233 protein-coding genes, 1 pseudogene and 1 riboswitch (1 of these 235 only partly in view) are annotated in these 226610 nt (G+C 64.3%); of the genes and pseudogenes, 148 read left to right on the top strand and 86 right to left on the bottom strand.

Annotation, left to right across the window (positions count from 1 at the left end; translation table 11 throughout):
* The 3 genes in view from rplP to rpsQ are tightly spaced (each overlapping or abutting the next) and all read left to right on the top strand, a layout consistent with a single transcriptional unit that may run on beyond the window.
* Positions 1-288 carry the 3' portion of a 50S ribosomal protein L16 gene (gene rplP / locus FZI91_RS03700; protein WP_155937258.1) on the top strand. The gene continues 129 nt to the left of window position 1, outside the view, so only the last 288 of its 417 coding nucleotides appear in the window; its start codon lies off the left edge, out of view; its stop codon occupies positions 286-288.
* Entirely contained in the window at positions 288-524 is a 237-nt protein-coding gene (gene rpmC, locus FZI91_RS03695) for a 50S ribosomal protein L29 (protein ID WP_155937256.1), read from the top strand. The genes rplP and rpmC overlap by 1 nt, the downstream gene beginning before the upstream one ends.
* Positions 521-826, top strand: coding sequence for a 30S ribosomal protein S17 (gene rpsQ / locus FZI91_RS03690; protein WP_162526233.1), 306 nt, complete (start codon positions 521-523; stop codon positions 824-826). Before rpmC ends, rpsQ begins: the two co-directional genes overlap by 4 nt.
* A gap of 142 nt (positions 827-968) precedes the next feature.
* On the opposite strand, the gene FZI91_RS03685 is transcribed toward rpsQ, so the two are convergent.
* The gene (locus tag FZI91_RS03685) at positions 969-1829 is read right to left on the bottom strand and encodes an alpha/beta fold hydrolase (RefSeq protein WP_162526232.1); all 861 of its coding nucleotides are present in this window, start codon (positions 1827-1829) and stop codon (positions 969-971) included.
* Positions 1830-1984: 155 nt separating this feature from the next.
* Here FZI91_RS03685 and FZI91_RS03680 point away from each other — a divergent pair, with 155 nt between their 5' ends.
* From FZI91_RS03680 to rplO, 20 genes are all read left to right on the top strand, one after another.
* A complete protein-coding gene (locus tag FZI91_RS03680; RefSeq protein ID WP_162526231.1) occupies positions 1985-2860 on the top strand; it encodes a hypothetical protein in 876 nt (291 codons plus the stop codon).
* Positions 2861-3136: 276 nt separating this feature from the next.
* A complete protein-coding gene (locus FZI91_RS03675; RefSeq protein ID WP_155937250.1) occupies positions 3137-3769 on the top strand; it encodes a hypothetical protein in 633 nt (210 codons plus the stop codon).
* Positions 3770-3842: 73 nt separating this feature from the next.
* Positions 3843-4853, top strand: a complete 1011-nt coding sequence (locus FZI91_RS03670; protein WP_155937248.1) for a cutinase family protein — start codon at positions 3843-3845, stop codon at positions 4851-4853.
* A 59-nt stretch (positions 4854-4912) separates the two neighbouring features.
* Positions 4913-6259, top strand: coding sequence for an MFS transporter (locus FZI91_RS03665; RefSeq protein WP_155937247.1), 1347 nt, complete (start codon positions 4913-4915; stop codon positions 6257-6259).
* A gap of 13 nt (positions 6260-6272) precedes the next feature.
* Entirely contained in the window at positions 6273-6800 is a 528-nt protein-coding gene (locus FZI91_RS03660) for a hypothetical protein (RefSeq protein WP_155937245.1), read from the top strand.
* 195 nt (positions 6801-6995) lie between these two features.
* Positions 6996-7364: a 50S ribosomal protein L14 gene (rplN, locus tag FZI91_RS03655; protein ID WP_162526230.1), complete on the top strand. Its 369-nt coding sequence runs from the start codon at positions 6996-6998 to the stop codon at positions 7362-7364.
* On the top strand, positions 7365-7682 hold the full coding sequence (gene rplX, locus FZI91_RS03650) for a 50S ribosomal protein L24 (RefSeq protein ID WP_155937243.1): 318 nt from the start codon (positions 7365-7367) through the stop codon (positions 7680-7682).
* Positions 7682-8254, top strand: a complete 573-nt coding sequence (rplE, locus tag FZI91_RS03645) for a 50S ribosomal protein L5 (RefSeq protein ID WP_155937241.1) — start codon at positions 7682-7684, stop codon at positions 8252-8254. Before rplX ends, rplE begins: the two co-directional genes overlap by 1 nt.
* 1 nt (position 8255) lies before the next feature.
* Complete coding sequence (locus tag FZI91_RS03640) at positions 8256-8441, top strand: type Z 30S ribosomal protein S14 (protein ID WP_155937239.1); 186 nt, start codon at positions 8256-8258, stop codon at positions 8439-8441.
* 115 nt (positions 8442-8556) lie between these two features.
* Positions 8557-10074: a carboxylesterase/lipase family protein gene (locus FZI91_RS03635; RefSeq protein ID WP_155937797.1), complete on the top strand. Its 1518-nt coding sequence runs from the start codon at positions 8557-8559 to the stop codon at positions 10072-10074.
* Positions 10075-10179: 105 nt separating this feature from the next.
* Positions 10180-10446: a hypothetical protein gene (locus tag FZI91_RS03630; RefSeq protein WP_155937237.1), complete on the top strand. Its 267-nt coding sequence runs from the start codon at positions 10180-10182 to the stop codon at positions 10444-10446.
* A 63-nt stretch (positions 10447-10509) separates the two neighbouring features.
* Positions 10510-10650 carry a hypothetical protein gene (locus FZI91_RS03625; protein WP_155937235.1) on the top strand — a complete coding sequence of 47 codons (141 nt, stop codon included), beginning with the start codon at positions 10510-10512 and terminating at the stop codon, positions 10648-10650.
* Positions 10651-11074: 424 nt separating this feature from the next.
* Positions 11075-11596, top strand: coding sequence for a hypothetical protein (locus tag FZI91_RS03620; RefSeq protein ID WP_155937234.1), 522 nt, complete (start codon positions 11075-11077; stop codon positions 11594-11596).
* Positions 11597-11651: 55 nt separating this feature from the next.
* On the top strand, positions 11652-13004 hold the full coding sequence (gdhA, locus tag FZI91_RS03615; RefSeq protein WP_155937232.1) for an NADP-specific glutamate dehydrogenase: 1353 nt from the start codon (positions 11652-11654) through the stop codon (positions 13002-13004).
* Positions 13005-13355: 351 nt separating this feature from the next.
* The gene (gene rpsH / locus FZI91_RS03610) at positions 13356-13754 is read left to right on the top strand and encodes a 30S ribosomal protein S8 (protein ID WP_155937230.1); all 399 of its coding nucleotides are present in this window, start codon (positions 13356-13358) and stop codon (positions 13752-13754) included.
* Positions 13755-13768: 14 nt separating this feature from the next.
* Positions 13769-14308 carry a 50S ribosomal protein L6 gene (gene rplF, locus FZI91_RS03605; RefSeq protein ID WP_155937228.1) on the top strand — a complete coding sequence of 180 codons (540 nt, stop codon included), beginning with the start codon at positions 13769-13771 and terminating at the stop codon, positions 14306-14308.
* 2 nt (positions 14309-14310) lie between these two features.
* Positions 14311-14718 (top strand): 50S ribosomal protein L18, encoded by a 408-nt coding sequence (rplR, locus tag FZI91_RS03600; RefSeq protein ID WP_155937226.1) that lies wholly within the window; start codon positions 14311-14313, stop codon positions 14716-14718.
* Between the two features lie 28 nt (positions 14719-14746).
* The gene (gene rpsE / locus FZI91_RS03595; protein ID WP_155937224.1) at positions 14747-15412 is read left to right on the top strand and encodes a 30S ribosomal protein S5; all 666 of its coding nucleotides are present in this window, start codon (positions 14747-14749) and stop codon (positions 15410-15412) included.
* Positions 15405-15587, top strand: a complete 183-nt coding sequence (gene rpmD / locus FZI91_RS03590) for a 50S ribosomal protein L30 (protein ID WP_155937222.1) — start codon at positions 15405-15407, stop codon at positions 15585-15587. The genes rpsE and rpmD overlap by 8 nt, the downstream gene beginning before the upstream one ends.
* Positions 15587-16027, top strand: a complete 441-nt coding sequence (rplO, locus tag FZI91_RS03585; protein ID WP_155937220.1) for a 50S ribosomal protein L15 — start codon at positions 15587-15589, stop codon at positions 16025-16027. Before rpmD ends, rplO begins: the two co-directional genes overlap by 1 nt.
* Before the next feature lie 117 nt (positions 16028-16144).
* Here the strand turns inward: rplO and FZI91_RS03580 are convergent, their stop codons facing one another.
* Both FZI91_RS03580 and FZI91_RS03575 read right to left on the bottom strand, forming a co-directional pair.
* Positions 16145-16915, bottom strand: coding sequence for a hypothetical protein (locus FZI91_RS03580; RefSeq protein ID WP_155937796.1), 771 nt, complete (start codon positions 16913-16915; stop codon positions 16145-16147).
* A 44-nt stretch (positions 16916-16959) separates the two neighbouring features.
* Positions 16960-18531 carry a sensor domain-containing protein gene (locus FZI91_RS03575; protein ID WP_155937218.1) on the bottom strand — a complete coding sequence of 524 codons (1572 nt, stop codon included), beginning with the start codon at positions 18529-18531 and terminating at the stop codon, positions 16960-16962.
* Positions 18532-18637: 106 nt separating this feature from the next.
* On the opposite strand from FZI91_RS03575, the gene sppA reads away from it, so the two are divergent.
* Both sppA and FZI91_RS03565 read left to right on the top strand, forming a co-directional pair.
* Complete coding sequence (gene sppA / locus FZI91_RS03570) at positions 18638-20389, top strand: signal peptide peptidase SppA (RefSeq protein WP_155937216.1); 1752 nt, start codon at positions 18638-18640, stop codon at positions 20387-20389.
* A gap of 84 nt (positions 20390-20473) precedes the next feature.
* A complete protein-coding gene (locus FZI91_RS03565; protein WP_162526229.1) occupies positions 20474-21613 on the top strand; it encodes an AI-2E family transporter in 1140 nt (379 codons plus the stop codon).
* Here the strand turns inward: FZI91_RS03565 and FZI91_RS03560 are convergent.
* On the bottom strand, positions 21610-22527 hold the full coding sequence (locus FZI91_RS03560; protein WP_155937214.1) for a class I SAM-dependent methyltransferase: 918 nt from the start codon (positions 22525-22527) through the stop codon (positions 21610-21612). The genes FZI91_RS03565 and FZI91_RS03560 overlap by 4 nt on opposite strands.
* Before the next feature lie 129 nt (positions 22528-22656).
* On the opposite strand from FZI91_RS03560, the gene FZI91_RS23890 reads away from it, so the two are divergent.
* The 6 genes from FZI91_RS23890 to map all read left to right on the top strand — a co-directional run bounded on the left by FZI91_RS23890 (position 22657) and on the right by map (position 27565).
* Complete coding sequence (locus FZI91_RS23890; protein WP_239001808.1) at positions 22657-22800, top strand: hypothetical protein; 144 nt, start codon at positions 22657-22659, stop codon at positions 22798-22800.
* A gap of 21 nt (positions 22801-22821) precedes the next feature.
* The gene (locus FZI91_RS03555; protein ID WP_239001814.1) at positions 22822-23493 is read left to right on the top strand and encodes a hypothetical protein; all 672 of its coding nucleotides are present in this window, start codon (positions 22822-22824) and stop codon (positions 23491-23493) included.
* Positions 23490-24764, top strand: coding sequence for a haloacid dehalogenase-like hydrolase (locus FZI91_RS03550; protein ID WP_162526228.1), 1275 nt, complete (start codon positions 23490-23492; stop codon positions 24762-24764). Before FZI91_RS03555 ends, FZI91_RS03550 begins: the two co-directional genes overlap by 4 nt.
* 129 nt (positions 24765-24893) lie before the next feature.
* A complete protein-coding gene (secY, locus tag FZI91_RS03545) occupies positions 24894-26222 on the top strand; it encodes a preprotein translocase subunit SecY (RefSeq protein WP_162526227.1) in 1329 nt (442 codons plus the stop codon).
* The gene (locus FZI91_RS03540) at positions 26219-26764 is read left to right on the top strand and encodes an adenylate kinase (RefSeq protein WP_309224142.1); all 546 of its coding nucleotides are present in this window, start codon (positions 26219-26221) and stop codon (positions 26762-26764) included. Before secY ends, FZI91_RS03540 begins: the two co-directional genes overlap by 4 nt.
* A gap of 6 nt (positions 26765-26770) precedes the next feature.
* A complete protein-coding gene (gene map / locus FZI91_RS03535; protein ID WP_162526226.1) occupies positions 26771-27565 on the top strand; it encodes a type I methionyl aminopeptidase in 795 nt (264 codons plus the stop codon).
* Between the two features lie 13 nt (positions 27566-27578).
* Here map and FZI91_RS03530 read toward each other — a convergent pair whose 3' ends face one another.
* The 6 genes and pseudogenes from FZI91_RS03530 to FZI91_RS03505 all read right to left on the bottom strand — a co-directional run bounded on the left by FZI91_RS03530 (position 27579) and on the right by FZI91_RS03505 (position 33176).
* Positions 27579-28475, bottom strand: a complete 897-nt coding sequence (locus FZI91_RS03530; protein ID WP_155937212.1) for a DUF4190 domain-containing protein — start codon at positions 28473-28475, stop codon at positions 27579-27581.
* Positions 28476-28521: 46 nt separating this feature from the next.
* Positions 28522-29139 carry a dTDP-4-dehydrorhamnose 3,5-epimerase family protein gene (locus FZI91_RS03525; protein ID WP_155937210.1) on the bottom strand — a complete coding sequence of 206 codons (618 nt, stop codon included), beginning with the start codon at positions 29137-29139 and terminating at the stop codon, positions 28522-28524.
* A gap of 65 nt (positions 29140-29204) precedes the next feature.
* Positions 29205-30200, bottom strand: coding sequence for a dTDP-glucose 4,6-dehydratase (gene rfbB, locus FZI91_RS03520; RefSeq protein WP_155937208.1), 996 nt, complete (start codon positions 30198-30200; stop codon positions 29205-29207).
* Between the two features lie 20 nt (positions 30201-30220).
* Positions 30221-31045 (bottom strand): LLM class F420-dependent oxidoreductase, encoded by an 825-nt coding sequence (locus FZI91_RS03515; RefSeq protein WP_155937206.1) that lies wholly within the window; start codon positions 31043-31045, stop codon positions 30221-30223.
* Positions 31046-31074: 29 nt separating this feature from the next.
* Positions 31075-32627 (bottom strand): annotated as a pseudogene (locus FZI91_RS03510) (flotillin family protein).
* A gap of 24 nt (positions 32628-32651) precedes the next feature.
* Positions 32652-33176, bottom strand: coding sequence for an NfeD family protein (locus tag FZI91_RS03505; RefSeq protein ID WP_162526225.1), 525 nt, complete (start codon positions 33174-33176; stop codon positions 32652-32654).
* Between the two features lie 129 nt (positions 33177-33305).
* Between FZI91_RS03505 and FZI91_RS03500 the strand changes: the two genes are divergently transcribed.
* The 9 genes from FZI91_RS03500 to truA all read left to right on the top strand — a co-directional run bounded on the left by FZI91_RS03500 (position 33306) and on the right by truA (position 39366).
* Positions 33306-34589: an NAD(P)/FAD-dependent oxidoreductase gene (locus FZI91_RS03500; RefSeq protein ID WP_162526224.1), complete on the top strand. Its 1284-nt coding sequence runs from the start codon at positions 33306-33308 to the stop codon at positions 34587-34589.
* A 205-nt stretch (positions 34590-34794) separates the two neighbouring features.
* On the top strand, positions 34795-35016 hold the full coding sequence (infA, locus tag FZI91_RS03495; protein WP_003418601.1) for a translation initiation factor IF-1: 222 nt from the start codon (positions 34795-34797) through the stop codon (positions 35014-35016).
* A gap of 21 nt (positions 35017-35037) precedes the next feature.
* The gene (rpmJ, locus tag FZI91_RS03490) at positions 35038-35151 is read left to right on the top strand and encodes a 50S ribosomal protein L36 (RefSeq protein WP_003886927.1); all 114 of its coding nucleotides are present in this window, start codon (positions 35038-35040) and stop codon (positions 35149-35151) included.
* 155 nt (positions 35152-35306) lie between these two features.
* Positions 35307-35681, top strand: a complete 375-nt coding sequence (rpsM, locus tag FZI91_RS03485; RefSeq protein WP_155937203.1) for a 30S ribosomal protein S13 — start codon at positions 35307-35309, stop codon at positions 35679-35681.
* 5 nt (positions 35682-35686) lie between these two features.
* Positions 35687-36106 (top strand): 30S ribosomal protein S11, encoded by a 420-nt coding sequence (gene rpsK, locus FZI91_RS03480; protein ID WP_155937201.1) that lies wholly within the window; start codon positions 35687-35689, stop codon positions 36104-36106.
* Between the two features lie 15 nt (positions 36107-36121).
* A complete protein-coding gene (gene rpsD, locus FZI91_RS03475; RefSeq protein ID WP_155937200.1) occupies positions 36122-36727 on the top strand; it encodes a 30S ribosomal protein S4 in 606 nt (201 codons plus the stop codon).
* 77 nt (positions 36728-36804) lie between these two features.
* Positions 36805-37857, top strand: coding sequence for a DNA-directed RNA polymerase subunit alpha (locus tag FZI91_RS03470; protein ID WP_155937199.1), 1053 nt, complete (start codon positions 36805-36807; stop codon positions 37855-37857).
* A gap of 60 nt (positions 37858-37917) precedes the next feature.
* Positions 37918-38469, top strand: a complete 552-nt coding sequence (gene rplQ / locus FZI91_RS03465; RefSeq protein ID WP_155937198.1) for a 50S ribosomal protein L17 — start codon at positions 37918-37920, stop codon at positions 38467-38469.
* 3 nt (positions 38470-38472) lie between these two features.
* A complete protein-coding gene (truA, locus tag FZI91_RS03460; protein ID WP_155937197.1) occupies positions 38473-39366 on the top strand; it encodes a tRNA pseudouridine(38-40) synthase TruA in 894 nt (297 codons plus the stop codon).
* On the opposite strand, the gene FZI91_RS03455 is transcribed toward truA, so the two are convergent.
* The 6 genes from FZI91_RS03455 to FZI91_RS03430 all read right to left on the bottom strand — a co-directional run bounded on the left by FZI91_RS03455 (position 39363) and on the right by FZI91_RS03430 (position 44256).
* A complete protein-coding gene (locus FZI91_RS03455) occupies positions 39363-39971 on the bottom strand; it encodes a hypothetical protein (RefSeq protein ID WP_155937196.1) in 609 nt (202 codons plus the stop codon). The genes truA and FZI91_RS03455 overlap by 4 nt on opposite strands.
* Before the next feature lie 114 nt (positions 39972-40085).
* A complete protein-coding gene (locus tag FZI91_RS03450; protein ID WP_162526223.1) occupies positions 40086-40802 on the bottom strand; it encodes a cutinase family protein in 717 nt (238 codons plus the stop codon).
* Between the two features lie 57 nt (positions 40803-40859).
* A complete protein-coding gene (locus tag FZI91_RS03445; protein WP_162526258.1) occupies positions 40860-41411 on the bottom strand; it encodes a cutinase family protein in 552 nt (183 codons plus the stop codon).
* Between the two features lie 132 nt (positions 41412-41543).
* On the bottom strand, positions 41544-42533 hold the full coding sequence (locus FZI91_RS03440; RefSeq protein WP_162526222.1) for an alpha/beta fold hydrolase: 990 nt from the start codon (positions 42531-42533) through the stop codon (positions 41544-41546).
* A 9-nt stretch (positions 42534-42542) separates the two neighbouring features.
* Positions 42543-43193 carry a cutinase family protein gene (locus FZI91_RS03435; RefSeq protein ID WP_155937785.1) on the bottom strand — a complete coding sequence of 217 codons (651 nt, stop codon included), beginning with the start codon at positions 43191-43193 and terminating at the stop codon, positions 42543-42545.
* Between the two features lies 1 nt (position 43194).
* The gene (locus FZI91_RS03430; RefSeq protein WP_162526221.1) at positions 43195-44256 is read right to left on the bottom strand and encodes a DMT family transporter; all 1062 of its coding nucleotides are present in this window, start codon (positions 44254-44256) and stop codon (positions 43195-43197) included.
* A gap of 72 nt (positions 44257-44328) precedes the next feature.
* Here FZI91_RS03430 and FZI91_RS03425 point away from each other — a divergent pair, with 72 nt between their 5' ends.
* Positions 44329-44883: a CGNR zinc finger domain-containing protein gene (locus tag FZI91_RS03425; RefSeq protein ID WP_162526220.1), complete on the top strand. Its 555-nt coding sequence runs from the start codon at positions 44329-44331 to the stop codon at positions 44881-44883.
* Between the two features lie 3 nt (positions 44884-44886).
* On the opposite strand, the gene eccE is transcribed toward FZI91_RS03425, so the two are convergent.
* Entirely contained in the window at positions 44887-46521 is a 1635-nt protein-coding gene (eccE, locus tag FZI91_RS03420; RefSeq protein WP_162526219.1) for a type VII secretion protein EccE, read from the bottom strand.
* Positions 46522-46718: 197 nt separating this feature from the next.
* Here eccE and eccB point away from each other — a divergent pair, with 197 nt between their 5' ends.
* On the top strand, positions 46719-48200 hold the full coding sequence (eccB, locus tag FZI91_RS03415) for a type VII secretion protein EccB (RefSeq protein ID WP_155937194.1): 1482 nt from the start codon (positions 46719-46721) through the stop codon (positions 48198-48200).
* Positions 48201-48214: 14 nt separating this feature from the next.
* Here eccB and mycP read toward each other — a convergent pair whose 3' ends face one another.
* Together mycP and eccD are read right to left on the bottom strand one after the other, a co-directional pair.
* Positions 48215-49666 (bottom strand): type VII secretion-associated serine protease mycosin, encoded by a 1452-nt coding sequence (gene mycP / locus FZI91_RS03410; protein ID WP_155937193.1) that lies wholly within the window; start codon positions 49664-49666, stop codon positions 48215-48217.
* Positions 49663-51198, bottom strand: coding sequence for a type VII secretion integral membrane protein EccD (gene eccD, locus FZI91_RS03405; RefSeq protein ID WP_155937192.1), 1536 nt, complete (start codon positions 51196-51198; stop codon positions 49663-49665). Before eccD ends, mycP begins: the two co-directional genes overlap by 4 nt.
* A 268-nt stretch (positions 51199-51466) precedes the next feature.
* Here eccD and eccCa point away from each other — a divergent pair, with 268 nt between their 5' ends.
* The 6 genes from eccCa (at position 51467) to FZI91_RS03375 (ending at position 59038) form a co-directional block, all read left to right on the top strand.
* Positions 51467-55441: a type VII secretion protein EccCa gene (gene eccCa, locus FZI91_RS03400; RefSeq protein WP_162526218.1), complete on the top strand. Its 3975-nt coding sequence runs from the start codon at positions 51467-51469 to the stop codon at positions 55439-55441.
* Positions 55438-56826, top strand: coding sequence for a type VII secretion-associated protein (locus tag FZI91_RS03395; RefSeq protein ID WP_162526217.1), 1389 nt, complete (start codon positions 55438-55440; stop codon positions 56824-56826). The genes eccCa and FZI91_RS03395 overlap by 4 nt, the downstream gene beginning before the upstream one ends.
* A gap of 142 nt (positions 56827-56968) precedes the next feature.
* A complete protein-coding gene (locus tag FZI91_RS03390) occupies positions 56969-57265 on the top strand; it encodes a WXG100 family type VII secretion target (RefSeq protein WP_155937191.1) in 297 nt (98 codons plus the stop codon).
* 40 nt (positions 57266-57305) lie between these two features.
* Complete coding sequence (locus FZI91_RS03385) at positions 57306-57587, top strand: WXG100 family type VII secretion target (RefSeq protein ID WP_155937190.1); 282 nt, start codon at positions 57306-57308, stop codon at positions 57585-57587.
* A 241-nt stretch (positions 57588-57828) separates the two neighbouring features.
* Positions 57829-58440: a hypothetical protein gene (locus tag FZI91_RS03380; protein WP_155937189.1), complete on the top strand. Its 612-nt coding sequence runs from the start codon at positions 57829-57831 to the stop codon at positions 58438-58440.
* 4 nt (positions 58441-58444) lie between these two features.
* Entirely contained in the window at positions 58445-59038 is a 594-nt protein-coding gene (locus tag FZI91_RS03375; protein ID WP_155937188.1) for a hypothetical protein, read from the top strand.
* 490 nt (positions 59039-59528) lie between these two features.
* Here the strand turns inward: FZI91_RS03375 and FZI91_RS03370 are convergent, their stop codons facing one another.
* Entirely contained in the window at positions 59529-60878 is a 1350-nt protein-coding gene (locus FZI91_RS03370) for a hypothetical protein (RefSeq protein ID WP_155937187.1), read from the bottom strand.
* 235 nt (positions 60879-61113) lie between these two features.
* Between FZI91_RS03370 and rplM the strand changes: the two genes are divergently transcribed.
* From rplM to glmM, 3 genes are all read left to right on the top strand, one after another.
* The gene (gene rplM, locus FZI91_RS03365) at positions 61114-61557 is read left to right on the top strand and encodes a 50S ribosomal protein L13 (protein ID WP_162526216.1); all 444 of its coding nucleotides are present in this window, start codon (positions 61114-61116) and stop codon (positions 61555-61557) included.
* Positions 61554-62087: a 30S ribosomal protein S9 gene (rpsI, locus tag FZI91_RS03360; protein WP_162526215.1), complete on the top strand. Its 534-nt coding sequence runs from the start codon at positions 61554-61556 to the stop codon at positions 62085-62087. The genes rplM and rpsI overlap by 4 nt, the downstream gene beginning before the upstream one ends.
* Positions 62088-62190: 103 nt before the next feature.
* Complete coding sequence (glmM, locus tag FZI91_RS03355) at positions 62191-63534, top strand: phosphoglucosamine mutase (protein ID WP_309224141.1); 1344 nt, start codon at positions 62191-62193, stop codon at positions 63532-63534.
* On the opposite strand, the gene FZI91_RS03350 is transcribed toward glmM, so the two are convergent.
* A complete protein-coding gene (locus FZI91_RS03350) occupies positions 63531-65048 on the bottom strand; it encodes an alkaline phosphatase (protein ID WP_155937185.1) in 1518 nt (505 codons plus the stop codon). The genes glmM and FZI91_RS03350 overlap by 4 nt on opposite strands.
* Before the next feature lie 60 nt (positions 65049-65108).
* Positions 65109-66146, bottom strand: a complete 1038-nt coding sequence (locus FZI91_RS03345; RefSeq protein WP_155937184.1) for an LLM class F420-dependent oxidoreductase — start codon at positions 66144-66146, stop codon at positions 65109-65111.
* A gap of 106 nt (positions 66147-66252) precedes the next feature.
* On the opposite strand from FZI91_RS03345, the gene FZI91_RS03340 reads away from it, so the two are divergent.
* Genes FZI91_RS03340 through FZI91_RS03330 form a run of 3 tightly spaced genes read left to right on the top strand, consistent with a single transcriptional unit; the run spans position 66253 to position 68385 of the window.
* On the top strand, positions 66253-66549 hold the full coding sequence (locus FZI91_RS03340; protein WP_155937183.1) for a WXG100 family type VII secretion target: 297 nt from the start codon (positions 66253-66255) through the stop codon (positions 66547-66549).
* Complete coding sequence (locus FZI91_RS03335) at positions 66542-68107, top strand: WXG100 family type VII secretion target (protein ID WP_155937182.1); 1566 nt, start codon at positions 66542-66544, stop codon at positions 68105-68107. Before FZI91_RS03340 ends, FZI91_RS03335 begins: the two co-directional genes overlap by 8 nt.
* Positions 68104-68385 carry a hypothetical protein gene (locus tag FZI91_RS03330; RefSeq protein ID WP_155937181.1) on the top strand — a complete coding sequence of 94 codons (282 nt, stop codon included), beginning with the start codon at positions 68104-68106 and terminating at the stop codon, positions 68383-68385. The genes FZI91_RS03335 and FZI91_RS03330 overlap by 4 nt, the downstream gene beginning before the upstream one ends.
* Here FZI91_RS03330 and FZI91_RS03325 read toward each other — a convergent pair whose 3' ends face one another.
* Complete coding sequence (locus FZI91_RS03325; protein ID WP_155937180.1) at positions 68386-69252, bottom strand: dienelactone hydrolase family protein; 867 nt, start codon at positions 69250-69252, stop codon at positions 68386-68388.
* A 70-nt stretch (positions 69253-69322) separates the two neighbouring features.
* Here FZI91_RS03325 and glmS point away from each other — a divergent pair, with 70 nt between their 5' ends.
* The 14 genes from glmS to FZI91_RS03255 all read left to right on the top strand — a co-directional run bounded on the left by glmS (position 69323) and on the right by FZI91_RS03255 (position 83180).
* Positions 69323-71188 (top strand): glutamine--fructose-6-phosphate transaminase (isomerizing), encoded by a 1866-nt coding sequence (glmS, locus tag FZI91_RS03320; RefSeq protein ID WP_155937179.1) that lies wholly within the window; start codon positions 69323-69325, stop codon positions 71186-71188.
* A 21-nt stretch (positions 71189-71209) separates the two neighbouring features.
* On the top strand, positions 71210-72154 hold the full coding sequence (locus FZI91_RS03315) for an alpha/beta fold hydrolase (RefSeq protein WP_155937178.1): 945 nt from the start codon (positions 71210-71212) through the stop codon (positions 72152-72154).
* Positions 72151-73584, top strand: coding sequence for an NAD(P)H-hydrate dehydratase (locus FZI91_RS03310; RefSeq protein ID WP_162526214.1), 1434 nt, complete (start codon positions 72151-72153; stop codon positions 73582-73584). The genes FZI91_RS03315 and FZI91_RS03310 overlap by 4 nt, the downstream gene beginning before the upstream one ends.
* 10 nt (positions 73585-73594) lie before the next feature.
* Entirely contained in the window at positions 73595-75025 is a 1431-nt protein-coding gene (locus FZI91_RS03305; RefSeq protein WP_155937177.1) for a glutamate decarboxylase, read from the top strand.
* A gap of 49 nt (positions 75026-75074) precedes the next feature.
* Positions 75075-76334 (top strand): alanine racemase, encoded by a 1260-nt coding sequence (gene alr, locus FZI91_RS03300; protein WP_155937176.1) that lies wholly within the window; start codon positions 75075-75077, stop codon positions 76332-76334.
* Positions 76331-77422, top strand: a complete 1092-nt coding sequence (locus tag FZI91_RS03295) for an alpha/beta fold hydrolase (RefSeq protein ID WP_155937175.1) — start codon at positions 76331-76333, stop codon at positions 77420-77422. Before alr ends, FZI91_RS03295 begins: the two co-directional genes overlap by 4 nt.
* A complete protein-coding gene (gene tsaE, locus FZI91_RS03290; RefSeq protein WP_162526213.1) occupies positions 77419-77886 on the top strand; it encodes a tRNA (adenosine(37)-N6)-threonylcarbamoyltransferase complex ATPase subunit type 1 TsaE in 468 nt (155 codons plus the stop codon). Before FZI91_RS03295 ends, tsaE begins: the two co-directional genes overlap by 4 nt.
* Positions 77883-78518 carry a tRNA (adenosine(37)-N6)-threonylcarbamoyltransferase complex dimerization subunit type 1 TsaB gene (gene tsaB / locus FZI91_RS03285; protein ID WP_155937174.1) on the top strand — a complete coding sequence of 212 codons (636 nt, stop codon included), beginning with the start codon at positions 77883-77885 and terminating at the stop codon, positions 78516-78518. Before tsaE ends, tsaB begins: the two co-directional genes overlap by 4 nt.
* Positions 78515-78982: a ribosomal protein S18-alanine N-acetyltransferase gene (rimI, locus tag FZI91_RS03280; protein WP_155937173.1), complete on the top strand. Its 468-nt coding sequence runs from the start codon at positions 78515-78517 to the stop codon at positions 78980-78982. The genes tsaB and rimI overlap by 4 nt, the downstream gene beginning before the upstream one ends.
* Before the next feature lie 12 nt (positions 78983-78994).
* Complete coding sequence (gene tsaD, locus FZI91_RS03275) at positions 78995-80029, top strand: tRNA (adenosine(37)-N6)-threonylcarbamoyltransferase complex transferase subunit TsaD (RefSeq protein WP_155937172.1); 1035 nt, start codon at positions 78995-78997, stop codon at positions 80027-80029.
* On the top strand, positions 80026-80487 hold the full coding sequence (locus FZI91_RS03270) for a nuclear transport factor 2 family protein (RefSeq protein ID WP_162526212.1): 462 nt from the start codon (positions 80026-80028) through the stop codon (positions 80485-80487). Before tsaD ends, FZI91_RS03270 begins: the two co-directional genes overlap by 4 nt.
* A gap of 183 nt (positions 80488-80670) precedes the next feature.
* Complete coding sequence (groES, locus tag FZI91_RS03265) at positions 80671-80970, top strand: co-chaperone GroES (protein WP_005056050.1); 300 nt, start codon at positions 80671-80673, stop codon at positions 80968-80970.
* 175 nt (positions 80971-81145) lie between these two features.
* A complete protein-coding gene (gene groL / locus FZI91_RS03260) occupies positions 81146-82765 on the top strand; it encodes a chaperonin GroEL (RefSeq protein WP_155937171.1) in 1620 nt (539 codons plus the stop codon).
* Positions 82766-82838: 73 nt separating this feature from the next.
* The gene (locus tag FZI91_RS03255) at positions 82839-83180 is read left to right on the top strand and encodes a DUF4333 domain-containing protein (RefSeq protein WP_155937170.1); all 342 of its coding nucleotides are present in this window, start codon (positions 82839-82841) and stop codon (positions 83178-83180) included.
* A gap of 60 nt (positions 83181-83240) precedes the next feature.
* Here the strand turns inward: FZI91_RS03255 and FZI91_RS03250 are convergent, their stop codons facing one another.
* Positions 83241-83531: a WhiB family transcriptional regulator gene (locus FZI91_RS03250; protein ID WP_155937169.1), complete on the bottom strand. Its 291-nt coding sequence runs from the start codon at positions 83529-83531 to the stop codon at positions 83241-83243.
* Positions 83532-83892: 361 nt separating this feature from the next.
* Between FZI91_RS03250 and FZI91_RS03245 the strand changes: the two genes are divergently transcribed.
* From FZI91_RS03245 to FZI91_RS03235, 3 genes are all read left to right on the top strand, one after another.
* Positions 83893-84720, top strand: a complete 828-nt coding sequence (locus tag FZI91_RS03245) for a hypothetical protein (protein ID WP_155937168.1) — start codon at positions 83893-83895, stop codon at positions 84718-84720.
* 89 nt (positions 84721-84809) lie between these two features.
* Complete coding sequence (locus FZI91_RS03240; protein ID WP_155937167.1) at positions 84810-85388, top strand: sigma-70 family RNA polymerase sigma factor; 579 nt, start codon at positions 84810-84812, stop codon at positions 85386-85388.
* The gene (locus FZI91_RS03235; protein ID WP_162526210.1) at positions 85381-86730 is read left to right on the top strand and encodes an anti-sigma-D factor RsdA; all 1350 of its coding nucleotides are present in this window, start codon (positions 85381-85383) and stop codon (positions 86728-86730) included. The genes FZI91_RS03240 and FZI91_RS03235 overlap by 8 nt, the downstream gene beginning before the upstream one ends.
* Before the next feature lie 16 nt (positions 86731-86746).
* Here the strand turns inward: FZI91_RS03235 and FZI91_RS03230 are convergent, their stop codons facing one another.
* On the bottom strand, positions 86747-87151 hold the full coding sequence (locus FZI91_RS03230; RefSeq protein ID WP_162526209.1) for a DUF5319 domain-containing protein: 405 nt from the start codon (positions 87149-87151) through the stop codon (positions 86747-86749).
* 153 nt (positions 87152-87304) lie between these two features.
* On the opposite strand from FZI91_RS03230, the gene guaB reads away from it, so the two are divergent.
* The 5 genes from guaB (at position 87305) to FZI91_RS03205 (ending at position 93929) form a co-directional block, all read left to right on the top strand.
* Complete coding sequence (guaB, locus tag FZI91_RS03225; RefSeq protein WP_155937166.1) at positions 87305-88840, top strand: IMP dehydrogenase; 1536 nt, start codon at positions 87305-87307, stop codon at positions 88838-88840.
* 62 nt (positions 88841-88902) lie between these two features.
* The gene (locus tag FZI91_RS03220; protein ID WP_155937165.1) at positions 88903-90039 is read left to right on the top strand and encodes a GuaB3 family IMP dehydrogenase-related protein; all 1137 of its coding nucleotides are present in this window, start codon (positions 88903-88905) and stop codon (positions 90037-90039) included.
* A 93-nt stretch (positions 90040-90132) separates the two neighbouring features.
* Entirely contained in the window at positions 90133-91878 is a 1746-nt protein-coding gene (locus FZI91_RS03215) for an FAD-dependent oxidoreductase (protein WP_155937164.1), read from the top strand.
* A gap of 67 nt (positions 91879-91945) precedes the next feature.
* The gene (gene guaA / locus FZI91_RS03210) at positions 91946-93514 is read left to right on the top strand and encodes a glutamine-hydrolyzing GMP synthase (protein WP_162526208.1); all 1569 of its coding nucleotides are present in this window, start codon (positions 91946-91948) and stop codon (positions 93512-93514) included.
* A gap of 7 nt (positions 93515-93521) precedes the next feature.
* Positions 93522-93929, top strand: coding sequence for a hypothetical protein (locus tag FZI91_RS03205; RefSeq protein ID WP_155937163.1), 408 nt, complete (start codon positions 93522-93524; stop codon positions 93927-93929).
* On the opposite strand, the gene FZI91_RS03200 is transcribed toward FZI91_RS03205, so the two are convergent.
* Both FZI91_RS03200 and FZI91_RS03195 read right to left on the bottom strand, forming a co-directional pair.
* Positions 93926-94144 carry a hypothetical protein gene (locus tag FZI91_RS03200; protein ID WP_309224144.1) on the bottom strand — a complete coding sequence of 73 codons (219 nt, stop codon included), beginning with the start codon at positions 94142-94144 and terminating at the stop codon, positions 93926-93928. The genes FZI91_RS03205 and FZI91_RS03200 overlap by 4 nt on opposite strands.
* 43 nt (positions 94145-94187) lie before the next feature.
* A complete protein-coding gene (locus FZI91_RS03195) occupies positions 94188-95363 on the bottom strand; it encodes a PspC domain-containing protein (protein ID WP_155937162.1) in 1176 nt (391 codons plus the stop codon).
* A 163-nt stretch (positions 95364-95526) separates the two neighbouring features.
* Between FZI91_RS03195 and FZI91_RS03190 the strand changes: the two genes are divergently transcribed.
* The 5 genes from FZI91_RS03190 (at position 95527) to FZI91_RS03170 (ending at position 100177) form a co-directional block, all read left to right on the top strand.
* The gene (locus tag FZI91_RS03190; protein ID WP_208091263.1) at positions 95527-96741 is read left to right on the top strand and encodes an ATP-binding protein; all 1215 of its coding nucleotides are present in this window, start codon (positions 95527-95529) and stop codon (positions 96739-96741) included.
* Positions 96741-97385, top strand: coding sequence for a response regulator transcription factor (locus FZI91_RS03185; RefSeq protein WP_155937161.1), 645 nt, complete (start codon positions 96741-96743; stop codon positions 97383-97385). The genes FZI91_RS03190 and FZI91_RS03185 overlap by 1 nt, the downstream gene beginning before the upstream one ends.
* A gap of 48 nt (positions 97386-97433) precedes the next feature.
* Positions 97434-97793: a DUF6086 family protein gene (locus FZI91_RS03180; RefSeq protein ID WP_155937160.1), complete on the top strand. Its 360-nt coding sequence runs from the start codon at positions 97434-97436 to the stop codon at positions 97791-97793.
* A gap of 88 nt (positions 97794-97881) precedes the next feature.
* Entirely contained in the window at positions 97882-98574 is a 693-nt protein-coding gene (locus FZI91_RS03175) for a hypothetical protein (RefSeq protein WP_162525701.1), read from the top strand.
* The gene (locus FZI91_RS03170; RefSeq protein ID WP_309224066.1) at positions 98552-100177 is read left to right on the top strand and encodes a DNA polymerase Y family protein; all 1626 of its coding nucleotides are present in this window, start codon (positions 98552-98554) and stop codon (positions 100175-100177) included. Before FZI91_RS03175 ends, FZI91_RS03170 begins: the two co-directional genes overlap by 23 nt.
* Positions 100178-100187: 10 nt before the next feature.
* Here FZI91_RS03170 and FZI91_RS03165 read toward each other — a convergent pair whose 3' ends face one another.
* A complete protein-coding gene (locus FZI91_RS03165; protein WP_155937158.1) occupies positions 100188-101219 on the bottom strand; it encodes a nucleoside hydrolase in 1032 nt (343 codons plus the stop codon).
* A 54-nt stretch (positions 101220-101273) separates the two neighbouring features.
* Positions 101274-103286, bottom strand: coding sequence for an SDR family oxidoreductase (locus FZI91_RS03160; RefSeq protein WP_162525703.1), 2013 nt, complete (start codon positions 103284-103286; stop codon positions 101274-101276).
* 129 nt (positions 103287-103415) lie between these two features.
* Between FZI91_RS03160 and FZI91_RS03155 the strand changes: the two genes are divergently transcribed.
* Both FZI91_RS03155 and FZI91_RS03150 read left to right on the top strand, forming a co-directional pair.
* Positions 103416-103868: a hypothetical protein gene (locus FZI91_RS03155; protein ID WP_155937157.1), complete on the top strand. Its 453-nt coding sequence runs from the start codon at positions 103416-103418 to the stop codon at positions 103866-103868.
* Entirely contained in the window at positions 103865-104416 is a 552-nt protein-coding gene (locus tag FZI91_RS03150) for a PH domain-containing protein (protein ID WP_155937156.1), read from the top strand. The genes FZI91_RS03155 and FZI91_RS03150 overlap by 4 nt, the downstream gene beginning before the upstream one ends.
* Here FZI91_RS03150 and FZI91_RS03145 read toward each other — a convergent pair.
* The 3 genes from FZI91_RS03145 to FZI91_RS03135 all read right to left on the bottom strand — a co-directional run bounded on the left by FZI91_RS03145 (position 104367) and on the right by FZI91_RS03135 (position 106816).
* A complete protein-coding gene (locus tag FZI91_RS03145) occupies positions 104367-105122 on the bottom strand; it encodes a nucleotidyltransferase domain-containing protein (protein ID WP_155937155.1) in 756 nt (251 codons plus the stop codon). The genes FZI91_RS03150 and FZI91_RS03145 overlap by 50 nt on opposite strands.
* Positions 105119-105691 carry a TetR family transcriptional regulator gene (locus FZI91_RS03140; RefSeq protein ID WP_155937154.1) on the bottom strand — a complete coding sequence of 191 codons (573 nt, stop codon included), beginning with the start codon at positions 105689-105691 and terminating at the stop codon, positions 105119-105121. The genes FZI91_RS03145 and FZI91_RS03140 overlap by 4 nt, the downstream gene beginning before the upstream one ends.
* Before the next feature lie 99 nt (positions 105692-105790).
* Positions 105791-106816 (bottom strand): alcohol dehydrogenase catalytic domain-containing protein, encoded by a 1026-nt coding sequence (locus FZI91_RS03135; RefSeq protein WP_155937153.1) that lies wholly within the window; start codon positions 106814-106816, stop codon positions 105791-105793.
* Positions 106817-106986: 170 nt separating this feature from the next.
* Here FZI91_RS03135 and FZI91_RS03130 point away from each other — a divergent pair, with 170 nt between their 5' ends.
* Positions 106987-110265 carry an error-prone DNA polymerase gene (locus tag FZI91_RS03130; protein WP_162525704.1) on the top strand — a complete coding sequence of 1093 codons (3279 nt, stop codon included), beginning with the start codon at positions 106987-106989 and terminating at the stop codon, positions 110263-110265.
* A gap of 29 nt (positions 110266-110294) precedes the next feature.
* On the opposite strand, the gene FZI91_RS03125 is transcribed toward FZI91_RS03130, so the two are convergent.
* The gene (locus FZI91_RS03125; protein ID WP_155937152.1) at positions 110295-110756 is read right to left on the bottom strand and encodes a tRNA (cytidine(34)-2'-O)-methyltransferase; all 462 of its coding nucleotides are present in this window, start codon (positions 110754-110756) and stop codon (positions 110295-110297) included.
* A 461-nt stretch (positions 110757-111217) separates the two neighbouring features.
* Here FZI91_RS03125 and FZI91_RS03115 point away from each other — a divergent pair, with 461 nt between their 5' ends.
* The 5 genes from FZI91_RS03115 to FZI91_RS03095 are packed head-to-tail and all read left to right on the top strand — an operon-like array spanning position 111218 to position 114027.
* Positions 111218-111523 carry a hypothetical protein gene (locus tag FZI91_RS03115; RefSeq protein ID WP_155937151.1) on the top strand — a complete coding sequence of 102 codons (306 nt, stop codon included), beginning with the start codon at positions 111218-111220 and terminating at the stop codon, positions 111521-111523.
* 9 nt (positions 111524-111532) lie between these two features.
* Positions 111533-112909 (top strand): hypothetical protein, encoded by a 1377-nt coding sequence (locus tag FZI91_RS03110; protein WP_155937150.1) that lies wholly within the window; start codon positions 111533-111535, stop codon positions 112907-112909.
* A 1-nt stretch (position 112910) separates the two neighbouring features.
* On the top strand, positions 112911-113357 hold the full coding sequence (locus tag FZI91_RS03105; RefSeq protein WP_239001659.1) for a hypothetical protein: 447 nt from the start codon (positions 112911-112913) through the stop codon (positions 113355-113357).
* A gap of 49 nt (positions 113358-113406) precedes the next feature.
* Positions 113407-113685, top strand: a complete 279-nt coding sequence (locus FZI91_RS03100) for a DUF4333 domain-containing protein (protein ID WP_309224067.1) — start codon at positions 113407-113409, stop codon at positions 113683-113685.
* A 12-nt stretch (positions 113686-113697) separates the two neighbouring features.
* Complete coding sequence (locus tag FZI91_RS03095) at positions 113698-114027, top strand: DUF4333 domain-containing protein (RefSeq protein ID WP_155937149.1); 330 nt, start codon at positions 113698-113700, stop codon at positions 114025-114027.
* A 288-nt stretch (positions 114028-114315) separates the two neighbouring features.
* On the opposite strand, the gene FZI91_RS03090 is transcribed toward FZI91_RS03095, so the two are convergent.
* Both FZI91_RS03090 and FZI91_RS03085 read right to left on the bottom strand, forming a co-directional pair.
* A complete protein-coding gene (locus FZI91_RS03090) occupies positions 114316-114849 on the bottom strand; it encodes a hypothetical protein (protein ID WP_155937148.1) in 534 nt (177 codons plus the stop codon).
* A gap of 113 nt (positions 114850-114962) precedes the next feature.
* Positions 114963-115628, bottom strand: coding sequence for a hypothetical protein (locus tag FZI91_RS03085; protein ID WP_155937147.1), 666 nt, complete (start codon positions 115626-115628; stop codon positions 114963-114965).
* 211 nt (positions 115629-115839) lie between these two features.
* Here FZI91_RS03085 and FZI91_RS03080 point away from each other — a divergent pair, with 211 nt between their 5' ends.
* Positions 115840-116304: a GNAT family N-acetyltransferase gene (locus tag FZI91_RS03080; protein ID WP_162525705.1), complete on the top strand. Its 465-nt coding sequence runs from the start codon at positions 115840-115842 to the stop codon at positions 116302-116304.
* Positions 116305-116404: 100 nt separating this feature from the next.
* On the top strand, positions 116405-116800 hold the full coding sequence (locus FZI91_RS03075; protein ID WP_155937146.1) for a tautomerase family protein: 396 nt from the start codon (positions 116405-116407) through the stop codon (positions 116798-116800).
* 14 nt (positions 116801-116814) lie between these two features.
* Here FZI91_RS03075 and FZI91_RS03070 read toward each other — a convergent pair whose 3' ends face one another.
* On the bottom strand, positions 116815-117051 hold the full coding sequence (locus tag FZI91_RS03070) for a hypothetical protein (RefSeq protein ID WP_155937145.1): 237 nt from the start codon (positions 117049-117051) through the stop codon (positions 116815-116817).
* A gap of 91 nt (positions 117052-117142) precedes the next feature.
* On the opposite strand from FZI91_RS03070, the gene FZI91_RS03065 reads away from it, so the two are divergent.
* The 3 genes from FZI91_RS03065 to FZI91_RS03055 are packed head-to-tail and all read left to right on the top strand — an operon-like array spanning position 117143 to position 119029.
* Positions 117143-118048, top strand: a complete 906-nt coding sequence (locus tag FZI91_RS03065; protein WP_239001660.1) for an AraC family transcriptional regulator — start codon at positions 117143-117145, stop codon at positions 118046-118048.
* Positions 118049-118088: 40 nt separating this feature from the next.
* A complete protein-coding gene (locus FZI91_RS03060; protein WP_155937767.1) occupies positions 118089-118439 on the top strand; it encodes a VOC family protein in 351 nt (116 codons plus the stop codon).
* A gap of 35 nt (positions 118440-118474) precedes the next feature.
* The gene (locus FZI91_RS03055; RefSeq protein ID WP_155937144.1) at positions 118475-119029 is read left to right on the top strand and encodes a pentapeptide repeat-containing protein; all 555 of its coding nucleotides are present in this window, start codon (positions 118475-118477) and stop codon (positions 119027-119029) included.
* A 27-nt stretch (positions 119030-119056) separates the two neighbouring features.
* On the opposite strand, the gene FZI91_RS03050 is transcribed toward FZI91_RS03055, so the two are convergent.
* From FZI91_RS03050 to FZI91_RS03040, 3 genes are read right to left on the bottom strand one after another with little or no spacing between them, the layout of a single operon-like run.
* Positions 119057-121651 (bottom strand): ATP-binding cassette domain-containing protein, encoded by a 2595-nt coding sequence (locus FZI91_RS03050; protein ID WP_155937143.1) that lies wholly within the window; start codon positions 121649-121651, stop codon positions 119057-119059.
* A 54-nt stretch (positions 121652-121705) separates the two neighbouring features.
* A complete protein-coding gene (locus FZI91_RS03045) occupies positions 121706-122047 on the bottom strand; it encodes a hypothetical protein (protein WP_155937142.1) in 342 nt (113 codons plus the stop codon).
* 11 nt (positions 122048-122058) lie between these two features.
* A complete protein-coding gene (locus tag FZI91_RS03040) occupies positions 122059-123228 on the bottom strand; it encodes an NADH:flavin oxidoreductase (RefSeq protein WP_155937141.1) in 1170 nt (389 codons plus the stop codon).
* Between the two features lie 88 nt (positions 123229-123316).
* Here FZI91_RS03040 and FZI91_RS03035 point away from each other — a divergent pair, with 88 nt between their 5' ends.
* Genes FZI91_RS03035 through FZI91_RS03025 form a run of 3 tightly spaced genes read left to right on the top strand, consistent with a single transcriptional unit; the run spans position 123317 to position 125194 of the window.
* Positions 123317-123967: a nitroreductase family protein gene (locus FZI91_RS03035; RefSeq protein ID WP_155937140.1), complete on the top strand. Its 651-nt coding sequence runs from the start codon at positions 123317-123319 to the stop codon at positions 123965-123967.
* 52 nt (positions 123968-124019) lie between these two features.
* A complete protein-coding gene (locus tag FZI91_RS03030) occupies positions 124020-124868 on the top strand; it encodes a bifunctional methylenetetrahydrofolate dehydrogenase/methenyltetrahydrofolate cyclohydrolase (RefSeq protein ID WP_162525706.1) in 849 nt (282 codons plus the stop codon).
* The gene (locus FZI91_RS03025; protein WP_162525707.1) at positions 124865-125194 is read left to right on the top strand and encodes a DUF3017 domain-containing protein; all 330 of its coding nucleotides are present in this window, start codon (positions 124865-124867) and stop codon (positions 125192-125194) included. The genes FZI91_RS03030 and FZI91_RS03025 overlap by 4 nt, the downstream gene beginning before the upstream one ends.
* A gap of 3 nt (positions 125195-125197) precedes the next feature.
* Here the strand turns inward: FZI91_RS03025 and FZI91_RS03020 are convergent, their stop codons facing one another.
* The 4 genes from FZI91_RS03020 to FZI91_RS03005 all read right to left on the bottom strand — a co-directional run bounded on the left by FZI91_RS03020 (position 125198) and on the right by FZI91_RS03005 (position 129197).
* Positions 125198-125860 carry a hypothetical protein gene (locus FZI91_RS03020; RefSeq protein ID WP_162525708.1) on the bottom strand — a complete coding sequence of 221 codons (663 nt, stop codon included), beginning with the start codon at positions 125858-125860 and terminating at the stop codon, positions 125198-125200.
* Between the two features lie 66 nt (positions 125861-125926).
* On the bottom strand, positions 125927-126661 hold the full coding sequence (locus tag FZI91_RS03015; RefSeq protein WP_155937138.1) for a class I SAM-dependent methyltransferase: 735 nt from the start codon (positions 126659-126661) through the stop codon (positions 125927-125929).
* Positions 126662-126684: 23 nt separating this feature from the next.
* Complete coding sequence (locus FZI91_RS03010) at positions 126685-127782, bottom strand: homoserine O-acetyltransferase (protein ID WP_162525758.1); 1098 nt, start codon at positions 127780-127782, stop codon at positions 126685-126687.
* 86 nt (positions 127783-127868) lie between these two features.
* Complete coding sequence (locus FZI91_RS03005; protein WP_155937136.1) at positions 127869-129197, bottom strand: bifunctional o-acetylhomoserine/o-acetylserine sulfhydrylase; 1329 nt, start codon at positions 129195-129197, stop codon at positions 127869-127871.
* A 128-nt stretch (positions 129198-129325) separates the two neighbouring features.
* A riboswitch (SAM riboswitch) is annotated at positions 129326-129463 on the bottom strand.
* 193 nt (positions 129464-129656) lie between these two features.
* On the opposite strand from FZI91_RS03005, the gene FZI91_RS03000 reads away from it, so the two are divergent.
* Both FZI91_RS03000 and FZI91_RS02995 read left to right on the top strand, forming a co-directional pair.
* Positions 129657-131894, top strand: coding sequence for an NADP-dependent isocitrate dehydrogenase (locus FZI91_RS03000; protein WP_155937135.1), 2238 nt, complete (start codon positions 129657-129659; stop codon positions 131892-131894).
* Between the two features lie 102 nt (positions 131895-131996).
* On the top strand, positions 131997-132608 hold the full coding sequence (locus FZI91_RS02995) for a hypothetical protein (protein ID WP_155937134.1): 612 nt from the start codon (positions 131997-131999) through the stop codon (positions 132606-132608).
* Here FZI91_RS02995 and FZI91_RS02990 read toward each other — a convergent pair.
* Positions 132605-133483 carry an alpha/beta fold hydrolase gene (locus FZI91_RS02990; protein ID WP_155937133.1) on the bottom strand — a complete coding sequence of 293 codons (879 nt, stop codon included), beginning with the start codon at positions 133481-133483 and terminating at the stop codon, positions 132605-132607. The two genes, FZI91_RS02995 and FZI91_RS02990, sit on opposite strands and share 4 nt — an antisense overlap.
* A gap of 160 nt (positions 133484-133643) precedes the next feature.
* Between FZI91_RS02990 and FZI91_RS02985 the strand changes: the two genes are divergently transcribed.
* The 3 genes from FZI91_RS02985 to yhjD all read left to right on the top strand — a co-directional run bounded on the left by FZI91_RS02985 (position 133644) and on the right by yhjD (position 136607).
* Positions 133644-134471 (top strand): exodeoxyribonuclease III, encoded by an 828-nt coding sequence (locus FZI91_RS02985; RefSeq protein WP_155937132.1) that lies wholly within the window; start codon positions 133644-133646, stop codon positions 134469-134471.
* Between the two features lie 62 nt (positions 134472-134533).
* On the top strand, positions 134534-135559 hold the full coding sequence (gene trpS, locus FZI91_RS02980; protein WP_155937131.1) for a tryptophan--tRNA ligase: 1026 nt from the start codon (positions 134534-134536) through the stop codon (positions 135557-135559).
* 22 nt (positions 135560-135581) lie between these two features.
* The gene (gene yhjD / locus FZI91_RS02975) at positions 135582-136607 is read left to right on the top strand and encodes an inner membrane protein YhjD (RefSeq protein ID WP_162525709.1); all 1026 of its coding nucleotides are present in this window, start codon (positions 135582-135584) and stop codon (positions 136605-136607) included.
* Positions 136608-136623: 16 nt separating this feature from the next.
* Here the strand turns inward: yhjD and FZI91_RS02970 are convergent, their stop codons facing one another.
* Positions 136624-137880, bottom strand: a complete 1257-nt coding sequence (locus FZI91_RS02970) for a D-alanyl-D-alanine carboxypeptidase family protein (protein ID WP_155937130.1) — start codon at positions 137878-137880, stop codon at positions 136624-136626.
* A gap of 73 nt (positions 137881-137953) precedes the next feature.
* Positions 137954-138967, bottom strand: a complete 1014-nt coding sequence (locus tag FZI91_RS02965; protein WP_155937129.1) for an SMP-30/gluconolactonase/LRE family protein — start codon at positions 138965-138967, stop codon at positions 137954-137956.
* 185 nt (positions 138968-139152) lie between these two features.
* Here FZI91_RS02965 and FZI91_RS02960 point away from each other — a divergent pair, with 185 nt between their 5' ends.
* Together FZI91_RS02960 and FZI91_RS02955 are read left to right on the top strand one after the other, a co-directional pair.
* On the top strand, positions 139153-140862 hold the full coding sequence (locus tag FZI91_RS02960; RefSeq protein ID WP_239001661.1) for a tetratricopeptide repeat protein: 1710 nt from the start codon (positions 139153-139155) through the stop codon (positions 140860-140862).
* Positions 140863-140883: 21 nt separating this feature from the next.
* Entirely contained in the window at positions 140884-141792 is a 909-nt protein-coding gene (locus FZI91_RS02955; RefSeq protein ID WP_162525710.1) for a sigma-70 family RNA polymerase sigma factor, read from the top strand.
* Here the strand turns inward: FZI91_RS02955 and FZI91_RS02950 are convergent.
* The 5 genes from FZI91_RS02950 to sdhC form a co-directional block, all read right to left on the bottom strand.
* Positions 141789-142400, bottom strand: a complete 612-nt coding sequence (locus tag FZI91_RS02950) for a carboxymuconolactone decarboxylase family protein (protein ID WP_155937128.1) — start codon at positions 142398-142400, stop codon at positions 141789-141791. The genes FZI91_RS02955 and FZI91_RS02950 overlap by 4 nt on opposite strands.
* 132 nt (positions 142401-142532) lie before the next feature.
* Positions 142533-143246 (bottom strand): succinate dehydrogenase iron-sulfur subunit, encoded by a 714-nt coding sequence (locus FZI91_RS02945; protein ID WP_239001670.1) that lies wholly within the window; start codon positions 143244-143246, stop codon positions 142533-142535.
* Between the two features lie 112 nt (positions 143247-143358).
* Positions 143359-145113 (bottom strand): succinate dehydrogenase flavoprotein subunit, encoded by a 1755-nt coding sequence (gene sdhA, locus FZI91_RS02940; RefSeq protein WP_162525759.1) that lies wholly within the window; start codon positions 145111-145113, stop codon positions 143359-143361.
* A gap of 20 nt (positions 145114-145133) precedes the next feature.
* Positions 145134-145616 carry a succinate dehydrogenase hydrophobic membrane anchor subunit gene (locus FZI91_RS02935; RefSeq protein WP_155937126.1) on the bottom strand — a complete coding sequence of 161 codons (483 nt, stop codon included), beginning with the start codon at positions 145614-145616 and terminating at the stop codon, positions 145134-145136.
* Entirely contained in the window at positions 145613-145951 is a 339-nt protein-coding gene (gene sdhC / locus FZI91_RS02930) for a succinate dehydrogenase, cytochrome b556 subunit (RefSeq protein ID WP_239001662.1), read from the bottom strand. Before sdhC ends, FZI91_RS02935 begins: the two co-directional genes overlap by 4 nt.
* Positions 145952-146292: 341 nt before the next feature.
* Between sdhC and FZI91_RS02925 the strand changes: the two genes are divergently transcribed.
* The 3 genes from FZI91_RS02925 to FZI91_RS02915 are packed head-to-tail and all read left to right on the top strand — an operon-like array spanning position 146293 to position 149098.
* On the top strand, positions 146293-146691 hold the full coding sequence (locus FZI91_RS02925) for a cytidine deaminase (RefSeq protein WP_155937125.1): 399 nt from the start codon (positions 146293-146295) through the stop codon (positions 146689-146691).
* Positions 146691-148013, top strand: a complete 1323-nt coding sequence (locus FZI91_RS02920; protein WP_155937124.1) for a thymidine phosphorylase — start codon at positions 146691-146693, stop codon at positions 148011-148013. Before FZI91_RS02925 ends, FZI91_RS02920 begins: the two co-directional genes overlap by 1 nt.
* Entirely contained in the window at positions 148010-149098 is a 1089-nt protein-coding gene (locus tag FZI91_RS02915) for an adenosine deaminase (protein WP_162525712.1), read from the top strand. Before FZI91_RS02920 ends, FZI91_RS02915 begins: the two co-directional genes overlap by 4 nt.
* Before the next feature lie 24 nt (positions 149099-149122).
* On the opposite strand, the gene FZI91_RS02910 is transcribed toward FZI91_RS02915, so the two are convergent.
* From FZI91_RS02910 to FZI91_RS02900, 3 genes are all read right to left on the bottom strand, one after another.
* A complete protein-coding gene (locus FZI91_RS02910) occupies positions 149123-150454 on the bottom strand; it encodes a primosomal protein (protein ID WP_155937123.1) in 1332 nt (443 codons plus the stop codon).
* Positions 150455-150539: 85 nt separating this feature from the next.
* Positions 150540-151538, bottom strand: a complete 999-nt coding sequence (locus FZI91_RS02905) for a GAF domain-containing protein (protein WP_155937122.1) — start codon at positions 151536-151538, stop codon at positions 150540-150542.
* A 63-nt stretch (positions 151539-151601) separates the two neighbouring features.
* Complete coding sequence (locus FZI91_RS02900) at positions 151602-152591, bottom strand: GAF domain-containing protein (RefSeq protein ID WP_162525713.1); 990 nt, start codon at positions 152589-152591, stop codon at positions 151602-151604.
* A 334-nt stretch (positions 152592-152925) separates the two neighbouring features.
* On the opposite strand from FZI91_RS02900, the gene FZI91_RS02895 reads away from it, so the two are divergent.
* Both FZI91_RS02895 and FZI91_RS02890 read left to right on the top strand, forming a co-directional pair.
* Positions 152926-153162, top strand: a complete 237-nt coding sequence (locus tag FZI91_RS02895) for a ferredoxin (protein WP_203448783.1) — start codon at positions 152926-152928, stop codon at positions 153160-153162.
* A 15-nt stretch (positions 153163-153177) separates the two neighbouring features.
* The gene (locus tag FZI91_RS02890; protein WP_239001671.1) at positions 153178-153921 is read left to right on the top strand and encodes an FkbM family methyltransferase; all 744 of its coding nucleotides are present in this window, start codon (positions 153178-153180) and stop codon (positions 153919-153921) included.
* Positions 153922-153933: 12 nt separating this feature from the next.
* Here FZI91_RS02890 and FZI91_RS02885 read toward each other — a convergent pair whose 3' ends face one another.
* From FZI91_RS02885 to FZI91_RS02870, 4 genes are read right to left on the bottom strand one after another with little or no spacing between them, the layout of a single operon-like run.
* Complete coding sequence (locus FZI91_RS02885) at positions 153934-154275, bottom strand: YbaB/EbfC family nucleoid-associated protein (protein WP_155937120.1); 342 nt, start codon at positions 154273-154275, stop codon at positions 153934-153936.
* Positions 154275-154628 (bottom strand): hypothetical protein, encoded by a 354-nt coding sequence (locus FZI91_RS02880; RefSeq protein WP_155937119.1) that lies wholly within the window; start codon positions 154626-154628, stop codon positions 154275-154277. The genes FZI91_RS02885 and FZI91_RS02880 overlap by 1 nt, the downstream gene beginning before the upstream one ends.
* Positions 154603-155961, bottom strand: a complete 1359-nt coding sequence (locus FZI91_RS02875) for a C40 family peptidase (protein ID WP_155937118.1) — start codon at positions 155959-155961, stop codon at positions 154603-154605. Before FZI91_RS02875 ends, FZI91_RS02880 begins: the two co-directional genes overlap by 26 nt.
* A 2-nt stretch (positions 155962-155963) precedes the next feature.
* Positions 155964-156290, bottom strand: coding sequence for a hypothetical protein (locus tag FZI91_RS02870; RefSeq protein ID WP_155937117.1), 327 nt, complete (start codon positions 156288-156290; stop codon positions 155964-155966).
* Between the two features lie 278 nt (positions 156291-156568).
* On the opposite strand from FZI91_RS02870, the gene upp reads away from it, so the two are divergent.
* A complete protein-coding gene (upp, locus tag FZI91_RS02865) occupies positions 156569-157219 on the top strand; it encodes a uracil phosphoribosyltransferase (RefSeq protein ID WP_155937116.1) in 651 nt (216 codons plus the stop codon).
* Here the strand turns inward: upp and FZI91_RS02860 are convergent.
* Positions 157216-158829, bottom strand: coding sequence for a phospho-sugar mutase (locus FZI91_RS02860; RefSeq protein ID WP_155937115.1), 1614 nt, complete (start codon positions 158827-158829; stop codon positions 157216-157218). The genes upp and FZI91_RS02860 overlap by 4 nt on opposite strands.
* Positions 158826-159674, bottom strand: coding sequence for a purine-nucleoside phosphorylase (locus tag FZI91_RS02855; RefSeq protein WP_375234348.1), 849 nt, complete (start codon positions 159672-159674; stop codon positions 158826-158828). Before FZI91_RS02855 ends, FZI91_RS02860 begins: the two co-directional genes overlap by 4 nt.
* Before the next feature lie 3 nt (positions 159675-159677).
* On the opposite strand from FZI91_RS02855, the gene FZI91_RS02850 reads away from it, so the two are divergent.
* Both FZI91_RS02850 and FZI91_RS02845 read left to right on the top strand, forming a co-directional pair.
* Positions 159678-160883 (top strand): M20 family metallopeptidase, encoded by a 1206-nt coding sequence (locus tag FZI91_RS02850; RefSeq protein WP_155937114.1) that lies wholly within the window; start codon positions 159678-159680, stop codon positions 160881-160883.
* The gene (locus FZI91_RS02845; protein WP_155937113.1) at positions 160880-162064 is read left to right on the top strand and encodes a M20 family metallopeptidase; all 1185 of its coding nucleotides are present in this window, start codon (positions 160880-160882) and stop codon (positions 162062-162064) included. Before FZI91_RS02850 ends, FZI91_RS02845 begins: the two co-directional genes overlap by 4 nt.
* Here FZI91_RS02845 and FZI91_RS02840 read toward each other — a convergent pair.
* Positions 162061-162537: a gamma-glutamylcyclotransferase gene (locus tag FZI91_RS02840; protein ID WP_162525716.1), complete on the bottom strand. Its 477-nt coding sequence runs from the start codon at positions 162535-162537 to the stop codon at positions 162061-162063. The genes FZI91_RS02845 and FZI91_RS02840 overlap by 4 nt on opposite strands.
* 82 nt (positions 162538-162619) lie before the next feature.
* Between FZI91_RS02840 and FZI91_RS02835 the strand changes: the two genes are divergently transcribed.
* The 3 genes from FZI91_RS02835 (at position 162620) to FZI91_RS02825 (ending at position 166801) form a co-directional block, all read left to right on the top strand.
* Positions 162620-164035 carry an NAD(P)H-quinone dehydrogenase gene (locus FZI91_RS02835; protein ID WP_162525717.1) on the top strand — a complete coding sequence of 472 codons (1416 nt, stop codon included), beginning with the start codon at positions 162620-162622 and terminating at the stop codon, positions 164033-164035.
* Positions 164036-164105: 70 nt separating this feature from the next.
* On the top strand, positions 164106-165884 hold the full coding sequence (locus tag FZI91_RS02830) for a glycerol-3-phosphate dehydrogenase/oxidase (protein ID WP_162525718.1): 1779 nt from the start codon (positions 164106-164108) through the stop codon (positions 165882-165884).
* A 62-nt stretch (positions 165885-165946) separates the two neighbouring features.
* The gene (locus tag FZI91_RS02825; protein WP_162525761.1) at positions 165947-166801 is read left to right on the top strand and encodes a pseudouridine synthase; all 855 of its coding nucleotides are present in this window, start codon (positions 165947-165949) and stop codon (positions 166799-166801) included.
* Here FZI91_RS02825 and FZI91_RS02820 read toward each other — a convergent pair.
* The 4 genes from FZI91_RS02820 to FZI91_RS02805 are packed head-to-tail and all read right to left on the bottom strand — an operon-like array spanning position 166790 to position 173177.
* Positions 166790-167404 (bottom strand): pyridoxamine 5'-phosphate oxidase family protein, encoded by a 615-nt coding sequence (locus FZI91_RS02820; RefSeq protein WP_162525719.1) that lies wholly within the window; start codon positions 167402-167404, stop codon positions 166790-166792. The two genes, FZI91_RS02825 and FZI91_RS02820, sit on opposite strands and share 12 nt — an antisense overlap.
* Positions 167401-167802: a VOC family protein gene (locus FZI91_RS02815; protein ID WP_309224068.1), complete on the bottom strand. Its 402-nt coding sequence runs from the start codon at positions 167800-167802 to the stop codon at positions 167401-167403. The genes FZI91_RS02820 and FZI91_RS02815 overlap by 4 nt, the downstream gene beginning before the upstream one ends.
* Positions 167799-172424, bottom strand: a complete 4626-nt coding sequence (locus FZI91_RS02810; protein WP_155937112.1) for an ATP-dependent helicase — start codon at positions 172422-172424, stop codon at positions 167799-167801. Before FZI91_RS02810 ends, FZI91_RS02815 begins: the two co-directional genes overlap by 4 nt.
* 39 nt (positions 172425-172463) lie before the next feature.
* A complete protein-coding gene (locus FZI91_RS02805; protein ID WP_155937111.1) occupies positions 172464-173177 on the bottom strand; it encodes a TetR/AcrR family transcriptional regulator in 714 nt (237 codons plus the stop codon).
* A gap of 156 nt (positions 173178-173333) precedes the next feature.
* On the opposite strand from FZI91_RS02805, the gene FZI91_RS02800 reads away from it, so the two are divergent.
* Entirely contained in the window at positions 173334-174725 is a 1392-nt protein-coding gene (locus FZI91_RS02800) for an SDR family NAD(P)-dependent oxidoreductase (RefSeq protein WP_155937752.1), read from the top strand.
* A gap of 23 nt (positions 174726-174748) precedes the next feature.
* On the opposite strand, the gene FZI91_RS02795 is transcribed toward FZI91_RS02800, so the two are convergent.
* Both FZI91_RS02795 and FZI91_RS02790 read right to left on the bottom strand, forming a co-directional pair.
* Entirely contained in the window at positions 174749-176302 is a 1554-nt protein-coding gene (locus tag FZI91_RS02795) for an aldehyde dehydrogenase family protein (RefSeq protein ID WP_155937110.1), read from the bottom strand.
* The gene (locus FZI91_RS02790; protein ID WP_162525720.1) at positions 176299-177606 is read right to left on the bottom strand and encodes a VOC family protein; all 1308 of its coding nucleotides are present in this window, start codon (positions 177604-177606) and stop codon (positions 176299-176301) included. Before FZI91_RS02790 ends, FZI91_RS02795 begins: the two co-directional genes overlap by 4 nt.
* A 90-nt stretch (positions 177607-177696) precedes the next feature.
* Between FZI91_RS02790 and FZI91_RS02785 the strand changes: the two genes are divergently transcribed.
* A complete protein-coding gene (locus FZI91_RS02785; RefSeq protein ID WP_155937751.1) occupies positions 177697-178152 on the top strand; it encodes an Lrp/AsnC family transcriptional regulator in 456 nt (151 codons plus the stop codon).
* Positions 178153-178276: 124 nt separating this feature from the next.
* Positions 178277-179575 carry an L-lysine 6-transaminase gene (gene lat / locus FZI91_RS02780; protein WP_309224072.1) on the top strand — a complete coding sequence of 433 codons (1299 nt, stop codon included), beginning with the start codon at positions 178277-178279 and terminating at the stop codon, positions 179573-179575.
* Here the strand turns inward: lat and FZI91_RS02775 are convergent.
* The 6 genes from FZI91_RS02775 to FZI91_RS02750 form a co-directional block, all read right to left on the bottom strand.
* Positions 179563-180153: an NADPH-dependent FMN reductase gene (locus tag FZI91_RS02775; protein ID WP_162525721.1), complete on the bottom strand. Its 591-nt coding sequence runs from the start codon at positions 180151-180153 to the stop codon at positions 179563-179565. The two genes, lat and FZI91_RS02775, sit on opposite strands and share 13 nt — an antisense overlap.
* A gap of 69 nt (positions 180154-180222) precedes the next feature.
* Entirely contained in the window at positions 180223-180546 is a 324-nt protein-coding gene (locus FZI91_RS02770) for a hypothetical protein (protein ID WP_162525763.1), read from the bottom strand.
* 88 nt (positions 180547-180634) lie between these two features.
* Positions 180635-182434, bottom strand: a complete 1800-nt coding sequence (locus FZI91_RS02765; RefSeq protein ID WP_162525722.1) for an acetyl/propionyl/methylcrotonyl-CoA carboxylase subunit alpha — start codon at positions 182432-182434, stop codon at positions 180635-180637.
* A gap of 110 nt (positions 182435-182544) precedes the next feature.
* Positions 182545-182955, bottom strand: a complete 411-nt coding sequence (locus FZI91_RS02760) for a SufE family protein (RefSeq protein WP_155937106.1) — start codon at positions 182953-182955, stop codon at positions 182545-182547.
* Positions 182952-183845, bottom strand: coding sequence for a sulfurtransferase (locus FZI91_RS02755; protein ID WP_162525723.1), 894 nt, complete (start codon positions 183843-183845; stop codon positions 182952-182954). The genes FZI91_RS02760 and FZI91_RS02755 overlap by 4 nt, the downstream gene beginning before the upstream one ends.
* A 249-nt stretch (positions 183846-184094) precedes the next feature.
* On the bottom strand, positions 184095-184976 hold the full coding sequence (locus tag FZI91_RS02750) for an NAD(P)-dependent oxidoreductase (protein WP_155937105.1): 882 nt from the start codon (positions 184974-184976) through the stop codon (positions 184095-184097).
* Positions 184977-185099: 123 nt separating this feature from the next.
* Here FZI91_RS02750 and FZI91_RS02745 point away from each other — a divergent pair, with 123 nt between their 5' ends.
* Positions 185100-185441: a helix-turn-helix domain-containing protein gene (locus tag FZI91_RS02745; protein WP_162525724.1), complete on the top strand. Its 342-nt coding sequence runs from the start codon at positions 185100-185102 to the stop codon at positions 185439-185441.
* Here FZI91_RS02745 and FZI91_RS02740 read toward each other — a convergent pair.
* Complete coding sequence (locus FZI91_RS02740; protein ID WP_155937104.1) at positions 185347-186732, bottom strand: HNH endonuclease signature motif containing protein; 1386 nt, start codon at positions 186730-186732, stop codon at positions 185347-185349. The two genes, FZI91_RS02745 and FZI91_RS02740, sit on opposite strands and share 95 nt — an antisense overlap.
* 167 nt (positions 186733-186899) lie before the next feature.
* Between FZI91_RS02740 and FZI91_RS02735 the strand changes: the two genes are divergently transcribed.
* A complete protein-coding gene (locus FZI91_RS02735) occupies positions 186900-187367 on the top strand; it encodes a putative immunity protein (protein ID WP_155937103.1) in 468 nt (155 codons plus the stop codon).
* Between the two features lie 6 nt (positions 187368-187373).
* On the opposite strand, the gene FZI91_RS02730 is transcribed toward FZI91_RS02735, so the two are convergent.
* Entirely contained in the window at positions 187374-188369 is a 996-nt protein-coding gene (locus FZI91_RS02730; protein WP_162525725.1) for an LLM class flavin-dependent oxidoreductase, read from the bottom strand.
* A gap of 71 nt (positions 188370-188440) precedes the next feature.
* On the opposite strand from FZI91_RS02730, the gene FZI91_RS02725 reads away from it, so the two are divergent.
* Genes FZI91_RS02725 through FZI91_RS02705 form a run of 5 tightly spaced genes read left to right on the top strand, consistent with a single transcriptional unit; the run spans position 188441 to position 192846 of the window.
* Positions 188441-188695, top strand: coding sequence for a hypothetical protein (locus FZI91_RS02725; protein WP_162525764.1), 255 nt, complete (start codon positions 188441-188443; stop codon positions 188693-188695).
* Positions 188692-189693: a phosphotransferase family protein gene (locus FZI91_RS02720; protein ID WP_155937101.1), complete on the top strand. Its 1002-nt coding sequence runs from the start codon at positions 188692-188694 to the stop codon at positions 189691-189693. The genes FZI91_RS02725 and FZI91_RS02720 overlap by 4 nt, the downstream gene beginning before the upstream one ends.
* Entirely contained in the window at positions 189690-190955 is a 1266-nt protein-coding gene (locus FZI91_RS02715) for an acyl-CoA dehydrogenase family protein (RefSeq protein WP_155937100.1), read from the top strand. The genes FZI91_RS02720 and FZI91_RS02715 overlap by 4 nt, the downstream gene beginning before the upstream one ends.
* Before the next feature lie 26 nt (positions 190956-190981).
* Positions 190982-191461 carry a gluconokinase gene (locus FZI91_RS02710; protein ID WP_155937747.1) on the top strand — a complete coding sequence of 160 codons (480 nt, stop codon included), beginning with the start codon at positions 190982-190984 and terminating at the stop codon, positions 191459-191461.
* A complete protein-coding gene (locus tag FZI91_RS02705) occupies positions 191458-192846 on the top strand; it encodes a GntP family permease (RefSeq protein ID WP_155937099.1) in 1389 nt (462 codons plus the stop codon). The genes FZI91_RS02710 and FZI91_RS02705 overlap by 4 nt, the downstream gene beginning before the upstream one ends.
* A 4-nt stretch (positions 192847-192850) precedes the next feature.
* Here FZI91_RS02705 and FZI91_RS02700 read toward each other — a convergent pair whose 3' ends face one another.
* From FZI91_RS02700 to FZI91_RS02690, 3 genes are read right to left on the bottom strand one after another with little or no spacing between them, the layout of a single operon-like run.
* Positions 192851-194578 carry a nucleoside triphosphate pyrophosphatase gene (locus FZI91_RS02700; protein ID WP_162525726.1) on the bottom strand — a complete coding sequence of 576 codons (1728 nt, stop codon included), beginning with the start codon at positions 194576-194578 and terminating at the stop codon, positions 192851-192853.
* Between the two features lie 39 nt (positions 194579-194617).
* Positions 194618-194902, bottom strand: coding sequence for an acyl-CoA carboxylase epsilon subunit (locus tag FZI91_RS23795; protein ID WP_162525727.1), 285 nt, complete (start codon positions 194900-194902; stop codon positions 194618-194620).
* A gap of 58 nt (positions 194903-194960) precedes the next feature.
* Positions 194961-196601, bottom strand: a complete 1641-nt coding sequence (locus FZI91_RS02690) for an acyl-CoA carboxylase subunit beta (protein ID WP_155937098.1) — start codon at positions 196599-196601, stop codon at positions 194961-194963.
* A 107-nt stretch (positions 196602-196708) separates the two neighbouring features.
* Between FZI91_RS02690 and FZI91_RS02685 the strand changes: the two genes are divergently transcribed.
* The 7 genes from FZI91_RS02685 to FZI91_RS02655 all read left to right on the top strand — a co-directional run bounded on the left by FZI91_RS02685 (position 196709) and on the right by FZI91_RS02655 (position 203167).
* Positions 196709-197734, top strand: a complete 1026-nt coding sequence (locus FZI91_RS02685) for a CdaR family transcriptional regulator (protein ID WP_155937097.1) — start codon at positions 196709-196711, stop codon at positions 197732-197734.
* An 84-nt stretch (positions 197735-197818) separates the two neighbouring features.
* Positions 197819-198376, top strand: a complete 558-nt coding sequence (locus tag FZI91_RS02680; protein WP_155937096.1) for a nuclear transport factor 2 family protein — start codon at positions 197819-197821, stop codon at positions 198374-198376.
* Complete coding sequence (locus FZI91_RS02675; protein WP_155937095.1) at positions 198373-200040, top strand: AMP-binding protein; 1668 nt, start codon at positions 198373-198375, stop codon at positions 200038-200040. The genes FZI91_RS02680 and FZI91_RS02675 overlap by 4 nt, the downstream gene beginning before the upstream one ends.
* 37 nt (positions 200041-200077) lie before the next feature.
* Positions 200078-201220, top strand: a complete 1143-nt coding sequence (locus FZI91_RS02670; RefSeq protein WP_155937094.1) for a Rieske 2Fe-2S domain-containing protein — start codon at positions 200078-200080, stop codon at positions 201218-201220.
* Positions 201221-201279: 59 nt separating this feature from the next.
* Positions 201280-201798 carry an NADAR family protein gene (locus tag FZI91_RS02665; RefSeq protein ID WP_155937093.1) on the top strand — a complete coding sequence of 173 codons (519 nt, stop codon included), beginning with the start codon at positions 201280-201282 and terminating at the stop codon, positions 201796-201798.
* Positions 201795-202598, top strand: coding sequence for a biotin--[acetyl-CoA-carboxylase] ligase (locus FZI91_RS02660; protein ID WP_375234345.1), 804 nt, complete (start codon positions 201795-201797; stop codon positions 202596-202598). Before FZI91_RS02665 ends, FZI91_RS02660 begins: the two co-directional genes overlap by 4 nt.
* 11 nt (positions 202599-202609) lie before the next feature.
* Positions 202610-203167: a PH domain-containing protein gene (locus FZI91_RS02655; protein WP_162525728.1), complete on the top strand. Its 558-nt coding sequence runs from the start codon at positions 202610-202612 to the stop codon at positions 203165-203167.
* On the opposite strand, the gene FZI91_RS02650 is transcribed toward FZI91_RS02655, so the two are convergent.
* Together FZI91_RS02650 and FZI91_RS02645 are read right to left on the bottom strand one after the other, a co-directional pair.
* Positions 203083-203832 (bottom strand): GtrA family protein, encoded by a 750-nt coding sequence (locus tag FZI91_RS02650; protein WP_162525729.1) that lies wholly within the window; start codon positions 203830-203832, stop codon positions 203083-203085. The two genes, FZI91_RS02655 and FZI91_RS02650, sit on opposite strands and share 85 nt — an antisense overlap.
* Positions 203833-203903: 71 nt before the next feature.
* Positions 203904-204926, bottom strand: a complete 1023-nt coding sequence (locus FZI91_RS02645) for an AraC family transcriptional regulator (RefSeq protein ID WP_155937092.1) — start codon at positions 204924-204926, stop codon at positions 203904-203906.
* A 104-nt stretch (positions 204927-205030) separates the two neighbouring features.
* Here FZI91_RS02645 and FZI91_RS02640 point away from each other — a divergent pair, with 104 nt between their 5' ends.
* The 5 genes from FZI91_RS02640 to FZI91_RS02620 are packed head-to-tail and all read left to right on the top strand — an operon-like array spanning position 205031 to position 209901.
* Entirely contained in the window at positions 205031-206005 is a 975-nt protein-coding gene (locus FZI91_RS02640) for a quinone oxidoreductase (protein ID WP_162525730.1), read from the top strand.
* Between the two features lie 13 nt (positions 206006-206018).
* On the top strand, positions 206019-206894 hold the full coding sequence (locus FZI91_RS02635) for a TauD/TfdA family dioxygenase (RefSeq protein WP_155937091.1): 876 nt from the start codon (positions 206019-206021) through the stop codon (positions 206892-206894).
* 34 nt (positions 206895-206928) lie between these two features.
* The gene (locus tag FZI91_RS02630) at positions 206929-208158 is read left to right on the top strand and encodes a 5-(carboxyamino)imidazole ribonucleotide synthase (RefSeq protein ID WP_309224069.1); all 1230 of its coding nucleotides are present in this window, start codon (positions 206929-206931) and stop codon (positions 208156-208158) included.
* A gap of 21 nt (positions 208159-208179) precedes the next feature.
* On the top strand, positions 208180-208680 hold the full coding sequence (gene purE / locus FZI91_RS02625; protein ID WP_309224070.1) for a 5-(carboxyamino)imidazole ribonucleotide mutase: 501 nt from the start codon (positions 208180-208182) through the stop codon (positions 208678-208680).
* Between the two features lie 57 nt (positions 208681-208737).
* Positions 208738-209901: an acyl-CoA dehydrogenase gene (locus FZI91_RS02620; protein ID WP_155937739.1), complete on the top strand. Its 1164-nt coding sequence runs from the start codon at positions 208738-208740 to the stop codon at positions 209899-209901.
* A 70-nt stretch (positions 209902-209971) separates the two neighbouring features.
* Here the strand turns inward: FZI91_RS02620 and FZI91_RS02615 are convergent, their stop codons facing one another.
* Together FZI91_RS02615 and FZI91_RS02610 are read right to left on the bottom strand one after the other, a co-directional pair.
* Positions 209972-210667 carry a TIGR03089 family protein gene (locus FZI91_RS02615; protein ID WP_155937089.1) on the bottom strand — a complete coding sequence of 232 codons (696 nt, stop codon included), beginning with the start codon at positions 210665-210667 and terminating at the stop codon, positions 209972-209974.
* Positions 210667-212073, bottom strand: coding sequence for an LCP family protein (locus FZI91_RS02610; RefSeq protein ID WP_239001675.1), 1407 nt, complete (start codon positions 212071-212073; stop codon positions 210667-210669). Before FZI91_RS02610 ends, FZI91_RS02615 begins: the two co-directional genes overlap by 1 nt.
* 207 nt (positions 212074-212280) lie before the next feature.
* On the opposite strand from FZI91_RS02610, the gene rfbD reads away from it, so the two are divergent.
* Genes rfbD through FZI91_RS02590 form a run of 4 tightly spaced genes read left to right on the top strand, consistent with a single transcriptional unit; the run spans position 212281 to position 215602 of the window.
* Positions 212281-213135, top strand: a complete 855-nt coding sequence (rfbD, locus tag FZI91_RS02605) for a dTDP-4-dehydrorhamnose reductase (protein ID WP_162525731.1) — start codon at positions 212281-212283, stop codon at positions 213133-213135.
* A gap of 15 nt (positions 213136-213150) precedes the next feature.
* A complete protein-coding gene (locus tag FZI91_RS02600; RefSeq protein WP_375234346.1) occupies positions 213151-214065 on the top strand; it encodes a glycosyltransferase family 2 protein in 915 nt (304 codons plus the stop codon).
* A 1-nt stretch (position 214066) separates the two neighbouring features.
* Complete coding sequence (locus FZI91_RS02595) at positions 214067-215146, top strand: sugar phosphate nucleotidyltransferase (protein ID WP_155937088.1); 1080 nt, start codon at positions 214067-214069, stop codon at positions 215144-215146.
* A gap of 3 nt (positions 215147-215149) precedes the next feature.
* Positions 215150-215602 (top strand): hypothetical protein, encoded by a 453-nt coding sequence (locus FZI91_RS02590; protein ID WP_155937087.1) that lies wholly within the window; start codon positions 215150-215152, stop codon positions 215600-215602.
* Here FZI91_RS02590 and FZI91_RS02585 read toward each other — a convergent pair.
* From FZI91_RS02585 to cofD, 3 genes are read right to left on the bottom strand one after another with little or no spacing between them, the layout of a single operon-like run.
* Positions 215599-216144, bottom strand: coding sequence for an NUDIX hydrolase (locus FZI91_RS02585; protein WP_155937086.1), 546 nt, complete (start codon positions 216142-216144; stop codon positions 215599-215601). The genes FZI91_RS02590 and FZI91_RS02585 overlap by 4 nt on opposite strands.
* Positions 216144-217508: a coenzyme F420-0:L-glutamate ligase gene (locus tag FZI91_RS02580; protein WP_155937085.1), complete on the bottom strand. Its 1365-nt coding sequence runs from the start codon at positions 217506-217508 to the stop codon at positions 216144-216146. The genes FZI91_RS02585 and FZI91_RS02580 overlap by 1 nt, the downstream gene beginning before the upstream one ends.
* Positions 217505-218473: a 2-phospho-L-lactate transferase gene (cofD, locus tag FZI91_RS02575; RefSeq protein WP_162525732.1), complete on the bottom strand. Its 969-nt coding sequence runs from the start codon at positions 218471-218473 to the stop codon at positions 217505-217507. Before cofD ends, FZI91_RS02580 begins: the two co-directional genes overlap by 4 nt.
* Positions 218474-218873: 400 nt before the next feature.
* Here cofD and FZI91_RS23625 point away from each other — a divergent pair, with 400 nt between their 5' ends.
* Complete coding sequence (locus FZI91_RS23625) at positions 218874-219104, top strand: WhiB family transcriptional regulator (RefSeq protein WP_162525768.1); 231 nt, start codon at positions 218874-218876, stop codon at positions 219102-219104.
* A 27-nt stretch (positions 219105-219131) separates the two neighbouring features.
* Here the strand turns inward: FZI91_RS23625 and FZI91_RS02565 are convergent, their stop codons facing one another.
* Positions 219132-219641 (bottom strand): metallopeptidase family protein, encoded by a 510-nt coding sequence (locus FZI91_RS02565; protein ID WP_155937083.1) that lies wholly within the window; start codon positions 219639-219641, stop codon positions 219132-219134.
* Between the two features lie 145 nt (positions 219642-219786).
* Between FZI91_RS02565 and FZI91_RS02560 the strand changes: the two genes are divergently transcribed.
* From FZI91_RS02560 to FZI91_RS02535, 6 genes are all read left to right on the top strand, one after another.
* Complete coding sequence (locus FZI91_RS02560) at positions 219787-220197, top strand: DUF3499 domain-containing protein (protein ID WP_162525733.1); 411 nt, start codon at positions 219787-219789, stop codon at positions 220195-220197.
* A gap of 220 nt (positions 220198-220417) precedes the next feature.
* Positions 220418-221818, top strand: coding sequence for a phosphomannomutase/phosphoglucomutase (locus FZI91_RS02555; protein WP_155937081.1), 1401 nt, complete (start codon positions 220418-220420; stop codon positions 221816-221818).
* A complete protein-coding gene (locus FZI91_RS02550) occupies positions 221818-222885 on the top strand; it encodes a TobH protein (RefSeq protein ID WP_155937080.1) in 1068 nt (355 codons plus the stop codon). The genes FZI91_RS02555 and FZI91_RS02550 overlap by 1 nt, the downstream gene beginning before the upstream one ends.
* On the top strand, positions 222882-224099 hold the full coding sequence (manA, locus tag FZI91_RS02545) for a mannose-6-phosphate isomerase, class I (RefSeq protein WP_162525734.1): 1218 nt from the start codon (positions 222882-222884) through the stop codon (positions 224097-224099). The genes FZI91_RS02550 and manA overlap by 4 nt, the downstream gene beginning before the upstream one ends.
* Before the next feature lie 32 nt (positions 224100-224131).
* Positions 224132-225055 carry a cation diffusion facilitator family transporter gene (locus tag FZI91_RS02540; protein WP_155937079.1) on the top strand — a complete coding sequence of 308 codons (924 nt, stop codon included), beginning with the start codon at positions 224132-224134 and terminating at the stop codon, positions 225053-225055.
* A 54-nt stretch (positions 225056-225109) separates the two neighbouring features.
* Positions 225110-226588: an amino acid permease gene (locus FZI91_RS02535; protein WP_155937078.1), complete on the top strand. Its 1479-nt coding sequence runs from the start codon at positions 225110-225112 to the stop codon at positions 226586-226588.
* Positions 226589-226610 lie beyond the last annotated feature (22 nt).

The raw sequence follows: 226610 nt of genomic DNA, 5'->3' as shown, positions 1-226610 counted from the left end.
AACCGGCAGATCGAGGCCGCTCGTATCGCCATCAACCGGCACATCAAGCGTGGCGGCAAGGTGTGGATCAACATCTTCCCGGACCGCCCGCTGACCAAGAAGCCCGCCGAGACCCGCATGGGTTCCGGTAAGGGTTCACCGGAGTGGTGGATTGCCAACGTGAAGCCGGGCCGTGTGCTCTTCGAACTGAGCTACCCCGATGAGGCGACTGCTCGGCAGGCCCTCACCCGGGCGATCCACAAGCTGCCGATCAAGGCGCGCATCATCACACGAGAGGAGCAGTTCTGATGGCAGTGGGAATTTCCGCTGGCGAACTGCGGGAAAGCACCGAGGACGAGCTGGTCACCAAGCTGCGTGAGTCGAAGGAAGAGCTGTTCAACCTGCGCTTCCAGATGGCCACCGGTCAGCTCGCCAACAACCGTCGGCTGCGTGCGGTGCGCCAGGAGATCGCGCGCATCTACACGGTCATGCGCGAGCGCGAGCTCGGATTGGCCGCAGGACCCGATAGCGAGGACAGCAAGTGAGCGACACCAAGAAGGCCCCGGGCCCCAAGCACACCCCGGCCACCGAGCAGCCCCGCGGGCGTCGTAAGACCGCCATCGGCTACGTCGTCTCGGACAAGATGCAGAAGACCATCGTGGTCGAGCTCGAGGCCCGTGCCCGGCACGCGCTGTACGGCAAGATCATTCGCACCACGTCGAAGGTCAAGGCCCACGACGAGAACGGTGACGCCGGTGTCGGCGACCGCGTCTCGCTGATGGAGACCCGGCCACTGTCGGCCACCAAGCGGTGGCGCCTGGTCGAGGTTTTGGAGAAAGCCAAGTAAAGGCCACGTCACGTCAAACGCGTAAAGCGCGCCGTTCCCGAAAGGGGCGGCGCGCTTTTGCGTTGTGCGACCGCGCCGAGAATGCATCTATGCAGACCGCTACTCGCGTTTTGTCTGCATAGATGCATTCTCGGCGCAGAGGTTAGCGCCTCAGGAAGTCGACGACCGTCTGCTCGAAGGCCTGCTTAGCCTCGATCATCACCCAGTGACCGCTGTTGGGGAAGATGTGCAGCTCGGCGTTGGGGATGAGCCGCATTGGCACGATCGCCATGTCCGGGGGGCTGACGCGATCATCGCGGCCCCAGGTGAGCAGGGTGGGGCATTTGATCTTGTGCATCATGGCCCAGTACGGCGCGATGTCGGCGTTCGCGAGGAATTTCTGTTGCATCGCAAAGGCTTTGGATCCGTACATCAGCTGCGCCGTCTTGTGTGCGTCAGGGTTGATGGCGGCTTCCCAGCGCTCCTCGATGAGCTCCTCGGTGACCAGTGCGGGATCCCACACCATGGAGTTGAGCCAGCGCACGAGCTTGTCGCGGTCGGGGCCGTCGGTGAACTCCTGCAGCAAGCGCAGGCCCTCGCTGGGGCTCGGGCTGAAGATGTTGGGCCCGACGCCGCCGATGGTGACGAGCTTCTTGATCCGGTCCGGATGCTTGATGGCCAGGTTGATGCCGACCACGCCGCCCATCGAGTTACCGACGACTGCAGCGGATTCGATACCGAGGCCGTCCATGAAGCGGATGACGGAGGCGCCGGCAGTCAGCACGGGGTGGCCCTCGACGGCGTCGCTGACGCCGAAACCGGGGAATTCCAGGACGTAGGTGTGGAAATGCTCGGCGAAAACCCCGAGATTTCCGCGGAAGTTGCGCCACCCCGTCACGCCGGGTCCGGAGCCGTGCAGCAGGATCAGCGGCTCACCCTCACCGGCTGGGCCCGCTTCGTGGTAGCGCAGCGTCCCCTGATCGGTGGCCAGTTCTTTCTTGGTGCCCTCGTATGTCACGTCCACCAGACAAGAGTAGAACGTGTTTCAGTTTCGGGCGACGGCGGTGTCCGCTGAGTGGGTTGTGGTGGGTCGGGCGGGGTGCGAACAGAAGTTCGATGGAACCAAATCGGGGCTCGGCGCATCGGAGTAGTTAAAGAACCGATGTGGCGTGGGCGGGAGTGGAGATGCTCAACCTAAGGACAATCCAAAAATGGGACCCGAGGGATTTTCAGATGCTGACTACGCGTCTGTCGGAACGAGCCGCAAGCTCGGAAGGAAGCTCTGAGCGGCTGTTGGAGATACGGCGCCCGCTCGACTCGTATTCTGGCCAGACCGTCGACGCCTACTCCCAGCGATTCAAGAATGGCGCCGCGGAGTTGCTGACCGAGTCGATAAACATTGGCGGGTTGGTGCCCCTGACCCGGCGGATAACTGACCTGGCGAGGGAGTATCGACCAGGGGCGGCCCGGCTGTACAAGTGGGCAAACGAGGTTGGCGCGAACGTCAACGATGACGACGGAACAATCACACTCCCCTCGGGAGCCACTCCGCTGGACGAAAGCAACGCCGCGAATTATCGAGGCGACGCCGTATTGATGCTGAGGAGCGCCAGAGCGGCGGACACGAGCATGACTGAGGCGCTTCAACTGATCAACAGCCAGGGCACGTCGAAGGGCGGCGCTGGCGATGGCGGGTCAAGTCCAGTCCTGGACGTCGATCCACGCGCGCTCAGGGAGATCGCCAACGCGACGATCAGCCTTGAGAACAGTGCCGACGAAGTACAAAAGCGAATCGACCAAGGTGCTGGTGGCCTGTCCAGCCTTGGCGATGCCTGGGCGGGTATGAGTTCCTATGAGGCTTATCGAGCTTTCGCGGCGACTTGGGACACCGATTGGCTGAGCGGGCGGCGGAGAGCCCGCGCAGCGCTGTTGGCCGGACTCGCAAGCGGTCTCTTCGTCGCTTCTTCCCTCTTTGAGAACCGGGAACGAGCGAGCGCAGATAGGTTTCCGCGTCTGGCTGAGGATCAGATCGATATCTCAAAGCTCCGTTTGTAGGGCTCGAAATCGATTGATCCACAACTGAATATCGATGGAACCAAATCGGTTCCGCCCTCATCGGACTAGTAAGAACCACAATCGATGGGGGAACCGCACATGATCGATATCTCGACTATCCGCGAATGGTCATCGCATGGGTTCGCCCAGTTGGCCGGAGATTTGAGGGAGCGTAGAGCCAGCTCTCAACGAACGTGCGACCGACTTGACGCCATCGCTTTGGGGCTCGATGGCATGGTGAGCGAATCAGTCGCGCGAGTTCGCGCGGCATATCGCGTGAGTGCGAGAAACATGGCCGAGGAGGCCGAGGTCATTTCCGTGGCCGAGCGGGTCGTTGGCAAGCTTTCCGTGCGAATGCAAGCCATGAAAGACGACCTCGCACAACTGGAACGTAGCGTCGTGGAATCGGGCGGCGTTCTTCAGGATGACGCGATAGTTGATTGGGGCCGCAACCCTTTCCCGTACGACATTCACATGCAGCGGCTGTACCTGGCGAAGCAGGCAACCGGCCTCCTCAAGCAAGCCTCGGAGCTCGACTCTGCGACCGGATCTGTTCTCGGCAGGCTCTCGCGTCTCGAGCTCCGCGTCACCTCCTTCGACATTGACCCGATCAAGAAGAACGCCACGATCGTGGATCTCAAGAAGCTGAACCGCGCCGGCAGCATGACCATCGAGCTTGAGAGTGTGGTGAGTGCCGAGCAGGACGCCATCGATACCCGGATCAAAGACAAAGCCCCGCTGTGGAATGGCATGGAGTCCGAAACGGATTTCACCGCGTGCTGTGGCTGGTTGGACCGTCGCCGGTCGGATCGGGTCGCGATGATGGATGGTCTGATCGGCACTGTCATCGTGACGCAGAAGGTGTTCAGTGCGATGGAGGCCAGGAACGTCGAACGCCTAGTTGGATAAGAGCACGGTTAGAGTCGATTTCGCATTGCTTCAATTCTGTCAACGTGTGGGCAGAGGTGTCTACGCTGGATGAATGAACCGATACGTCAAAAAAGCATCGGTCGGGGTTGGAACTTTCGCGGTGATCGCGGCGACGGCCACGGTATTCGCTACTTACAGTGAGAACTTTTCCACTGCCAAGGCCGCGGGTTGTCCAGACGTGGATGTGTCGTTCGCTCGCGGGACCAACGACTCGCCGGGGCTGGGCGACGTGGGGAAAGCGTTCACCGACGAATTGGTCGATCGGCTACCCGGTAAGTCCGTCGATATCTACGCAGTCAATTACCCCGCGAGTTTCGACTTCGTGCGCGCCGGCGACGGCTCCAACGACATGAGCGCCCACGTCCAGGACGTCGGACGGGCCTGCCCCAACACGCAATTTGTGCTCGGCGGGTTTTCCCAGGGCGGCGCCGTGGTGGACGTACTGATGGGAACCAACGGAACCGGACTTACCTTCAACAATCCACTCCCACGCGACCTGGAACAGCGCGTCGCCGCGATCGTGCTGATCGGCAATCCCAGAAATTGGCAGGTCAACGGCATGAACCTTGACCTGTCGATCAAGGACGATCAGCGCAGCAAGGTCATCGACATCTGCAATCCCGGTGACGGGATCTGTGACCCCGCGGGCGGCGGCCTGGGCCCGCACATGCAATACAAATCGGACGGGTCTGCCGACCGAGCCGCCGATTTCGTCGCCAAGCGCCTGGCCACCATTGCCGCCAGCAGTAGCGCCGCTGCCTCCTCGAGCAGCACCACACCGTCCGCGACCAGCGGTGCGCCCACTTCCAAGAGCGCGAACCCGTTGAGCGGATCGACGACACCCTCCAGCACCGGGGCGCCAGCTCCGTCGTCCACATCGCCGTCGTCCACGCCGAAGCCCGCGGCAGTGGGGCCATCGAGCAAGGCGCCGCCGGCTTGGATGTTGCCGGCCGCTAACGCGCCTGCCGTCGGAGAACCGGTTGCGGCCCCCCCGACCACCACTGCGCCGGTCGCCGAGCCCGGCCGTCACGGACCGCCGCCGGGGCCGTCGGACGGCCAGTAGCCGTCTTCTTGCATTAACGTGGCCGTCGGCTGGGCAACGCCAACCGTCTGGAGACGTGGATGACCGTTTCGACCGCTGACGCACCAAGTCCGTCGGGCCGGGCGCAGACGCGCCGCGCCATCTGGAACACCATCAGAGGATCGTCGGGCAATCTCGTCGAGTGGTACGACGTGTACGTCTATACGGTCTTCGCCACGTACTTCGAGAAGCAGTTCTTCGATGAAGCGGACCAGAATTCGACGATCTACGTCTACGCGATCTTCGCCGTCACCTTCATCACTCGGCCGCTGGGATCGTGGTTCTTCGGCCGGTTCGCCGACCGGCACGGTCGCCGGGCGGCCCTGACGTTCAGTGTTTCGATGATGGCGGCCTGCTCGCTGGTCATCGCACTGGTCCCGTCGCGCACCAGCATCGGGATGGCGGCGCCCATCGTCCTGATCCTGTGCCGGCTGGTCCAGGGTTTCGCCACCGGAGGCGAATACGGCACCTCGGCCACCTACATGTCCGAGACGGCGACACGTGAACGACGCGGGTTCTTCTCATCGTTCCAGTACGTGACCCTGGTCGGCGGCCATGTGCTTGCCCAGTTCACGCTGCTGATCATCCTGACCGTCTTCGACAGCGAGCAGGTTCATGAATTCGGTTGGCGCATAGCGTTTGCCGTCGGCGGTATGGCGGCCATCGTCGTCTACTGGTTGCGGCGCACCATGGATGAATCGCTCAGTACCGAACAGCTGGCGGCCATCAAGGCAGGCGAGGACACCAGCTCCGGATCGATGCGCGAGCTGCTCACCCGGTACGGGAAACCGCTGCTGCTGTGCTTCCTCATCACGATGGGCGGCACCGTCGCGTTCTATACCTACAGCGTCAACGCTCCCGCGATCGTCAAGACCGCCTACAAGGGCCACGAGATGACTGCCACCTGGATCAACTTGGCGGGCCTCATCTTCCTGATGCTGCTGCAGCCCGTCGGGGGAATCATCAGCGACAAGGTTGGCCGCAAGCCGCTGCTGCTGTGGTTCGGGTTCGGTGCGCTCATCTACACCTACATCCTCATTACGTATCTGCCCCAGACGCATTCGCCGATCGCGTCGTTCCTGCTGGTCGGCGGCGCCTACGTAATCTTGACCGGATACACGTCGATTAATGCACTGGTCAAGTCCGAGCTCTTTCCGTCGCATGTGCGGGCCCTCGGTGTGGGAGTTGGCTACGCCCTTGCTAATTCGGTGTTCGGCGGCACCGCGCCGCTGATCTATCAGGCCCTCAAGGAGCACGGTCAGGTCCCGCTGTTCATCACGTATGTGACGGTGTGCATCGCGATCTCGCTGGCGGTCTACCTGTTCTTCCTCAAGAACAAGTCCGACACCTACCTCGATCGCGAGCAAGGTCCGGCATTCAACCGATAGGGGAGTGCGCGATATGCGGTGGTTCAGGCGGCGCAGGGCCGAGCCTGCATCGATATCCGGAGCCTTTGAGTCCGATCAGCTACTGGAGGTGGGCCCGTTCGCGACGTTCGGCGAGTTCTTCGGGAAATTGTCGAAGGAGCAATGGGACGCCCTGGAGGACCTCATTGCACGGATCGACGCCCATGAAGGGGCGTTCGGGCGGGTGGAAGTCGTGAATCCCGCTACCGGCGAGCTGACTCTCGGATTCAGTGAGTTCGAGCCGATCACCGAGGAGCTGTTCTCCCTCTGGCCGGGCGGGCGCCTGCGCGAAACGGACGACTTCACGCGACTCATCCCGAACGCCTCGCCCGCGTTATCGACGCGAGACCCCGACGACGTCGCCGGGTTCTCCTCCGAAGAAGCGCTGGTAGCCGTGCTGTGGATCATGGCCAAAGAACGGATGTGGCCGGGGATCATCGTCTATACCCTGGAGTGGGGCGTGATGTCCGCGTTGCTCACCCGGATCGTCTCGGCCCGGCCCGAATCCGCGTCGAGAGCCTAGCGTGCGGATTTGTATCCGACCTGCGGGTTCCCCTACACTAGGGCGGTTGTCTTGTGGGTGCTTGGCACCCCGGGGCAGGTAGGCATCCCCACCAGGCGAAAACCCGGGGATGATGCGTGCCCTGAGACAACATGACCGCGTGCGCCGGGTCGGAATCCGCCGCACATACACATCCAGGTCTGTAAGGAGTGACCAGTGATTCAGCAGGAGTCACGGCTGAAGGTCGCCGACAACACCGGTGCCAAGGAAATCTTGTGCATCCGGGTGCTCGGTGGCTCGTCGCGACGCTACGCCGGAATCGGGGACATCATTGTGGCGACCGTCAAGGACGCCATCCCCGGAGGCACCGTCAAGCGTGGTGAGGTCGTCAAGGCCGTCATAGTTCGCACCGTCAAAGAACGTCGCCGCGCCGACGGCAGCTACATCAAGTTCGATGAAAATGCTGCCGTCATCATCAAGGCCGACAACGACCCGCGTGGTACCCGCATCTTCGGGCCCGTCGGTCGTGAGCTGCGCGAGAAGAAGTTCATGAAGATCGTTTCGCTCGCCCCGGAGGTGCTGTAAATGAAGGTGCACAAGGGCGACACCGTTCTCGTCATCGCCGGCAAGGACAAGGGCGCCAAGGGCAAGGTCATCGCGGCCTACCCCGAGCGCAACCGGGTCCTCGTCGAGGGCGTGAACCGGATCAAGAAGCACACCCCCCAATCGGCCAATGAGCGCGGTGCATCCTCCGGTGGCATCGTCACGCAGGAGGCCGCCATCCACGTGTCGAACGTGATGGTGATCGACTCCGACGGCACGCCGACCCGCATCGGCTACCGCATCGACGACGAGACCGGCAAGAAGGTCCGCATCTCCCGCCGTAACGGGAAGGACATCTGATGACCACCGTAGAAAACGCAGAGAAGACACAGCCCCGCCTGAAGCTTCGCTACCGCGCGGAGATCAAGCCCGCGCTGAACGAAGAGTTCAAGTACGCCAACCTGATGCAGATCCCGGGCATCGTGAAGGTCGTCGTCAACATGGGTGTCGGTGACGCCGCCCGTGACGCCAAGCTGATCAACGGCGCCGTCAGCGATCTGGCCCTGATCACCGGCCAGAAGCCGGAGATCCGCAAGGCTCGCAAGTCCATCGCCCAGTTCAAGCTGCGCGAAGGCATGCCGATCGGCGCTCGCGTCACGCTGCGCGGCGATCGCATGTGGGAGTTCCTGGACCGCCTCGTGTCCATCGCGCTCCCGCGTATCCGCGACTTCCGCGGCTTGTCGCCCAAGCAGTTCGACGGCAAGGGCAACTACACCTTCGGTCTCACCGAGCAGTCGATGTTCCACGAGATCGACGTGGATTCCATCGACCGTCCGCGTGGCATGGACATCACCGTCGTCACCTCGGCGACCACCGACGACGAGGGACGGGCCCTGCTGCGCCAGCTCGGCTTCCCCTTCAAGGAGAACTGATATGGCAAAGAAGGCTCTGGTCAATAAGGCCGCCAGCAAGCCCAAGTTCGCGGTGCGCGCGTACACCCGGTGCAACCGGTGTGGCCGTCCGCACGCCGTCTTCCGCAAGTTCGGCCTGTGCCGAATCTGCCTGCGCGAGATGGCTCACGCGGGCGAGCTGCCAGGCATCCGCAAGAGCAGCTGGTAAACGACTGAGCAATAGGCCGGGACTTGCGAGTCCCGGCCTATTGTCGTCTTTCCACCCTTGATGGCTACGCCCATTACGCTTGCGCCCGTGCCAGAGAATGCGCGGTGTGCGTGACATGACGCGACTCTTGTTGGTTGTGTTGGTTGTCCTCGCGTCGGTGGTGTCATGCAGCCCCAGGCCTGTGGACGACCCGACCATCGTCACCACCGGTGCGGGTGCGGTCCGCGGGGAGGTCGACGATGCGGTGCGAGTTTTTAGAGCCATCCCGTACGCGGCGCCGCCGGTGGGGTCGCTGCGGTTCGCTGCACCGCAACCCGTGCCGCCGTGGACCGGCACCCGTGATGCGACGGGGCAAGGCGTCGAATGCCCGCAGCCCGGACACGAGAGCGACCTGCCACAAAAGGAAGACTGCCTGATTCTCAACGTCACCGCCCCACGGCATAGCCAGGGGAAGGTGCCGGTACTGGTGTGGATTCATGGCGGCGCCTTCATCGCCGGGAACGGTGTCGGTTACGACGCGCGAAAGCTCGCCGCGCAGGGCGGAATTGTCGTCGTCACCATCAACTATCGGCTCGGTACGTTGGGGTACTTGGCGGCGCTCGGCCTGTCCGACGGGATCGGCAACTACGGACTACTGGATCAGCAGGCGGCATTGCGGTGGGTGCGTGAGAACATCGCCGAATTCGGCGGAGATCCGCAGCAGGTAACCATCGCCGGACAATCGGCCGGCGCGGTGTCGGTGTGCGATCTCATCGCGGCACCGAGAGCCGCCGGATTGTTCCGATCCGCCATCATGCAGAGCGCGCCCTGCCAGGCGCAGGCCGCAGTCTCGACCGCGGTCCGCGATAGTGCGGCCTATGCAGCCGAGGTGGGTTGTCCGCCCGGACCCGATACCCCCCGCTGCTTGCGTGCACTGTCTATCGATGCGCTACGAGATTCCCCGCAATTCACTGGGATCGGGCTACCGGTGAGCCCGGTAACGGGTACACCGGAACTTCCGATGCCGCCATTGGATGCCTACATCAGTCGCTTCGCCGCCTCGGTCCCTGTGCTCATCGGCAGTAATACGAACGAGGCCACCGTGTTTCAAGCCCAGCAATACCGGCACACGCCCGCACCCCAGGGGCCCGACGAGTACCGGCGCGCGCTCGAGGGCAAGTACGGGGCCAAGGCGCCCGAACTCGGACTGCGCTACCCACTGTCGGCGTACGGCGGAAACGTACTCGCCGCACTCGCGGCCGTCGACACCGACAACACCTTCGCCTGCCCGACGCTTGACATGGCCGAGGCATTGGCGAGAAGCGGCCCGGTGTACGCCTACGAATTCGCCGACCCTGCCGCACCGGCGTACAAGGAGTATCGAGACGCGCCGTTGCCGTTGGGGGCCTCGCACGGATCTGAGTTGGGGTACTTCTTCGATGTCTCTAGACCGCTGAACCAAGAGTCTGCAGCGCTGTCGACGCAGATGATCCGGTACTGGGCGCAGTTCGTGAAGACAGGCGATCCCAACGTCGAGGGCCAGCCCACATGGCCGAAGTACACGGCGGGCGGGGCGTTCCTGCGGCTGGCGCCACCGGCCCCGAAGCAGATGGAAGGCTTCGCCAGCACTCATCAGTGCGGTTTCTGGAACTAGCCGACGTCGACATTCGGTGCCGCGTAGATAGCCACACCGGCCATTCCTGATGCTCGCGCGTAGAGAGTGGGCCATCTGGATGCGGACAGAAGGTGCTTGGGCAACATGCGGGATGACGACAAGACCCGCCTGTGCTGGCGTTGGCCCGACGGCGCGCAGGCTGATTCACGGTCGTTGATTTTGGTCGGCGATTCCGATGCCGGTCAGTTCGCCGAGGCATTTATCCCGGCGGCGGCGCAGCAAAACTGGACGATGATCTTTGCAGCGAACTCCGCCTGCCGGGCGAGAGCGCAGGTCCCGGCTGTCGTCGTGCACACACCGCCGCATTTCGTGAACTGGGACCTCGACAAATGCCCAGGATATGAGGTGTGAGTGTCGCCATCGTGCCGCCGCGGGCCTTCTCGGAGTATGCCGTGTTGATCTGGAGCCGACGATGTGTCCGGACGGCGTGTGCCGCACGAACATCGGATCGCGCTGGGGGCCCGCGGCGGTGGCCGCATCACCGTCGGCGAAGCTCAGCGGCTGGAGTCGGCGTTCGCGCGCCGTATCGCTGAACATGCTTGTCAGTTGGCCTGAGAGTGCGGCCGGCTGCGCGCACGCACTGGGTCTGGACGTGTTGTCCCGGCCCATCGTCGTGGCGATTCTGACTGCCGTCAGCAACTCTTGACGCTATGCCGGCGTGTCCGTGGTTATCCAGGCTTGCTGCAGGGTCCATGGCCGGCGGCCTGGCGTGATTCTTTGCTGTTGATCCGGAGGCATGATCGAGCCGTGGTGTCCGAACAGCCCGTGGCCAGTTCAGAGCCTCGCAGTGACGTGGCGCACGGTTACGCGTCGCGAGGGATGGCTGGGTTAGCGGCACCTGCGTTGCTGGTATACCTTTGTGAAGGTCGCATTGCTGGCAAGTCGGCAGCGACCCGACGGGCTCGCTGACTACAAGGTCTGGGTAGCGAGAGGCGTCAAAGAACTCACGTCTGAGCAAAGTATGACGAATGGATAGCCGATGCAGATCTCGCAGGGTCGACGAGAAATCTCCAAGGTATGGGCGCCGGCACTCGCGGCGCTGGCGCTGATCGCACTTCCGGGTGTGGCAAGCGCCGAGCCCGAGGTACTGCAGTCCGGCGACAAGCTTGGCCTGCGTTTCGAGAAAACCAGCACACCCCAGCCCGAAGGGGCAACCACCACGATCACGGTGCGTACCGGTGACGGCAAGGTTGTGCAGACGATCTCGGAACCTTTCAAGGGCGGCTGGCTCAGCGACGCCGAAGCCGAGGTCGAGTTGCGTGATCTCGACCAGGACGGGCGCGACGATCTGCTGGTTCAGGTGGATGCACGCGTCAAAGACCAGAAATGGGCGATCTGGCATGCGGTCGGCACTAACCCCAAGCTATCGCGTGTCGGAGTGGTCGACGGGCACCCGGAGAGCGCCGGACCAGGGCTGATCAAGACGCAGACCGAGCAGGGCACGTCCTTCTACACCGTCAAGGGCAACGCACTGGCCCCCGCGCCCGCGCCCGCAGCCTGATTCGGGTTTGATACCGCGTCGTTAGCCAAAAGTCCTGTGGTGCACCCTATTAGGTATGCCAGAGGCTCTGCACCCCGTCTTTCAGCCGCGTTTCGAGACCGTTCTCGCGCGTAATCCAGGGGAGGCCGAGTTTCAGCAGGCCGTCTTCGAAGTGATGGCCAGCCTCACCCCGTTGGTAGGCAAGACACCGGATTACGACCGTTGGGCGATCCTGGAACGGATCTGCGAACCGGAGCGGCAGATCATCTTTCGGGTCCCGTGGATCCGGGACGACGGTGCCGTCGAGATCAACCGGGGCTACCGGGTGGAATTCAATTCCGCGCTGGGGCCCTACAAGGGCGGACTGCGCTTCCACCCGAGCGTCAACCTGTCCATCGTGAAGTTCCTCGGCTTCGAGCAGATGTTTAAGAACGCGCTCACCGGGCTCCCAATCGGTGGCGGCAAGGGCGGATCCGATTTCGATCCCAAGGGGCGCTCCGACGCCGAGATCATGCGGTTCTGTCAATCGTTCATGACCGAGCTATACCGGCACATCGGCGAGTACACCGATGTCCCCGCGGGTGACATCGGTGTGGGCCAGCGCGAAATCGGATACCTCTTCGGGCAGTACAAGCGCATCACCAATCGCTACGAATCCGGTGTGCTGACGGGTAAGGGGCTGCCCTGGGGCGGATCTCAGGTGCGCACCGAAGCAACTGGATACGGCGTCGTGCTGTTCGCGCAGGAGATGCTGGGTACCCGGGCCGATGCGCTGGACGGCAAGACCGTCGTGGTGTCGGGTGCGGGGAACGTGGCCATCTACGCCGTCGAGAAGGCTCAGCAGTTGGGCGCGAAGGTCATCGCCTGCTCGGACAGCGACGGCTACGTCGTCGACGAACGCGGTCTGAATCTCGAACTCCTCAAGGAAATCAAGGAGGTCCGCCGGGGCCGCCTGTCCGAGTACGTCGACGCCCACGGCGGGGGAGCGCGCCAGATCACCGACGGAAATCTCTGGGAGGTTCCCTGCCAGGTCGCGTTGCCCTGCGCCACCCAGAATGAACTCGACGGCAAGGACGCGCGCCGGCTCATCGAGAACGGTGTGCAACTGGTCGCCGAGGGCGCCAACATGCCATGCACCCCCGAGGCGGTGAAGTACTTCCAGGAAGCGGCGGTGCTGTACGCGCCCGGCAAGGCATCCAACGCGGGTGGGGTCGCCACCAGTGCGCTGGAAATGCAGCAGAACGCCAGCCGTGATTCGTGGTCCTTCGAACAGACGGAGACCCGCCTGCAGGCGATCATGCGGTCGATCCACGCCACCTGCATCGAAACCGCGGACTACTACGGCGACCCGGGCAACTACGCGACCGGTGCCAACCTGGCCGGATACACGCGGGTTGCCGATGCGATGGTGGCCCTCGGGGTGATCTGAGGATCTTGTTCGAGCGTTCGGCTACGCGCCGATGACGGCCCCGGGGCCTATCGGCTGCCGTTCACGCTGATACCCACCGGGTGACTCGCCGAGCCGGCCAGTCGCCGATTTGGTCCGTAGGTCCAGGTCACCTACACTTGACCGGTTGCCTGGGCTGTGTTTCGCCCATGGCCGGTCGGTATGTGTCTTCTTCATGGATAGCACTGCTGATGCACGACCCCTGACCGAACCCGGTCAGATACGGAAAATCACTTCGCAGTAGGCCCACCGTGCGATGTGCCAGGCCCTCACGGGAACCAGCGCGAGCATGCTGCATGGGAACCGCGGCGAGAAAGGTTGATGGAATCTGTCATGACTATGACCGATCCGATCGCAGACTTTCTGACACGTCTGCGCAATGCCAACTCGGCATACCACGATGAGGTGACCCTGCCGCATTCGAAGATCAAGGCCAATATCGCCGAGATCCTCAAGCGCGAGGGCTACATCACCGACTACCGCACCGAGGACGCCCGCGTGGGCAAGAGCCTGGTCGTCTCGCTCAAGTACGGCCCCAGCCGTGAGCGCAGCATCGCCGGTCTGCGCCGCGTGTCGAAGCCCGGACTGCGTGTGTACGCAAAATCCACCAATCTGCCCAAGGTTCTCGGCGGCCTCGGCGTGGCGATCATCTCCACGTCCACTGGCCTGCTCACCGATCGCCAGGCAGCGCGACAAGGCGTGGGCGGCGAAGTCCTCGCGTTCGTCTGGTAGGGGAGGACTAAAACATGTCGCGTATTGGTAAGCAGCCGGTGCTGATTCCTGCCGGAGTGGACGTCAACATCGACGGCCAGAGCATCTCCGTCAAGGGCTCCAAGGGCACCCTCGAACTGACAGTGAGCGAGCCGATCTCGGTGTCGCGCAACGATGATGGCGCCATTGTGGTCGCCCGCCCCGACGATGAGCGGCGTAGCCGTTCGTTGCACGGTCTGTCCCGCACCCTGATCGCCAACCTGGTGACCGGTGTGACCCAGGGCTACACCACCAAGATGGAAATCTTCGGTGTGGGTTACCGCGTGGTGGCCAAGGGATCGAACCTGGAGTTCGCGCTCGGTTACAGCCACCCGGTGCTGATCGAGGCACCCGAGGGCATCACGTTCGCGGTCGAGACCCCCACCAAGTTCTCGGTCAGCGGAATCGACAAGCAGAAGGTTGGCCAGATCTCGGCCAACATCCGCCGCCTGCGGCGTCCAGACCCATACAAGGGCAAGGGCATCCGCTACGAGGGTGAGCAGATCCGCCGCAAGGTCGGAAAGACAGGTAAGTAACCATGGCTCAAACGAAGACAGAATCAAAGCAGCACGAGCCGGTGGGCAAGAGCGTCTCGGAGGTGCGTCGCACCTCGCGTCTGCGCCGTCATGCGCGTCTGCGCAAGAAGGTGTCGGGTACCGACGCCCGTCCGCGTCTGGTGGTGAACCGTTCGGCCCGCCACATCCACGTGCAGCTGGTCAACGATCTCACCGGCACCACCCTGGCCGCGGCCTCGTCCGTCGAGCCCGACGTGCAGGCAGTGGATGGCGACAAGAAGGCGCGCAGCGCTCGGGTCGGTCAGCTGATCGCCGAGCGTGCCAAGGCAGCCGGCGTGGACACCGTGGTGTTCGACCGTGGTGGTTACACCTACGGCGGCCGGATCGCCGCACTTGCCGATGCCGCCCGCGAGAACGGGCTGGTGTTCTGATGTTCGAGACTTCCAACGAAGGGAATGCATGATGGCGCAGCGCAATTCGGGCGCTCCCGGTGCAGCCGGCGGCGCCAACGAGGGTCGCGACGGCGGCCGTGGGCGCCGTGATAACCGCGACGACCGTCGCGGTGGGCGTGACAACGCCGAGAAGAGCAACTACCTGGAGCGGGTTGTCACTATCAACCGCGTCTCCAAGGTCGTCAAGGGCGGTCGCCGGTTCAGCTTCACCGCGCTGGTGATCGTCGGCGACGGCAACGGCATGGTGGGCGTCGGCTACGGCAAGGCCAAGGAAGTTCCGGCCGCCATCGCCAAGGGTGTGGACGAGGCTCGCAAGAACTTCTTCCGCGTTCCGCTCATCGGCAGCACCATCACTCACCCGGTTCAGGGCGAGGATTCCGCCGGTGTCGTCATGCTGCGTCCGGCCTCGGCCGGTACCGGTGTGATCGCCGGTGGCGCTGCTCGCGCGGTGCTGGAATGCGCTGGTGTGCACGATATTTTGGCCAAGTCGCTCGGTAGCGATAACGCCATCAACGTGGTCCACGCGACCGTCGCGGCGCTCAAGCAGTTGCAGCGCCCCGAAGAGGTTGCGGCCCGCCGCGGTCTGCCCATCGAGGATGTGGCTCCGGCCGGCATGCTCCGGGCCCGCGCCGAGTTCGCAGCTGCGGCAGCACGGGGAGGCAGTCATGGCTGATCTGTTGATCACTCAGGTGCGCAGCACCATCGGATCTCGGTGGAAGCAGCGCGAATCATTGAAGACACTGGGACTGCGCAAGATTCGTCAGAGTGTTGTCCGTGAGGACAACGCGCAGACCCGCGGCCTGCTCCAGGTGGTTCGCCACCTGGTCACCGTCGAGGATGTGAAGTAATGACCATCAAATTGCATCATCTGCGCCCGGCCCCGGGCTCCAAGACCGAGCGCACCCGCGTCGGCCGTGGTGAAGGGTCCAAGGGTAAGACCGCCGGCCGCGGCACCAAGGGCACCAAGGCACGCAAGAACGTGCCGGTGACCTTCGAGGGTGGGCAGATGCCCATCCACATGCGGCTGCCGAAGCTCAAGGGCTTCAAGAACCGCTTCCGCACCGAGTACCAGGTGGTGAACCTGGCCGACATCGAGCGGCTGTTCCCCGAGGGTGGCGACGTCACCATCGAGGCACTGGTGGCCAAGGGTGCGGTGCGCAAGAACGAGCTGGTGAAGGTGCTCGGCAACGGCGACCTCAAGGTCAAGGTGTCGATCACTGCCAACAAGTTCAGCGAATCGGCCCGCGAGAAGATCACCGCCGCAGGCGGATCGGTCAACGAGGTCTAGTACCCGCTTTCAGAAAGGGCGTCCACCTTCGGGTGGGCGCCCTTTTTGTTTCGCCGAGCGTGAAGCTGCTGCGGCAATTCGGCTCAAATCCCGCCGTAGCTTGACGCTCGGTGCTCGTCAGTGCTTCTTATAGATATCGGCGACCCAGGGCTGCTTGCAGAAGCGGTCCTGCGCGGTTGGCGGGTCGATGCCCGCATCCGTCAGCGCCTGGTTCCTTCGTGCCGCTCGTCCCGGTGGGTCGTCGTCGTAGTTGAAGGAGCACAACGTGTTTCCGTTGGTGTACCAGGTACGGGCCGGATCGGGCGGTTCGGGCCAGTCGGCGGCCTGGACGAACAGGATGCCCAGCTCCAGCACCTTGTCGTTGGCGAATCGGTAGATGGAGACCCGTCCCGACCCGGCTCCGGTGCTCGCATAGAACGCGGCGAATCCTTCATCGGTGGTGCGGAATTCCGGGTGACCGAGTACCTGCCCTGCCGAGGAGAACTTCCCCGAATCCTTGTGCGCGCGCCACACCTCCAGGATGTCGCCGTCGGATCCGACGTTGTACACCACCATCAGCTCATCGCGGCCGTCCCGATCAAGGTCGGCAAGGAACGGTGGGGTCCGTTCCGGCTTGTTGACCGGAACAGTAAAGGTTTGGCGCAGAGCCCCATTGGGTTCGTACACCTTGATGGTGATGGGGGGTGTGCCCAGCGCTTCGAATGTCAGCCTCGCCGAATCCTTGGACCGCAGCACGCAATCTAGTGCTGGGTTGGGATCTGGTTCGATGGCCTGTGGTTTGATCGACGAGCACGGCGGCAGCGCGTCGAGCCTGTTGGGTGCCGAACTCGTCGACGTTTCTGTGCGCTGGATGCCGCCGTGTGTGCATGCAGTCAGGGCCACCACCATGGCGAGAAGTGCTGTGGCACCGCATCTTGTCTGGCCGGAATTTCTCACCGTGTGCCCTGACTGTAGAGCCCCGGCACCCACTTCTGCAGGCAGAAATGCTCGTCGGCCGTCGCCGGGTCCACGCCTGCGGCAATCAGCGCCTCCCGGCGTGCCGCGAAAGCTCCTGGCGGGTCATCAGACAGATTCATCGCGCATTTGACATTCCCGTTGAGGCGCCAGCGCGGATCGAATGGCAGGTTGTCGACTCGTCTTTCGGTGTCCAGCAGCGCCAGCACCACCAACTTGTTGTCGACGAACCGGAACAGGGCGGCCACGCCGGCGTCAGCACCGTTGCGCGAGAAGATGCCGATGAACCGATCGGATGTCAGCCAGAATCGAGGAACTCCGAAAATCGTTCCGGTCATGTCGAATTGGTCAGAATTGGGCCGCGCGCGCCACACGTCCATGAGCTCACCGGCAGGATCTCCCGTCCCCGTGACCACCAGCAGCTCTTCGCGCTTGTCCTGGTCCAGATCCTGCAGGTACGGAAGGCGCAACTGGGATATCGGATTCGGTACGCGGATGGACTGCTGCACCGCGCCATTGCTGTTGAACACCCGGATGGACCCCGCGGGGGTGCCGAGCACTTCGAAGATCACACCGCTGCCATCAGAGGTGCGCAGCGTGCAGTCCAGGGTCGGATCCGGTTGCGGAATGCCCGGTTGCGGCGAGACCTTATCGCAGGTGGGCAGACCGGCCAGCCGGCTCACGTTCTGTTCGGGCGGCGGCGGGGCGTGCTTCGCGTTCGCGATGGTGGTGGCCATCAGCTGGTCGAGCAGGCCGGCGTCCACCTGATCGGTGCCCGCCACCTCGAAGACGGCCGAACGCACCCGCGCCAGCAGGATCCGTTGACCGCGCACCCCGGAGGGCGGCTTGCTGGCCGAAGCATCATCCAGATCGGCAGTCGCGCTTGTGTACACGTACGTCTGAACACCATCGACGATCGGGCCCGGGGCGAAGGTGTCGGTGACATGACGATTCCGCACTTCCGGATTGGTGAAGGTCGGAAAAGCCCTGTCGTACTGACCGCACTTCGTGATCCACGCGGTGGTCAATGCGAACACGTCAGCGTTCTCACGCTCGCGATTGACCGTCGCGATGATGTGATTGCCCGCGGGGTCTGCCTCGTAGAACGTCGAGGCCGCGTAATACAGATTCCAGTCCGAACCGTCAGGTGCTCTGGAGAATGACTTGCCGAACGGCGTGTACAGACATTCGGGTGGACGTGTTTCACCGTCCGTTTGGCCGTGCATGCCCAACCCGGCTCCGTCCTCGGCCGCGATATCGGGCGGACGGGTCACTCCTTGCGCGGGGAAGTCGGCGGCCACTGGCAGCAGCCCGGCGAGGTCGGTGTTATTCCGGCCACCCAGATCGGTGTGGTTGGGGTGGAATTTGCCGCGATACTCCGGGAACAACCCGGGATAGCTGCGTGTGGGCGCGACCGCTGCCACCGACGTGGATTGCGAAGGTGCCACATCACGAGACCCGGAGGTGTCGATACATCCGGACGCCCCGGGCGCCACAGTCACCGCGAGTAACGCGGCGAGCCGCGCCACCACCTTTTGTGCACGTTTCATCGTTGCCCCTCCGCCAGCGAATGGTTCCGACCCTACGCGCTCGTCAGATGGACTAGCGCGGATTTGTGGCCGGGAGCATCGCCGCAATCGTCGGTACGCTCAAGGCATGTTCGCCTTAACTGCGCCCACGGACGTCCACGATCTCCTGGCCAAGGTTGATACCGCACGTCACCGGGGGGTGCCGCGGGACTGCATCTTGGAACTGGATCTTCTCGAGGTCCCGCCTGAGACTGTCAACTTCGATCCGCTGGGCCTGGTGTTTTCGGGCGCGAGCAGGCCGCTGTCGCTGCGGCACACCATCGCCGCCATCCACCGGGCGATTGACGATCCGCGGGTCGCCGGGCTTATCGCCCGCGTGCAGATCCCCCCCGCCGCGGCGGGATCCGTTCAGGAGCTCCGCGCCGCCATCGAGGCGTTCAGCGCTGTCAAACCCAGCCTGGCCTGGTCCGAGACCTATCCGGGCACGCTCGCCTACTACCTGGCGTCTGCGTTCGGCGAGGTGTGGATGCAGCCTTCCGGCACCGTGGGACTCGTCGGATTCGCAGCCAACGGAACGTTCCTGCGCGGCGCCCTCGATAAGGCCGGTGTCGAGGCGCAGTTCCTCGCGCGTGGTCAATACAAGTCGGCGGCAAACCTTTTCACGGAGGACGGCTACACCGACGCCCAGCGGGAAGCCGATGGTCGGCTGCTGGAAAGCCTCTCGGAGCAGGTTCGCGACGGCGTGGCGGCATCGCGCAAACTCGAACCGGCCGATGTGGACGCCCTGGCGGACCGCGCACCGCTGCGCCGCACCGATGCGATCGCCGCCGGACTGGTTGACCGCATCGGCTACCGCGACGAGGCGTACGCGCGCATCGGTGAATTGACAGGCGCACCAGACGACAAAGAACCACCACTGCTCTATCTGGCGCGCTACGCCCGGGCGACCCGACCGCAGGTGCCGAGTCTTCCGTCTTTACCCGGACGCACGTCGCGGCCGACCATCGGCGTGGTCACCCTCGCGGGGGCGATCGCGAGTGGTCGCAGCGGACCACGGATGTTTCCACCGGGGCCGGCCAGTGGCGGCGACGTGATCGCCGAGGCCTTGCGGGACGCCGTCGCCGACGAATCGGTGGCCGCCATTGTGCTCCGTGTCGATAGTCCCGGCGGATCGGTCAACGGCTCGGAAACCATTTGGCGAGAGGTGGTCCGGGCGCGCGAGGCGGGCAAGCCGGTGGTGGTGTCCATGGGTGCGGTGGCCGGATCGGGTGGGTATTACGTCGCCATGAGCGCGGACGCGATCTTCGCCAATCCAGGAACCATCACCGGGTCCATCGGAGTGATCACCGGAAAGTTCATCACCCGGGGACTCAAGGAGAAGCTGGGTGTCGCATCGGATTCCTTGCGCACCAATGCCAACGCCGATGCGTGGTCGAGCAACGAACCCTTCACCGATGAGCAGCGCGATTTGGTCGAGGCCGAAATCGATATGCACTACGAGGACTTTGTGCAGCGGGTCGCAGACGGGCGAAATCTCACCGTCGACGCAGTGAAAGCGGTTGCACAGGGGCGGATCTGGTCGGGAAGTGACGCGCTGGAACACGGCTTGGTCGACGAGCTCGGCGGCTTCCGCGAGGCGGTGGCCAAGGCCAAGGCGCTCGCGGATATCGATGCCGACGACGAGGTTCGGATCGTGAACTTCCCGAGCTCACCGCTGTCATCGATGCTGCGTCAGCGATCGTCGTCCCAGCCCGCTGCCGCGGCCGTCACCGACGCCGTGCTGGGACGGGTCGCGCAGTTGGCGCTGGAGACCGTCCAGCGTGCTCAGCGGTCGGTCGGCAGTGCCCAGACGATGATGTTGGGCGACTACCGCTTTTAATCGCGCCGCGTCAGCGTCATTCGTCCGCGCACAGGCCGACACGGACTAACGTGTCGAGTGCATTCGCCGGCGGAAGGGGCATCGGTGAACACCGAGCTGACGGTATTTCAGAAACGCGTGCTCGCCGTGCTCACTGCAGTGGGCATTTTGTTCGGCGCCTACTTTCTGCGCGGCTATTTCATCCTGATCGTCGTCGCGGCGGTGGCCGCGTACTTGTTCACGCCGCTCTACCGGCGTCTGGGCCAGCGGTTCGGTACCGGCGTCTCGGCAGCCCTGACGCTGCTCGGCGCTCTCGGTATGGTGGTGATTCCGGTAAGTGCGCTGGGTTTTGTTGCGACCATTCAGATCACCCGCATGATCGAGAGTGTCTCCAAGTGGGTGGGGGACACCGATATGACCACGCTTGGGCAGCGAGCGTTTGAGGTGGTCAACGACGTCCTGGCACGAGTTCCGTTCGTACATGTCCAGCTGACCCCGGACACGCTGAGGCAGTCCATCGCTTCCTTGGCGGAGAACGTCGGTCAGGGGTTGCTTCAGGTGTTGCAGAGTGCCGTCGGCAGCGTCGCCTCGGCCGTGGCGGCCTCCATCATCTTCCTGTACGTGTTCGTCTCCCTCTTGGTCAAGCAGGACAAGGTGCTCACGCTGGTGCGGCAGCTCAATCCGCTGGGGGCGGAGATCACCGACCTATACCTCGACAAGATCGGGGCGATGGTGCGCGGAACGGTCAAGGGGCAGTTCGTGATTGCGATGGCACAGGGAGTCGCGGGCGCAGCATCGGTGTACATCGCCGGCTTCCGGCAGGGATTCTTCTTCTTCGCGATACTGTTGACCGCGCTATCGATCATCCCGCTCGGGGGCGGCATCGTGACGATTCCTTTCGGCATCGGCATGATCGTCTTTGGTCATCCCGTCGGCGGGCTGTTTGTGATCGCGTGGCACATCCTGGTGGTATCCAATATCGACAATGTGCTGCGCCCCATTCTTGTTCCGCGCGGCGCCCGGCTGGACCCCGCGCTGATGCTGCTGGCGGTTTTCTCGGGGATCGCGGCCTTCGGATTCTGGGGAATCGTGTTGGGTCCGGTGCTGATGATTGTCATCGTGACCACGATCGACGTGTATCTCGCTGTCTACAAAGGGGTTCCGTTCGGGGACGCGGATACGGGCGAGCCCGAGGTGTCGAGTCGCCCCTGGTGGAAGCGAGGCCGTTCGCGCGCGGCCGGCTAGCCCAGGGTGGCGTCGACGTAGACGATGTTGGGGAATATGGTGCGCAGCAACGGGTTCGGCGGTTCCAGACCCAGCCGGGCGTACAGCGCCTCATTCTCCTCGGTCACCACCGTCCAGCCGTGTTCGGCAAACCAGTCCGCGGCCATCTGGCGCTCGCCGGTGTACACCAGTGACTCCAAGTCCAGGTCCAGTGTGTCCCCGGCGAATTGACGGGTCAGCTCGCGCGCCTTGGAGAAATCGGCGGTTTCCAGGCCCGGGACCTGCTCGCACACCAGGCGGCTACCGGGCGCGCTGAGCTCGGTGATCGACGCGAACAGCCGATCCTGGGCTTCCGGCGGCAGGTAGATCAGCAGACCCTCTGCCGACCACACCGTCGGCTGCTTGGGGTCGAATCCGGCTGCCTGCAACGCAGTTGGCCAGTCATCGCGCAGATCGATCGCGACAGTCCGACGGTCGGCGCTCGGTGCGGCGCCCAGCTCGGCCAGCGTGTCGGTCTTGAACGTGATCACCTCCGGCTGGTCGAGCTCGTACACCGTGGTGCCCGCCGGCCAGTTCAGTCGATAGGCGCGGGTATCCAGTCCGGATGCGAGGATGACGGCTTGGCGCACTCCCGCGGCGGCCGAGGATTCGAAGGCGGTGTCGTAGTACCAGGTGCGACTTGCCATTCCGTTGGCCATGCCGTCGGCGGTGATGCCGAGCTGTACCAGCCCCGCCATCTGTTCGGGATCGAAATCCCCCGAGGCCAGCTTGGTGAAGTACTCGATGCCGACGGCGCGCACCAGCGGCTCGGCGTAGGGATCGTTGATCAGCGCATTGGGCACGTGGCTGGCCAGCGCGCGCTGCGCGGCCACCATCGTCGCCGTCGCCCCCACGCTCGAAGCCAGGTCCCAGGTGTCGTCATCGGTCCGCGCCATCGAGGCTCCTTCATGGGTGTCATGGGTCGGGGTGTCCCGAACCATAGTGCGCCGCAGTTGGCAATTGCGCACGTGCGTCGCTGTGGCCTGCGAGAATTCAATTGATCGGCGTGAGGGGAGGACACGAAGGTGGACGCGACGGGCAGCGTGATGAAGCTGCATCGGCATTCCATGACACTCGACGGACGGCGCTATACCGTCATCACGCTGCGAGCCGATGCGGATGTGCTGTTCTCCACCAACTGGTTTCACGACACGTGGCATGTGATCTAGGATGAAGCCGGCGCAAAGACACTGGCGCGGCTGCTGTGGGGCCTTGCCTATCAGCGGCAGCCCGGCACGCTGATGCTGATCGATCGCCCGCATCTGGATTCCAACCCGTTCGACGCCGAGTCGTCCGAGCCGATTGTGCTGTTGCCCTCGCACCTGACCGTGCTCACCCGGCAGGCGGCCACGGCGCTGCGTCGCCGGCTGCCCACCAAACCCGACGGCACCGTGCGCTTGCGCACCCACGGACTCGATAAATGGTCCGCTGAATTCCAGGAATGGCGGGAAATGCCCAATGGGCAACGGGACTACCCCTATACGCCGAAACCCGTGGGCTGGGAGACCGCCGAACGTCTCGGTGGGTTACTGGTGTTAGCGGGCAGCCCTCAGACTTTGCGGCAGTGGGCTACTTACGCTGAACTGCTGCGCATCACGGAGCCATGGGACACCGACTACGAATATCTTTCGGCCACTGACGGCGAGATACAGATCTTCCGCCACTACCGACGCGAGGTTTCCATCGCTAAGCAGGCGCGGGCGGACGTCTTGGACGCTCCGCATCCCACCGAAAGCCAAATGCTGCGTGAACGCATCTGGGCGCGGGCCGCGGAGATTCGGCTTCAACGAGCCGAAACTGCCGGTGAACGCTCGATGATGGGCCCCGAATCGCGGACGCGCGGTGGTAATTTCGGCAAGTGAGGGCATTCGGATGGCTAGCCGTCGTCGTACTGTCGTTGGCATTAGCGCCGGTACCCCCCGTCGCGCAAGCGGCCCCTGGATGTCGCCAGCTGGATCCGGTACTGCCCTGGTACGGCGACGTCAGGGAACGGCTTCAGGTCGCTATCGACGCCAACAGCACCTGCACCGGGACCTGGCAGCGCCCCACCAAAGCGGTCGCGCTCTTCGACTGGGACAACACCGAGGTCAAGAACGACATCTCCGATGCCACCCTGGCGTGGATGCTGCGACACGACAAGATCCGCCAACCCCGCGACTGGCACGACACCAGCCGATTCATCACCGAGGCCGCGGCGACCGCGCTACGTGCGGCATGCGGCACGGCAGTTCCTGCCGGTCAACCGCTGCCGACATCCACCAACGTCGCCTGCACCGACGAGATCCTGGCGATAAGAGAAGGAAAGACGCACGGTGCTGGTTCGGGGGAACAGGAAGCATTCACGGGATACAACGAGCGCTGGAGCAATGGCGCCTACGTGTGGACCGTCGCGTTGACCACCGGCTACACCGCTGGCGAGGTCACCGAATTCGCGCTGGCGGCCAAACGAGAGAACCTCGACGCACCCGTCGGTGCCACACAGACCGTCGGCAGCACCACCGTGCCGGGCTATGTGCGGATCTACCCACAGATCAAGGACCTCATCGCCACGCTGCAGGCGCACGGCGTGAGCACCTGGGTGATCTCGGCGTCCTCGGAGGTGATCGCCAAGGTGTGGTCGCCGGAAATCGGTATCCCGCCGAGCCAGGTGATCGGCGTGCGGAGCGTCTATGACGCCAACGGACGCCAGACCCCGCACGTCAAGGGCTGCGGTGGGCAAGCCGATGGCGTCGACACCGTCATCACCTACGTGGATGGCAAGCGGTGCTGGGCGAACCAGGTGGTCTTCGGCGTGCACGGACCCGCCGCCTTCGACCCATTCGATGTGAACAAGCGCCAGATTCTCGCCGCTGGGGACTCAACCACCGACGTCACTTTCGTCGAGGACGCCACCGCGGCGCACCTCGTCATCAATCGCAACAAGACCGAACTCATGTGCCGCGCCTATGACGACGCCGACGGCAAATGGCTGATCAACCCCATGTTCATCGACCCCTATCCACAGGAAATGGATCCGTACCTCTGCGCGACAGACGGCCGCACCAACCCAGACGGCAGCACGGGACCCCTACTTCGGTCCGATGACACCGTCGTCCCCGACCAGAAGGACACCGTCTTCTCCATGGGTATGTAGCGAACTGTTAGTCTCGTACCCGGCCCGGGCGTGCCCTGATGGCTGCCGAAACGGTTACCCAACGCTGGGATCACCAGCTGATTCATCTAGCAGATCACATGGCGAGCTGCAGGATGCGCAGGAGGATGTGTGCTTTCCGCTTTTGTCTCTGCTCTCAGGACAGTTGACCTGAGGCGGAAGATCCTCTTCACCATCGGGATTGTGGTCCTGTACCGGCTCGGTGCGACCCTGCCCTCTCCCGGGGTGAACTACTCCGCAGTGAAATACTGCGTCGAGCAAGTCAGCAGTGGCGACTCGGCGCAGATCTATTCGCTGATCAACCTGTTCTCGGGTGGCGCGCTGCTGCAGCTGTCGGTGTTCGCGGTGGGCGTCATGCCGTACATCACGGCCAGCATCATCGTCCAGCTGCTCACCGTGGTCATTCCCCGGTTCGAGCAGCTCCGTAAGGAAGGCCAGTCCGGCCAGGCCAAGATGACGCAGTACACGCGTTACCTGTCGGTTGCGCTGGCGCTGCTGCAGTCCACGTCGATCGTCGCCCTCGGTGCCAGCGGCACTCTCATGCAAGGCTGTGACCGCAGAAGCGAGATCGTTCCGGATCAGTCGATCTTCTCGCTCGCGGTGATGGTTCTGGTTATGACCGCCGGATCCACCCTGGTGATGTGGCTCGGCGAGATGGTCACCGAACGCGGTATCGGCAACGGCATGTCGCTGCTGATCTTCGCCGGCATCGCGGCACGGATCCCGGCCGAAGGTAAGACCATTCTCGACAGCCGCGGAGGCGTCACCTTCGCCGCGGTATGCGTGGCGGCACTTCTCATCGTGGTCGGCGTGGTGTTCGTCGAGCAGGGCCAGCGCCGCATTCCCGTTCAGTACGCCAAGCGCATGGTGGGCCGGCGCATGTACGGCGGCACCTCGACCTATCTGCCGTTGAAGGTCAACCAGGCCGGCGTTATCCCGGTTATCTTCGCCTCGTCGCTGCTCTACATCCCGGGGCTCATCACCCAGCTGGTGCGCAGCGGCAGTCAGGACAAGACCGGCTGGTGGGACCGATTCGTCAGCACCTACCTGACTGACCCCAGCAACTACTGGTATGTCCTGATCTACTTCACGCTTATCGTGTTCTTCACGTTCTTCTACGTGTCCATCACCTTCAACCCCGATGAGCGCGCCGACGAGATGAACAAGTTCGGTGGCTTCATTCCCGGTATCCGTCCCGGACGTGCGACCGCCGACTACCTGCGCTATGTGCTCAACCGCATCACGTGGCCTGGATCGATCTACCTGGGCATCATTGCGATCCTGCCGAACCTGTTCCTGCAGATCGGGAACTCGGGCGGTATGCAAAACCTGCCGTTCGGTGGCACCGCGGTCCTGATCATGATCGGCGTCGGCCTCGACACCGTGAAGCAGATCGAAAGCCAGTTGATGCAGCGTAACTACGAAGGGTTCCTGAAGTGAGAGTGGTGTTACTCGGCCCGCCAGGTGCAGGCAAAGGTACGCAGGCGCAACTGATTTCGGAGAAGTTCGGCATTCCGCAGATCTCCACGGGCGACCTGTTCCGGTCGAACATCAGCGAGGGCACCGAGCTGGGGATCCAGGCCAAGCAATACCTGGACGCCGGGGACCTGGTGCCTAGCGAGGTCACCAACAAAATGGTCGAGGCGCGCTTGGACGAGGCCGACGCGGATACGGGGTTTATTCTCGACGGGTTCCCGCGCACCGTGGACCAGGCCGATGCGCTGGCCGCGATGGAAGAGGCCCGAGGCGTCAAGATCGACGCCGTCCTGGAATTCAAGGTGCCGGTCGAGGAGCTCGTGCAGCGGCTGCTGGGACGTGGCCGCGCCGACGACACCGAGGACATCATCCGCAACCGCCTCAACGTGTACCGCGACGAAACCGCACCGCTACTGGAGTACTACCAGGACGTGCTGCAGACCATCGACGCCGTCGGCACGGTCGATGAGGTCTTCGCGCGGACCTCACAGGCTCTGGGCCGGTAGGTCTTAGTGGGGCTGTTCGGCCGCAAGAAGACGGTGGAGCAGCGCACCGCCGGCGAGCTCGATGCGATGGCCGCCGCGGGCGCCATCGTGGGTGCGGCGTTGGTCGCCGTGCGTGACGCCGCCAAGACCGGTGTTTCGACGCTCGAATTGGATCAGGTAGCCGAATCGGTGATCCGGAATGCCGGCGCGGTGCCGTCATTCCTGGGCTACCACGGCTTCCCGGGATCCATCTGTTCCTCGGTCAATGACCAAGTGGTCCACGGAATACCTTCGGCGACAGCCATCTTGACCGAGGGTGACCTGGTCTCCATCGACTGCGGGGCAATCCTGGACGGTTGGCACGGGGATTCCGCATGGACCTTCGCCGTCGGCGCCGTCATTCCTGTCGATGAGGCATTGTCCGAGGCGACGCGCTTGTCGATGGAGGCCGGTATCGCGGCGATGATCCCGGGGAACCGGCTCACCGACGTGTCCCATGCGATCGAGCAGGGCACCCGCGCCGCCGAGAAACGGTTTGACCGTGCTTTCGGAATCGTGGACGGTTACGGCGGCCACGGCATCGGTCGATCGATGCATTTGGACCCGTTCCTGCCCAACGAAGGAGCCCCCGGCAAGGGGCCGCTCCTCGCGGTGGGGTCGGTGCTCGCCATCGAACCGATGCTGACACTCGGCACCACCCAGACCCGGATCCTCGCCGACGACTGGACGGTGGTCACCACCGACGGATCCCGGGCCGCGCACTGGGAGCACACGGTGGCCGTCACCGAGGACGGCCCCCGCATCCTGACATTGCGCCCGTAGGCGAACGAAATGCCTACTTGCCCTTGATGGATTCCGAGCGGGCGGTGGGGAAGCCGGCGATGCACGTAATCGAGTGATCACCCTGTTTCCAGGACCGGCTGGTCGGGTACAGGTAGGTCACGTCGATGCCGTCCTCCGCATATGTGCTGGGGGAGTAGCGCTCCAGGGCGTCGCCGCATCCCTCGGCGGCTTCTTCCATGACCGACATCGCGGGAACCGACGTGCCTGACAGTGGGAGCAACGCGTAGACCTCGGCCTTGTGTGGCTGTGAGCACGGCAGAGCATTTGTTGTGGTGTAGAACTTTTCGTCGCCGATGTCGGCGATGCAGTCACCAACGCGCAACTTCGTGACATCCATATCGCCCGAGCGGGTGACCTGCCCTGCATCGTCGCGCTTGGGTGAGTGGCTTGCGCCGATGGCCGCACCCACCACCGCCGCCGCGATCCAGAGCGACCCCAGGACGATGCCGGCAATTGCCATGCCGCGCCCCTTCTGTCCCCTCTGCTTGGTCTGGTTCAAGCCGATGACCCCGAAGATGATGGCGAGGATGCCAACGCAGATCGGGATGATGCCCAGGACGAGTGCGGCAATGGCAAACCCGTTGGTGCCCTGTGCACTTTGGATGGGTGGATACGCGCCCGCGGCGGGATAGCCGTAGGGCGACGACGGATACGCGGGGGGCGGGTACCCCGGTGGGCTAGCCGGAGGATACGGCGGGTATGACTCGGTGCCTGGGGGATTGGCCTGGGGGTAGGGCGGGTACGGCTCCGTGCCAGGCGGGACGGGCGGGTATCCGCTCGCCTGCGGAGGCACCACCGGTGGGTACCCGGGGCCCGCCGGAGTTGGGTACGGAGGGTACTCCGGTGACCCGGGATCCGAAGGCGGCGGCCCGGCAGGCGGATACGACATGCAGGGACTTTAGCAAACAGGGGGTACGTGTGGGGGGCGTTGCGGATCAGCCGGACAGGCCATCGAGGTACGCCTGCACCTCGGCGGCCACCGGCAGCAGCCCCGAGTCTCTCGCTTCAACCAATGACGGTGCCGCGCTGTCCTTCTCGGAAATGAGGAATGAGAGCGTGCTGCCGTCGGCGGTGGTGGTCGGCCACTCGATGCCGATAGTCGTATCCAACGGATCGACACCGTGTTCCCGCCCGGGGGCATATCCGGAGGAGCACAGGTAGACCACTGTGGAGTCGTTCTGGAGGGCGAGGAATCCGTGGCCGACACCCTCCGGGACGTACACGGCGCGACGGTGATGGGGATCGAGCAGGACACCGTCCCATGCCCCGAAGGTCGGCGAACCGACACGGATGTCGACCACCACGTCGTACACAGAACCGGTGAGGCAGGTGACGTATTTGGCCTGTCCTGGCGGCACATCGGCGAAGTGGATACCACGAAGCGAACCGGCAGCCGACACCGAGCAATTGGCCTGTTGCAGGTCGAAGGAATGCCCGATGGCCTCGGTGAGCAGGGGGCTCTTAAACCACTCGAGGAAGACCCCACGGTCATCGCGGTGCTGCACCGGGGTGATTTCGAAGGCGCCAGGTACCGCGAGCTCGCGAATCTGCATGTCAGTTCCCTCTGTTCTTCGCGCGGGCGCTCATCACTGTTGTCTGTTCTTCGCGCGGGCGCTCATCACTGCCCCCGCGCGGCGTATTGAGCTTCCACGCTGTCCTTGATGGGTCGCCACCATTCCTCGTTATCGCGATACCAGGCGATGGTGGCGGTCAGTCCGCTGGTGAAGTCGCGATGTGTCGGTTGCCAACCCAGTTCATCGCGCAGTGGCGTCGGGTCAATGGCGTAGCGCAGGTCATGACCGGCGCGGTCGGTGACGTGATCGAAGTCGTCGGGAGCCCGGCCCATCAGCTCAAGGAGGGTGCGGAGGACCGACAGGTTGTCTTGTTCCCCATCAGCCCCAATGAGATACGTGCGTCCGATGATGCCGGAGTCGATGATGCGCCAGACCGCGCTGTTGTGATCGTCCACGTGGATCCAGTCCCGGACGTTGGCGCCGGCCCCGTACAGGCGAGGACGGCGACCCGTCAGGATGTTGGTGATCTGTCGCGGAATGAACTTTTCCACGTGCTGATACGGCCCGTAGTTGTTGGAGCAGTTGGAGATCGTCGCGCGCACCCCGAACGACCTCATCCACGCACGCACCAACAGATCGGCCGAGGCCTTGGTCGCCGAATATGGGCTCGACGGGTTGTACGGGGTGTCCTCGGTGAACCGGTTCGGGTCGTCAAGCTGAAGGTCGCCGAACACCTCGTCGGTGGAAATGTGGTGCAGGCGCACGTCATGGCGGCGCACCGCCTCGAGCAGTGTGTAGGTGCCAATGATGTTGCTGCGCAGGAATGGTGACGGATCGGCGAGGGAGTTGTCATTGTGTGTTTCGGCAGCAAAGTGCACCACCACATCGCTGTTCGCTACCAGTCGATCGACCAACTCGGCATCGCAGATATCGCCCTGGACCAGGTCCACGGAGCTGGTAACCGGCACCAACGATTCACGGCTACCCGCATAGGTAAGCGCATCGAGAACCGTCACCGAGACGTCGGGGCGCTCACGAACGGTTGCATGTACGAAATTGGCTCCGATGAAACCGGCGCCGCCGGTCACCAAGATTCGCATGCTGTAACCCTAGTGGGGGACTATCGAAGCGCGTCCGCCACCGACGTCAATGTGCCGACCAAGCCCTTATCGCCCAAGACCTGAATGAGTACCTGGCTGGCGCCGGCGTCGATGTGCTCGTTTAATCGCGCGGCGATTTCCACCGCGGTGCCGTGCGCCACCACAGCATCGATGAATGCGTCACTACCCGGTGAAGTGACGTCCTCGTCACTGAAACCGATTCTCTTCCAGCTGTTTACGTAGTTGCTCAACTGAAGATAGAAGTCGACGGTGCGCCGGCCGATCGCACGCGCACTCTCCGCGTCTGTGCTCAGCACCACCTTGTGCTCGGGAACGAGCAGCGCATCCGGACCGACGATCTCACGGGCCTGGCGGGTGTGTTCCGGTGTCGTCAGGTAGGGATGGGCGCCAGCGGTGCGATCCGCGGATAGCTTCAGCACCTTGGGCCCCAAGGCGGCGAGCGCTCGCCGCTCCTTGGGGACACCCGCGGCATCCAGCCCATCCAGGTACTCGATGAGGGCGTCGTAGGGCTTGCGGTACTCGGCCGAAGCCTCCGGATGCCCGGCGCCAACGCCGAGCAGAAACCGTCCGGGATAGGCCGCCTCGATGCGATGGAACGAAGCGGCCACCTCATCGACGGGGGAGGTCCAGATGTTGATGATGCCGCTGGCAACCGTGAGATTCTCGGTTGCTTCGAGCAACGGTTCCACGTACGCAAGATCGGAGGTGAACACACCGCCGATCCATACCGAGCCGTAGCCCAGATCCTCGATCGCCTTGGCCTGCTCCGGCGTGACCGGACCGCCGTTCCACACACCAAATCTGCTGAGGTTCGATTCGCTCATATCGCGTCCCAACTTCGCGGGGGGTTCGGCTATTCCTCGGTCCATCCCCCGCTTAGGCAGCTTGGGGCGTCGGTGCCGGGGCAGGGGTGGGCTATTCCTTGCCCAATTGGGTGCGGTTCAGCAGCTCGGGGAGGTCGATGCCCGAAACCTTAAGACTCTCAACTACTTTCGCCACCGCCTGCGGGCTAACCCCGAAGAGGGTGCCCAATGCGTCCTGGGCGTCGCCGGAGCCGCCGATAATGGACAGCCTTTCGATCTCACCGAGCGGTTTTGCGGCGGCCTCGGTGGCCTGAACGACGGCGGCCAGGATGTCCGGCAGCGTCAACAGGCGGGCAGCCTCCGGTGTGTAGGCGTTGAGCGCCGCGGCGACCTCCTTCTTACCGTCGGCCTCCGCCAGCAGCTTGGCCTTGATGCCATCCGCCTCGGCGATGAGCTTCGCCTTGGAGCCGTCGGCCTCGGCGATCAGTTTGGCCTTGGCGCCATCGGCAGCCGCCTGCTGCTCCACCCGGAATGCGTCGGCGGCCGCCTTACGCGCGTCGGCCTCCGCGGAACCCTTCTGACGTTCGGCTTCAGCATCGGCCTGCGCCTTCAGGATTGCGGACTGTCGGCTGCCCTCGGCGATAGCGATATCGGCCTGACGACGTGCCTCGGCGGGGGCGATGACGTCTGCCTGCAGCGCGGCCTGCGCCTGCTCGGTGCGGCGCAACTCCACCTCGGTACGGGCCTGTACACGCGCGGCCTCTGCCTGCTCGCGGGCAATACCCACGTCCTTCTCGGCGCGTGCCTGGGCCAACGGGCCGGCCTGGTCGGCCTGCGCGTTCTCCGCCTCGGTTTGCGCGCGCAGCCGCGCCAGTTCCACGTCGCGTTTCTGGGTCGCGGTCGCGATGGCGGTATCGGCCTCGGCCTGCGCGATGGAGCCGGCCTGCCGGGCCTGCGCGGACCGGATCTGTGCGTCCCGCTCGGCTTCGGCAGTGCCGACCGTCGCGTCGCGGCGGACCTCGGCGATACGGCGCTGGCCGAGTGACTCCAGGTATCCATTGCGGTCCGAGATCCCGGCGATCTTGAGGACGTCGACCTCCATACCGATGCGGGAGAGGTCACCGCCGGCCTCCTCGACCACGCTGCGCGCCAGCGAGTCGCGGTTGGAGTTCAGATCTTCCACGGTCATGGTGGCGGTGATGCCGCGCAAGCTACCGGCGAGGATCTCGTTGATCTGCCGTTGTAGCTCACTCAGATCCGAGGTCAGGAAGCGCTGGACGGCGGTCTGCACGGCCTCGTCGTTGGAGCCAATTCGTACCAGGCCGACGGCCTCGACGTTGACCGGAACGCCATTGTTCGACAACGCGTTTTGCAGATTGATGTTCACGTTGAAGGGTTCGAGCGACATGATGTCCACCCGTTCGATACCGGGCATCTTGAACCGGGCACCGCCGCGCACCACCTTCGGCTGGCCGCGCCCGGTGAACACCGCGACCTCATTGGGCGGCACCTTGACGTAGTTGCGCACATAGACCAGCGGCAGCGCCACGAAGATCACCAGCGCCGCGATGGCGATGATGACGATGATGAGAAGCGAACTCATGCGGGGTTTCCTTAATAGTTTGAACTAGTGGAGTGAGTTGGGGGGTGCGTCGGGAATGCTGACGACATGCAGGTATTCGGGGTCCACGTCGGCGATGTAGACCGCGGCATTCTTGGCCAGCCCTTCGGGTTCATCGGTAATGGCGCGTGAATGCACCCGGTTGCCATCGGCGTCGGTAAAGGTGATCTCGCCCCACCCGCCTCCGGTCGGCACGTCAAGGGTCACCGTGCCAAGCCTGCCGACATACGATGCGCGACCCGAATGCGAGTTCGCCTGCTGGCGTCGCAGGTATGTCAGGAAAAGTTGCAGGATCGACACCAGCGCAACCGCGCACACCACGGCGGTGATTGCCGTGGGCAGCGGCGCGATACCGAGCGACGATCCGACGAATCCGCCGGCGCCCGCACCGGTCAGAGCGGCAGAAAGGGAGGTCAGGCTAAGAAATGGCATTCCGTCGCCGTGGCCGATATCGGTCAGTAGCAGCGCCGAGAGCACCGCGACACCACCGACGACGAAGGCCGCCAAGTACGCAATCGTCAGACCGTCCACTCGACCCCCTCCCCGTTGCCGACGGCAATGTTCGCCACTACCGACATAGGTACCACGGATCGGTCCGGCTGGCTACGGCGCACCCGCCTGAGCGGGCACTCCCGGGTTCTCTCGCGGTACCGTCATGGGGTGGCTCACCTCGCGGCGGTATCGGCAGACGCGCGTCGGGATATCACCGATGACGCCGTCGTGATCGTCGGCGGCGGACCTGTCGGCTTGCTCGCTGCCACGGTGTTGGCTCGCCGGGGAATTGCCGTCGTTGTGCTGGAGGCCGCTGGCTCGAAAGAGCGTCAGCGGCATCGGAACTGCGCCACTTTCGTCGGACATTCGACACTGCGCCGATACGACAGGGTGGCTCCCGAACTCGGCGCACGGCTGCGCGACTCGGCGTTGGCGGTTCATGGCGTCCAGACCTTCTATCAGGGCCGGCCGGTGTTCGTCATGTCCTCCTACGCCCCCTCGCGGATACCTGGCCCGTGGAATCCCGCGGCCTGGGGAATGAGCTTGTCGCAGCGCACAATTGAAGATGAGACGTTGGCCGAGGCGCTGAGCCTGGGGGTGGAGTACCACCCGGGGTCAGCTGTCACCGACATCAGCACCGATCACACCGGAGTACGGCTCACCCTCGCGAGTGGCGGTCGGGTGCGTGCGAGCTATGTCATCGCCGCCGACGGGGCCAAGTCGGCCATCCGTCAGGCGCTGGGAATAGGTATGTCGGAGCGTCCACCGTCCCCGTCGTGTGTGGTGATCGACGTCGAACCGCTCCCGGACGGCGGCACGGTGGACCTTCCCGTGCAGATCCAGTACCACCACCCGGATCTTGGCGAACGGCACGCCATTCGCTTGCCGTACCCCGACGGTTTACGGCTCGATGTCCAGCTCCTGCCCAAGGATGAGACGACACCGACGACCGAACAGGTGCGTTCCTGGGTCACCGCGCTCACCGGTGACGACTGGTACGCCGACCACATCAGGTCGGTCGAGGTGCATCAAACCGTTCAAGGGGTTGCCGCCAGTTACACCGACGTCAACCGCCGGGTGCTGCTCGCGGGTGAAGCCGCCCACCAATTCGCTCCGCTGGGTGGACGCAGCCTCAACTCGGGCGTGTCCGACGCCGTCGCGGCTGCAGAGGCCATCGCGGAGGCGCTGGGCGAGTCCAGCGATCTGGCCCAGGCCTGGTTGGCGATCAACCGCAGTGCGCGCGAGCGGCGCCGTTCGGGAGTGCGTAACCGGATGTTGTCAGTGCGGGCCCAGCGAGTCCTTGACGGTTCCGATGTGTCGATGCGGGCCAGGCGGACGGTGGCCGCCAAATCCGCGCCTCACGTTTGGCTTGCGGGCGCGTGGCTGACGGCCGGCCTGGTGCGACCCACCGCGATTCCGCATATCAGCAGGTCGGGAGTCACCTGGTCTTAGGGATCGACGGCCTGCGCGGCCTTCCACGGCCGGTTTGGTTTGGTGGCGTTACGCGGGTATCGTTGACCAACGGCGCGGCTTCCGTGCCGACTATCTGCGTGCCCAGTCCTGGATTTTCCTGTCACCGGCTCACGTTCGAGGGTCGGTGGGTGTTGCCGTGTCACGCCGGCGATAGCCGGAGCAGGCAATCAGAATCGCGGAGGATATGGCGAAGAAAGACGGAGCCATCGAGGTCGAGGGCCGGGTCGTCGAACCCCTGCCCAATGCGATGTTTCGCATTGAGCTGGAGAACGGACACAAGGTGCTCGCCCACATCAGCGGCAAGATGCGGCAGCACTACATCCGCATCCTGCCCGAGGACAGAGTGGTGGTGGAGTTGTCTCCATACGACCTGTCCCGCGGTCGGATCGTTTACCGGTACAAGTAACAGAAGAACAGGATTGGGAACGTGAAGGTCAACCCGAGCGTCAAGCCGATCTGCGACAAGTGCCGCGTTATTCGCCGGCACGGGCGCGTCATGGTGATCTGCCAGGACCCCCGCCACAAGCAGCGGCAAGGTTAATCAGGCCTCCTGATTACCAACACAACTGAATGATGACCTCCCAGAACCACTGATCGGAATCGCTGGTCAGACACCCCCGGAACGGAGGCCGGGGCCCCAACCTAGAGGGGACGGACTGGGAACAGACCTTCGTTGAATGAAAGAGGAACTGCCGCATGGCACGTCTAGTAGGCGTTGACCTACCGCGCGATAAGCGTATGGAAATCGCGCTCACCTATATCTATGGCATTGGCCGGACCCGCTCCAAGGAGATCCTGGCCGCCACGGGCATCAGCCCCGATCAGCGCAGCAAGGACCTGACCGATGATCAGGTGACGCAGCTGCGTGAATACATCGAAGCCTCGCTGAAGGTCGAGGGTGACCTGCGCCGCGAGGTGCAGGCCGACATCCGCCGCAAGATCGAGATTGGCTGCTACCAGGGCCTGCGCCACCGTCGCGGCCTTCCGGTACGCGGTCAGCGGACCAAGACCAATGCGCGCACCCGTAAGGGACCCAAGCGCACCATCGCCGGCAAGAAGAAGGCTAGGTAACCCCGATGGCACCACCGAAGAAGGGCGCCGGTTCCGGCCCCAAGAAGGCGCAGAAGACCCGCCGCCGGGAAAAGAAGAACATTCCCCTCGGCGCCGCGCACATCAAGAGCACGTTCAACAACACCATCGTGTCGATCACCGATCCCTCGGGCAACGTGATCGCGTGGGCGTCCTCCGGCCATGTCGGCTTCAAGGGTTCGCGCAAGTCGACCCCGTTCGCTGCACAGCTGGCTGCCGAGAACGCGGCTCGCAAGGCGCAAGAGCACGGAGTCAAGAAGGTCGACGTGTTCGTCAAGGGTCCCGGCTCAGGCCGCGAGACCGCCATCCGCTCGCTGCAGGCCGCCGGCCTCGAAGTAGGCGCGATTTCCGATGTCACTCCACAGCCGCACAACGGTTGCCGTCCGCCCAAGCGGCGCCGGGTCTAAGGGAGGTTTGAACTAATGGCTCGTTATACCGGACCCGTCACTCGCAAATCCCGTCGTCTGGGCGTCGACCTCGTCGGTGGCTCCAGCGCGTACGAGAAGCGTCCTTACCCCCCCGGCCAGCATGGTCGCGCGCGTGTCAAGGAGAGCGAATACCGCACACAGCTGCAGGAGAAGCAGAAGGCCCGCTTCACCTATGGCGTGATGGAGAAGCAGTTCCGTCGCTACTACGCCGAGGCCAACCGGCACTCGGGCAAGACCGGCGAGCAGCTGCTGCAGATCCTGGAAAGCCGCCTCGACAACGTCGTGTACCGGGCCGGCCTGGCCCGCACCCGACGGATGGCACGCCAGCTGGTCAGCCACGGCCACTTCACCGTCAACAACGTGAAGGTCGACGTGCCCAGCTACCGCGTGTCGCAGTACGACATCATCGATGTCAAGGACAAGTCGCTGAACACGCTGCCCTTCGAGGTTGCCCGCGAGACCGCTGGCGATCGACCGATTCCGGGCTGGCTGCAGGTTGTCGGCGAGCGCCAGCGCATCCTCGTGCACCAGCTGCCCGAGCGTGCGCAGATCGACGTGCCGCTCACCGAGCAGCTGATCGTCGAGTTCTACTCGAAGTAATCGGTTTGTGGACATTCGTCCACAAACACCACTGACCGGCATCAAATAGCGGGTGCCGAGAAGGAGATAGAAGAAGAATGCTGATTTCTCAGCGCCCCACCCTGGCCGAAGAGACGCTGTCCGACAACCGGTCGCGCTTCGTCATCGAGCCCCTGGAGCCGGGATTCGGCTACACCCTGGGCAACTCGCTGCGGCGCACCCTGCTGTCGTCCATCCCGGGCGCGGCCGTCACCAGCATCCGGATCGACGGTGTGCTGCACGAATTCACCACGGTTCCCGGAGTGAAGGAAGACGTCACCGACATCATCCTGAACCTCAAGAGCCTGGTGGTGTCCTCGGAGGAGGACGAGCCCGTCACCATGTACCTGCGCAAGCAGGGGCCGGGCGCCGTCACCGCGGGTGACATCGTGCCGCCCGCCGGCGTGACCGTGCACAACCCCGACATGCACATCGCGACCCTGAACGACAAGGGCAAGCTGGAGATCGAGCTCGTCGTCGAGCGCGGTCGCGGTTACGTCCCGGCCGTGCAGAACAAGGCCTCGGGCGCCGAGATCGGGCGTATCCCCGTCGATTCCATCTACTCGCCGGTGCTCAAGGTCACCTACCAGGTGGACGCCACCCGCGTCGAGCAGCGCACCGACTTCGACAAGCTGGTGCTGGACGTCGAGACCAAGAACTCGATCACCCCGCGTGACGCACTGGCCTCGGCCGGTAAGACGCTGGTTGAATTGTTTGGGCTCGCGCGGGAATTGAACGTGGAGGCCGAAGGGATCGAGATCGGGCCGTCGCCCGCCGAGGCAGACCACATCGCCTCGTTCGCGCTGCCCATCGAGGATCTGGACCTGACCGTCCGGTCGTACAACTGCCTCAAGCGCGAGGGTGTGCACACCGTCGGCGAGCTGGTTGCCCGCACCGAGTCGGATCTGCTGGACATCCGCAACTTTGGTCAGAAGTCCATCGACGAGGTGAAGATCAAGCTGCATCAGCTCGGCCTGTCTCTCAAGGACAGCCCGACCAGCTTCGATCCGTCCGAGGTCGCCGGATACGACGTGGCCACCGGCACCTGGTCGGACAGCGCGTCCTACGACTTCGACGGTGACCAGGACTTCGCCGAAACCGAACAGCTTTAACACAAATCCGTCCCGGTCCTACCTGATACGGGGGCCGGCCCCGAATAGGAGATAGTTGCAATGCCCAAGCCCACTAAGGGTCACCGGCTCGGTGGATCGTCTTCGCACCAGAAGGCACTCCTGGCCAACCTGGCCACCGCGCTCTTCGAGCACGGCCGGATCAAGACCACTGAGACCAAGGCCCGCGTGCTGCGGCCCTACGCCGAGAAGCTGATTACCCACGCCAAGAAGGGTGATCTGCACAACCGCCGCGAGGTGCTCAAGAAGATCCGCGACAAGGACGTCGTACACGCCCTTTTCGAAGAGATTGGCCCGTTCTACTCCGATCGCAACGGTGGCTACACCCGCATCATCAAGGTCGAGAACCGCAAGGGCGATAACGCGCCCATGGCGATCATCGAACTGGTGAAGGAGAAGACCGTCACCTCCGAGGCCGACCGGGCTCGCCGGGTTGCGTCTACGCAGAAGGCGGAGAAGGCCGGACCTGTCGAGGAGGCCGTCGAGGTCGAAACCGACGTCGCAGACGATGCGGCTGCTGAGGCGGAGGCCGCCGAAGATAGCGCAGCCGAGTCCGCTGAGTCCGCCGAGAACACTGAGGCCAAGAAGGACTGACCGTTGGTCACGCAGGAAACTGACGAACAACCCGCCATCTCCGATGGCGGGTTTGTTCGTTTGCGGCTCGATATCGCCTACGACGGAACCGATTTCGCAGGCTGGGCTACTCAAGTGGCCCAGCGCACCGTGGCGGGCGTGCTGGGTGAGGCATTCACGACCATCGTGGGGGCGCCGGTAGTGATGCATGCCGCCGGACGCACCGACGCGGGCGTGCATGCGACCGGCCAGGTGGCACACATCGATGTGCCGGCGGCATGTCTTCCTGAGCTACGCGGGCGCTACCGCCCCGAAGGCGCTCCAGAATTCGATCGGCTGGTCCGACGGCTCTCGCGTTTCCTGCCCAATGACGTTCGGGTGCTCGATATCTCGCGAGCCCCCGCCCATTTCGACGCCCGGTTCTCTGCGCTGCGGCGCCACTACGAGTATCGGCTGTCCATGGCGCCGTTCGGAGTGTTGCCGATGGAAAGGCATCACATTGTCGGGTGGCACCGTCCACTCGACGTCGATGCGATGAATGAGGCGTCGCGGAATCTGCTGGGGTTAAACGACTTCGCGGCCTTCTGTCGTCATCGCGATGGTGCTACCACTATCCGCGAGTTGCAACGATTCGATTGGACAGTTGGCGGACATCGGCTGACGTCGCGGGTGAGCGCCGACGCCTTCTGCTGGTCGATGGTGCGCTCGCTGGTGGGCGCGGTGCTTGCCGTGGGGGAGGGCAGACGACCTGTGCAGTGGTGTACAGATCTGCTGACGAGTGAAAGGCGTTCAAGCGAATTCGCCGCCGCGCCGGCTCGTGGACTGACGCTCGTCGGGGTCGACTATCCGCCGGACGGTGAGATGGCGGCGCGCGTGCTGATCACCCGCGACATTCGGGTGCGGCCGACCACGGATTAGCGTCTCGTGACCTTCGCGATTTGCCTGATCAGCATGAGATCAAGGGTGCGCCGATCCACCGGATACGTGGTGTCGCCCATGCCCGTGACGGCGATGCCGATATTGCCGATCTGCACCAGGTATGTCGTGAGCTCAAGGCTCACCGGGTTTCCGCTGTCAAAGGTCATCGATGCGGAGACCGCATAGGCGGCACCATCATTGACGACCTCGGCGGGAAGTACGAGCGGATGCACCGTGGCGGTCCCGGATGCCTTGTCGCCGACCAAGTTGATTGTCTTGCAGCGCTGTATCCAATCCCGTGTTTGAGTCAGGACAGTGCCATCGCTATACCCGAGACTGACGAGAACATTTGATGTCGTATCGGTGTTGAAGGCCCAGATGCCGACTGCATCGGTGAGATTGGCTGGCACAGAGAAAGCGCATCCCGGTGGATCGGTGGGCTCATCGCGATCGTCACGGCCACCGATAGGTCCGCCCTTATCGAAAGACTCCCAGCCGGGGCCCGGAAAGTCCGCGATCGTGACGAGTTTGGGTGCGAGATCTGGTTGTGCGGAAGCAGGACTCGCCGCCGTCAGGGCGATCATGCCGATCGTTCCCGCAAACACCAGAAACCGCTGAACCAGTCGATACCCTCGCGACAACGTTCCCCCAGTTGAACTCGATTGATGTCCCTGGATTAAACAGTGTCCGGCAGGCTTAGGCGAGCGCTTGTCCTCTGGCTATTGCGCAGACTCGCCTTCACCGTGCCGATTGAGTTTCGATGCGACGAACGCCGCGGCCTCAGCGGGCAATCCGGTGCGTTCGTAGGAAGTGTGAGCGTCCCAGCTGTTGTTGGGCCCCGCCATGCAAATCGGATCTCCTTGGTTGCAGAGATCGATTGCGCGCGAGCCGAACACGCCCGCGATACCGCTCAGCGGGCCGCCGGTGCGGTGTGTCGCGTTGCCGAACGTCGCGATGGCGACAATCCGATCGCCTACGGCCGCGGGCAGTGGACGGCTGAACCCGATGCCCACATTCGGAACACCGATGAGGGTGTCGACCACCTCGGCGCCCATCGAATACCCGCCGACCACAAACTTGGTCCGGGGGCAGCTCGCCGCCACCGATTGCAGGTGACTGCTGAGGTCGTTGGCTCCGCCGCCGGCCGAGAAGATCCCAGCGTCGTAGTTGACGGGATAGATGTTCATGGTGGCCCCGGTGGACTCGACGCGCGGGGTCAGCGAGTCGACGAATTCGTCGCCGACTCGGCCCAGCCCGACCGGTTCCTTGCGGCCCCGCGCAAACGACACGTCCACATCCGAACATGGATCCGCTGACGCGGTGGGGACCGGATGTACGAGCCCGACAACATTCACCGCTGACAGTGCAAACACCGTCAGGGCCACAAAAAAACTTAGGACAACGCCGACCCTCGTGCCCCGCCGATGCGTGGTCACGCCACGATGCTACGGGTCAAGAAGGTCTCGCGCGTCGTTTTTGGAGTGTGCCTGGCTTTACAGCTTGCCTGCCACGAACGACGCGGCCTGTGCGGGCAGATTGGTCTGCTCGTAGGTTTGATGGGCGGTCCAGGACCGGCCGCCTTCTTGGCAGACGGGGTCACCGGGGTTGCACTGGTCAATCCAGCGTCCGGCAAGCGGCCCGGTCATCGCGCCGCCGCGGTGGTCGATGTTCCCGAATGTTGCGATCCCTCGGATCCGGTCGGCGATGTCCGGCGACGGGTTGTTGGCGACGTCGTTGACGACGGTTGCGCCCATCGAGTACCCGCCGATCACTAGCTTGGTGTTAGGGCACGATGCCGCGACTTCGCTGAGGTGGCCTCGTAGGTCGTCCGCGCCTTCGCCGGTGGAAAGCAGGCCTGCGCTGTAGTTCACGGCGTAGACGCTCATCTTCCCGACCTTGTTCCGCAGAGCGCCGACAAAGGCGTCACCCACCCGGCCGAGGCCCGGCGCCTCGTCCCGGCCACGGGCGAAGGACACATCGACTGCGGCGCAAGGATCGGCGGTCGCGGGCGCGGGCTGCGAAATGGTCATGAGGCCCGTGAGCATGAGCAGGGCGGCTACCAGAAATGCGCTCCGGCGGACGTGCGAGATTGCGGGCAAAACAGCGCTGGACGTCGTCACAGGCGAATGCTACGGGTAAGTCAACCTAGTTGTCATGTCGGTTCGGTATGGGCCGCATCACCTGGGCGGAAGCGATGACAGGAACTCGACCATCGCGCTGTTGACTGCGTCAGGGCGTTCCATCTGCACGAAGTGTCCCGCCCCTTCGACGATCAAAACCGACCGCAGTCCGGGAACCAGGTCGGCCATTGCCGTCATCGGGTCGCGTCCGAGCATCTCCAAGACGGGGTCCGCCGACCCGGCGATGAACGCCACCGGCACGGTAACGGGTACGTCGTGCAGATGCTCATTCTGTGCCCACACCAGATCCTCTGCGCGGTACCAGTTGAGGCCACCGGTGAATCCGGTCCGCGCGAATTCGGCGACGTAACAGTCAAGGTCCTGCTCGGAAAGCCAATTCCATGGCAGTGGAGGGGGGCTCGGCAATACGTCTAGGTAGCCGTTGCGCTTGCCGTTCACCTGTGCCGGATGATCCCAGCAGTCCAGATACCGGTTTGCGCCGCTGAGGGCATGAAACAGCGCGGCCAGGAACGTCTTTGGCTGCGCGTCCAGCTCGCGCTCCGCTAATCCCGGTTCCTGGAAGTACTCGAGATGTGTGAAGTGTTGAGAGGCAAGGTAGTTGAAGCCAACGCTGGGCTTGACCGGGAGCCGTCGAGTGCGTGGCACCGACAACTGGATCAAGGCGCGGACGCGGTCGCCGGCCCAGGCGGGCATGTCCCACACCAGATGTGCCCCGAAATCGTGGCCGCAGAACACCGCATCGGGCAGATCCAACGCATCCAACAGGCCCACCAGGTCGCTGACGGTGGTGCCGCGGTCATAGGCAGCGGCCCCCGGCGGGGCCGTCGTGCCACCGTATCCGCGCATATCCGGAGCGATGACCCGGTAACCGGCCGCCGAGAGTGCGTCCAGTTGGTGCCGCCAGGTGTACCAGAGGCCGGGAAACCCGTGGCACAACACGACCGCGGGGCCGTCGCCCTGCTCGGCGATATGCATGTCGATTCCGTTGACCGACAGCTGGCGATGGGTGAGCTGGTGAGCAGTCACCCGGCGAGGCTAGTTCACCTTGCTCGCGGCGAAGTCCGCAGCCTGGTTGATGAGCGCGCTCGGATATGAGGTGTGCGATTTCCAGCTGTCGTTGTCGCCACCCATGCATACGGGGTCGCCGTCGTTGCACAGGTCGAGGACCCGATCTCCATAGGCGCCGGCCAAGTTCTGGATCGGGGCGAAGCGGTTGACGATATTGCCAAAGGTGACGATCGCGCGGATGTGGTCACCGACCTCCGGTGGAACCGGGTTGCTGAAATTGAAGAAGTCCCCGATCGATACGGGGCCCGGTACTCCCAGCGCGGTGTCCACCACGCCCGCGCCCAGCGAGTATCCACCGACGACCAGCTTGGTGTCCGGGCAGGCATTCGCGGTCTGCTGCAGGTGTGCGCTGAGGTCATTGGCGCCGCCACCGACGTCGGTGTTGGCGTCATAGTTCACCGTGTACACGCTGACACCCTTGACGCGATTGCGTAGCGCGGCGATGAATGCGTCGCCGACGTTTCCCGCGCCCGGCGGCTGGGAACGGCCACGGGCGAATGACACTTCGACGTTGGAGCACGCAGCCGATGCCGTTGCGGGGAGGACCACAGCCAGTCCGGTGGTCAACATGATTGCCCCAACCGAGATGACCGCGGCGCGAACGGCGGCGGAGAGCAACTTACTGGCTGGGCGTGGATTCGGTTGTCGCGTCACATGCCGAGATTACGGACAATTCGCTGTCGTTGCCATGTGATTTCGTTCTCTCAGGTGGCGGTGTAAGCGCTGCTGTATCGGATTCGGCGTTGGTTTTGGGGCGCGATTGGATGTTTCTACGTTGGTTCGCGAGTACTAGCCCAGCGAGAATGACTGCGGCGCCGATGTACTGGATGGGCGCAATGGTCTCCCCGAGTAGTACCCACCCGGCGATTACTGCGCACAGCACCTCGGTCAGGCCGATTAAGGACGCATAGCTTGGTTTGAGCCGGGCAATGGCGGCGATGCCGGTGAGATAGGCGATGGCCGTTGTGACGATGCCGAGTATCAGAATGGGTACGTACACAGGTGCATTCCAGCCTGCGACGTGCACGTCCTGGGGGGAAAACGTCACGGGCATGAGTCCGGTAAGTCCGAATCCAGCCACCGCGATGCTGCCGACCAGCAGCCCGCTCGTGGTCAGTGTGATGGGTTGCAGCCCTTGGGCCTTACCGTCTGCGCGGTGCGAGGCGATGAAGTAGTACGCGGCGCACACTGCCGCGCCAAGTCCCCACAGCACGCCGACGGTTTCGACGCGGGATCCGCTGAAGATGTTGAGGACCAATAGCATTCCGGCCAGGGCCAAAGCGGCTCCGGCGAGCACCTGAGCGCGTGGTCGCTGTCGTGTCCAGAGCCATGTCCATGCGATCACGAGGATGGGGCTGAGGAATTCGAGGAGCATCGCGACGCCTACCGACATGTGCCTGACCGCGCCGAAGTAGCAGAACTGTGCGCCGGCGACGGGAATGATGCCGTAGAGCACAACGACTTTGGCGTGCCGTCGCGCCTCTGCGAACCAGCCGGGAGCGAGGATGCAGGCGACCACGATCATGACGACCGCACCGGTGGCCAGACGTGCAATGACCACGGCCGTCAGTGACCATCCGGTCGTCATGAGGGATTTCGCGAAGGGGCCGGAAAATCCGAAGGTGGCGGCCGAGATGATGGCGAGGATCAGCCCGGTGCGAAATGACGTCTTGTCGTGCACCGCACCTCCCGCATGTCATGAGTAAAATTGAATACGGTCGTGACGGTACAAGTGAAGGATGTAAGGTGTCAAATGCTTTTTACTCATGACACTGAGCAGGGGCTGCGGTCGGCCGCGGAACTGATCAACACGGCGTGCAACGAGCGGGAACTGCTGCCGAACCTGGCGGCGCTGCCGCCGCTGCTCGACCGGTACGGCTGGACGGGCAGGCGTGACGGTGACGAGGCCGAGCTTGCCGCGGTGAAGGCGCTAAGAGTGCGGCTCGGCGATATTTGGGCACATGTCAACGACGAGGAGTACGTGGTTGGGCAGGTCAACGCGCTGCTGGCCGATACTCATGCCTCGCCGTGGCTCACCCGGCATGTCGAGGAACCCACGTGGCATCTGCACATGGCCGCCCCAGGCGCACCGCTGGCAGATCGCCTGGGCGCCGAGACCGCCATGGTGTTCGCGGACCTGGTGCGCATGGGAGAGCAGCGCCGCCTGAAGACCTGCGCGGCACCGGACTGCGACGCGGTGCTGGTTGACCTGTCGCGCAACAGATCCCGGATCTTCTGCGACACCGGAAACTGTGGCAATCGGCAGCATGTTGCCGCCTATCGGGAACGCCTGCGCGACGAGCCGTGAGTGTTACTGCGCGTACGCCTGAATCGGCCGACCCAGGTAGGCGAGTTCGTCGCTGACGGTCACCAGGCGGACCTGGATGGTTTCCGCGCCGGCGGTAAGAAGTATGTGATCGCCGTACCCGTTGGGTTGGTCGATGATGACATCGGGCCGGGCCGGAAGCGCGTCGTACTCACTGCTGATGATGTGCAGGGCTGTGCAGTTGCTCGGCAGTGCGGTCGGCTGCATGCCGTCTACCACGGCGAGGGTGCATCGGGGGTCGATAAATCCTGGGCCACTGGCGAATTGGATGCGGTTGGCATCGCCGATGGAGGTCACCATGACATCCCACATATGTGGCCGGTCGGTGTAGACGACGATGAGGGCGCCGACCGCCACGGATCTGAGCACGACCTGCTGGCATACGTAGAGCTCGGCACGCACGACCACGGTGTGCACACCCTGTCCGGACAACCGTGCCGCGATGGCGCGACCCGACATGTCCGAGCCCACCAGCTGTCCACAGCCAGAGGTAGGTAGGTGTATCGCGTCGAGCTCATCGTTGCTCATCTCGATGCTTCGCGTTAGGTACTCCAATCCGATGGCACCCACCGGAAGTCCTGCAAAGAATGCATCGCGCTGGCTGCCATTGAGCGATGTCATCCCGGTGGAACGGCGCACCGGAAGCTGTTCGTCGGTGGCCCAACGGACCAGTGCGCCAACAGATGTTCGGCCCTTCGCGGCGGGGCGCAGCCGTACGGTCACGCTGGTTTCCAGCGTTGGCCGGGCCCACAGCCCGGTTAGGGTGGCATCGGTGATGTACCACGGGTCAATTCCCATGGCGACGTTGTACGAGTCGATCAGGGTGAGCCCGCTCCAGTCTTCGTGCATGGGCGCCCCCGCGTACTGGCGGAGCATCTCGGCGCTGATTCGGTGAATCTGCCCGGCCTGCAGGATGGTGCTGGCGCAATGCGCCGCCGCCAACGCTCGTCGGACGCGCGCGGTGGCGATAACGGCACATCGTTCCGCGCCACGCCGTCCGCCTCCGCGGCGGAACACCGCGTCTACATTGACGCCGGGGTCGAATCGCAGCACCACCCACACGGTGCGAATGGCAACGGCCGGTAGGGGACCCACCAGTCGGTCGTAGCCACCGCGCAGGACGGTGCCTTGCGCGGTGCGTTGCCCGTTACTGATGACGTCGATGCTCTCGAGGTCAATATCGTGCTGCTGCATGCACTCTCGCAGTACCCGCAGCGGCACCAGCGAGTCGGTGGCGCAGTGGTCCGGTGTGATCACCGAGGGGTGGCGCTGGGTTGCGCTGATTTCCAGCACGGTGATGAGTTTGCCGTTCTCCCATCGTGTGCCGGTCCAGCTGTCCTGACTGCTGGGGGTGTCGGCGATGCTGCCCGAGCTTCGATAGGTGCGGCCTGTCAGATACCTGAAGCCGGTGACGATCCAATGCCTGACGGTCTGGCCTCCCCATCGCCCGAGGACGAGTGCCAGCGCGACGATGGCAATCAGCAGTGCCGCCCACCACGGCCAGCCGAATAGCAAGGAGACGAGGACCGCGGCGAGAATCAGCAGCTGCGAGATCACCATGATCTGGATGGGCATCGTGGCCCGACGTACCTGTTCCGGTGCCGCCCCGCTCGAGGTCACGTTTCCCCTTCCATCCCGCCCGCTATCCCGCATGGTGCGATCGTTACCCGACCCGCAACCTATCGTGGTTGCCCAGTATTGCAATAGGCTGCATGCCCGTGTGGCCGGTACGTAGGATCTAACAAGATCTGGGGGCCGGCCTAGAGGCATCATTGGTCGTAGATTCGAGTTTCGCAGATTTTCCTGGAGGGGGGACGATGGCGCGACAACCGACAACTCGGCTGCAGGTCAGCGGGTACCGGTTCCTAGTGCGGCGTATGGAGCATGCACTGGTTCGCCGCGACGTCCGAATGATCCACGACCCGATGCGGTCGCAGTCGAGCTCTCTGATGGTTGGTGTTGCGCTGGCCACGGTGGTGGTTGCGGGTTGTGCGATTCTGGCGTTCTTCCGCCCCAACATGCCGCTGGGGGATCAGCCCATCGTGATGGCGAAGGACACCGGCGCGGTTTACGTCCGGATCCAGGACACGCTGCATCCCGCACTCAATCTGGCGTCAGCGCGGTTGATCTCCGGGAACAACCAGAATCCCAAGCCGGTCAAGGATTCGGAGCTGGCCAAGGCACGACGCGGTCCGCTGGTGGGGATTCCCGGTGCGCCGGCCTCGATCGCTGATCCGTTGCAGGGCGACGACGTGATCTGGACTGTGTGTGATGTCTCGACGCCGCCGCCGAGCTCTACCGTCACCACCACCGTGATCGCCGGAAAGGTGACTCTGGAGAACGGCAACCAAGATATGCCGAAGGATCGGTACGCCTTGGTGACGGTGAACAGTCAGACGTACCTCCTCTATGACGGTAAGCGGGCGGCGGTGGATCTGACCAACCCGGCGGTGACCCGCGCCTTGCGGCTGGAAGGTGTGACGCCCCGGCCGATCTCGATGAACGTGCTCAATGCCATCCCCGAGGTGCCGGCCATTGCGCCGCCGCCGATCCCGGACAATGGCGCGCCATCGACCATCACGACCGCCGGTGTTCGGGTGGGGTCTGTTATCAAGATGAGCCGCGCGGATTCATCCGAGTACTACGTCGTGCTCGGATCGGGGGTGCAGCGTGTCAACGAGGTGACCGCGGACCTCATCAGGTTCTCCGATTCCCAGGGTGCGCAGGACATCGTCACCGTCGCGCCGGATGTGATCTCGGGACATCCCAGCGTCAACCTGCTTGCGGTGCAGACCTTCCCGGAGCGTGCCGGCAAGACCGTCGATGTCCCGGAGAAATCGGTGCTGTGCGGCAGTTGGAAGCCCGGTCAAGAGAAGACGCAAGAGCATGCCACCACCAAACTGTTGTTGGGCAACTCGCTGCCGTTGAAGACCGATCAGGTGCCGGTGGTATTGGCGCAGGCCGATAAGGAAGGCCCCAACGTCGATACGGCCTACATTCCGCCGGGGCATAGCGCTTTCGTGCGTTCCACCGGTCTCGGTGGAGACACTGGACGCGCCGAATCCCTGTACCTCGTTCTCGACACGGGTGTGCGTTTCGGTGTCGGAAACCTTGATTCCGCAAAGGCGCTGGGGCTCACCGTCGATCCGGTTGCAGCGCCGTGGCCGGTCGTCGGTCTGCTACCGCCTGGACCGCGGTTGAGCAAGGAAGACGCCCTCGTCGTGCACGACGGAATGCCACCCGACAAGACCGGTTTGGCGATCAACCCGTCCACTTCCGCGACCCAGGCGCCAGCCTAGGGGCTTTCGCGGCGTTACTGGGTGGTCTCGGTGGAGTTGTCCCGGCCTTGCCGGAGCCTGCGAACCGGAGCCAACATCGCCAGCGCCGCAGCCAAAAAGGCTGCGCACACGGCTATCCCGATCAGTGCGACGCGTCGTGGTCGCGGATCGGGAGGCGCCGGCGCGGGAGGCAGCTGAAGTTTCTTGGCCGCGTTGGCCCGTGCGAGATCGCTGGTGGTGGCCAGGTCATCGCTGACCGCTGCGAGCGCGTCGACAACCCCAAAGCCCAGATACGGGTCCCAGCCCCCCGGCGGACGATGCGCGGTGTTCTTGATGCGATCCATCACCTCACGCGCACTGAGCTGAGGGAATCGTGAACGCACCAGTGCCACAACGCCACTGACCACCGGCGCCGAGAAGCTGGTGCCCTGGATGGACACTGGACCCTGCTCGCCGATGTAGGCGTTGGTCAACGCGTCGCGGTTGGGGTCGAGGGAGATGATGTCTTCGCCGGGTGCCGAGACGTCGACCCAGGGGCCGCCGAGGCTGAACTTAGAGGGCTGCCCATCCGGGCCGATGGAGCCCACGGTGAGAACGAAATCGTTGTACCAGGCCGGACTCACCGTTTCCAGTACGGAATCCCAATCGGGGGTGTTGGGTCTGGCGGGGTCGGGCGGCGGATTCTGGTTCTTGCACTGCCCATCGCCGACGTTTCCCGCGGCGACGACCACGACGACGTTCTTGACGTCGACGGCGTACTGCAGCGCGGCGCCCAACGGACGATCGTCCAGGAACTGCTTGGCCGAGGCACAGGCCACCTCGGAGATATTGATGACGGTCGCGCCGAGGTCCGCCGCGGTTCGCACCGCCATCGCCAGCGTGTCCACATTTCCAACGCCGCTGATTTTCGAAGGATCGTTCTGGTCGTTCGCGCCGCCCTTGTTCTTGACCGCAAATTTGGCGCTGGATTGGCGAATGGTGATGAGGCTGACGTCCGGGGCGATGCCGCTGAACGCGCTCGCACCGGTGGGATCCGGTGCGGCCGCGATGATTCCGGCAACGATGGTGCCGTGGGCATCACAATCTTGGGTCCCGTTGCCACCCTCAAAGACGTAGTCGCCGCCGGGGATGAGCGGTGGCAGCCGAGGACTGCGCGCCACCCCGGTGTCGATGACGGCGACAGTCTGTCCGGCACCGCGCGACAGCTGCCACACCAAGGGCAGGTCCAGCCCACGTTGCTGCGTGGGCACCCTGTTGATGTCGCGCTTGGGATCGATGCCGGGGAATCGGCACAATTCCTTTTGCTCCGTGGGTTCGAGCGGGGCGGCAGGACGCGGACCGGGAAGCGAGCTCGGGTCGACCGGTAGCGGTGCATAGGCGCGAGCCGTCGCGAGTACGTGCGTCGAACCCGTCGCCAACTGCGACGACATCGCCAACATCACAACGGCTCCAGCGGTGGCGACACGGCGGACCACGCCGAGGTTCATGGCAGGTTCAATCCCCGCACGGCGCTGTAGACGCCACATACCCAGACGGCTACCGGCACGATCAACGACAGTGCGATGTATTCGATGATCTCCACGCTTCGGCGTGCGACCGGCGAATACTTGCGCGCCGACACCAGGAAGCCAAGTGCAATCGCTGAACCGGCCGCGATCGCGGCCAACGCAGTGGTGTAGATCGCCGCCGCCGGGTAGGCAACCGCGACGAAGGTGAATACCGCCGCCGGAATGGCCAAGCCGCCCAGGTTGATGGCCACTGTCTGGGTGAGATCGGCATGCGAGCGCGCCCGAAGCATCATTGCCAGTGCGATCAGGCCCGCGAGGACGACTCCACTGAATCGGTGCATGCCGGTGGGGTGATGCGAACCGGCCCCCGAGAAGGTCAGTGCCGCAAGTACCGCGCCCACCGCGGTGACGGCAGAGGTTCCGCACACCAACCCGGTCAGCACGGCGTGCGCCCGCAGTGCCTTCTCTCGAAGATCGGGAAGTGGCGGCAGCGCCGTGGCGTCTTCGACGTCGTCACCCTCGGTATCGAGCCCGTCGAGACCCTCGATAGCTTCGATCGGAGCCGTGGAGTGCTCCGGGCGCGACGGTGCTCCCTGTGTGGGCACAGGAGGAAGAGGTAGTCGGGCGAGAAGCATCGCCGCGCGTGGCGACAGCGCCACCGAACAGACACCTACCGCGCCGATGACGGCTCCAAGGCTGTAGATCGGCGGCTCGAACAGCACGTAACCCAGCGCCGCAGCGAATCCGAGAAGCGATGCGGAGGCCACCGCAACCAGCGACATTGTTCCGGTGCCGGTCGCGCGCATGGCCAGGATGGACACGACCATCGCCACCATGAGCGCGAGCATCACATGCGGAGCGCCGTACTTGCCCGGTACGAAGAGTGCGCCGGCCACCGCGGAAAATCCCACCGCACAATGGCTCAACATCACGGAGGCGAGCTCGTCGGCGTACACCCTGTTCGCGAAGACTGCGGCAGTGATCGCCAGGAGCGCGATCGCGACGGCGATGATGGGTAGCAGCAGACCTGGATTGGTGGCGCCCGCGCGGAGCAGCGCGGTCGCGCCGAGCAACGCGGCCAGCCCGCACACCGCGCCACCGAGGATTCGCGCGGCAGTCCGGCTCCATGGATGTGCGGATACGGTGCGGAAGGTAGACACCGCAAGGAAGACGTCGTCGAACAGCGGATCCGGTGCCGTGACATCCGATCGCGTCAGAATCAGTTGATCGCCGTCGCGAACCTCCAGCTCCCCAAGGGTGCTGGACATCTGCAGCGGCGGCTGACCGGGCCGCGACAACCGCCAATGCGTTTCGACGGCGTCGTCCGGGCTGGTCAGCTCGGGAACACCGACGTGCTGATTGATGATGTCGACGATCGAACCGACCAACAGGGCCAGCGGAACACTCGTAGGCAGCGCCAGGTCTACCTGGGTGCGCTCAGCCTGAATCGACACGCGGCACAGTTCGAGAACCGCCGAACGTTGCTCGGCGCCGGACTGCGCATGTGTCATCCTGTGCCCCCTGCCTGCCCCCACGATCAATGATCTTTGCGCATGCACACTAGCCGAACGCGGCTAAGCGCCGCCAGCGGTTCGGCGCAACCCGCTGGCCAGCATCCCGATGACCAGCGGCTCCGGCGATCTTGTCGGCGAATTCGTTGCGGCGCCGCACATACCGGCCCTATCCTGTAGCCCGCCGTGAGCTGGACTGTAGCGTGGACGCAGCAGGTTGCCACGAGATGTGACGCGGGGGAAGCGGAGGGCCAGGGGTGAGCATCGCGTGAACACCACAATCTTTATCCGTCGGCCACGGCTGGCGGTGCCGCGCGTGCCAGGTGGCGAGGTCAATGTCCAGCCGCCGCCGGAGATTCCGCGGCCGGTGCCATCGCCGCTCGTCGCGAAGATCATGCCGCTGGTGATGGTCGTGGCGATGGTGGGCATGGTCGCCTTCTTCATTACCTCGGGCAGCCTGGGTGGTGGCGCAGGCGGCGGAATGATGCGCAGCCCGATGATGATGATGTTCCCGATCATGATGATGGTCTCGATGGTCGGCATGATGTCCCAGGGCGGCGGCAAGGGTGCGAAGACCAGTGAGATCAACGAGGACCGCAAGGATTACCTGCGTTACCTAGAAGTAGTGCGCAAGAACGTCTCCGATACCGGTGGCGCTCAACGCAAGGCCCTGCTCTGGAACAACCCCGACCCGTCCGCGTTGTGGACACTGGCCGGCGGCCGGCGGATGTGGGAGCGGCGTCCCGGAGACAGCGACTACTGCCATGTCCGCGTCGGACTGGGGGATCAACGACTCGCCGCCCAGCTGGTGGCACCCGAGATTGGCCCTGTCGAGGAACTTGAGCCGGTTGCCTCCGTCGCCTTGCGCCGGTTCGTGCGGACCCACTCACTGGTACCTGAGCTGCCGATCGCGTTGAACCTCAGAGGTTTTGCGGCCGTCACCATCGATGGCTCACCCGAGGTGGCGCGAGGCATGTTGCGCGCCATGATTTGTCAGTTGGCGATGTTCCACGGCCCCGACCAGTTTCTGGTCGCCGCGGTGGTCAATCGGCATGCGGCACCGCACTGGGACTGGCTCAAGTGGCTTCCGCACGCCCAGCATCCGACCGGCTACGACGGGGTTGGAACATCGCGGCTGGTCTACCACTCGCTGGGCGAGGTCGAAGAATCGTTGGCGTCGCTGATCACCGAGCGTGAACGGTTCTCGCGGACCGCACAGCCGTCCGCCGACCGGCCGCAGATTCTTATCGTCGTCGACGGCGGCACACTGATCGGTTCCGAACGTCTCATCATCGACCACGGCATCGATTCAGTGACCCTCGTCGAGATCGGCATCAGGGTGGATCCGCTGGCGGCCCGCCGCGGTATGCAGCTCGAGTTGACCGAGCGTGGGCTTGGCGCCAAAGGCAATGTGGGGTCGGAAGTCTTCGCCCACCCCGATCACCTGACCATCACCGAGGCGATGGCCTGCGCCCGAAGGTTGGCGCCCTACCGGGTGCTCACCGGAAGCAGTGACGAAGTCCAGATCCAAACCGAAGTCAGCACCCGCTGGTCCGATATCGTGGGTATTGGCGATCCTGGACTTCTCAACCCGGAAGTGGTGTGGCGCAACAGGGTTGGTCGTGACAGATTGCGGGTGCCGATCGGCATCGCGGTCGACGGCACCCCGATGGAGCTGGATATCAAGGAAGCCGCCGAAAACGGCATGGGTCCGCACGGACTGTGCATCGGTGCGACCGGTTCGGGTAAATCGGAGTTCCTGCGAACACTGACGTTGGGCATGATCGCCACCCACTCGCCGGATGCCCTGAACCTTGTGCTCGTCGACTTCAAGGGTGGTGCGACGTTCCTTGGGCTGGACCGGGCGCAGCATGTCGCGGCCATCATCACCAACCTCTCCGATGAAGCGCATCTCGTCTCGCGTATGAAGGACGCGCTCGCCGGCGAGATGAACCGGCGCCAGGAGGTGTTGCGGGCCGCGGGTAACTTCGCGAATGTCACCGAGTACGAGCGTGCCCGCTCGGCCGGTGCGTCGCTATCACCGTTGCCGGCGCTCTTCATCATCGTCGACGAGTTCTCCGAGTTGCTGAGTCAGCATCCAGATTTCGCGGAGCTGTTCGTAGCCATCGGCCGGCTTGGTCGCTCATTGCACGTGCATCTGCTTCTGGCTTCGCAGCGCCTCGACGAAGGTCGCCTGCGCGGGCTGGAATCGCATCTGTCCTACCGGCTGTGCTTGAAGACGTTCTCGGCCAATGAGTCCCGCGCCGCTATCGGCGTGCCGGACGCCTACCACCTGCCGAATACGCCAGGGTCCTGCTATCTCAAGGATGACTCGGGGGAGTTGACGCGGTTCCAAACCTCATACGTGTCGGGTGCGTACGTGCCCTACGGGCCGGCACGTCGCGTGGTCACTACCGGTGCCGCAGCAGCGCCGCGGTTGTTCACCGCGGCGCCGGCGGTGCTGCAGACGCGAACTGAGGTGGTCGAGGATGCCCCGGCCGAGACCAATGAGATGGGTCGGTCGGTGATCGATACGATCCTCGACCGCGTTGAGGGGCACGGCAATCCGGCACACGAGGTGTGGTTGCCGCCACTGGATGATTCGCCGACTGTCGGTGACCTCATCCCACGGCACGGTCGCGCAGGTTTCGATGCGGTCGGCAGCCTGACCATTCCGATCGGCATCGTGGACCGGCCCTACGAGCAGCGCCGTGACCCATACATCGTCGACCTCTCCGGCGCCGCGGGCAACGTAGCGATCGTCGGATCGCCTCAGTCCGGCAAGTCGATGACGATCCGTACCCTGGTGATGTCGCTTGCCGTGACGCACAGTCCCGCCCAGGTGCAGTTCTACTGCCTGGACTTCGGTGGTGGCACGCTTACGTCGCTGGCGCAGCTGCCGCACGTAGGTTCGGTGGCCAGCCGTTTGGACAGCGACCTGATTCGCCGCACGTTCGCCGAGATGCTGACGATCGTCAGGTCGCGCGAGAACACCTTCCGCGCCTTGGGGATCGACTCGATGGCCGAGTATCGGCGGCGTAAGGGCGCTGGGGACCCGCAGCTTGCGAAAGATCCGTTCGGCGACGTGTTCTTCATCATCGATGGCTGGTCGACGGTCCGCCAGGAGTATGAGGTGCTGGAGCAGCAAGTCACCGCACTCGCCGCGCAGGGGCTCGGTTTCGGCGTGCATACCGTGGTGGCCGCATCGCGGTGGGCTGAGATCCGGCCCGCACTCAAGGATCAGATCGGCACCCGCGTCGAGCTGCGCCTCGGTGATCCGCTGGACTCGGATTTCGACCGCAAATTGGCACAGCTCGTTCCGGACGGCAGGCCCGGCCGCGGCATCACCCGCGATCGGCGGCACATGCTCATCGGACTGCCGCGCCTGGACAGCGTCTCGTCGAACGAGGACCTGGGCGAAGCGATCGGTGCGGCGGCGGCGAGCATGCGACAGCGCAGCGCAGCCGAAGCTCCCAAGGTGCGCATGCTGCCGCACAAGGTGGATTACGCCGCGCTGGTTCCCCTGGCGCCACCGAACGACAAGCCGAACCTGCGGATTCTTATCGGCGTCAACGAGTCTGAGCTGGCCCCGACGTTCCTCGAATTCGGCGAGCAGCCGCACATGATCATCTTTGGCGATAGCGAGTGCGGTAAGACTGGACTTTTGCGCACCATTTGCCGAGAGGTTGTCCGTACCACCACCCCGCAGCAGGTGCAGTTGTTCCTGGTGGACTACCGCCGCACCCTGCTCGGCGTGGTCGAGACCGAGCACCTGGCCAAGTATGCGATGTCGAGCAGCACGTTGGTGGATGAGATGCCAGCGCTGATCGAGCTCCTCAAGTCGCGTATGCCGGGACCCGACGTCACGCAGCAGGAGCTGCGTGACAGGTCCTGGTGGTCGGGTCCGGAGATCTACATATTGGTTGACGACTATGACCTGGTGGCGCTCGCGAGTGGAAACCCACTGTTGCCTTTGGCGGAGTACGTTCCGCACTCGAAGGACATCGGCCTGCACATCGTCATTGCGCGTCGCACCAGCGGCGCTTCCCGCGCCATGTTCGAGCCGTTACTGGCGCGGATGAAGGACCTATCCAGCATTGGCTTGCAGATGACGGGCAGCAAGGATGAGGGTGTGCTGCTCGGGACGGTGCGTCCGAGCGAGCAGCCACCGGGCCGCGGCACCCTGGTCATGCGCTCGGGTGGCCAACAACTGATTCAGGTTGCTTGGAGCGATCCGCAGTGATTCCGGATCGCGATTCGCAGATGGGGACGCGGGTAGCGATCGAAGTGACCGAGACCGCTGTTCGGGCGCGAACCGAGGCTGGCGTCCGCGATGCCGGGCGCTCCGATGTCCGATCGGCTGTCGCCGCGCTGGATGACGATGTGGCCTTGTTGCCCCATCGCGTGGTTCCGTCGCGTGCTCTTTGGGCGGCGTTGTTCGAGTCCTTGATTACAGACAAGAATGCGCCGGTCCGTCTCGATTCCATGCAGCTGATCCATCCGACGACCTGGAGTCCGGGACGGCTCACGTTGATGTCGAACGCGGGCCGAATGATGGCCGCGACATTGACGATGCGGTCGAGGGCACTCGCGCTCGCCGAGCGCGGTGTGCGTACCGACATGTCGGGGCGCGCGTATGTGGTGGTCGAGGTGTCGCCGAACGAGGTCGCCGTCGCCATTGTGGGACATGGCTCAGATGGTGAGCCGGTGGCGGCGGTTCGTCACCTCGAAGAGCGATCGTGGGAAAACAAGAGTGTCGCTGACGTCGCGCGCGCTGTCGCCCGAGCGGTGGAGGAGATTGTTCGAAATGAACGCCCCGGGGTCGCGGCGATCCTTGTCGACTCAGCAGACAAGGAGGTGGGGGAGGCGATCGTTGAGGCAGTCGACCGGATCGGGCTGACTCCCGGTGTGTCGCAGGTTGCCGCGGATGCGGCATTCCGAGAGGTCAACCAAGCTCCCCGTGTGTCGTCGTTCTTGGACGAGTCCGCTGACGAGCCCGAGCATCCCGATGTGCACCGCGCGCCCGAGTGGACACCCGCTGCCCGGGTGGGCGCTGTGCCGCGCCTGCCGAGGTGGTGGCCGGCGGCTGCGATCGGCCTGGCTGCGGCGATCGTGGTGACGGGTGTGGTGCTGACCGTGGCCTCAACGCGGGAGCGGCGCCCGTCGCCGACGCCCCCCGCCACGGCGACCTCGCTGCTGGTGGAGGGGCGTGTGCAGCTCATGGTGCCGGCCGAATGGGCGGTCCGGCGCATACCCGCAGGTGGTGCGGGATCGGCGCGGGTCGAGGTGATCTCTCCCCAGCATCCGGAGGCAACGGTCCACGTGACGCAAGTACGGGTGAAGTCGACGGAGACCTTGGCGTCGACTGCCGAGACTCTGCGCGCCGCGATGGCGAAGGAGCCGCCGGGTATCTTCACGGATTTCACGATGGATGACAGCAAGATGGGGCGTCCCGCGGTCACCTACATCGAGATTCGGGAGGGTCATGACATCGCCTGGACAGTGCTTCTAGATCACGACCTGCGGATAGGCGTTGGCTGTCAGTTCAAGAAAGATAGCTATCAATATGTTGAAAGCGCTTGTGAACTGGCTATTCGTACCACGCGTGCAGTCCAGTCGGGTAACTAGAAAGATTGCTGAAAAAAACTTTGAAAAAGATGGAACCGATCTGGCGGTAGGGCCATCGTATCTAGTTGTAAGGACAAAACCGGCCAGAAACCGGGAGTCACACCCGTGACTGGCCGGGCCTGGGGACAAGGGAGGACATGACATGGCATACAAACAGGACATTGATCTGATCACCGCTGCGGAGCAGCACATCGACTCACGTCATGGTGAATTCAATGGGCTCGACAACAGGCTGATCAATGAAGTTGACAGCATCCCCAAGTCCACATGGGATGGCAGCGCGGCCCAGGCGGCCCAGGAAGCAGCCTCGCGGATTCATGGGCTAATGGCGAAGACCACCCAAACTCTTGGAGAGATTCGGGAAGTTATGCAGGTTAACCGTCAGCATCTCGAGGAGCTCGAGAACAATGGCGGCCAGGGCTTCCAGCACATCGGTTAGTTGAACCCAAGACACTCACACGACAGGAAGAGGATCGAACATGGTCACTTATAATCATGGCGAAATTGCAACGCTGGTCAGCAGCCTGAGAAGTATCGGCCAGAAGTATGAAGAGGCTCTGGGAGGTCTCCAGAGCGACGTGGCCCCGCTGATCAATGAGCACGAAGGTGTTGACGCGGACGCGTACCACGGCTTCCAGCAACAGTGGCAGAAGCAGGCCCAGGAAGTTCACGAAACTGTGGCTTTCTACACGAATGCGATCGAGCAGGCGGATCACGATGCCCAGCAGACCGACAAGACGAACGCTGGTCGCTGGGGCTGATATAGATGCAGGGCCGGCAGCGACTGAGGTCCTTATGTAAGCCCTGTGGGGCCTTGGTGGAGGAGAGCCACCAAGGCCCCACAGTTTTTTCTGTGGACACTGAATATTTGATAGCGGGGGAACGTTCGGTTTCTCTTGGCGACCATGTGGCGGAGGCGGGGTCGCAACGATCTGGCTGGTGGCATAGACTTTGCGGATCGATTCCGGATTGTGTTGCGGTATCAGATGAGCAGGGGGCGTCGTGTTGAGAATTGCTCTCGTCTGGCTACGCGCCCAAGTTGAGCGTGCTCAATTGAAGTATCTCTGGCAGACCGCAACAATTGCGGTATTGGCCTCCACCGCGGCCTTCGGAGGCCTTGCCACGGCGCCCGCGATAAGAATGGCGTCGTTGGGTGATGAAGTTTCTATTGGACCTCTCCGCATTACTCCACACGCCCTAGTCGTGGGATGTAGCGAAGAGAAGGTTCCTCGCGGTGCCGCCTTGGACATTAGGGATGGCCAGTCCCTAGTCGTGTTGCGTGCCACGATTGAGAGCGCTGCCGATGAAGATGTTTCGTTTGGCAGTGGCGATTCAACTCGTGTGTTCAAGCTCCAGTCGGAGCCGCGTTACGCGTATTTAGGGGTATATCCAGAAGATGCAAAATACTATGTCTCAGATATCGCGGCGCGCTCGACGATGGACGTGTCCATTATCTGGAGGATTCCCACAGTTCAGGCCAATGAGATGTCGACCGTGACGATTTTCATTTACGATTTAGAGAAGCAGCAAAGCCTCCTGCTCCCTTCGATGGATTGGGGGATTACGGTGAGACATACTGGTAGTCAGCTGTCGGTTCCAATGACGAGGTGTTGAAATAGTGCGCGCTATGCAATCGGAATTAGGACGCACGCTCGCCGCCGCAGCTCTTGTGCTTGTCGCGACGTTCTTATGGTCGCTTATTCCGACGCGCCCCGAATCGTATTCAGCGCTCGTTGTTCCTGGTGGCATGCGTCAGAATCTACTTGGCCGAAATATCGACGTAATCGTCCATGGTGTATACCGATCACCACATATTTCAGTCGCATCTAATGTGCCAAATATTTACACCGACTATTACGCGAAAGGGTACTGGGTTGTGGTCGATGTTACCTGTGGAACTCTCGTTGCGGACACACCGATTCTGGCCTACCTGCATTCGGCCGGTGTTCGAACGTCACCTCGCACGACCGTCTCCATCTCAAAGGGGCAGCCATCTGATTTTCAACCGGGCCTGAAGTATCGATTCCCTATCATATTTGAGATTCCGAGCGGTAGCGACGAAATGACCGTTTCATTTATGAACTGGTTCAAGGATGATCGCAGCGAATTGACAATGGATGCGCCGCTCGACTCCGAGCTTGAAATCAAGATCCCTTCAAATGAGATTCAAGTTCGGCCGATGCTAACTATCAGGGGATCCGAGGTTCAGTGAGGAAAATCGGGTTAGTGAAGAGGGACGTATTTGCAGTCACGGTCATCGTTGTATTTATAGGTCTGTACTACCAGGCGGTCTGGCGTCCAGGCTTGGTGGAATCCATGCAAGACAGCCCGCCCTCCTTGGTTGTGGCTCCAGATAGTAGTGTTGAGCTTTACGGCGTCACGTGGCGTATGCGTGAGATACTCGTTCCGGATTCTGATTCGGATTCTGACTCGGGTTACTTTGCATCTCCGCCTCAAAATGGCCGCGTCGTAGCGTTCCTGTTCGAACGTTCGCGTAACGGTCAAGCGGTAACTCAATGGAGTCGGACGGAATACCCTCCATGTCTGACGAGCGTAGTCGATGATCGTATGCGGCGTTGGAGAAGTGGAGTGTTTCCATCGGCCATCGATAAGTGGGCCAGTCAAAACGGATACCTCACGCAATGCGCTCAAGAATCGGGCAGCGGACAATTTGTTCTAATTGCGACAGTACCTGCTGAAGCTCATTTGATGGGTGCAGATGTACTGTTTAGAGAATCTGACGAGAAGGAATCCATCGTTCGATTTAAGATTACCTGATCGGCAATTCTGGCACAGAACCAGTACATTCCGGCAATGAGGCAGATGCGAATTGGTTCTATCGCGGCGCCAATAAATAGTCGAATTGTAGCTTCGCGGCTTGTCCACCAGGCGTATTCGTGGGGGCCGAAGAGATATGCCAGTCCTCGCCAAAGATATCCGTCGGATATCGTAGCGTCGAAGAATGTGTCCGTCGGGTACAGGAGGACTAATGTTGCGAACATGACTATGTATAACGCTACCGGGAGAGGTCCGGTTTGCAATGCGAGTCGTAAAGCGTCGCGTATGTGATCGAATGTTCCAAGGACGGTAGAACGGATTTCATCTGTGCGGGACCTAACCACTGCCGGAAGTTTCTGCCACTGCGATTGCACTGTGGCGACTGGTTTCCGCGTGATGCCGGCGAGTCGGTCAAAATGTCGTTGGCCAAGAATTGCTCTGGAGGCGTTACCCCACGTCGATGTATTGGTCTGAGCGTAGGCCAGTCCGGCGATGACGAACCAAGACAGCGGTGCGAGAATCGCTTGCGTTGCTCCGGCCGTATGCTCGGCAACCCAGCGGATGACATCGGCTACCGGCCCGAGATGCTCGAGAACTGCTTGCTTCTGTTCGTGATACCAAACGACGACCTTGCGTTCATTCATCCATCTAGGCGATCCGTAAATAGCGGCTGCCGATGCAATGAAGAATATGTATATCCAAGCAGATTCCACATATAGGCGGGGAAAGATTGTCCATTTCGGTAACCGATTGGCAACTGCAATAAGAATTCTACGTACCGCAAGCAATGACACAACGATCAAAGTAAGAACACTAGTACTGGGGTTCGTGAGTTGTCCTACCGTTGCCATCTCGCGGGCGTTGACCTCGTTGCTGCGCGTATAGGAACCGGCAAGGTGCTCTTCGGCAATCTGTAGTACGGCTTGGTGGTCGAAATTCCATGCATCGCGCATTTGGAGTTTCCAGAGCACGAAGATGGCAAATGCTGGCAGCAGGATTTCGAGCGCTGTCTTAAGAAATTCTTCAACACCGGTATCGGCCGTGTCTGGGAAGATGTACGGCCGCAGTACCCAGAACATGCCGAGGTATGTCAGCAGCATCGTGAGAGGAGACAGCGGAAGAATGAAGTCGCCCCAGATCATCCCGTGCTTGACGGCCACGGCGACGGCCAGCTGCACGATGCCGTATCGGACCATCCATCCGACCAGGTAAATGGCGATCAACTGCAGGAAGCATCGTCGATACAAGAAGAATGTGTTCTTCAGGATCTCCACGCCTGCGCCTCCCCGTCTGCCGTCGAACACGATAATCCCACGAGAGTCGCTCGACCGCGTTTTGACCTGCGATGACGTGTCCCGGTAAGCTTCGCCGCTGGTGTGCGGTACATCAGTACACGAGGCTCGGGTCACCACTGGTCGCCGAGATCAACCTCGATCGCACGCTGCGACCAGCGCCCTGACCAGCCCGAAAGCTGTCTGGGGACCAACCCGAGTAGACAAAGGAAAGATAGTGCCTACCTACACGCCCAAGGCGGGTGACATCACCACCAGCTGGTATGTCATCGACGCCACGGACGTGGTGCTCGGCCGTCTTGCCGTTCAAGCAGCCACCTTGCTGCGCGGCAAGCACAAGCCGACCTACGCCCCCCATGCCGATGGTGGCGATTTCGTCGTCATCATCAACGCAGAGAAGATTGCCCTCAGTGGCAAGAAGCTCACCGACAAGTTCGCCTACCGTCACTCGGGTTACCCGGGCGGCTTGCGCAAGCGCAGCATCGGCGAGCAGCTGCAGAAGTTCCCCACTCGCACGGTGGAGAAGGCAATCATCGGCATGCTGCCGAAGACCAAGCTGGGCCACCAGATCGAGCGCAAGCTCAAGGTGTACGCCGGCCCGGAGCACCCGCACGCCGCGCAGCAGCCGATCCCGTTCGAGATTAAGCAGGTGGCTCAGTGACCGATATCGCCGAAGAGCAGACCCCGGAAGAAGTTACCGAGGATGCAGTGGAGACCGGTGACCAGGCAGTCGTCGAGGCGTCTGTCAGCGACACCGTAGAGACTGAGACCGTCAAAGCCGCTTCTCGTGGCCCCATCGTCATCGACAAGCCCATCCAGACCGTTGGCCGCCGCAAGGAAGCCGTCGTCCGGGTGCGCCTCGTGCCAGGCACCGGCAAGTTCTTCTTGGACGGCCGCAGCCTGGAAGAGTACTTCCCGAACAAGGTGCACCAGCAGCTCATCAAGGCGCCGCTGGTTTCCGTGAACCGAGTGGACAGCGTGGACATCTACGCTCACCTGCACGGTGGAGGCCCCTCGGGTCAGGCCGGCGCGCTGCGTCTGGCGATTTCCCGTGCGCTCATCATCGTGGAGCCCGAGGATCGTCCGGTACTGAAGAAGGCCGGCTTCCTCACTCGTGACCCGCGTGCGATCGAACGCAAGAAGTACGGTCTCAAGAAGGCCCGCAAGGCGCCTCAGTACTCGAAGCGCTGATCGATTCAGTTCGTCCGCGTATTGCGCCGGCACACAACCTGTGTGTCGGCGCAATCGCGTTTTTGGGCCAGGTTGGTTGTGAGAGATTTAAGGGATGGGCACTGTGTCTAATGTTCTTCGCGCAAGCGGCTCATCGCTATTCGGCACCGACGGCGTTCGCGGCGTCGCCAATGCCGAGCTGACGGCTGAGCTCGCGATGGCGCTGGGGTCCGCCGCGGCGCGGTCGCTGGCCGCTGGTCGCGCCACCGCAGTCGTGGGTCGCGATCCGCGCGCCAGTGGAGAGATGCTGGAAGCGGCGGTTGTCGCGGGGATCGCGGCAGAAGGTGTCGACGTGCTCCAAGTGGGTGTGCTTCCCACGCCCGCCGTGGCTTACTTGACGGGCGCGTACGGTGCGGCCTTTGGCGTCATGATCTCTGCCTCGCATAATCCGATGCCCGACAATGGAATTAAGATTTTCGGCGCCGGCGGACACAAGCTTGACGACGCCGCCGAGAATGCCATCGAAGCCCAGCTCGAAGCTCCCGTGGTCCGTCCGACCGGTGCGGGAATCGGCCGCGTCCGTGATGCGGCTGACGCCCTCGATCGGTATCTGCACCACGTCGAGAACGCCGGCACCCACCCGTTGGCCGGAATCACCGTGGTCGTCGACTGCGCGCACGGGGCTGCCTCCGATGCGGCGCCGCTGGCGTACCGCGCGGCAGGCGCTCACGTCATCGATATCAACGCCGACCCCGACGGGCTCAACATCAACGACGGCTGTGGGTCAACACATCTCGGTCCTGTCAAGGAGGCAGTCCAAGCCCACGGTGCTCAGCTGGGGCTCGCGCACGACGGCGATGCCGATCGGTGCCTCGCGGTGGATGCCAACGGAAATGTCATCGACGGAGACGCCATCATGGTCGTCCTTGCCGCGGCAATGGCGGAAGCCGGTGAGCTGACGGACAACACGCTCGTCACCACGGTAATGAGCAACCAGGGCCTGCATATCGCAATGCGTGCTGCGGGTATCGACGTCAAGGTGACTGCGGTCGGCGACCGCTACGTCCTCGAGGAGCTCCGCGCCGGCCAATTCGCCTTGGGCGGTGAGCAATCCGGCCATATCGTGCTGCCTTCCCTGGCGACCACCGGCGACGGCATCGTCACTGGCCTGCGTCTCATGTCCCGGATGGCGCAGACGGGTAAGTCGTTGGCCGAACTCGCCTCGGCGATGCGCAGCCTGCCTCAAACACTCATCAACGTTCCGGTCTCGGATAAGCACACGGTCGCGCAGGCGCCCGAGGTCCTTGCCGCCGTCGCCGCGGTCGAATCCGAGCTGGCGGGAAATGGACGAATCCTGTTGCGTCCCTCTGGAACCGAACAGATCGTCCGGGTCATGGTGGAGGCGGACGAGCAGTCCACCGCACAGGGTCTGGCGGAGCGGGTGGCCAAGGTGGTGGGCGCGGTCTAGGCTCGCGTCAGCGTGCGGGTGTAGAGCGCGGCGCCCGCGGCATCGCACAGGGTCACCGTCAGGTCGCCGCTGCCGCCGTCAATGTCGATCTGTCCGAAGTGTTGGAATCCGTCCAGCGGTGACCGCTTGCCGCCGTCGGATGTCGCGTGCACGAAATCTGCTCGCGGTCCGAACGTTCCGTCCAAGGGCTTCTCGTCGCCGGCGCCCGCATGCAGCGGTCCGGACACAAATTCCCAAAACGGGTCAAAGTCGGTGAAGGCGGCACGCGCGGGTGAGTATTCATGCGCGGCGGTGTAGTGCACATCGGCTGTCAACCACACCGCATTGCGCACCTGTCGCGCCTTGAGTTGCGAGAGGATATGTGCCAGTTCGGTTTCGCGTCCGAGCGGGGTGCCGTTGTCACCGTTGGCGACCGCCTCGAAGTTCACCTTGCCGTCGGGCACCACCAGCGCCAGTGGCAGGTCATTGGCCACGACCTTCCACACGGCCGTTGAGGAGGCCATGGCGTCGATCAGCCATTCGGTCTGTCGGGCGCCGAGGATGGCGCCAGACTGTTGGCGGTTGGGGGAGTTGGGGTCCTTGTAGCTGCGCATATCGAGGATGAACACGTCGAGCAGCGGTCCGTATGAGACTCGTTGGTATACCCGGCCGTCCACCGCCTCGCGGGCTTCGAGCGGCTGCCATTCATGGAACGCGCGGTGCGCGTGCTCCGCCAGCACGTCGACGCGTTTCTCGGAGTATTTGTCGCTGTCAAGGACCTCGCCGGGATACCAGTTGTTGACCACTTCGTGGTCATCCCACTGCACAACCTGCGGTACGTGCGCGTTGAAGTACCGATAGTTGGCATCGGTGAGGTTGTAGGCGTGTTGACCCCGGTATTGGTCGAGTGTTTGCGCAACAGCGCTTTTCGCCTCCGACACCTGATTTCGCCAGATCCGACCGTCGGGCAATGTCAGCGTCTCCGGTATCGGCACATCCGCGTAGACGGTATCGCCGCTGTGAATGAAGAAGTGTGGGTTTCGATCCGCCATGGTGCGGAAGACCTTCATCCCTCCGACATCCGGATTGATTCCGAAACCCTGTCCGGCCACGTCGCCTGACCAGATCAGCCGCACATCGCGCGCCGTCGACGGCGCCGTTCTAAAGACGCCGATGACCGGCTCACTCAACGTGCCGTCCGAGTCCAGCGTGACCCGGTAATGCACCTCGGTGTCGGCGGGCAGGCCGGTCAGCCGCAGCCGCCCGGTCCCGTCGGACTCGGGGGTAAGCGCTGGCCCCGTGAAACGCCGTGCGTCCGAGAACCGTTCGGTACCAGCGGTTTCGACGATCATGGTGGCGGGGCGATCCGAACGGGCCCAGATCACCGCCCCGTCGCTGCGCGGGAACCCGCTCGCAACGCCATGCGTCAGCCTCGGGCGCGTCGTCACCAGCGCCGGTCCGCATGCCGCAGCCGGAGCCACTGCGAGCCCCAGCAGGGCGGCGCGTAACACGGTGCGGCGCGGGACAGCGGTCATCCCACTACCTTCGGGGCAGCGGGAAAACGCGCGTCGAACGCAATGTGAACGGTGCGCGAATCAGAGCAGTTCGCGCAGCGCCTCGACATGCTTGATGCGTCCTGCCGCATCGGCGGCGAGGGGTGCCACGTTGAGGGTGGTCACTCCCGCTTCCTTGAAGGCCGCAACCCGTTCGGCGACAAAGCTCTTCGGTCCGATGAGTGAAACGTTCCGGACCAGCTCGTCGGGCACCGCGTCGGTTGCCTCGGCCTTCTTGCCCGCCAGGTAGAGCTCCTGGATGGTGTCGGCTTCCTTGCCAAACCCGTAGGCGGTCGCGAGGTTGTGGTAGAAGTTCTTGCCCTTGGCCCCCATGCCGCCGATGTACAGCGCAAGGCTCGGCTTCACGAATCCGTACAGCGCCTCGACATCGTCACCGATCGCGAGAGCGGGTCCGGCGTACACCTCAAGCTCGCCGAGTGAGGGGTCGCGCTTGGCCTTGCCCGCAGCCAGGGACTCGCCCCAGACGTCATTGGCCTTCTCGGGCAGAAAGAAGATGGGCTGCCAGCCCTCGGCGATCTCGGCGGTGAGGGCGACATTCTTGGGGCCGAGCGCGGCGATGAGGACCGGAATGCGGTCGCGAATCGGGTGATTGATCAGCTTCAGGGCCTTGCCCAGGCCGGTGCCCTGCTCGGGCGGCAGCGGCACGGTGAAGTACTTGCCCTCGAACTCGAGGCGTTCGCGGCGCCACACCTTGCGGCAGATCTCGACAGTCTCGCGGGTGCGGCCCAGCGGAGCGTCGTACTTGACGCCGTGGAATCCCTCGATGACCTGCGGTCCTGATGCGCCGATGCCGAGCACGAACCGGCCGTCCGACACATAGTCGAGTCCAGCTGCCGTCATGGCGAGCAGGGTGGGGGTGCGGGTGTATAGCTGGAAGATCCCCGACGCGAGTTTCACGGTCGAGGTCTTGGCGGCCAGATACCCCAGTTGGCTCGCCGCGTCGTATGAGTAGGCCTCGGCGACGAACGCGATATCGAGCCCGACTTTTTCCAGCTCAGCGAGCTCGTCGACTACCTCAGTGAATCCGCCGGCGTAGCTCAGTGTGGTTCCAATGCGCATGCGCCGACCCTACTCGACCAAGTGGTTGAACGGGAAGACTAGCCGCCTCCCAAAGAATCTGCGAAAAAGATGGAACCGGAATCGATGTGGTCCCATCGTAGTCAATATGGGAAAAACCAGGATCGACATCGCTGGTGTCCAGGCAGTCGCAGGTGAGTTTGACAATGTGGCCGATGAGCTGCAGAAAGTCATCAATCAGCTGCGCGGACTGTCTTTTGGGGCCAGCTCGGCCGGGCAGGCGTTTGCAGCGCACGGCGGGCAGGTCAACAGCGGGCTACGCGATGTGGTGACCCATCTGGAGGAGTGGTATCGCGCCAACACCGCGATAGCAAACGATCTCCGTGTGACGGCGCAAAGCTACGCCGATCGTGAAGCGAAGAACACAGCGAGGTTTGATGGCTAACAACTACGACATCGAGTCGCTCCGCAGTGAGGGCATGCAGGCGCTTGCGAACTCTCAGGAGTACACGCTCGCCGCGGTCCAGGGCCACGGTGCCGCGATCACGGGGGAAATCGCCGGACCGGGCAAGTTGTTCGACGTGTACGACATGGATGCGGGGCTGAACCTACACACGCTCGGCGGCGACCTTGAGCTGTTCAAGACGGCCGCGGCCACTATGACATCGGCCGTCGAGCGTCAGCGCGGGCAACTGAAAGAACTGATGGGATTCTGGGAGGGCGACGGATCACAAGCCGCCAACGACTTCCTCACCAATCACAACGCCACCGCGGCGGCAGTGTCCAACGAGTTCACGCAGGTGTCGAAGGGCCTCGACGGACTGCGAGAAACCCTCTACAAACTTGCCGGCCTGAAAACGGAAGCGACGACAAACGTCGATGATCTGGTGACGCCCGACCGGCAGCACTTCGATGCGGCGGTCGCGACGTACAAGTACGGCACGGGCGACAAGCCGGAAGCGGACGAGACCAACGAGTACAAGATCGGCCCGCATGTCAAGAACAACATCGAGGGCCAGTGGCTGCCCGCAATGCAGAACGCGAAGGACAAGTTTGGTCAGGCGTATGACGCGTTGATCAACGGGCTGAAAGAGGACCTGCCACCGGGATTCAAGCTGCCGAACGACTCTGGGGACGTGGATCCCGAGGGCAACCCCCGGGACGGCAAGAAGGAGCCTGAGGACAAGAACCGGGACGGTGTTCCAGACGAATCCGTTGGTAGCGACGGCAAGTCAGGCGCCAGTACCGGACACGGAACCAACACCGGGGGCGTGCAGGGGTCCGCGACCCCTGCATCCGGGATGAGTAATTACAGCCAAGGCGGCCCAAATGCTGGCCAGACGCCCGGCCAGCAGCAGGGTCAGGGTCAAGGTATGGATCCCAGCCAGATGGTCAGTGGAATGACCAGCGCGTTGACCGGTGCACTCACGTCCATCGGTCAGGCGGCGAGTGGAATTGTCAGTGCGATTACCGAGGGCCTGTCCAACATCCCGTTTGACCAGATGGGCGGCGAGCACGGGCCAGGCGACGACAAGCCGGAGGACAAGTTCGACGGCAAGGCCGACGAGGCTGCGGACAAGTCGGACAAGAAGGACACGGATCCGGACGCCAAGATGGCCGCGGCCAAGGAGGCGGCGATCCACGAGGCACGTTCGGACGCCGGAGGGACATTCGCGACCGATGGCAAGCCTGCGTCCGGTCCCGGTATTCAGCTAGCGGGTGCTGGTGGACTGGACGCTGCCACCCCGGCAACTCCGGGCCAGACGGTTCCGGGTACACCATTGGGCTCGACACCGCTCGGATCAGTCCCTCCTTCCACTGCCAGCACCCCACCGGCGCAGCCAGCAGCCCAAATGTCACCGGTGACGCCTCCTCCTGCGGCTCAACAGCACACCGAGCCTCCACAGCAGCGCCCGCCCGCACAGCCGCAGGCCACGGGGACTGACGCCGGTGAGACTCCCTGTGAGATCGCTGCGGACGAACTGCCGAAGGCCGGGCGATGATCGATATCACCGATGCGCTCGCGGGGATCGTCTCGGATTTCGAGAGCACCCTCGGACAACTGCGCGACGAGGCCGACGCGGCGCGCGGCGAGATCCCGCCCGAACGGCAGGCGCCCGCGCCAATTGCGTTCGGGGAGCACTACGACCCCAGCGAGGAGTTTGGGCCACCACGCATTGTGAAACCTGCCGACGAGCTTCGTCTGCCGCTGCAGATCCAGCTCACTGAATCCGGGATGGAAGAGGACGACGTGTACCGCTGGCAGCGGTGGACACGGTAGTTACCTCAGCAGGGACTGCACGCGATCGATCTCGCTGACGTCCATTTCGGCGCCGTCGGGCAGCGAGGTGTTCGGCAGTTCGGCGGTCGCATCAGCGAAGTCGCGATAGCGCTTATCGCCGGTGAGCTGGAACAGCAGGTACCCGGTCAGGAGTGCTCGGGTGTTGCGTTGGGTGGTCCGATGGGATCCGCCGAGGCCAACAAACCTGCGCAGCCAGCTGTGTTCGGGTAATCCGCTGGACTTCGCCTTCGTGACGTTCCGCAGGTCGACACCCGGCCACGCCTGCGCCAGAGCTGCGGCATTGGATCGCAACGATTGAACGTCATCGGTACTGGTGACGATAAGCCCGGGGATGGTCAACCCGGCGGCGTTGTTCTCTACTGGTGGCTGGGTCGCGCTGGGAAACAGTGTCACGACGACCTTGGCGCTCACCGGCCGATTTTTCTTGTCGACCAACGCCGGTGGCCGGGTTGCGGCGAACACCGCGGCGGAGCCGCCCAGACCGTGGCCCGCGAGCGCGAGCTTGGTGGGGTGCACACTGATTTTGCCGTCACCAAGACGTACCCGGGTCACTATCTCAAGCGTTGTGGCCAAATCCGCCGCCAGGTTCAGATGTGACGGGATCAACCCCTTCTCGGTGTCGGGCGCCGCCGCGACGATTCCCCAGGAGGCGAGGTGTTCGAGGGTCTTCCGATACTTATCCGTGCCGGTCAGCCAGTCATGCCCAAACGCCACGGCGGGCAGATTGAACCCGGATTCCGGTGTGTAGACCACACCGGTCACGCCCGCGAATGCCAGGTCGCCGCGCAGGACCTGATGCGGACCGCGGCGGGTCAGGGCTTTGAATAGCGTGCGGGTACTCGCCATGGCATGACCGTAGCCGATCGGATGCTTGCGTTGCGCGACCGTTGCAGGAACTGAACTACCCTGGTGGGCTATGTGCGGAATTGTCGGGTACGTCGGCCATCGGGACGCTCTTGGTGTCGTCCTTGAGGCGCTGCGGCGGCTCGAATACCGGGGTTACGACTCTTCCGGTGTGGCGCTGGTCGACGGCAGCGGCGGTCTCGCGGTGCAGAGACGGGCAGGGCGGTTGGCCAACCTGGAGGCGGCGATCGCAGAATCGGGCGAATCGTTCGCCGCGACGACGGGGATGGGGCACACCCGCTGGGCCACCCACGGTGCCCCCACCGACCGCAACGCCCACCCGCACCGCGATGCGACCGGCAAGGTCGCAGTGGTGCACAACGGCATCATCGAGAACTTCACGGCATTGCGCGCCGAGCTGGAGGCCGCCGGGGTCGAGTTCGCCAGTGACACCGATACCGAAGTGGCCGTGCACCTGGTGTCTCGGCAGTATGAATCGGGCGACACCGCCGGCGACTTCGTGGCGTCGGTGCAGGCCGTGGTGCGACGTCTGGAGGGGCACTTCACACTCGTGTTCTCCCACGCGGACGATCCGGGCACCATCGTGGCAGCCCGCCGGTCCACCCCGCTGGTCGTCGGTGTCGGCGAGGGTGAGATGTTCCTCGGGTCAGATGTCGCGGCGTTCATCGAATACACCAGGGAAGCTGTCGAATTGGGGCAGGACCAGGTTGTCGTGATCACCGCGGACGGCTATCAGATCACCGATTTCGATGGTAATGACGACACTGACAATGCTCGGGTTTTCACTATCGATTGGGACCTGTCGGCCGCGGAAAAGGGCGGCTACGAGTACTTCATGCTCAAGGAGATCGCCGAACAGCCGACGGCGGTGTCCGATACCTTGTTGGGGCACTTCGACCTTGGCCGGATAGTGCTCGACGAGCAGCGCCTCTCCGATCAGGAGCTGCGCGATATCGACAAGGTGTTCGTGGTGGCCTGCGGTACGGCATTTCACTCGGGTCTGCTGGCCAAGTACGCCATTGAGCACTGGACGCGGCTGCCCGTGGAAATCGAGCTCGCGAGCGAATTCCGGTACCGTGACCCGGTTTTGGATCGCAGCACCCTCGTCGTCGCCATCTCGCAGTCGGGTGAGACGGCGGACACCTTGGAAGCGGTTCGGCACGCCAAGGAGCAGAAGGCGAAGGTGTTGGCGGTCTGCAATACCAACGGTTCGCAGATTCCCCGCGAGTGCGATGCGGTGCTGTACACGCGCGCCGGTCCGGAGATCGGTGTCGCCGCGACGAAGACGTTCCTGGCGCAGGTGACAGCCAATTACCTGGTGGGCCTCGCCCTGGCGCAGGCGCGCGGGACCAAGTACCCCGACGAGGTGGCTCGTGAGTACCACGAGCTGGAGGCCATGCCGGAGTTGATCCAGCGGGTGATCGATGCGATGGATCCGGTGGCCGAGCTGGCCCGGCAGTATGCGCAGTCCTCCAGCATCTTGTTCCTGGGGCGCCATGTCGGCTACCCGGTCGCGCTCGAAGGTGCGCTCAAGCTCAAGGAACTGGCGTACATGCACGCCGAGGGCTTCGCCGCCGGAGAGCTGAAGCATGGGCCGATCGCGCTGATCGAAGAGGGACTGCCGGTCATCGTGGTGATGCCGTCGCCCAAGGGTATGGGGCTGTTGCATTCGAAGCTGCTCAGCAACATTCGTGAGATTCAGGCCCGCGGGGCACGGACGATCGTCATCGCCGAAGAGGGCGATGAGACGATTCGGCCGTACGCGGACCATCTCATCGAGATTCCGGCCGTGTCGACGTTGTACCAACCGCTGTTGTCCACGATTCCGATGCAGGTGTTCGCCGCCGCGGTGGCGCAGGCTCGCGGGTATGACGTGGACAAGCCTCGGAACCTGGCCAAATCGGTGACCGTCGAATAGCGCTGGCTGTGGGCCACGGTCATGAACCCTGTCGAGGTACCTGAGCATCGCATCGGAAAACATTGGGCTGCTGAGAAACTGGGCCATTTCAGGGATAAGGCGGCATTCGGCAGGTTTGTGCAGGCGTACCAGCGCGGAATGAACGACCTGCCTGCGCCGGTCTTTTCGGCCGACGTTGACACGCGGTTCGGGATGGTGCGTGTGTACCGATTCGGATCGGCGGCTGGCGCTCCGTTGGTGCTGCTTCCGGGCCGCAATGCATCGACACCTCTGTGGCGCGCCAACCTGGCATCGCTTGTTGCGCGGCGTAGCGTCTACACCCTGGACCTGCTTGGGGAGGCCGGGATGAGCGTGCAGCGCAAGGCGATCGCCGACGCTGAGGATCAGGCCGCGTGGCTTGAGGATGCGCTCGATGAACTCGACCTGGATCGCGTCCATGTGCTGGGCCTGTCGATTGGTGGTTGGAACGCCGTCAATCACGCAGTTCGGTACCCTAATCGCCTCGCTTCGCTGACTCTGCTTGACCCGGCGATGACGTTCGCGCCCGTCACCTGGAAGATGCTCGTGGTATCCCTCGGTTCGATCATCCCCGGAATGCCGCAATGGCTCCGAAATCGCTTGTTGAGCTGGATTTCTGGAGGGGAACCGGTTGACGAGTCCGTACCCGAGGCCACGCTGATCTCCTCCGGTATGCGGGATTTTGCGATGTATCTACCAACCCCGCGTCCCTTCGATGATGAGCAGTTGCGCGGGCTGCGGGTGCCAACTCTCGCGGTGATCGCCGGGCGCAGCATCGTGCACCGCCCGGCGCGTGCCGCTGCGCGGGCGCAAGAACTACTGCCGTGTGCTCGGGTCGAGGTGTGGGACGACGCATCGCACGCGCTGAACGGCGAGTTTCCGGAACGGATTTCCGATGCCACCCACAGGTTCCTCGACGACATAGACGGGGCAACGGGCATCGGGTGAGGTACTACTACGGCGCCGAACAGATCCGGCAGGCCGAGGCGCCGCTGCTGGACTCCCTGCCCGAGGGGGCATTGATGCGGCGCGCGGCCTACGGACTGGCCGCAGTGGTCGCGGCCGAGTTGTCGCAGCGAGCGGGCGTGGTGGCCGGGAGACGTGTCTGTGCGATTGTGGGTTCTGGCGACAACGGGGGAGACGCCTTGTGGGCGTTGACATTCCTGCGACGGCGTGGGGTGTCCGCCAGCGCGGTGCTGCTCAATCCCGATCGGGCCCATCGGGAGGGCCTGACGGCGTTCCGTAAGGTCGGCGGACGGGTGGTATCGGCGGTGCCCGACGATACCGACCTGATTCTTGACGGTGTTGTGGGCATTTCCGGGACCGGCCCGTTGCGGCCGGGAGCCGCCGAGATTGCCGAGCAGATCAACGCCGAGGGCATACCGGTGATCGCGGTGGACATCCCCAGCGGCGTCGACGTCCGCACCGGGGCGGTCGACGGACAGGCCTTTCGGGCCGCGGTCACCGTGACCTTCGGCGGCTACAAAACCGTTCACGCCCTTGGCGATTGCGGTGACCTCAGGCTGATCGATATCGGACTCGACTTGCCCGCGTCGAACATTCGGGAACTCGAGTCCGACGATGTGGCCGCGGGCTGGCCCATTCCCGGGCCGACCGACGACAAGTACACCCAAGGTGTGACGGGCGTGCTGGCGGGATCGGCGACCTATCCTGGAGCTGCGATCCTGTGTACCGGCGCCGCCGTCGCCGCGACGTCCGGAATGGTGCGGTACGCAGGAACGGCTGCCGCCGAGGTGGTTTCGCACTGGCCGGAAGCCATTGCGACACAGAGCGCGCAGGCTGCCGGTCGCGTGCAATCCTGGGTGATCGGCCCCGGGTATGGCACCGGTGAACGCGAGGCACAGACCCTGAGGCAGGTGCTGTCGACCGAACTGCCCATCCTCGTCGACGCCGATGCCCTGACGATTCTTGCCGAGCACCGCGAATTGGCGGATCTTGTAGTGTCGCGTCAGGCACCGACGGTGCTGACGCCGCACGCCGGTGAATTCGAGAGACTGATGGGTGCGCCGCCCGGCCCCGATCGGATCGCTGCGGCGCGGTCGCTGGCGGCGCGGCTGGGCGCCACGGTGCTCCTCAAGGGCAACGTCACCGTCATCGCCCAGCCAGAAGGCGCGGTGTTTGTGAACCGGGCACTCGGATCGTGGGCCGCGACTGCGGGTTCGGGCGATGTGCTGTCCGGGGTGATCGGTGCGCTGCTTGCCGCCGGAATTCCGGCGGATAGGGCCGCGGCGATGGGCGCCCTCGTGCATGCCCGTGCGGCAGCTGCGGCCGCCGCGGACCCGGGGCCCGCGTACGCGCCCATCTCAGCTTCGCGTCTTCTCGGGCATCTGCGGTGGGCAATCGCCGATATCGGGTGACAATTGGGGTATGTCGAATCCCCGCGATCAGTTCACTCTTTCGGCGCACGCCGGAAAGATCAACGCCTCCTCGTTCAGCCCCGCTTACACCGGTCGGCTATCGACCGCGCCCATCCCGGCCCTGCGCCTTCCGGACGAGCCCATGGATCCGCAGGCCGCCTACCGGTTTATTCACGACGAGCTGATGCTCGACGGCAGTTCGCGCCTGAACTTGGCGACCTTCGTGACGACGTGGATGGACCCCGAGGCCGAAAAGCTGATGGCCGAGACATTCGACAAGAACATGATCGACAAGGACGAGTATCCGGCGACGGCCGCGATCGAGTCGCGATGTGTGGCCATGGTGGCCGACCTGTTCCACGCCGACGACCTCTCGGCCGAGGACCCGTCGTCGGCGGTGGGGGTGTCGACGATTGGATCGAGTGAGGCGGTGATGCTCGCCGGACTGGCGCTGAAGTGGCGCTGGCGCGCGAAGATCGGTGGCTCCGACGGCACTGCCTGGAAGGGACGTACACCAAACCTGGTGATGGGTTCCAACGTGCAGGTGGTCTGGGAGAAGTTCTGCCGGTACTTCGACGTTGAGCCGCGGTATCTGCCGATGGCGAAGGGGCGGTACGTCATCACGCCCGAACAGGTGCTCGACGCGGTAGACGAGGACACCATCGGGGTCGTCGGCATCCTCGGGACCACGTTCACCGGTGAGCTGGAGCCGATCGCCGAGATCTGTGCCGCCCTGGATACGTTGGCCGCGACACCCGGCAAGCCCGATATCCCGGTACATGTCGATGCCGCCAGCGGCGGTTTCGTGGTGCCATTCCTGCACCCTGAAATGCACTGGGACTTCCGGCTACCGCGGGTGGTGTCTATCAACGTTAGCGGGCACAAGTACGGCCTGACCTATCCCGGAATCGGCTTCGTGGTCTGGCGCGGCAAGGAACACCTGCCCGAAGATCTGGTGTTCCGGGTCAACTACCTGGGGGGCGACATGCCGACCTTCACCCTGAACTTCTCGCGGGCGGGTAACCAAGTGGTGGGGCAGTACTACAACTTCCTGCGGTTGGGTCGCGGCGGATACACGCAGGTGATGCGCTGCCTGTCGGAGACCGCCCGCTGGTTTGCCGATGAGCTGGGCAAGAGCGAACACTTCGAGGTGATCACCGACGGCTCGGCGATCCCAGTGGTCTCGTTCCGGCTCAAGGGCGAACGCCCATACACCGAGTTCGACATCTCGCATTCGCTGCGGGCCTTCGGCTGGCAGGTACCGGCGTACACGATGCCCGAGAACGTCACCGATGTTGCGGTGCTTCGGGTGGTGGTACGTGAGGGATTCTCGAGTGACCTCGCGCGGGCGCTGCGCGACGACCTCATCACCGTATTGAAGGGCCTCGACGAGCTGAAGCCGAACGGGCACTTCGACGCGGTGCAACCGTTCGCCCACTGATACGGCGGGCTGGAGCGCAGCGACTCGGGGATCTGATGCGGATGGGACAATGGGGCCGGTGACGACGACCCCGAAGACCACGCAGACAGCAGCCGGACTCCCGCCGAACATGGGGGAGACCACGGCCCAGGCTGTCATCGATCTGACGGCCATCGCGCACAACGTCGGGCTGCTGCGCGAGCATGCCGGCCCGGCCCGGCTCATGGTGGTCGTCAAGGCCAATGGTTACGGGCACGGTGCCGTGCAGACCGCCCGCACCGCATTGGCGGCGGGCGCCGACGAGCTTGGTGTCGCCACCATCAGCGAGGCGCTGCAGGTGCGCGCCGGCGGGATCGATGCGCCGCTGCTCGCGTGGTTGCACGCGCCGGGTGCCGACTACGCCGCCGCGCTCAACGCCGATATCGAGATCGCGGTGTCGTCCGTTGAGCAGCTGGGTGAGCTGCTTGCGGCGGCGGAATCGACGGGGCGCCAGGCGATCACCGCCATCAAGGTGGATACCGGGCTCAATCGCAACGGGGTGCCCGCCGAGTGCACCCGCGATCTGTTCGAGGCGTTGGCGAAGGCGCAGGCCGCGCAGTCGATCCGGGTGCGCGGCATCATGTCTCATTTCGCGTATGCCGATCAGCCGGGCAATCCCACGATCGATATGCAGATCCGCCGATTCGATGAGGCGCTCGAGTTGGCGCGCAGTGTCGGGTTGCGTTACGAATTGGCGCACCTGTCGAATTCGGCGGCCACGTTGACCCGCCCAGATGTCCGATACGACATGGTGCGCCCGGGTATCGCCGTGTACGGCATCAACCCGATGCCGGGAGCCGTGGAGTCGGCGGCATTCGGCCCGGGCGATCGATCCTTTGGTTTAATCCCGGCGATGTCGGTGACATGCGCGGTGTCGTCGGTGAAGCCGGTACGGGCCGGGGAAGGCGTTTCGTACGGGCACGTGTGGACCGCGCCGCGTGACACCAACGCGGCGCTCATCGGGATCGGTTACGCCGACGGGGTGACCCGCGGGTTGGGTAACCGCTTCGAGGTGGCGATCGGTGGGCGACGGTACCCAAACATCGGACGTGTCTGTATGGACCAGTTCGTGGTCGACCTGGGCGACAACGAGGCCGGGGTCAGCCCCGGCGACGTTGCGACGTTGTTCGGGCCGGGCACTGCAGGGGAGCCCACCGCGCAGGACTGGGCAGAACTGCTCGACACCATCGCTTATGAAGTGGTCACCGGTCCGCGGGGCAGAATCGTGCGGACCTATCGGGAGCCATCCGGTGCTGCGATGAGCACTTGGGCGAAGAGCGTTAAGCATTGAGTAATAAATCGAACGCCTGGCTGGCCGGTGTCGCGGGGCTCGGCGCCGTGGTTGCGGTGGCAGGTGTCGGTACCGCGCGCTCTATCGGGCGGCGCACGTTCGAGGACCCTTATCGCAACGAGAACTTCGACCTCTTAGAGACCGATCGCGGCAGCATCGTGATGACCGATGACGGTGTGCCGCTGGCGGTCCGAGAAGTGGGCCCGTCGAACGCGCCGCTGACCGTCGTGTTTGTGCACGGCTTCTGCCTGCAGATGGCGTCCTTTCATTTCCAGCGTCGCGAACTCGCGAGTCGTTGGGGTGACACCGTCCGCATGGTGTTCTATGACCAACGCGGACATGGGCGCTCGGGTCTACCCACATCGGAGTCGTGCACCATCCGCCAGCTCGGCGAAGACCTTGAGTCGGTGCTGCGGGTGCTGGTACCCCGGGGCAACGTGGTCTTGGTGGGGCACTCGATGGGTGGCATGACAATCCTGGCTCACGCCGGACTCCACCCGGAGCAATACGGCCGCAAGGTAGTGGGTGTTGGCCTGGTCGCCAGCGCGGCCGAAGGACTTTCGCAGGCGGGCATCGGTGAGGGGCTGCGCAATCCGGCGCTGCGCGTCCTGCGGGCGGCCGTGCATTACGCGCCGCGTCCAGCCCACCATGGCCGCGGCGCGGTCAAATCACTCGTCGGGCCGGTGCTGCAGGCCGCGTCTTACGGGGGGCAACGGGTGAGCCCTACGTTGGTGAAGTTCAGCGCGAAGATGATTCATCAGACGCCCGTCACCACCATCGTGGATTTTCTGCGGGCGCTCGAGCAGCACGACGAGACGGCGGCGCTATCGACCATCGCGCCACTGCCCAACCTGGTGGTGTGTGGCGACACAGACATGCTCACCCCGCAGACCGAATCGGAGTCCATGGCAGAGCAATTGGGGATCAATGGGCACACCGAACTGATCCTGGTGCGCGAATCGGGGCATCTGGTGCAGCTGGAACATCCGCAGATCGTGAACGACGGCATCGACCGGCTTGTCATGCGCTCCACCCCAACACTTTTCGCCGCCATCAAGCAGCGTCTGCGCGATCGGACCGGGCTGTGATCGATGAGTTGGGAAGCGTGGCGCTGCCGACGCTGCAGGACACACTGGAGTTCGGAGAGCGGATCGGGCGCGACCTCGCCGCGGGCGATGTCGTGGTACTCGGTGGGCCGCTGGGCGCCGGAAAGACCGCGTTGACCAAGGGGATTGCTCGCGGCATGGACGTCGAGGGTCCCATCACTTCGCCGTCATACGTGCTGGCAAGGGTTCATGAGGCGAGGCAGCCGGGTGCGCCCGCGCTGGTGCACGTGGACGTCTATCGCCTGCTGGCGCATCAGAGTGCCGACTTGCTCGGTGAACTCGACTCGTTGGACTTGGACACCGATCTGGACGATTCGGTGGTCGTCGTCGAATGGGGAGAGGGGCTTGCCGAGCGGCTTTCGGAACACCATCTGGACATCCGGCTGGAGCGTGCGGCCGATTCCGATGAGCGCACCGCAACCTGGCATTGGAGCCGTGAGTCCTGATGTTGATACTTGCTCTCGACACGGCCACCCCCGCCATCACGGCAGGCCTGGTACGGCGTTCCGTTGGCGATGACGGTAGCGATTCGGTGCAGACCCTCGCGGAACGAATCACCATGGGCGCCAGGGGACATGCCGAGGCGCTCACCCCGAATATCGGGGCGGCATGCGCTGACGCTGGTGTCGCGGTCGGCGAGCTCGATGCGATCGTGGTGGGCTGTGGCCCCGGACCGTTCACCGGGCTGCGGGTGGGCATGGCGACCGCATCGGCCATGGGTTTGGCGCTGAACATCGCGGTGTACCCGGTGTGCACCCTGGACGCCATCGGGTACGACACCCCCGGCAGCGTCCTCGTCGTCACCGATGCCCGCCGCCGCGAGGTCTACTGGGCCGGATACCGAGACGGAGTACGCGTCAGCGGCCCCGCGGTGAATGCGCCCACGGATGTACCGGTGCAGGACTTCACTCAGATTGCCGGATCGCCGGACCACACAGCACTTTTCGGCCTCCCTGTGCTTGATCGTCAATATCCGTCGCCGTCGCGGCTGGTGCTCGCCGCCGACTGGAACAATCCGCCGGGGCCACTGACTCCGCTGTATCTGCGTCGGCCCGACGCCAAAGAACCTCGTAGATGACTGTCGAGCTCGGGCCACTGCGTCGCCGCGATACCCGTCGGTGCGCTGAGCTCGAGGCGATCCTGTTCGCAGGCGACGATCCGTGGCCGGAATCGGCTTTCCGTGCCGAGCTGGAGTCTTCGCATCTTCACTACCTGGCGGCCAGGGATGGACGCACGCTGGTCGGATATGGCGGCATCTCCCGGTTAGGTCATCGTGAGCCCGAGTACGAGATCCACACCATCGGCGTGGATCCCGCGTATCAGAAACAGGGCATCGGGCAACGGCTACTGGACGCGTTGCTCGCGCATGCCGACCGAGATCCCGGGCCGGTGTTTCTGGAGGTGCGCACCGACAACGACGCGGCGATCGCCCTGTACCGCGGTACAGGATTCGAGACAGTCGGCGTGCGCAAGCGGTACTACCCGGGCAGCGGCGCCGATGCCTTCACCATGAAACGCCCAGCGCACGGCGTCGTGAAATAGGGTGATGCTGCCATGACAGTCATCCTCGCCATCGAAAGCTCCTGCGACGAAACCGGAGTGGGCATCGCCGAACTGACCCCCGACGGGTCGGTGGTGCTGTTGGCCGACGAGGTGGCCTCCAGCGTCGAGGAACACGCGCGATTCGGTGGGGTGGTGCCTGAGATCGCATCCCGCGCCCATCTGGAGGCGCTCGGCGTCACCGCGCGGCGCGCGCTGGACATCGCGGGGGTGCAGAAGCCCGACGTGATCGCCGCGACCATCGGTCCCGGGTTGGCGGGTGCGCTCCTCGTCGGGGTCTCGGCAGCCAAGGGGCTGGCGCTGGCCTGGGGCGTGCCGTTCTACGGCGTGAACCACCTGGGCGGGCACATCGCCGCCGACGTGTATGAGAACGGGCCGCTGCCCGAATGTGTGGCGCTGCTGGTTTCGGGCGGGCACACCAGCCTGCTGCACGTGCGGTCGCTGGCCGAGCCCATCGAGGAGCTCGGCGCCACCGTCGATGACGCCGCCGGAGAGGCGTACGACAAGGTGGCCCGGCTGCTGGGGTTGGGATATCCGGGCGGCAAGGTGCTCGATGAGTTAGCGCAGCAAGGTGATTCCTCAGCGGTCAAGTTCCCGCGCGGTATGACCGGGCCGCGCGACGACCGGCACAGTTTCAGCTTCTCCGGTCTCAAGACCGCCGTCGCACGCTATGTGGAAAAGCACGGCAAAGATCTCGATTTTTCCGCCGAGGATGTGGCCGCCGGCTTTCAGGAATCCGTCGCCGATGTGCTGACCATGAAGGCGGTGCGGGCAGCCGCAGACCTGGGGGTGTCGACACTGTTGATCGCCGGCGGGGTGGCCGCCAACTCGCGCGTTCGTGAACTTGCCGAGCAGCGCTGCGCCGCGGCGGGAGTGACGCTTCGGGTGCCGCCGCTGCGGTTGTGCACCGACAACGGCGCCATGATCGCCTCCTTCGCGGCGCACCTGGTGGCGGCGGGTGCGCAGCCGTCCTCGCTACAGGCCGCCGCGGACCCCGGACTTCCCGTCGTGAAAGGGCAGGTGTGGTGACGAGCGACCTTGCGGACCGATTGGCCATCACCGATCTGCTCTATCGGTACGCCGAGCTGATGGACGAGGGCGATTTCGATCGAGTGGGGGAACTCCTTGGTCGCGGCTCATTCGGCGGGGAACGGGGGAGTGTGTCCGGCGCTTCGGCCATTACCAAGCTCTTCTTCACCTCGACCCGCCGTTATCGGGAGGCGGGCGGCACCCCGCGCACCAGGCACCTGGTGCTCAACCCGATCATCGAGGTAATGGGTGATGGCACTGCCTCGGCGCGGTCGACGTTTTGCGTGGTCCAGGCCACCGACCAGTTGCCGCTGCAGCCGATCGTCGTCGGTCGATACCTGGACACCTTCGGCCGCGACGAGCAGGGCTGGCATTTCAGTTCGCGCCGGGTGAATGTCGAGATGATCGGTGATGTATCAGCTCATCTGCTCATAGATCCGGGTGCGCTGGGTGAGTAGGAGATAACCCAACCTTGAGCACTAGCACTCTCATGTATAGAGTGCTAGATGGCGATCGGTTGACGTCGTGTCGGCACCCGCGGCGACGGCGCGGCACTCATCCGGCCGCCGAAGTATTCATTGACAATCCGGGCTCACGGGCATCAGGCCCGCCGAGCCACCCTGAGAGGGAAAGGGATCACTGTGGCCGTGAACATCAAGCCACTCGAGGACAAGATCCTCGTGCAGGCCAATGAGGCCGAGACCACGACTGCTTCTGGTCTGGTCATCCCGGACACCGCCAAGGAGAAGCCGCAAGAAGGCACCGTCGTCGCAGTTGGCCCCGGCCGCTGGGATGAGGATGGCGAAAAGCGGATCCCACTGGACGTGTCCGAGGGCGATGTCGTCATCTACAGCAAGTACGGCGGCACCGAGATCAAGTACAACGGCGAGGAGTACTTGATCCTGTCGGCTCGCGACGTGCTGGCTGTCGTTAGCAAGTAATACCGTGTGACCGCCCCGGAAACGACCTGCGCTGCAGGCGATTTCCGGGGCGGCACGCGTTTTACCCAGACCTGTCCGCGAGAAGGCTGCAAGGTGCAGATGCGAGGTTCGACATCGAACCGGAATCTGTGCCTGACTGCCTTCTCGGTGCGCAATAGCCGAATAGAGAGAACACATGAGCAAGCTGATCCAATTCAATGAGACCGCGCGCCGCGCCCTGGAAGCCGGGGTCAACAAGCTGGCCGACGCGGTAAAGATCACGCTCGGTCCCCGCGGACGGCACGTGGTGCTGGCCAAGGCATTCGGCGGCCCCGCCGTGACCAACGACGGCGTCACCATCGCTCGGGATATCGATCTGGAAGACCCGTTCGAGAATCTGGGCGCCCAGCTGGTCAAGTCGGTGGCCACCAAGACCAACGACGTCGCTGGTGACGGCACCACCACCGCCACGGTGCTGGCCCAGGCGCTGGTCAGCGCCGGCCTGCGCAATGTGGCCGCGGGTGCCAACCCGATCGCGCTCGGCGCCGGTATCGCCCGGGCCGCGGACGCGGTGTCCGAGCGGCTGCTGACGGTGGCCGCACCGGTATCCGGTGAGCACGCCATCGCACAGGTGGCCACGGTGTCCTCGCGTGACCCGGAGATCGGCGAGCTGGTCGGCCAGGCCATGACCAAGGTCGGTAGGGACGGCGTGGTCAGCGTCGAGGAGTCCTCGACCATCAACACCGAGCTCGTCATCACCGACGGTGTGCAGTTCGACAAGGGCTACCTGTCGCAGTACTTCGTGACCGACTTTGATGATCAGAAGGCGATCCTGGAAGACGCGTTGGTGCTGCTGCACCGCGACAAGATCAGCTCGCTGCCCGACCTGCTGCCGCTCCTGGAGCTGGTGGCCAAGGAGGGCAAGCCGCTGCTGATCGTGGCCGAGGATGTGGAAGGCGAGCCGCTTTCCACCCTGGTTGTCAACGCAATCCGCAAGACCCTCAAGGCCGTTGCGGTCAAGGCACCATTCTTCGGTGACCGACGCAAGGCCTTCCTGGAGGATCTGGCGATCGTCACCAACGCGCAGGTGGTCAACCCCGATGTGGGTCTGTCGCTGCGCGAGGTGGGCATCGAGGTGCTCGGCACCGCCCGCCGGATTGTGGTGAGCAAGGATGAGACCGTCATCGTCGAAGGCGGCGGTACCGAGGACGCCATTAAGGCGCGCGTCGCACAACTGAAGGCCGAGATCGAAACCACGGACTCGGACTGGGACCGCGAGAAGCTTCAGGAGCGGCTCGCCAAGCTGGCCGGCGGCGTCGCCGTCATCAAGGTGGGCGCTGCCACGGACACCGCTCTCAAGGAGCGTAAGCACCGCGTCGAGGACGCCGTCGCGGCAGCCAAGGCCGCCGTCGAGGAGGGCATCGTCGCCGGCGGCGGTAGCGCCCTGGTGCAGGCGCGTTCCGCGCTGGACGGGCTGCGTGCCGAGCTCAAGGGTGACGAGGCCAAGGGTGTCGACGTGTTCGAAGCCGCGTTGTCGGCGCCACTGTTCTGGATCGCCGCCAACGCCGGGCTGGACGGAGCCGTCGTGGTCAGCAAGGTGGTCGAGCTGGACGCCGGGCACGGCTTCAACGCGGCGACGCTGGAGTACGGCGACCTGATCGCGGACGGCGTCATCGACCCGGTGAAGGTGACCCGCTCGGCCGTCATCAACGCGGCCTCGGCGGCGCGGATGATCCTGACGACCGAGACCAGCATCGTGGAAAAGCCCGCCGAGGCGGCCGACCACGGGCACGGCCACCACGGTCACGCCCACTAGATAGCGCGTCAAAAACGCCCCAGGTCCGTACGGACCTGGGGCGTTTTCGTCGCTCCGGAGGTTTACTAGGCATATGAGCACTCACCGGCCGCTCGTGGCGGCGCTGACGCTGGCCGGGCTGTTGATCTCAGGGTGTGGGGCGCATTTCAGTCTCGGGTCGTCGACCACCGAACTCGCCCGATCGAAGCTGGAGGCAGGGCTCAAGGACGGGATCCACAACAAGACCGGTGTGACGATCTCCAGCTCCACGTGTGAGGGGGCGTTGCGTGGCGAGAAGGGTGCGACGCAGCGGTGCACGGTTGTTGATGGCGACGGCAAGACCATCGGTGTCACGGTCACGACAACCGATGTGCAGGGCTCGCAGATCTATTTCAATTGGAAGGTCGAGGACCAACCGGCGAGTTCGCCCGCATAGTCTCCGCAAACATCGGGCCCCGGCATCACCTGGTGCGGGGCCCGATGTTTGCGATAGGTATCAGGCGGTGCGGCGTACCCCGCGACGCAGTATCAGCTCCCGTTCGGCCTCCGAGAGCCCGCCCCAGATTCCGTACGGTTCGCCGACTGCCAGCGCATGTGTCCGGCACTGCACCAGCACCGGGCATGCCCGGCACATCTCCTTGGCCTTCATCTCGCGCTGCGCGCGGGCACGGCCGCGTTCACCGTCGGGATGGAAGAACACCGATGAGTCAACTCCTCGGCAAACGCCCTTCATCTGCCAATCCCAAATATCTGCGTTGGGCCCAGGCAATTGCTGTGGCTGCGGCATGTCGTTAACCCTCTCGCTGCGCGCGCATTCAACCTGCGCGTGAGTGAAGTAGCACCAGACGTGTCGCCGATGACAAGCGGTGTACATAAAGTAGGTGCGCGGCTGAAATCCAGTCAATAGGCGATGATCATGGCAACATCACGCCATCAGGTCCAGAATTAACATCACGTTCATCGTCTTCGCTCTTGGTTGGCACATAGCGGTCGCTCATCAGCGTGGTCAGCGGGTTTTGGCCGCGGCCTTTTCGTTTTCTTAATGCTGCGTTGGGTGCGCATTTACGTAAGCCGTTGACGTCGATTTAACATCCGCTGCATCAACTGTTAACGCCATATTTGGGGAAATTGGTACCGTGACCGCTCCCATGGTGACTTCTCGAACCGCTGCGGCAGCCGTGCTGATCGATGCCGCCTTCGGACCGCAACCAGCTATCTGGCCATTTCCGCGCGCTGCGACGCGTGAGGACGCCTGGCTGCGTGCCGTGGCGTTGGGGGGAGCAGGGCGCTACGCGGCGGCGCATGCCGAACTGGACTCCATCTCTGTGTCTGGCCCTGACCGGTTGACCTCGCTGGCACTGAGTACCCGCGCGTCGCTTGTGCGTCAGCTCGGTTGGCATGCACAGGCCCGCGGGATGGATGGCCGAGCGTTGGCAGGCGCCGGCACGGACGCGGAGGCACGCACTGACGCGCTTATCGGGTTGGCGGCCGATGCGTTGGGCCTGGCGCGGTTCGACCTTGCTCACGCGTTACTGGAACGGGCGGAGCCGTTGTCCGCCCATGGCGATGGTCGTTGGCCATGGCGTCTGCCGCTGCGGATGGCCTGGGTGCGTGCCGAGCTGGCGATGGTGTCCGGCGACGGCCCGCGTTCGCTTCGGCATGCCCGCACGGCGCAGCGGCTCGCAAAGGACGTACCGTCGGTAAGACACCAGGTCAAGACCGCGATGGTGCTCGCCGCGGCGCTCAGCAGCGCCGGTGATTTCGATGAGTCGGCGGCCGTCGCGGCGGCCGGGCTGCAGGCTGCGACCATCAATGGTTTGGTGCCGCTGCGCTGGGCGCTGGCGGCGATGCTGGCGGGTCTGCCGTCACCCGGGGCGGCCGAGGAGGCTCGCGAAAACCTCGTTGCTATTCGCAGCAAATGTGCCGGCTGGATAGCCCATGCGGGCGGGCACTGGCGGTTTGAGGTGGTGGACTAAATGCGCTGCCTTGTCGCGTCCAACGCTATTGTCCTAGGTGACAGCACCACCGCGGTGCACCACACGTAACACTGGGGAATGCGCAGTCGATGACAAGTACGGAGAGCGGGCTCGACGACGTCGTTGCTGCTGCCGTCAAAGGCGATCGCGACGCGCTTTCCGAGGTACTTAGTGCCATCCGACCCGTCGTGGTGCGTTATTGCCGCGCACGTGTCGGTACTGCGGAAAGAAGTGGTCTCTCTGCAGACGACGTTGCGCAGGAGGTGTGTCTCGCGGTGATCGCAGCGCTGCCTCGTTATCGGGATCAGGGACGGCCGTTCCTGGCGTTTGTGTACGGCATCGCCGCACACAAGGTGGCCGATGCGCATCGGGCGATGTCCCGGGACAAGTCTGATCCGGCGGAGAACCTTCCCGAGCAGGTTGATCGTCATGCCGGGCCTGAGCAGGAGGCGTTGAACTCCGAATCTGCGCGACGGATGCAGGCCCTGTTGGAGGTACTGCCCGAGAAGCAGCGCGAGATTCTCATCCTGCGTGTCGTCGTCGGGCTGTCCGCCGAGGAGACCGCTGACGCGGTGGGAAGTAGCGCCGGTGCCGTCCGAGTGGCTCAGCACAGGGCATTGCAGAAACTGAAGGCAGAGATGTCCCGGGCAGGTGATCACCGTGGCTGATGGACGCGGATGGTTCCCGGGCGGGCAGGGCTGGCCGAACGACGACGGGCCCGAGGACCTGGCGGCGCTGCGGCGCACCAATCGGATGATCGACGCCATCGCGGCCGATCTGCCGGTGGCCACCTCTGATTCCGATGAGTACGCCGTGGCGATGATGCTGGCGGCGTGGCGCGAAGACGTCGGTCGCGACCCGATGCCCGCGAAGCCCACGCTTGGGCAGGCGCGTAATGCGCTGCGTGGTGGCGGCGGTCGCTCTCGGCTGTTGGCCACGGCGGTGGGGTCGGCAGCCGCGGTGACGCTGCTGTTCGGCGGATTCGGTGCGGCGGTGTACCAGTCGCATCCGGGCGATGCGTTGTATGGGCTGCGCTCCTCGTTGTTCGGTGCGGGCCCGACGGTGCGAAACGATCCTGTGGTGCTCTCGGCGCAGACCGAGCTTGCGCAGGTGGAAAAGCTTATTTCCCAGGGTGATTGGGATGGTGCGCAGCAGCAGTTGGGGGTGGCTGCCGCGCGCGTCAACGAGGTCGGCGATGCTCAGCAGAAGGCCGAATTGGCCAGCCGGGTGCAGCAGGCCGAGGTCAGGATCGACGCTAAGAACCCCGAGGCGACGGTGCCGCCGGAGAGCGTGAGCGTGACGCCGCGGATCATGCTGTCGCCGCCCGTGATTGCGTCCACTACGAGCTCGACCACCTCGACTACCTCGATTACGTCGACGACCGCCACCACGTCCGAGACGACGAGCACGCCGTCGTCAGAGACCACGAGTTCGACGTCCACGAGTTCGACGTCCACGAGCACGCCGAGTACCGAATCGACCAGCTCGGCCTCGACGTCGACCAGTGTGTCGGCCACGACGACACCGCCGAGTTCGACACCGCCGAGTTCGACACCGACTGCAACGTCGACCAGCGTTCCCACGTCGATGCCGTCGGAGACGACGACTCCGCCCTCGACGCCCGGCATGTCCACCTCGGTGCCGGCGACGACTGCCGGTACGACTCCGCCCTCGACGGCGCCCATTGTGACCGTCCCCACCACGCCCGATGGGGTGACCATCGTCACCACCGCGCGTGGAGCCGGCGACAGCCCCACCATTACCGCGCCAACGACGATCCAAGCGCCGTCACCGATTACCCGCACCCCCGATAACCCGGTGCCGACCTATCAAGCACCCAGCAACGCAGGATCCGGGATCGTGCCCGGTTACCCCGGGAACACGGGTTCTGGTGCTGACGGCCCGTCGCGGCACATGCCGGCAATGACGTCGGTGCCGGTGGCACCGGCCAACCCGGGGGGTGGGTCGTCGAATCAGGGACATGGATCGGGTACGCACTCCGGCGAATAGGCCGAGAACGTATCGATCAGCGGAATCCGTCGCGGTCCGTCGCCGCCTCGTTGAGTGAGGCGTCCGCGTACCCGCGGCAATAATCCCAGGTCACATACGCTTCAGGCTCGGGATCGAAGGCCGGCTCGTGGGGGCGGACGGTGCCGTCGACGAGTAGCTGCAGCAGGTTTGCGCGCAGCATGTCCCAGTCGTGATAGTGGTCCTGCTGGCATTCGTCACAGCAGACCACCAGACCGCGGATGCCCTTGTGGGCCAGCAGCGCCTCGTAAACTGCCAGATCCGCTAGGTCTTCTTCGACCGCGATTCGTTCCTGCGGATCGAGCGGCTGACCCGGCTCGATGGCATCGAGCGCCGCCGACGGATCCTGGGGATCGTCGGCGAACGGGTCCGGTGGCAATCCTGGAGGAAAGTGGTCGCGCACACCCTTAGAGTACGCAAATCGCGGGTTCGCGCGCCAGCTCACGTGGGCATGTCCGAGCAGATGCCCAGGCATGCGTCCTGGAGATTACAGCGGAGCGGAGCCGATAGGATGGAGCTACTTCTTCCCACTCCACCATCTGGCTTGGAGGCTTGAATGACCATTGCGGCAGGGTCCGTCCACACCGGCGGCGACGATCCGCACAAGGTTGCCATGCTCGGTTTGACCTTTGATGATGTGCTGTTGCTGCCCGCGGCATCCGATGTGCTGCCGAACGGTGCCAATACTTCGTCACAGCTGACTAAGCGGATCAGGCTGAACGTCCCGCTCGTCAGCTCGGCGATGGACACCGTGACTGAGGCTCGGATGGCCATTGCGATGGCACGCGCCGGCGGTATGGGTGTGCTGCACCGCAACCTTTCGCTGGAGGACCAGGCTGGTCAGGTCGAGACCGTCAAGCGCTCCGAGGCCGGGATGGTGACCAACCCGGTGACCTGCTCGCCGGAGAACACCCTCGCTGAGGTCGACGCTCTCTGTGCCCGGTTCCGGATTTCGGGTCTGCCCGTGGTCGACAAGGCCGGATCGCTGGTGGGCATCATCACCAACCGCGATATGCGATTCGAGGCGGACCTGTCCAAGTCGGTCGCCGAGGTCATGACCAAGCCGCCGCTGATCACGGCGCGCCAGGGCGTGACCGCCGACGCGGCGCTGGGGCTGCTGCGGCGCCACAAGATCGAGAAGTTGCCCATCGTCGATGGCCAGGGCCGGCTCACCGGGTTGATCACCGTGAAGGACTTCGCCAAGACCGAGCAGCATCCCAATGCCACCAAGGACAGCGACGGCCGACTGTTGGTCGGTGCGGCGGTCGGTGTGGGCGATGACTCGTGGACGCGGGCCATGGCGCTCGTGGATGCCGGTGTCGACGTGCTCATCGTGGACACCGCGCACGCGCACAACCGCAAGGTGCTCGACATGGTCGGCAAGCTCAAGGCTGAGGTCGGCGAGCGGGTCGACGTGGTCGGCGGCAATGTGGCCACCCGATCGGGCGCCGCGGCGCTCATCGAAGCCGGCGCGGACGCGGTCAAGGTGGGCGTGGGGCCGGGCTCCATCTGCACCACTCGGGTGGTCGCCGGTGTCGGCGCACCCCAGATCACCGCGATCCTGGAGGCTGCGTCGGTCTGTCATCCGGCAGGTGTTCCCGTGATCGCTGACGGCGGCATGCAGTATTCGGGCGACATCGCCAAGGCGCTCGCGGCCGGCGCATCCACGACCATGCTTGGGTCGCTGCTGGCCGGTACCGCCGAGTCGCCCGGTGAGCTGATCTTCGTTAACGGCAAGCAGTTCAAGAGCTACCGCGGCATGGGGTCGATGGGCGCCATGCAAGGCAGGGGCGCCGGGGGCGGAGCCGGTAAGTCCTACTCGAAGGACCGCTACTTCCAGGACGACGTGCTGTCCGAGGACAAGCTGGTACCTGAGGGTATCGAGGGCCGGGTCCCGTTCCGCGGTCCTTTGTCGACGGTCATGCATCAACTGACGGGCGGGCTGCGGGCGGCCATGGGTTATACCGGGGCGTCCAGCATCGAAGAGCTGCAGCACGCACAGTTCGTGCAGATCACCGCGGCGGGTCTCAAGGAAAGCCACCCGCATGACATCACCATGACGGCGGAAGCGCCGAACTACTACGTGCGATAGGCGAGAACGGGCTATCGTGCCCGAGGCCTCGACGCACGATTTGACCGGGAGGAAACCTCAACATGCGTGATCTGGTGGAAATCGGCATGGGCAGAACAGCCCGTCGCACATACGAACTCGATGATGTGAACATCGTCCCGTCGCGACGGACCCGTTCGTCGCAGGATGCGTCGACGGCGTGGCAGCTCGACGCCTACCGCTTCGAGATTCCGGTGGTGGCTCACCCCACCGACGCGCTGGTATCGCCGCGTTTCGCCATCGAACTCGGCCGGGCCGGCGGGCTCGGCGTCATCAACGGTGAAGGTTTGTGGGGCCGGCACGCCGATGTCGAGGCACGCATCGCCGAGGTGGTCGAGGTCGCCGAGAAGGAGCCGGAGCCGTCGGCCGCGATTCGTCTGTTGCAGCAATTGCATTCGGCACCAATCGATCCCGAGCTGTTGGCGGCGGCCATTTCCGAAGTACGTGGAGCGGGTGTGACCACTGCGGTGCGCGTGAGCCCGCAGAATGCGCAACTGCTCACCCCGCACCTGATTGCCGCCGGGATCGACCTGCTGGTTATCCACGGCACCATCGTCTCCGCCGAGCGGGTGGCCCGTGACGGTGAGCCTCTCAACCTGAAAACCTTTATCTCCGAACTGGATATCCCGGTTGTCGCGGGCGGAGTGATCGATCACCGGACCGCGTTGCACCTGATGCGGACCGGGGCCGCGGGTGTCATCGTCGGTTACGGGCAGACTGCGGGCGCGACGACCAGCGGGGAGGTGCTGGGCATCAGCGTCGCTATGGCAACGGCCATTGCCGATGCCGCCGCCGCGCGGCGTGAGTATCTCGACGAGACCGGCGGGCGGTATGTACATGTCCTGGCCGACGGCGATATCCACACGTCCGGAGACCTCGCCAAGGCCATTGCCTGTGGCGCCGATGCCGTGGTGCTGGGTACGCCATTGGCGACCGCGCGGGAGGCGGCTGGCGACGGATGGTTCTGGCCGAACGCCGCCGCGCACCCCTCGTTGCCTCGTGGTGCCTTGCTGCAGGTGGCGGTGGGGGAGCGTCCGCCGCTGAGCGAGGTGCTTGCCGGGCCGTCCGATGATCCGTACGGCACCTTGAATCTTGTTGGTGGGCTGCGTCGTTCGATGGCCAAGTCCGGATACTGCGATCTCAAGGAGTTTCAGAAGGTCGGCCTGACCGTCAACTCTTAGACATGTGTCTACTTAGGGTGACCTAATTTACATTACCCCCCTCGTTGTATTCCATACTGGTCGGTAACGTGACCACGCGGAGGTAGGCCAACGATGTCATCACCGGCAGCAGTCCAGTCAGAACCCGACTTTGACGTCCTGATCGTCGGATCAGGATTCGGCGGGAGCGTCACCGCCATGCGGTTGACCGAAAAGGGCTACCGCGTAGGCGTCCTGGAGGCCGGTCGTCGCTTCACGGACGAGGAATTCGCCGAGACATCGTGGAATCTGCGCAAGTTCCTGTGGGCGCCGATGTTCAAGTGCTTCGGGATTCAGCGGATCCATCTGTTGAGCAACTGCATGATCCTGGCGGGCGCCGGGGTTGGCGGTGGTTCGCTGAACTACGCCAACACCCTGTATGTGCCGCCGGAGCCGTTCTTCAAAGACCCACAGTGGAAGGGCATCACCGACTGGCGTGCGGAGCTCTCCCCGCATTACGAGCAGGCCCAGCGGATGCTCGGCGTGGTGCAGAACCCCACCTTCACCGATGCCGACCGGCTCATGAAGGAGGTCGCTGAGGATATGGGTGCCGGCGACACGTTCGTCGCGACGCCGGTGGGTGTCTACTTCGGGCCGGACGGCACCAAGGCGCCCGGGGTCAAGGTGCCCGATCCGTACTTCGGTGGGGCCGGCCCCGACCGGGTGGGCTGCACCGAATGCGGTTCTTGTATGACCGGATGCCGGGTGGGTGCCAAGAACACTCTGGTCAAGAACTACCTCGGGCTGGCCGAATCCTCAGGTGCCCAAGTCATTCCGCTCACGACTGTTACAGCGGTGGAAGAGGGTGGCGACGGTGTGTGGCGGGTGTCCACCAAAACCACCGGTCGGTGGCTGCGTAAGCAGCGCAAGACCTACACCGCCAAGTACGTGGTGCTGGCCGCCGGGACCTGGGGCACACAGAACCTGTTGTTCGATATGAAGGACAAGGGTTTACTGCCCAGGCTGTCGCAGCGCTTGGGTGTACTGACCCGTACTAACTCCGAATCCATTGTCGGCGCAGGGCGTTTGGAGTACAAGGACGATTTGGACCTCACTCACGGTGTGGCTATCACCTCCTCGTTCCACCCGACCAGCGACACGCATATCGAGCCGGTGCGCTACGGCAAGGGTTCCAATGCGATGGGCCTGCTACAGACCCTGATGACCGACGGTGACGGTGAGAAATCGCGGTGGCGCCAGCTCATCGAGGCCGCCCGTGCCGACCCGAGGGGCACTCTGCGGATGCTCAACGTGACGCAGTGGAGTGAGCGGACCGTGATCGCGCTCGTCATGCAGCACCTGGACAACTCGATCACCACGTTCACGAAGAAGACGCTGTTCTGGCGGCGTCTCGACAGCAAGCAGGGCCATGGCGAGCCCAACCCGACCTGGATTCCGGCTGGTAATGAGGCCACCAGGCGACTCGCCGCCAAGATCGACGGTGTGGCGGGTGGCACGTGGGGCGAGCTGTTCAACATCCCGCTTACCGCGCACTTCCTGGGTGGGGCCGTCATCGGCACCGATCCGGAGGATGGCGTCATCGATCCTTACCACCGGGTGTACGGCTACCCGACCATGTACGTCGTGGACGGTGCGGCGATCTCGGCGAACCTGGGCGTCAACCCGTCGCTGAGCATCACTGCGCAGGCCGAGCGGGCGGCGTCCATGTGGCCCAACAAGGGTGAGTTGGATCTGCGCCCGGAGCAGGGTCTGCCCTATCAGCGCATGGCGCCGGTGCCTCCGTCGCATCCTGTGGTGCCGGCGGGCGCGCCCGGTGCGTTGCGGCAGCTACCGATCGAACCGGTGAGGTCGGTCAGCTAGTCCCCAAGGGGGTGGAGATACCTCCCACTGGTGGGGGCGTGCCCCCAGCGCCACTAAACTCCAGGGCGTGGCGCAAACGGAACAGCATGGCGACCGACCGGTTCTGGTCATCGACTTCGGGGCACAGTACGCGCAGCTGATCGCGCGTCGCGTGCGTGAGGCGCGGGTGTTTTCGGAGGTGATCCCGCACTCGGTGAGCATCGACGAGATCAAGGCGCGCAACCCCCGCGCCATCGTGCTGTCCGGTGGCCCATCGAGTGTCTATGAAGAGGGCGCGCCGCGGCTCGACCCCGGTGTATTCGATTTGGACATTCCGGTTTTCGGAATCTGCTACGGCTTTCAGGCGATGGCGCAGGTGCTCGGCGGAACCGTGGCCCATACCGGAACCAGCGAGTATGGCCGCACCGAACTGAGTGTTGCAGGCGGCGACCTGCACGAGGGTCTGCCCGATTCGCAGCCAGTGTGGATGAGCCACGGCGACGCGGTAACCGAAGCACCACAAGGTTTTACCGTGGTCGCCAGCAGCGAGGGCGCTCCGGTGGCGGCGTTCGAGAATCGCTCGCGTCGATTGGCCGGGGTCCAGTATCACCCCGAGGTGCTCCATTCACCGCATGGACAGCAGGTGCTCAGCCGCTTCTTGCATGAATTCGCGGGCATCGAATCCACCTGGACGGCAGCCAATATCGCCGAGACGCTCATCGAAAAGGTCCGCACACAGATCGGCGATGGACGAGCACTGTGCGCACTATCGGGCGGAGTGGACTCGGCGGTGGCCGCGGCGCTGGTGCAACGCGCCATCGGAGACAGGCTGACCTGTGTGTTTGTCGATCAAGGGCTCTTGCGCAGCGGTGAACGGGCCCAGGTGGAGCGCGATTTCGTGGCGGCGACCGGGGCCCGGCTGGTCATCGTCGACGCCGCGGAGACGGTCTTGGGCGAATTGGCGGGCGTCACCGACCCGGAGACCAAACGCAAAATCATCGGCCGCGAGTTCATTCGATCCTTTGAGGGTGCCGCCTCCGATGTCGTCGGCGATTCGGACGAGGGAATCGAGTTCCTGGTCCAGGGCACGCTGTATCCCGACGTCGTCGAGTCCGGGGGTGGCAGTGGCACCGCCAACATCAAGAGCCACCACAATGTGGGCGGCCTGCCCGAGGATCTGACTTTCACTCTTGTGGAACCGCTGCGGCTGCTGTTCAAGGACGAGGTCCGTGCGGTGGGCCGCGAGCTGGGGCTGCCCGAGGAAATCGTTGGCCGTCAACCCTTCCCGGGTCCGGGTTTGGCCATCAGGATCGTCGGGGAGGTCACTCCCGATCGGCTGGATACCCTGCGGCGCGCCGATGCCATTGCGCGCGAGGAACTTACCGCCGCCGGTCAAGACAGCAATATCTGGCAGTGCCCGGTGGTGCTGTTGGCTGACGTCCGCTCGGTCGGGGTACAGGGCGATGGCCGGACCTACGGGCATCCCATCGTGCTGCGGCCGGTGTCCAGCGAGGACGCCATGACGGCGGACTGGACTCGGCTGCCGTACGAGGTGCTGGAGCGGATCTCGACCCGAATCACCAATGAGGTTCCCGAGGTGAATCGGGTGGTGCTGGACATCACCAGCAAGCCACCCGGCACCATCGAATGGGAGTGACGCTTCGTTGACCTACGACGACGCTGGGTGGCATTACGACTCGGTAGGCGACCTGGGCCTGCCGTATGAAGCGGCGAGCACTCATATCGGGATGTTCATGGCGTGGCTTGCTTTGCATGACATGTTGAGCCCAGCGCAGACCGACGGATTGAGTGAGCTCAGCGGGCGGTTAATCACGCCGGGTGAATATCTCCGCGACCACTGCGTCAATCAGATCGACCCGTTCATGCTCAACAGCGAGGGAAATGCGTTCGCTGAGGCGATGTACAAGACGTATCTGAAGCGGTATGGCGGCCTGCCGGCTCTCTCGTCCTATGGCTCAACCTACGAGGCGTCGGATACCTGGCTTCTCTACGACGAAGTCGATGAGCTGATGATGCAGTTGTACGGACAGTGGAAGCTATCGACGACCTAGCCCTTGCGACGGGCCGGAATTGCCACCAGTGCAACGCCGATGGCGACCGCCGCGGTGATGGCCACCCAGCCGAGCAGGTCGCTACGCACCAGAGCGCCGAATCCCTGACCGGTGAGCGCCCAGCCTCCGACGATCAATGCGGCCAGCCCGGACAGTGCGAGCAGGATGGACGGACGGAGCTTCTCGTCGGCAGTGACTGCGGGCTCGTTTTTCACCGTGGCGTTAGTGTCGGCGCCGGCGGTGGTTTCTTCGATGTTCTTAGACACGTTGCACCTCAATACTTCCCACGTTGATCTTGGCGTTGATAGTCAGTGCTGGACCGTTGCCGGCGGGCGAAGGTAGGCAGTCGAAGCTACCGACGTTCACCTCGCACTTGCTGTGTACGTTCATAGACGCCGGAACCAGCACGCGGATATCGCCAAGTCCGGCGCGCAGATTCACTGTCTTGTCGCCGGCGAGCTTGACCTGGGTGAGGTCAAGGGTGATGGTGCCCATGCCAATCTGATAGTCGCTCTGGATATCGGAAGTCTCTGCAGGACGATAACTTTGGTCACCGATATTGTGCGACACGTCCAGTTGGCCCACCGCAGATGCCACGATGACAAAACCGGCCAGGGGCACCGCCAGGAAGAGCAGGGAGTAGCCGTGGCGTCGTCGGGCCCCAGCCAGCATGCCGATGCCGAGGACGACCAGGGCTGCCGCGGCGATCACGATGGGAGTCACCCAGCTGCCGCCTAGCAGCCCGACGGCCACCAGCACCGCGCAGACGATGATCGCCGCTCCAATGGTCACTGGTGCTACGCGCGACTTGGGCTTGACCGGCGGCGCGGGCAAGGGTTCCGGATTGGGCAGATCCCAGGCGAAGGGGGCGGCCCGTAACGGATCCCAGGCGGGCGGCGGCAGGGGTGCAGACAGTGATTCGGTCTCCAGCTTGCTTGTGTCGACCGGTTCGGTTGTGGTCTCTGACCGATCATCCTCGGTGGCGGGAGGTTGATCGGTACTGGCCGACGTGGTCGCCGGGGCTGACGGAGGTTCGGTCTGGCGCTGGTAGAGCAGATACCAGCCGCCGAGCAGGACTGCGGCGCTGACCAGTCCCCATGGGTCTCGGTCGGGGTCCATGAAGGGCCCGCCGATGAGCAGCAGGACGATGATCCAGAAGACCATCTTCACCTTGGATTCGTGATACGGGGTGGTGTATCGGGCGGCGGGCATCAGCAGCCAGCACGCCACGTACATGATGGCGCCCGCGCCACCGAAAATCGTTGTGACCACAAAAATTACACGTACCAGCAGCGGATCCACGTTGTAGCGGTAGCCGATTCCGGCGGCAACACCGGCAAGCTTGCCGTGTCCCGGCAGGCGCACCGGCCGGGTCCGCCACATGTCTGTCAGCGTGGAGGATGGCGTCCGTTTGGTGGTCGTATCCGTGTCCATGGCAGCTATGTTGCCCAGCGGCGGGCATATCCACCATCGGGATTCACCCTGATCTTTGCAAGACGGGGTTCAGGGATAAGCCCGATGTCGTAAGGAGCTTTGCCATGGCAGGATCGCAGAGGTGAGTCCCAGGTTCCGGAATGCGTTCGCCGGCGGGGATCGGCTGACCGCCGCCCCGCCATTGCGTCGGCGTACCGGTGGGCGAGTGGTCGCCGGTGTGGCCGGGGGTCTCGCCGATCATCTCGACATTCCGGTGTTCCGGGTGCGATTGGCGTTCGCGGTGCTCGGAGCGGCCAGCGGAATGGGCATCGCGGCCTACGGACTGCTGTGGATGTTGATGCCGCCCGGTGATGACGTCGCCGCCGTGAGTGCGACGGATCGTAGGCGAGCGACCGGGCTGGTGTTGTTGAGCCTTGCTGCGCTGATCATCTTGATGTCGACACTGAGCGGTTCGACGGCTTCGCTGGTCTTTCCGATCGTGCTGGCGCTGGCCGGGCTCGCGGTGGTATGGCGCGAATTCGATGCTCAGGGAACAAGTTCGGCGGTGCTGGGCGAGTCGGGCAGTTCGTCGGTGCTGACCTGGGTTCGGGTGATATCGGGTGCAGCATTGGTCTTCGGTGGTCTGGCGGTGGTGGTGCTGCGCAATGTGGACTTGTCCTCGCTGCGCGACTCGCTGATCGCGGTGGCGGCGACGCTGGTGGGCACGGCGCTGCTGACGGTGCCGTTATGGTTGCGATTGTGGCGTGCGCTCGGTGCCGAGCGTGCCGCGCGCATCCGTACCGAGGAGCGCGACGAGATCGCCTCGCATCTGCACGATTCGGTGCTCCAGACGCTCGCGCTGATTCAGAAGCGCACCGACAACCCCAGCGAGGTACTGCGGCTGGCCCGCAGCCAGGAGCGGGAGCTGCGCAGTTGGCTGTTCTCGGCGGGGGTTTCCTCGGATTCGTCACTCGCGCAGGAACTGCGCACGGTGGCCGGCGAGGTGGAAGACACGCACACCGTGGTGGTCAACTCGGTGATCGTCGGCGATGCCGATCTGTCACCGGAACCCGAAACCAGACGAGCGTTGGTCGGGGCAATTCGGGAGGCACTGGTCAACGCCGCCAAGCACTCCGGGCAATCGGATATCAACCTGTACGCCGAGGTGGAACCCGGCCAGATCAGTGTCTTCGTCAGAGACCGGGGGAAGGGATTCGACCCCGAATTGGTGTCGTCGGACCGGCAGGGCATCGTGCGTTCCATCAAGAGCAGGGTGATGCGCCGGGGTGGACAGGTGCAGGTCAAATCGGAGATCGGTAAGGGCACTGAGGTGCGAATTATCATGCCGTACAACGATATTAATCATGACGCTGCTCGGGAAGCGCGGGAGGAAGCGTAATGCTGCGGGTGTTCTTGGTCGACGATCACGGGGTGTTTCGGTCCGGAGTGCGGGCGGAGCTGGCAGGTGAGTCCGATATCGAGATCGTGGGTGAGGCGGGTACGGTCGCTGAGGCGGTCGCCGGAATTCGGGCTAGCGCACCGGATGTGGTGCTACTCGATGTGCATATGCCGGCGGGCGGTGGAGTGGCCGTCATCAACGGAGTGAAAGGCCCGGTCTCCTGTGTTTTTCTGGCGCTGAGTGTGTCCGATGCTGCCGAGGATGTCATCGCGGTGATCCGAGCCGGCGCCAGGGGCTATGTCACCAAGACGATTTCGGGTGGTGAACTTGCCGATGCGGTGCGCCGGGTCGCCGGTGGAGATGCGGTGTTCAGCCCGCGGCTGGCCGGATTTGTGCTCGATTCGTTCACTGGTCGCTCGAATTCTCCTGAGCCGGCGCTGGATCCGGAACTGGATTCTCTGACTCCGCGCGAGCTCGAGGTGTTACGGCTCCTGGCCCGCGGATACACCTACCGGGAGATCGCCGAGGATTTGGTGATCTCCGTCAAGACGGTGGAGACGCATGCTTCCAACGTGCTGCGCAAGACCCAGCAGTCCAACCGGAATGCCCTGACCCGGTGGGCGCACACCCGCCAGCTCGACTGACGCATCAAATAACTGGAAGCGCCGCATTCCGATGGTCATGATGGCGTGGTGAGTTATGTCTTTGACGTAGGCGAAGTGACTGTATGGAGTCCGGCGCTGCGAGTGGGTGATCTGTACGTCAGGTTCGTGACGCAAGTTGGTGAGGTTCTCCGCCTTCCGACTGGTTTGAGTGCGATGGCATCGGATTATTACTACATCGACCCCGACGTTTTCGAGGTGCTGGTCAAGAGAATCTTCACGGAGAGCTTCCCTGTCCATCACGAAATTTGGAGCGGGATGCTGCAATCGGTTCTCGGACCATCCGTGAGAATTCTGGATCGCATTGATCGCCCGCTGGTCGCTGAGACGGTCGCAGGGCGCGAGTTTTTGGAAGAGGCGCGCACTCTAGGCATGCCTACCCTCGACTGACCCATCCCGCTTGACGCTTGTCGGTGGGGAGGTGTTTACTCCAGGCATCGAACATATGTTCTAGTTGAGTGTGTCTGGAGGTGCGGTTGTGACGGTAGTGGCGACCGCCGATGATCGGCTAATCAACCGCTCTGACCAGCTGCAAAGGCTTCGGCAGCAGATGGCGACGATATCGGGAAAGGTAGGGCCGAACCGTTCGTCGGCGGGGCGGTTTCAGGAGGCCCTGCCGGATGCTCAATCTTTGCTGCCGGGATCCGATGCGCTGGCCAGATCGATAGGTCACGTGTTGCGGCGCGGCACGGTCGCGGTGGCTAGCGGGGCTCGGTCGCTGCCCCTGGACGTGGTGGCCTCGGTGACCGAGGCGGGCGGATATGCCGCGATGGTGGGCATGCCGGACGTGAGTGTGCTGGCGGCGGTCGAGCGGGGAGCGGACCTGAGCCGTCTGGCACTGATCCCTCACCCGGGTCTGAGTGCGGTGGAGGTGGCCTCGGTGCTCATGGACGGGATGGATCTGGTGGTCCTGGGCCTGGGCGGACAACGGGTGACGTCGACGTCGGCGCGGGCGATAGTGGCCCGCGCACACAGCAACGGATGCACGTTGCTGGTTGCCAATGGGGACTGGGAAGGCGCCGAGATGCGGTTACAGGCGCAGGTAACCGGCTATGACGGGGTGTCCACCTGTGGTCTAGGGCGAATCCGTGGAGTGCGGACGACTGTTCGGGCGCGTGGACGCGGTGGTCGGGAGGTGTGTGGCAGCCGTGGCGCGATCAGATCTGCCTGAAAGGCCGGGAAAAAGACGGCGTAAATCACCACGCGTCCTGGTGATTTGGTGCCCAGACTGGCCTGCGGTGGCCGCCGCGGCAATGGCCGATCTGCCTGCCACCAGACCCGTGGCGGTGACCCTGGCCAACAGGGTGACGGCATGCACTGCTGCCGCGCGGGCGCTGGGGGTGCGGCGGGGTATGCGGCGCCGCGAGTCTCAAGCTCGTTGTCCGCAACTGCATGTCGCGGTGGCCGATGCCGATCGCGATGCCCGGTTCTTCGAGCCGATGATCTCGGCGGTGGACGATCTGGTGCCGGGGGCCGAGATCCTGCGTCCCGGGCTGATGGCACTGCCGGTGACCGGTGCCGCTCGGTACTTCGGCAGTGAGCAGGCCGCGGCGGAACGGCTTGCCGATGCGATATCGGTGGCTGGGGCGGAATGCCAGGTGGGCATCGCCGATCAGATATCCACGGCGGTGTATGCGGCACGGCGCGCGACGCTGGTGCCACCCGGTGAGGATGCGAAGTTCCTGGCGCCGTTGTCGATCAGGGAGCTGGCCGCCGAACCCAGTCTGTGTCACCCCCAACGCGATGACTTAGTAGATCTGTTGTGGCGTATGGGGATACGAACCATTGGTGCCTTCGCGGAACTGGCGCGATCGGACGTTGCCTCGCGATTCGACGATGACGCGGTACAGGCGCACCGCCACGCGCACGCCGAACCGCAGCGCCCTCCATCAGGGCATGCGGTACCGGCCGAGCTGGGAGTCGAGCTGCCGTGCGATCCGCCGATCGAGCGGGTGGATGCGGCGGCTTTCGCGGGGCGGATGCTGGCGGTGAGGCTGCACGAGGCGTTGTCCGCTGCCGGGGTGGCCTGCTCTCGGTTGGCCATTCACGCGGTCACGGTGGACGGCCAGGAGCTGTCCCGGGTGTGGCGGTGCGCGGAACCGCTCACCGAGGAGGCGACCGCCGACCGGGTGCGCTGGCAGCTTGACGGCTGGCTTGCTCGGCGCCGCTCTCTGGACGGGCCGGTGGCGATGTTGCGGCTGGAGCCGGTCGAGGTGGTGGCGGCCGAAGCATTGCAGCTCACGTTGTGGGGCGCGGTGGGCGCCGAGGAACGACAGCGGGCACGTCGCGCGCTGACGCGAGTTCAGGATCTGTTGGGAGAGGAGTCGGTACAGGTGGGAGTGGTCAGTGGCGGGCGCGGTCCGGCCGAACGAATTACCTTGGTGCCCTTGGGGGATGAGCTGAGGCCGCGGGCCGATCCAGAGGCCCCGTGGCCCGGGAGGCTGCCCGATCCTGCTCCGGCGGTGCTGCTCGGCCCGGACGGTGAGGAGGTGGAGCTTGTGGACATCGAGGATGCGCCGGTGACGGTGACCGCCCGGGGGATGTTCTCGGGGGAGCCGGCCAGGGTGCGGCGGGGTAATGGTCGCTGGGAGCTGAGCTGGTGGGCGGGGCCATGGCCGATCGACGAGCGATGGTGGGAGGAGCGGGAGCCGGCTCCAACTCCGGTATCGGTGGCGGCCAGGGCTCAGGTGCTGCTCGAAGGCAAGGGTGGTGGTCAGGCGCTGCTCCTGCATTTTCGCAGGCAGCGCTGGTACGTGGAGGGAGTATATGAATGAACTGCTGGGGTCAGCTAGTTCCGTCAAGTTTTTGCGCGAAGACGCTCACTCGCTCGATGAAACGATCGAAGAACACCTCGGGATCGGTCTCCACCGCGATCTGCGCATTCGGCTTCTGGCCCCACTGTCCTTTCCAGTCCGCGATGGTCATGGCGCGAGTCAGATCGCCGGTCAGTTCGACATCGACGGCCGCAGAACGGGTTTGCACCAGTGAGGGATCCAGGGCCACCGCGGCGGCGAAGGGATCATGCATGTGCGCAAGGAAGCCTTCCTCCTGCTTCATGTGGAATTCGAAATAGAAACGCACCGCGTCTTCAATGAATCGCAGCAGCGCGTTACTCGCCGCTGAACGGCTCGACGGCAGATCGAGCACCGTGAGGGGGGTGGTGACGGCATTCGCGGACTCGGCCAGGCGCACGAGGTGCTCTGGTGTCATCGCGATCGTCTCGGTGAGATTCAGGCCGCACACGATCGGAAGTTCTTGTACGCCAGCGGCTCCCCAGGCGGCATACACCTCTGCCGCTGCCCCCGGATCCACGACGACATTCCATTCCGCCACCGGCGTGGTATTGCCCGGGTAGTCGAAGGAGCCGCCCATGATCACGAGCCGTTTGAGTAATTTGGGTAGCTCGGGTTCGGTGCGCAGCGCGAGCGCCAGGTTGGTAAGTGGGCCGGTTGCAAGGCCTACCAGCTCGCCGGGGTGCGCGTGGGCGGCCTTCACCCAGGCCTCGGCGGCGTCGTAATCGGTGAGGGTGCGCGCGGATTCCGGCAGTGCCGCATACCCGAGCCCGGTGGGGCCGTGCGTGTCTTCGGCGGTGCGCAGTGCCGCACTCAACGGTTCGGCCACACCTTTGGACACCGGGATCTGCGGGGCGTTGCACAGCTCGAGGAGGCCTAGATTGTTCGCGCAAACATGGTCCACCGAGACATTGCCCGCAGTAGATGCGATACCGACAATCTCGACATCCTCGCTAGCGAGAAGAAAGATCAATCCCAGTGCGTCATCAACTCCGGTATCGACGTCGGCAAAAACAGGAACCATGGACGTCAATCTACCGTGAGTTAGCTCATACGGGCAGTTGGTGCCCGCTCTAGCTCACCAGTGCACGCCGGGGATGAGACGTACCGCCTTCATCACGGGGCCCGGAACGCGAAGCTTCGTTACGGCGGCCACCCGCTTGGCCGTCTTGGGGCGGCGTCGAGATGTCGACAGATCTCGGCGATCGTCCACCGGCTCCAGCCCGCGGGCGGCCTTGGAATCCGGATATGCCAGATACATCTGATGCAGGATCCGACGGCTCAATTTCGGAGTGAGGTACTGCCCGATATCGGCGAAGGTGCCCATCGGGTGATCGATGCGTGTTGGCTTCTCGATCAGACCGCGAACCACCATGGCAGCCGCGTGCTCCGGGGTGAGCCCGCGCACCACGTTCAGCTTGTTGGAGGGCGTGATCATCGGGGTCTTCACCAGTGGCATATGGATATTGGTGAAGGTGATGTGGTCGGACACCGTCTCGGTCGCGACCACATCGGAGAAGGCATCCAGCGCCGCTTTGGTCGGAATGTAGGAGGCGTACTTGGGATTGCGGGTCTGTACGCCGGCCGTCGACACGTTGACGACGTGGCCGAATTTGCGTTCCCGCCAATGGGGGAGCAGTGCAAGCACCAGTCGGACGGCCCCGAAGTAGTTGATGGCCATGACTCGCTCGTAGTCATGGAATCGGTCGACGGTGTTAACCACCGAACGGCGAATAGAACGTCCGGCGTTGTTGACCAGATAGTCCACGTGCCCGAACTGGCCGAGAATGCTTTTCACGGTGTCGTCGACGGCCGAGTAGTCGGTGAGATCGCAGGGGAATGCGTGAGCCTTCCCACCGTCCTCGCGGATCTCGGCGACGAGTTGATCCAATGCCTCGCCGTCGCGCGCAATGGCGAAGACGGTGCCGCCGCGCTGGGCGACCGAGATGGCCGCGGCACGCCCGATGCCGCTGGAGGCGCCGGTGATAATGACGTGCCGGCCGACGAGCGGTCCGGCGGGATTGTCGCGGCGGTACCGCTCGGGGTCCAGGTTCTGGCGCCAGTATTCGTACAGCTTGCCCGCGTACCCGCCGAAACCAGGAACCTTAATTCCGCTGGGCCGCAATGCTTCCTGCGTTGCCTCGCAGATGAAGGTGGGCTTGATCTCGGTGATGTCGATGACCTCGGGCGGGATGCCGAGTTGAGTGACGACCATGTTGCGCCAGACCTTGAGGGTGCCGCGGGCATGTAGGAACGGCGTGGCGACGGCGTGTGGAAGTGACCCGCGCACGGGTGGCAGACCGGCGGCGCCCGCGATTCCGGAATAGATGTCGCGCAGGTAGGTCACGTCGGGATTGGTCAGGTGGAAGGCCTGGCCGTCGCGTCCGTCCTGGTGCATCAGTTCGACGGTGGCGTCGACGACGTAGTCGACGGGAACGATGTTGGAGCGCCCGGCTTTTGGCAGCATCATCGGCGTGAACCGAGGAAGCCGCGCTAGCTTGGTCAGTATTCCGAAGAAGTAGTAGGGCCCGTCGATCTTGTCCATCTCGCCGGTCTTGGAATCGCCGACGACGACGGCGGGTCGGTAAATCCGGTAGCGCAGACCGGGTTCGGAGCGCACCAGCAGCTCGGCCTCGAACTTGGTCTGGTGGTACGGCGTCGGCAGATCCTGGTTGACGTCGAAGTCTTCCTCGGTGAATTCGCCTTCGTAGCTTCCGGCCACCGCGATGGAGGAGATGTGGTGCAGGGTGGCACCGGCGCGTTTGGCCAGCGCGATGACCGCCCGCGTGCCCTCCACGTTCGCGGCGCGCTGTGCCGCGTCGTCCACGGTGATGTCGTAGATCGCGGCGCAGTGCACGATGTGGTCGGCGGCTATCGGGTCGCCTTCGGCGGGCAGGCCGAGGTCGGGCTGGGTGAGGTCACCCACCAGCGGCTGCACGCGGTCATCCCATTGTTCGACGAGCTTCTCGAACCGGGATAGGGATTCACGCCGTACGAGGACGGCGACCTCGGCGCCCGGCTGGGTCTCCAGGATGCGGGTTACGATCCGTCGTCCGATGAAGCCGGTGCCGCCGGTGACGATGTATTTCACGTGCTACCTCTGAGACTGTTAGGCCGCTTATCGGCCCGGTTGAAGTTATCGTTGCCGTTTTGGGGTGCTTCGTCAACGACGTGTGACAAGTTCGTCACTGGCGAATTAGCCATGGGGGATACTCCAGGAATGTCGCGCATCCAGGTATTCAGTGCCGCCCGCGCCACGGGCAACGCTGCGTGGTGGGCATTTGTGGTAGCCGCGCTCGTGAACCGGGGGCTGAGCCCGCGCGACTGGGGATGGACCGCTTACACGCCGCTCACCGACGGCGCGCCGCGCAGCGATGCCGACTTCGTGCTGTTGGATCCCGCGGTGCAGCCGGAGAGCGTGGTGCTCTGGGGTGCCTTCGGTGTCGTGGTGATCGCGGCCATCGTCGAGCTAGCGATCGTTCGGCGTTGGACGGCGGCGGGGTCGGTGTTCATTCCGTTCGCGTCGCTGGGCGTGATCGCCTACGCGTTCGGGGAGCTCGACCGTACGATCATCTGGGCACCGACCGCGGTGGTGTTTTTCGTCCTTGTGGCCGTGGCGATGCGGCAGGTGTGGATGCGTCGGTTCGCTCCGACGATGGGGGACGGGTCATGATCGATGTAACGCTTACGGCGCCGGCGGGATTCGGTGTCAGCAGATCGGTGCCGGTGCTCTGGGCCATCCAATACGCGCTCGCATGCACTCCTCTGGTTGTCGTCGTCGCGGCGGTGTGGGCGGTGACTTCGCTGCCTGCGTACGCAACAACGCCGCTGGAGCATGTCGTGGGTGTGGCGGGGCTGCTATGCCTCTCGTGCGCCGTGGCATGGGTGGTGCTCCGTCCACTGCAGCGCTACCGGACCTATCGGTGTGGTGTCCTGGACGATGAACTGGCCTACGTTTCCTCGAAAACGTTGTGGCAGAGCTCATTTTGGGTCATTCCCTTGGCCCTGGTACGCACGGTGGAGCTGCGTCAGGACCCGCTATCGCGGGTTTTCGGGTTGGCGACGGTGCGAGTGCGGGCGGATCAGGGGGAGCTGCGGTTCGTCGGGCTCGATGTCGAAACCGCGCGGCAGGTCGTGGAGTCGCTGTTCGCCGGAGTCGACGAGGTGATGGTCAACGCGTGCGCTCTCCCAGGGAACGGATCTCCTCGACCGCGCGAGTGAGCGTCGCGGGATCCGGTGATAGCGCGGCGAGAATCCTGTGCACGTCTGAGAGTCCCGCGCGGTCCAGCAGGCGCTTCTCATTGGTCACCCACTCGCCGCGCGCGGCGAGTGCCCCATGGGCGTACTCCATTGCGGCCACCGTCAGCAGCCCGGCGCATTGGGCCACTTGCCCGTAGGGAGCGTAATTCTTCTCGGCATAGTGCACATTGAGCGCGGCCCGCGCCGTCCACGCCTCGGGCGCCGACTCACGAAGTGCTGCAGGATAATCCGGGCATGGCAGGATGCCCCGCAATACCTTGTTGATCGCGAGTTCGCCCACCACCAGGTAGCTGGGAATTCCCGCGAGGTGGAACATCAGCGGTTCGATGTGGAACTCGCCGCGTTCCGCGCGAATCAGCTGCTCCTTGACGTCCGTAAGGCCGCGGTAGTGCACGTCGACATCGCGGCCGTCGATGCGAAGCCATGCGCCGCCGTTGAACACCCCGCCGCCCCACGCGCCGATCTCGGAGACCTCTCCGTCCCATCCGATCTGGCGCAGGTCCTCAGGGTCGAAGTTGCCGCGGTAATAGATCGCCAGATCCCAGTCGCTATCCGGCCGATGGATTCCCTGCGCGCGGGAACCGCCCAGCGTCACGGCCTCGACCGCGGGAAGTGCGGCCAGTTCGTTGGCGACCGAATCGAGGAACGCGGCGTCGGATGTGGTCATCGGGCCGCGACGCCGACGAGGGCCTCGACCGCTGCGATAAGGGCGGCACGGTGGGCGGCAAGGCGTTCGGTCGAGAAAGGCTCGGCCGCTGTGAGGCTGCGCAGGGCCGGCGATGCGCCGAGCCATGCGGTCGTCAATCCGAGTAAGAGGGCCAAGATGTCGGCCGGTTCCACATCGCTTACGGGCGACTGTGTTCCGGCGATGGCTTTGACCTTCGCCCCGTACGCCGCGGTCTCGGAGGGGCCGGAGACGGGTCGTTCAAGTTGCGCCCAGGTGGCAAGTCTTAGATGTTCGGGATGCTTGATCAGGTGATCGAACAATGCACCGGCGTATCCCGGTAGGTCGTCTGGAGTGAACGGAACGGCGTCCGACATTCGCTTGATGGAATGTGCGACGACGGTGTCGAACAGCGTCTCTTTGTTGGTGTAGTAGACGTAGAGCAGCCGCTTGTTGGCTTCTGCGGTCGCTCCGATCCGGTCGACGCGCGCACCGGCAAGCCCATGCTCGGCGAACTCCATGAAGGCGGCATCGAGCAGCCGCTTCTTGGTCGCAGAAGCGTCGGGCGGCATGCCAAGAGCCTAGAGCCAAGCGGTTGCACGGTTGGCGAGCGACGCAGGTCGGGGTGACGGGCGAGTCCGCCAGCCCGACCTGCGCACCGCGGATATGGACTATCCGGTCGCGGACGGGGTGAAGACGCCGCGGAAACGCACCTGCCCGGACACGAGACGGTCGTATGCCTCGGTGGCCTGATCCAGGGAGTAGGTCTGCACGATCGGCTTTACTCGTCCCTTGGCGGCATAGTCGAGCACTTCGGCAAGTCGCTGAAGGCCGCCGTGCGTTGACCCGATCACCTTTTGTCGCATCATGTGGAAGGGGACGCCTTCGGATGAGATAGAGAACGGACGGTTGAAGTCCAGGCCGCTGAGTGCCACACGACCGTCCGGCCGCAGTCCCGTCATCGCTTCTTCGGCGGCGGCGAACGCGTTGGTTGTCACCAAGAGGACGTCGGCGCCGCCCAGCTCGAGCAGCTCCTTACCGCTTGCGACGACGTGATCCGCGCCGAGTTCCAGGGCCAGCTCTCGCTTGTCCGGGGAGTGTGTGATGGCGATGGTCTCGAACCCGCTGGCCTTCGAAAGCTGTACCGCGACATGGCCAAGACCGCCGATGCCCACGACCGCAACTCGTTCATGCGGTTGCGGTGCGGCGTCCCGGAAGCTGCTCCAGGTGGTGTACCCAGCGCACATCATCGGTGCGGCCAGTTCGTAGGGGAGTCCTTCCGGCAAGAGCACCGTGCCCTCGGCGGCGAGCGCGACGTATTCGGCGTGACCACCCTGCGCGGAAAATCCCGAGGTTCGAGGGTTCGCGCAGTTCATCGCGGTTTGACCGGTCAAGGGGCGGTTTTGGCGACAGTAGGCGCAGCGCCCGCAGGCCGACTGCACCCAGGTGGCGCCCACTCTGTCGCCTATCTGGCGTGTATGTACGCCGGCGCCCACTTCGACCACCTCGCCGACGATCTCGTGTCCGGGAGTCTGCGGGTAGATGTCACCGCCATAGCCCTGGGTTGCCCAGGCGTCGGTGTAGCACATACCAGAGGCATGGACCTTGACCAGAACTTGGCCGGGTTCTGCGGTCGGGGTCGGAACCTCCTGTACCTGCCAGGGCTGGTTGGCGCCCGTCATCACAATGGCTTTCATAACGATTTCTCCTTGGCTGAGTCGATACCTCAGGGGTTTCCTGCCCCGTTTTCATGAAGACTAGCGAGTATGTTTCTTATTATCAATAACTAGATAGTTACTTAGCTGAAGAAGGCGAGCTTGCCGTTCGGGGGCTGGTTATTCGAATGTATGTTCGATACACTGTTCGAGTGGGTTGGTCAGAAGGTCCGCCGACCTGGGCGGAGATGGAACGCGTACTCGACGGGCGCCCTAACCCTCATGCGCCTGTCGGTGACGGCGGGGATGGTCCTGCGTGGAGTCGTAAGCGTCCTCCCTATGAGCCGCCCACGCGTGAACGTCGGCGATCGGCAGTGCCCTACGCGGAGCTGCACGCGCATTCGGCGTTCAGCTTTCTCGACGGGGCGAGCCTGCCGGAAGAGATGGCGCAGGAGGCGGCGCGGCTCGACCTCAAGGCGCTGGCGCTCACCGACCACGATGGTTTCTACGGGGTCGTCCGCTTCGCGGAAGCCGCCAAGGAACTCGGTCTGCCCACCGTGTTCGGCGCGGAATTATCTCTTGGCGGACAGGGCAATACGGAGGACTCCACACATCTGCTGGTGTTGGCGCGCGGTCAGGAGGGGTATCGGAGGTTGTCGCGGCAGATGGCCGCTGCGCACCTGTCCGGCGGAACGCCCAAGGACCGAAAGGGCAAGCCGCGTTATGACCTTGATGCGCTTACCGAGGCGGCCGGAGGGCATTGGCACATCCTGACCGGGTGCCGTAAAGGACATGTACGACGGGCGCTTGCCGCCAGCGGTCCCGATATGGCCGAGAAGGCGCTGGCCGATCTGGTCGGCCGGTTCGGTGCCGATCGCGTCAGCATCGAGCTCAGTAGGCACGGTCATCCGGATGACGATGAACGCAATGCGGCGCTTGCCGCGCTGGCGCCGAGATTCGGTATCGGTGTAATAGCTACTACGGCAGCTCATTTCGCGAGGCCGGAGAACGGGCGGCTGGCCATGGCGATGGCGGCGGTGCGGGCGCGTAAGAGCCTCGACGATGCGGCGGGTTGGTTGGACCCGGTGGGCGGAGCGCATCTGCGCTCCGGAGACGAGATGGCGCGGCTGTTTTCCCACTGCCCGGAGGTGGTGACGGCGGCTGCCGAGCTGGGGGAGGCGTGCGCCTTCGATCTGCGGCTTATCGCCCCACAGTTGCCGCCGTTCGATGTCCCGTCCGGTCATACCGAGAATAGCTGGTTGCGGCAGCTGGCTCTCGATGGTGCCGAGCGCCGATACGGTCCCCGGGCCGGAGCTCAGAAGGCCTACGCTCAAATCGAGCATGAGCTGGATGTCATTGCCCAGCTGAATTTTCCGGGCTATTTCCTGGTGGTGCATGACATCACCCAGTTCTGCCGTCGCAGCGACATCTTGTGCCAGGGGCGTGGCTCCGCCGCCAATTCTGCGGTCTGTTACGCGCTCGGAGTCACCAATGTCGACCCGGTGGCCAATGGCCTGTTGTTCGAACGGTTCCTGTCACCGGCTCGCGATGGGCCACCGGATATCGACATCGATATCGAATCGGATGAACGGGAACAGGCCATCCAGTACGTCTATAACAAGTATGGCCGCCAGTATGCGGCTCAGGTGGCCAACGTCATCACCTATCGCGGCCGAATGGCGGTGCGAGACATGGCCAAGGCCCTGGGATTCGCGCAGGGGCAACAGGATGCGTGGAGTAAGCAACTCGGACACTGGGGCGGTGTGTCCGACGCGGCGGAGGTTGATGGCATTCCGGAGCAGGTGATCCATCTAGCTCAAGAGATCAAAAATTTTCCCCGGCACATGGGTATCCACTCCGGTGGCATGGTCATCTGCGATCGCCCACTGGCAGATGTGGTGCCCGTGGAATGGGCACGTATGGAAAACCGCAGCGTGCTGCAATGGGACAAAGATGATTGCGCAGCAGTGGGTTTGGTGAAGTTCGATCTTCTTGGGCTTGGCATGCTCTCGGCGCTGCATTACTGCATCGACCTGGTCCGCGACCATAAGGGCATCGCGGTGGACCTGGCCCATATCGACCTGAAGGAGCAGGCGGTTTACGAGATGCTGGCCCGCGCAGATTCGGTGGGGGTGTTTCAGGTGGAGTCGCGCGCCCAGATGGCTACGCTGCCCCGGCTGAAACCCAAGTGTTTCTACGATCTGGTGGTGGAGGTGGCGCTGATCCGGCCCGGGCCCATCCAGGGCGGCTCGGTGCACCCATATATCCGGCGATACAACAAGATTGACCCCGTGCTGTTCGATCACCCGTCGATGGAGGCGGCGTTGAGAAAGACGCTCGGGGTGCCGCTGTTCCAGGAGCAGCTGATGCAGCTCGCCGTCGATGTCGCCGGGTTCAGTCCCGCCGAATCCGATCAGCTGCGCCGAGCGATGGGCTCTAAACGCTCACCGGAACGGATGGAACAACTGCGCAGCAGGTTCTACGAGGGCATGCGAAACCTGCACGGAATCACTGACGAGCTGGCCGACAGGATCTACGAAAAGCTCTATGCCTTCGCCAATTTCGGGTTCCCGGAAAGTCACGCGCAGAGCTTTGCCTCGTTGGTGTTCTACTCGTCTTGGTTCAAGCTGCATCATCCGGCGGCGTTTTGCGCGGCGCTGTTGCGTGCACAGCCGATGGGCTTCTACTCGCCGCAGTCCCTGGTGGCCGATGCCCGCCGCCACGGTGTCACCGTGCACGGTCCCGACGCCAATGCCAGCCTGTCGTATGCGACCTTGGAGAACGCGGGCCTGGAGGTGCGGATCGGCCTGGGTGTCGTCCGTCACATCGGGGACGAGCTGGCTCAGGCGATTGTCGAGGAACGAAAAACAAACGGCCCGTTCGCCTCTCTGCTCGACCTTACCGGTCGCATCCAGCTGAGCACGGCGCAGGTTGAGGCGCTGGCTACCGGGGGCGCGCTGGGCTGCTTCGGCATGTCCCGGCGTGAGGCGCTGTGGGTGGCGGGCGCCGCTGCGGGGCAGCGGCCCGACAGGCTGCCCGGTGTCGGAGTGTCCTCCCGGATCCCGGAACTGCCGCCGATGGGGGAGGTGACACAGGCTGCCGCCGATGTGTGGGCGACTGGGGTCACTCCTGATGCGTATCCCACCCAGTTCCTCCGGGGACGGCTCGATGAGCTGGGTGTCGTCCCGGCCAAGGGGCTCTTCGATGTGCCCGACGGGGCACGGGTGCTGGTGGCGGGGGCGGTCACGCATCGGCAGCGACCGGCGACCGCGGCCGGGGTGACATTCATCAATCTTGAGGACGAGACGGGGATGGTGAATGTGGTGTGCTCGGTGGGTCTGTGGGCGCGGCATCGCAAGCTGGCAGTCACCGCGCAGGCGTTGATCATTCGCGGCCAGGTGCAGAACGCCAGTGGCGCTATTTCCGTGGTGGCCGATCAGCTGCGACCGCTGGATCTGCGCGTCCGGTCCAGCTCGCGGGACTTCCGTTAGGCGGCGATGAGCCGCGTGCGCGAAGAGCGTTAGACGCTGCCCGCGAAACCGTGCTGACGCCATGCCTCGTAGGCGGCGATGGCTGCGGCATTGGACAGGTTGAGCGACCGGCGACCGGGCAGCAGCGGGATGCGCACTTTCTCGGTGATGTGCGGATCGGCCAACACCTCGGCATCCAGACCGGTGGGCTCGGGACCGAACAACAGCACATCGCCGGGTTGATAGGCGATGTCCGTGTAGCTCACCTTCGCATGCGCGGTGAAGGCATACACCCGTTGCGGGCGCAGCGATTCCCAAGCAGTGGAAAGACTTTCATGCACCGTCACCGACGCCATGTCGTGATAGTCCAGGCCCGCGCGTCGCACCTTCGCCTCCGACAGGTCGAACAGCGGCTGTACCAGATGCAGCTCGCACCCGGTGCCCGCCACCATCCGGATCGCGTTCCCGGTATTCGGGGCGATCCGGGGCTCATGGAACATGATTCTCCACATAACACGTGATCCTTCCATCATGCGCGTACTGGGGAGACTACGTCTATCGAGGTCAACCGATGATCGACCTCTATCGAGCGACAGCGTGAGCTGATCGAGCAGTGGGCTAAAGCCCACGACCACAAGGTAATTGGGTGGGCAGAAGATCTAGATGTATCCGGCTCTATCGATCCGTTTGACACCTCGGAGCTAGGGAAGTGGCTGAACGACAGTCGAAGTCTGGGATCACGTTCGCAGCGAGCATCACCGGGTCAGAGGGCAAGCGGTCCCAGTCCAATGCCGGTGTCATGCATTCCGAGATCCATACTCCAGAAGAGCTAGAGGTGAATATGGCGAGGGTAAGTAGAAGTAGGGCTGTCGTGGAGAATGGCGAACGACATTAAGCCAGTCAGCCAGCTCCAGTGCTAGGCTCTCGGCAAACTAGGTGACGGTCGTCACTTCGTCGGGTGGGAGGTCCAGCGATGCCGCAGAAGTTTGAGTTCGATCCGTACGAACTTCATGATCATGCCGGTCAGATTGAGTCGGCTGCGACCGGGCTCCGCGAGGCGCACGATGCTGCACACCTCGCCCTGTCGCAGTCCGCTCGTGGCCTCGGGGGCGGTGCTGCGGCTGCTGCTCTCGCCGGTCGGCTTTCCGATTGGGAGAGGGAGACCGCTCAGATGGACACCGAGCAGGTCGAACACGCACAGAACCACCGAGGCTCGCTCGCCAAATATCTGGAGCAGGAAGGTAAGAACGCCACCAACCTGAACCACGCGGTGAGATAGGGGTAGCAGGTGGCACATTCACTTCAAGAACTGCTTGATTATCCCAACGCGGTGGCCGATGTCAGCAAGGCGATAGTTCAACGTGGTCGATCGAGCGAAGAAAACGCAGAAGTCATGCGCCGCCTCAAGGAGACCTCCACATGGCAGGGGGCGGCAGGGGACGCCGCACGGGACGCGTCCGGTAGGCACGAATCAACTTCTCGCGGGTCCGCGGAAGACAATTTGAAGCTGGCCGCCCAGGCAAGGCAGGTCTGGAATGAAGCTACTGACGTAGCGAAAGGCATCAAGAACATAGTCGCGGACGCCAACGGCAGCGACAACGGTGAGCCGTCGATGGACGTTGATCTCGCTATGAACCGGGTGAACATCCCCCAGTGGATCGGGAGTTTGAACCCGAAAAACCCCGACGACGCAAAGACTTTGGAGAAAGTCGAAGCCAAGGTACGTCGACTAAATCAGCGCATCGCCACGGCGCTGAAGGCCGGCGAGATGGTGGACGTGGATTTTGCGAACGTCATCAACGGAGGCACCGGGGGCAAGGTCAGCCCGAGATCGGTCAAGGAATTCAAGCTGAACCCGGACGGCAAACCAGAAGCTACAGGAGAGACGAAGGCCGCTGGCCTTTTCGACAAGGTTCCGATCCCCGACCAGGAAGTTCTAAAGAAAGACAAGGAACTAGGAACCACCACTGGCAAGGGTGTAGATAAGGGCGAATCCGGTACGCATGAGACGCCGATAGGTACCAGCAAAAAGGGCAAGTTCGGAAGCTATACGAAGATCGAAGATCCGAAAGGCCCCACCGTCTGGAAAGGTGAGACCGGCGAGAAGCAGGACCAGGTCAATCATTGGGAGCACAAAGGCCACTTCTTGGGTGGCGACTATGAACTGACCTCAGACCAACTGGGGTACAAAGCAGGAGCCGACGCGCAGGTCAAGCAGGGCGGCATAACAGGCAACGAACATGCCGGTGCATACCTAATCGACAACAACGGGAATATTCATTGGGATCTCGGCAATGACGGAAGCGCCGGTCGAGTAGAGGCCAAGATATTCGGAAACGCCGGTGTCGAAGAGTACGGCAACGCGGGGGCAACAGGAAATAGCGGCATGACCTTCGGCGGTGGCGGAAATGCTGGCCTACATACAGGGCAGGAACTCAGCTACAACAGCGAGCCGGTAACGGTCAAAGTCGGAGTGGATGAGTATGCCGGTGCAGGAGCCGGTGGTCACTTGACATTCGCTGAGACCGAAGACCACAAATGGAAAGTCGGCGGCAGCTGGGGGTATGCGTGGGGGCTCGGAGCTAAGCCCGGTTTTGAAGTGACCGTTGATCCTGTGTTCGTGGGCACCAAGATGGGACAGCTCTTCAACTGGGTCATGAATTGAGATGTCGAAATACAAGATCAAAGTGAACGGTGCGCCACCGGAAGGATGGACACCAATACCGCCCGACGATCCCATGGCCGTAGCCGTGTACGTCCGCGATCCTGCATCCCCATCTCCGCGCATCGTCGTTAGGGAGCGGTTCGTAGACGGAACCAACCTGAACCTCGGAAACTACGCGCAACGGGACGCGGAACAGTTGAAAGCGAAAGTCACACGGGCGGAATACATCTCATACAGGCCGGTTTCACAGTACGGACAAGACCTAGAGTTCATCGAGGGTTTCGTTCTAGCTCGGGGCTCCCGGCTGTACACCACCGTGGACACGGCAGATGGCCGGTCCTACGTCCTTGAGCTGTTATTCAGTTGCCCGCATGCCCAGTATGATCTAGTGAAACCCGAGTTCGGGGCATTCCTGAAGACCTTGGAAGTGGTGAATGATGAAGGCTAGCTTAGCAATTGGTGCCGCACTTCTGGCGCTGTCGCTTTCGGGGTGTCACGTGACGTTCTCCGGAGACACCAAGAAGGACACCGAGAAGGTGCAGCAGATCTCGCAGGCCAAGCTAGAGAAGGGCCTTGCGGACGCGGCTAAGCAGAAGCAGAACATCGTGCTGAAAAAGGTGGATTGCGAAGGGCCGCTTGACGGCACGATGGACGCGACCCAGAAATGCAAGGTCATAGACGACGAGGGTATCCACTATGACGTAGTGGTCAAGACGACATCGGTCAACGGCGAAGACATCAAGTTCACGTACACCGTTGAACAGACATCCAACTAGCCGGGAGAGCACGTGAAGGCGATAATTGGATCGGTACTGACCGTGGGTGCCCTCATGCTCACCGGCTGTAACGTCAGCGTGGACATCGGCACACCGGAGATAGAGAAAGACAAGCTAGCGACCGGTGTTACTGACGCCTTACGAGATAAGACCGGCGAGACAGCCACCTCCTCTAAGTGTGACGGCCCGCTACGCGGGGAAAAGGGTGCTAAGCAACGGTGCTGGGTCACCAACCACAAAGGCGAATTGTTCGGAGTGACGACCACGACAACCTCGGTCAACGGTGGCAAGATCGCTTTCGACGTTGACGTGGATGCCAAACCCACGAACAAGTCCGCATAGGCCGTTCGACAATTCTGGTGTGCTACCTAGGCGGATTCTCGTCCAGCGGCTAGAGCCGCAATACAGCCCTTCGGTACGTCTACCGAGCAACAGGACGTTGGGTTCCGCGCCTATAGCAGTTACCGGCTCCGGCTGGTCAATTAGCAGCCTGAGCTAGGTGCCCAGTCGGCCATCGAGTGGCGCGGTGAGCGTTGGAACATCGAGGGAGAGCCGAGACGTCACAACGGCTCTCGGAGGACTGCACACACCCATTACGTGATCAGTAGGTACTAGGTCTTATGTTTTAGATCAAGCCCAGTACTGAAGAAATGTTCCAATACCCGAGATGAATAGGCCGAGTGCAGCGCATCGAAGGTCCAGTGTCTGAGTGCGGTCGAGGTCTCTCGCTAGTGCAGCGACGTCAGCCCGCGCAGCCGCGAGCGCACTCTCAGCTTCTGATTTTGCGAGCGACCGAACGTCCGTTATCTCGCCCTTGAGGGCACTCATACCCTTTTGGATCGGGGGTAAATCCTGATCCAGTAGCCGCTTCAACCTGTCTTCCAGGGCCGTTAGCCGGTCCGCCAGGGATGCATTTCGGATTCTGACAATAGGAGCGAAGCCCTGCAGTCCAAGGTTGCCGTCCATTGGTTTCAGCGTCGTATTCATTGTCCCCGTAACCTCCGGGCGTTTTTGGCCTAGGGAATACGTGAGCTTCAACAGTCGGTCACGGAAGTGCGGCCATTTCTCATCCCAGAATCGTGTTGCCCTCGCGTAAGCCCACAGCAGCCCACCCACGGCGATGGCTGTGCCTACGAGCTGAAATGTTGTCGCCCACCACGCCATGGCCCCAGATTAGGGGTTTCGAACGGTCGGCAGGGTGCATTCGAGTGTTCAGCAGATAGTGATGTTTGACTCGTGGAAAGGATGCGGAACACCTAATTATCTTGCAACAAGTCCTATCTCTGTCGACGGAAGGGCCAGTCCCACGGTCCGTGGTCGTCGCTTGGGGGCTGACCTGTGTCATTGATCGAACCTCGCTCTTGCTGCAGGCGGTCGCGAACTATTCGAGACGTGGCGTACGCGGACTGAATCTCAGCCGTTGTCACTGATTCCTTGTTGAGATACTCCCGCACAGCGGCCACAAAGCTATCCATGCACCCCATGAAGACATCTATGCCGTCTTGGTCCCCGTCGCCGGAAAACGACGCAACTATCTCATCCTGTGTGGCTGTAGACAGAGGATATGCGGTCAAAAGAACCGAGCGCGGCGCCAGCATTTCAAGCCGAAACCGGGCAGCCTTAACCTGATTACCCAGGTTCACAGCCATGTTGAGGCGGTAGATACCTGCTTCATTTTTGTCCGTGGGGACGTCGGGGAGGAGACCGGCCTCATAGTGCAATGCGGCCATCTGAACCTCGCTACACGTTGAGATGTATTGAACGGCTGCGTCTAGGACAGCATCTTTGTCGATCCGTTCGCGTTCGGCCTTAGCTTTACGCTCATCGCTGTCCCTTGTATTGCTCCGCGCGAAGTACCCCGCAATGATCGCCGAAAGCAGGCCGCCGACTGAAGCGCCAAGCCACAGGCTCGGTGCGGTAAGAAGTTCCGAGAGTGTGCTCACGGTCAAAATCTACGGGGATAAGCACGGCGAAGACGAGATGGACTGGGTGCACTAGCCCGATAACTCCGGATGTCTCATAGCTATTGGCGGTGCGGTGTCATGGGTTCAGCGGAAAGGGATGTTCGGCTCATGGGAAAGGATGCGGAACACGGAACCATTATGGTTTAACGGGCGATGACGGTTGGCAAGCGAACATGATGGAGAACTGAGCGTGGCCCTCTCGATCGCTGTGGCAGATTTCCAGGACGCCGCACTCCTGGTGTTTTTGCAGGCCCACCTGGACGACATCGCGCCGACCGCGCCGCGAGATAGTCAGCACGCCCTAGATGCTGTGGGCCTGCAGGATTCCGGAGTCCGAATGTGGGTTGCCTGGGACGGGCCAGATCTGGTCGGAACCGTTGCGCTGGCGAGGATCTCTGGACAGCACGAAGAGCTCAAGAGCATGCGGACTGATCCGCGGCGGCGGGGCCAAGGCATCGCCTCCATGCTGCTTCTGCATGCCCTCAATGACGCTAGGAGCGGTGGCGTGTGCCGGGTTTCGTTGGAGACCGGCAGTATGGACTTCTTCGCTCCGGCTCGGGCGTTTTACCGTAAGCACGGGTTTACTGAGTGTGGCCCCTTCGGCTCCTACGTCGAGGACCCCAACAGCACCTTCATGACCTTGCTTATCCGCTAGCCCGGGATCGTCCAGAGCAGTGGTGAGTCGCGCCGTGTTCGAAAGCGGCGGGTGTGAAATCCGCTGGGTTGGGCGATGTCAACATGTGATGATCCACGGCATGCCCAGTTCAGTTGTCGAGGTTCGTCGGGTCTACACAGAGACCGAAGAGGTCGCACTCATCGATGCGGTCCACGACGCGCTTGTGTGCGCTTTTGAGATCCCGCCGGGAGACAAGCATGTCCGGTTGGTCGCGCACAAACCTCATAGGTTCTCGCACGCCCCGAATCTGGAGAAGCCAGAGCTGTACACCTTCGTCTCCATCGACTGTTTCGCAGGCAGATCGATAGAAGCGAAACGCAACCTCTACGCCGGGATTGTGAAACGTTTTGCCTCCCTGGGGATACCGCCGGATCATGTCACGATCGTGCTACGGGAGAGCGCGGCAGAGAACTGGGGAGTGCGCGGTGGTCAGGCCGCCTGCGATGTGGACCTGGGTTTCAAGGTCAACGTCTGAAGGTCGAGCGCGCCCTAGGTTTTGTACCGGAGATAGCCCACGGCAGCGAGGAAAAGTACGGCCACACCCGCGCCGAGGCTCAAGGGAATGCTCGTGGTTGCCAGCGCGGTGCATATGGCGGCGACCATCGGAGCGACTGCCCAGTAGAGCCACTTCTGGCGGGAACTTCCGTCCGGCTCAATCAAGATCAAGATGCCGCCGCTGACCGCCGCCATCACGGCTAGGTAGAAGTCCGTATCTGGAGCTTTCATATTCAGTGCGGGGCGATACGGGGTTCACGAAACAGGAGGCGAAACATGAAGAGCAGTATCCCTGCTCCCTGTGGTGGGGCACGATGGAGCCATGAGCAGCCCGCCGACTTATGAGTGCGGGACCGCCGAGGAAGCTGCTTGGGAGTCGGTGACCCGACCTGCCGACGTCACGCTGGCCGGGATCGCGCGCGGATACACCGAGTTTCGCGAGTCCTCCGACAAACCCGTCGACCGCTGCGAGGTCGCCGGCGTCGACCCGGTGCTCATCGTGGAATTCGGTGATCCGCTGCTCGTTACCGATGCGGCGGACACACGGTCTCCACGGATGTGGCAGTCGTTCGGGGCGGGTGCGTGCCAGGGGCCCACGGCTACTTTGCATTCGGGTGTGCAGCACTGTCTTGAGGTGCAGCTGACGCCGCTGGGGATGTATCGGATAACTGGGCTGCCAATGAACGAAATCAGTAATCGTGCGGTCAGCCTCGAAGATCTGTTCGGCGAAGAGGGGCGTCGACTGCCTGAGCGCCTTGCTGCTGAACCTGATTGGGCCCACCGGTTCGACCTGTTGGATTCGATGTTGACGAGTGCGGCGGCCAATGGCCCAGAGCCCGACCCCGAGGTGGCCTTGGCCTGGCGTCGGCTGAGTCACACCAATGGCACCGCGACCGTCGGCGAGATTGTGACCGAGACCGGTTGGAGTCGTGCTCGGTTGGCGAATCGCTTCCGCAGCCAAGTCGGCCTGACTCCTAAGGCGACCGCACGTGTGCTTCGTTTTGGTCGGGCAATGACGCTGCTGACTGCGCCGGGTCACAGATCGCTCGCCTCGATCGCGTTGGCGTGCGGCTACTTTGACCAGTCGCACTTCAACCGAGATTTTCGGATGTTCGCGGGGTGCTCACCGGGGGAGTTGGTCGCGCTGCAGTACGAGGACCTGCTCGGCATGCGTGATCCGGGTATTCGCGAAACATTTGTACAAGACGAGGGTGATTCGCGGGCCTAACGTCGCTGCCATCAAGCACTTCCGGCGGAGAGGAATCACGATGACTGGCGAGCCGACATTTTTTGAGATCGGGGTGCCCGACGCGGTACGCGCCCAGAAGTTCTACCAGGGGCTCTTGGGCTGGACACCACATGCGATGGGCGAGGGTGGGCAGGCGTGGCTCGAAACGGGTGGCGTCAATGGCGGCCTGCACAGCGACGATGAAGACCGCCGGATCGACATATTCTTTGGTGTCCCCGACATCGACGCAGCTGTCTTGACCGTTCGCGAACTCGGCGGTGACGCCGAGGACCCCGGACCGGAAGAACCGGGCTTCGGACGTTTCGCCTTTTGCAAGGACGACCAGGGCGTGCGATTCGGGCTACATCAGCGCTCCAGCAGCTTCGTCTGAGCCATCCGTCGGACTTGCCCGGCATGATGTCAGTCATGGCCGAGCACTGGACTGACCGCGAGATCACCGGGGAAACCTTCTACGACGAAGACTTCCGCGAGCTACACACCGAGCGTGTGGTTTTCACCGAATGCGATTTCAGCGGAGCCAATCTCACCGAGTCGCTGCATATCGGCTCTGCCTTCCGGAACTGCACTTTTCGTCGCACATCCTTGTGGCATTCGGAGTTCCGTCAGTGCAGTCTGCTCGGCTCTTCGATTACCGACTGCCGAGTGCGGCCGGCGAAGTTCACCGAATCCGATTTCACGCTGTGCTCCCTCGGTGGGCTCGATCTGCGCGAGCTGGATCTGTCGGATTGCCGCTTCCGCGAGGCCAATTTGGTGGGCACCGATCTGCGCAAGGCGAACCTGCACGGCGCCGACCTCACGGGTGCACGCACGCAGAACCTCAAGCTTGACGGTGCCGATCTACGGGGGGCCAGGGTCGACCCGACATTGTGGACCACCGCGAGCCTGGTCGCAGCGAAAGTCGATCTGCCGCAGGCCATCGCGTTTGCCGCTGCGCACGGACTGGATGTGCACGGGGCCTGACGCGCTTCTTGGCGCAGACGAAAGAATCTAGCCCTTGAGGCGGATGCGCCAGCGCACGAACGCCGCCATCACCACGGCGAGCAGTGCCAGGATGCCCATGTCGAACAGCCACGTTGAGGCGTTGTGATCCCACAGGCTGTCCTGCGGACCCACCGGCACCAGCTTGCGTAGGTCGGTGGTTGACGCCGTCGCCGCGAAGCCCCAACGTGAGGGGAACAGGAACGAGAACTGTTCCAGCCCCGCACGTCCGGTCACCGGGATGAGGCCGCCGCTGAACACGATTTGCGTCATGGTGGCGATCACCAGCATGGGCATCACCTGCTCGGCGGAGGTGGCCAGCGAGGACAACACCAAGCCCAGGACGGTGGCCGCGCAGGCAGTCGCCGCGACGGCCACCCACAGCTCGAGGTTCGCGTTCCCGAGCAGTACCGCGCCCTGCGTCGGTCCACCGCGGACGATCACGATGACGGCCGTCATGACCGCGGACTGCACGATCGCGGCCCCGCAGTACGTGATGATCTTGGCGAGCAGATATGCCGTCGCCGACAGGCCCACCGCCTGCTCGCGACGGAAGATCACCCGTTCGCCAATCAGGTCGCGGATGGTCAGCGCCAGACCCAGGAAGCTCGCACCGAGGTTCGTCAGCGCCAGCAGCAGCCCCGGCTCGTTGGGGTTGTCGGGCAGCGCGACATTGAATCCGGCGCTGCCGGGTACCGACAGCACCAGTCCGGCAAGCACGAACGGCAACAGTGCCAGGAAGATGAAGTACCCGCGATCGGCGAGGATCAGCCGCCCCTGGCGGCGTGCCACCGTCGAAACCTGCCGCAGCAGGCTGGTCTTGGGTGGCTTGCCCAGGTCGCCGGGCTTGGTTGCCGCCGTTACGGGGTTGTTCGCGGCTGGGTGCCGGGTCAAATACGCCTGATGCACGCCGTCGGGGTCGGCCGCGGCGTTGGCGAAGATATCGGCCCAGTCGGTGGTGCCCATCTCCTGGTTGATTCCGCGCGGCGGGCCGCAGTACGCGGTCTTGCCGCCGGGCGCCAGCAGCAGGACCTGGTCGCAGTAGCTCAGATACGTCAGCGAGTGCGTCACCACCACCACGACGCGACCGGCGTCGGCGAGCTGGCGCATCAGGCTCATCACCTGGCGGTCCAGCGCTGGATCCAGGCCGGAGGTGGGCTCGTCGAGGATCAGCAGTGACGGTCCGGTGAGCAGCTCCATGGCCACCGAGGCGCGCTTGCGCTGTCCACCCGAGAGCTTGTCGACGCGGGTCTCGGCGTGCTTGGTCATCTCGAGTTCCTCGAGGACCCGGGACACCACCTGTTCGCGGTCTTCCTTAGTGGTGTCCGGCGGCAGCCGCAGCTCGGCGGCGTAATGCAACGCCTGGCTGACGGTCAGCTGCGGATGCACCACATCGTCCTGCGGCACCATGCCGATGCGGTTTCGCATTACGGCGTATTCGGCGTGCACCCCATGGCCCTCGAAGGACACCTTGCCCGCCGAGGGTTGGGTGTTACCGACGATCAGGCGGGCCAGGGTGGACTTGCCTGCGCCCGACGGGCCGATGACCGCGGTGAGCGACCCGGGACCTGCGGAGAAGCTGATGTTGTCGAGCAGCTTCTTGCCGCCCTCGACGGTGAAGTCGATGCCCTGCACCTCGAGCCCGCCGACCCGGGCGGCCGTCGTCGGTTTGACGAGCGTCCCGTCCTGGACGACGAGGTCGACGTTACCGATGGTGACGGTGTCACCCTCGCGCACAGTTGCCTGTTCGACCTGTACACCGTTGACGAAGGTGCCATTGATGGTGTGCAGGTCCTGGATCTCCAGGCCGCCGGCGCTCGGAAGCAACAAGGCATGGTGCCGCGAGGCCAGCACGTCGTTGACGACGATGGTGTTATCGGGTGCGCGGCCCACGGTGATGGCGCCGGGTGACGGTTTCGGTGCGCCGCCGCCGATGCCCAGTGCCCGCATTGCGCGGGTACCGAACGGCTCCACCGACTCGCCGGCGTGCGCGGCGGGTATTGGGGTGGGCTCCGACGGGTACTGCTGGCGCGGGCGGGTGGGCCCGGAGGTTCCGTACGTCTGCGGGCTGGACGGCGGAGCGCCGTAGGGATGCTGCTGGCCTGTGCTCTGGGGGGGCTGCCCATAGGTCTGCGGACCGGACTGGTAGCCGCCGGTGGGGTAGTGCTGCTGCGCGCTTTGATACGGCTGGGTTCCGCCGCCCTGCTGTTGTGTGCCCGTGTACGACCCTTGCTGCGGACCCGACGCATAACCGCGCATGGTCGGGGGAGCGATCCCCAGTTGTGTCTCGCTGCCAAGGCCGCCGAGAGCGAAGGTCAGCCGCGGGCCGCCCGGGTCGCCGATGTTGACGACGGTGTCGTCGCGCACCTCCACCCAACCGACCTGGCGGCCGTTGACGAAGATGCCGTTGAGACTGCGTTGGTCCTCGGCGACCCATTTACCGTCGACGAACCTGATTATCAGGTGGATGCGCGACACCAAGGGGTGCGTGATCCGTACGTCGGCGTGGATATCGCGGCCGATGTGAATGTCGTGTCCCGGGGCGAATTTTCGTTCGTCGCCGTCGAAAGACACGGTGAGAGTAGGTGCTTCCCGACCAGTCATCGCTACCGACTCTATCGGTTCACAGCGAGTGGCCAGTCTTCCCGCGCCGGAGGATTACAGGCTATGCAGGAGGTAGAGGGTCCAGGCGAGCGCCGCAGCACACACCGCCGGCCAGCACCAGATGTGCCAGTGACGCCAGTGTCCTATCCCCATGACCACCGGGGCGATCAGGCACGCCAGCAGGGTAAGTAATGCCCAGCCGAAGACGGTCCCGGCGGCTTCTGCTTGGTCGGGGTAGGCGCCTGAAAAGCCGACCGGGAAGATCGAGGCAAACCCCGTTATCAGGGCCGCCGCGCTCACCAGCAGCCACGCGGTCCAACTGAGAAGGGACTCGACAAGCCCCGGCCGGCGTCCTGCCGGCCTCCTCAATGGCGGCGGCTCGGTCGGATATCCCATATCGGGAAATGCTAGGTCAGGACGCAGTGGGTTCTGCTGAAGATTGTTGCCATGCACTGATTGCAGTGCGTGCACCGCGAATGGCTCGCCCGATCGGCCGCTACGCGGTTCACCAGATCCGGGTCGGCCAGCAGCGCCCGACCCATCGCCACGAACTCGAAGCCCTCGGCCATCGCCATATCCATCGTCTCCCCGCCGGTGATGCCGCCCAGCAGGATCAGCGGCATGTCCAGTTCCGCGCGGAACTTCCTGGCATCGTCGAGTAGGAACGCGTCGCGGTAGGGGTAGGACCGGAAGAATTTCTTCCCGGTAAGCCGCACACCCCATCCCATCGGTTTAGGGAAGCCCTTCGCGAGCTCGCGGATGGGGACGTCGCCGCGGAACAGGTACATGGGGTTGACCAGGGAGCTGCCCGCGGTGAGTTCCAGCGCGTCCAGGCCGCCGTCCTCTTGTAGCCACTTCGCGGTCTGCAGAGATTCGTCAACGGTGATGCCACCCCGGATACCGTCCGCCATGGTCAGTTTCGCGGTCACGGCCAGCCGGTCACCGGCGACCTTGCGTACCGCTTGAACCACTGCGCGCGCGATCTTGGCCCGATTGGCCAGCGATCCGCCGTACTCGTCGCGGCGCCGGTTGAACAGCGGGCTTAGGAAGGAGCTCACGAAATATCCGTGGCCCAAATGGATTTCGACGGCGTCGAATCCGGCCTCGATCGCCAGGCGTGCGGCGTTGGCGTGGGCGGCAACCACGCCATCGATATCGGAGGCGCTGGCCCGGCGGGCGAATTTCATCCCGAGCGGGTTGAAGAACCGGATCGGGGAGAGCGCCGGCGACCCGTTGGACCGGGCGTTGGCGACCGGCCCGGCATGTCCGATCTGGGCCGAAACCGCGGCACCGGTGTCGTGGATGGCGTCGGTGAGGCGTCGCAGCCCGGGCAGGGCTTCTTCGCGCATCCAGACCTGGCCGTACTCGGTACGGCCCTCGGGGGCGACGGCGCAATAGGCGACGGTGGTCATGCCGACACCACCCAGTGCGGGCTTGCGGTGATACTCGATGAGATCGTCGGTCACCACGGCGTCGGGGCTGGCGGCCTCGAAGGTCGCGGCCTTGATCGTCCGGTTGCGCAGCGTGACGGGGCCCAGTCGCGCGGGCGCCAACACGTCATGAGCTCCGATAGCCATGTGCCGGAGATTACGCCGTGACGGGCGCCCGTAAATTCTGGATGCGCACTCATATTTTCGCGGACTCCGAGGGATGTACGTTCATTTGATGACCTCCCTGAATCTGTCGGCCGACGAAGTTCTGAACACCACCCGCTCGGTGCGCAAGCGCCTCGATTTCGACAGGCCCGTCGAACGTGCGGTCGTCGAGGAATGTCTGAACATCGCGATGCAGGCCCCGACCGGCTCCAACCATCAGGGCTGGCACTTCGTCATCGTCGAGGACGACGCGAAGAAGAAGGCCATTGCCGATATCTACCGCGAGGGCTGGAACAAATACGCCACCGGCCAGGGCCCCGAGTATGCCGAGGGCGACACCCGGGGCGAGCGCCGCGACAAGGTGGTGGACTCTGCGGGCTATCTCGCGGAGAACTTTGAGCGTGCGCCGCTGTTTCTCATTCCCTGCATCGAGGGACGGCTCGACAACCTGCCCGTGGTCGGTGCCGCGTCGACCTGGGGGTCATTGCTGCCGGCGGTATGGAGCTTCATGCTGGCCGCGCGCAACCGCGGGCTGGGCTCGGCTTGGACGACGTTGCACCTGATGGACGACGGCGAGAAGCGCACCGCGGACATCCTGGGAATCCCGTTCGAGCGGGTCACTCAGGGCGGGCTGTTCCCGATCGCCTACACCGTCGGGACCGACTTCAAGCTTGCCAAGCGCCAGCCGCTCGCCGACGTCCTGCACTGGGACCATTGGTGAGGGGCGATGAGCCGCTTGCGTGAAGAGCAGCCAGCCCAGGAATACTGGGCGTGTGACGGCGACTCGACTTGACGGCAAGGCCACCCGCGACGAGATTTTCGTCGACCTCACTGCCCGCGCCGCGGCGCTGACGGCGGCGGGCAAGACGCCGGGCCTGGGAACGGTCCTGGTTGGGGACGACCCTGGTTCGCAGGCCTACGTCCGCGGCAAGCACAACGACTGCGCCAAGGTGGGCATCAACTCGTTGCGCCGGGACCTGCCCGCCGATATCGATCAGGCCACATTGAACGCCACCATCGACGAGCTGAACGCCAACCCGGACTGCACCGGATACATCGTGCAGTTGCCGCTGCCGCGGGGCCGATTGGACGAGAACGAAGCGCTGGAACGCATCGATCCCGACAAGGACGCCGATGGTCTGCATCCGACCAACCTGGGGCGACTGGTACTAGGCAAGAAGGCTCCACTTCCGTGCACGCCTCGCGGGATCGTGCATCTGCTGCGTCGTTACGACGTGAGGCTCGACGGTGCGCATGTTGTGGTGATCGGTCGTGGCGTCACGGTGGGGCGCCCCCTCGGTCTGCTGTTGACCCGGCGCTCGGAAAACGCGACAGTCACCCTGTGCCACACCGGAACCCGTGACCTGGCCGCGTTGACACGGCAGGCCGACATCATCGTCGCGGCAGCCGGCGTGCCACACATGGTGACCGCGGACATGGTTAAGCCGGGTGCCGCTGTGATCGACGTGGGTGTCAGCCGCGTCGACGACAAGCTGACCGGTGATGTGGCCGAGGACGTCTGGGATGTTGCCGGATACGTCTCGCCGAATCCCGGTGGGGTGGGGCCGTTGACCCGAGCCTTCTTGCTCACCAACGTGATCGAGCGGGCGGAACGTTTGTGACGGTCTCCTCGCGCACCACACGCGACGTGTTCGCGTCGGCCCTCGATGCCGTCCGCCGATTTGCCCGTCAACAGTGGCCGATCCTGGTGGTCTCGGCGGTGTTTCTGGTGGCGCTGGGATTGGTGATCGCCGACCGTTGGCGGCGCGGAGCGCTCGTCGTGGGTATCGCGGTGGGAGTCGCCGCGGCACTGAGGTTGGTGCTCTCCGATGACACCGCGGGCCTATTGGTGGTACGCGGCAAGACCTTTGACGTCGCGGCCCTCAGCACCGTTGCGGCGGCGATGATCTATCTGGCGCTGACGATCGATCCGCTAGGTACCGGCTAGGCGCTACTTGAGCAGTTGTACCGATCGTGCGATGGCGTCGGCCTGCTCGCCCAGGAACTGCTCGGATGGTTCCCCGCTCGGGCTGCCGGAGTTACTTGTGGCAATCTGCCATCGCTGGTCGCCCTGGCCGACGAACGCGACGTAGATCTTCGGCGTCGCGGATACCGGCGGCTTGCCTTCGGCGGCTGCGGGCTTCTCCAACTCCAGGCTTGCCGAGGCGCCGGGTAGGTTGGGGCCGTCCCACGAATCTCGCTTGTCCGCAGTGACTTTCGTTTTTCGGGTCTTGACGAAATCGCTTACCGCATCGGAGTTCGACGACGCCAACCAGCCCTTCACTTCGGGTGCGGCTGTGCTGTCTTCGGAGGGCGTCAGCTTGCGGATGCGCACGTACTGCGCGAATTCGGACGATTCCCATTTCGGTCGGATCTGATAGGTCGTCAGGCCCTTGTTGTTGTGCACGCCGTCGGCGAAGGCCACCCAGTCGTTCGGGACGGTCACATAGACGCCCAATTCGGGGATGTACTGCCGAGTATGCCGCTGCTCGGGCGCGCTGCTGGTGGGCTCAGACTCGGTCTTAGCGTCTTTCGATGACCCGCAGCCGGCAAGTGCTGCAGGCAGGAAGGTGGCGACAACGAGGGCTGCGAGGAGACGGCGATCCGTACGCACGGGTACACCGTAGCGGGTGTCTTTCTGAATGTCCCTGTGAATCGAGGCACCCGAGGATGGGAGCGACTATTGGTCCAGCGTCGCGCGGATACTTACCGTGACGTAGGGCAGCGCCAGACCCGCCGATTGCGCCAGCGCGGGATGGGTGGTGAGCAGTCCCCGAACCTGCTGCAGCGTCTTCTTTCGGGCGGCCTCGGGGGCTGTGATGCAGTAGCTGCGTGAGGCGACCATGTCCAGAAGTGCTTGCGGGGTAAGGTAACTCGTCCACTCGACCTGGTGGCGCTCCTGCCCGGTGAACGGTGCGGGCAGATTGACAGTGTGGTTGAAGGGGTCATCCTCGCTGCCGATAATCTTGCCGAGATCGGCCACCCAGCCCAGCCGTTCGTCTCGGGTGTTCCAGATCAATCCCAGCCGGCCGCCGGGGCGCAGCACCCGGGCGACTTCGGGAATCGCGCGTTCCGGGTCCACCCAGTGCCAGGCCTGCGCCACCAATACGGCATCCACGCTGTTATCGGGTAGTGGAATCTCCTCGGCGGTACCCAGTAGCGCGGGGGTATCGGGGAGTGACTGGCTCAGTACCTCAAGCATTTCCGCGAGCGGATCCACCGCAATCACGTTCAATCCGCGTTCCACCAGACGGGTGGTGAGCTTGCCGGTCCCGGCACCCAGATCCAGCACGTCGCGGGCACCCGCCGGTAGCAGCCAGTCGATTGCCTCAGGCGGATACGAGGGACGGCCCCGCTCGTAGGCCGCGGCCTGCGAACCGAAGGAAAGCGATCGCTCAGCTTGTGCGTCGGGCATTCGCGCTCCCTCTAGTTCGGTGTTTACGAAGCCTGTGTTGCCTTGGCGAGTGCGAGGGTTTCCCGCACCAGTTCACTCACCGCGTCGAACTCGATGAGGAACGCGTCATGGCCGTGCACTGATTCCACTACCCGCAAGCCGGTACAACCGGGCAGCAGGTCGGCTAATTCCTCCTGCAGCCGAAGTGGGTACAAGCGGTCGGAGGTGATGCCTCCGACGACCACCGGGACCGGGCAGCCGCGCAGCGCCTCCGCGACACCGCCACGGCCGCGTCCGACGTCGTGCCGATTGAGTGCCTCGGTCAGGATGACGTAACTGCCGGCATCGAAGCGCCGCACGAACTTGTCGCCCTGATGTTCGAGGTAGCTCTGTACCGCGTACCGGCCACCCGCCCAGGGATCCTCGGATCCATCCGGTCCCACCTGCGGGTCGTTCCCGAACCGGGTGTCCAGTTCGACCTCGCCGCGGTAGGTCAGGTGTGCGATCCGCCGGGCCAGGTTCAGTCCCTTCAGGGGGCTACGGCCACTGCCGTGGTAGTCACCGTTCTGCCAGTCGGGGTCGGCCTGGACGGCGGCGATCTGTGTGTTTTGTGTGCCGATCTGATCGCCTGTTGCGCGCGCGCCGACCGCCAACACCAGGGCCGCGCGCACCGAATCTGGGTACATGACAGCCCATTCCAGTGCGCGTGCGCCACCCATCGAACCGCCGACGACGGCGGCGACCTCGGTGATGCCGAGCTGCGCGAGTGCCGCGACATCGGTGCTCACTTGATCGCGCACCGACACCTCGGGGAATCGCGAGCCCCACGGCTTTCCGTCCGCGGCAACCGAAGTCGGACCGGTTGAACCTCGGCAGCCGCCCAACACGTTGGTGGCGACTGCACACCAGTGATCGGTGTCGATGGCCGCTCCCGGGCCGATGATTCCTTCCCACCAGCCGCCGGTGATGTGCTCGGGCCCGGCCGGTCCGACCACATGCGAGTCGGCGGTGAGGGCGTGGCATACGAACACCACGTTGTCGCGACGCGGTGACAGTTCTCCCCAGCTCTGCACCGCGATGGTCACGTCGTCGACCACAGCACCGCTTTCCAGCGTGACCGAACCTATTGGCACATAGGCGATCTCGTCACCCTGGGGGAGAGCGACGTTGGGAGCGGGAAGCTGCTGGTCGGCGGATGAGCCGCTTGCGCGAAGATCGTCGGTCAAGGTCACAATGATGCCACCGCCGCGGACTGTTTGAGTCGCCGCACCGCGGCGAATCCGGCGTCGAGGTCGGCCAGGATGTCATCGATGCCTTCGATTCCGACGGCCAACCGGACGAGCCCGGGGGTGACGCCGGAGGCCACCTGTTCGGCGGGTGAGAGCTGTGCATGTGTCGTGCTCGCGGGGTGGATGACCAGCGAGCGCACATCACCGATGTTGGCGACGTGGCTGTGCAGGCTGAGCGCGTCGACGAAGGTGGTGGCTGCCTCGGCTCCGCCGTCGAGCTCGAAGGCGAGCACGGCACCGGCGCCCTTGGGGGCCAGCACCTTCGCGCGCTCGTGCCAGGGGGAGGTGGGCAGGCCCGCGTAGTTGACGCCGGTGACCTCGGGCTGAGCAACGAGGTAGGTTGCGACGCGTTCAGCATTTTCCACATGGCGCTGCACGCGCAGGCTTAACGTCTCTAGCCCCTGCGCGATGAGGAACGCGTTGAACGGTGAGATGGCGGGACCGAGGTCGCGCAGCAGCTGCACGCGCGCCTTGAGCGCATATGCCGGTGCGCCCAGATCGGCGAAGACCGCCCCGTGGTAGCTCGGGTCCGGCGTCGTGAAGCCGGGGTGGCGGCCCTGCGTCCAGTCGAATGTGCCGCCGTCGACGATCACGCCGCCGATCGCATTGCCGTGTCCACCAAGGTATTTAGTGGCCGAATGCACGACGATGTCGGCGCCGTGTGTCAGCGGTTGGATCAAGTAGGGCGTGGCGACGGTGTTGTCGACGATGAGCGGGATGCCCTCGGAATGCGCGACCGCGGACAGGCCGGGGATATCGAGAATGTCGTTCTGCGGGTTAGAGATTGACTCCGCGAAGAACGCCTTGGTCTGCGGGGTGATAGCGCGGCGCCAGGAGTCCAAATCGTCGGGGTCATCGACGAAGGTGGTCGAGATGCCCAGGCGTGGCAGCGTGTAGTGCAGCAGGTTGTAGGTGCCGCCGTAGAGCCGGGGGCTGGACACGATGTGATCGCCGGCCTGCGCAACGTTGAGAATGGCCAGGGTTTCGGCGGCCTGCCCGGAAGCCAGCAGCAGGGCGGCGACGCCCCCCTCGAGGGCCGCGATGCGTTTCTCCACAACGTCCTGCGTCGGGTTCATGATCCGCGTGTAGATGTTGCCCTCTTCGGACAGCCCGAACAGCGCCGCGGCGTGCGCTGTGTCGTTGAAGACGTAGGAAGTGGTCTGGTAAATCGGCAGCGCGCGGGCATTGGTTGCCGTATCGGCGGACTGGCCCGCGTGGATCTGCTTGGTTTCAAAGGCCCACGTAGCGGTGGGGTCGATATCAGTCATGGGAGCTCCTGGGGTCGTCGTGTGTTAGGTCAGCGTCGGGAACAACACCGACAACAGGAATGCAGGGAACTACCCCTGACTGACACACACTTCATCGGGCCAACCTGTCTTCTCGGGGCCCGCCATCGGACCCGCGCTTGCCGTGTGGCCAACTGTCCTTCAAAAACCCAGTCGGCTACTCAACCTGGTCAATCACCCGGGGCACCCCACCGCGGTTGGAGGGTTGCCGACCAGCGAGCCGGGGCTTGACGCTGGTACTCATGACCATTGAGCAGCGTATCGCAATTCACCGAATGGTTGCCACCAGGTTGCTGGGCCGTCAGGGGGAGCGCGGTCACGGCCCGTCCGCCCGCCTAGGCTCGGAGGCGACGTGATACTGAATAGGGCATCCGTGTGACCCACGGGGTACCTGAGATTTTGACCGACCAACAAGTCCGATCAACGATGCCGGGAGTGACCATGAGTGCGCAGCAGCCGACCATCATCTACACGCTGACAGACGAGGCGCCGCTACTCGCGACGTACTCCTTCTTGCCGATCATCCGGGCCTTCGCCGGACCCGCCGGTATCGACGTCCAAACCAGCGATATCTCCGTCGCCGCGCGCATTCTCTCTGAGTTCGCCGACCTCCTTCCCGAAGACCAGCGGGTGCCCGACAACCTGGCCGCGTTGGGCAAGCTGACGCAACTGCCCGAGACCAACATCATCAAGCTGCCGAACATCAGCGCGTCGGTGCCGCAGCTGCTGAACGCCATCAAGGAACTGCAGGGTAAGGGCTACCAGCTGCCCGACTATCCCGAAGACCCGAAGAACGACGAAGAGAAGGACATCTTGGCGCGATACACCAAGTGTCTCGGTAGCGCCGTGAACCCCGTTCTACGCGAGGGTAACTCGGACCGTCGTGCGCCGCGTGCGGTAAAGGAGTACGCGCGCAAGCATCCGCACAGCATGGGCAAGTGGTCGCAGGCGTCGCGCACCCACGTCGCGACCATGAAGGAAGGTGACTTTTACCACGGTGAGAAGTCGCTGACGCTGGATCGCGCCCGCAAGGTCAAGATGGTGCTGACGACCACCAATGGCGAGACCACCGTGCTCAAGGCCGAGGTGAAGCTGGGCGAGGGCGACATCATCGACAGCATGTTCATGAGCAAGAAGGCGCTCTGCGACTTCTACGAAGAGCAGATCGAGGACGCCTATAAGACCGGCGTGATGCTCTCCCTGCACGTCAAGGCGACCATGATGCGCGTCAGCCATCCCATCGTCTTCGGCCACGCGGTGAAGATCTTCTACAAGGACGCCTTCGCTAAGCACCAGGAGCTGTTCGATGAGCTGGGCGTGAACGTCAATAACGGCATGTCAGACCTCTACAGCAAGATCGAGGCGCTGCCAGCATCGCAGCACGAGGAGATTATCCGCGACCTGCATGCCTGTCACGAGCACCGGCCCGAGCTGGCGATGGTGGATTCGGCCAAGGGCATCTCGAACTTTCACTCGCCCAGCGACGTGATCGTGGACGCCTCGATGCCGGCGATGATCCGCGCCGGCGGCAAGATGTACGGCGCCGACGGCAAGCTCAAGGACACCAAGGCCGTGAACCCGGAGTCCACCTTCTCCCGGATCTACCAGGAGATGATCAACTTCGTTAAGACCCACGGGCAGTTCGATCCGACCACCATGGGCACCGTGCCCAATGTGGGTCTCATGGCGCAGAAGGCCGAGGAGTACGGCAGCCACGACAAGACCTTTGAGATCACCGAGCCCGGCGTCGCCGACATCATCGACATCGACACCGGCGAGGTGCTGCTGAGCCAGAACGTGGAGGCCGGCGACATCTGGCGCATGCCGGTCGTCAGGGACGCGGCGATCAAGGACTGGGTCAAGCTGGCCGTTAACCGTGCGCGGGAATCCGGTATGACGGTGGTGTTCTGGCTCGACACCGAGCGCCCGCACGAGAACGAGCTGCGCAAGAAGGTCAAGACCTACCTCAAGGACCACGACACCGAGGGCCTCGAGATTCAGATCATGCCGCAGGTATGGGCGATTCGGTACACCATGGAGCGGGTGATCCGTGGACTGGACACGATCTCAGCGACAGGCAACATCCTGCGCGACTACCTCACCGACCTGTTCCCGATTTTGGAGTTGGGCACCAGCGCCAAGATGCTCTCCATCGTGCCGCTGATGGCCGGTGGCGGGTTGTATGAGACCGGGGCCGGAGGCTCGGCGCCCAAGCACGTCAGCCAGCTGGTGGAGGAAAACCACCTGCGGTGGGACTCGCTGGGTGAGTTCCTGGCCCTGGCTGTCAGCCTTGAGGACCTGGGCATCAAGACTCAGAACGCGCGCGCCAAGATCCTTGCCACCACGCTGGACGCCGCGACCGGAAAGCTGCTGGAGAACGACAAGAGCCCGTCGCGCAAGACCGGTGAGCTCGATAACCGCGGCAGCCAGTTCTACCTCGCGCTGTACTGGGCGGCAGAACTCGCTGCGCAGACCGAGGACATTGAGCTGGCGGAGCTGTTCGCACCGCTGGCCAAGCAGCTGGTGGAGAACGAGGACGCGATTGTCGCCGAACTCAACTCCGTACAGGGCGGTCCCGTGGACATCGGTGGGTACTACCAGCCGGACCCGGCGAAGATCACCGCGGCGATGCGCCCGAGCGCGACCTTCAACGCCGTGCTGGCGTCCGTCGAGGTCTAGCCGCTGAATTCCTTACGCCGAATGTCGACTTTCTGGGCGGTGTACCCGCACATTTGCCCGGAAAGTCGACATTAGCGTTACCAGTCCGACCCGAGGAGGCGGATGAATCCCCGCTGGTGGGCCTGGCGCGAGCAGGTGTTCGGGGATTCTCACGAGATCTGGCGAAATGGCGTCTACTTTGATGGCCTGCTCGTGCGTTTCAACGCCGACTCCGAAGATGTGGCAACAATGCTCGCGATCGGCATCGCCGACGAAGACTACGTCGCTGCCCTCTCGATTGCCGAGCTCGCCCGCCTCGGCCTTGCACAGACGCAGTTCGTGGACCTCGTTGGCAAGGCTGTACCCAATTCCGCAGGGCGATTCCGGGTATCAGTGGGACAGGCCCTGTTGGCGCTGACCGGCGACGAGCCTGCCGCGGCCGAGCTGATCTTGTCGGTGCTGAAAACCGCCGACAGTCGTGACGATCGGCTCGATGCGGCGATCGCGCTCGCCTTCTTGACCCCGACGGGGCATCTTGTGCAGTCGCTCGGCCAGGCGGTGGCTCGCGACCCCGACTACTTCGTCAGGTACCACGCCGCGAACGCCCTGTTGCGGTATGCCGGTCGCGACGAAGGCATCTCAGTTGAACTCGTCGACTTGATCGGGAGTCGTGCCAGCCCGGCGAAGTGGCGGCGCGCGGCCGAGGTGCTCGCACAGCCGTTCCGCGATGCCTAGCTGGCGTCGGAAGCTGCGCTGCGCTTGGCGGCGATCAGCGGGTCGATCAGGTCGGTGATGACCTCGGTGACCTGGCCGGGCGCTTCGAACATGGGCACGTGTCCCTTGCCCTTGAGGGTGATGCGTCGCGCGTCGGCGGGCAGGCCCTGGCTGATGAGTTTCCCGAAGCGGCCCGCCGGCACGATCTCGTCCTTCTCGCACAGCACGAGCTGTGCAGGCACCGAGATGGTGTTGAGGTGCTGCAGGCCCGGGGCGGGCAGGATCGACGTCAGCGACGGGAAGTAGGCCGGGCAGTGCGTGATGTCCTCGAAGATGCTGTGGAAGTCCGGCAGGCTCAGTGCTTCGGTCTCTCCGCACAGGGCGCGGGCGGTGGCCAACTTCACGAATGGCAGGCCCGACGCGCGACGTCCGAAAATTCGCGAGAACACCAGCCAGGGTGCCATGGCCGCGAACTTCACCACGATCTCCGCCTTGAGTGCCGAGTACTTGGTCCAGCCGCCGGCAGGGGCGATCGCCGTCACGCTGCGGGCCCGGCCGCGCTGCGCCAGACCCAGAGCGATCCATCCACCCAGCGAGTTGCCCACCAGATGGGCTGTTTCCCAGCCCTTCTGGTCCATGATCTGTTCGAGCTGATCCAGGTAGACGTCGATGGAACGTTGGGAGAACGCGGGCAGCTTGGGCATCGGGCCACCGCCGTTGTGACCGGGATACGTGGGCGCGAACACCTCGTAGCCGGCGTCGGCAAGCTGCTCGGCGACGGTCTCCCACACCGACTGCGACAGCATGAACGGATGCAGCAGCAGGATGGGCTCGCCCTCGCCCATCTCGATGGGCGCCCGCTTGTTCGATGACTTCGACAAGACGGCTTCCAACATGCGGGTCCTCCTCATAGTGTCAACAGCGGCGTTGACATTACCGACTTTTGCGTCAACTTACCGTGCTCGATGTTCTTCGCCTTGGCGGCTCATCACTGTGGGATGTTCTTCGCCCTGGCGGCTCATCACTGTCAGAGCGCTCAGCTAGGGTCAGCGGCTGATGAGCGCCGAGAAGATCACCGTCACCACCATCAACGTCAACGGCATTCGTGCCGCGGTCAAGGAGCGGTCGGCCGAGAACCGGGGTCTGTTGCCCTGGCTTGAGCAGACGACCTCCGACATCGTCTGCTTGCAGGAGGTCCGTGCAGAGGAGGAGCAACTCCACGAGGCGCTGGCCCCGGCGCTGGCCGCCGGATGGCACGTGGTGAATGCCCCGTCGAACGTGAAGGGCCGCAGCGGCGTGGGGATCCTCAGCCGAGTTCCTGCCGCCTCCACCAAGGTGACGTTGGACGCGGACGGCGGTGAGTTCGACGGGTCCGGCCGATACCTGGAGGCCGAGATCGGCGACCTCACCGTGGCGAGCATCTATGTGCCCACTGGAGAAGCCGGTACGGAGCGCCAGGAGGAGAAGGAGCGCTTCATGGCGGCCGTCGGCGCGAGGATGACGCAGTTGGCCGCTCACGACCGTGACGCGGTGATCTGCGGCGACTGGAACATTGGGCACACCGAACGAGACATCAAGGCGTGGAAGGCAAACCAGAAGAAGGCCGGTTTCCTGCCGGAGGAGCGGGCGTGGATCGGCTCGCTGCTGGACGCCGGGTGGGTCGACAGCTTTCGGGTGCTGCACCCGGATGTCGACGGGCCCTACAGCTGGTGGTCTTGGCGCGGAAAGGCCTTCGACAACGACGCGGGCTGGCGTATCGACTATCACCTCGCCACCGCCGATCTCGGGCGGCGTGCATACGCAGCGCGGGTCGATCGGGCCGACTTGTATGCGCTGCGTTGGTCCGATCATGCGCCGGTGACGGTGGAGTACCGGACCCGGTAGCGCGGTCCACGGGGCAATCGGCGAGTAATCGCGTTGACCGGTCATGCCAGGATGGATGCACCATGACGACTGCTGATACCGCACATCCCGCGCGGCTCTTCTCCGGGATCCAACCCACCGCCGATTCCCTTCACCTCGGAAATGTGCTGGGTGCGGTGCAGCAGTGGGTGCGCCTGCAGCGCGAGTACGAGGCGTTGTTCTGCGTCGTAGATCTGCACGCCATCACCGTGGCGCAGGATCCCGAGGAACTGCGGCGGCGTACCCGGGCCGTGGTCGCGCAGTACATCGCGCTGGGCATCGACTCGGCCGAGAGCACCATCTTCGTGCAGAGTCACGTGCCCGCACACACCGAATTGGCTTGGGTGCTGGGATGTCTCACCGGCTACGGCGAGGCGTCGCGGATGACGCAGTTCAAGGACAAGTCGGCCAAGCAGGGGACCGATGCCACCACCGTCGGGCTGTTCACCTATCCGGTGTTGATGGCCGCCGACATCCTGCTGTATCAGACCAATCTGGTTCCGGTGGGCGATGATCAGCGTCAGCATCTGGAACTCACGCGCGATGTGGCTCAGCGTTTCAACGGTCGCTACGGCGAGACCTTCGTGCTGCCCGAGACGTTCGTGCCGAAGAATGCGGCCCGGATCTACGATTTGCAAGACCCGACGGTGAAGATGAGTAAGTCTGCGTCGGCTCCGACGGGATTGATCAATCTGCTCGACGATCCGGCGGTGTCCGCCAAGAAGATTCGGTCGGCGCAGACCGACAGTGATCGGGAGATTCGTTTCGACCGTGAGAACAAGCCGGGTATCTCGAACCTGCTGAGCATCCAATCGGCACTCACCGGTGCCGATATCGACGCCCTTGTCGACGGGTATGCGGGCCGGGGTTACGGGGATCTGAAGAAGGACACGGCCGAGGCGCTCGTGGAGTTCGTCGCGCCGGTGCGCGACAGGGTGAACGACCTGCTCACCGATACCGCGGCACTCGATGACATTCTGTCCGCGGGCGCCGAACGCGCCAGGGAGCTGGCAGAGAAGACGCTCACCGAGGTCTACGACCGGATAGGGTTTGTCCGGCCCGCGAGGTAGCGAATAGCAGAGGCGGTGAGCGGTGGCCGACGACAATAAACCCGGAATACTTGACCGCTATCGTGCGCGGTTTCCTTGGTTCGACCACGTCATGCGCATGCAAGAGCGCTATCAGAACGTCAAGGGCAACTTCTACGCCGCGGGAATCACGTATTTTACGGTGTTTGCGCTGTTCCCGCTCATGATGGTGGGTTTTGCGGTCGCCGGTTTCGTGCTGTCGCGCCAGCCGGAGACGATTGCGGAGTTACGTACCCGAATCAGCGAGACGGTGTCCGGCGAAGTGGGCAATCAGCTAATCAACTTGATGGATACCGCGATTGCCTCGCGCGCCAGTCTGGGCCTTGTCGGCCTGGCGACGGCGGCCTGGGCGGGGCTGGGCTGGATGGCCAATGTGCGCGAGGCGCTCACTGCCATGTGGGAGCAGCCGGACGAATCGGTCGGGTTCGTGAAGGGCAAGCTGTCGGACCTGCTGGCCTTGGCTTCTACGTTCCTTGCGCTCGCGCTCACCATTGCGGTGACGGCCGTCGGCGACGAGGCAACCATCATGCGGATACTCGGTTGGGTGGGGCTGCACGACGTCTCGGTTCCGGCCCCGTTGCTCAAACTCGCGACCGTCACGGTGGCCATCGTGGTGTCCTGGGCGCTGTTCACCTGGATGATCGCCCGGCTGCCGCGCCAGCGACTGCCCTTCGCGAGCTCGGCGCGCGCCGGACTCATTGCAGCGATCGGTTTCGAGCTGTTCAAACAGGTCGCCTCGATCTATCTCAAGGTGATCATGCACGGCCCTGCCGGATCGACGTTCGGCCCGATCCTGGGCATCATGGTGTTTGCCTACATCACCGCGAGGTTGCTGCTGTACGCCACGGCGTGGGCGGCGACCTCCGAGCGCGCCATGCTGATGGCACCGGTGCTGCCGCCGCAGCCGGCGATCATCTCGACTCGGCTGGAGACGAGCTCGCGGCCGTCGACGCTCGGCGTGATCGCCGCGGTGAGTGCCGGAGCGCTTGGTGCGCTGGGTATTTCATGGCTGGGCCGAGGCCGCGACTAGTTTGACGTCGCGAAGGCTAGGTCTGGGCCCGCTGGTTGAGCGACCTGGCCGCCAGGATGAGACCGAACACGATCATCGCACCGATGATCGTCACGCCCACCCGGACCGGGACGCTGTTTACCGCGTCGGTGGTGAGACCGGCGGCCTGGGCGGTGGCAGTGTCATCGGCATGCGGCTTGGTCAACAGCGACGGGTCGGGGTCGACGAGCTTGCCCACCGAGGTGTCCCGGGGGGTCGAGAAACCATAGTCGAGCAGATGGGCGGCCTGCTCCCACGGCGCGATCGGTAGCCGGGTACCGCGCAGCATGGTGACCACCAGCCGCCGGCCGTCGCGCTCGGCGGCGCCCACAAAGGTCTGTTGCGCGTCGTCGGTGTATCCGGTCTTGCCGCCGAGAGCGCCCGGGTAGTTGTAGAGCAGCTTGTTGTCGTTGCTCATTTCGTACGCCGGATGGGCGTCGGGTTCACCGGGTTTGGCCGGGTGACCGGGGAAGGTTGCCTTCGGCGCCGATACGAGATCGGCGAACGTCGGATCGGCGAACGCGTACTTATAGAACAGGCCAAGGTCATAGGCAGAGGTACTCATGCCGGGGCCGTCGAGACCGGACGGGGTGGCCACCCGGGTGTCGCGCGCGCCGAGCTTCTGCGCCATCTCGTTCAGATTGCCGACGGTGGCGTCCATGCCGCCGAGCTGAACCGCCAACGCGTGCGCGGCGTCGTTGCCCGAGTTCATCAGCAGACCGGTGAGCAGCTGCCGGACGGTATAGGTACCGCCGACGTCGACACCGACCTTGGTGCCTTCGCTGTTCGCATCGTCCTGGGTCCCCACCACTGCCTGGTTGAGGTTGAGGTTGTTGATGGCGTCCATGGCGACCAGCACCTTGATGACGCTGGCGGGCCGGTGCCGGGCGTGGGGGTCCTTGGCGGCCACCACATTTCCGGTGTTCAAGTCGGCGATCATCCAGGATTCTGCGGAGACGTCATTGGGTATCGGGCCGGTTCCGTCGGCGGTGATCACATCGCAGCGTCCGAGCATGTCGCCGCCGATGGGCTTGGCGGGCAGCGGGAGCGGCGCGGGCGGGTCGCCGCCGGCTTTAGGGACCTCGGAGGAATCGACCGCGGGCGGGGTGACGACCTTGTACGGGCACCCGCTGGTGTCCGGCGGGGTGAATCCCGGCTCGGCGGAAGCCATGGGGGTGCTCAGCGGGAAGGCGGCAACGATCAACCCGGCGGCGGTGGCCGCCGCGAGACGTGTCGCAGAAGTCCAGGTGATCATCGCTTCGCCACAGTAGGCGAACACCACCCTGAACTGGGGGATGTTACGGCTGTGTCGTATGTGACTTGTGAGTTCAGTGCCCGGCCGGTGCGATATCGGCGAGGTCAATGTGGCCGACGGCGGAAGAGCCGATGCAGCCGAACCAGAGTTTGCCGGCCGATTCAACGACTCCGGTTGTGGTTTGCAGCCTGTTGTCCTGGCCCCGGAGGTTCGCGAGCGTTGCACCGGTTTCGGGGTGGAAGGCGACAACCCAGGCGTCGGCCGCGATCGTCGGCTGGATGGAATCCGGTAGTTTCCAGATCAGTTTTCGCAGAATGGGTGCTCGGGGCACCAGCTGCTCGAGTGCGGCGTTCCGTGGTCCCGCCATGGCTACCCAGATGCGACCGTCGGCGCCGGTGCTGATGTTGTCCGGCATGCACGGCAGTTCCTCTGCCAGTCGGGATATCTCACCCTGCTGCGCCCCATGGAGGGCGATGCTGCTCAACCTGCGCCCAATGGTCTCGGCGAACACCAACCGAGATTCGTCGGCTGTCAAGGTGACACCGTTGGTGAAGTACAGGCCGTCGGCGATGGTGGTGACGGTGCCGTCGGTGTCGCGACGGAACACCCGCCCTGTGCCCCGACCCTCGATGGCGGCGGCGCGATACTCCTCGAACGGAAAGCGTGCCGTTGATTCACTGAAATAGATTGTGCCGTCCGATGACTCGGTGACATTGGAGCAGAAAATCAGTGGTGGCCCGTCGACCTTGGTGACCAGCGGCTCGATATCTCCGGAAGCTGGGTCGAGTGCCAGCACCTTGTCTCGGCTGCATATCAACACTCGCCCGTCCCGCGCGATCTGCAGGCCCAGCGGTGGATGCTCGGTGGTGGCCACGTGCGTGACCTCGGAACCATCGGGAGCGATCCGCAGGATCTTGCCGTCCACCACGCCCGTCCAGATGTTTCCGGCGGCGTCGGCCACCACATCCTCGGGGCCGTGGCCGGGCAACGCGACGATGCTCAGTGGCGGCAGCGGCTGCGGATTCAGGGTGAGCGCCCGCACTCCGGGCGGCTGCCAGCGGATGGGATCGATCGACGGCTTGGCCATGGGGAAGAGTATGACTTCTGTCTTTCAGGCGATGCTTGGAGGCGCTGAGGAAACGACACGTTCAACACGCCGCTTCCTCGCTTTCGGATTTGCCGGGAAATGACTAAATGCTGGTAGATGGAGTAGGTTCTGGTTTCTGTGCGCCAGTCTGAGGTGTGTGCAATCAAGGGCGGGGGGCTCCGAGGATGGCTGGTTATCAACATGCTGAGGCCATGCTCGATATCGGCCGCCCAGCGGACGCGAAGCGTCTCGCGGAAGAGGCGTTGGCGGCTACCCCGGAGAGCGCTGTACTGCGGATTCTGCTTGTCCGCTGTCTGATTGCCGTGGACGAAGAGCGGGCAGCGTTGCCGATGGTCGACCAGCTGGTTACCGAGAGCCCGGAGTGGGATTACCTGCACCGGTTGCGCTCCGTCGTGCTCATCGGAGTGGACCAGCCCGTGCGAGCAACGAAGGCTGCCAGGCGTGCAGTGGCTCTGGACTCGGGGGACGGCTGGAACCACTATCAGCTCGCTGCCGCGCTCAACGTTGCCGCCATCGCGCTGCCACGGGGTTCCGAAGCGAATGAGAAGAAGAAGCGCGAGGCGCGCGAAGCTGCGCGGCGGGCGGTGGCATTGCGGCCGGAGGAACCCGCATTCCACCGGATGATTGGCTTCCTGCATAGCGAACCCGAACACCGGGAGATCCGGGAAAGGGCTTGGCGGACAGCGCTTGAGCTGGATCCGGAAGACACCACGGCCATGACGGCGCTCGCTGGCGATCAAGCCATGCGCTCTCTTCGAAGCTCCGGGCTCGACAAGATGCGCCACGCGCTGCGCCTCGACCCGCAGCGCGCGCCGAACGTTCGGCAGGTGGTAGCGGCGGCGTTCAATCGTGCTTTGCTGTTCCCACTGCTGCTCACCGTGCCCAGCGGGATCGCCACGATCCTGCTGGCCCTCCATGCGGTTCCCGACACCTGGTGGTCCAGGGCCGTGCCCATCGGATTTTCGGCCGCGAGCTTCGCTCTGCTGGCAGAGGCTCTGCTGAGGGTTCGGTCCTCGCTGCGCGCGATGTTCGCGAAGGCCGTGAAGCTGGCTAGGCGGTTGGTCGGATGGATTCTTGTCGCCGGTTCGCTGCCGATCCTGTGGCTCGCGACACGGCATCCAATTGCCATGGTGTGTTTGGTGTTAGTGCTGATTCCGGGGGTGTGGGTTGCCGCGGTAGTGGCCTGGGCGGGGGTCACATGGGTATTTAGGCTCGGTCAGAGCACCGTCGCGGACAAACCGGCACCGAGGTGGGACGCATATCTGGACAACCAGCTGAGCTCCCCGACTCGGGAGCAACAGACTCCGGAGCAGAAGAGGAGGAGGAGCTGGAGGTGGATGGTTTTCGTTGGCGGGTTTGTCCTAGTTCGAATCGTCGCCTACATCGTGACGGGTACGCACGACAATCTGCCGCCCAGGACCAGCAGTTCACACGGCAGCACCAATGTCCACGCTGCGCTGTTCCAGGTTGGACAGTGCGTCAAGACTTTTGATGACCGGGTGTGGATGCCGATCCTCGTCACGGACTGCGCCGACCCTCACGCAGTATTCCGGGTGGCTTCGTCGTCGGCGTTCGCCTGCCCGAATGTGGCCTATCGCTCGTATGTGACGGGCGGGGCAGCGCTTTCGCCAATCTGTCTGGCGAAAAATCTTCGCGAGGGAATGTGCTACCTGTGGCCGGGCTACGGATCGCACCCGGTGGCTGATGCGCCCGCAAAGATGGCATCGTGCACCGATCCGAGAGTCCACCTCAAAGTCGAAAAACGAGTCGATGGGCATGGGCCGCCATTGATTTGCCCGCCAGGTCAGTCAATGGAAGCATTCCCCACCCCGGCGCCGGGCGTCGCCTATTGCCTCAGCGATCCGCATCCGTAGTCGCGGGCCTACGCTGAGGTGGTGGCTGGTCAGGTTCGAGAGCGCACCGACGAGTTCGAAGCGCTACGTCCACGTCTGCAGGCGGTGGCCTATCGGCTCACCGGCAGCGTCGCCGACGCCGAGGACATCGTTCAGGACGCGTGGCTGCGCTGGCATTCCGCGACAGACGAGATCGAAGACCTGCCGGCCTGGCTGACTACCGTGGTGTCCCGGCTCGGGCTCGATAGGTTGCGATCGGCCGTGTATCGCAGAGAAACCTATGTGGGGGAATGGCTTCCGGAGCCGGTGGTCACCGGCCTGGACGGCAACGATCCGCTGAACGCCTTGGTGGCCAGCGAGGACGCGCGCTTCGCGGCCATGGTGGTGCTGGACCGGCTGGCACCCGATCAGCGGGTCGCCTTTGTCCTGCATGATGGATTCTCGGTGCCCTTCAAGCAGATTGCCGAAACTCTTGGTGTCAGCGACGCCGCCGCGCGCCAACTGGCATCGCGTGCGCGACGCACGGTGGCCGCCACCCCGGAACCGGTGGCCGATGCTGACCACAACGAGGTGGTGGGCAAGCTGTTGGAGGCCCTCATGTCGGGCAGCGTGGAAGCGGTTGTGCGGCTGCTGCATCCCGATGTGACGATGACGGGAGACTCCGACGGCAAGGCGCCGACCGCTGTCCGGGTCATCCGTGGCCCCGACAAGGTGGCACGTTTCCTGCTGGGGCTCATGGAGCGCTACGGCCCGCAGATGATGCAGGCGATCAATCCTGCCTTGGTCAACGGTCAGTTCGGCATGTATCTCATGGAGACAGACACCGACCCGAACTTCAGGCCGGTGCTGCCCCGCGTGAGTGCCTACACGGTGCGGGACGGCAAGGTGCTGGCCGTCTGGGACGTGAGCAATCCCGACAAGTTCACCGGCTCACCGCTGGCGCGCAGCTAGGCGTCGCGGCTGATCTCCTGGCTGGCCCACGGAACTCGGCAGGCATCACCAGAGTTGAAGCCCTGCTCCGTGATTCCCAGTGCCGCGTAGGTGCGGGCGCGCATGTTCTCGACGCCGATTTGATAGCTCAGCTCGATCACCCCGGCGTCTCCGAACCGCCGCCGCAGATCCTCGACCTGCTCGTCGGTGATGTTGTGTGGATTGCCGGTCATCGCGTCCGCGTAGGCGATCGCGGCGCGCTCGTCATCGGTGAACAGGGGAGAGGTCGCATAGTCGTCAATGGCCTTGAGGCGTTCGACATCTAAGCCATCCAGACGTTGCAGCATGGAACCGAAGTCCACACACCATGAGCAGCCCACCGTGCGGGCAGTCCAAAACACAGCGAGTTCACGCACATTGGCCGGCAGCACTTTGGATGCGCTGCCCAGCATCTGTTCGTGCATCGCGGCGGCCCGCATCAACTTGGGGTGATGAGCGATCACCGTAAACGGCTCGGGCACTTCGCCGAATCGCCGCTTGGCGAATCGATACATGATGCGGGTGAGCAGGGTGGCATTCCGCGGGGCAATGGGTTCGATGCGTGTCGTCTTGCCGGATGTGTCAGTCATACCCGTATGACGAGGCAGCCTAGGAATGTGTGACAGACCGTCGATCAGCCAGTTGCCGAGTGTGAGCTCTGCTGCGACAAAAACGCCGAGTGTGAGCAGCAGGGCTCACACTCGGCGGTAAGGCGGCTGGGGCTAGCGCGCGAACATCAGCGCGCGCTTAACCTCCTGGATCGCCTTGGTGACCTCGATACCGCGCGGGCAGGCGTCGGTGCAGTTGAAGGTGGTGCGGCAGCGCCACACTCCGTCGATTTCGTTGAGGATGTCCAGACGCTCGGCGGCGGCCTCATCGCGGCTGTCGAAGATGAACCGGTGCGCGTTGACGATCGCCGCGGGACCGAAGTAGCTGCCGTCGCTCCAGAACACCGGGCAGCTGGTGGTGCAGCACGCGCACAGGATGCACTTGGTGGTGTCATCGAAACGCGCGCGGTCGGTCTGGCTCTGGATGTACTCGCGCGTCGGCTGGTTGCCGCTGGTGATCATGAACGGCTTCACGGCGCGGAATGCGTCGAAGAAGGGTTCCATGTTGACCACGAGATCCTTTTCCACCGGGAGACCGCGGATTGGCTCGATGGTGATGGTGAGCGTCTTCTTCGGGTTCTTGGGCAGCAGATCCCGCATCAGCACCTTGCAGGCCAGCCGGTTGACACCGTTGATTCGCATGGCATCCGAGCCACACACACCGTGCGCGCAGGACCGGCGGAAGGTCAGCGTGCCGTCCAGGTAGCCCTTCACATACAGCAACAGGTTCAGCAGCCGGTCCGTCGTCAGACACGGCACCCGGAAACTCTGCCATCCGGCGGCGTCCGGGTCCTCCGGGTTGAACCGCTGAATCTTGAGCTCCACCATGACCGCGCCCTCGGGGACTGGGGGCAACGGCGGACCTACGGGATCGCTCGACTGATCTTTCTCGATAACCGCAGTCACTGTCCGGTCTCCTCTTCGCGCAAGCGGCTCATCGTCAGTACTTCCGTTCCATCGGCTCGTACCGGGTCTGGACGACGGGCTTGTAGTCCAACCGGATGTCAGAAAGTAAGTCGGCACCTTCCTTGTAAGCCATGGTGTGTCGCATGTAGTTGGTGTCATCGCGGTCCGGGTAGTCCTCGCGGGCATGTCCGCCTCGGGACTCCTTGCGGTTGAGCGCTCCCACTACGGTCACCTCGGCGAGCTCGAGCAGGAAGCCCAGTTCGATGGCCTCAAGCAGATCGCTGTTGTAGCGCTTGCCCTTGTCGTGCACCGTGATTCGGCTGTACCGCTCCTTGAGTCGGTGGATGTCCTGCAACGCCTGCTTGAGGGTCTCCTCGGTGCGGAACACCGCGGCGTTGTTGTCCATCGACTGCTGCAGTTCGGTGCGGATGTCGGCCACCCGCTCGTCGCCGTGCTCGGACAGCACATCGGCTACCCACCCGGTAACCATCGTCGCCGGGTCCTCCGGCAGTTCGATGAAGTCGTGGGCCTCGGCGTACTCGGCGGCGGCGATACCTGCTCGGCGCCCAAACACGTTGATATCCAACAACGAGTTGGTGCCCAACCGGTTGGCGCCGTGCACCGAGACGCACGCGCATTCACCTGCGGCATACAGGCCGGGGACGACGTTGTCGTTGTCGCGTAACACCTGCCCCTTGATGTTGGTCGGGATGCCGCCCATTACGTAGTGGCAGGTCGGGTAGACGGGAACCAGCTCGGTGACCGGGTCGACGCCCAGGTAGGTGCGGGCGAATTCGGTGATATCCGGCAGCTTGGCTTCCAGCACATCGGCGCCGAGGTGACGCACGTCGATGTAGACGTAGTCCTTGTTCGGTCCGGCGCCGCGACCCTCAAGCACTTCGAGAACCATTGAGCGCGCGACGATATCGCGGGGTGCCAGGTCGACAATGGTCGGCGCGTATCGCTCCATGAAGCGCTCGCCGTCGGCGTTGAGCAAGCGACCGCCTTCGCCGCGTACGGCTTCGGAAATCAGGATGCCCAGTCCGGCAAGACCCGTCGGGTGGAACTGGTGGAACTCCATGTCTTCCAGCGGGAGTCCCTTGCGGAACACGATGCCCAGGCCGTCGCCGGTCAGGGTATGTGCGTTGGACGTCGTCTTGTACATACGTCCCGAGCCGCCGGTGGCGAAAACGATTGCCTTGGCATGGAATACGTGAATGTCACCGGTTGCGAGCTCGTAGGCGATGACGCCGGTGGCCACGGGACCGTTGGCGGTCTCGGTGATCGCGATATCCAGCGCGTAGAACTCGTTGTAGAACTCGACATCGTGTTTGACGCAGTTTTGGTACAGCGTCTGCAGGATCATGTGTCCGGTACGGTCCGCGGCGTAACAGGCGCGGCGTACCGGCGCCTTACCGTGATCGCGGGTGTGACCACCGAAGCGGCGCTGGTCGATCCGGCCCTGGGGTGTCCGGTTGAACGGCATGCCCATCTTTTCGAGATCCAGGACGGCGTCGATGGCCTCCTTGCACATGATCTCCACGGCGTCCTGGTCGGCGAGGTAATCGCCGCCCTTGACGGTGTCGAAGGTGTGCCACTCCCAGTTGTCTTCCTCGACGTTGGCCAGCGCGGCGCACATACCGCCCTGGGCCGCGCCGGTGTGACTACGCGTCGGGTACAGCTTGGTGAGCACTGCGGTCCGCACCCGAGGTCCGGCCTCCACGGCGGCACGCATGCCTGCACCGCCGGCGCCGATGATGACGACGTCGTACCGATGTTCCTGAATTATGGCCATTGTCGAAAGCGCCCCTAACCGATGTTCGGATTGAAGGTCAGCAGAACGTACGTGCCGAGCACAACCGTGAAGATGATCGACAGTGCCAGTAGGCAATTGAGCCAGAACCGGGTCGAATCCTTACGGGTGTAGTCGGCGATGATCGTGCGCATCCCGTTACCGCCGTGCAATTGAGCGAGCCACAGCATCGTCAGGTCCCACGTCTGCCAGAACGGGCTCGACCAGCGCTGCGCCACGAAGTTGAAGTCCACCCGATACACGCCGTTGTCCCACATCAGCATGATGAACAAGTGGCCCAGCGCCAGGAAGATCAGGACGATGCCAGAGAGCCGCATGAAGATCCACGCGTACTTCTCGAAGTTGGGCATGCCCGACGCCCGCCGGGGCGCGCGTGGATTGTCCAGTGCGGCAGGGCGGTCGTAGTCGCGCTCCATCACGGGAGCCGGACGGCCGCTGGCGCGGGTGCTCGTATGGGATCCGGTTTGGGGATTACTCATAGGAATCGCTCCGCCATATGCATCAGCAGCCGGGCGGCCGCTGGAACCATCACTACGAACCAGACAGCGCCGATGATCCACAGCATGAGCCGCTGATAGCGCGGACCCTTGGACCAGAAATCGACGAGTATGACGCGTACACCGTTGAGTGCGTGGTACAGCACCGCGGCCACCAGCCCGAGTTCCATAAGGCCCACGAGGGGGGTCTTATAGGTGTCGATCACCGAGTTGTAGACCTCGGGGCTGACCCGCATCAGGGCGGTGTCCAGGACGTGGACGAAAAGGAAGAAGAAGATTGTGGCGCCGGTAATGCGATGTAGGACCCAGGACCACATTCCTGGATCGCCACGGTATAGCGATCGCTTAAGGCGATTACCTTCGCTCGTAGCGGTGGTCAAGCTGGCCTCCAACACCAATGGTGGACTGGGGCCACATGGCGCGGGCAGTGCGCCTGCTGGAGGCGACCATGACACGCATCCGATGGCCCAACGGTGGTCGGCGAACCGTCACAGGAACTCTAAACCCAACTCAATGTGCCGCCGAAATCGTGTAGGGGCCGTAAGGCGCCAAAAAGCCTCGAAATGTGCCGTACTCCAAAGTAAGTTAGGTAAACCTTGCACGAGCAAAGAAGTGACCGGGCGAGATCTCGCGCCGTCGACAGGGAGGTGTCCCGATCATGCTGATCGACTGGAATGAGTTGCGAGGCAAGGCATATGCGGTGACTGAGCACGCCTATGCGCCCTACTCGAAGTATCCCGTAGGTGCGGCCGCAGTGGTCGACGACGGTCGGACGATCGTGGGCTGCAATGTGGAGAATGTCTCATATGGGCTGGGTCTCTGCGCGGAGTGTTCTGTGGTCTGCGCCCTGTTCTCTACCGGCGGCGGGCGGTTGGTGGCGCTCTCATGTGTTGATTCGCGTGGCGAGCCGCTGATGCCCTGCGGTCGGTGCCGTCAGCTACTTCTCGAACATGGGGGCGCTGATCTGTTGATCGATCACGCGGATGCGCCGCGACGTCTAGCCGAGCTGCTCCCGGAGGCCTTCGGCCCCGAAGATTTAGACCGCGGCCGGATCTGATGGCAAATTCTGATGCTCTTCGCGCAAGCGGCTCATCGCATGCCTTCGCGTTCGATATGCCATCGATCATCGCGACCAAGCGAGACGGTGGTGAACTGAGCACCGGCGCCATTGATTGGCTGATCGGCGCATACACCCGCGGTGACATCGGTGAAGAACAGGTCGCCGCCCTGCTGATGGCGATCTACCTGCGCGGTATGAACACCGCGGAGACGTCGGCGTGGACCGCGGCGATGCTCGCCTCCGGCGAGCGTCTGAATCTGTCAGGCCTGTCGCGTCCGACCGTCGACAAACATTCCACGGGAGGGGTGGGGGACAAGATCAGCCTGCCGCTGGTGGCTGTCGTCGCTGCCTGCGGGGCCGCAGTTCCCCAACTTTCCGGGCGCGGACTCGGGCACACCGGGGGCACTCTCGACAAACTCGAGTCGATCGCGGGCATTCGGGTCGACCTCACCAATGACGAGATACGACACCAGCTTTCCGACGTCGGGGCGGTGATCTGTGCCGCCGGCGCGTCATTGGCCCCCGCCGACCGAAAGCTCTACGCGCTGCGCGATATCACCGGTACCGTGGAATCGATACCGCTCATCGCCGGGTCGATCATGAGCAAGAAACTGGCCGAGGGCACCGCCGCGCTGGTCCTGGACGTCAAGGTGGGCGCGGGTGCGTTCATGAAATCCGAGCAGCGGGCCCGCCAATTGGCCTCGGCAATGGTTGAACTGGGCACCGCGCACGGGGTCGCCACCACCGCGTTGCTCACCGCGATGGATACGCCGCTCGGAGCCACCGCGGGAAATGCGGTGGAGGTGCAGGAGTCGCTGGATGTGTTGTCCGGGGGAGGCCCCGAGGACGTTATCGCGCTGACCGTGGCGCTGGCCCGCGAGATGTTGTCCGCCGCGGGCGTCGACGGCAAGGATCCGGCGACGACCTTGACTGACGGCACTGCGATGGATGTGTTTCGGGCGATGATTCGTGCCCAAGGCGGCGACCTGTCGGCCCCGCTGCCGGTAGGGAGGTGCCAGGAGACCATCCTCGCCCCATCCAGTGGCGTCATGCACCGCATCGACGCGATGCCGGTCGGGATTGCCGCGTGGCGGCTCGGGGCCGGCCGCAGCGGTCCCGGTGAAACGGTGCAACACGGTGCCGGGGTGCGTATTCACCGGCGCTCGGGCGAGCCGGTGATCGCGGGGGAACCGCTGTTCACGCTGTACACCGACACCCCCGAACGTCTGCCTGCCGCGCTCGACGCGTTAGACGGTGGTTGGTCCATCGGTGCGGCGCCGCCCGCCACCGCGCTCATCATCGATAGGATCGGGGTGTGACGGCCGAACTCGATTTGGTGTCAATCACCCAGGCTCCCAAGGCGCTTCTGCATGATCATCTCGACGGGGGACTACGACCCGGCACCGTCCTGGAACTGGCGCGGGAATCCGGGTACGAGAACCTGCCTGTCGAGGATGAGAGTGCCCTGGCCTCGTGGTTTCGTACTGCCGCTGACAGCGGCTCGCTGGAGCAGTACCTAGAGACCTTCGCGCACACGGTCGGGGTGATGCAGACGGCGTCCGCGCTGCACCGCGTTGCCGCCGAATGCGTGGCAGACCTCGCGGCCGACGGTGTCGTGTACGCGGAGGTCCGTTTCGCACCCGAGCTGCATATCGAGGCCGGTCTCACCCTCGATGACGTGATGGATGCCGTGCTGGCCGGATTCGCCGACGGGGAGCGGGCGGCGCGCGCTGCGGGCAAGCGCATCACGGTGCGCACCCTGGTCACCGCGATGCGCCACGCCGCGCGCTCGCGCGAGATCGCCGAGCTGGCCGTGAAGTTCCGCGACCGGGGCGCCGTCGGGTTCGACATCGCCGGAGCCGAGGCGGGTTATCCGCCGAGCCGGCACCTGGACGCCTTCGAGTACATGCGGAATGCCAACGCCAGGTTCACCATCCATGCCGGTGAGGGATTCGGATTGCCGTCAATCCACGAGGCGATCGCCTTCTGTGGTGCCGACCGGCTCGGGCACGGGGTGCGCATCGTCGACGATATCGACGTCGACCCCGACGGCACGGCTCACTTGGGCCGGCTGTCGTCGCTGCTGCGTGACAAGAGGGTGCCGCTGGAACTGTGCCCGAGCTCGAATGTGCAGACGGGAGCTGTCGACAGCATCGCCGACCACCCCTTCGACCTGCTGGCGCGGTTGCGGTTCCGGGTGACCGTCAACACCGACAACCGGCTGATGAGTGATACCTCGATGAGCCGCGAAATGCTGCGCCTGGTCGACGCATTCGGATACGGCTGGAGCGACCTGCAGCGGTTCACCATCAACGCGATGAAATCCGCATTCATCCCGTTCGATGAGCGACTGGCCATCATCGATGACGTCATCAAACCCGGATATGCGGTCCTGATCGGCTAACCGTCACGGTGACGGCCGGGCCGGCTACTCCCGGCGCAGCCGCGCTTCCATGGCCCGCTCCAGCGTCCGCCAGCGCTCGGCGGCCTCGGCAAACGGACCCTTGGGCTCGTCATGCTTATCGGGTTCGAGCAAGTGCCCGACCAACTTGCCCAACGGGGTATCGCCGTCCAACTCGGCATCGACGCTGTCCTCTTCGGAGTATTCGGCGACGTCCGTGAGCAGCTCGACTGCTAGCTCAAGCTGATCGCGGTCCACCTCGTCGAGGCCGTCCTCAAGATCGTCGGCCAGCCCGGTGAACACGTAAATGTTGTCGTCGGTGATGTCGATCCGCAGTGAGCCGTCGGTGGCCGCGGTGCGGATGTCGTCATAGGTGCTCAGATCGGACAGATCGTGATCGTGCTCGTCGGCCAGATACCGGGCCAGCGCCCTTTCCGAACCGAACACACTGATTCTTCCGTTGCGCCCCAGGAAGATCGGTTCGTCGTTGAGGTAGCAGCGCAGCGTGTAGAACGTTCCTGCGTTCGTAATCATCTGGATGGGATCGATACCGACCGCCAGCCAGAAGTCCTCGTCACCGCCGAGAATCGCATCATCATCCTCGGCGTCGTCTTCGGAGCCCTCGTCGTCTTCGTCGTCTTCAGACTCGTCGTCGTCCGCATCATCGGCGCTCTCGCTGTCCGATGTTGCGGAGTCCTCGTCAAGCAAATCCAGGTCTTCGTCGTCCTCGAGGTCGTCCGCATCGTCCACGGCATTCTCGGCGGCGGCAAGCAGCTCGGCGTCGGCAGCGGCGGAGAGCTCCTCATCGACATCGGGCGTCGCCGCGATCTCGTCAATGGAGTCGACCACCGCATCCCATGACTTGCCGACGATGGTGCCGATCTGATTCCACCGCTTCAATCCGTCTTTGCCCGTGAAGCTTTCGGCCCCGCCCGACAACGTGGCCAGCACCGGGTTGCCGTTGATGAGCTTGTTGATGGGCGCCAGTTCGCAGACTGCGCCGATGGAGGCCACGATCGCCAACGTGGCGCGCAGCGTGTCGACGGCGTCCTCGCTGGGCTTGTCGGCGACCAGCTCGGGCACGCCGATCAGATCGAAGCGATTTTCGTCGTCGGGTTCGAGCTCGTCGGCCGACAGTGCCCCGAGTGCTGACCATGCGGGATGGTCGACCAGGTCGTTGTCGTTGTCCGTTCGCACGAAGGCCACCAGATCGGCGACCGACTCGAACACATACAGATCGTCGTCCTTGCCGAGAAACGCTTCCCACTCATCTCCGGCGTCGCGCCACCGCGGGGCCCACAGGGTGACCACGTCACCTTCTGTGAGCCCGAGTCCGATGGGAACGATGTCAGCAGCCATGCGGCAAGCCTAGCCAGAAGGCGGGGCCCGAGCGAAAGACCCACCGCGTGAGTCTCCGTAGGAGGCGCCCGGCGCTAACTAAGGTCTACGGTCCGGCGTCTGCCGCCGGCGGGGCAGTCAGTGTGACAAGTGCTGCAAAAGCGTTGTCACGCAATGCGAATTTTGTTGCGGATGCGTGTATTCGCAACCACCCTCCGGAGACTGCCCGCACTCGGAGCACCCCGGCGGCCGATCCCGTGCTCAGTTCCTGCTGCATGGCGCGCGCCACAGCCCTGTCATCGGGATGGATGTCGTCGGGCTGATCGGGGTCATAGCGCCATGCCAGATCGGGGAACGGCTCGTCGATCCACTTGAGGACAGCGAAGGTGTCGACATTGACCAGTAGCCGGTGCACCCCGGGCGCGGCGACGGCATTCAGGATCTGTTGCGCCAGCCCAACCTGCGGCTCGGCGGGTGTGTTGTCGACCCGTGTGCACACAATCCTGTTGATGCGCTCCAAGGCTCCCGCGGCATTCGTTTCCTTCGATGCCCGTCCGGCGTAGTGAACTTGAAGGACGTTTCCTTGGTAGTCGGCGGCGAGACAAGTTCCGCAAAAAGTCGTCTGAAGTTCGGGGTTCACGACGTTTGCCATCAATTCGGTGTTGCGCGGACTTGGCAAAACAGGGGCGAGTCCTTCGGCGATGGCTTGCCTCGCGGACCTGTTGCCCGGGTCGAAACCCATCACGTCGAAGTACTCGTCGGTCAGCGTGGTGAGCGAGGTGTCCAGCGAGCCCAGGCATGCCCCGGCGATGGGCCGCCGCGGTGGCTCAAGGTCTGTCGGCCCGAACCAGACCTGGACGCCGTGCACATGTGACCGCCCCATGGATATCGGATGCACGAGCACGATGCGGTCACGTGCCGGGGTCATCGCCTCCGCCGGTTCGCCCGTCCTCCGACATTCGGCAATCGCCGCCTCGACCAGTGGGCGGTGCCGGTTGCGGCTCAGCACCGACTCAAGCGGCGCCATATTGCGGGCCTGCAATCCGATGGCTATGACCGTGGGGTCATCACCCAGGGTCTCTAGCAGCATCCAATTGCGGGACATGCCCGGATGTTAGCAACTTCGGGCGAACTCACTGGCGTCGAACCTGCTCCCGGGATCGCGTGACTAGCGCGGCGCGGCGGGCCGACGCCGGTGGGTGATGAGCGCGACGGTGGCTTCTTCGCTCAGCCGCACCAGGTGCGTTGAGCAATGCAGCGATTCCCAGCTGTCGTCGTGGCAGCGGTACCTGATGACGGCCTCGGTGGCACCGAACGCGGCGTTATCGATCATGAAGTTCAGATTCGCCTGGTCATCGGGATGAACCTTCGGTCGGCCCAGCGGGTCGAACTCCCAATGCCATTCCGGTGCAGGCGGATCGATCCATTTGATCAATGTGCGCGAGGCGATCATGACCAGTGCGCGGTATGCGCCGGGCTCGGCGGTGGCCTCCAGGACTTGTTGTTCAAGCAGCGGAACGGGATGCGCGGGCCGGCCGACTCGCAGATTGATCGCGCGTCCCAGGCGTTCCGGGATGCCCTGGTCGTTGGGTTCCAGAACCAATCGGCTTGCGAAGTGACACAGCGTGGGGTTGCCGTCACTGTCGACGCCGGGCCAGGTCCCGCTATAGGTCATGCCCTCGGAAGCGGTCACGATGAGTCCTAGGACATCGGTCTCGCCGGGATTGGGCGCCACGTAACGGTAGAGCTGAGGCATGTTGATCTCGGTATGAGGATCGGTGGGGGCCATGCCCATGGCCAGGGCCGCACCGTCGCTCATGTGTAGGGCGCCGGTATCTGCATTCAGGACCACCGCGCCGCCGTCGACGGGGGGATCTTCTGGTGGCGGGGCCGCGCCCGTCCACAGCCACACCCCATGCACTCGACCGTCGGGCATGGCGACCGGGCGTACATCGATGACCAGATCGGAGTCGGGTGGGCCGATCGCGGCGGCCTTGTTGGCCTTGGTTGCCGCGGCGATGACCCGGCGAATGAGACCTAGATTTCGATTGCGGCGAAGGAATGCGCTGAGCGGAACCATATTCCGCGGTTGATTGCCGGCCGCGATGACTGTTGGTTCCTCGCCGAGGGATTCCAGGAGAAGCCACTCGCGCGCCACGCTCGGATGTTATCAGCGGCGGGCGCCGTGGCTACGGGGCGACGGGCTCGGTGGACAGTGGAATGAGAATTCCGAAAAGGTTGCGCGACCCGCTCAGAAGCGATATTTTCTGCTCGTTCCCGCGATCGGCGGGCTAAGTACGGACCCTGTGTCTTCGGGCCGTGCCCGCAGCGTGACTGCGCTATGTTCGTCGGTCCCTACCGCAAACTAGCCCATCATTGTGGTCGCCGCGAGCACCTACCGGTGCAGATACGAGGGGTCGGTAGGTGTGACGGCGGTCGACGAAATTTGAGATGCCGTCGAGGACTCGCGTCCGGTATGAAAAGTGCGAATCGTGAATGATCCCCGGTGGCGACTCATGGTCGATCAGCCCGCATGCATCGCGTCAGGGAAATGTGTTTCCTTGGCACCCAAGCACTTTTCTCTTGAGCCTGCCGGGGCGCGACCCGTCACGACGCTCGTGGAGCCCGGGGCGGCGGTGATCGACGCGGCCGAATCATGTCCGGTGGAAGCTATTCGGGTGTTCTGTGCCTTGAGCGGAGAGCAGATCGCTCCGTCGTCATTGGACTAGTGTGTCGACGTGGGAATGCCAGCGCTGAGATTGGCGCAAACCTATCTGCCGTGGCTCCGGCCACTAAAGTTCGGCGCGTACAACATGGGCACCCGATACTTTGGATGGCGCGTCGACCCCGAATTCCACCTCCTGAGCCGTATGGGGCCCATCGCGGAGGCGGTGGATATCGGCGGCAACTGGGGTCAAAGCATCTGCGCGCTACAGCGCACGGCATCGCCGGAAAAGATCGTGAGCTTCGAGCCCAATGCTGTTCTTGCTCAGCGGCTTAAACGCAAGTATGGAAGCAAGGTCGTGCAGGTGCACGCCTGCGGGCTGTCCGACGCCGACGGTACTTTCGATCTCTTCGTTCCCAGATACCGCAACTTCGTGTACGACGGTCTGGCCTCCCTTGACGAGAGTGAGGCTCGTGGCTGGCTGAATCCCGAAACCATGGCCGGATTCGATGAATCCAAACTGCGGATCCAACGCCATCCCGTGGAGGTCCGCCGGTTGGACGATTTCGGCCTGGATCCTCAGGTGATCAAGATCGACGTGCAGGGGATGGAAGCCGCGGTCATTCGCGGCGGGCTCTCGACGATCACCGCGTCGAAGCCGGTGATGATCGTCGAGACGCCCTCCGACGAAGTGGTTTCGCTCTTGCAGCCGACGGGCTTGAAACCGTACGCATTTCGCGGAGGTCGGCTCAGAAACGACTGGCAGAGTGCAATAAACACGGTGTTTCTTACCGATTCACACCGGGATCGTGCGGGGTTGTAGGACCCGTATCGGTTACGGCTGCGGGTTCTTGAGGTCCACCATGAGTTGGGCGAAGACCCGTTCGCGATGATCGAAGGCCTGGCCTGCGGCCGCTGCGGCGGTGGCCACCACGATCTGCCCAACGATCTTGGGCGACAATTTGGTGACAGAATCGTCCAGCTTCAGATTGGTCAGGGCACCGTTGCCGTCGGCTTCCGCCTCGACATGCCCTTGCGCCGAACGTGCCCATCCGCGAAGGTCTTTCAGTTCGTCGACCGCACCATTCAGATGATGGGCGCCGGCGCGAGCCCGCGTCATGGTCTCCTGGTACTGCTGCTCCATCGCCCGGAAGAAGGCAAGGTCTGGCTCGGTCATCAGGATCTCCGTTCCATTTGCTCGTCAGATAGGCGCAGTTCGAGGTCCGCGACTTGGGCGGGCGTGGACAGACCGAGCTTGTCCAGGATGTAATCCGGGATGCCGGTTTCGGCGAGCTCCTCGCGGCGGGCCGCTCCGCAGCGCGCGGCACCGAGTTGACACAGGTTCATGATCTCCCGTGCCAGTGCCGACGCACCGCGCCCGAGCATGTCGGGTTCGACCTGAACCTCAAGCGGCAGCCCGAATTCGGAGACCTTGACCCGCAGCGTGCGAGCACGATTTGTCATATCGATGCTCGCACGCGGCTCGGGCCGTGGCACTCCCGAACTAGGAAGTGGGTCGGTAGAATCCATGGAATCCCTGTCCGGCATTGGTGGTGCGGATCGGGGAGATCTGCACCGGGTCACCAGCTTCGACCATCATGCCGTTACCGATGATCATGGCGACGTGGCCGTCCCACACCGCCAGGTCGCCCGGCATGACCGATCCTTGATCGATCTTGATGCCGACGCCCTGCTCCTGTGCGAGCCGGGGGATGTCGACGCCGGATTCGCCGTAGGCCCACTGGGTGAGGCCGCTGCAGTCCAGGCCGACGCCCGGCTTGGTGCCACCCCACTCGTAGGGCACACCGACCTGGCTGAGCGCCTTGCGGACTGCCTCGGCGGCGGAGGCGTTCGGAGCCTGGCTGGTGCTGCCGTCCGGGAGGAACAGCTGCGCGCCCTTGCCCATGCTGCGCGGGTCGAGCAGCATCTTGGACGCGCTCGCGTTCGCGCCACCCAAGCCGCTGCTGGTTCCGCCCGCGGTGCTGGATGCATGACCGCCGCCACCGAAGGGGTTGGCCAACGCTGCATTGGCGATATTCGCCATGTTGGCGCCACCCAACGCGCCACCTGCGCCGCTGCCACCGCCCGCGCCGCCCAGCATGCCGGTGAGGGCCTGCGGAATCTGTCCGAGGCCTTGACCCATCGAGCTCATGGTCTGCGTGATGCCGCTGGCGGCACCCGACAGCGCCTGGGTACCGGCCTGAATACCACCCTGCATTGCAGACATCGCGGGTTGGGTGGCCCCGGAGGCGGGGGTGGCAGGGTTTGCCATGTCGGCACTCGCCATGCCTCCCAATTCGCCGGCCTGTCCGGTCAGCTCTCCCTCGAGTGTCGCGGTGTGCGCCGCGATCCTGGCGGTGCAGTTGCTGGCCGCCTCGACGAGCTCAGCCGCAGCTGGCGGGAAAATACCGATCAGCGGTGTCAGCGCCTCGGACTTGTGCTGGAACTCCTGAAGGGCCTCCGTGATCAGGGTGCTGGCCCGCGCCGTGGACTCGGATGCCTGCCCGACGTTGGCGCCCATGGCGCCGCTGCGGGTGGCCATGCTGCTCAGCGCCTGGCCTGCCATACCGGCGAACTGCCCCAGCGCCTGAGCCGCCGCACCGGCGAAGGAGCCGATGAGTGAGCTGCCGGCCTGCATGCCCTGTTGCATGACCTGTTGCATGACCTGCATGCCACCCTCCAGCATCTTGCTGGGGTCCTGACCCTCCTTGAACTGGCCGTTACCGACGGTGCCTGCCATATCCATGGCCGGTCCGATCAGCCCCGACGAGAAGGGGTTGTTCTCGAAGCTCGGGTAGTTCGTGTTGGTCGCAGAGGACAGCTCGTGGCTGCTGCTGCTGCTGAATGGCTTGGTCTCAACCATGATCAGGCCTCGATTCCTTCGACGACGGAGTTAAGGCTCTGGCTGCCGTGGTCTTCCATGTCGTCGTAATCATTGCTACCGACGGTGGTGCTGACACCGGACTCGGTGACGCCCATCGCGAGCTGGCCGACATCCAACCCCTGCTTGGCGGAGGTCATGGCGAAGGCGCCCAGGTATTGGCCGCCGATCGGGCCAAAGATCGGTGCCAGCGCGGCGACCGGAAAGATGCTTACTGCGGTGCCTACCGCCGCGAGCGTTCCGCCCATGCCCATCTGCACACCGGCAACGCCACGCAGCATGTCTGTATCTGCCGACAATTCCTCTGCCATGTCCCCTCCATCTTCTCGGTGGCCGGCACTGCCTGTTTTCGGGCAGTTTTTGCCTTGTAAATAGATACGACGGGTGTGGTTGCGATTCGGTTCCATCTTTCTCGAACTTTTTGAAAGATTTTTTGGCAACGTGCCCGCGCCGTTGTATTACCTGTTCAGGATACCTCTCTGAGCTTTGCTGGGAACGATATCCATGCACACCGGTACGACGGGTAAGGAGTGATGCCCATCACATTCAAGATCGGCGGGATCGAAGCTTGCTGTTCTAGGGTCTGTCCATGGACCTGCATGTTGTCGAGCACCCGCTTGCCGCGGCCCGGTTGACCACCCTTCGAGATGCCGGCACCGATAACGCGGCCTTCCGTGCTGCGCTGCGGGATCTGACGCTGATGCTCGTCTACGAGGCGACTCGCGGAGCCCCCGTGGAGGCGTCCCCGGTGCGCACCCCGGTGGCCGAGACAACGGGTTACCGATTGGCCAATCCGCCGTTGCTGGTACCGGTGCTGCGGGCCGGGCTGGGCATGGTGGATCAGGCGCATGCCTTGATACCCGAGGCGCGTGTCGGATTTGTCGGCATGGCACGCGACGAGGAGACGTGGCAGCCCACTCCGTACCTTGAGTCTCTGCCGGCCGACCTCTCGGCGCAGCCGGTATTTGTCCTGGATCCGATGCTCGCCACCGGCGGGTCGATGGTCCACACGCTCGACCTGCTGCATTCCCGAGGTGCCGTTGACATCACCATTCTGTGCGTGGTCGCTGCACCGCAGGGAGTGGCGGCGGTTCAGGAATGTGCCGCGCGGTATGGCCCGGCTGGGGGAAGCGGGTCCGTGCGCTTGTTCACGGCCACCATCGACGAGGGCCTCAACGAGGCCGCGTACATCGTGCCCGGATTGGGCGACGCGGGCGATCGTCAGTTCGGTCCCCGCTAGATATTGCGCGCGTACGCCTCGAGCTCGGAGACCACCACGCCGGCCCAGATCCGCGCGACGGTCGGATCCGTGATCACGGGTTCGCGGACCTCGATGTAGCACTTGACCTTCGGTTCGGTTCCCGACGGGCGGACCACCAGCCTGATCGACGACCCGCCGATCTCACCGGCGAGGACCACCGCATCGGTACGGTCTTGCCCTCGCCGGTCCAGCAGATCCTCTGCGGTGATGGGGAATCCGGACAGTGCGGTGGGAATGTTCCCCCGGAGGCGGGCCATCATCGCCGCGATGTCGTCGAGTGAGTCCATCCGTAGCGACACCTGTGACGTCACATGGATGCCGTGTCTGATCGCAAGATTCTCGAGCTTTTCCTCCACGCTCGAGCCGAGCCCACGCAGGTGCGTTACCAGGTCACAGGCGAGCACTGCCGCGGAGATACCGTCCTTATCGCGCACCGCGGCCGGATCCACGCAGTGCCCGATGGCTTCCTCGTATGCATAGATCAGATCGAAATCCGCTGCCCGGACAAGCCATTTAAACCCGGTGAGGGTTTCCACATGGCGCGCACCGAGCGATGCCGCGATGCGGGCGAGCATGCGGGAGGAGACGATCGTGCTGGCCACCACCGGCGGAGTGGACGATTGAGGCTGTGTGGAGAGGATGTAATCGCCCAACAGCCAACCGGTTTCGTCCCCGGAAAGCATCCGCCAACCCGTCGTGGTGGGGATGCCGATGGCGCACCGGTCGGCATCAGGATCCAGCGCGATGGCCAGATCCGCCTCGACCTCGGCGGCCCGTGCCAGCACCCCGTCGGAGGCTCCGGGTTCTTCGGGGTTGGGAAACGCGACGGTGGGAAAGTCCGGGTCCGGTTGGAACTGGTTGTCCACCACGTGGATATCGGTGATACCCGCGGCATTCAGTGCGGCCACCGCGGTCTCACCGCCCACGCCGTGCAGCGCGGTGAGCGCGATACGGACGCCACCGGCACCTCGGCGCACCGTTGCGGCACGCAGGACGTACGCGTCAACCAGGGAGTCATCGGCGGGGGTGACGGGGATCCGCGGGATCTGATCGGCGAAAGGGGCAGCGTTTGTGGTCGATTCAATATCGCGGTCGGTGGGGGAGATGATCTGGGCGCCGCCCGACCAGTACACCTTGTAGCCATTGTCGGCCGGAGGGTTGTGGGATGCGGTGATTTGGATTCCGGCCGCCGCATCCAAGTGCCGGACCGCGAATGCCAGCACCGGCGTCGGCAGCGGGCGCGGTAGCAGCACCACATTGAATCCTTCGGCGGCAAGGACTTCTGCGGCACCCTGGGTGAACTTCTCGGACCCGTGCCGGGCGTCGCGGCCGACTACCACCGTCGAGCCGCCCAGGCACCGCTGTTTGAGCACCTTGGCCAGCGCGTAGGTCGTGCGCACCACGACGGCCAGATTCATGCCGTTGGGCCCACCCCGGACGGCGCCGCGCAGGCCGGCGGTGCCGAACACCAGGGGCTCGGAGAATCGTTGCGCGAGTTCTTCTTCGGAGCAGCTCCTCAGCTCGGCGGCTGTCTCGGGATCCGGGTCGTGGTCGATCCATTCCTGGATCGTCTGCGTCGGCACACTCATAGCCGGCCGATCACAGCACGCAGAAGTTGGCCCATTCGGGTTGCGGCCGCGCGCCCCGCGGCCAGCACCTCGTTGTGGTTGAGCGACTCACCCGTCATCCCGGCCGCGAGGTTGGTCACCAGGGACATCCCCAGCACCTCGGCACCCGCCGCGCGGGCGGCGATGGTTTCGTGCACTGTCGACATGCCGACCAGGTCCGCGCCCATGGTGCGCAGCATGCGGATTTCCGCGGGGGTCTCGTAGTGCGGGCCGGGGAGACCCGCGTACACCCCTTCGGTGAGGCTGCCGTCGATCTCCCGTGCCAGCGCGCGTAAGCGCGGTGTGTAGGCGTCAACGAGGTCGACGAACTGCGCCCCGACCAGTGGCGATCTGGCCGTCAGGTTGAGATGGTCGCTGATGAGTACCGGCTGACCCACCGTGAATTCCTCATGCAGCCCTCCGGCAGCGTTGGTGAGTACGACGGTCCGAGCGCCGGCGGCGCAGGCGGTGCGCACCGGGTGGACGACGTGACGCAGATCGTGCCCCTCGTAGGCGTGAATCCTGCCAAGTAAAACCAGCATCCGGTTATCGGTGGTTCCGTTTGGCCCGGAAATAGGCACCGACAGCACTGATCCGCCGTGGCCGGCCGCGCTGGGTGGGCTGAATCCGGGTAGATCCGACATTGCGATTGTCGTAGCGGGGGTTCCGAGTTCTTCGGCCGCAGGCGCCCAGCCAGAGCCGAGAACCACCGCCACCGGATGGGTCGTGACTCCCGTGCGCTCCGCAATTTCTGTGGCCGCCAGCGAGGCCGCCTGATCTGGGGTCTGCGTCACAACTAGGCAGCGTAACCATGATGGGATACTGATCTAATGCCCTTGACCACCGGAGCGGCGTCGGCCGCGCACGCCCAGACCGCATGTGCGGTGGTTGACGCCGCAGCGACCGACCTGGTGGCGTTGTCGCACGACATCCATGCCGAACCCGAGCTGGCGTTTCACGAGGTTCGCAGCGCCGAGAAGACCCAGCGACTGCTCGCCGAGCGTGGATTCGAGATCGTCACTGGTCAGGGCGGTATGGATACCGCATTTCGGGCAACTTTTGGGGATGGCCCGTTGGTTGTTGGGGTTTGCGCTGAATACGATGCGTTGCCCGGGATCGGGCATGCGTGCGGGCACAACATCATCGCGGCGTCCGCCGTCGGCACCGGGTTGGGGCTCGCCGAGGTTGCCGACGCTCTCGGACTCACCGTGGTGGTTATCGGTACGCCGGCCGAGGAATATGGCGGCGGCAAGGCACTTTTGCTCAAGGCGGGTGCCTTCGACGACATCGCCACCGCGGTGATGCTGCACCCCGGACCGATCGACATCGCCGGTGCCCGGTCACTGGCGCTGACCGACGTGATGGTCACCTACCACGGCAAAGAATCCCACGCCGCGGTCGCGCCGCAGCTGGGAATCAATGCTGCCGATGCGGTCACCGTCGCGCAGGTCTCGATCGGCCTGTTGCGTCAGCATCTTTCACCCGGCCAGCTCATTCATGGCATCGTCACCGACGGTGGCGATGCGGCGAACATCATCCCGGGCCGGGCCGCGATGCAGTACACGATGCGCGCCGTCGAGTCGTCGTCGCTGCGCGAGCTAGAGCAGAAGGTGTACGCGTGTTTCGCCGCGGGCGCGATGGCGACCGGATGCAGCCACGAACTCGCCGAGTCCTCACCGCCATACCTGGAACTGAAACCCGATCCATGGCTCGTCGAGGTGTTCCGTCAGGAGATGGAGTCCTTAGGGCGTACACCGGTGCCCGCGGAGTACGAGGCCGCGGTGCCGTTGGGCAGCACCGACATGGGCAATGTGACACAGGTGCTGCCGGGCATCCACCCCGTTGTCGGCATCGATTCGGGTGGGGCAGTCATCCATCAACCCGATTTCGAGAAGGCGGCCAAGGAACCAGGTGCCGATCGGGCGGTGGTCGAAGGAGCGAAGATGTTGGCGCGCACTGTGATACGTCTTGCGGAGGATGAGGACCAACGGTCCCGAGTGCTGGACCGGCTGGCGCGCAGGACGGTCACGGTATGAGCGAATCGCTATCTGCCGTCGCGGACCGCTGGCTCGCAGAGAACTCCGAATCGCTGATCCGGTGGCGCCGTCACATCCACGCCCATCCCGAGCTCGCGCGCCAGGAGCACGCCACCACCGAATACGTGGCCGCTCGGCTGGCCGAGGCCGGGATGAATCCCAAGGTGCTGCCCGGTGGCACCGGAATTACCTGCGACTTCGGGCCCGAAGACGGTCCGCGGGTCGCGCTGCGGGCCGATATGGACGCCCTGCCGATGCAGGAGCGCACCGGCGCCTCCTACTCGTCGACCGTGCCGAATGTCGCGCACGCCTGCGGGCACGACGCGCACACCGCGATCCTGTTGGGCGCGGCCATGGCTCTCAACTCGGCACCCTCGCTGCCGTCGGGAGTGCGCCTCATCTTCCAGCCCGCCGAGGAGGTCATGCCGGGCGGCGCCATCGACGTGGTGGCCACCGGCGCAATGGCGGGTGTGACGAGAATCTTTGCCCTGCATTGTGATCCGAGACTCGAGGTGGGCAAGGTGGCGATCCGGGTGGGGGCGATCACCTCGGCCGCGGACACCGTCGAGGTTACGTTGCACTCCCCGGGTGGGCACACGTCGCGACCGCATTTGACGGCCGACCTGGTGTACGGGCTCGGCACCATCATCACGGGCCTGCCGGGGGTACTGAGCCGCCGCATCGACCCACGGGCCGGCACCGTCATGGTGTGGGGTGCTGTCAACGCCGGCCAGGCCGCGAACGCGATTCCACAGATCGGATCGCTAGCGGGCACGGTGCGCACCGGCAGCCGTGACGTATGGGTCACGCTGGAGGACACCGTGCGCGATGTCGTTGAGGGCCTACTGGCGCCGCTGCGCATCGACTACACCCTCAACTACCGGCGTGGCGTCCCGCCCGTCATCAACGAGCCCGAGTCCACTCACATCTTCGTGCGGGCGATCCAGGACATGGGCCTGGACGCACTCGCGGAGACCACGCAATCCGGCGGGGGCGAGGACTTCTCCTGGTATCTGGAAGAGGTGCCCGGCGCGATGGCGCGGCTGGGTGTGTGGTCGGGGACCGGCCCGCAGCTCGATATCCATCAGCCCAACTTCGATATCGACGAGCGGGCGTTGGGCGTCGGCGTGCGGACGCTGGTCAGTCTCGTACAAGAAAGCAGGTCACAGAGCTCCGTTTAGCTCGTCCCCGGGCCGATATTGCGTGAGGCTCGGGTGCGTAGGCCGTGCACGTAACTGTCTGGGGCGCCGGCGATTTCCGCGGCGTCTGCCATCACGCCCAGGTATCGGGCAGATGGCAGCCCACCCTCATAAGCGTTGACGACGTAGAGCCAGGCCAGTACCGGATCAGTGGTGGTATCGGAGGACTCACGATCGATCCGGCAGCGGATCTTGGTGTGGATGCCTAGCTCCGAACCCTCCCAGCGATCGAGGTTGTTTTCGTCCGCCCCCGTCATGTCGTAGAGGACCACGAACACCTTCGAATGGGGGTCTTGCACGACGGTGGCCAGTGCGCCCTCCCAGCCGATGTCCTCCCCGCCAAAGGTCAGCCGCCAGCCATGCAACCAGCCGGTACCGGCCATGGGGGAGTGCGGTGCCCGCTGCAACATCTGTTCGGGATGCATGTTTGAGCCATAGGCGGCATAGAGCGGCACGGGGAAAGCCTAGTGGTCCTGTGTCGTAGATGACGGCAAGGATGGCAAGCCGGGTCCGTTCGGTACTTGTAGGTTTGAGGTCGTGGCAACGCGCATCGTGATCATTGGTGGAGGTCCAGCGGGATACGAGGCGGCACTCGTTGCCGCGGCCCATGAGCGAAGCACCACCCAGGTGACAGTGATCGATTCCGACGGCATCGGCGGCGCCTGCGTGCTGTTCGACTGTGTGCCGTCCAAGACGTTCATCGCGTCGACCGGGGTGCGCACCGACCTGCGGCGCGCACCGAACTTGGGTTTCGATATCGACGTGGAGCACGCCAAGATTTCGCTCCCGCAGATCCACAGCCGCGTCAAGCGCCTCGCCGCCGAGCAGTCGGCCGATATCGCCGACCGACTGCGCAGCGCCGGCGTGAACCTGATCTCCGGGCATGCCGAGCTGGTCGATCACGTGGTCGGGATGGCATTTCACCGCATCAAGGCCACGCTGTCGGACGGGACGAGCACCATCCTGGAGGCCGATGTGGTGCTGATCGCCACGGGTGCCAGCCCGCGGGTGCTGTCCCACGCGCGGCCCGACGGTGAACGGATCCTCACCTGGCGTCAGCTCTATGACCTGGAGGAGCTGCCCGAGCACCTGATCGTGGTCGGTTCGGGTGTGACGGGTGCCGAGTTCGTCCACGCGTACACCGAGCTGGGTGTTCAGGTGACCGTGGTGGCGAGCCGCGACCGGGTGCTGCCCCACGAAGACGAGGATGCCGCGCTGGTCCTGGAGGACACGCTGGCCGAGCGTGGTGTGACGCTCGTCAAGAACGCCCGCGCCGATTCGGTCACGCGAACAGAGACTGGTGTTCGCGTGGCAATGGCCGATGGACGGGTGGTCGACGGGAGCCATGTGCTGATGACGGTGGGATCCGTGCCGAACACGGCGGGTCTGGGCCTGGAGCGGGTAGGCATTGAGCTTGGCCAGGGTGGCTACCTCACCGTCGATCGGGTGTCTCGGACCTCGGTGGCCGGCATCTACGCGGCGGGCGACTGCACGGGACTGCTGCCGCTGGCCTCGGTGGCTGCGATGCAGGGCCGCATCGCCATGTATCACGCGCTGGGTGACGCGGTGCGTCCGATAAAGCTGAAAACCGTTGCCGCCGCTGTGTTTACCCGTCCGGAGATCGCTGCGGTGGGGGTCTCTCAGGCGGCCATCGATAACGGCGAGGTGCCCGCGCGGACGGTCACCCTTCCGCTGCATACGAACCCGCGAGCCAAGATGTCGGGCCTCAAACGTGGATTCGTGAAGATCTTCTGCCGGCCGGCCACGGGTGTGGTGATCGGCGGTGTGGTGGTCGCCTCGAATGCCTCGGAGCTGATCCTGCCGATCGCCATTGCGGTGCAAAACCTGCTCTCGGTGAACGACCTGGCGCAGACGCTGTCGGTGTACCCGTCGCTGTCCGGGTCGGTCACGGAGGCGGCGCGCCAGTTGATTGCCCACGACGACCTGGACTGATGTCCGTCGACATGCCCCGCTGCGGCGTGCATCACTGACGAGGGCGCTACTGGCCGGTAACGTGAGGGCCGTGAGTGACGCAACTAGCTCGTCGCGATCGAGCGGACCCACATACACCTTCCTGGGGCCGCAGGCCCGTTCGCTGAATTGGCAGCGCCTTGGCTCCGAGCAGTTCGACGTCATCGTGATCGGTGGCGGCGTGGTCGGTGCCGGATCTGCCCTCGACGCGGCCACCCGCGGCTTGAAGGTCGCGTTGATCGAGGCGCGCGATTTCGCCTCCGGAACATCGAGCCGCTCCTCGAAGATGTTCCACGGCGGACTGCGTTACCTGGAGCAGCTCGAATTCGGTTTGGTGCAGGAGGCGTTGCGCGAGCGTGAGCTGTCGCTCTCGACGCTGGCGCCCCATCTGGTCAAACCCCTGCCCTTCCTGTTCCCGTTGACCAATCGGTGGTGGGAGCGGCCTTATGTGGCGGCCGGCATCTTCCTGTACGACCAGATGGGTGGGGCGAAATCTGTTCCCGCCCAAAAGCATCTCACTCGGGCGGGTGCACTGCGGCTGGCGCCGGGACTGAAACGCAATTCACTTGTCGGCGGTATCCGTTACTACGACACCGTGGTCGACGATGCCCGGCACACTATGACGGTGGCCCGCACCGCGGCGCATTACGGAGCTGTAGTGAGGGCCTCGACACAAGTGGTCTCGCTGCTTCGTGAGGGTGATCGTGTCATCGGGGTTGTGGTGCGGGACACCGAGAATGGTGCCGAAACCGAGGTGCGCGGGCACGTCGTGGTCAACGCCACCGGGGTATGGACCGACGAGATCCAGGCGTTGTCGCGTATGCGCGGCCGGTTCCGGGTCACCGCGTCCAAGGGTGTTCATATCGTGGTGCCGCGGGACAGGATCGTCAGCGAGGTGGCGATCATCCTGCGAACCGAAAAGTCGGTGTTGTTTGTCATTCCGTGGGGCAACCACTGGATCATCGGGACCACCGACACCGAATGGAACCTCGACCTGGCACACCCGGCGGCTACCAAGGTGGACATCGACTACATCCTCGGCAAGGTGAACACGGTGCTAGTAACGCCGTTGACGCACAACGATATCGATGGGGTGTATGCGGGCCTGCGTCCGTTGCTGGCCGGTGAGGACGACGACACCTCCAAGCTGTCCCGCGAGCATGCCGTTGCCGTGGCGGCGCCGGGTCTGGTGGCCATCGCGGGCGGCAAGTACACCACCTACCGCGTGATGGCGTCCGATGCCATCGACATGGCAAGTGAATTCGTACCGGCCCGGGTGGCGCCCTCGATCACCGAGAAGGTTCCACTGCTGGGCGCCGACGGGTATTTCGCGTTGATCAACCAGACCGAACATGTGGGGGAGACCTACGGACTGCATCCGTACCGGGTGCGCCATCTACTGGACCGTTACGGTTCGCTAATTGGTGAGGTGCTGGCCTGCGCGGGCTCGGATCACAGTCTGCTGCAACCGATTGCCAAGGCTCCGATGTACCTGCGAGTTGAGGCGCGCTACGCGGTGGTGGCCGAGGGTGCGCTGCACCTTGAGGACATCCTGGCGCGGCGCATGCGGATCGCCATCGAGTACTCGCATCGTGGAGTCGACTGCGCCCAGGAGGTCGCCGAGTTGGTGGCTCCGGTGCTCGGCTGGACGGCCGAAGACATTGTGCGTGAGGTGGATACCTACCGGGCGCGGGTCGATGCGGAGGTGCGGTCGCAGCGTCAGCCCGACGACGCGTCGGCCGATACGCTGCGGGTGGCGGCACCCGAGGCGCGGTCGTTCATCGTCGAACCGGTGACCGACACAAGCACCGTCTTGTCGCCGTCGACGTGAGCCCGGCGGTATGAGTCCTCTTCGTGAGCCCTAGAAGGAGGGCTCCTGATCCGCCGCTGCCGGTGCGGGACGGCGTGGGGCCGGTCCGAATCCGGATTCGGACCGGTGGCTGCGTTCTTGAGGAGTTGGTGTCACGATTTGGTTCTGTCGGAGCCGAGCAGGTGGCTCGCGGCGAAGTCGTGGACGCCGCAGGCACACCCGTCACCGCCGATACGCACCTGCCGGTGGGCTCGGTGGTGTACACGTATCGTCCGCTAGCCGTGGAGGTTCCGGTCCCCTTCGCTATCGACGTGTTGCACTGGGACGAGAACATCCTCGTGGCGGACAAACCACACTTTCTCGCCACCATGCCGCGCGGGCGGCACGTCACGGAGACGGCGTTGGTACGCCTGCGCAAGATGTTGGACCTGCCGGAGCTGGCACCCGCCCACCGGCTCGACAGACTCACCGCGGGCGTGCTGTTGTTCACGGTGCGCCGCGAGGCCCGCGCCGCCTACCAGTCGTTGTTCGCGGAGCGTCAGGTGTCCAAGACCTATGAGGCGTTGGCGCCCGTCGATCCCCGCGTTGCCCTCCCGGTTACGTTGCGAAGCAGGATTATCAAGCGGCGCAGCATCCTTCAGGCATACGAGGAACCGGGGGTGGTGAATGCGGAGACCCGCATCGAACTGGTTGATCGGGATGGTCCGCTGGGTTGGTATCGACTCACGCCGAGCACCGGGCAGACCCATCAGCTGCGCGTGCACATGAACAGCCTGGGCATTCCCCTCGTCAACGACCCCCTCTATCCAGACATCATCGAGGTGGCGCCGGATGACTTCTCCCGTCCACTGCAACTTTTGGCGCGGTCACTCGCATTTCGTGACCCATTGACCGGCAAGGATGTTCGGTACCAGTCGGGGCGCTCGCTACGGCAGTGACGCGCCGCCTTGTTGTTCAAGTTCGGCGACGCGGGCGCGGAGCTGCTCGATTTCGGAGGTGAGTTCGGCCTCCTTGATGGCTGCCTGCTTCTGATATGCCTTGCCCAGCTCGGCGATGTACTGCTGGTCGTAGCGGGGGATGATGCTGCGGGAGCAGTTCCAGTCGAATGCCTCTACCGATACCTCGATTTCGCGCCGTTCACTCTCGTGCGCCGTGCCACGGCCGAACACTTTGAGGCGCTGCTTGCGGGGGTAGTCGACGAAGAACATGGCGAGCCGGTCGTCGTCGGCGAGGTTTCCAAGCGTCACGAACTGGTTGTTGCCCGGTAGATCGATGAACCTGAAGGTATTTCCGCCGAGGTGACGGACGAACCCTGCTGGGCCGCTGCGGTATTGCACGTAGGGCCAGCCCGTGGGTGTGACGGTGCCCAGGCAGAACTGAGTCGCCTCGGCGATCATCCGCAACTCCCGCGAGCTCAGGTCATCCGGGCCGTCGTCGGGCCGTTCCAGGTGTGTTCCGTACGCGACGTAGCTGCCGTTGGCGCGCTGTCGGTCGATTGCATCCGTTCCGAAGGCAAGGTGGTGGTAGTGGTTGTTGGTCACGCTGTTCCATTCGGGTACACCGCGATCTCGATGAGGTTGCCATCGGGATCGCGGCAGTAGTGAGACGTCATCTCGCCCAATGCACCGGTCTTGGTCACCGGACCCACCTCGATGTTGGCGCCGCAGGCCGCGAGATGTTCGCGCACCTCGGCCGGTGAAGATTCGGTGACGAAGCACAGATCGTCCGACCCGGCAGCCGCGGCGCGGCCGGTGAACCACTCGTCCTGGGTTGCGGTTATCGGACGCAGGTTGATCTTCTGCCGGCCGAAGGTCAGGGCCGTACGCCCTGCGGGACCGAACGTTTCCCTCGTCATGCCGAGAACGCGTGCGTACCAGGCCGCCGTCGTCTCCACGTCAGTGCAGTTGATCACGATGTGGTCGAACCGTGTCACTCTCACGCGCGGAACCTCAATCCTCGTGGCGTCCGGGCAAATCCGGCCTCGATCAGGGCCGTGATCACGGATGAGTCCGCGATGTCGAAGACCGATCTGCCGTCGGCTCTTTCGATCACCAGCCCGCCGAGCCCACCCGCGCGGACCAATTCCATGGTGCCCAACGCCGCCGCGTGCAGCACCGTGGGGTCCGTCACGAAACTGAGCAACGACTTGCCGCCCCGTTCGATGTAGAGGGCCAAGTCGCCATCAACGAGCGCCACCAGCGCCCCTGCCTTGCGCCCCGGCCGATGGCCGGAGTCGGACACTGCCCTCGGCCACATCAGCGCGGCACCATACGGATTCGCCGGGTCGGTCGCCGCCAGCACCATTGCCCGGGCCGGCTTACGGGCGTCGTCGACGGTATCGAGATACTCGCGCAGTCTGTCAACCGTCGCTGGTGAGGCGAACTGCGCGCCCCCGAGCGATTCGACGAAATAGCCTCGTCGGCAGCGTCCGTTGTCCTCGAATGTGGATAAAACCTTGTACAGCCAGGCGAATCCGCCCGTGACGCCCTCTGCCATGACGCTGCCCTTCGTCACGACCCCGTATCTGCCGAGCAGAAGCTCGGCCTGGACGTGCGAACGTTCGGTGCCGTCGGCAAGCCGCTCTGGGAGTAGCGACCACCGGCCGCCGACAGTGGGGTCGACCGGCTGTGCGCTGGGGATCGGCGAGTAGGCACGCAGTCTCGGTGCTCTCCGATTGCGATGCGTGGTCCTTGCCTTGGTGCTGGTGCCCAAGAGCGCGCGCACCGGCGCGAAGGTGTCTCCGGTTACCTGTCCCGCCCACACCAGATCCCACAACGCCGAACGCGTCGCGCCCTCGCCAAACTGGCGGAAGAAGTAGCCGCCGCCGTCTGCGAGGCCATCCAGGATCGCTCGGTGCGCGTCGTCATGTGCAACCGGTCCGGTCGCGGCGAGAGTGGCCGGCGCAACCCCGCTCGGGTGCAATGCGATCCACCCATCCTGTGCGGTGATCGCGCCATGGCCGGACCACACCGCTTCGCCGGAGGCCAGCAGCTCGTCGAGCATCTGGGGGGAGTAGTCGCCGACTCGGCGTGCCAGTATTAACGGTTCCCACGCCGATGCAGGTATCGGCACCCCGGCAAGCTGATCGATGACGGTGGCCACGCCGTCGACGCCACGCAGCGAGGAATCGAGGTACTGCCAGTCGGGCAGGAACCGGGCGAACGCCGAGGTACTGACGGGCTCCACCTGTGCCCGCAGTGCGGCGAGGGATCGGCGGCGGAGAATCCGCAGGACCTCCGCGTCGCACCATTGATGAGCCGCTTGCGCGAAGAAGCTCGGGTCCTGATGAGCCGCTTGTGCGAAGAAGCTCGGGTCTTGCTCGGAGTCGGTGGCACTCGAATTGAATTGGCTGGTGAACTCACCACGGACCAATTGGCCGCGCGTAGCCATCCCCTCCAAGGCTTGCGCGGCGATGCGGACGCCGATGCCGAAGCGTTCGGCCGCGTGCCCCGTGGTGAACGGGCCGTGCGTCCTGGCGTACCGGCCCAGTAACTCACCGAGCGGGTCGGCCGTCGCGTCGGTGAACGCCGCGGGTACACCCGGAGGTACGGGAACCCCGAGGGCATCGCGTAGCCGCGCCACATCCTCGACGGCGGCCAACCAGGTGCGCTGTCCGTACTGGATCTCGACTACTCGGCGCGCAGCGAAAAGTTCACTCAGCCAGTCATTTCCGGCGCCGGTGCAGCGTTCGGCGATCTCGTCGGCGCTGAGCGGGCCGAGGAGCCGGAACAGGTCGGCCAGGCCTTCGTGGTCGCGTGCCTTCCGTTCGTCGACGAGATGTTGAAGCTGCCGCTCGGTCGATTCGATGACGGCCGGGTCGAGCAGCTCGCGCAGCTCCACGCGCCCCATCAGCTCTGCCAGCAGCCCGGTGTCCAGCGAGAGTGCCGCGGCACGCCGCTCGGCCAGCGGCCGATCCTCGTCGTACATGAATCCGCCGACGTAGTTGAACAATTGAGCGGCCGCGAAGGGGGATGGTGTGTCGGTCTGCACCTCGACAATCCGGACCCGACGCTGCTCGATACCGGCCATCAACCGCACCAGGGTTTCGATGTCGTACACGTCCTGCAGGCATTCGCGCAATGCCTCCAGGACGATCGGGAAGTCGGGATGCTTGCGCGCGACATCCAGCAGCTGCGCTGCGCGCTGGCGCTGCTGCCACAGCGGAGAGCGGCGGCCGGGATTTCGCCGGGGCAGCAGCAGCGCCCGCGCCGCACATTCGCGGAACCGCGCCGCGAACAACGCCGAGCCGCCGACCTCCCGCGTCACGATCGCCTCGATCTCCTCGGCATCGAATACGAAAAGACTTGCCCCGGGCGGGTTATCGTCGGTATCGGGGAGCCGCACCACAATGCCGTCGTCGGTGGCGGTGGGCGACTCGCTGACTCCGTAGCGCTGCTGGAGCCGGTCGGAGACCGCGAGGGCCAGCGGACCATTAACCCGCAGACCGTATGGGGAATGCAGCACGATGCGCCAGTCGCCAAGCTCATCGCGGAATCTCTCCACGATCAGTGTCGTATCGGTGGGGACGGAGCCGGTGGACTGCAGCTGGTCGGTGAGCAGCGTACGTAGATTGCCCATCGCGAAGTCGTCGAACCCGATGTCAGCACAACGCTTATCGAATTCGGCGTCGCTGGTCGCGGCCAGTTCGCCGGTGAGATGCCCCAGCGCCATGCCCAGCTCGGCGGGCCGTCCCGCCGCGTCACCACGCCAGAACGGCAGCCTGCCCGGCTGACCGAAGGCCGGGACCACCACAACCCGTTCATGCGTGATCTCGGTGATCCGCCAACTGGTGGCGCCCAAGGAGATCACATCGCCTGGCCGCGATTCATACACCATTTCTTCGTCGAGTTCACCTACCCGTGAGGGCTTTTCACCCTCGGCGCCGGCATACATATAGACGGTGAATAGACCGCGGTCGGGAATGGCGCCGCCGGATGTCACCGCAAGCCGCTGCGCGCCCGGCCGTCCTGTGAGCGTCCCCTCGTCCCTGTCGTACACGATGCGTGGCCGCAACTCTGCGAAGTCGGTGGATGGGTACTTGCCGCTGAGTAGGTCCAGCACGGCGTCGAATGCGCTGCGCGGCAAGGAAGAGAACGGCGCGCTGCGGCGAACCACGTCGAACCAGGTCTCGACGTCCAGCACGTCCAGCGCGCAGGCCGCCACGGTGTGCTGCGCGAGGATATCGAGTGGATTGGCAGGTACCTGCAGGGTTTCGATATCGCCATCGAGCATGCGCCGCACCGTGACTGCACAACCGAGCAGATCGGTCCGGTGTTTCGGGAAGAGCACGCCCCTGGACACCTCGCCGACTTGGTGGCCGGCCCGGCCGATGCGCTGCAGCCCGCTGGCCACCGACGGTGGCGCCGCCACCTGGACCACCAGATCTACGGCGCCCATGTCGATGCCGAGCTCCAGGCTGCTGGTGGCCACCACGCATCTGAGCCGCCCGGTCTTCAGATCGTCCTCGATGGCCGCGCGCTGCTCCTTGCTCACCGAGCCGTGGTGCGCGCGCGCCAGCAGGGGTGCGGCGCCGTACGTCTGGCCGCTGCCCATGACGTGTGCCGGCGGCCCGCCGGGTACCCCGGGGTTGGGTGTCGGAGTGAGATCTACACCGAGGCGTTCGGCGTGAATCTCGTTGAACCGTGCGGTGAGCCGTTCGGCGAGGCGTCGGGAGTTCGCGAAGACGATGCTCGACCGGTGCGCCTCGATGAGGTCGACGATGCGTTGTTCTACATGCGGCCAGATGGTGTTGGTTCCCGGGTTAGTGGCTTCGGGATCTGGGTAGCTGTTGGGGGCGCTCATGTCCGGGACCGGCACCACCACCGACAGGTCGAAGGTCTTGGGGCTAGCGGGGGCGACGACGGCGGCGGGGGCGCGACCGGCGAGGAATCGGGCCACCTCGGCCGCGGGTTTCACCGTCGCCGACAGGCCAATCCGTTGTGCAGGTTGGGATAGTCGACTGTCTAGCTGTTCCAGGGAGAGGGCGAGGTGCGCGCCGCGTTTCGTCCCGGCAACGGCATGAACCTCGTCCACAATTACCGTTCGCACCGACGTCAAGGTCTCGCGCGCGGCGGAGGTCAGCATCAGAAAAAGCGACTCGGGGGTGGTGATGAGGATGTCCGGGGGAGATGAGATCAACGCGCGGCGGGCCTGCGCGGGTGTATCTCCCGAACGCACGCCGATGGTGATCGCTGGCTCGGGCCGGCCCATCCGCGCCGCGGTCCTGGCAATCCCGGCAAGCGGGGCACGCAAATTTCGCTCGACGTCGACAGCGAGCGCCTTGAGCGGAGAGACATACAGGACTTGAGTTCCCCGCCGGGCCGGAGTCGCTCCGTCGGCGACATTCAGCTTGGGCTCTGCATCGACCAGGGTGTCGATGGCCCACAGAAATGCCGCGAGCGTCTTACCGGATCCGGTGGGGGCGATCACGAGGGTGTTGTCGCCGTTGGCGATGGACTCCCAGGCCCCCGACTGCGCGTGCGTGGGTGCCGGGAATGATTCGGTGAACCATTCCCGGGTGGGTGCCGAGAACCGGGCGAGCGAGCCGGACTCCTTGCTCATCAGGCCATCGTGCCAACAGGGCCCGACATCCTCGCCAAACTAATCGGATCCCATGAGGTCGAGCACCGCTTGTGGGACGTTCGACACCCGGCGGACGGCATCAATCATGGCGTGGGCTGAGGTATCGGCGAGCCAGTTGACGTCGAGCTGGGGGTTTAATGAGCGCTGACGTGCCAGTTCTTGATTGAACGCGAGCCAGCCCCGGATCACCACCCGAAGCTCGATGTCGAGCTGGGGGGTTACTTCATTGCCCGCGATGTGATCGAGGACGGCCATGATGCGATCGGTCTGTTTGTCGTATTCCTGTTGCTCGATGGCCGTGACGGTCGGATCGGCCGAATCGATCATCCGGAAGACGGTCACCGGCGCGTAGGGATGCTCCTCCTGATAGTGTAGGTACACCAGCAGCGTGTTGCGGATCCGTTCGAAACCTGACAGCGCCGGATCCAGGTCGAGTGAGATCGTGGCGTCGTAGAGCCGGTCGTACTCGGCCTGCATCACCGCGGTGTAGAACGAGCGTTTGTCGGGAAAGTAGCGATACAGCAGCGCGCGCGAGACGCCTGCCTGTTCAGCTACCTCGTCCATGCGGACGTCGTCGTAATGATGTTCGCCAAACAGTTGGGTACCAAACTCCAAGAGCTCGGCGCGCCGATCTTCGGGGGTGAGCCGACGACGGGGCGATGAGCCGCTTGGGCGAAGAGCAGACGAATCCGATGAGCCGCTTGGGCGAACTGCATCGGAGTCGTCGGTCATCCAGGCGATTTTACTAGGCGAGGATCGCCGACCACGTGGTATCGGCTGGCTCGGCCGTTTGATCCGTCACATCGACTGAAGAAAACAGCCATTGACGAGAGTTCTTGTTCGCCTAACTACACTGCGTCGGTGGCTAAGCACATCGACCCCGAGGATATGGCCATCTTTGGGCGTGTCCTGGATCACGCCGCCGAGCTCGCGCCCGACCACCCCGATTCAATTGCCGTGCAGCGCGGGGTCGCGAAACTTTTCAAGATCCTCAAGAGGCAGCGTCGGCGCCAGGCGCGCCAGGCGGAGCTGGATGCCGACCGCGCGGTCATCGGTGCGACCGCCACAGGTTCAGCCGATCGGATTGACGACGAGACGGCCGGTCTGCCGTTGCGCGCCGGCGACGCGGTGGGGACGCTGCGGCGCCCGCAGCACTGCTACATCTGCAAGGTCAGATACACCGAGATCGATGCGTTCCACCATCAGCTGTGCCCGGATTGCGCACCGGCCAACAGATCCCGGCGTGATCAGCGTGCCGATCTGACCGGACGACGGGCGGTGCTGACCGGTGGTCGCGCCAAGATCGGGATGTACATCGCCTTGATGTTGTTGCGAGATGGGGCAAGCCTCACCATTACCACCCGGTTCCCGCGCGATGCGGCCCGCAGGTTCGCACAGCTTCCGGATGCGGCCGGCTGGCTTGACCGGCTGAGCATCGTCGGCATCGACCTGCGCGACCCCGCGCAGGTGGCGCGTTTCGCCGACGAGGTTGCCGCGCAAGGGCCGCTGGACATTTTGATCAACAATGCCGCCCAGACGGTCCGGCGCAGCCCCGGCTCCTACACGTCCTTGGTTGATGCCGAACAGGCGCCGCTCAGTGGCGCCGCCGCGCGTGTTCCGATTACCGCGATGGGCGATCCCAGCGAGCTGCATCCGCACACCTTGGCGCTGGGGGAGGGATCCGAGGCTGCCGCCCACTCGCTGGTGTCCTTGGCGTTGACGGCGGGTTCGGCGACGCCGGACCGGATCGTCGATGGAACGGCTGTCGATGCCGGTGGGCTGCTGCCAGATCTCGTCGACACCAACAGCTGGGTGCAGTCGGTCGATCAGATCGATCCGCTGGAACTACTTGAGGTGCAACTGTGTAACAGCGTGGCGCCCTTCATTCTGTTGTCGCGGCTTCGGCCCGCGCTGCGTGCCTCGACAGCGCGGCGTAAGTACGTGGTGAACGTCTCTGCGATGGAAGGCAATTTCTCGCGTGGTTATAAGGGGCCGGGGCATCCGCACACCAATATGGCTAAGGCGGCATTGAACATGCTGACCAGAACCAGTGCGGGCGAACTATTTTCCGAGGGCATCCTGATGACCGCTGTCGATACCGGCTGGATCACCGATGAGCGTCCACACAGCAGCAAGATGCGGTTGGCGCAAGAGGGATTCCGGGCGCCCCTAGATCTCGTGGACGGTGCTGCCCGGGTTTACGACCCCATCGTTCAGGGAGAGCTTGGCGTCGATCTGTACGGCTGCTTCTTGAAGGACTTCCAGCCTCACCCCTGGTAGCCCAGTCCGTCTAGCCCGTCCCACTAGCCGAAGTGAACACCTTGGGCCAAAGGCAGTTCCGTGGAGTAGTTGACGGTGTTCGTGGCGCGTCGCATGTACGCCTTCCACGAGTCGGAGCCCGATTCGCGACCTCCGCCGGTCTCCTTTTCGCCGCCGAAGGCGCCACCGATCTCCGCACCAGAGGTGCCGATGTTGACGTTCGCGATGCCGCAGTCGGATCCGTCGGCGGCCAGGAAGCGTTCGGCTTCCCGTACGTCCAGGGTGAATATCGCCGAGGAAAGTCCTTGAGGTACGGCGTTGTTCAGTGCGATTGCCTCGTCGAGGGTGTCGTAGGTCAGCACGTACAAGATGGGGGCGAAGGTTTCCCGGTGCACCACGTCTCCTTGTTCCGGCATCCGGACGACGGCTGGGGTGACGTAGAACGAACCGTCGCCGAGTTCTCGGCGTTCGCCGCCGATGACCGTTCCGCCTGACGCCCGGGCGGCTTCCAGCGCGTCCTGCATATCGCGGAACGACTTTTCGTTGATCAGTGGGCCCACCAAGGTGTTTTCCTCGAAGGGGTTGCCCACCGGGAGCTGGTCGTAGGCGTGCACGATGCGCTCGGTCAGCGCGTCGGCCACCGAGTGGTGAACAATCAACCGCCGCAGGGTGGTACAGCGTTGACCCGCGGTGCCTGCGGCCGAGAACACGATGCCGCGCACCGCCAGATCAAGGTCGGCGGCAGGGCTCACGATGGCCGCGTTGTTACCGCCCAGCTCGAGCAGCGATCGGCCGAAGCGAGCGGCTACCCGCGGGCCGACCTGCTGGCCCATCCGCACCGATCCGGTCGCGCTGACCAAGGCGATGCGCGGATCGTCGACGAGTTGTTCGCCAACGTCGCGTCCGCCCTGGATCAAACGGCTCACTTCCGGGGGCGCACCAACGTCCGCGGCTGCACGGTCTAGAAGCGCCTGGCACGCAACGGCGGTCAGGGGTGTCAGCTCGGAGGGCTTCCACACCACCGTGTCGCCGCAGACTAGGGCGATCGCGGTGTTCCAGGACCACACGGCCACCGGGAAGTTGAACGCGGAGATGACGCCGACGACGCCCAGCGGATGCCAGGATTCCATCAGTCGGTGCCCTGCACGCTCGGACGCCATGGTTTTCCCGTACAGCTGTCGGGACAGCCCGACCGCGAACTGGCAGATGTCGATCATTTCCTGCACTTCGCCGAGGGCTTCGGACACGATCTTTCCGGCCTCGATGGTCACCAGCTCGGCAAGGTCTCGCTTGTGCTCCGTCAGCAGCTCGCCGAGACGAGCCACCAACGCACCGCGCACGGGTGCGGGTGTGGTGCGCCATTGCGAAAATGCTTGGGCTGCTTCGGTGATGGCGGCGTCCACCTCGTCCTTGGAACTCGCCGGCAGGGTGAAGAGGACGTCACCGGTGATGGGGCTGCGGACCGCAACGCCGTCACCGTCTGCCACGCCGAGTTCTAGATCGGCGCCCATCCAGCGCAACGCGTTGCGGGCCCGTGTGCGCAGGTCATCGGTCGAAGGCAGAACGTGTGGGGATGCGGTAGGCAAGGTGGTGGTCATCGGTGGGCTCCCATCGTGAGGTCGGATTGTGCTGCGATAGCGGCGTAGAGCGCATACGGATCATGGATTTCTCGGCCTATTGCGCCGGCCATCCATTCCTTCGAGTAGTCGACGACTGGGTGGTCTGCGCCGTCACCGTATGCGCCGTCGTCGTCGAGATTGGATCGGAAGATTCCGGCCGCCGAACGCGGCAGGAAGTCTTCGTACACGATGGGGCTGCGCACGACGTCCCCTGTGGGGCCGGTGCTGGTGCGGAAGTAGGCGAGTTCGAGTTCGGCCAACCCGGCTTCGGTATCGGGGAAGTATTCGGCCCACGTCGCTGCTGCTTGTTCGGGGTGTGTGTCTCTGTCGTCCATGGCAGCCATGGCCATGTCATAGCGAGCGCGGCCCGCTGGGGTGAGGGCTATGCCGCGCGCCTCGACCTCGCCGAACCGTACCCGCAGTGTGTCACTGAGCACCGAGCCGTCGCTCGTGCGGAATCGTCGAGGCTCGGCTAGGGCTCGAAATGAGGTCTGCCGCAGGAGAACATCGGGTCCATGCCAACGGGGAGGACCCTGGATCGCGTCGATCATGGTGATACCGCGCGCCGTCATCCGCTGATATAGGTCGTCGATATCCAGTACTCGCGGCGTCAGGTGGTTGATGTGCGTGCCGTCGACGCCGGCGATATCGGCCGCGACGGGTGAGATCGCGGAAAGCTCGTCGTACCACGCGCGGTCGATGGGGGCGGTGGATAATGCGAAGGCCTTGACCGCATCGCGCACGAAGTCCTCGGCCTGCGCGGGGGTGGCTCCGCCGGACGCGCTGATGAGCCGTGCATGTGCCAGCAGTGCCGGGTCGAACAGCCGTCGCCGCTCGATGAAATTCTCTACGCGTACACGCAGATTCGCGTCGAAGAACCGACGGTCGGCGGTTGCCAGCATCGATGTGAACACGCGGAACGGGTTAAGCGCCAACTCATTCTCGTCCACCGGCCGGAATGCGGTGGAAACGACCGGCACGGGGGATGTGGCGTCGCGCAGGTCGTAGAAGTCGACCGGATACATTCCGAAGGCCGCGAAGAGATCGGCGACCGCGGCAAGTTCTGCAGGGCTGCCGACTCGGATGGCACCGTGACGTTCGGCGGTGACCCGCTCGATCGAGCCGAGCCGTTCGGCATCCGGATGCGTTGTGGCGTAAGTCTGGTTCACGTCCGTACTGACATCGACCAGGGTGTTGTACGCGGGAACCTCTGTCCCGTACATACGGGACAGCGCCGCCGCGAAGTGCGCCCTGAGTTTCCAGGTGGGGATAAGAGTGGTCACCGGAATCGCCTGAGAGTTGAAGTGATTGGCCTGCGTAAGTCTGTTACCTGTCGCCTCTGGTCGCGGTACTCTGCCCCCGTGACCCAAGAGTTGCCCGAGCGTCCGCTCGATGACGTCGATCGAATTCTGGTGCGCGAGTTGGCTCGCGATGGACGGGCGACGCTCGCGCATCTAGCTGCCAAGGCCGGGCTGTCGATCTCGGCGGTCCAAACACGCGTGCGCCGGCTGGAATCTCGCGGTGTGCTCACCGGGTACGCGGCACGCGTCAATCCCGAGTCGGTGGGCCAGATGCTGTCGGCGTTCGTGGCCATCACCCCTCTCGATCCTTCACTGCCCGACGATGCTCCTGCACGGCTTGAGCACATCGACGCCGTCGAGTCGTGCTACTCGGTGGCGGGCGAGGAGAGCTACGTCCTCCTGGTGCGGGTGCCCTCGCCGCGTGCGCTCGAAGAGCTGCTGCAGCTGATTCGCACCACAGCCAACGTTCGCACGCGAAGCACCATCATCTTACAAACTTTTTACGATGGACGCCAGCTAGTGCCGTAAATATTCTTGTCTTGATGTAGAGATGTCGTAAATACTGCGTTATTGTGGGTGCATGACCGCACTCATGTTTCCGGGATCCCGCGCTGGTTCCACGACCGAGGAAGATGCTTTGCGTCCGGAACCGGTGACACCGGATCGCGTGCATGAGGTGCTGCGGCGCAGCATTTTGGCTGACGGCATGGACCTCGTCCTCGACCTCGAGCGTTCGCGCGGGGCATACCTGGTGGACGCGCGCGATGGCACCACCTACCTCGACATGTTCACGTTCTTTGCGTCGTCGGCGCTGGGCATGAATCACCCGATGCTCGCCGAGGACAGTGAGTTCCGCGCCGAGCTGACCCGGGCCGCCATCAACAAGCCGAGCAATTCGGATATCTATACCGTCGAGATGGCGCGGTTCGTCGACACATTCGCGCGGGTGCTTGGTGACCCAGCCCTGCCTCACCTGTTTTTCGTGGACGGTGGCGCGCTGGCCGTGGAGAATGCGCTGAAGGTGGCGTTCGACTGGAAGAGCCGCTGGAACGAGGCGCACGGTATTGATGCGGCCTTGGGCACCAAGGTATTACACCTGCGCGAGGCCTTCCATGGCCGCAGCGGATACACGATGTCGCTGACGAATACCGACCCCAACAAGGTGGCGCGGTTCCCCAAGTTCGACTGGCCACGAATCGATTCGCCGTATATGCGCCCGGATGCCGATATCGATGAGCTTGAGGCCGCTGCGCTGGCGCAGGCGCGGCGTGCCTTCGCTGAAAATCCGCATGACATAGCGTGTTTCATCGCCGAGCCGATCCAGGGCGAGGGTGGAGATCACCACTTCCGCCCCGCGTTCTTCCACGCCATGCGCGCGCTGTGCCACGAGCACGATGCCCTGTTCATCTTCGACGAGGTGCAGACCGGATGCGGACTCACCGGAACCGCCTGGGCCTTCCAGCAGTTGGGCGTGACTCCCGACATCGTGGCCTTCGGGAAGAAGACGCAGGTGTGTGGCGTGATGGCGGGCGGTCGTGTCGATGAGGTGGCCGACAATGTCTTCGCCGTCAGCTCACGGATCAACTCCACCTGGGGTGGCAATCTGGTCGACATGGTGCGCTCGCGCCGCATTCTGGAAGTGATTGAGACGCAGCGGCTTTTCGATAACGCGACCCGGATGGGCGAGTACCTTTTGGACCGACTACAGACTCTTGCGCTGCGTCACGGCGAGGTCGGTGATGTGCGTGGCCGCGGGTTGATGTGCGCGTTCAGCCTCCCGACCGCCGAGGAGCGCGACCGTCTGGTGCAGCGCCTGTGGTCGAAGGAGCGCGTCATCCTGCTGCCCAGCGGCACGAACAGCGTGCGGTTCCGTCCGCCGCTGATCGTCAGCGCCGCGGAGATCGACGCGGCCGTGGCCGCAGTGTCGCGAGTGCTGTCTCACCAGGCATAGGGGGAGTGCTCGCGCGCCGTCCGCAGCGCGGCGGCCCACCAGGCCAGCTCGTCGAGCATCGTCTTGGCGGCAGTCTCCGTGTCACGGCTGTCGATGAGCTGGCCGGCGTCATCGAACTGGCTCCAGACGCCGTGGAAACTCACCACATCCCGTGTGGTCACGGCGTGGAGTTCGGCGAACACCAGCCGCAGTTGTTCGATGGCGCGCAAGCCGCCCGACATCCCGCCATACGAGGTGAATCCGATGGGCTTGGCCTGCCACTCGCTGTGGTGCCAGTCGATCAGGTTCTTCAGCGGAGCGGGAAAGCTGTGGTTGTACTCCGGAGTGACCACGAGGAACGCATCGGCGATACGCAGCCGCGCCGTCACCCTGGCCAGTTGGGCGGCATCGTCGGCGTCCGGGTTTCTGGAAAGATGAAGGGGTAAAGGGTAGTCCGCGAGATCGATGTAGCCGGCCTGGAAGGACGGATGGTGACGGGCCTTCGCCGCGATCCAGTTCGCGACCGTGGGTCCGAAGCGGCCGTCACGCGTGCTGGCGCAGATCACGGCGAGCCGCAGTGGGGTGGTTGACGCGTTCACGCGCCCATCGTCATACCTAAAGTGCACTCGAGGTCAAGAGGTTTCTTTCCGTCACGCGCCGACGGGGGCTTAAAGCATCGCGTCGCCGAAGCGCCGTACCGCGGCGACGGCCTCCTGCTCGGCATCCGAGGAGCCGGGATAGTCGGTGCGCGAACGTGATTCGATGGTTCCGGTGGCGGGGTCGAGCAGCACCTCGGCCACCATCTCGGCGGTGGTGGGTTCGCAGACCGCCCAGCTGTAGCCGCGGTCGCTGTCCCAGTCCTCGGTTCGGGCGGTGACGTATTCGGGGTCATCGATGCCGAGGGCGGCCAGCGCCGGCCGGTCATCCATCCGTTCATCGGCGCGGATGGCGCGCAGGTACCAGGCGCCCGCATTGATCTCGATGGGTTCGATGACCGACTCCTCTCGAGTGTGAACGTCAGGCAAAGAAAACGCCGAGTGTGAGCGTAGGCGCTCACACTCGGCGTTCGGGAAAGATGTGTTACTTGATTTCGGCGATCACGGTGCCCTGGGTGATGGCGGCACCGGCCTCGACGCTCAGTCCGGTGATGGTGCCGGCCTTGTGCGCGGTGACGGGGTTCTCCATCTTCATGGCCTCCAGCACGACGATCAGTTCGCCGGCCTCGACCTCCTGGCCTTCCTCGACGGCGACCTTCACGACGGTGCCCTGCATCGGGGCGGTGACGGAGTCACCGGTCGCGGCGGATGCGCCGTGGCCGCCGCGCTTGCGCGCCTTCGGCTTCTTGCGCACGACGCCGTTGGCGGCGCCGCCGCCCCCGCCGCCCAGCGAGATGTCACCGGGCAGGGAGACCTCGAGGCGGCGGCCGCCGACCTCGACGACCAGCTTCTGGCGAGGCAGCGTCTCGTCGTCGTCCTCGACAGCGCCCTCGGCCGTGAACGGCTCGACGGTGTTGTCCCACTCAGTCTCGATCCAGCGGGTGTGGACGGTGAAGCCGTCCTCGTCGCCGATGAATGCGGGATCGGCGACCACTGCGCGGTGGAACGGGATGACGGTGGCCAGGCCCTCGACGTTGAACTCGGCCAGCGCGCGGCGCGAGCGGGCCAGGGCCTCGTTGCGGTCGCGGCCGGTCACGATCAGCTTGGCCAGCATCGAGTCGAACTGGCCACCGATCACGGAGCCGGCACGCACTCCCGAGTCCAGGCGCACGCCGGGGCCGGTGGGGGTGTCGTAGACCTTGACCGGGCCGGGTGCTGGCAGGAAGTTGCGGCCGGCGTCTTCACCGTTGATGCGGAACTCGATCGAGTGGCCGCGCGGGGCCGGGTCCTCGGTGAACTCCAGGGCCTCGCCGTTGGCGATCTTGAACTGCTCGAGCACCAGGTCGACGCCAGCGGTTTCCTCGGTGACAGGGTGTTCCACCTGCAGGCGGGTGTTGACCTCGAGGAACGAGATGAGGCCGTCCTGGCCCACCAGGTACTCAACGGTTCCGGCTCCGTAGTAGCCGGCTTCCTTGCAGATGCGCTTGGCCGACTCGTGGATCTCCTTGCGCTGCGCGTCGGTCAGGAATGGCGCGGGCGCCTCCTCGACCAGCTTCTGGAAGCGTCGCTGCAGCGAGCAGTCGCGGGTGCCGGCGACAACGACATTGCCGTGTTGGTCGGCGATGACCTGCGCCTCGACGTGGCGCGGCTTGTCCAGGTAGCGCTCGACGAAGCACTCACCACGACCGAAGGCGGCGACGGCCTCGCGGGTGGCAGATTCGAACAGCTCCGGGATCTCTTCCAGGGTCCGGGCGACCTTCATGCCGCGGCCACCGCCACCGAAGGCCGCCTTGATCGCGATCGGCAGGCCGTGCTCGTTGGCGAAGGCGACGACCTCGTCGGCGTTCTTCACCGGGTCGGGGGTGCCGGGGACCAGCGGGGCCTGAGCCTTGGCGGCGATGTGGCGGGCGGTGACCTTGTCACCGAGGTCGCGGATGGACTGCGGGCTCGGTCCGATCCAGATCAGCCCGGCGTCGATGACGGCCTGGGCGAAGTCGGCGTTTTCGGACAGGAAGCCGTATCCGGGGTGGATGGCGTTGGCGCCGGACTTTTCGGCGGCCTCGAGGATCTTGCCGAAGTCCAAGTAGGACTCGGCGGCGGTGTTACCGCCGATGCCGAAGGCCTCGTCGGCGAGGTGGACGTGGGGTGCGTCGGCGTCGGGTTCTGCGTAGATCGCGACACTGCCCAGTCCAGCGTCCTTCGCCGCGCGGATCACCCGAACCGCAATCTCGCCGCGATTGGCGACGAGTACCTTGCTGATCTTCGAGCTGGCGTGATTGGGCACCGGGCCTCCTGGTTTTAGTGCTTTCTTAGAGTCTCGGCAGTGAGTTTATGCATCCGTGGCGTCAAACACACATCCGGGATGGGGTGTGTTTGACCTACTGATGAGTAGGTTCAGGCGAGTCGCCGCTTGATCCGGGTCAGCATCGCCGACATTCCACGCAGACGCAGCGGGCTGATCAGCGCGGCCAGCCCCAGGTCGGCATAGAAGTCGTCGGGAACGGTCAGGATTGCGTCGGCGGACTGCCCGTCGAGGCCCTGCTGCAGGATCGAGGCGAACCCGCGTGTGGTCGGAGCCTCGGCGGGCGCACTGAAGTACAGCCGGACGTTGGACCGGTCTTTGGCGTCGACGTCCAGGAACAGCGGTGACTGGCATTCCGGCACCGGTTCCATCGCCGCCTGCTCCAAATGCGATGGCAACTCAGGTAATTCGCTCGAGAACTCCAGCAGGAGCTGCAATTTGTCCTGCCCGTCGACGGCCTTGAAATCGGCGACGATCTCGGCGAGTTCAGCGGGCAGCGTCATTTAGGCAGTGCGCCCGGCTTCTCGCCCTTGGCAATCGGGGTGCGGACCCGGTTGCCCCATTCGGTCCAGGACCCGTCGTAGTTGCGGACACCCTCGACGCCCATCAAGTGGGTGAGCACGAACCAGGTGTGGCTGGAGCGCTCACCGATGCGGCAGTAGGCGACGATGTCGCCATCAGCGGCGATGACGTCGCCATAGATCTCGTCGAGCTCGCCGCGGCGCCGGAATCGGCTGTCGTCGGCGGCGGCCTTGGCCCAGGGGATGGAGACGGCAGTGGGGATGTGCCCGCCGCGCAGCGCGCCCTCTTCCGGGTAGTCGGGCATGTGGGTGCGTTCGCCGGTGTACTCGGCGGGGGAGCGCACATCGATTAGTGGGCCGTTCCCGAGGTGTGCCAACACCTCGTCCGCATATGCACGGATCGGGGCGTCGTTGCGCTCGACCACGGGATAACCCTCGGTGTACTTGGCCGGGACGTCGAGCGTGGTGTCGCGACCCTCGGAGATCCACAAGTCGCGACCTCCATCGAGGAGGCGGACATCGGGGTGGCCGAACAGGGTGAAGACCCACAGTGCGTACGCGGCCCACCAGTTGGACTTGTCGCCGTAGATGACGACGGTGTCCTCGCGGCGGATTCCCTTGCGGTTCATCAGTTCTGCGAACTGCTCGCCGTCGATGTAGTCGCGGACCGTGCTGTCATTGAGGTCGACGTGCCAGTCGATCTTCACCGCGCCGGGGACGTGCCCGATGTCGTAGAGCAGGACATCTTCGTCGGACTCGACGATGGACAGTCCGGGGGTGCCTAGGTGTCCCGAGAGCCAGTCGGCAGAGACGAGGCGTTCGGGGTGGGCGTAGGCGGCGAATTCGGGGCTGGGGTCGGCCGGGAGGGTCACACTGCGAGCCTAGTCGCGTTCGTCGGCGGTCGGCGCATCGAGCTGAATGCTGCGTTCAGATCTTCGGGTGAGTTGCTGGTCGCGGTGCGAGAATTTGCCAATGCCGGACTGGGCATGCCACCCGCTGAACCCGATCGTCTCCTCCGTTCTCGGTGAGCGCCGGACACGAGCGCGGGCAATCACGCTTTCGACGGCGCTGGAGGACGTTGCGCTCGTGTCGTAGCGGGAGTACCTCGTCACGGTTCCCGGTCAGTCCCCTCGGATCAATCGGTAGGTAGTAACAAGCTCGCCGCGCTCGTCGCTAGCATCGATGGCGCGCCGCCAAATCGACTGTGCAGCATGCGATAGCGTGGCGTCCACACCGACTTCCTCGCTGGCGTCGATAATGTGCTGCGCGCCCGCGTCCATCATCTTGAGCATCGCGAGATCCTCCACGCCGTCGGCCACCTTGGTGGCCTCGGCGAACTGCACGAAGAATGCTTTGAGGGATTCCACGAAGTTCACGGCGTAGCCGACGTAGCGCTCGGGATCGCCGCCGGAGCGTGCCACCATCGCCAGCGCCTGTTCGAAGGACAGCATGGCGGGATGCAGCAGCGTCAGCAGCGATTGGTAGTACACCTGTGAGAAGCCGTAGTCGGGCCCGACGTAGTGCACCGGGCTTAGGGTGTTGAGCAGGTCTTCATGTTTTGTCACCAGATTCTGTGGCCCGCTGACGAGGAGATATGACAGCGGATGGGTGATGTCGTCTCCTTGCGACATGTATCCGGCGGACAGGAATGCCGCGCCCCGTTCGGTTACCCAGGCGGAGCCTGCTCGGGCTTTCTCGGGGGAGTCCGAGGACAGGTTGACGATGGTCGTGCCCTCCAACGCGGATTCGGCCTGGCCGAGTACGTCATACATCGCCGCGTAGTGCGTCAGGCTGATCAGGGTGACCGCGCCTGCCTGCAGCGCCTCGGCGACTGTTGACGCCTTCCGCGCACCGAGCTCCTCCATTGCGTCGGCCTTGGCGGAGCTGCGATTCCAGACGGTGACGTCGTATCCGGCCTTCAGCAGCGACTTGACGGTGGACTGGCCCATGGGGCCCAGTCCGATCACGGCGACGTTCTTTGCACTATCGCTTGCCTTAGACATGTTGTGTCCCTTTCGGATTGAATGTTCTGCAGTCAATCGTGCGGGGATCGGTAGGATCGCGCTAGAACGCACTTTGTGGTGGGTCACTTACCGCGAGGTTGGAAATATCGTCAGGAGGCCGCCGTGACCGCGAGCAGTGACACAGATCATCTGTGCGGGATGTCGATTGCCATCGATGCCGTCGGCGGCAAGTGGAAGCTGCACCTGATGTGGGTGCTGGCCGAAGGTCCGGTGCGGTTCGGCGAGATCCGGCGCAAGCTCGACGGCGTCAGTGAGAAGGTGCTCTCGGAGAATCTGCGGCAGATGGAGGCCAGCGGCATCGTGCACCGCGAGCTCTATCCTGAGATTCCGCCGCGCGTGGAGTACTCACTCACGGCGCTCGGCAAGGATCTGAGCGCGGCGCTGCACCCGCTGGAGGAGTGGGGCGACAAGAATCGGGCTGAACTGCTGGGCCGCAACTGCTAACTGCCCCAACGGGTTCCCCGGCCAGGTTGAGTTGTGGTGGGGGTATCCATTGGGTGGTGCCGTCTGGTTGTTTTCGGGTTTTCCAGCCTTGGGATAAGAGTCGATGATGCGGTCCGCAGGCGAAGGTGAGCCGGTCGATGTTGGTGTGGCCGCCCAGGGCCCATTCGTTGATGTGGTGGACTTCGCAAAGGTATCCGGGAACGCCGCAGCCCGGATAGGTGCAGCCGCGGTCCCTGGCGTGCAACACGATCCGCTGATCGGGGCTGGCTATTCGCTTCGAACGGCCTAGGTAGAGCGGGCGGCCGACGTCATCGAAAATGGTCAGGTAGTGGTGGGCGTGGGCGGCCATGCGGATGAGGTCGCGCATGGGTAGGCGGGTGCCGCCGCCGGTGATCGCAACACCCGCGGCCTGCTCCAACTCGTGCAGGGTGGTGGTGACCACAACGGTGACGGGCATGCCGTGATGGGAACCCAGTTTTCCTGAGGCCAAGCTGGATCGCAGGCATGCGCGAAATGCGTCGTGGTTGCGCTGGGCCGCGGTGCGGGTGTCGCGTTCGACGGCCTCCGCGGGCACCTCACCATCGACGACGGGACTTTCATCATTCGGGTTGCACATGCCGGGGGCGGCGAGCTTGGCGAACACGGCATCAAGGTAGGCGCGGGTTTCTGGATCCAACAACCCGCTGATGGGGGACATGCCGTCGAAACCCTGCTGCCCGATCGTCAGGCCACGGCGCCTCGCCCGATCAATGTCGGAGAACTCGCCGTCGGGGTTCAGTAGGGCCATCATGCGTTCGGCGCCGGTGCGCAGTTGTTCGGGCCGAAACTGGGCCGCCATCGTGGCGAGTTGGTGTTCGGCGCGTGCACGGGTCGGCGCATCCACTACCGCGGGCAGTCGGTCAAAGAACTGCCGAATGATCCGCACATGCTCCTCGCCGACCTCGCCGCGCCCGAATGCGTCCGCCACGTTCGGCAGTTGTGGTGCCAACGCTTCTCCGGTCAACGCGCGGCGTGGGGCCAACTGCTCGGCATCGGAGATCCTTCGCCGCGCGGCGCCCTTACTTATATGCAGCCGCCGTGACAACACATCCTGGAACGAGGTCCCACCCAACTCGACCGGGGAAGCTTGCGTTGTCACCTTCGGGATTAACCCCAGCCCGCTGGCCGACAGACGTCGCTGCACCACCTCCAACCGGGCCAGAACCGTCAACGCCTCGGCGGCAGTGAGCTCGACGAACATGTCGGACCCGAAGGCGTCGGCCGCCTCCTCCAACAATCCAATCGAACGCATGTGCTAACGCTAACGACACCCACCGACAAAATTCCGCAGTGTGTGACTAGAGAAACTATTGAGGCAGAAGATATTTGGGTTCACTGGGCAAAATTCGACGGGCCGCGCCTCCACCAGCGCGGACTCAACAAGGCCGGCGACTCGTGGCGACCTGACACCATGACACGATGTCCGGATCCCTGCAGAAGGGCGCGAACCCAGATCCCATCACGCACAAAGCGCTCGCTCGGTGGGCCGCCGACTGCGCGGAGCGGACACTGCCGATTTTCGAGAACATCCGCCCCGGCGATAGTCGGCCGCGCACGGCCATCGACACATTGCGAGCCTGGATGAACGATGAAGTTCCCATGACCGCATGCCGGAGCGCAGCTTTTGCGGCCCATTCCGCAGCACGCGAAGCCGAACTTTCCGGTGCGCACGCAGCCGTCGCCGCCGCACGTGCAGCCGGCCAAGCAGCCGCGGTGGCTCACATGGCCAACCACACCCAGCACGCCGGGACATACGCGGCCAAAGCGGTCGGGCTGCACACCGCAGGGGGCCGAAGCGAGCAAGACGAACGCAACTGGCAATGGAACAACCTCACCCCAGAGACACGGGCGATCGCCTTCCCTAAAGGACATCAACCCGAAGGCTGACTCCGATTACGACGACTGAACGGTCCTGACCTCGGCGACTATCTCCAGCGTCCGCAGCTGCAACTTCCGGTCCGGCGCGTTGGGCACGACAATGAGCTCGTCGGCATCGGCCAGCTGCGCGAAATCGTCGAGGTAGGTACGCACCTCGTCGGCGGTGCCGACGGCGAAGTACTTCGTCATCGACTGAATCTGCCGTCCCGCAGGTGATTCCAGCGCGGCCAGTGCTTCCTCATCGGTCAGTCGCCGCCCGCTGCCTCGGCTGAGGAATAGCTTGGCGCGCTCGATGAGAGCGGCCCGATATTGATCCCGTGCGGTGGCTTCGTCGTCCGCGGCGATCACACTTACCCCTGCGATGACGTACGGAGTATCCAACTGCTCCGAGGGTCGGAACTCTCGCCGGTACACCGCGACCGCGTCTTGCAGCGCGTCGGGCGCGAAGTGGGACGCGAACCCGTAGGGCAATCCCAGCACCGCGGCCAGCTGAGCGCCGAACAGTGACGACCCGAGGATGTACAGCGGCACCTGGGTCCGATGCCCGGGCGTGGCAGTGACTCCCGGGACACGGCTCTGCTCACCCAGGAACGCCTGCAGTTCGAGGACGTCCTGCGGAAAGTGCTCGGCATCGGCGGGGTCGCGCCGCAAGGCACGCAAGGTCACTTGGTCGGTACCCGGGGCGCGGCCGAGGCCGAGGTCGATGCGGCCGGGGTACAGCGACTCGAGCGTGCCGAATTGTTCGGCGATCTGCAGGGGAGAGTGGTTCGGCAGCATGATCCCGCCCGCTCCGAGCCTGATCGTGGAGGTCTGCGAGGCGATGTGCCCGATGAGGACGCTGGTCGCCGACGAGGCGATGGAGCGCATGTTGTGGTGTTCGGCGTACCAGACCCGCTGGAATCCGAGGGCTTCGGCATGCTGAGCGATCTGGACGCTGGCCAGGAAGCTCTCGCGCACCGACTCGTGCGGGGCGACGCGCGCCAGGTCCAGAATCGATACCGGTGTCGTCACGAACTAGGGCAACTCGCGGGCATTCTTGGCTATTCCCACGAGCGGCACACCATAGAAGGTACAAACGGATGGTGCCCTACATTCCGACCGCAGCGGAACTGGCGGGTGCGCTCGCCGAACTGCTCGACGATATCCAGTCCGAGCTGCCCTCATCTTCGGTGCACCGAGCCCGGGTCGGTGCCAACATCGCCAGGATTCTGCAGCGTGAACTGACCGCTGCCCCGGCGCCGTCCGCCCAGGACCCCACGTGGGACGACTTGGTCGAGGCGGTGCGCGGTGAGCTCGCCGTGGTCAAGCCCGGCTACGGCGCCTGGGCGGGCGAATGAGTGAGCTAGAGGATGGACTGACCCGCTACCTCCAGGACGAATTCGGCAAGCCCTTTCGGGTGTCCGGTGTGATGGGTGTCTCTGCGGGTGCTCGCAGACGAAATGTGCTGCTGGATGCCACTTCCGGCGATGAGACCCTCGAACTGGTGGCAACGATTGTGCCCGCGGTCGTGCAGCAGGTACCGGTGGCTAGTGAGGCCGGGGTGCGTGAGTTGGCCCGCAGCCACGGCGTTCCGGTGCCCCGGGTTCGCGGGATATGTTCCGAATCCTCTTACGTGGGTGCGCCTTTCATGCTCTCCGAGCGCATCGAGGGGGAGACCGTGCCGCGCAAGGTGCTTCGACTGGTGCAGTCGAAGGGGATCGAGGACCTGGTGGCGGCCCAGCTCGGCGCGGCCATGGGACGGCTGCACGGGATCGACCCGGCGATGGCACCGCCGGATCTCCCCGGCGATCCGGAGACCGAGCCCGCGGTCAGCTTGTTGGAGCAGATGCGTGAGGGGGTGGCGGCACTACTTCCCGGGCGGCCGGTGTTCCAGCGCACGCTGTCCTGGTTGACGGAGCGCATGCCCGCGCCGCCCACTCGTCGGAGCTTGGTGCACACCGATATTCGTAACGGCAACGTCATTGTCGGCGAGGACGGCCTGCGCGCTGTGCTGGACTGGGAAGGGACTACTCGCTTCGGGGACCCCATGCGCGATGTGGGCTGGACCGCGCTGCGCATGTGGCGATTCGGCGGCGACGACCGCGAGTTCGGCGGTTTCGCGGGACGCGAGGTATTCGTGCGTGCATACGAAGAAGCCGGTGGGAGCTTCGATGCCGACCGGTTCCAGTGGTGGAAGGTGATCGGCACCCTGTGGTGGGGAGTGGGTCTGGCCGCGCAGGCGGCGTCCTACCTCGACGGGAGCGTCCGGGACATCGTGATGGCCGCCAGCGGCCGACGCATCCCGGAAATCGAATGGGACCTACTCATGTTGACGAAACCAGAAGGACGCCAATGAACTTTGAACTCCCGCCCGATCTCGTTGCGTATCTGGCCGAGCTTGACGAATTCATCGAGTGTGAAATCGTGCCGCTCGAACAGGCCGACGACAACATCCGGTTCTTCGACCATCGCCGGGAAGACGCCCGAACCGATTGGGACCGTGGTGGTCTGCCCAACGGCGAGTGGGAAGCACTGCTCGGTGAAGCCCGTCGACGGGCCGACGCCGCGGGCCACTTCCGGTACCCCTTCCCAGCGGAATTCGGTGGACGCGACGGATCCAATCTGGGCATGGCCGTGATTCGTGAACATCTGGCGCGCCGTGGCCTCGGGTTGCATTGCGACCTGCAGAACGAACACGCCATTGTCGGCAACAATGTGGGGCTGCTACTCATGCTGGAGTACGGCACGCCGGAGCAGAAGGCCGACTGGGTAGAGGGACTCGCCAGCGGCACCAAGGTGTTCGCATTCGGTATCACCGAACCGGACCACGGCTCCGATGCCACCCACATGGAGACCACTGCAACCCGCGACGGCTCCGGCTGGATCATCAACGGCGAGAAGACCTGGAACACCGGTGTGCACATTGCAGACGCTGACCTGATTTTCGCTCGTACCTCCGGCGAACCCGGCGACGGACGCGGCATTACGGCATTCCTGGTCCCCGCGGACGCGCCCGGATTCAAGGTCGAGGAATACCTCTGGACTTTCAACATGCCCACCGACCACGCGCATGTCTCGCTGACCGACGTACGGGTGCCCGACTCCGCGGTCTTCGGAGGTGAGGGCCGCGGGCTGGCCGTCGTGCAGCACTTCTTCAATGAGAACCGGATTCGGCAGGCTGCCTCCAGCCTCGGGGCAGCGCAGCACTGCATCGACCGTTCCATCGAATACGCCAAGGAACGCAAGCCCTTTGGAAAGCCGCTGGCATCGAACCAAGCGATCCAGTTTCCGCTTGTCGAACTGCAGACCCAATGCGAGATGCTGCGCGCGTTGATTCACAAGACGGCGTGGTCGATGGATACCTACGGGCCGTTCGCGGCGTCCGAGCAGGTGTCGATGTGCAACTACGTTGCAAACCGGCTGTGTTGCGAGGCAGCCGACCGTGCCATGCAGGTACACGGCGGGCTGGGGTATTCGCGGCATATGCCGTTCGAACACATCTACCGACACCACCGGCGCTACCGGATCACCGAGGGCACCGAGGAAATCCAGATGCGTCGGGTGGCCGGGTACATGTTCGGCTTCATGAATCAGAAGGCTCCAAAGGGGGTTGGGTGACCAAGAAGCCGCCTGTCGTCGTGGTGATGGGTGTGGCCGGGGTCGGTAAGACCACGGTGGCACGGCTTTTGGCGGAGCAGTTGGGCACGCCCTATGCCGAGGCCGACGACTTTCACCCCGAGGCGAACATCGCCAAGATGTCGGCGGGTATCCCGTTGGACGACGAGGACCGGTGGCCGTGGCTGCAGCGCATCGCCGAATGGATATCGGACCGCGGACACGATGGTACTGGCGGAGTAGTCACCTGTTCGGCGCTCAAACGGAGCTACCGCGATGTTCTCCGGGCGGGGTGCCCCGACGCATTCTTCGTGCACCTGTCCGGAGAGCGGACTCTCATCGGTGAACGGATGTCTCATCGCGCAGGACATTTCATGCCCACGGCGCTGTTGGATTCACAGTTCGAGATTCTTGAACCACTGCGACCCGACGAGCGGGGTGCAGTGCTGGACGTGGGCGCCGGGCCGAAGGAACTGGTAGCAGAGGCATTGCGGCAGCTCGGAAGATGAACGCCAACCTCCTTCTGCTGGCCGAGCCGGCGAAAATTCCGCACACCACGAGCGACGTGCGACTGCTGGTGGCGGTGGCGCTGAGCATCGGTGTGATCATCGTGCTCATCACCCAGCTGAAGATGCATCCGTTCCTGGCGCTGCTGTTGGGTTCGGGGACCCTCGCGGTCGCGGCTAGTGTGCCGTTCGACAAACTGCTGGGATCCTTTGTCACCGGGTTCGGCTCGACCATCGCCGGGGTCGGACTACTCATCGGTTTGGGGGCGATGCTCGGCCGCCTGCTGGCCGATTCCGGCGGGGCCAATATCGTGGCCGACGCCGTGCTCCGGCGTTCGAGCCCACGCATGCTGCCCTGGGCGGTGGCGCTGATCGCTGCGGTTCTCGGATTGCCGCTGTTCTTCGAAGTTGGTGTGGTGCTGCTGATTCCCATCGTGCTGCTGGTGGCACGCCGGGGAAACGTGCCGCTGTTGCGGGTGGGAATACCCGCGTTGGCAGGCCTTTCGGTGTTGCACGGACTGGTGCCGCCGCACCCCGGCCCACTGGTGGCGGTGGACGCACTCAACGCGGATCTGGGGGTCACTCTGGCGTTCGGTCTCATGGCGGCGGTGCCCACCTTGATCGTGGCAGGGCCCCTCTACGCGCGGGTGGCACAGCGTTGGGTCGGCCCGCTGGAAATCCCCACCGCGACGGCGCCCGCGGTCGAGCGCAAGGGCCCCGCGCCGAGCGTCGGTGCGGTACTCGCGACGATCCTGCTTCCGGTGGCGCTGATGTTGGCCAAGGCACTCTCCGATGTGCTGATCGACAACCCGAAATCGTTGGTGCAGCGGATTTTCGACACCCTGGGTGCGCCGCTAAGTGCACTACTGATCGCCACTTTGGTGGCCATGGTGACGTTGGGTAAGGCATCGGGTCTCGACCGGATGGGTGTCTCGGGAATCGTCGAGAAGTCGCTGGGACCCATCGCGGGAATCGTCTTCATCGTCGGAGCCGGAGGCGGATTCAAGCAGACTCTCATCGACGTCGGAGTCAGCGATGCCGTGAGCGTCTGGTCGGAGAAGTGGCAGATACCAGCGCTGCTGCTCGGCTGGCTGATCGCCGTGCTGATTCGACTGGCCACCGGCTCGGCCACGGTCGCGACCATAACGGCCGCCGGGATCGTCTCGCCGTTGGCGGCCGACATGTCCACCGCACACGTGGCGCTGCTAGTGCTTGCGATCGGCGCCGGGTCCCTGTTCTTCTCCCACGTGAACGACGCCGGATTCTGGTTGGTGAAGGAGTATTTCGGGATGACTGTGGGCCAGACACTGAAGTCCTGGTCCGCGATGGAGACAGTGATTTCGGTCGTCGGTTTGACGATGGTGCTGTTGCTGAGCCTATTCGTCTGACGGGCTAGATCGACAGATACTCGGGGCTGAGCACCACCGAGTACATGATCGTCCGGTAGGCCCGGGTGGGATCGGTAACCCATTGGCTCGCCAAGAAGTACAGCGTCTGAGTGCCGTCGGAGTTCATGCTGACGCGCACGACCTGCGGCCCATATGGCTGCAACAGCTTGTGTGGATCTTGGGAAATGAACGGGTCATCCGGTCGCGGGTTCGACGGGTCATTGCGGATTAACACTGTCATGGGCTCGCTCACCAACTCCTGCGGAGTCCGGAACAGCTTGAGTCCTATATGGGCATCACCCGAACCGTTGGAATCGAGCAGCCCGAAACCGCCTGCGGGCAGCGCGAACAATTGATTCTCGCGGTCGCCGCCGCCGTTGATGGGAACACCGTCGGTGCCAGTCGGCGATCCACCGCCGACCTTCTGCCACGCCGACGTGTCCAGGAACGCCGGATCGTCGATGGCCGGTGTGAGCCACGCGAATCGGGGGGCCCACGGGCCGGTTCCCACGTTTCCGGCCACCAGCATCCGTCCCCCCGACGCCGAAACCCCGCTCGGCTGCGAGATTCCGGCCATTGTGCCGAGGGCTGAGTAGGAGCTCGCACCCGGCTCGCTCACGTCATACACGGTGGTGTCCGCGGACACGAAGGTGCTGCAGCCGGGTGACGGAATGCACGAGGCGAACAACAGTGAACGGTGTGCCAACTGCGCGGATCCGGTGGGCAGCAGCCGGGCGCCGTCCTGTGCATCCGGCGGCAGCACAAGCGGTTTGGAGCGTCCGCCCAAGGCAACTGAGGGGCTTGCCGGGTCGACGGGAATCAGTTGGATGCCGTCGCCGGTGTTCAGATAGTCGCCCGTCCATAGGCAGGCGCCGCGGTTGGTGTGCACGCCGAGATCGAAAGAGTCGTTTTTGCAGGCAGTTTGGAAGCTGGTGTTGATGGAAGGCATGTGCGGGATCGGATTGCCGTGCGCGTCCTTGAATTCCTGCTGCTGCGTCGGCCCGAGCATGACGAGGGAGTCGAACAGCGGAACCATGCGGGGCGGCAGCGGGGTGGCGGCGGGGGTGTCCGGGTGAAAGGGCTTTGGCGGTACATGCTTTTCGTGGCGGACCCACAGCGAGGAAGCGGGGATGCCGAGCTTGTCCAACAACCGGCCTACCAACGGGACGCTGACACCGATCACATTCGATGGGTCACCATCGATGCCCTCGACGAACCAGCTGCCCAGACCGTCCAATGTGAACGACCCCGCCACCTGCAGGGGTTCTCCGGTGGCCAGATACGCGTCGAGATCGGCGGCGGAAGGAGTACTGAAATGCACTGTGGTCGAACGCGTTTCGCTGACACGTGCGACAGGCTTGCCGTCCACGACCCGGATCAGGCAGTGCCCCGTCAGCAATTCGGCGCTGCGCCCGGCCATCTGTCCCCAGTGGCGGCGGGCCTCCTCGACAGTGCCCGGCTTGCCTTGTAACGAGCCGTCGAGCAGCAGCATGGAATCGCAGCCCAGTACCACCGCGTCCGAGGCCACCTCACCGGCCAGAGCCGCTGCGACATCGAAAGCCTTGGCGCAGGCCAGCACTTCGACGGCGCGCGCCGGGTCGATACCCGAGGGCTGCGTCGCCATGACGAGATGCTCGTCGACGTGCGACACGATGACGACCGGATTGAGACCGGCCTGCTCAAGGACTCGTTCGCGTGCCGGCGATGCGGACGCCAAGACAAATGCAGTCACGCGCGGAACTCTACGTGTGCTGGCGGTGAGACTGTCGGACTAGTACGTACCCCGCGGGCGGGCCAGCTTCCCGCGCTCGAACAACGTCACCTGCTGCCAGCTATGTGGGCTGTAGCGCAGCATGTCGATCGGCTCGGCCCAGAGATTTCGGGGCTTGAGGCTGGCGGTCTCGGTCTTGGAGGCCAGCGCACTGAGCGCTGCGACCAGGGCCGCGATCTCTGCGTCGGTCGGATTGCCGCTGAGCACCTGCACGTCGGCGGCCTTCACCTTCCCGGAGTCACCTTCGGGAGTAACGGTTTCGGTCTCGGAATCGGATCCGCTCACTTCGTTCTCCCGACTCACAGTGGTTGGATCGTTCGCTCGTTCACTGCGTTCACTCGACTCACAGTGGGATGTTTCCGTGCTTCTTGGATGGGAGCCGCACGATCTTGCGATCGAGCAAGCGCAGCGCCGTGGCAATGTAACCGCGGGTGTGCGAGGGCGGGATGACGGCGTCGACGTATCCACGCTCGGCAGCGATGTACGGATTCACCAGCGTGTCCTCGTACTCCTGCTGCAGCTGCAGACGCAGGGCGTCCACGTCATCGCCGTTCGTGGCGGCTTCCTTGAGTTCGGAGCGGTAGACGAACCCGACCGCACCCGAGGCGCCCATGACGGCGATCTGCGCGGTGGGCCAGGCGACGTTCACGTCGGCGCCCATGTGCTTGGAACCCATCACGTCGTACGCGCCGCCGTAAGCCTTGCGGGTGATGACGGTGATCTTCGGAACGGTGGCCTCGCCATACGCGTACAGCAGCTTCGCGCCACGCCGGATGATGCCGTTGTACTCCTGCTCGGTGCCGGGCAGGAAGCCGGGCACATCCTCAATGGTGATGATCGGGATGCCGAAGCAGTCGCAGGTGCGGATGAACCGCGCGGCCTTCTCGGAGGCGTTGATGTCGAGGCAACCCGCGAACTGGGTGGGCTGGTTGGCGACGATGCCGACGCTGCGGCCATCGACCCGACCGAAGCCGACGATGATGTTCATCGCGTAGCCGGCCTGCACCTCGAGGAACTCGTCGTCATCGAGGATGCGGGTGATGACCTCGTGCATGTCGTACGGCTGGTTCGGGGAATCCGGGATCAGCGTGTCCAGCTCGAGGTCTTCCTCGGTGAGGTGATCCTCAATGGCGCCGTCGGTGGGCTCCGGGCCGGGGTAGCGCGGCGGCTCGGAGGCGTTGTTGGACGGAAGGTAGCTCAGGATGTCGCGCACGTAATCGAACGCGTCCTGCTCACCGGAGGCGACGTAGTGCGCGGTACCGGACTTGGCCATGTGGGTGTGGGCGCCGCCCAGCTCCTCCATGGTGACGTCCTCGCCGGTGACGGTCTTGATGACGTCGGGGCCGGTGATGAACATCTGGCTGGTCTTATCGACCATGACGACGAAGTCGGTTAGCGCGGGGGAGTAGACGTGTCCACCGGCGGCCGGGCCCATGATCAGCGAGATCTGCGGGATGACGCCCGAGGCGATGACGTTGCGGTGGAAAATCTGGCCGTACAGGCCGAGGGAGACCACACCCTCCTGGATGCGGGCGCCGGCGCCCTCGTTGATACCGATCAACGGACGGCCCGTCTTGATGGCCAGGTCCATGACCTTGACGATCTTCTCGCCGTACACCTCGCCGAGGCTGCCGCCGAATACCGAGACGTCCTGGCTGAAGATGCAGACGTCGCGGCCGTCGATGGTGCCGAAACCGGTCACCACACCGTCGCCGAGTGGGCGCTTGGACTCCAGGCCGAAATTGGTGCTGCGGTGCTTGGCCAGCGCGTCCAGCTCCACGAATGAACCCTCATCGAGCAGCGCTGCGATGCGCTCACGGGCGGTCAGCTTGCCCTTGGCGTGGATCTTGTCGACAGCAGCCTCACCGACCGGGTGCAGTGCTTCCTCGTTGCGCCGACGCAGATCGGCGAGCTTGCCCGCGGTCGTGTGAATATCGGGCTCTGAAGCCGCGGCGCCGGCGACATGGGACTCGGTGGTCGTCATGGTCACCGATGCTATCGCGAGGAAGCGGGCCCACGGCGCATGGGCCTTAGAGAGTTCTCAGAAATTTTCTCGAATGGATGTTCACCGATCGGAGTACAGAGAACGAGATGGACAAACAGCCCGCGCTGAACGCCGATCTGGTGTTCACCATCCTGTCCCATTTCGACCGGCTCGACGTGGCCGATGCCGAGGCCGCGGTGCGTTCGGCTGCCGATCTGGCCGGATGCCCGGTCGGCCTCCAGTGGTCCGAGGGCGGTGACCCGCAGGTATGGCTGCAGCGCGAGGGGCCTGCCCAGCCCACCGATGAGCTCCTGCTGCACCGACTGCATCACGTCCTGCGCCGTTCCGTGCCGGTCCAGACGTCCGCCGCCACGCTTCATATGGACGATCCGGCCCTGATCGAAGTGGTGCTGTCGAGCGAATCGACACCCGAGGACCGGATGCGTGCCGTACGTCTCCTGGGGTTGGACGACACCAGGGAGCTGCGGGTGCTGGCGATCTCCGCGCCCGCGGGTGCCCGGCAGCTTCTCGGCAAGGCACTTCCCGGTCAGGTGATCCGGTCGGCGACCATCGGGCGGGTCGGAGCCCTGCTCTGCCAGACGGCCGGGGACACCTCAACCTTGTCGGATCACCTCAACGCCGTGATTGTCGGCGAGTTCCCGGCCTCACCGCGCTCGACGCATGGGCCGTGGGTCGGGATCGGTTCCAGTGTCGCCGTCATCGACGCTCCCGCCTCATGGGGCCAGGCGCAGCGTGCCCTGCGGTTCGCGTCTTCCACCGGCTTCGGGCGGCGCGCCATCGCCTACGAGCGGCTCAGTCTGCTGGAGGTGCTAGCCGATATCCCGCCGGATCGGGTGCGACAGATTGGTGATGTCGTGCGGATCAACGAGATCGCCGCCACGGCGGGCGGTGCCGTCGAGGTGGACACCCTGGAGGCGCTCTGCCAGTACGGCACTCTGCGCCGTACCGCCACGGAACTGCATCTGCACCACAGCACCGTGGCCGCGCGGATTCAGCACGTCGAGCAGTTGATGGGCTGGGACCTCGATGACCCCATCGATCGGTTCCTGGCCACCTTCGTGTTGATGCTGCGGCGGATATCGCTGTCGACTTCCGAGCTGTCGGGCGGATAACCCCGCCACGTGTCGGATGCCACCCGCATATTTCTCGACAGCTGTCGGGTGACGCCGGACTGGCCGGGCGTCCACGATTGACCCATGGCAGTCATCGACACCGAACGGACCTGGGAGTTGGTCGAAAAGCGGCTTGCCGCAACGACAAACGAGCGGCATCGGGTGGTGCTGGGCGCCGTCCTGCACCACATGAAACTGGAACGTGACGCCGACCTCGACGGGCTCATCGACACCCTCAGCGCAGATCCGGCCTACCACTTCTGGATAGAGGGCCAGGACTTCGGCCCCAAGGGACGCGACGGCGTCCGCTCCTACTACGCGGGTCTGGTTCAGGGCCGGATGAGCGTCATGGAGTTCGAGATGGATCGTCTGCTCGTGGACGACAACTGCGTGGTCACCGAGGGCTTCCTCAAGCAGATCTATCCGGGTGCGGTGGCGCAGAGCATGGGATTCGAGATTGAGGATCCGAGCGCCGACTATCTGCTGGTGTTCCGGCAGTTGGTGCTGTGGCCCGTCGACGCCGACGGTTTCATCGAGGGCGAGGACTCGTATCACTCCGGCCCGGTGAGCGTCACCAAGCTTGCGCCCGAGGAACTGCCGCAGGAGTACCGGGACCTGATGGGTGCATCATCGGCGATATGACCGATGCCTTCACGCCCCGCAGCGATATCGCGACGATGCTCCTGGACCGGATCGGCGACAGTCGCCTGGGGCTGCGCACCCGGGAACGCGACTGGACCTGGTCTCAGGTGGTGGACGAGTCGGCCGCTCGGGGCGCGCTCGCGCGGAAACTTAAGACCGAAGGGCCTTTTCACATCGGTGTGCTGCTGGAGAATGTGCCCGACTTCCTCTTCTGGCTGGGCGGGGCCGCGCTGACCGGTGCCACGATCGTCGGTATCAACCCGACCCGCGGGGCGGCGGAGATGGCCGCTGAGATTCGCCACACCGACTGCCAGCTGATCGTCACCGACACGGCACACCTTGACCGGTTGCGGGACCTCGACCTCGGCCTGGCCGCCGACCGGTTCCTGGTGATCGACAGCCCCGAGTTCCTCGCGCGACTCGACGAGAACCGTGGTGAGACCGCGATTTCCGATGAGGTGGGCGCGGATTCGCTATTCCTGCTGCTGTTCACCTCCGGCACCACCGGCGCGTCCAAGGCGGTGAGATGCAGCCAGGGGCGGCTGGCGCAGATCGCGTATCTGGCCACCGAGAAGTTCGGGCATGTCCCGTCCGACGTCGACTACTGCTGTATGCCGCTGTTCCACGGCAATGCACTGATGGCGTTGTGGGCGCCGGCGCTGGCCAACGGCGCCACGGTGTGTCTGACGCCGACCTTCTCGGCATCACGCTTCCTACCCGACATCCGGTACTTCGGCGCGACGTTCTTTACGTACGTCGGTAAGGCGCTTGGGTACCTGTTGGCCACCCCCGAACAGCCCGACGATGCCGATAACCAGTTGGTGCGCGGGTTTGGGACCGAGGCCTCGCCGGAGGACCAGGCCGAATTTCGGCGTCGCTTCGGCGCGGAGCTGTTCGAGGGCTACGGATCCAGTGAGGGTGGAGGAGCGATCGCGCTCGACCCCGACGCGCCGTCCGGCGCGCTAGGGCGCCCCGCGCACGAGGGCGTGGCGATCGTCGATGCCGAGACGCTACAAGACTGTCCCGCAGCCACTCTCGACGAGCACGGGCGGGTGCTGAACGCCGACGACGCGGTCGGCGAGATCGTCGACAAACAGGGGCGGCGCGGCTTCGAGGGCTACTACAAAAACGACGATGCCGACGCCGACCGCATCCGCAACGGGTGGTACTGGACCGGCGATCTGGGCTACCTCGACGCGGCGGGATTCATCTACTTCGCGGGCCGTCGCGGCGACTGGATCCGCGTCGACGGCGAGAACATATCGGCGCTGACCATCGAACGGGTGCTGCGACGCCACCCGGGGGTGATCGCTGCGGGCGTCTACGCGGTGCCGGATCCGCGTTCCGGCGACCAGGTGATGGCATCCATCGAGGTCGCCGACCTGGCGGTCTTCGATGTGGACGGGTTCACCGAGTACCTGTCGGCGCAGGGTGATCTGGGCCGCAAGGGAATTCCGCGGTTCCTTCGCGTGTCGGCCAACCTGCCGGTGACGGGCTCCAACAAGGTGCTCAAACGCGAGCTGCAGGCGCAGCGCTGGCACACCGACGAGCCGGTGTTCCGGTGGGCGGGAAGGGGCACCCCGGTGTTCGAGCGGATGGGGCCGCAGGACAAAACCGCACTCGATGCTCAATTCGCGGCGTATGGGCGACAACGGTTGTTGTAGAGCGCAGTATGGACATCAGTCAGCGAAAGGACAGCCCATGACCGAGACTGACGTGATCCGCGAAATCGACAGCGGCACAACGATGACCCGATTCGCTCGGGGTTGGCATTGCCTGGGGTTGGCCGAGTCGTTTCGCGACGGCGAGCCGCACGGTATCGAGGCGTTCGGCACCAAGCTGGTGGTGTTCACCGACTCCCGCGGCGATATCAAGGTGTTGGACGGATACTGCCGGCACATGGGCGGAGACCTGTCGCAGGGCACCATCAAGGACGACAACGTCGCGTGCCCGTTCCATGACTGGCGCTGGGGTGGCGACGGCAAATGCACGCTGGTGCCATACGCCAAGCGCACCCCGAAACTGGCCCGCACCCGCAGCTGGCCCACCCTTGAGGTGAACGGCCAGTTGTTGATCTGGCATGACCCGGAGGGCTCGGCCCCGCCGCTTGAACTTGCCCCGCCGACGATCGCAGGCTATGAAGAGGGCAAATGGTCTCCGTGGCAATGGAATTCGATCCTCATCGAGGGATCGCACTGCCGCGAGATTGTCGACAACAACGTCGACATGGCGCACTTCTTTTACATCCACCACGCGTACCCGACGTATTTCAAGAACGTCATCGAGGGGCAGACGGCCAGCCAGTTCATGGAATCCACGCCGCGGCCCGACTATGTGCCCGATCCCAAGAAGCTTTGGGAGGGAACGGGTGTGCGCTCGGAGGCTACCTATTTCGGGCCCGCGTACATGATCGACTGGATTCACAACGACCTCGGACCCGGCTTCACCGTAGAGGTGGCGCTCATCAATTGTCACTACCCGGTGACACATGATTCTTTCGTGCTGCAGTGGGGGGTGGCCATCCAGGAGATGCCCACCCTGCCACCCGAGAATGCGCGCAAGCTCGCCGCCGCCCTGGCCAAGTCCTTCGGTGACGGATTCCTGGAAGACGTCGAGATCTGGAAGAACAAGACTCGCATCGACAATCCGCTGCTGACCCAGGAGGACGGCGCCGTCTATCAGCACCGCCGATGGTATGAGCAGTTCTATGTCAACCTGGCCGATATCACCCCGGATATGACGGAGCGTTTCGAGATCGAGGTGGACACCACGCATGCCCATGGGGTGTGGGTGCACGAAGTTGAGGAGAACCTCGCAGAACGGGCCGCCGCGGAAATCAGTTGACGATCCGCGCGGCGGGTACTACTCACTAACCGGAAGGCGCGATCGGCGACGGAGGGGATATGACGTACCTGTTCTTCTGGGGGCATCAGCCGCTGCCCGACGGACTGTTGGGGCCGAGCTGCCTGAGCCAGTGGTGGCCAGCGGAATTCACGGTGGAAGGGCTGCGTTATCGCACCGCGGAGCACTACATGATGTGGCGCAAGGCCATGCTGTTCGGTGATGCCGTCACCGCCGAGCTGATCCTTGCGGCGGATCACCCGCGAGAGGTGAAAGAGCTGGGGCGCCGGGTGTCGAACTTCGACGAACTCCTCTGGCAGGAGATCCGTTTCGAGGCGGTGGTAGAGGGAAATCTTGCCAAGTTCTCACAGAGCGAAGGGTTGCGCGACTACTTGTGCGGTACGGGCGACGAGATGATCGTCGAGGCAAGCCCGGTCGATCGGGTGTGGGGGATCGGCATGGCCGCGGACGATCCGCGAGCAGTCGATCCGGCGCAGTGGGAAGGCTTGAATCTGCTGGGGTTTGCGCTCATGGACGTTCGCTCCACGCTGCAGAGCCAGAGCCCTAGGCTGGGACCGTGACTGAACGTAATCGGCTGGACAGCTTGACCCTCACCGACAGCACCGGACAGTGGCGCCGCATCGACGTTGTCGACGAAACCGGATCCACCAACGCAGATCTGGTGGCACGCGCCGCAGCCGGCGAGGACATCGACGGTGTCGTCTTGCTCGCCGAACACCAAACCGCCGGCCGCGGCCGCCACGGTCGCAACTGGGCCGCGCCTTCGCACACACAGTTGACGATGTCGGTGGGCATCGCCGTGGGTGAGGTGCCGCCGGACCGGTGGGGACTGGTGCCGCTGCTTGCCGGGGTAGCGATCGTCGACGCGGTCGCCGAGGCCAGCGGCATCCAGGCCGGGCTCAAGTGGCCCAACGACGTTCTCGTCGACGGACGCAAGCTCTGCGGCATCCTGGCCGAAGTGGTGCCGGGGGAGCCGGTCATCGTGCTGGGCCTCGGGCTCAACGCCACCTTCACCGAGCATGAGCTGCCCGACCCGAATGCGACATCCCTGGCGATCCTCGGCTGGGCGAATCCCGATCGCAGCGAGTTGGCCCGCGCCGTGCTCCGCGAGCTCGGCGGTCGTATTGAGCATTGGCGCACCGCGAGGGGCGTCGATGAGCGGCTGTTGGAGGACTACCGCGCGCGCAGCGTCACCCTGGGGTCGAGGGTGCGTGCCGAGCTGCCGGGTGATCGTGAACTTACTGGCGTCGCCGTCGGGCTCGGCGATAACGGGCAGCTGCATATTGAGAGCTCCGATGGGAGTCTCACCGCTGTGTCGGCGGGGGACATTACCCACCTCCGTCCGTCAGACGACCAGTAAAGTCGCCCAACGTGGCCTATCCGGAGAATGTGCTTGCCGACGACGAGCAGGTGGTATTGCACCGTCATCCGCATTGGAAGCGATTGATCGGGCCGACGGTGGTGCTGATTGTGTCCACCGGTGCGGCGGCGTTCGTCGCAGCGATGGTCGATAACACCGATTGGCAGCCGACCGCGAAGAACGTCGTGATGATCGCCATCGGCGTCGTCTGGTTGGTGCTGGTGGGCTGGTTGAGCGTGTGGCCGTTCCTGAACTGGTTGACCACGCATTTCGTCATCACCGACCGGCGCGTCATGTTCCGTCACGGGTTGTTGAGCCGCTCGGGAATCGACATTCCGCTGGCACGGGTCAATAGCGTCGAGTTCCGGCACGGCCTGGTGGACAGAATCTTGCGTACCGGCACGCTGATCATCGAATCGGCGTCACAGGACCCGCTGGAGTTTCACGAGATACCGCGAGTGGAGTACGTCCACTCGCTGCTGTATCACGAGGTTTTCGACACCCTCGGTTCCGAGGAGGGCGACAGCCGTTCGACCGGGCGCGGCCGAGAGCGGCCACCCGCCACGTGATGCGCTGAGCCGTACAGGCCGCGACCGACCTCGGTGCCGTAATGCGCGGTGGCGCCGTTGGGCAGCCCCGCATTCGGGTGCAGCGGGGTGATGTTGGCGTCGTCTTCGGCGTCATTTTCGTTGGCGGGGGACGCGTCGGCGGTATCGACCAGCGCTACCGGCTCATCGCCGCCCTGCCGGCCGAATTCATCGGGGAACACCCAGCGGCGGAAGGCCCAGAACCGAAACGCCATCTGCAGCAGGTTGCCGATGATGTAGGCACTGATGAAGTCGGCGATGTTCTCCATCGTCAGGCTGACGTTCGGCACGCGCAGCTCGAGGACGTAGCTCGACACCCACAGTGGGAGCATGGCGATGAGCACGCCCATGCCACTGACGCCGAAGAACAGCAGCGCCTCGTGGTGCTTTTCGCGACCGCCGCGGTCCCGGAAGCTCCATTCCCTATTGAGGATGTACGAGGCAATGACGGCGATGATGCCGGAGATGATCTTCGCGGTCAGAGGCTTGGGCTCCAGGATCGTCAGCTTGAGCGCGTAGAAGATGCCCGAGTCGATGACGAAGGTGGTGGCCCCGACGATGCCGAACTTGATCAGCTCGTGGTGCCGCTCGGCGACAGGCCGGATGAACCGGGGCAGCCGGGCGATGGTGGCATCGGCGAAAGACACAAATGGCGAGTGTACGGAACATGGCAGGGCAGTGCGAAGCGGTCCGCAGACCTCCGGGTTTGCACGGCCGCTCAGCTGTTCGGCCGGGTCCCGCCCGTGCGGAGGTTGCGCCACGCGCGTGGGCTCATGCCGTGATGGGCGCGGAACCACCGGCTGAAGTTGCTTGGTGACGAGAACGCCAGCATCTCGGAGACGTCGGTGAGGGTGTGGCGACCGCTCGTGACCAGGTGGTCGGCCACATCGAGCCGCGTCGAGTCAACGAGATCGGTGAAACTCGTACCCTCGGTCGCCAGGTGCCGATGGACGGTCCGCCGGTCGACTCCCAGGCTGCGTGCGACGTGGTCCACCGAACAGCGACCGACGGGCAGGAGTAGCTCGATGAGATCTCGGACACGATCCGCGGTGGTGATATCGCGGGGTCGCTCCGATGATTCGAGAAGGGCTTGGCTGTATTCACGCAGCAGCGGGTCGAAGCGGTCGTTTCGGCGGTCAAGGTCGGCTGTGTACATCACGATCTCGTTGAGCACTTGCTCGAATGCGATGCTCGGGCCGAAGACCCGGTGATGCATGGCGCGGTCTGTGACGCCCGCACGGCGCAGATTTACCTTCAGCGGGTGCCAGGTGTTCCCCAAGAAGGTGCGGAGGACCCCCACAAGCACGGCCATCGCCAAGTCGGTGGATTGCGCGTTCTCGGCGGCCCCACCCACGTCGAGATCCAGTCGGAGCGCCGCAATCCCGTCGCGTTCCACGACACGGATCCGCAGTGACTCGTTGTACATGGTTTCGTGCCGGCACAACATCGCGACGACATCGCGTACGGTCGGCTGCTCGCGCAACACCAGGCTGAGCGGTCCGAGGCTGGAGAGGCGTCGCCGTTCGGCCAGTCTGAGACCGAAGTCGTCGAGCCGGCTCGCGGCGGCCGAGGCTTCCAGCAGTGCCACGACTCCCGTGGCCACCACCCAGCGATCGGGCTGCGTGGCCCCTGCCGGATCCAGCCCGTGGTCCCGCATCATCCGCGCCGGATCGAGGCCGGATGCGGTCGCGACGTCGATGTACCCGCTCAACGCCGCGAATCGCGCGAGTCGTTTCTCCATACCCATGTCCCGAAAAGAATATCTATCTGTCCCCTAATGATAAGTAATCCGGGCCTCGCGTGCCTAGCGTCAGAGAGGACAACAGCTTCAATGGAAGGCACCCAGTGGCTTACGCAGTGCGGTTCTACGAGACCGGTGGACCAGAGGTCCTCCGCGGAGAGAATGTCTCGGTCGGTGATCCGGGGCACGGCGAGGTGCGCGTCCGTCATCACGCGGTGGGCCTGAACTTCGCGGACACGTACTTCCGCACGGGGGTGTACCCCGCCGCATTACCCGCGGGAATGGGCGTGGAGGCGGCGGGCGTCGTCGAAGCAACGGGGCCCGGGGTTTCTGACGTCGCCGTTGGGGACCGGATCACCTATACGGGCAGCCCACTCGGCGCGTACAGCACCGAACGCGTGATGCCCGCCGAACATCTGATCCGGCTGCCCGGCGGCATCGCCTTCGACACCGCATCGGCCATCACTATGCGCGGGCTGACGACGGCCTATCTGCTGCGGCGCATCCATCCGCTGCGGGCCGGGGACACCGTATTGCTACATGCCGCCGCGGGCGGGGTGGGGCTGTTATTCCTGCAGTGGGCGAACCTGCTGGGCGTCAACGTAATTGGCACGGTATCGACCGAGGAGAAGGCCGACATTGCTCGGGCCAATGGTTGTGCACACGTACTCATCTACCCACGCGAGGACGTACCCCGGCGGGTGCGGGACATCACCGACGGTGCGGGAGTTCCCGTCGTCTACGACGGTGTCGGTAGGACCACGTATCAATCCTCGCTCGACTCGTTGGTGCGGCGCGGGCTGCTGGTGTGTTTCGGCACCGCATCGGGTCCGATACCGCCCATCGACGCAATGCAGTTGGCCGCCAAGGGATCGCTGTTTGTCACCAGGCCCGCACTCGCCGACTACATTGCGGACCCGCGCGAGCGTGCGGAGCTGGCGGGGGAGCTGTTCGGGCATGTCGCGGCGGGCCGCATTCGGGTCGACATCGGGCGCCGCTACGAGCTGCAGGAGGCGGTGGTCGCGCACCGCGATCTCGAGTCCGGGACCACCGTCGGACAGTCGGTCTTCTCAATCTGATATTGGAGGAAAGATGAATAACGTTGCCGCACTGAACACAATGCGCGCACAACCATTGACGTGCACCATTGGTGCGGAGTTGTTCGACGTTGATCTGGCCGAGGTGTCGCGCAGTGACGAGCTCTTCGACGAACTCAGGCGCCTACTGCTGGAGTACAAGGTGTTGTTCGTGCGTGATCAGGACATCACCCGCGGTGAGCACGTCGCGCTGGCGCAGCGTTTCGGGCCGCTCGAGGATCATCCGGTGGCGGGCAGCGACCCCGACCATCCCGGGCTGGTGCGGATCTACAAGGAGATAGATAGCGCTCCAGAGCATTACGAGAACTCCTACCACTGCGATGCAACCTGGCGGGAAAGTCCGCCAATGGGATGCGTGCTGCGCTGCGTCGAAACACCTGCCGTCGGTGGCGACACCATCTGGGTCAACATGGCGGAGGCGTATCGCCGGCTGCCCGAGGCGGTGCGCGAGAGCATCGACGGACTCGCGGCCCGACACTCGATCGAGGCCAGCTTCGGCGCGGCCATGTCGACGCGGCGGCGTCATGAACTGCACGAGCGGTTCCCGGATGCCGAGCATCCGGTGGTGCGCACCCATCCGGAGACAGGGGAACAGATTCTGTTCGTCAACTCTTTTGCCACGCATCTGGTGAATTTCCACCGGCCGGAGACCGTGCGGTTCGGCATGGACTTCGCGCCGGGCGCATCCGAGCTGCTCCAGTACCTCCAACGGCAGGCGTCGGTGCCGGAGTTTCAGGTGCGCTGGCGCTGGACACCCAACAGCTTCGCCATCTGGGACAACCGATCGACACAACACTATGCGGTGCAGGATTATTGGCCCGCGGTCCGCAAGATGGAGCGTGCGGGGATTTGCGGCGACAGACCGTTCTAGCCGCGCGGCTCGGCGAGCATGACAACATATCTGTGTGTCTGACGCCCGAACCTCTCCGCCGATTGTCACGATGATCGGCGGTGGTCAGCTGGCTCGGATGACCCATCAGGCGTCGATCGCGCTCGGTCAGACGCTCCGGGTACTGGCGCATACGGCCGATGAGCCGGCGGCTCAGGTCACCCCCGATGTGGTGTTGGGATCGCATACCGATCTGGATGACCTGCGGCGGGCGGCCAAGGGTGCCACCGTGTTGACCTTCGACCATGAGCACGTCCCCACAGATTCGCTCGCAGTGCTGCAGAGCGAGGGCGTCAATGTGCAGCCGCCGCCGTCGGCGCTCATCTACGCGCAGGACAAGATGTTCATGCGGCGCAAGCTGCACAGCATCGGCGCCCCGGTGCCGCGTTTCGCGGATGTTCTGAGCGTCGCCGATGTCGAGCGGTTCGTCGCCGACACCGGTAATCCGGTCGTGTTGAAGGCCGTGCGCGGCGGATACGACGGCCGTGGCGTGTGGATCACCAACGATCTCGACGAGGCGCGCACCGTGGCGGCCGAACAGTTGGCTGCCGGTGTCGAGCTGCTTGCCGAGGAGCGCGTCGAGATGCGGCGTGAACTCTCGGCCATGGTGGCCCGTTCGCCCTTTGGGCAGGGCGCGGCCTGGCCAGTCGTGGAAACCGTTCAGCGAGACGGGATCTGCGCCGTCGTCATCGCGCCGGCGCCCGAGCTGCCCGACGAGCTTGCGCTGCAGGCCGAGGAGCTCGCGCTGCGGATTGCCCGCGAGCTCGGGGTGACCGGATGTCTGGCCGTGGAGCTCTTCGAAACCAACGACGGCCGACTGCTGGTCAACGAATTGGCGATGCGACCACACAACTCCGGTCATTGGAGCATGGACGGCGCGCGGACCGGGCAGTTCGAGCAGCATCTTCGTGCGGTGCTCGACTATCCGCTGGGCTCCACCGAACCCCTTGCCCCCGTGACGGTCATGGCCAACGTGCTCGGGGCGCCGGAGACGCCGGCAATGTCCCTCGACGAACGTGTGCACCACTTGATGGGCCGGATCCCGGAGGCGAAGGTGCACCTGTACGGCAAGGGTGAGCGCCCCGGCCGCAAGCTCGGACATGTGAATATTCAAGGCCGCGTGGATGGTTCGCTGGCGGATCCGCAGTACGTGGCCGAGGTGCGTGAGCGCGCGGAGCGGGCCGCGCACTGGTTGTCGCATGGTGAATGGACGGATGGTTGGCGGGCACATGCTGATGAGCGCTAGCGCGAAGAAGGGATGGCACAAGTGAGCGCACGGGTCGGCCTGATCATGGGCAGCGACAGCGACTGGTCGGTGATGTCGGATGCCGCGAATGCTTTGGCGGAGTTCGAGATTCCGTTCGAGGTGGGTGTCGTTTCGGCGCACCGGACGCCGGGGCGCATGCTGGAGTATGCGCAAACAGCCGCGGACCGGGACCTTCAAGTAATCATCGCCGGCGCGGGCGGCGCCGCCCATCTGCCGGGCATGGTGGCCTCGGCGACTCCGCTGCCGGTGATTGGCGTCCCGGTGCCGCTGGCGCGTCTGGATGGCCTCGATTCCCTGCTATCCATCGTGCAGATGCCCGCCGGTGTGCCCGTGGCGACGGTATCCATCGGCGGCGCCCGTAATGCCGGGCTGCTGGCCGCTCGGATCCTCGGGGTGTCCGACACCGCGCTGCGACAGAAGGTGGTTGCGTTCCAGGCGAGCATGGAAGCGACGGTTTTGGAAAAGGATGAGGCACTGCGGCGCAGACTGCTCGAGGACTAAATTTGAGTGTGAAGTACAGTTAATGGCGACTAACTCCGATTGACCCTGGAGGGCATGATGGCCGGAAACCCGTCGTTTGACCTGTTCAAGCTTGCTGAGGAGCACGACGAGCTGCGTGCCGCAATCCGGGGATTGGCTGAGAAAGAGATCGCTCCGCACGCCAAGGACGTCGACGAGAAGGCGCGTTTCCCGCAGGAGGCCCTGGATGCGCTGGTCGCGTCGGGCTTCAACGCCGTGCACGTGCCCGAGGAGTACGACGGCCAGGGCGCCGACAGCGTGGCCGCGGTCATCGTGATCGAGGAGGTTGCGCGAGTGTGCGCTTCTTCGTCACTGATCCCCGCCGTCAACAAGCTCGGCACCATGGGGCTGATCCTCAACGGCTCCGACGAGCTCAAGAAGCAGGTGCTGCCCTCGATCGCCAGCGGCGAGGCCATGGCCTCGTATGCACTGTCGGAGCGCGAGGCCGGCAGCGATGCCGCCAGCATGCGCACCCGCGCGAAGGCCGACGGTGACGACTGGATTCTTAATGGATCCAAGTGCTGGATCACCAACGGCGGCAAGTCGTCTTGGTACACCGTGATGGCGGTGACCGACCCCGACAAGAAGGCCAACGGGATCTCGGCGTTCATGGTGCACAAGGACGATGAGGGATTCACCGTCGGTCCGCTGGAGCACAAGCTCGGCATCAAGGGCTCGCCGACGGCCGAGCTGTACTTCGAGAACTGCCGCATCCCGGGTGACCGGATCATTGGCGAGCCCGGCACCGGATTCAAGACCGCACTGCAGACGCTGGATCACACCCGCCCGACCATCGGTGCGCAGGCCCTCGGCATCGCCCAGGGCGCGTTGGATCAGGCGATCGCATACACCAAGGACCGCAAGCAGTTTGGCAAGTCCATCAGCGACTTCCAGGGTGTGCAGTTCATGCTGGCCGATATGGCGATGAAGGTGGAGGCCGCCCGCCTGATGGTGTACACCGCCGCCGCGCGCGCAGAGCGCGGCGAGAAGAACCTGGGCTTCATCTCCTCGGCCTCGAAGTGCTTCGCCTCCGATGTGGCCATGGAGGTCACCACCGATGCCGTGCAGCTGTTTGGCGGCGCCGGATACACCACCGACTTCCCGGTGGAGCGCATGATGCGCGATGCCAAGATCACCCAGATCTACGAGGGCACCAACCAGATTCAGCGCGTCGTGATGAGCCGCGCGCTCCTGACGTCCTAACCCCTGACGGTGAGAAGGCACTCACGTACGGAATTCGGCCAGAATCCGTACGTGAGTGCCTTCTCGGCGCTCAAAGGGTCTTCGTCACCTTCTCGGAGACGACCCGTCGTTCCTGCGCGGCAGGGTCGGGGTTGGCCACCTGTACCACTGACGCCCCCGCGATCAGTACCGCCAGCAGATTGGCGATCAGCGCCTCCGGGGTTTCCCATGAGCCGGTGGAAAGCACTCGATCCTCGGCCGTGATGCCCAGTGCCGCAGCGGCTTCCCGCGCGGCGTCGGCAACGTCTTCGACACTGCGGCCGTTCAACGCGGGTCCCGCGCCGGCGGGGGTGAAGCGGTCTCCGTGCACCCGGACCGCGGTCGAGTAGTCGGTCAGCCCGAGCGGCAAATTGGGCACGGGACGCCCGAATGCGTCGAGGGACAGCACACACACCTCATCGGCCAAAGGCTCGTCGCCGGGCGTACAGAACGCCACATCCTGTGTGTCTGAGGCGTCGGCCTCGGCGCCGAATACCACTTCGGCGCCGGCCCACCAGATTCCGAGCAGCACACCGGCGGTCTGCCAATGCGCGGGGAGCCGTACCGTGACCGTCGAACCCGGGCCTGCGCCGAATTCGTCGCGCAACATGTTGGCGGTCTTGGCCGCCCAGTTGGCCAGCGTCACCGTCGAAAGTTCGATCCGTTCGCCGCTGGCGTCGTCGTAGTAAGTGATCCGTGGGGCCGGATTATTCAGGTCGCCCAACAGAAGTGGGGTCAATGTTGTCATTAGTTGACGCAGCGCGGACCGTTGGCAGCCGTAAAGATCGGCGACGGGGGAGGCGGCGGTACGTCTTCCTCAGTGGAGCCGGTTTCCGAGGCGGCGGGCTTGGTGTCGCGGCCCGACCCCGGACCGTGGTAGTCGCTGGACAGCACCACCCGAACGGTGTGCTCGGCGAGGCCCTGCTTCTCCACCACCGGGAGCCCTAGGATTTCGGCCACCGCCTTGGCGCCGGTGTCGTCCTGTTTGGCCGTCTGAACCTGGCTGCTGCCCGCATGATCGCGGTCGTTGTTGCCGACCTTGCCAGCGGTGAAACCCTTGCCTACCAACAGCTCCGATACGGCTGCGGCGAGCCCGTTGATCTCGGTCTCGTTGACGACGTCGGCCGTCGTTTGGTCCTTGGAGTAGGTGGCCTCTTCGGTCTTGCCTTGAGCCTGCTGGTCCAGGAGGCCGCTGACCCAGCTGCGTACCTGGTCGGGGTCGACCTTGACGACGCTCTGTGTGCCGTCCTCAGTCCAACCGTCCTCGCGCAGAATGGGAATGGTAGCGAATGCCACGTTCCCCCCGGAAAGCTTCTGGAGCTGTTGGATGAAGTCCATGACGTCCCAACCCTGGCTGAGCACCACGGTGCGGGTGATGGCGTCGCGCAGCTTGCCCAAGGTCGTGGTGTTCGTCAGCGTTCCTCCGGAGAGCGCCGAATGCGCTAGGGACGACATCACCACCTGCTGGCGAACCACGCGATCGAGGTCCCCGCGGGGCAGGTCGTGGCGCTGCCGCACGAAGCTCAACGCGTTCGGACCATCGAGCGTCTGCGGCCCGGCGGGGAAATCGGCACCCGACATCGGTTCGTAGACAGCCTCGTTGAGGCAGACGTTGACGCCGCCCAGCGCGTCCGTCATCAGCACGAATCCGAGCATGCTGATCTCGGCGTAGCGATCGACGGTGACGCCGGTGAGTTTGGCGACGGTTTGAATGAGCGCCGAACGTCCGGCGTCCACCGATTCGCGCTCGGCGGCCTCCAACGTCTCACCGGACTCGACACGCTTCTGCCGGTCGTTCTCCTTGGCTTCGCCGTAGACGCCGTTGATCTTTCCCTTGGTGCCGTCCGGGACGGCGACGTACGAGTCGCGGGGGATTGAGATTGCGGTCGCCGACTTCCCGTTATTGGGAATGCGGATGAGGATGATGGTGTCGGTGTTGGTGGCTGTTTCGTCACCGGCCCGCAGCATCGACAGCTCTTCCTGCGAGAGCGGATTGCCGTGCGCGTCGCTGCGGCTGTCCACGCCCACCATGAGGATGTCGATAGCGCCGTCGTCGGGCTGCCTGGCATTGCCGAACAGGCCCGGCAGATCGAACCGAGCGATGGTCGGATCGATGTTGCCGATTTTTCCCCACGCCGCTCCGGTGATCACCATGACGGCGACCGCAGCCAGCGTCGCGATGACGCGCCACAGGGGACGTTCGGTCTGGGATCCGCTCGCGCGAGAGTCAGCCACGATGTCGGTCCATTTCCTCTCCGGGTCCCCAGCTTTTGCCGGGCAACAAGATATCCAGCCTCGTCAAGGCTACGTCGACGTAGCGCCCATCCCTTGGAAGCGAACCCGGCGTGCCAGACTCTGGGCGTGCTTGTCATCACTGGAGCAGGGGGCCAACTCGGCTCTCACCTCATAGCCCGAACTAAGCGTCGCGGACTCCCCATTCGTCCTCTGACCTCTACCGACTGGGATATTACCCGTGACGGTACGCCTGATGGTGTGGTTGCTGCGGGGGACACCGTGATCAATTGCGCCGCCTACACCGCGGTGGACGTCGCGGAAACCGACGAGGCCAGGGCATATGCGGTGAACGCCGAGGGTGCGGCCAGGGTGGCCCGGGCGTGCCGCGAGGTTGGCGCCCGGATGATCCATATCTCGACCGACTACGTGTTCGGTGGGGAGTTCGGCGACGGGAGTCCGCATCCGTACCGTCCGGATGACGCTACGGCCCCGACGGGTGTTTACGCGCGCACCAAGTTCGCCGGAGAACAGGCTGTTCATGATGTGTTGCCGACGGCCCAGGTGGTGCGTACGGCGTGGGTCTATACCGGAGTCGGAGGCGACTTCGTCGGCGTCATGAGGCGACTGGCGGCCGGGGACGGGCCCGTCCGTGTGGTGACCGACCAGACCGGGTCCCCGACGTACGCGGCGGATCTCGCGGATGCGCTGCTGGACTTGGCGGCTTCTTCCGTCGATGCGCCACTCTTGCATGCCGCCGGGGGCGGTGTCGTGAATCGATTCGACTGGGCGAAGGTCGTGTTCGAGCTGGTGGGAGCCGATCCCTCGCGGGTTCAGCCGTGCCTGTCTGCCGATATGCCGCGCCCGGCGCCCCGGCCGGTGTATTCGGCACTCGATGGCGGCCACTGGGCAGAGCTGGGTCTGCCTCCGCTTCGCGATTGGCGGGACGCGTTGGCTGCGGCGTTGGCCACAGAACAGGCATAGGTACCCTCTAGCACCGTGCCGGATCCTCTTCGCCCAAGTGGCTCATCCGTGAAGGACCAGCTTGCCGTTGTGACGGTGACGTACTCGCCTGGCGAGCATCTGCACCGCTTTCTCACGACGCTCCGTCACGCGACGGACCGGCCGCTGCGCGTGATCCTCGCCGACAACGGTTCCACCGATGGCGCACCTGAGGCCGCCGCGCAGGATCACGACGTCGAGCTCCTCCGTACCGGAGGCAACGTCGGGTATGGGCAGGCCGCCAACCTGGGAGTCGCCCAGGTCGACCCGGATGCCGAGTGGATCGTGGTTGCCAACCCGGATGTGCAGTGGGGTCCGGGGAGTCTCGATGACCTGCTGGAGGTTGCGGAACGCTGGCCTGCCGCGGGCGCGTTGGGCCCGTTGATACGCGAGCCCGACGGCTCGGTGTATCCCTCTGCACGGGTGGTGCCCACCCTGGCGGGGGGCGGACTGCACGCACTCCTGGGTTCGGTGTGGCCCTCAAATCCGTGGACGGCGGCGTACCGCCAGGACCGGATGGAGCCGTCCGAGCGCGTCGTCGGGTGGCTGTCCGGCTCCTGCCTGCTGCTGCGGCGCACGGCCTATGACGCGATTGGCGGATTCGACCCGCGTTACTTCATGTACATGGAGGACGTCGACCTCGGGGACCGGCTAGCGCGGGCGGGCTGGCAGAACGTGTACGCGCCCAGCGCCGAGGTCGTGCATGCGAAAGGTCATGCCGCCGGACGCGATCCGGCGCGCAGCCTGGGCGCGCACCACGACAGTGTCTACATCTTCCAGTCGGACCGTCATCCGCGCTGGTGGCAGGCGCCGTTGCGCTGGAGCATCCGGGGGGCGCTCGCCGCGAGATCCACGGTCGTGGTGCGCGCCGCGATCCGCGCCAATCGGCGCCAGCAGAAGCAAGGAGGGTGATATGTCTGAGCGCATGAAAGCCGATGCCGTCATCTTGGTGGGAGGGCAGGGCACCCGGCTGCGCCCGCTCACCCTCTCGGCGCCCAAACCGATGTTGCCCATCGCAGGCTTCCCCTTCCTGACGCATGTGCTGTCGCGAGTGGCGGCGGCCGGGATCGACCATGTGGTGCTCGGGACGTCCTATAAGGCAGAGGTCTTCGAGTCGGAGTTCGGCGACGGATCCAAGCTAGGCCTGTCGATCACCTATGTGTACGAGGACGAACCGCTGGGGACCGGCGGTGCCATCCGGAATGTGCTGGACCACCTGCGCTACGACACCTCACTGATCTTCAACGGTGATGTGTTGTCCGGTCTGGATCTGAAACAACTGATGGCGCAGCATGAACAGACGCAGGCCGACCTGACCTTGCATCTGGTGCGGGTGGGTGATCCGCGCGCATTCGGTTGCGTGCCCACCGATTCCGATGGACGGGTCACCGCGTTCCTGGAGAAGACCGAGGATCCGCCCACCGATCAGATCAATGCCGGGTGCTATGTGTTCCGCCGCGAGCTCATCGAGCAGATCCCGACGGGCCGGCCGGTTTCGGTTGAGCGGGAGGTCTTTCCGGGATTGCTCAGCAGCGGCGCAAAGGTGTGCGGATTCGTGGACACCAGCTACTGGCGCGATATGGGCACTCCTGAGGACTTCGTGCGTGGCTCGGCCGATCTGGTTCGAGGCATCGCGCCGTCTCCAGCGATCCCCGAACATCCGGGGGAGGCGTTGGTGCACGACGGTGCCTCGGTGGCGCCCGGCGCGCTGGTGATCGGCGGCACCGTGGTGGGACGTGGTGCCGAAATCGGCCCGGGAGCACGGCTTGACGGTGCGGTCGTGTTCGATGGCGCGCGCATCGAGGCGGGCGCCGTGGTGGAGCGCTCGATCATCGGATTCGGTGCACGCATCGGTCCGCGGGCATTGGTGCGCGACGGGGTGATTGGCGACGGCGCCGATATCGGCGCCCGATGCGAGCTCCTGCGCGGCGCTCGGGTATGGCCCGGAGTCACCATTCCCGACGGCGGCATCCGGTACTCGTCGGACGTATAGCCGATGTACATCGGGCGGCTATTGGCTTGTGGCGCAACTGCTCTCGCACTGATCGGCTGTTCCGGCAAGGTTGACTACGAGCGACAGGCGCTCGACCTGAAGCGCGCCCGAGACAACCTCAAGATGGTCGAGCTGATCATTCCCGACTCGTACACCCTGGTCTCCATGACGTACTTCCCCGAACCGTTCGTGGGCCAGGGATGGCGTTCCGGGGCCTTCGAGTCGGCGTCGCCCCCGGAGCCAATGCTGCTGCGCGGAAAGCCCATTCGGACCGAGCAGGTACCCTGTGATCGCATACCGCAACGGACGGATCCGGACTGGTTGAAGGCCGGGTTCTCATGCGAGATGCCACATGGGCGCTATGGGGTTGCCGACAGCATGTACGGCATCAGCGTCTTCACCGGTGAGCTGCCCTCCGGGAAATCACGCATCTATCTGCGTGTCGAGGGTCACTAGCGCAGCCGCGCCTCGGCACGCCGCGCCAATGTGACGACGGAGTGGTCGTCGGCCGGGACCTGGTCGATGGGCCACCAGCGCAGGTCGAGCGATTCATCGCTGACGGTGATCTGTGCGCCTTCCGGTGCGCGCGCCAGGAATTGCAGATCGAGGTGGCGTGTCGGTACGTCCAATGAGCAAGTGATCGGATGTACGTGCACCGCAAGTAAGTTCGGGGAAAGAACAAGGCCATCGATGCCGGATTCCTCGGTGGCCTCCCGCAGCGCCGCCGCCCCGATGGTGGCGTCCTCATCCTCGCAGTGGCCACCCAGCTGCAGCCACTTGCCCACCCGGGGGTGCAGGGTCAGCAGCGCCTCAGATCCGTCATGGTTGACCACGAGTGCCGAGGCGGTGATGTGGCCGGAGGCACTGCGGCGACGGCACGCGTCCGGATTTGCATCGAGAAATGCCAGCACCGCATGTCGCACGCTGTCCTGCTCGGGATCGGGTGCCTCCCACGATGAGAGCAGCTCGACGGTGGATTCGTGCAGGCCAACGCTCATCACAGTTCCACCAGCATCTGGCCGGGAGGCAGGGGAGAGCGGGGTTCCATTGGTTCTTCGGGGTACCCAATCGCGATGGCGCCCATGGGCTCCCACGATGCGTCAAGTTCGAGCTGGCCGCGCACCACGTCTGCGGCGAAGATCGTGGACCCGATCCAGCAGCTGCCCACACCTCGCGCAGCCAACGCGACCAACAGCGCCTGCACCGCGGCACCCACGGCGACGGTGAACATGGTGCGTTCCGCGGCCGTCCTCCGCTCGTCGGGATAGTCGTGAGCGCCATCGGGCACCAGGAACGGGATCACGATTTCCGGTGCGTCATAAAGGATCTGTCCGCGGGACACGCGCTTTTCCGCGGACTCTTGGGCGTGACCGTCCGCGGTGAGGTCGCTGACCCAGGCCTGTTTCAGAGCGTCCAAGAGTGCGCGCCGCGTCTCTGCGTCGCGTACCCACACGAACCTCACCGGATGGGTGTGATGCGGCGCGGGGGCAGTCAAGGCCTCCCCGATGGCCTCTCGCAACATGTCGGGATCGACTGCGATGTCGGCGAATTCCCGGATGGATCGGCGCACCAGCACCGCGTCGCGACGCCCCTGCTCCAAGGCCTCGGCGGTGCCGAGCCAGAACAGGTCGTCCGGACCCGAGCGCAGCAGATTGCGGGCCACGCTGCCGTCGTCGGGCACCGACAGGCCCCGGACCACCGCGACTGGAACGTCAGTGAGCTTTCCCTTCACCAGATCGGCGGCGGCGGCGATCTCGTCGGCGATGGCGACCTCGGTCACCTGAAGCTCGTTGCCGTGCTTGTCCTTTGCGCCCGCGTAGCCGTACAGGACGGGAATGCCGGACGAGCCGATGGCGGCATCGGTCTGTCCGTTGCGCCAGGCCCGCCCCATGGTGTCGGTGATCACCACGGCCACGTTCACGCCCAGCTGTCGTGATACAGCTGAGCGGACCGTCGCCGCGCTGGCGTCGGGATCGACGGGAAGTAGCACGAGTTCGGCGGTGTCCACATTGGATGCGTCGATTCCGGCCGCGGCCTGGACGATGCCGATGGTGTTCTCGGTGATCAGTGTCTTGCCCTTGCGAGCCAGCACGCGGACCGACTCGGAGTCGATCAATTTACGCCGCAAGGCGTCTCGCGCGTCGGGGTCGGCGGGCGCGGCGACTATCCGTCCCTCTGCCTTGGAAATGATCTTGCTTGTGATCACCACCACATCGCCGTCGCGTACCCATGGCGCTGCCGCGGTAATGGCGGCGGCGACGTCGTCGCCTGGGCGGAATTCGGGCATGCCAACTACTGGTAGAATCTCGATCGGACTGGCCGAACCATGTTCGGGGGCAGGGGAATCCGCAGGTGAACTCATAGGGTAACTCCGGCCATGTCAAGGCCCGCGCGCACCATGGCGGCGGTGGCGTCGGGGTCGGTCATGAGTAGCGGAATCGACCGTACCTGGATGCCTTCGATGTGAGCGGCGTCACCCTCGTCGATCAGCCAACCGTCCAGGATTCCGGTCCCGGAGCGGGCGCCGAAGTGTTCCCCGACACCCTGCGAGCTGACCTCGACACCGATCACGCGCAAACATTCGTCGGCCATTCCGCGCAGTGGCTTGCCGGACACGATCGGCGAGTATCCGATGACCGGAGCGGAGGTTGTGCGGAGCGCCCCGCGAACTCCGCCGACCGCCAGGATGGAGCCGATGCTCACTACCGGATTGGACGGAGCCAGCAAGACCGCATCGGCCTCGGCGATGGCCTCGGCAACACCTGGGCCCGACTTTGCTTCGTCCGCGCCGACGAACGCGAAACTGTGGGTGGGGACTTGTGCTCGGTGCTGCACCCACCACTGCTGAAAGTGGACGGCGCGCTGCTCGCCGTCGGCGGGGTCGGTGATCACTACGTGGGTCTCGCAGCGGTCGTCGCTGGCCGGTAACAGCCGCACCCCGGGCTGCCATCGATTGCATAACGCTTCGGTGACCGCTGATAGCGGGTAGCCGGCTCGCAGCATTTGACTGCGTATCAGGTGAGTGGCCAGGTCCCTGTCGCCGAGCGAGAACCAGTCGGGTTGGGCGCCGTACGCGGCGAGCTCCTCCATGGCATTCCAGGTCTCGCCTCGGTGCCCCCAGCCCCGGTCCGGGTCGACCCCTCCGCCCAGGGTGTACATGCAGGTGTCCAGGTCAGGGCAGATCCTGACACCGTGCATCCAGGCGTCGTCGCCAATGTTCACGATGGCGTTTATCTGATGCTTGCTGGAGTCTGATCCGAGCAAGCGCTGGACGCCGAGGAGGAACCGCGCTCCGCCGACGCCGCCGACGAGGACGGTGAGTTTCACGGTCTCCGAGACTAGTGCGCCGGCAATGTCGCGACACGCCACGAGGGCGCCACGCCGTTTTTGTCGGTAGGAGATGGTATGAATTTTTCTCCTTCGCTTGACCCCGGCAGCGAACACGTGTGTAATCACACCAGTGTCATTCCTCGGGCTGAGTTTGTAAGTCACAGGCGCAGACCGGGATTCGATCAGATGTTCGAATGGGAATGGCCGAAAAGTAGATGTGGCACATACCGGGCACGATGACTGCGAGTGGGAATGGTGAGGAGGCGGGACGATGCTGTACGGACGCAATGAATTAGGCGTACACGACGAGCTGAGTTCCGGCGTTGGCACGGGTGCGACGGGCTTTCCGCCCGCACGTCCGCATCTAACGTTGGTACAGAACGATTTTGACGCGCTGATGGCAGTTGCTGACGATCAGTGGCAGGAGAAAGCGCTCTGCGCACAGACCGATCCCGAGGCGTTCTTCCCCGAGAAGGGCGGATCGACTCGTGAGGCCAAGCGCATCTGCCAGGGCTGCGAGGTCAAGGACGAATGCCTTGAATCCGCGCTGGCCAATGACGAGCGGTTCGGCATCTGGGGTGGGCTGTCCGAGCGTGAGCGCCGTCGTCTGAAGCGGGGCATCATCTAGCTAGGCGTTTGTGCTCGACCGGGCGGTTTAGTCGCCTTCCTCGGTGATGGTCGGGTCGATCACCGAGGGCTCCACCCCTAAGTGGGTGGCAACCTGCGCGACCAGCAGATCGTGCAGCAGATCCGACAGGTCTCCAGATTTCTTCGCGCGTAGTTCGATCGGCTTGCGAAACAGCACGATCCGCGCCCGGGTGGTATTGCCCCGGGTGTCCACTCCCGCAGGAATCAGTCTTGCCAGCGGTATCGGTCCGTCCGCGATTACCTCCGGCGGCCATTGCACCGACTCGGGATCCTTGGGCTGGATGCGTGGAATTTCGTCGACTGCGACGTCCAACCCCTCCAATCGCGCCTGCCAGGCCCGTTCGATGGGTTCGTAAGCCTCCAGTACCGCCATGTCGAAGCGTTCCGCGCGTGTACGCCATCCGGGAACGGTCGGTGGCAGGAGGGGACCGCGGAAATCGCGCCCCCGCCGGGAGCCCTGTGAGCCCGGTGAACTTGATCCGGCAGCCGACCCGCCGCGGCGTCCGTCGCGTGACATGGTTCCGAATGGTATGCGGAAATTGGGGAGGGTGGGACTGCTGTGGCGGACGAATCACAACGAGCAGGTCACCGGAGGGTCTCGCCCCGGTGACTAGGCGTGTCTGCGGGTCGGAACGTGTTTGCGCACGATAGCCTCAACGTTTGTGAGAGCCCCCCGTCGTTGCTGTCGGCCAGGGTGCCCGAATTTCGCCGTGGCGACGTTGACGTTCGTCTATGCGGATTCGACGGCCGTGGTCGGGCCGCTGTCCACAACCAGCGAGCCGCATTCGTGGGACCTGTGCGCGCAACACGCGAGCCGAATCACCGCGCCCCGCGGGTGGGAATTGGTCCGCTATAGCGGACCCTTGCCGTCGAACCCCGAGGATGACGACCTGGTCGCGCTGGCCGACGCGGTGCGCGAACCTACTGGCGTCAGGGTCGCTGCGGCGGGTTTCAGCGAGCCGATCCTCGATGTGGGCTCGCCTGCCGCGGCTGCTGCCCCCAGGCCAGTGCATCCGGCTCCGGTCGGTCGACGGCGTGGACACCTTCGGGTTCTCCCTGATCCCGCCGAGTGAGGCTCGCCCGAACGAGCGTGTGCAGCGAGTGAGGCTAGTCCGAACGAGCATTCGTGCCGAGTGAGGCTAGTGCGGTGAGATTCTGTACCGTCTCGCCGGACGTTTCTCGCTCGGGCGAGCCTCGCTCGGTGGACGTTCACGTTCGGTGAGCGCCGACCACTAGTCTGGTCTGCGATACCGAACACCTTCCTCTCAACAGATCACTAGGAGTGTCCTCGTCATGGCCCGGTCCGTCGACGCTGTCCACGCCGTCATCAAGGCGTATGACGTCCGTGGCCTACTGGGTGAACAGATCGACGAGTCCTTTGTCTTCGATGTGGGCGCCTCTTTTGCGCGGCTAGTCAAAGCCGAGCAGACCATCGCCGGCGCGCAGCTGCGGATCGTGGTGGGGCGCGACATGCGGGACTCGTCGCCGAGCCTGGCTCAGGCATTCACCGACGGCGTCACTGCCCAGGGTGTCGATGTCGTGCAGATCGGGCTTGCCTCCACCGACCAGCTGTATTTCGCATCCGGATTGTTGGATTGCCCGGGGGCCATGTTCACCGCCAGCCATAACCCGGCCGCGTACAACGGAATCAAGTTGTGCCGTGCGGGCGCCAAGCCCGTGGGTAAGGACACCGGTCTGGCCATCATCAGCGATGAGTTGATCAGGGGCGTGCCGGCATACGACGGAGCGAAGGGCGCCGTCGCCGTGCGCGATGTGCTCGCCGAGTACGGCGAGTTCCTGCGCTCGCTGGTTACGTTGAGTGGGGCGCGCCCACTTCGGGTGGCGGTGGACGCCGGTAACGGCATGGCCGGACACACCACGCCGGCGGTGCTCGGTGCGATTTCGTCGATCGCGTTGGCGCCCTTGTACTTCGAGCTTGATGGCAACTTCCCTAATCACGAGGCCAATCCGCTTGACCCGGAGAATTTGCGCGATTTGCAGGCCTTCGTCTGCGCCGAACGCGCCGATATCGGGCTCGCCTTCGACGGCGATGCCGACCGCTGTTTCGTGGTCGACGAGCGTGGTCGCGCCGTGTCGCCCTCCGCGGTCACCGCTTTGGTGGCGCGCAGGGAACTGGAGCGCGAGATCGGTGGCACCATCATCCACAACCTGATCACCTCGCGTGCCGTTCCGGAGCTCGTGGTCGAGCACGGTGGCACGCCGGTGCGGTCGCGGGTGGGGCACTCGTACATCAAGGCGCTGATGGCCGAGACCGGAGCGATCTTCGGCGGAGAGCACTCAGCCCACTACTACTTCCGGGATTTCTGGGGAGCCGACTCCGGCATGCTCGCGGCATTGCATGTGCTCGCCGCGCTCAGCGAGCAGGACCGGCCGCTCTCGGATCTGATGGCCGATTACGAGCGCTACGCGTCGTCGGGCGAGATCAACTTCCGCGTTGCGAATGCCAAGGCATGCATCGATGACGTCCTGAAATCATTTGATACACAGATTGTTTCCATTGATCATCTGGATGGCGTCACCGTCGACGTCGGCTCCGGAACGTGGTTCAACCTGCGCACGTCTAACACCGAGCCGTTGCTGCGTCTCAATGTCGAGGCTCGTACTGAGGAAGAGGTGGCGGGCGTGGTCACGCGTGTCACCGAGTTGGTCGGCCGTAGCGCGGCCGTGACCTGATGAACGCCACCATCGACCTGGACGACGCCGAGGGGCTGTTGGCGGCCGACCGGGATGGCTCGCTCGAGGCCGCGTCCATGGCCGGTTCGCAGGTGCGTGCCGTGGGTACCGCCGTCGCCGAAGGCGCACTAGCCAACCTGCGATCGGATGATCGATCGCGCGCCGTCGTGTGGGTCGCGGGCAGGGGCACCGCCGCCACTGCGGGGGCGATTCTGGCTGGGGCTTTTTCCGACACGGTGAGTCTTCCGTTTGTCACTGCCACGCGGGCGCCGGTGTGGATCGGCCCGCTGGACGTCATGGTGGTGGCCGGTGACGATGCCGGCGACCCTGCGCTGAGTGCTGCGGTATCGGTGGGTACTCGCCGGGGCGCTCGGGTGGTGATCGCGGCTCCCGATGAGGGACCATTGGCGGATTCGGGTGCGGGTCGGGCGATTTCGTTGGCACCGCGATTGCGTGTGCCGGATACGTTCAGCCTGGCGCACAATCTTGCGGTGGGCGCCGCGGTGCTGGGCGTGGTCGACAGGACCGTCGCGGCCGATGTCATGACCATCGCCGACGAGGTGGACGGTGAGGTGTCCCGGAACACCGTGGGGCGGGAAGTCTTCACCAACGCCGCCAAGGCGATCGCGGCGCGTTTGACCGGTGGTCCCGCCGTGCTGTGTGGGGATCGTTCTGCCACGCTGGCGCTGGCTGAGCATGCGGCATCGACCTTGCTGCGACTGACGCAGCGCACAGCCACGGCCTGCGGCCTGTCGCAGGCATTGTCCGCGGTGCGGGATGCATTGTCGGGCAGAGGTTCCGAGTCGTCATCGCTGTTCCATGACGAGTTCATCGATGGTCCGCGCGGCGAGGGGCCGCCGCGGATACTGGCACTGGCCACCGCGGGTGACTTCGAGACGGTCGCGGCGCGGATCGAGGGTGTCGACGACGCAGAGCTGGTGAGCACCACCGACCTTGGTGAGGTGGCAGCGCGACCATCGGAGCTGGCGCAGTTGATGATGCTTGCGACACGATTCGAAATGGCCTCGGTCTACGCCCGGCTTGGTGGGGGGAGATCCGGGCTGTGAATCTGCTCAGGGGGGCGATCAGAACCTACGCCTGGGGTTCGCGAACGGCCATCGCCGAGTTCACCGGACGCCGTACGCCCACACCGCATCCGGAGGCCGAGCTGTGGCTGGGAGCGCATCCGGCCGACCCGGCCTACCTGGAAACCGCCACTGGTGCACAGTCATTGCTCGACGTGGTGGCCGCGGATCCGGCGGGGCAGTTGGGGTCGGCGTCGGTGGCGGAGTTCGGCGATCAGCTGCCGTTTCTGCTGAAGGTGCTGGCCGCCGACGAGCCGCTGTCGCTGCAGGCACACCCCAGCGCGGAGCAGGCGGCCGACGGATACGCACGTGAGGAAGCGGCGGGCGTGCCTCTTAACTCTCCAGTGCGCAACTACCGCGATCGGAATCACAAGCCGGAACTGGTTGTGGCACTGGACCGTTTCGAAGCATTGGCAGGTTTTCGCAACCCGGCCGATACGGTCGAGCTGTTTCGTGCCTTGAACGTTGACGAGCTGACGCCGTACGTGAATCTGCTGGACGGCCAATCCGATGCCGACGGCTTGCGGGCCCTGTTCACCACCTGGATAACACTTCCGCAGCCGAGCCTGGATCAGCTGGTGCCTGCCGTGTTGGACGGTGCGGTGCGGTACCTGTCCTCGGATGACGGGCGTTTTGTCGCCGAGGCGCGCACGCTGCTGGAATTGGGTGAGCGCTACCCCGCAGACGCCGGGGTGCTTGCCTCTCTTTTGTTGAATCGGCTCACCCTGGAACCGGGGGAGGGGATCTATCTGCCTGCCGGGAACCTGCACGCGTATCTGCGTGGTCTGGCGGTAGAGATCATGGCCAACTCCGACAACGTATTGCGCGGTGGACTGACTCCGAAACACGTCGACGTACCCGAATTGCTTCGGGTGCTGGATTTTTCACCGGCCAGCCAGAAGCATCTGCACGTCGAGACGGTCACCGACGACGGGGAGACGTGGTATCGCACTCCCGCCAAGGAGTTCGCCCTGTCCCGGTTCGATCTCGTGGACGGCGAGCGCACACCGGTGGGGGTCAAGGGGCCGCGGATACTGCTGTGCACCCAGGGCCGCGTCGAGCTGGACGGCGCGGAGACGGACCTCGCAGTACATGCCGGGCAGTCGGTTTGGGTGCCGGCCGACGGCGGAAGTGTCACGCTGATCGGGCAGTCTGATGCCCGGGTGTTCATCGCAACGGTCGACGCGGACGCGTAGCGATCTTCGGGGCGGGAAAAGAAGGAGAGTCGATGTCGGCAGGCGGTAGTAAGAAGGCGATCATTGCGGCACTGGCAGCCAATGCCGGTATCGCCGTGGCTAAATTCGTCGGCTTCTTGATCACCGGGAGTTCCTCGATGCTGGCCGAGGCTGTGCACTCGGTGGCGGACACCTCGAACCAGGGCCTACTGCTGTACGGGCAGCGTGCCGCGAGCAAGGAAGCAGATCGCCTGCACCCGTTTGGATATGGGCGCAGCCGGTACTTCTACTCCTTCATTGTTGCGCTGGTGCTGTTTACGCTCGGGTCGGTCTTCGCCCTGTACGAGGGGTACCACAAGATTCATGCCCCCGAGCATCTGTCGTCTCCGATTGTGGCGATCGTCATCCTGGTGGTGGCGATCGGACTGGAGGGGTACAGCTTCCGCACGGCCTTCGTGGAGTCCCAGCCGCTGAAGGGCACAGCCAGCTGGTGGCAGTTCATCCGCAACTCGCGCAACCCGGAACTACCGGTGGTGCTGCTGGAGGACACCGGCGCGCTGCTGGGTCTGGTGCTGGCCTTGACGGGCGTCGGTATGACGGTGGTGACAGGCGACCCGGTGTGGGACGGCATCGGCACCATGGCGATCGGCGTGCTGCTGGGCGTCATCGCGATCGTCCTGATGGTCGAGATGAAGAGCCTGCTGATCGGCGAGGGCGCTACCGCGGCACAGGAACGGGCGATCCTGGACGCGCTTACCGGCACCGATCACGTCGAGCGGGTAATCCATTGCCGTACCCAGTATCTGGGGCCCGAGGAGCTATTGGTCGCGGCGAAGATCGCGATCTCGCCTAACGCCGACCTGCCGCGGGTCGCCGCCACCATCGACGGCGCGGAGCAGCGGGTGCGGGAGGCGGTTCCGATCGCGAAGGTGATTTACCTCGAGCCGGATCTGGACCGGTCGACCGCAAATTCTTAGCCAGAGGCGTGTGATCAACCGTCGTGAGCACGGGGGTTGTGCGAGACTGCCGTAATGCCGGGTAGCGGATTGTGGCGTACCAAGTCTGTCGAACAGTCGATCGCGGATACCGACGAGCCGGAGACCAAGCTCCGTAGAGACCTAACCTGGTGGGACCTTACCGTTTTCGGCGTCTCGGTGGTCATCGGAGCCGGAATCTTCACCGTCACCGCATCGACGGCGGCCAATATCACCGGACCGGCGATCTCGCTGTCCTTCGTCATGGCGGCGATTGGCTGCGGCCTGGCCGCGATGTGCTACGCCGAGTTCGCGTCGACGATTCCGGTCGCGGGGAGCGCATATACCTTCTCTTACGCGACGTTCGGCGAGTTCGCCGCGTGGATCTTAGGGTGGGATCTGATTCTGGAGTTCTCGGTCGGCGCGGCGACCGTGGCCAAGGGTTGGTCGAAGTACCTCGTTGAAGTGTTCAATTTACCCAGCGCGACAGTGCATTTGGGTCCAGTGCGGTTGGACTGGGGAGCGCTGCTGATCGTCGCAGTGCTGACGCTGCTGTTGGCCATCGGAACGAAGTTATCTGCGCGCGTCAGCGCGATCATCACTGCGGTCAAGGTCGCGGTGGTGCTGCTGGTGATCGTCGTTGGGGCGTTCTTTATCAAGGCTTCGAACTACTCGCCATATATTCCGCCACCGGAAACCGGTGACAGCTCGGGCGGGAGTTGGTTGAACCAAACGCTGTTCTCGTTCCTGGCCGGCGGTCCCGGGGGCCACTACGGGTTGTTCGGTGTGCTGGCCGGCGCGTCCATCGTGTTCTTCGCCTTCATTGGCTTCGATGTGGTCGCCACGACAGCGGAGGAGACACGCAATCCACAGAAGGATGTACCGCGCGGGATCCTTGGCTCTTTGGTGATCGTCACGGTTCTCTATGTCGCCGTCACCGTCGTTCTGTCAGGCATGGTCAAGTACACCGAGTTGCGTGCCGCCGACGAACACCCCACGCTGTCGACCGCTTTCCGCCTGAATCACGTGGAGTGGGCGGCAACCGTGATTGGGGTGGGTGCGTTGGCCGGCCTGACCACCGTTGTCATGGTGCTGATGCTCGGTCAGATTCGGGTCATCTTCGCGATGTGTCGCGACGGCCTGCTCCCACGCCAGCTAGCCAAGACGGGGGAGCGAGGGACGCCGGCGCGCATCACACTGCTCGTGGGGGCGTTGGTGGCGATTGCCGCGGCGTTCTTCCCGATTGGGCGCCTCGAGGAGGTGGTGAACGCCGGCACGCTTTTCGCCTTCATCCTGGTGTCGGCCGGCGTCATTGTGCTGCGCAGATCGCGACCTGACCTGCCACGGGCCTTCAAGGCGCCGGGGGTGCCGTGGCTTCCCGTGTTGGCGATCTTGGCGTGCGGGTGGCTGATGCTGAACCTCGCGGTGCTGACGTGGGTGGTGGCGCTGAGCTGGATCGCGGTCGGCGTCGTCGTCTACTTCGCCTACAGCCGGCAGCATTCGGTGCTGGGGCAGCGTGTAGCCGTCGAGCAGTAGCTCCCCTTCCGCGCCAACGTGC

Origin of the sequence: Mycobacteroides sp. CBMA 271 (assembly GCF_009729205.1) — a bacterium.
GTDB lineage: Bacteria > Actinomycetota > Actinomycetes > Mycobacteriales > Mycobacteriaceae > Mycobacterium.
Note: the sequence above shows the minus strand (reverse complement) of the source record. Positions and strands in the feature narration are given on the sequence as shown.

Coding starts and splice junctions, on each gene's coding strand:
- FZI91_RS02970 (WP_155937130.1), bottom strand. CDS start 137,880: ATGATCACCTGGACTTCTGCGACACGTCTCGCGGCGGCCACCGCCGCC.
- FZI91_RS02760 (WP_155937106.1), bottom strand. CDS start 182,955: ATGACGCTGCCCGCTGAACTCGCCGAGATCGTCGCCGATTTCAAGGCC.
- infA (WP_003418601.1), top strand. CDS start 34,795: ATGGCGAAGAAAGACGGAGCCATCGAGGTCGAGGGCCGGGTCGTCGAA.
- FZI91_RS03425 (WP_162526220.1), top strand. CDS start 44,329: ATGCTTTTTACTCATGACACTGAGCAGGGGCTGCGGTCGGCCGCGGAA.
- FZI91_RS03255 (WP_155937170.1), top strand. CDS start 82,839: ATGAGCACTCACCGGCCGCTCGTGGCGGCGCTGACGCTGGCCGGGCTG.
- FZI91_RS03155 (WP_155937157.1), top strand. CDS start 103,416: ATGTCGCGCATCCAGGTATTCAGTGCCGCCCGCGCCACGGGCAACGCT.
- FZI91_RS02880 (WP_155937119.1), bottom strand. CDS start 154,628: ATGGATTCTACCGACCCACTTCCTAGTTCGGGAGTGCCACGGCCCGAG.
- FZI91_RS02950 (WP_155937128.1), bottom strand. CDS start 142,400: ATGACTGACACATCCGGCAAGACGACACGCATCGAACCCATTGCCCCG.
- FZI91_RS02550 (WP_155937080.1), top strand. CDS start 221,818: ATGAACGCCACCATCGACCTGGACGACGCCGAGGGGCTGTTGGCGGCC.
- FZI91_RS02945 (WP_239001670.1), bottom strand. CDS start 143,246: ATGGTGGAGCTCAAGATTCAGCGGTTCAACCCGGAGGACCCGGACGCC.
- FZI91_RS03470 (WP_155937199.1), top strand. CDS start 36,805: ATGCTGATTTCTCAGCGCCCCACCCTGGCCGAAGAGACGCTGTCCGAC.
- FZI91_RS03005 (WP_155937136.1), bottom strand. CDS start 129,197: ATGACTGATATCGACCCCACCGCTACGTGGGCCTTTGAAACCAAGCAG.
- FZI91_RS03090 (WP_155937148.1), bottom strand. CDS start 114,849: ATGGCGTGGTGGGCGACAACATTTCAGCTCGTAGGCACAGCCATCGCC.
- FZI91_RS02540 (WP_155937079.1), top strand. CDS start 224,132: ATGTCGGCAGGCGGTAGTAAGAAGGCGATCATTGCGGCACTGGCAGCC.
- FZI91_RS03150 (WP_155937156.1), top strand. CDS start 103,865: ATGATCGATGTAACGCTTACGGCGCCGGCGGGATTCGGTGTCAGCAGA.
- FZI91_RS03215 (WP_155937164.1), top strand. CDS start 90,133: ATGTCATCACCGGCAGCAGTCCAGTCAGAACCCGACTTTGACGTCCTG.
- FZI91_RS03665 (WP_155937247.1), top strand. CDS start 4,913: ATGACCGTTTCGACCGCTGACGCACCAAGTCCGTCGGGCCGGGCGCAG.
- FZI91_RS02670 (WP_155937094.1), top strand. CDS start 200,078: ATGACCGAGACTGACGTGATCCGCGAAATCGACAGCGGCACAACGATG.
- FZI91_RS03195 (WP_155937162.1), bottom strand. CDS start 95,363: ATGGACACGGATACGACCACCAAACGGACGCCATCCTCCACGCTGACA.
- FZI91_RS03305 (WP_155937177.1), top strand. CDS start 73,595: ATGTCGAATCCCCGCGATCAGTTCACTCTTTCGGCGCACGCCGGAAAG.
- FZI91_RS02920 (WP_155937124.1), top strand. CDS start 146,691: ATGGCAAATTCTGATGCTCTTCGCGCAAGCGGCTCATCGCATGCCTTC.
- FZI91_RS03055 (WP_155937144.1), top strand. CDS start 118,475: ATGGCCGAGCACTGGACTGACCGCGAGATCACCGGGGAAACCTTCTAC.
- rpmD (WP_155937222.1), top strand. CDS start 15,405: ATGGCTGATCTGTTGATCACTCAGGTGCGCAGCACCATCGGATCTCGG.
- FZI91_RS03335 (WP_155937182.1), top strand. CDS start 66,542: ATGGCTAACAACTACGACATCGAGTCGCTCCGCAGTGAGGGCATGCAG.
- groL (WP_155937171.1), top strand. CDS start 81,146: ATGAGCAAGCTGATCCAATTCAATGAGACCGCGCGCCGCGCCCTGGAA.
- FZI91_RS02750 (WP_155937105.1), bottom strand. CDS start 184,976: ATGTCTAAGGCAAGCGATAGTGCAAAGAACGTCGCCGTGATCGGACTG.
- gdhA (WP_155937232.1), top strand. CDS start 11,652: ATGCCAGAGGCTCTGCACCCCGTCTTTCAGCCGCGTTTCGAGACCGTT.
- FZI91_RS03075 (WP_155937146.1), top strand. CDS start 116,405: ATGCCCAGTTCAGTTGTCGAGGTTCGTCGGGTCTACACAGAGACCGAA.
- FZI91_RS02875 (WP_155937118.1), bottom strand. CDS start 155,961: ATGGTTGAGACCAAGCCATTCAGCAGCAGCAGCAGCCACGAGCTGTCC.
- rplX (WP_155937243.1), top strand. CDS start 7,365: ATGAAGGTGCACAAGGGCGACACCGTTCTCGTCATCGCCGGCAAGGAC.
- FZI91_RS02925 (WP_155937125.1), top strand. CDS start 146,293: ATGCTGATCGACTGGAATGAGTTGCGAGGCAAGGCATATGCGGTGACT.
- rplO (WP_155937220.1), top strand. CDS start 15,587: ATGACCATCAAATTGCATCATCTGCGCCCGGCCCCGGGCTCCAAGACC.
- FZI91_RS02995 (WP_155937134.1), top strand. CDS start 131,997: ATGAATCCCCGCTGGTGGGCCTGGCGCGAGCAGGTGTTCGGGGATTCT.
- FZI91_RS02610 (WP_239001675.1), bottom strand. CDS start 212,073: ATGGTGATCACCGGAGCGGCGTGGGGAAAAATCGGCAACATCGATCCG.
- FZI91_RS03635 (WP_155937797.1), top strand. CDS start 8,557: ATGACGCGACTCTTGTTGGTTGTGTTGGTTGTCCTCGCGTCGGTGGTG.
- FZI91_RS02845 (WP_155937113.1), top strand. CDS start 160,880: ATGAGCGAATCGCTATCTGCCGTCGCGGACCGCTGGCTCGCAGAGAAC.
- FZI91_RS03135 (WP_155937153.1), bottom strand. CDS start 106,816: ATGAAAGCCATTGTGATGACGGGCGCCAACCAGCCCTGGCAGGTACAG.
- eccD (WP_155937192.1), bottom strand. CDS start 51,198: ATGACACATGCGCAGTCCGGCGCCGAGCAACGTTCGGCGGTTCTCGAA.
- FZI91_RS03525 (WP_155937210.1), bottom strand. CDS start 29,139: ATGCAGATTCGCGAGCTCGCGGTACCTGGCGCCTTCGAAATCACCCCG.
- FZI91_RS02965 (WP_155937129.1), bottom strand. CDS start 138,967: ATGGCCAAGCCGTCGATCGATCCCATCCGCTGGCAGCCGCCCGGAGTG.
- alr (WP_155937176.1), top strand. CDS start 75,075: ATGGGGCCGGTGACGACGACCCCGAAGACCACGCAGACAGCAGCCGGA.
- FZI91_RS03245 (WP_155937168.1), top strand. CDS start 83,893: ATGGTGACTTCTCGAACCGCTGCGGCAGCCGTGCTGATCGATGCCGCC.
- rimI (WP_155937173.1), top strand. CDS start 78,515: ATGACTGTCGAGCTCGGGCCACTGCGTCGCCGCGATACCCGTCGGTGC.
- FZI91_RS02885 (WP_155937120.1), bottom strand. CDS start 154,275: ATGACCGAGCCAGACCTTGCCTTCTTCCGGGCGATGGAGCAGCAGTAC.
- FZI91_RS02985 (WP_155937132.1), top strand. CDS start 133,644: ATGAGCGCCGAGAAGATCACCGTCACCACCATCAACGTCAACGGCATT.
- FZI91_RS02800 (WP_155937752.1), top strand. CDS start 173,334: ATGGCCATCTTTGGGCGTGTCCTGGATCACGCCGCCGAGCTCGCGCCC.
- FZI91_RS02665 (WP_155937093.1), top strand. CDS start 201,280: ATGACGTACCTGTTCTTCTGGGGGCATCAGCCGCTGCCCGACGGACTG.
- FZI91_RS03340 (WP_155937183.1), top strand. CDS start 66,253: ATGGGAAAAACCAGGATCGACATCGCTGGTGTCCAGGCAGTCGCAGGT.
- FZI91_RS02595 (WP_155937088.1), top strand. CDS start 214,067: ATGTCTGAGCGCATGAAAGCCGATGCCGTCATCTTGGTGGGAGGGCAG.
- FZI91_RS02715 (WP_155937100.1), top strand. CDS start 189,690: ATGAACTTTGAACTCCCGCCCGATCTCGTTGCGTATCTGGCCGAGCTT.
- FZI91_RS02565 (WP_155937083.1), bottom strand. CDS start 219,641: ATGTCACGCGACGGACGCCGCGGCGGGTCGGCTGCCGGATCAAGTTCA.
- FZI91_RS03445 (WP_162526258.1), bottom strand. CDS start 41,411: ATGCTCACGGGCCTCATGACCATTTCGCAGCCCGCGCCCGCGACCGCC.
- FZI91_RS03140 (WP_155937154.1), bottom strand. CDS start 105,691: ATGCCGCCCGACGCTTCTGCGACCAAGAAGCGGCTGCTCGATGCCGCC.
- FZI91_RS03045 (WP_155937142.1), bottom strand. CDS start 122,047: ATGGGATATCCGACCGAGCCGCCGCCATTGAGGAGGCCGGCAGGACGC.
- FZI91_RS03250 (WP_155937169.1), bottom strand. CDS start 83,531: ATGCCGCAGCCACAGCAATTGCCTGGGCCCAACGCAGATATTTGGGAT.
- FZI91_RS03620 (WP_155937234.1), top strand. CDS start 11,075: ATGCAGATCTCGCAGGGTCGACGAGAAATCTCCAAGGTATGGGCGCCG.
- FZI91_RS02890 (WP_239001671.1), top strand. CDS start 153,178: ATGCCAGCGCTGAGATTGGCGCAAACCTATCTGCCGTGGCTCCGGCCA.
- rplR (WP_155937226.1), top strand. CDS start 14,311: ATGGCTCAAACGAAGACAGAATCAAAGCAGCACGAGCCGGTGGGCAAG.
- rplE (WP_155937241.1), top strand. CDS start 7,682: ATGACCACCGTAGAAAACGCAGAGAAGACACAGCCCCGCCTGAAGCTT.
- FZI91_RS02935 (WP_155937126.1), bottom strand. CDS start 145,616: ATGAGTAATCCCCAAACCGGATCCCATACGAGCACCCGCGCCAGCGGC.
- FZI91_RS02905 (WP_155937122.1), bottom strand. CDS start 151,538: ATGTCCCGCAATTGGATGCTGCTAGAGACCCTGGGTGATGACCCCACG.
- FZI91_RS03325 (WP_155937180.1), bottom strand. CDS start 69,252: ATGGCGAGTACCCGCACGCTATTCAAAGCCCTGACCCGCCGCGGTCCG.
- guaB (WP_155937166.1), top strand. CDS start 87,305: ATGACCATTGCGGCAGGGTCCGTCCACACCGGCGGCGACGATCCGCAC.
- FZI91_RS03105 (WP_239001659.1), top strand. CDS start 112,911: ATGTCGAAATACAAGATCAAAGTGAACGGTGCGCCACCGGAAGGATGG.
- rplQ (WP_155937198.1), top strand. CDS start 37,918: ATGCCCAAGCCCACTAAGGGTCACCGGCTCGGTGGATCGTCTTCGCAC.
- rpsD (WP_155937200.1), top strand. CDS start 36,122: ATGGCTCGTTATACCGGACCCGTCACTCGCAAATCCCGTCGTCTGGGC.
- FZI91_RS03060 (WP_155937767.1), top strand. CDS start 118,089: ATGACTGGCGAGCCGACATTTTTTGAGATCGGGGTGCCCGACGCGGTA.
- FZI91_RS03240 (WP_155937167.1), top strand. CDS start 84,810: ATGACAAGTACGGAGAGCGGGCTCGACGACGTCGTTGCTGCTGCCGTC.
- FZI91_RS02535 (WP_155937078.1), top strand. CDS start 225,110: ATGCCGGGTAGCGGATTGTGGCGTACCAAGTCTGTCGAACAGTCGATC.
- FZI91_RS02960 (WP_239001661.1), top strand. CDS start 139,153: ATGGCTGGTTATCAACATGCTGAGGCCATGCTCGATATCGGCCGCCCA.
- FZI91_RS03575 (WP_155937218.1), bottom strand. CDS start 18,531: ATGAAACGTGCACAAAAGGTGGTGGCGCGGCTCGCCGCGTTACTCGCG.
- FZI91_RS02850 (WP_155937114.1), top strand. CDS start 159,678: ATGCCCTTGACCACCGGAGCGGCGTCGGCCGCGCACGCCCAGACCGCA.
- sdhC (WP_239001662.1), bottom strand. CDS start 145,951: ATGTGGTCCTGGGTCCTACATCGCATTACCGGCGCCACAATCTTCTTC.
- FZI91_RS02740 (WP_155937104.1), bottom strand. CDS start 186,732: ATGCGTTCGATTGGATTGTTGGAGGAGGCGGCCGACGCCTTCGGGTCC.
- FZI91_RS02635 (WP_155937091.1), top strand. CDS start 206,019: ATGAATAACGTTGCCGCACTGAACACAATGCGCGCACAACCATTGACG.
- FZI91_RS02645 (WP_155937092.1), bottom strand. CDS start 204,926: ATGGAGAAACGACTCGCGCGATTCGCGGCGTTGAGCGGGTACATCGAC.
- FZI91_RS23625 (WP_162525768.1), top strand. CDS start 218,874: ATGGCAGTTGCTGACGATCAGTGGCAGGAGAAAGCGCTCTGCGCACAG.
- rpsE (WP_155937224.1), top strand. CDS start 14,747: ATGATGGCGCAGCGCAATTCGGGCGCTCCCGGTGCAGCCGGCGGCGCC.
- FZI91_RS03580 (WP_155937796.1), bottom strand. CDS start 16,915: ATGGTGGTGGCCCTGACTGCATGCACACACGGCGGCATCCAGCGCACA.
- FZI91_RS02810 (WP_155937112.1), bottom strand. CDS start 172,424: ATGAGCAAGGAGTCCGGCTCGCTCGCCCGGTTCTCGGCACCCACCCGG.
- FZI91_RS03560 (WP_155937214.1), bottom strand. CDS start 22,527: ATGGCGCGGACCGATGACGACACCTGGGACCTGGCTTCGAGCGTGGGG.
- FZI91_RS02805 (WP_155937111.1), bottom strand. CDS start 173,177: ATGACCGACGACTCCGATGCAGTTCGCCCAAGCGGCTCATCGGATTCG.
- rpsH (WP_155937230.1), top strand. CDS start 13,356: ATGACTATGACCGATCCGATCGCAGACTTTCTGACACGTCTGCGCAAT.
- FZI91_RS02735 (WP_155937103.1), top strand. CDS start 186,900: ATGTCCGGATCCCTGCAGAAGGGCGCGAACCCAGATCCCATCACGCAC.
- FZI91_RS03515 (WP_155937206.1), bottom strand. CDS start 31,045: ATGAGCGAATCGAACCTCAGCAGATTTGGTGTGTGGAACGGCGGTCCG.
- FZI91_RS03015 (WP_155937138.1), bottom strand. CDS start 126,661: ATGCCCGACGCACAAGCTGAGCGATCGCTTTCCTTCGGTTCGCAGGCC.
- FZI91_RS03115 (WP_155937151.1), top strand. CDS start 111,218: ATGCCGCAGAAGTTTGAGTTCGATCCGTACGAACTTCATGATCATGCC.
- FZI91_RS02585 (WP_155937086.1), bottom strand. CDS start 216,144: ATGAGCGTTGGCCTGCACGAATCCACCGTCGAGCTGCTCTCATCGTGG.
- FZI91_RS03035 (WP_155937140.1), top strand. CDS start 123,317: ATGACCTCCCTGAATCTGTCGGCCGACGAAGTTCTGAACACCACCCGC.
- FZI91_RS02685 (WP_155937097.1), top strand. CDS start 196,709: ATGGACAAACAGCCCGCGCTGAACGCCGATCTGGTGTTCACCATCCTG.
- FZI91_RS02910 (WP_155937123.1), bottom strand. CDS start 150,454: ATGGCTGCTGACATCGTTCCCATCGGACTCGGGCTCACAGAAGGTGAC.
- FZI91_RS03040 (WP_155937141.1), bottom strand. CDS start 123,228: ATGGCTATCGGAGCTCATGACGTGTTGGCGCCCGCGCGACTGGGCCCC.
- FZI91_RS02990 (WP_155937133.1), bottom strand. CDS start 133,483: ATGTTGGAAGCCGTCTTGTCGAAGTCATCGAACAAGCGGGCGCCCATC.
- FZI91_RS03660 (WP_155937245.1), top strand. CDS start 6,273: ATGCGGTGGTTCAGGCGGCGCAGGGCCGAGCCTGCATCGATATCCGGA.
- eccB (WP_155937194.1), top strand. CDS start 46,719: ATGGCGCGACAACCGACAACTCGGCTGCAGGTCAGCGGGTACCGGTTC.
- FZI91_RS03640 (WP_155937239.1), top strand. CDS start 8,256: ATGGCAAAGAAGGCTCTGGTCAATAAGGCCGCCAGCAAGCCCAAGTTC.
- FZI91_RS03145 (WP_155937155.1), bottom strand. CDS start 105,122: ATGACCACATCCGACGCCGCGTTCCTCGATTCGGTCGCCAACGAACTG.
- FZI91_RS03185 (WP_155937161.1), top strand. CDS start 96,741: ATGCTGCGGGTGTTCTTGGTCGACGATCACGGGGTGTTTCGGTCCGGA.
- FZI91_RS02690 (WP_155937098.1), bottom strand. CDS start 196,601: ATGACGACCACCGAGTCCCATGTCGCCGGCGCCGCGGCTTCAGAGCCC.
- rpsM (WP_155937203.1), top strand. CDS start 35,307: ATGGCACGTCTAGTAGGCGTTGACCTACCGCGCGATAAGCGTATGGAA.
- upp (WP_155937116.1), top strand. CDS start 156,569: ATGGACCTGCATGTTGTCGAGCACCCGCTTGCCGCGGCCCGGTTGACC.
- FZI91_RS03350 (WP_155937185.1), bottom strand. CDS start 65,048: ATGACCGCTGTCCCGCGCCGCACCGTGTTACGCGCCGCCCTGCTGGGG.
- FZI91_RS03315 (WP_155937178.1), top strand. CDS start 71,210: ATGAACCCTGTCGAGGTACCTGAGCATCGCATCGGAAAACATTGGGCT.
- FZI91_RS02615 (WP_155937089.1), bottom strand. CDS start 210,667: ATGACAACATTGACCCCACTTCTGTTGGGCGACCTGAATAATCCGGCC.
- FZI91_RS02620 (WP_155937739.1), top strand. CDS start 208,738: ATGGCCGGAAACCCGTCGTTTGACCTGTTCAAGCTTGCTGAGGAGCAC.
- FZI91_RS03385 (WP_155937190.1), top strand. CDS start 57,306: ATGGTCACTTATAATCATGGCGAAATTGCAACGCTGGTCAGCAGCCTG.
- trpS (WP_155937131.1), top strand. CDS start 134,534: ATGACGACTGCTGATACCGCACATCCCGCGCGGCTCTTCTCCGGGATC.
- FZI91_RS03670 (WP_155937248.1), top strand. CDS start 3,843: ATGAACCGATACGTCAAAAAAGCATCGGTCGGGGTTGGAACTTTCGCG.
- FZI91_RS03000 (WP_155937135.1), top strand. CDS start 129,657: ATGAGTGCGCAGCAGCCGACCATCATCTACACGCTGACAGACGAGGCG.
- FZI91_RS03345 (WP_155937184.1), bottom strand. CDS start 66,146: ATGCGCATTGGAACCACACTGAGCTACGCCGGCGGATTCACTGAGGTA.
- rpsK (WP_155937201.1), top strand. CDS start 35,687: ATGGCACCACCGAAGAAGGGCGCCGGTTCCGGCCCCAAGAAGGCGCAG.
- FZI91_RS02720 (WP_155937101.1), top strand. CDS start 188,692: ATGAGTGAGCTAGAGGATGGACTGACCCGCTACCTCCAGGACGAATTC.
- FZI91_RS02555 (WP_155937081.1), top strand. CDS start 220,418: ATGGCCCGGTCCGTCGACGCTGTCCACGCCGTCATCAAGGCGTATGAC.
- rplF (WP_155937228.1), top strand. CDS start 13,769: ATGTCGCGTATTGGTAAGCAGCCGGTGCTGATTCCTGCCGGAGTGGAC.
- FZI91_RS03070 (WP_155937145.1), bottom strand. CDS start 117,051: ATGAAAGCTCCAGATACGGACTTCTACCTAGCCGTGATGGCGGCGGTC.
- FZI91_RS02860 (WP_155937115.1), bottom strand. CDS start 158,829: ATGAGTGTGCCGACGCAGACGATCCAGGAATGGATCGACCACGACCCG.
- FZI91_RS03330 (WP_155937181.1), top strand. CDS start 68,104: ATGATCGATATCACCGATGCGCTCGCGGGGATCGTCTCGGATTTCGAG.
- FZI91_RS03630 (WP_155937237.1), top strand. CDS start 10,180: ATGCGGGATGACGACAAGACCCGCCTGTGCTGGCGTTGGCCCGACGGC.
- rpmC (WP_155937256.1), top strand. CDS start 288: ATGGCAGTGGGAATTTCCGCTGGCGAACTGCGGGAAAGCACCGAGGAC.
- FZI91_RS03065 (WP_239001660.1), top strand. CDS start 117,143: ATGAGCAGCCCGCCGACTTATGAGTGCGGGACCGCCGAGGAAGCTGCT.
- FZI91_RS03390 (WP_155937191.1), top strand. CDS start 56,969: ATGGCATACAAACAGGACATTGATCTGATCACCGCTGCGGAGCAGCAC.
- rfbB (WP_155937208.1), bottom strand. CDS start 30,200: ATGCGAATCTTGGTGACCGGCGGCGCCGGTTTCATCGGAGCCAATTTC.
- FZI91_RS02680 (WP_155937096.1), top strand. CDS start 197,819: ATGGCAGTCATCGACACCGAACGGACCTGGGAGTTGGTCGAAAAGCGG.
- mycP (WP_155937193.1), bottom strand. CDS start 49,666: ATGAACCTCGGCGTGGTCCGCCGTGTCGCCACCGCTGGAGCCGTTGTG.
- FZI91_RS03050 (WP_155937143.1), bottom strand. CDS start 121,651: ATGACTGGTCGGGAAGCACCTACTCTCACCGTGTCTTTCGACGGCGAC.
- FZI91_RS03125 (WP_155937152.1), bottom strand. CDS start 110,756: ATGTGGAGAATCATGTTCCATGAGCCCCGGATCGCCCCGAATACCGGG.
- FZI91_RS02870 (WP_155937117.1), bottom strand. CDS start 156,290: ATGGCAGAGGAATTGTCGGCAGATACAGACATGCTGCGTGGCGTTGCC.
- FZI91_RS02580 (WP_155937085.1), bottom strand. CDS start 217,508: ATGAGTTCACCTGCGGATTCCCCTGCCCCCGAACATGGTTCGGCCAGT.
- FZI91_RS02705 (WP_155937099.1), top strand. CDS start 191,458: ATGAACGCCAACCTCCTTCTGCTGGCCGAGCCGGCGAAAATTCCGCAC.
- tsaD (WP_155937172.1), top strand. CDS start 78,995: ATGACAGTCATCCTCGCCATCGAAAGCTCCTGCGACGAAACCGGAGTG.
- FZI91_RS02675 (WP_155937095.1), top strand. CDS start 198,373: ATGACCGATGCCTTCACGCCCCGCAGCGATATCGCGACGATGCTCCTG.
- FZI91_RS03530 (WP_155937212.1), bottom strand. CDS start 28,475: ATGTCGTATCCGCCTGCCGGGCCGCCGCCTTCGGATCCCGGGTCACCG.
- FZI91_RS03220 (WP_155937165.1), top strand. CDS start 88,903: ATGCGTGATCTGGTGGAAATCGGCATGGGCAGAACAGCCCGTCGCACA.
- FZI91_RS02710 (WP_155937747.1), top strand. CDS start 190,982: ATGGGTGTGGCCGGGGTCGGTAAGACCACGGTGGCACGGCTTTTGGCG.
- FZI91_RS03165 (WP_155937158.1), bottom strand. CDS start 101,219: ATGGTTCCTGTTTTTGCCGACGTCGATACCGGAGTTGATGACGCACTG.
- FZI91_RS02590 (WP_155937087.1), top strand. CDS start 215,150: ATGTACATCGGGCGGCTATTGGCTTGTGGCGCAACTGCTCTCGCACTG.
- sppA (WP_155937216.1), top strand. CDS start 18,638: ATGTTCGCCTTAACTGCGCCCACGGACGTCCACGATCTCCTGGCCAAG.
- glmS (WP_155937179.1), top strand. CDS start 69,323: ATGTGCGGAATTGTCGGGTACGTCGGCCATCGGGACGCTCTTGGTGTC.
- FZI91_RS02795 (WP_155937110.1), bottom strand. CDS start 176,302: ATGACCACCACCTTGCCTACCGCATCCCCACACGTTCTGCCTTCGACC.